General features: G+C 60.2%; 150 protein-coding genes, 8 tRNA genes, 1 rRNA gene and 5 pseudogenes. 84 read left to right on the top strand and 80 right to left on the bottom strand.

Translation table 11 applies throughout. The annotated features are described in order from the left end of the window. Positions 1-581: pseudogene (locus tag B5E60_RS13925) on the top strand (M23 family peptidase); the annotation flags it as partial. 15 nt (positions 582-596) lie between these two features. Here the strand turns inward: B5E60_RS13925 and B5E60_RS05370 are convergent. Then, positions 597-2,096, bottom strand: coding sequence for a hypothetical protein (locus B5E60_RS05370; protein WP_087310077.1), 1,500 nt, complete (start codon positions 2,094-2,096; stop codon positions 597-599). A gap of 203 nt (positions 2,097-2,299) precedes the next feature. Here B5E60_RS05370 and B5E60_RS14460 point away from each other — a divergent pair. From B5E60_RS14460 to B5E60_RS05350, 5 genes and pseudogenes are all read left to right on the top strand, one after another. Beyond that, positions 2,300-3,550, top strand: a pseudogene (locus B5E60_RS14460) (glycoside hydrolase 5 family protein); the annotation flags it as partial. 198 nt (positions 3,551-3,748) lie between these two features. Further along, positions 3,749-4,663: a glycoside hydrolase family 26 protein gene (locus B5E60_RS14455; RefSeq protein WP_446697996.1), complete on the top strand. Its 915-nt coding sequence runs from the start codon at positions 3,749-3,751 to the stop codon at positions 4,661-4,663. Positions 4,664-4,702: 39 nt separating this feature from the next. Further along, positions 4,703-5,869 carry a glycoside hydrolase family 130 protein gene (locus B5E60_RS05360; RefSeq protein WP_087310073.1) on the top strand — a complete coding sequence of 389 codons (1,167 nt, stop codon included), beginning with the start codon at positions 4,703-4,705 and terminating at the stop codon, positions 5,867-5,869. 4 nt (positions 5,870-5,873) lie between these two features. After that, a complete protein-coding gene (locus B5E60_RS05355) occupies positions 5,874-7,298 on the top strand; it encodes an MFS transporter (RefSeq protein ID WP_087310071.1) in 1,425 nt (474 codons plus the stop codon). Beyond that, on the top strand, positions 7,291-8,496 hold the full coding sequence (locus B5E60_RS05350) for an AGE family epimerase/isomerase (RefSeq protein WP_087310069.1): 1,206 nt from the start codon (positions 7,291-7,293) through the stop codon (positions 8,494-8,496). The genes B5E60_RS05355 and B5E60_RS05350 overlap by 8 nt, the downstream gene beginning before the upstream one ends. A 54-nt stretch (positions 8,497-8,550) precedes the next feature. On the opposite strand, the gene B5E60_RS05345 is transcribed toward B5E60_RS05350, so the two are convergent. The 13 genes from B5E60_RS05345 to B5E60_RS05285 form a co-directional block, all read right to left on the bottom strand. Further along, positions 8,551-9,648, bottom strand: a complete 1,098-nt coding sequence (locus tag B5E60_RS05345; protein ID WP_143260672.1) for a type I phosphomannose isomerase catalytic subunit — start codon at positions 9,646-9,648, stop codon at positions 8,551-8,553. A 2-nt stretch (positions 9,649-9,650) separates the two neighbouring features. Beyond that, positions 9,651-11,042 carry an MFS transporter gene (locus B5E60_RS05340; RefSeq protein WP_087310065.1) on the bottom strand — a complete coding sequence of 464 codons (1,392 nt, stop codon included), beginning with the start codon at positions 11,040-11,042 and terminating at the stop codon, positions 9,651-9,653. 58 nt (positions 11,043-11,100) lie between these two features. Next, positions 11,101-14,097 carry a glycosyl hydrolase 2 galactose-binding domain-containing protein gene (locus B5E60_RS05335; protein WP_087310063.1) on the bottom strand — a complete coding sequence of 999 codons (2,997 nt, stop codon included), beginning with the start codon at positions 14,095-14,097 and terminating at the stop codon, positions 11,101-11,103. Positions 14,098-14,111: 14 nt separating this feature from the next. After that, positions 14,112-16,973 (bottom strand): glycoside hydrolase family 2 protein, encoded by a 2,862-nt coding sequence (locus B5E60_RS05330; protein ID WP_087310061.1) that lies wholly within the window; start codon positions 16,971-16,973, stop codon positions 14,112-14,114. Between the two features lie 3 nt (positions 16,974-16,976). Continuing rightward, the gene (locus B5E60_RS05325; protein ID WP_087310059.1) at positions 16,977-18,635 is read right to left on the bottom strand and encodes a cellulase family glycosylhydrolase; all 1,659 of its coding nucleotides are present in this window, start codon (positions 18,633-18,635) and stop codon (positions 16,977-16,979) included. A 99-nt stretch (positions 18,636-18,734) separates the two neighbouring features. Then, the gene (locus tag B5E60_RS05320) at positions 18,735-19,301 is read right to left on the bottom strand and encodes a BT_3987 domain-containing protein (RefSeq protein WP_162611598.1); all 567 of its coding nucleotides are present in this window, start codon (positions 19,299-19,301) and stop codon (positions 18,735-18,737) included. 42 nt (positions 19,302-19,343) lie between these two features. Then, complete coding sequence (locus tag B5E60_RS05315; protein ID WP_204246445.1) at positions 19,344-21,014, bottom strand: RagB/SusD family nutrient uptake outer membrane protein; 1,671 nt, start codon at positions 21,012-21,014, stop codon at positions 19,344-19,346. 18 nt (positions 21,015-21,032) lie between these two features. After that, the gene (locus B5E60_RS05310) at positions 21,033-23,909 is read right to left on the bottom strand and encodes a SusC/RagA family TonB-linked outer membrane protein (protein ID WP_087310053.1); all 2,877 of its coding nucleotides are present in this window, start codon (positions 23,907-23,909) and stop codon (positions 21,033-21,035) included. Between the two features lie 36 nt (positions 23,910-23,945). Further along, positions 23,946-25,784: a RagB/SusD family nutrient uptake outer membrane protein gene (locus B5E60_RS05305; RefSeq protein WP_087310051.1), complete on the bottom strand. Its 1,839-nt coding sequence runs from the start codon at positions 25,782-25,784 to the stop codon at positions 23,946-23,948. Between the two features lie 21 nt (positions 25,785-25,805). Then, positions 25,806-29,051 (bottom strand): SusC/RagA family TonB-linked outer membrane protein, encoded by a 3,246-nt coding sequence (locus tag B5E60_RS05300; protein ID WP_262481281.1) that lies wholly within the window; start codon positions 29,049-29,051, stop codon positions 25,806-25,808. Positions 29,052-29,131: 80 nt separating this feature from the next. After that, complete coding sequence (locus B5E60_RS05295; RefSeq protein WP_239403236.1) at positions 29,132-30,199, bottom strand: glycoside hydrolase family 26 protein; 1,068 nt, start codon at positions 30,197-30,199, stop codon at positions 29,132-29,134. A 225-nt stretch (positions 30,200-30,424) separates the two neighbouring features. Further along, positions 30,425-31,432 carry a cupredoxin domain-containing protein gene (locus tag B5E60_RS05290; protein WP_087310045.1) on the bottom strand — a complete coding sequence of 336 codons (1,008 nt, stop codon included), beginning with the start codon at positions 31,430-31,432 and terminating at the stop codon, positions 30,425-30,427. 199 nt (positions 31,433-31,631) lie between these two features. Then, a complete protein-coding gene (locus tag B5E60_RS05285; RefSeq protein ID WP_087310043.1) occupies positions 31,632-32,510 on the bottom strand; it encodes a helix-turn-helix domain-containing protein in 879 nt (292 codons plus the stop codon). Positions 32,511-32,865: 355 nt separating this feature from the next. Between B5E60_RS05285 and B5E60_RS05280 the strand changes: the two genes are divergently transcribed. From B5E60_RS05280 to B5E60_RS05260, 5 genes are read left to right on the top strand one after another with little or no spacing between them, the layout of a single operon-like run. Then, entirely contained in the window at positions 32,866-34,509 is a 1,644-nt protein-coding gene (locus B5E60_RS05280; protein ID WP_087310041.1) for a carboxylesterase/lipase family protein, read from the top strand. A gap of 36 nt (positions 34,510-34,545) precedes the next feature. Then, positions 34,546-36,027 carry a glycoside hydrolase family 30 protein gene (locus B5E60_RS05275; RefSeq protein ID WP_087310039.1) on the top strand — a complete coding sequence of 494 codons (1,482 nt, stop codon included), beginning with the start codon at positions 34,546-34,548 and terminating at the stop codon, positions 36,025-36,027. Beyond that, positions 36,015-37,202, top strand: a complete 1,188-nt coding sequence (locus tag B5E60_RS05270; RefSeq protein WP_087310038.1) for an esterase — start codon at positions 36,015-36,017, stop codon at positions 37,200-37,202. The genes B5E60_RS05275 and B5E60_RS05270 overlap by 13 nt, the downstream gene beginning before the upstream one ends. Before the next feature lie 12 nt (positions 37,203-37,214). After that, positions 37,215-38,354: a glycoside hydrolase family 26 protein gene (locus B5E60_RS05265; protein WP_204246444.1), complete on the top strand. Its 1,140-nt coding sequence runs from the start codon at positions 37,215-37,217 to the stop codon at positions 38,352-38,354. A gap of 6 nt (positions 38,355-38,360) precedes the next feature. Next, complete coding sequence (locus B5E60_RS05260) at positions 38,361-39,494, top strand: glycoside hydrolase family 26 protein (protein ID WP_087310037.1); 1,134 nt, start codon at positions 38,361-38,363, stop codon at positions 39,492-39,494. A gap of 61 nt (positions 39,495-39,555) precedes the next feature. On the opposite strand, the gene B5E60_RS05255 is transcribed toward B5E60_RS05260, so the two are convergent. Further along, the gene (locus tag B5E60_RS05255) at positions 39,556-40,560 is read right to left on the bottom strand and encodes an aldo/keto reductase (RefSeq protein WP_087310036.1); all 1,005 of its coding nucleotides are present in this window, start codon (positions 40,558-40,560) and stop codon (positions 39,556-39,558) included. Between the two features lie 152 nt (positions 40,561-40,712). On the opposite strand from B5E60_RS05255, the gene B5E60_RS14320 reads away from it, so the two are divergent. The 7 genes and pseudogenes from B5E60_RS14320 to B5E60_RS14435 all read left to right on the top strand — a co-directional run bounded on the left by B5E60_RS14320 (position 40,713) and on the right by B5E60_RS14435 (position 45,820). Beyond that, complete coding sequence (locus B5E60_RS14320) at positions 40,713-40,838, top strand: hypothetical protein (RefSeq protein ID WP_262481280.1); 126 nt, start codon at positions 40,713-40,715, stop codon at positions 40,836-40,838. A 115-nt stretch (positions 40,839-40,953) separates the two neighbouring features. After that, positions 40,954-41,352 (top strand): hypothetical protein, encoded by a 399-nt coding sequence (locus B5E60_RS05250; protein ID WP_087310035.1) that lies wholly within the window; start codon positions 40,954-40,956, stop codon positions 41,350-41,352. 444 nt (positions 41,353-41,796) lie between these two features. Beyond that, positions 41,797-41,991 carry a transposase gene (locus tag B5E60_RS14450; protein ID WP_143260671.1) on the top strand — a complete coding sequence of 65 codons (195 nt, stop codon included), beginning with the start codon at positions 41,797-41,799 and terminating at the stop codon, positions 41,989-41,991. A gap of 131 nt (positions 41,992-42,122) precedes the next feature. Then, positions 42,123-42,263, top strand: coding sequence for an IS66 family transposase (locus B5E60_RS05240; RefSeq protein WP_087310032.1), 141 nt, complete (start codon positions 42,123-42,125; stop codon positions 42,261-42,263). A 113-nt stretch (positions 42,264-42,376) separates the two neighbouring features. Further along, a pseudogene (locus B5E60_RS14445) lies at positions 42,377-42,856 on the top strand (IS66 family transposase); the annotation flags it as partial. Continuing rightward, positions 42,844-43,041, top strand: a pseudogene (locus B5E60_RS14440) (IS66 family transposase); the annotation flags it as partial. The pseudogenes B5E60_RS14445 and B5E60_RS14440, both read left to right, overlap by 13 nt. Positions 43,042-44,224: 1,183 nt before the next feature. Then, positions 44,225-45,820: a recombinase family protein gene (locus B5E60_RS14435; RefSeq protein WP_446697995.1), complete on the top strand. Its 1,596-nt coding sequence runs from the start codon at positions 44,225-44,227 to the stop codon at positions 45,818-45,820. On the opposite strand, the gene B5E60_RS05205 is transcribed toward B5E60_RS14435, so the two are convergent. From B5E60_RS05205 to B5E60_RS05150, 12 genes are all read right to left on the bottom strand, one after another. Then, a tRNA-Met gene (locus tag B5E60_RS05205) sits at positions 45,777-45,852 on the bottom strand. The genes B5E60_RS14435 and B5E60_RS05205 overlap by 44 nt on opposite strands. Positions 45,853-46,021: 169 nt before the next feature. After that, positions 46,022-47,803 carry a (Fe-S)-binding protein gene (locus tag B5E60_RS05200; protein WP_087310024.1) on the bottom strand — a complete coding sequence of 594 codons (1,782 nt, stop codon included), beginning with the start codon at positions 47,801-47,803 and terminating at the stop codon, positions 46,022-46,024. A 2-nt stretch (positions 47,804-47,805) separates the two neighbouring features. After that, positions 47,806-48,141, bottom strand: a complete 336-nt coding sequence (locus tag B5E60_RS05195; RefSeq protein ID WP_087310022.1) for a 4Fe-4S dicluster domain-containing protein — start codon at positions 48,139-48,141, stop codon at positions 47,806-47,808. Positions 48,142-48,145: 4 nt separating this feature from the next. Beyond that, complete coding sequence (locus tag B5E60_RS05190) at positions 48,146-49,153, bottom strand: FAD-dependent oxidoreductase (protein WP_087310020.1); 1,008 nt, start codon at positions 49,151-49,153, stop codon at positions 48,146-48,148. Then, positions 49,153-50,241 carry a CoB--CoM heterodisulfide reductase iron-sulfur subunit B family protein gene (locus B5E60_RS05185; protein ID WP_087310018.1) on the bottom strand — a complete coding sequence of 363 codons (1,089 nt, stop codon included), beginning with the start codon at positions 50,239-50,241 and terminating at the stop codon, positions 49,153-49,155. Before B5E60_RS05185 ends, B5E60_RS05190 begins: the two co-directional genes overlap by 1 nt. 4 nt (positions 50,242-50,245) lie before the next feature. Further along, positions 50,246-50,944, bottom strand: coding sequence for a 4Fe-4S dicluster domain-containing protein (locus B5E60_RS05180; RefSeq protein ID WP_087310016.1), 699 nt, complete (start codon positions 50,942-50,944; stop codon positions 50,246-50,248). A 232-nt stretch (positions 50,945-51,176) separates the two neighbouring features. Continuing rightward, positions 51,177-51,656: a dihydrofolate reductase gene (locus B5E60_RS05175; protein ID WP_087310014.1), complete on the bottom strand. Its 480-nt coding sequence runs from the start codon at positions 51,654-51,656 to the stop codon at positions 51,177-51,179. Continuing rightward, a complete protein-coding gene (locus B5E60_RS05170; protein ID WP_087310012.1) occupies positions 51,653-52,633 on the bottom strand; it encodes a glycosyltransferase family 8 protein in 981 nt (326 codons plus the stop codon). The genes B5E60_RS05175 and B5E60_RS05170 overlap by 4 nt, the downstream gene beginning before the upstream one ends. A gap of 15 nt (positions 52,634-52,648) precedes the next feature. After that, positions 52,649-53,542 (bottom strand): thymidylate synthase, encoded by an 894-nt coding sequence (thyA, locus tag B5E60_RS05165; RefSeq protein WP_087310010.1) that lies wholly within the window; start codon positions 53,540-53,542, stop codon positions 52,649-52,651. After that, positions 53,539-54,309: a UDP-2,3-diacylglucosamine diphosphatase gene (locus B5E60_RS05160; RefSeq protein ID WP_087310008.1), complete on the bottom strand. Its 771-nt coding sequence runs from the start codon at positions 54,307-54,309 to the stop codon at positions 53,539-53,541. Before B5E60_RS05160 ends, thyA begins: the two co-directional genes overlap by 4 nt. Continuing rightward, positions 54,306-55,451, bottom strand: a complete 1,146-nt coding sequence (locus B5E60_RS05155; RefSeq protein ID WP_087310006.1) for a TlpA disulfide reductase family protein — start codon at positions 55,449-55,451, stop codon at positions 54,306-54,308. Before B5E60_RS05155 ends, B5E60_RS05160 begins: the two co-directional genes overlap by 4 nt. A gap of 63 nt (positions 55,452-55,514) precedes the next feature. After that, positions 55,515-56,213 (bottom strand): DUF4290 domain-containing protein, encoded by a 699-nt coding sequence (locus B5E60_RS05150; RefSeq protein ID WP_087310004.1) that lies wholly within the window; start codon positions 56,211-56,213, stop codon positions 55,515-55,517. A 236-nt stretch (positions 56,214-56,449) separates the two neighbouring features. Here B5E60_RS05150 and B5E60_RS05145 point away from each other — a divergent pair, with 236 nt between their 5' ends. Continuing rightward, positions 56,450-57,586, top strand: a complete 1,137-nt coding sequence (locus B5E60_RS05145; RefSeq protein ID WP_087310002.1) for a sigma-54-dependent transcriptional regulator — start codon at positions 56,450-56,452, stop codon at positions 57,584-57,586. 140 nt (positions 57,587-57,726) lie between these two features. Here the strand turns inward: B5E60_RS05145 and B5E60_RS05140 are convergent, their stop codons facing one another. Together B5E60_RS05140 and B5E60_RS05135 are read right to left on the bottom strand one after the other, a co-directional pair. Then, positions 57,727-58,377 (bottom strand): HAD family hydrolase, encoded by a 651-nt coding sequence (locus B5E60_RS05140; protein ID WP_087310000.1) that lies wholly within the window; start codon positions 58,375-58,377, stop codon positions 57,727-57,729. Beyond that, positions 58,374-59,813, bottom strand: a complete 1,440-nt coding sequence (locus tag B5E60_RS05135; RefSeq protein ID WP_087309998.1) for a Na+/H+ antiporter NhaC family protein — start codon at positions 59,811-59,813, stop codon at positions 58,374-58,376. Before B5E60_RS05135 ends, B5E60_RS05140 begins: the two co-directional genes overlap by 4 nt. Before the next feature lie 194 nt (positions 59,814-60,007). Here B5E60_RS05135 and B5E60_RS14180 point away from each other — a divergent pair. The 3 genes and pseudogenes from B5E60_RS14180 to B5E60_RS05120 all read left to right on the top strand — a co-directional run. Further along, positions 60,008-60,205, top strand: a pseudogene (locus B5E60_RS14180) (DUF4492 domain-containing protein); the annotation flags it as partial. A gap of 213 nt (positions 60,206-60,418) precedes the next feature. After that, positions 60,419-61,984: a cytochrome ubiquinol oxidase subunit I gene (locus B5E60_RS05125; RefSeq protein ID WP_087309994.1), complete on the top strand. Its 1,566-nt coding sequence runs from the start codon at positions 60,419-60,421 to the stop codon at positions 61,982-61,984. 3 nt (positions 61,985-61,987) lie between these two features. Continuing rightward, on the top strand, positions 61,988-63,130 hold the full coding sequence (locus B5E60_RS05120; protein WP_087309992.1) for a cytochrome d ubiquinol oxidase subunit II: 1,143 nt from the start codon (positions 61,988-61,990) through the stop codon (positions 63,128-63,130). Positions 63,131-63,251: 121 nt separating this feature from the next. Here B5E60_RS05120 and B5E60_RS05115 read toward each other — a convergent pair whose 3' ends face one another. From B5E60_RS05115 to B5E60_RS05100, 4 genes are all read right to left on the bottom strand, one after another. Further along, the gene (locus B5E60_RS05115; protein ID WP_087309990.1) at positions 63,252-64,133 is read right to left on the bottom strand and encodes an enoyl-ACP reductase FabI; all 882 of its coding nucleotides are present in this window, start codon (positions 64,131-64,133) and stop codon (positions 63,252-63,254) included. A 191-nt stretch (positions 64,134-64,324) separates the two neighbouring features. Beyond that, positions 64,325-65,641 (bottom strand): TolC family protein, encoded by a 1,317-nt coding sequence (locus tag B5E60_RS05110; protein WP_087309988.1) that lies wholly within the window; start codon positions 65,639-65,641, stop codon positions 64,325-64,327. 3 nt (positions 65,642-65,644) lie between these two features. Then, the gene (locus tag B5E60_RS05105) at positions 65,645-68,800 is read right to left on the bottom strand and encodes an efflux RND transporter permease subunit (protein ID WP_239403235.1); all 3,156 of its coding nucleotides are present in this window, start codon (positions 68,798-68,800) and stop codon (positions 65,645-65,647) included. Further along, on the bottom strand, positions 68,800-69,861 hold the full coding sequence (locus tag B5E60_RS05100; protein WP_239403234.1) for an efflux RND transporter periplasmic adaptor subunit: 1,062 nt from the start codon (positions 69,859-69,861) through the stop codon (positions 68,800-68,802). Before B5E60_RS05100 ends, B5E60_RS05105 begins: the two co-directional genes overlap by 1 nt. Positions 69,862-70,037: 176 nt before the next feature. Between B5E60_RS05100 and B5E60_RS05095 the strand changes: the two genes are divergently transcribed. Then, positions 70,038-70,964: a helix-turn-helix domain-containing protein gene (locus tag B5E60_RS05095; protein ID WP_162611595.1), complete on the top strand. Its 927-nt coding sequence runs from the start codon at positions 70,038-70,040 to the stop codon at positions 70,962-70,964. Positions 70,965-71,272: 308 nt separating this feature from the next. Here B5E60_RS05095 and B5E60_RS05090 read toward each other — a convergent pair whose 3' ends face one another. Genes B5E60_RS05090 through B5E60_RS05060 form a run of 7 tightly spaced genes read right to left on the bottom strand, consistent with a single transcriptional unit; the run spans position 71,273 to position 82,258 of the window. Continuing rightward, positions 71,273-72,619 (bottom strand): MFS transporter, encoded by a 1,347-nt coding sequence (locus B5E60_RS05090; RefSeq protein WP_087309984.1) that lies wholly within the window; start codon positions 72,617-72,619, stop codon positions 71,273-71,275. Between the two features lie 13 nt (positions 72,620-72,632). Continuing rightward, positions 72,633-73,556 (bottom strand): glycerophosphodiester phosphodiesterase family protein, encoded by a 924-nt coding sequence (locus B5E60_RS05085; protein WP_087309982.1) that lies wholly within the window; start codon positions 73,554-73,556, stop codon positions 72,633-72,635. A 1-nt stretch (position 73,557) separates the two neighbouring features. Further along, complete coding sequence (locus B5E60_RS05080) at positions 73,558-74,583, bottom strand: hypothetical protein (protein ID WP_087309980.1); 1,026 nt, start codon at positions 74,581-74,583, stop codon at positions 73,558-73,560. A gap of 5 nt (positions 74,584-74,588) precedes the next feature. Next, positions 74,589-75,491: a sugar phosphate isomerase/epimerase family protein gene (locus B5E60_RS05075; RefSeq protein ID WP_087309979.1), complete on the bottom strand. Its 903-nt coding sequence runs from the start codon at positions 75,489-75,491 to the stop codon at positions 74,589-74,591. After that, complete coding sequence (locus tag B5E60_RS05070; protein ID WP_087309977.1) at positions 75,491-77,437, bottom strand: outer membrane protein assembly factor BamB family protein; 1,947 nt, start codon at positions 77,435-77,437, stop codon at positions 75,491-75,493. Before B5E60_RS05070 ends, B5E60_RS05075 begins: the two co-directional genes overlap by 1 nt. 21 nt (positions 77,438-77,458) lie before the next feature. Continuing rightward, positions 77,459-78,853, bottom strand: coding sequence for a RagB/SusD family nutrient uptake outer membrane protein (locus tag B5E60_RS05065; RefSeq protein ID WP_087309975.1), 1,395 nt, complete (start codon positions 78,851-78,853; stop codon positions 77,459-77,461). A gap of 12 nt (positions 78,854-78,865) precedes the next feature. Beyond that, entirely contained in the window at positions 78,866-82,258 is a 3,393-nt protein-coding gene (locus tag B5E60_RS05060) for a TonB-dependent receptor (protein ID WP_087309973.1), read from the bottom strand. Positions 82,259-82,579: 321 nt separating this feature from the next. Here B5E60_RS05060 and B5E60_RS05055 point away from each other — a divergent pair, with 321 nt between their 5' ends. The 3 genes from B5E60_RS05055 (at position 82,580) to B5E60_RS13915 (ending at position 84,535) form a co-directional block, all read left to right on the top strand. Continuing rightward, positions 82,580-83,170 (top strand): RNA polymerase sigma factor, encoded by a 591-nt coding sequence (locus B5E60_RS05055; protein ID WP_162611594.1) that lies wholly within the window; start codon positions 82,580-82,582, stop codon positions 83,168-83,170. Beyond that, the gene (locus B5E60_RS05050) at positions 83,167-84,162 is read left to right on the top strand and encodes a FecR family protein (RefSeq protein ID WP_162611593.1); all 996 of its coding nucleotides are present in this window, start codon (positions 83,167-83,169) and stop codon (positions 84,160-84,162) included. Before B5E60_RS05055 ends, B5E60_RS05050 begins: the two co-directional genes overlap by 4 nt. 190 nt (positions 84,163-84,352) lie before the next feature. Beyond that, complete coding sequence (locus B5E60_RS13915; RefSeq protein ID WP_087309967.1) at positions 84,353-84,535, top strand: hypothetical protein; 183 nt, start codon at positions 84,353-84,355, stop codon at positions 84,533-84,535. On the opposite strand, the gene B5E60_RS14430 is transcribed toward B5E60_RS13915, so the two are convergent. The 3 genes from B5E60_RS14430 to B5E60_RS05040 form a co-directional block, all read right to left on the bottom strand. Next, positions 84,447-84,695, bottom strand: a complete 249-nt coding sequence (locus B5E60_RS14430) for a phage integrase SAM-like domain-containing protein (RefSeq protein ID WP_143260666.1) — start codon at positions 84,693-84,695, stop codon at positions 84,447-84,449. The two genes, B5E60_RS13915 and B5E60_RS14430, sit on opposite strands and share 89 nt — an antisense overlap. A gap of 70 nt (positions 84,696-84,765) precedes the next feature. Further along, positions 84,766-84,927 (bottom strand): Arm DNA-binding domain-containing protein, encoded by a 162-nt coding sequence (locus B5E60_RS14425; RefSeq protein WP_446697994.1) that lies wholly within the window; start codon positions 84,925-84,927, stop codon positions 84,766-84,768. Between the two features lie 125 nt (positions 84,928-85,052). Then, positions 85,053-85,137, bottom strand: a tRNA-Ser gene (locus tag B5E60_RS05040). A gap of 138 nt (positions 85,138-85,275) precedes the next feature. Between B5E60_RS05040 and B5E60_RS05035 the strand changes: the two genes are divergently transcribed. From B5E60_RS05035 to B5E60_RS05015, 5 genes are all read left to right on the top strand, one after another. Beyond that, complete coding sequence (locus tag B5E60_RS05035) at positions 85,276-85,560, top strand: HU family DNA-binding protein (protein ID WP_262481268.1); 285 nt, start codon at positions 85,276-85,278, stop codon at positions 85,558-85,560. A 33-nt stretch (positions 85,561-85,593) separates the two neighbouring features. After that, positions 85,594-86,802 (top strand): pyridoxal phosphate-dependent aminotransferase, encoded by a 1,209-nt coding sequence (locus B5E60_RS05030; protein WP_087309963.1) that lies wholly within the window; start codon positions 85,594-85,596, stop codon positions 86,800-86,802. Positions 86,803-87,154: 352 nt separating this feature from the next. Beyond that, on the top strand, positions 87,155-88,636 hold the full coding sequence (locus tag B5E60_RS05025) for an OmpP1/FadL family transporter (RefSeq protein WP_087309961.1): 1,482 nt from the start codon (positions 87,155-87,157) through the stop codon (positions 88,634-88,636). A 63-nt stretch (positions 88,637-88,699) separates the two neighbouring features. Continuing rightward, positions 88,700-88,771 (top strand) — tRNA-Arg (locus B5E60_RS05020). A gap of 78 nt (positions 88,772-88,849) precedes the next feature. Continuing rightward, complete coding sequence (locus B5E60_RS05015; RefSeq protein ID WP_087309959.1) at positions 88,850-90,052, top strand: L-serine ammonia-lyase, iron-sulfur-dependent, subunit alpha; 1,203 nt, start codon at positions 88,850-88,852, stop codon at positions 90,050-90,052. A gap of 520 nt (positions 90,053-90,572) precedes the next feature. On the opposite strand, the gene rpoC is transcribed toward B5E60_RS05015, so the two are convergent. The 16 genes from rpoC to B5E60_RS04935 all read right to left on the bottom strand — a co-directional run bounded on the left by rpoC (position 90,573) and on the right by B5E60_RS04935 (position 106,463). Further along, positions 90,573-94,841: a DNA-directed RNA polymerase subunit beta' gene (gene rpoC / locus B5E60_RS05010; protein WP_087309957.1), complete on the bottom strand. Its 4,269-nt coding sequence runs from the start codon at positions 94,839-94,841 to the stop codon at positions 90,573-90,575. Between the two features lie 36 nt (positions 94,842-94,877). Next, positions 94,878-98,738 carry a DNA-directed RNA polymerase subunit beta gene (rpoB, locus tag B5E60_RS05005; protein WP_087309955.1) on the bottom strand — a complete coding sequence of 1,287 codons (3,861 nt, stop codon included), beginning with the start codon at positions 98,736-98,738 and terminating at the stop codon, positions 94,878-94,880. Between the two features lie 233 nt (positions 98,739-98,971). Next, on the bottom strand, positions 98,972-99,349 hold the full coding sequence (rplL, locus tag B5E60_RS05000) for a 50S ribosomal protein L7/L12 (protein ID WP_087263043.1): 378 nt from the start codon (positions 99,347-99,349) through the stop codon (positions 98,972-98,974). 43 nt (positions 99,350-99,392) lie between these two features. Continuing rightward, positions 99,393-99,917 carry a 50S ribosomal protein L10 gene (gene rplJ, locus B5E60_RS04995; protein WP_087309953.1) on the bottom strand — a complete coding sequence of 175 codons (525 nt, stop codon included), beginning with the start codon at positions 99,915-99,917 and terminating at the stop codon, positions 99,393-99,395. A gap of 17 nt (positions 99,918-99,934) precedes the next feature. Then, positions 99,935-100,633: a 50S ribosomal protein L1 gene (gene rplA / locus B5E60_RS04990; RefSeq protein WP_087309951.1), complete on the bottom strand. Its 699-nt coding sequence runs from the start codon at positions 100,631-100,633 to the stop codon at positions 99,935-99,937. Between the two features lie 12 nt (positions 100,634-100,645). Then, complete coding sequence (gene rplK / locus B5E60_RS04985) at positions 100,646-101,086, bottom strand: 50S ribosomal protein L11 (RefSeq protein WP_087309949.1); 441 nt, start codon at positions 101,084-101,086, stop codon at positions 100,646-100,648. Positions 101,087-101,102: 16 nt separating this feature from the next. Next, positions 101,103-101,663, bottom strand: a complete 561-nt coding sequence (gene nusG / locus B5E60_RS04980; protein ID WP_087309947.1) for a transcription termination/antitermination protein NusG — start codon at positions 101,661-101,663, stop codon at positions 101,103-101,105. A gap of 17 nt (positions 101,664-101,680) precedes the next feature. Beyond that, on the bottom strand, positions 101,681-101,878 hold the full coding sequence (gene secE, locus B5E60_RS04975) for a preprotein translocase subunit SecE (RefSeq protein ID WP_087309945.1): 198 nt from the start codon (positions 101,876-101,878) through the stop codon (positions 101,681-101,683). 19 nt (positions 101,879-101,897) lie between these two features. Then, positions 101,898-101,971, bottom strand: a tRNA-Trp gene (locus B5E60_RS04970). Positions 101,972-102,025: 54 nt separating this feature from the next. Beyond that, entirely contained in the window at positions 102,026-103,213 is a 1,188-nt protein-coding gene (tuf, locus tag B5E60_RS04965; RefSeq protein ID WP_087309943.1) for an elongation factor Tu, read from the bottom strand. 131 nt (positions 103,214-103,344) lie between these two features. Further along, positions 103,345-103,420: transfer RNA gene (locus tag B5E60_RS04960), tRNA-Gly, on the bottom strand. A gap of 71 nt (positions 103,421-103,491) precedes the next feature. Continuing rightward, positions 103,492-103,574 (bottom strand) — tRNA-Tyr (locus B5E60_RS04955). Between the two features lie 92 nt (positions 103,575-103,666). Next, positions 103,667-103,740: transfer RNA gene (locus B5E60_RS04950), tRNA-Thr, on the bottom strand. 346 nt (positions 103,741-104,086) lie between these two features. Then, positions 104,087-105,001 carry a helix-turn-helix domain-containing protein gene (locus tag B5E60_RS04945; protein WP_232009159.1) on the bottom strand — a complete coding sequence of 305 codons (915 nt, stop codon included), beginning with the start codon at positions 104,999-105,001 and terminating at the stop codon, positions 104,087-104,089. Between the two features lie 138 nt (positions 105,002-105,139). Beyond that, entirely contained in the window at positions 105,140-106,009 is an 870-nt protein-coding gene (locus tag B5E60_RS04940) for a Cbp1 family collagen-binding glycoprotein adhesin (RefSeq protein ID WP_087309941.1), read from the bottom strand. 187 nt (positions 106,010-106,196) lie between these two features. Further along, a complete protein-coding gene (locus B5E60_RS04935; RefSeq protein WP_019149403.1) occupies positions 106,197-106,463 on the bottom strand; it encodes a type B 50S ribosomal protein L31 in 267 nt (88 codons plus the stop codon). 189 nt (positions 106,464-106,652) lie between these two features. Here B5E60_RS04935 and B5E60_RS04930 point away from each other — a divergent pair. Continuing rightward, positions 106,653-106,726, top strand: a tRNA-Ile gene (locus tag B5E60_RS04930). A gap of 277 nt (positions 106,727-107,003) precedes the next feature. Here B5E60_RS04930 and B5E60_RS04925 read toward each other — a convergent pair. Further along, positions 107,004-108,674: an AMP-binding protein gene (locus B5E60_RS04925; protein ID WP_420534945.1), complete on the bottom strand. Its 1,671-nt coding sequence runs from the start codon at positions 108,672-108,674 to the stop codon at positions 107,004-107,006. 5 nt (positions 108,675-108,679) lie between these two features. After that, entirely contained in the window at positions 108,680-109,237 is a 558-nt protein-coding gene (locus B5E60_RS04920) for a helix-turn-helix domain-containing protein (RefSeq protein WP_087309939.1), read from the bottom strand. A gap of 480 nt (positions 109,238-109,717) precedes the next feature. Between B5E60_RS04920 and hisG the strand changes: the two genes are divergently transcribed. The 11 genes from hisG to B5E60_RS04865 all read left to right on the top strand — a co-directional run bounded on the left by hisG (position 109,718) and on the right by B5E60_RS04865 (position 119,181). Further along, a complete protein-coding gene (gene hisG, locus B5E60_RS04915; RefSeq protein ID WP_087309938.1) occupies positions 109,718-110,569 on the top strand; it encodes an ATP phosphoribosyltransferase in 852 nt (283 codons plus the stop codon). Between the two features lie 14 nt (positions 110,570-110,583). Then, the gene (gene hisD, locus B5E60_RS04910) at positions 110,584-111,945 is read left to right on the top strand and encodes a histidinol dehydrogenase (RefSeq protein ID WP_239403233.1); all 1,362 of its coding nucleotides are present in this window, start codon (positions 110,584-110,586) and stop codon (positions 111,943-111,945) included. Then, complete coding sequence (gene hisC / locus B5E60_RS04905; protein ID WP_087309936.1) at positions 111,942-112,976, top strand: histidinol-phosphate transaminase; 1,035 nt, start codon at positions 111,942-111,944, stop codon at positions 112,974-112,976. Before hisD ends, hisC begins: the two co-directional genes overlap by 4 nt. Continuing rightward, complete coding sequence (gene hisB / locus B5E60_RS04900; protein ID WP_087309934.1) at positions 112,973-114,100, top strand: bifunctional histidinol-phosphatase/imidazoleglycerol-phosphate dehydratase HisB; 1,128 nt, start codon at positions 112,973-112,975, stop codon at positions 114,098-114,100. Before hisC ends, hisB begins: the two co-directional genes overlap by 4 nt. Further along, entirely contained in the window at positions 114,097-114,807 is a 711-nt protein-coding gene (locus B5E60_RS04895) for an imidazole glycerol phosphate synthase subunit HisH (RefSeq protein WP_087309933.1), read from the top strand. Before hisB ends, B5E60_RS04895 begins: the two co-directional genes overlap by 4 nt. A 77-nt stretch (positions 114,808-114,884) precedes the next feature. Next, complete coding sequence (gene hisA / locus B5E60_RS04890) at positions 114,885-115,616, top strand: 1-(5-phosphoribosyl)-5-[(5-phosphoribosylamino)methylideneamino]imidazole-4-carboxamide isomerase (RefSeq protein WP_087309931.1); 732 nt, start codon at positions 114,885-114,887, stop codon at positions 115,614-115,616. Next, positions 115,598-116,350 (top strand): imidazole glycerol phosphate synthase subunit HisF, encoded by a 753-nt coding sequence (gene hisF / locus B5E60_RS04885; RefSeq protein WP_087309929.1) that lies wholly within the window; start codon positions 115,598-115,600, stop codon positions 116,348-116,350. Before hisA ends, hisF begins: the two co-directional genes overlap by 19 nt. A 152-nt stretch (positions 116,351-116,502) precedes the next feature. Continuing rightward, positions 116,503-117,123 (top strand): bifunctional phosphoribosyl-AMP cyclohydrolase/phosphoribosyl-ATP diphosphatase HisIE, encoded by a 621-nt coding sequence (gene hisIE / locus B5E60_RS04880; protein WP_087309927.1) that lies wholly within the window; start codon positions 116,503-116,505, stop codon positions 117,121-117,123. Positions 117,124-117,310: 187 nt separating this feature from the next. Next, positions 117,311-117,526, top strand: a complete 216-nt coding sequence (locus B5E60_RS04875) for a Sec-independent protein translocase subunit TatA/TatB (protein WP_087309925.1) — start codon at positions 117,311-117,313, stop codon at positions 117,524-117,526. 242 nt (positions 117,527-117,768) lie between these two features. Continuing rightward, a complete protein-coding gene (gene tatC / locus B5E60_RS04870) occupies positions 117,769-118,653 on the top strand; it encodes a twin-arginine translocase subunit TatC (RefSeq protein ID WP_239403232.1) in 885 nt (294 codons plus the stop codon). Between the two features lie 156 nt (positions 118,654-118,809). After that, positions 118,810-119,181 (top strand): DUF3127 domain-containing protein, encoded by a 372-nt coding sequence (locus B5E60_RS04865; protein ID WP_087309923.1) that lies wholly within the window; start codon positions 118,810-118,812, stop codon positions 119,179-119,181. Between the two features lie 293 nt (positions 119,182-119,474). Here the strand turns inward: B5E60_RS04865 and B5E60_RS04860 are convergent, their stop codons facing one another. The 4 genes from B5E60_RS04860 to B5E60_RS04845 form a co-directional block, all read right to left on the bottom strand. Further along, positions 119,475-120,584 carry an FKBP-type peptidyl-prolyl cis-trans isomerase gene (locus tag B5E60_RS04860; protein ID WP_087309921.1) on the bottom strand — a complete coding sequence of 370 codons (1,110 nt, stop codon included), beginning with the start codon at positions 120,582-120,584 and terminating at the stop codon, positions 119,475-119,477. Between the two features lie 88 nt (positions 120,585-120,672). Beyond that, the gene (locus tag B5E60_RS04855) at positions 120,673-121,377 is read right to left on the bottom strand and encodes an FKBP-type peptidyl-prolyl cis-trans isomerase N-terminal domain-containing protein (RefSeq protein ID WP_087310089.1); all 705 of its coding nucleotides are present in this window, start codon (positions 121,375-121,377) and stop codon (positions 120,673-120,675) included. Positions 121,378-121,381: 4 nt separating this feature from the next. Then, entirely contained in the window at positions 121,382-122,776 is a 1,395-nt protein-coding gene (nhaA, locus tag B5E60_RS04850) for a Na+/H+ antiporter NhaA (protein ID WP_087309919.1), read from the bottom strand. Between the two features lie 19 nt (positions 122,777-122,795). Then, positions 122,796-123,833 (bottom strand): agmatinase family protein, encoded by a 1,038-nt coding sequence (locus B5E60_RS04845; RefSeq protein ID WP_087309917.1) that lies wholly within the window; start codon positions 123,831-123,833, stop codon positions 122,796-122,798. 174 nt (positions 123,834-124,007) lie between these two features. Here B5E60_RS04845 and B5E60_RS04840 point away from each other — a divergent pair, with 174 nt between their 5' ends. From B5E60_RS04840 to B5E60_RS04805, 8 genes are all read left to right on the top strand, one after another. After that, complete coding sequence (locus B5E60_RS04840) at positions 124,008-125,003, top strand: 4-phosphoerythronate dehydrogenase (protein WP_087309915.1); 996 nt, start codon at positions 124,008-124,010, stop codon at positions 125,001-125,003. A 47-nt stretch (positions 125,004-125,050) separates the two neighbouring features. Continuing rightward, a complete protein-coding gene (locus tag B5E60_RS04835) occupies positions 125,051-126,286 on the top strand; it encodes a quinone-dependent dihydroorotate dehydrogenase (RefSeq protein ID WP_087309913.1) in 1,236 nt (411 codons plus the stop codon). A 4-nt stretch (positions 126,287-126,290) separates the two neighbouring features. Next, on the top strand, positions 126,291-127,544 hold the full coding sequence (locus B5E60_RS04830) for a competence/damage-inducible protein A (protein WP_087309911.1): 1,254 nt from the start codon (positions 126,291-126,293) through the stop codon (positions 127,542-127,544). Positions 127,545-127,885: 341 nt separating this feature from the next. Beyond that, a complete protein-coding gene (rpmB, locus tag B5E60_RS04825) occupies positions 127,886-128,119 on the top strand; it encodes a 50S ribosomal protein L28 (protein ID WP_087309909.1) in 234 nt (77 codons plus the stop codon). 15 nt (positions 128,120-128,134) lie between these two features. Next, entirely contained in the window at positions 128,135-128,317 is a 183-nt protein-coding gene (gene rpmG / locus B5E60_RS04820; RefSeq protein ID WP_087309907.1) for a 50S ribosomal protein L33, read from the top strand. Positions 128,318-128,330: 13 nt separating this feature from the next. Beyond that, positions 128,331-128,489: a DUF4295 domain-containing protein gene (locus B5E60_RS04815; protein ID WP_087309905.1), complete on the top strand. Its 159-nt coding sequence runs from the start codon at positions 128,331-128,333 to the stop codon at positions 128,487-128,489. 283 nt (positions 128,490-128,772) lie between these two features. Next, positions 128,773-129,972, top strand: coding sequence for a glycosyltransferase (locus B5E60_RS04810; RefSeq protein WP_087310087.1), 1,200 nt, complete (start codon positions 128,773-128,775; stop codon positions 129,970-129,972). Positions 129,973-129,978: 6 nt separating this feature from the next. Then, entirely contained in the window at positions 129,979-131,214 is a 1,236-nt protein-coding gene (locus B5E60_RS04805; protein ID WP_087309903.1) for a glycosyltransferase family 4 protein, read from the top strand. 346 nt (positions 131,215-131,560) lie between these two features. Here the strand turns inward: B5E60_RS04805 and B5E60_RS04800 are convergent, their stop codons facing one another. Continuing rightward, entirely contained in the window at positions 131,561-132,457 is an 897-nt protein-coding gene (locus B5E60_RS04800) for a hypothetical protein (protein ID WP_087309901.1), read from the bottom strand. Positions 132,458-132,549: 92 nt separating this feature from the next. Here B5E60_RS04800 and ftsY point away from each other — a divergent pair, with 92 nt between their 5' ends. From ftsY to B5E60_RS04765, 7 genes are all read left to right on the top strand, one after another. Next, a complete protein-coding gene (gene ftsY, locus B5E60_RS04795) occupies positions 132,550-133,551 on the top strand; it encodes a signal recognition particle-docking protein FtsY (protein WP_087309899.1) in 1,002 nt (333 codons plus the stop codon). Then, complete coding sequence (rimO, locus tag B5E60_RS04790) at positions 133,538-134,836, top strand: 30S ribosomal protein S12 methylthiotransferase RimO (protein ID WP_087309897.1); 1,299 nt, start codon at positions 133,538-133,540, stop codon at positions 134,834-134,836. Before ftsY ends, rimO begins: the two co-directional genes overlap by 14 nt. 67 nt (positions 134,837-134,903) lie before the next feature. Then, the gene (locus tag B5E60_RS04785) at positions 134,904-135,233 is read left to right on the top strand and encodes a hypothetical protein (protein WP_087309895.1); all 330 of its coding nucleotides are present in this window, start codon (positions 134,904-134,906) and stop codon (positions 135,231-135,233) included. 39 nt (positions 135,234-135,272) lie between these two features. Continuing rightward, positions 135,273-135,566, top strand: coding sequence for a cell division protein ZapA (locus tag B5E60_RS04780; protein WP_087309893.1), 294 nt, complete (start codon positions 135,273-135,275; stop codon positions 135,564-135,566). Positions 135,567-136,203: 637 nt separating this feature from the next. Continuing rightward, the gene (gene rny, locus B5E60_RS04775) at positions 136,204-137,751 is read left to right on the top strand and encodes a ribonuclease Y (protein ID WP_087309891.1); all 1,548 of its coding nucleotides are present in this window, start codon (positions 136,204-136,206) and stop codon (positions 137,749-137,751) included. Positions 137,752-138,008: 257 nt separating this feature from the next. Next, positions 138,009-138,653 (top strand): HD domain-containing protein, encoded by a 645-nt coding sequence (locus B5E60_RS04770; protein WP_087309889.1) that lies wholly within the window; start codon positions 138,009-138,011, stop codon positions 138,651-138,653. A 337-nt stretch (positions 138,654-138,990) separates the two neighbouring features. After that, the gene (locus B5E60_RS04765; protein ID WP_087309887.1) at positions 138,991-140,583 is read left to right on the top strand and encodes a beta-N-acetylhexosaminidase; all 1,593 of its coding nucleotides are present in this window, start codon (positions 138,991-138,993) and stop codon (positions 140,581-140,583) included. Between the two features lie 153 nt (positions 140,584-140,736). Here B5E60_RS04765 and B5E60_RS04760 read toward each other — a convergent pair whose 3' ends face one another. From B5E60_RS04760 to B5E60_RS04750, 3 genes are read right to left on the bottom strand one after another with little or no spacing between them, the layout of a single operon-like run. Further along, positions 140,737-141,705 carry a dihydroorotate dehydrogenase-like protein gene (locus tag B5E60_RS04760; RefSeq protein WP_087309885.1) on the bottom strand — a complete coding sequence of 323 codons (969 nt, stop codon included), beginning with the start codon at positions 141,703-141,705 and terminating at the stop codon, positions 140,737-140,739. A 26-nt stretch (positions 141,706-141,731) separates the two neighbouring features. After that, a complete protein-coding gene (gene gcvT, locus B5E60_RS04755) occupies positions 141,732-142,835 on the bottom strand; it encodes a glycine cleavage system aminomethyltransferase GcvT (protein WP_087309883.1) in 1,104 nt (367 codons plus the stop codon). A 16-nt stretch (positions 142,836-142,851) separates the two neighbouring features. Further along, a complete protein-coding gene (locus tag B5E60_RS04750) occupies positions 142,852-144,057 on the bottom strand; it encodes a hypothetical protein (RefSeq protein ID WP_087309881.1) in 1,206 nt (401 codons plus the stop codon). Between the two features lie 89 nt (positions 144,058-144,146). On the opposite strand from B5E60_RS04750, the gene B5E60_RS04745 reads away from it, so the two are divergent. The 3 genes from B5E60_RS04745 to B5E60_RS04735 all read left to right on the top strand — a co-directional run bounded on the left by B5E60_RS04745 (position 144,147) and on the right by B5E60_RS04735 (position 149,381). After that, a complete protein-coding gene (locus tag B5E60_RS04745) occupies positions 144,147-147,128 on the top strand; it encodes a PEP/pyruvate-binding domain-containing protein (RefSeq protein WP_087309879.1) in 2,982 nt (993 codons plus the stop codon). 94 nt (positions 147,129-147,222) lie between these two features. Beyond that, positions 147,223-148,560: an NADP-specific glutamate dehydrogenase gene (gene gdhA, locus B5E60_RS04740; protein ID WP_087309877.1), complete on the top strand. Its 1,338-nt coding sequence runs from the start codon at positions 147,223-147,225 to the stop codon at positions 148,558-148,560. Between the two features lie 212 nt (positions 148,561-148,772). Further along, complete coding sequence (locus tag B5E60_RS04735) at positions 148,773-149,381, top strand: DUF4840 domain-containing protein (protein WP_087309875.1); 609 nt, start codon at positions 148,773-148,775, stop codon at positions 149,379-149,381. 245 nt (positions 149,382-149,626) lie between these two features. On the opposite strand, the gene B5E60_RS04730 is transcribed toward B5E60_RS04735, so the two are convergent. Together B5E60_RS04730 and B5E60_RS04725 are read right to left on the bottom strand one after the other, a co-directional pair. Next, positions 149,627-150,958: a glucose-6-phosphate isomerase gene (locus B5E60_RS04730; protein ID WP_087309873.1), complete on the bottom strand. Its 1,332-nt coding sequence runs from the start codon at positions 150,956-150,958 to the stop codon at positions 149,627-149,629. Between the two features lie 7 nt (positions 150,959-150,965). Beyond that, complete coding sequence (locus B5E60_RS04725; RefSeq protein ID WP_087309871.1) at positions 150,966-151,973, bottom strand: NAD(P)H-dependent glycerol-3-phosphate dehydrogenase; 1,008 nt, start codon at positions 151,971-151,973, stop codon at positions 150,966-150,968. Positions 151,974-152,286: 313 nt separating this feature from the next. On the opposite strand from B5E60_RS04725, the gene B5E60_RS04720 reads away from it, so the two are divergent. From B5E60_RS04720 to B5E60_RS04690, 7 genes are all read left to right on the top strand, one after another. Beyond that, positions 152,287-153,306, top strand: a complete 1,020-nt coding sequence (locus B5E60_RS04720) for a rod shape-determining protein (protein WP_087309869.1) — start codon at positions 152,287-152,289, stop codon at positions 153,304-153,306. A gap of 92 nt (positions 153,307-153,398) precedes the next feature. Beyond that, positions 153,399-154,253 carry a rod shape-determining protein MreC gene (gene mreC / locus B5E60_RS04715; protein WP_087309867.1) on the top strand — a complete coding sequence of 285 codons (855 nt, stop codon included), beginning with the start codon at positions 153,399-153,401 and terminating at the stop codon, positions 154,251-154,253. Position 154,254: 1 nt separating this feature from the next. Next, positions 154,255-154,773, top strand: coding sequence for a rod shape-determining protein MreD (locus B5E60_RS04710; protein ID WP_087309865.1), 519 nt, complete (start codon positions 154,255-154,257; stop codon positions 154,771-154,773). Beyond that, on the top strand, positions 154,770-156,596 hold the full coding sequence (locus B5E60_RS04705; protein ID WP_087309863.1) for a peptidoglycan D,D-transpeptidase FtsI family protein: 1,827 nt from the start codon (positions 154,770-154,772) through the stop codon (positions 156,594-156,596). The genes B5E60_RS04710 and B5E60_RS04705 overlap by 4 nt, the downstream gene beginning before the upstream one ends. Next, a complete protein-coding gene (gene rodA, locus B5E60_RS04700) occupies positions 156,586-158,031 on the top strand; it encodes a rod shape-determining protein RodA (protein ID WP_087309861.1) in 1,446 nt (481 codons plus the stop codon). The genes B5E60_RS04705 and rodA overlap by 11 nt, the downstream gene beginning before the upstream one ends. A gap of 28 nt (positions 158,032-158,059) precedes the next feature. Continuing rightward, positions 158,060-160,636, top strand: coding sequence for a calcium-translocating P-type ATPase, PMCA-type (locus B5E60_RS04695; protein ID WP_087309859.1), 2,577 nt, complete (start codon positions 158,060-158,062; stop codon positions 160,634-160,636). Between the two features lie 22 nt (positions 160,637-160,658). Next, complete coding sequence (locus B5E60_RS04690) at positions 160,659-162,095, top strand: phosphatase PAP2 family protein (RefSeq protein WP_239403231.1); 1,437 nt, start codon at positions 160,659-160,661, stop codon at positions 162,093-162,095. Between the two features lie 146 nt (positions 162,096-162,241). Here the strand turns inward: B5E60_RS04690 and B5E60_RS04685 are convergent, their stop codons facing one another. Further along, on the bottom strand, positions 162,242-162,730 hold the full coding sequence (locus B5E60_RS04685) for a hypothetical protein (protein WP_143260664.1): 489 nt from the start codon (positions 162,728-162,730) through the stop codon (positions 162,242-162,244). A 169-nt stretch (positions 162,731-162,899) separates the two neighbouring features. On the opposite strand from B5E60_RS04685, the gene B5E60_RS04680 reads away from it, so the two are divergent. Further along, complete coding sequence (locus B5E60_RS04680; RefSeq protein WP_087309855.1) at positions 162,900-163,538, top strand: rubrerythrin; 639 nt, start codon at positions 162,900-162,902, stop codon at positions 163,536-163,538. 105 nt (positions 163,539-163,643) lie between these two features. Here the strand turns inward: B5E60_RS04680 and B5E60_RS04675 are convergent, their stop codons facing one another. Next, entirely contained in the window at positions 163,644-164,372 is a 729-nt protein-coding gene (locus tag B5E60_RS04675) for a YebC/PmpR family DNA-binding transcriptional regulator (protein ID WP_087309853.1), read from the bottom strand. Positions 164,373-164,618: 246 nt separating this feature from the next. Between B5E60_RS04675 and B5E60_RS04670 the strand changes: the two genes are divergently transcribed. From B5E60_RS04670 to B5E60_RS04660, 3 genes are read left to right on the top strand one after another with little or no spacing between them, the layout of a single operon-like run. Then, positions 164,619-165,002: a VOC family protein gene (locus tag B5E60_RS04670; RefSeq protein ID WP_087309851.1), complete on the top strand. Its 384-nt coding sequence runs from the start codon at positions 164,619-164,621 to the stop codon at positions 165,000-165,002. A 7-nt stretch (positions 165,003-165,009) separates the two neighbouring features. Further along, complete coding sequence (locus tag B5E60_RS04665) at positions 165,010-165,606, top strand: L-threonylcarbamoyladenylate synthase (RefSeq protein ID WP_087309849.1); 597 nt, start codon at positions 165,010-165,012, stop codon at positions 165,604-165,606. 1 nt (position 165,607) lies between these two features. Further along, complete coding sequence (locus tag B5E60_RS04660; RefSeq protein ID WP_087309847.1) at positions 165,608-166,006, top strand: acyl-CoA thioesterase; 399 nt, start codon at positions 165,608-165,610, stop codon at positions 166,004-166,006. Here the strand turns inward: B5E60_RS04660 and B5E60_RS04655 are convergent. Further along, positions 165,952-167,148: a DMT family transporter gene (locus tag B5E60_RS04655; protein ID WP_239403230.1), complete on the bottom strand. Its 1,197-nt coding sequence runs from the start codon at positions 167,146-167,148 to the stop codon at positions 165,952-165,954. The genes B5E60_RS04660 and B5E60_RS04655 overlap by 55 nt on opposite strands. A gap of 104 nt (positions 167,149-167,252) precedes the next feature. Between B5E60_RS04655 and B5E60_RS04650 the strand changes: the two genes are divergently transcribed. Then, positions 167,253-168,215 (top strand): DMT family transporter, encoded by a 963-nt coding sequence (locus tag B5E60_RS04650; RefSeq protein WP_087309843.1) that lies wholly within the window; start codon positions 167,253-167,255, stop codon positions 168,213-168,215. A 263-nt stretch (positions 168,216-168,478) separates the two neighbouring features. Here B5E60_RS04650 and B5E60_RS04645 read toward each other — a convergent pair whose 3' ends face one another. Genes B5E60_RS04645 through B5E60_RS04635 form a run of 3 tightly spaced genes read right to left on the bottom strand, consistent with a single transcriptional unit; the run spans position 168,479 to position 171,289 of the window. Beyond that, positions 168,479-169,930 (bottom strand): CCA tRNA nucleotidyltransferase, encoded by a 1,452-nt coding sequence (locus B5E60_RS04645; protein ID WP_239403229.1) that lies wholly within the window; start codon positions 169,928-169,930, stop codon positions 168,479-168,481. Further along, a complete protein-coding gene (locus B5E60_RS04640; protein WP_087309841.1) occupies positions 169,920-170,567 on the bottom strand; it encodes a GDSL-type esterase/lipase family protein in 648 nt (215 codons plus the stop codon). Before B5E60_RS04640 ends, B5E60_RS04645 begins: the two co-directional genes overlap by 11 nt. Next, positions 170,564-171,289 carry a pyridoxine 5'-phosphate synthase gene (locus B5E60_RS04635; protein ID WP_087309839.1) on the bottom strand — a complete coding sequence of 242 codons (726 nt, stop codon included), beginning with the start codon at positions 171,287-171,289 and terminating at the stop codon, positions 170,564-170,566. The genes B5E60_RS04640 and B5E60_RS04635 overlap by 4 nt, the downstream gene beginning before the upstream one ends. Positions 171,290-171,408: 119 nt before the next feature. Between B5E60_RS04635 and B5E60_RS04630 the strand changes: the two genes are divergently transcribed. The 8 genes from B5E60_RS04630 to tamL (B5E60_RS04595) all read left to right on the top strand — a co-directional run bounded on the left by B5E60_RS04630 (position 171,409) and on the right by tamL (B5E60_RS04595) (position 185,353). Then, positions 171,409-172,287: an NAD(+)/NADH kinase gene (locus B5E60_RS04630; protein WP_087309837.1), complete on the top strand. Its 879-nt coding sequence runs from the start codon at positions 171,409-171,411 to the stop codon at positions 172,285-172,287. Between the two features lie 69 nt (positions 172,288-172,356). Beyond that, positions 172,357-173,076 carry a polyprenyl diphosphate synthase gene (gene uppS, locus B5E60_RS04625; RefSeq protein ID WP_087309835.1) on the top strand — a complete coding sequence of 240 codons (720 nt, stop codon included), beginning with the start codon at positions 172,357-172,359 and terminating at the stop codon, positions 173,074-173,076. Positions 173,077-173,114: 38 nt separating this feature from the next. Beyond that, positions 173,115-175,673 (top strand): outer membrane protein assembly factor BamA, encoded by a 2,559-nt coding sequence (gene bamA, locus B5E60_RS04620; protein WP_087309833.1) that lies wholly within the window; start codon positions 173,115-173,117, stop codon positions 175,671-175,673. 90 nt (positions 175,674-175,763) lie between these two features. After that, the gene (locus B5E60_RS04615) at positions 175,764-176,273 is read left to right on the top strand and encodes an OmpH family outer membrane protein (protein WP_087309831.1); all 510 of its coding nucleotides are present in this window, start codon (positions 175,764-175,766) and stop codon (positions 176,271-176,273) included. 27 nt (positions 176,274-176,300) lie between these two features. Further along, positions 176,301-176,852 (top strand): OmpH family outer membrane protein, encoded by a 552-nt coding sequence (locus B5E60_RS04610; RefSeq protein ID WP_087309829.1) that lies wholly within the window; start codon positions 176,301-176,303, stop codon positions 176,850-176,852. Between the two features lie 198 nt (positions 176,853-177,050). Next, entirely contained in the window at positions 177,051-177,962 is a 912-nt protein-coding gene (locus tag B5E60_RS04605; protein ID WP_087309827.1) for an AraC family transcriptional regulator, read from the top strand. A gap of 211 nt (positions 177,963-178,173) precedes the next feature. Continuing rightward, a complete protein-coding gene (locus B5E60_RS04600; protein ID WP_239403227.1) occupies positions 178,174-183,063 on the top strand; it encodes a translocation/assembly module TamB domain-containing protein in 4,890 nt (1,629 codons plus the stop codon). Then, a complete protein-coding gene (gene tamL, locus B5E60_RS04595) occupies positions 183,044-185,353 on the top strand; it encodes a translocation and assembly module lipoprotein TamL (RefSeq protein ID WP_087309825.1) in 2,310 nt (769 codons plus the stop codon). The genes B5E60_RS04600 and tamL (B5E60_RS04595) overlap by 20 nt, the downstream gene beginning before the upstream one ends. Before the next feature lie 217 nt (positions 185,354-185,570). Here the strand turns inward: tamL (B5E60_RS04595) and tamL (B5E60_RS04590) are convergent, their stop codons facing one another. Both tamL (B5E60_RS04590) and B5E60_RS04585 read right to left on the bottom strand, forming a co-directional pair. Further along, positions 185,571-187,949 carry a translocation and assembly module lipoprotein TamL gene (gene tamL, locus B5E60_RS04590; protein WP_087310079.1) on the bottom strand — a complete coding sequence of 793 codons (2,379 nt, stop codon included), beginning with the start codon at positions 187,947-187,949 and terminating at the stop codon, positions 185,571-185,573. Between the two features lie 16 nt (positions 187,950-187,965). Beyond that, complete coding sequence (locus B5E60_RS04585; protein ID WP_087309823.1) at positions 187,966-188,715, bottom strand: nitroreductase family protein; 750 nt, start codon at positions 188,713-188,715, stop codon at positions 187,966-187,968. Between the two features lie 187 nt (positions 188,716-188,902). Here B5E60_RS04585 and dapF point away from each other — a divergent pair, with 187 nt between their 5' ends. Genes dapF through B5E60_RS04570 form a run of 3 tightly spaced genes read left to right on the top strand, consistent with a single transcriptional unit; the run spans position 188,903 to position 190,753 of the window. Next, positions 188,903-189,709: a diaminopimelate epimerase gene (dapF, locus tag B5E60_RS04580; RefSeq protein WP_087309821.1), complete on the top strand. Its 807-nt coding sequence runs from the start codon at positions 188,903-188,905 to the stop codon at positions 189,707-189,709. A 27-nt stretch (positions 189,710-189,736) separates the two neighbouring features. Beyond that, positions 189,737-189,937, top strand: coding sequence for a hypothetical protein (locus B5E60_RS04575; protein ID WP_087309819.1), 201 nt, complete (start codon positions 189,737-189,739; stop codon positions 189,935-189,937). A 12-nt stretch (positions 189,938-189,949) separates the two neighbouring features. Then, complete coding sequence (locus tag B5E60_RS04570) at positions 189,950-190,753, top strand: alpha/beta fold hydrolase (protein ID WP_087309817.1); 804 nt, start codon at positions 189,950-189,952, stop codon at positions 190,751-190,753. 378 nt (positions 190,754-191,131) lie between these two features. Here the strand turns inward: B5E60_RS04570 and rrf are convergent. Next, positions 191,132-191,245 (bottom strand): 5S ribosomal RNA (gene rrf / locus B5E60_RS04565). Positions 191,246-191,471 lie beyond the last annotated feature (226 nt).

Genomic DNA, 191,471 nt, shown 5'->3' with positions numbered 1-191,471 from the left:
CCCGTATCCAGAAGGGTTCGCTCTACGAACCGTTGTTCGTCCATCCCCGGCGTCTCGATCAGCCGCAGAGTCGCGCCGGAGTCGTCGTCCTGTCGCCCGTCTACCGTTTTCTTGAGGCCACGACGCCCCTTTACAGCTCGGCGTTGGTGACCATCCGGACCCAGGTGCCGCCCCGTCTGCGGTTGCATGCCGTCCTGGCCGGTCGCGGCAGCAAGGGTGGTCTTTATCACGTTGGCGGAACCTATTCGAATGGGGCCGTGACGGCCGTCACGCGCACGACAGGCGATCTGCTCGTCGTGGCCGACACGCTGCCCCCGACCGTCCGTCCGCTCTTTACCGACGGCGCGTCGCTCTCCTCGGCCGCCGAACTGCGTTTCCGCACGTCGGACAACTTCTCGGGCATCGCCTCCTGGACGCTCCTCATCGACGGCGAATGGGTCCCCTGCGACCGTTTCCCAATGAAAGGAACCCTCGTTCATCGCTTTGATCGTCCTGCAGCCCATCGTCGCCATACCTACGAACTGACGGTCCGCGACGGCTGCGGAAATACGGCCCGCTACACGGGGACATTCGTCCGGTAGACCCGGAGGCAACGCCTACTCCAGCGCCGTGTAGACAACCATCGATTCGGGATCGACGCGAATCCGGTCGCCGGCGCGCAGCGTCATCCCCTCAGCCACGGGAAGCAGGCGTTCCCCATCCAGTTTCAGCACACCCTCGACATAGAGATAGCGATCCAATCCGGCCAGCGGCAACCCCACCCCCTCCAGGGTCAGTTCAACAGCCAGATCCGGGTTCGTATTGACCACCGCCAGGGTCGGCTTGCCGTCAAACCGCCCCCACATGGCCCGGACCCCCGGCACATCACGAACCGTGCTCGCCAGGATCTGCGATCCCGTCGGGAAATAGCGGTTCAACAGCGCAATGGCATAATACCAGGGGCGAATCCGCTCCGTGGAAGCCCCATAACGCTCCTCGCCGAGAATATTCCAGAAACCCCAGACCTTGAGCCGCCCGGGCTCATTGACGTGCATGGCATCGTCGAGCATCCAGACGATACAGCCCGAATAGCCATGAGCCGCCGTCTGCATGATCGCATCGGCCATGTCGATCCCGTACAGGTGATCGAAGACGAACATCTGCGAATCGGTCGGCGAAGCATACGGGCATCGGGCGATGCGGCGTTCGTTCTCGGCGGCATAAGCCGCATCGCGCTCGTCGATGAACTTGATGCCGATCTCCCCCATGATCATCGGAGACTCCGCCGGGGCCGCCGCCCGATAAGCCGCAATCATCTCACCATACTCCCCGGCATTGATTTCCGCCTTGGAGGGATAGGTGTGAATATCGTACAGACCAATGGCGTCGCCCAGTTCATCGGCCGTCCGGCTCACCCAGTCCGTCTCGGCCGTCGTCCAGACCGCCGCGTCGGGACCGACCAGCGCCACCCGATCGTCCACCCCGTATCGCCGGAGCGAAGCATGCATCGCCCGGGCCGCCCGGATCCACAGGCTGCAGTTGCCTTGCGTAGAGGACCAGGAGCCATTGGGCTCGTTTACCATATTAAAATAGCGGATACAGGTATAACCGCACTCCTCCAGAAGATAGCGGACCATCTTCGCACTCTGTTCAATGCGGTTTTCATCCACCGTTTCAGCCTCCACATCCACAAAACCGCCGCCCCAGTCTCCGAAAACCACCGGAATGGAGCGCTCCGTACAATAACCCAGAATCATGTGCAGGTCCTCCATGTTCGATGCGGGGTCAAACTCGCCATCGGTCAGATACGAGCCGATTCCGCTCATAACCCGCACGATCCGCGGCGAAAGATAATCGAGTCGCGTCTCCAACCGGAGCCGATCCGCAGCCGAGAAATGTCCGTCGTCGTTATGGACATCATAGGGGTCCCACTGCACGCCGCACCCGATATAAGCCTCGTCAAGGACCCGGCTGTCCAGCATCAGCGAGCCCTGCCGGACCGGAAGGGAGGGTTGCGGCAGCGGAGCGTCATCGGAATTCGCACAGGCTGCAGGCAGCGACAGCGCAACGGAAAAACGCCACAGCCAACAGAAACAAAGGTTCATCGCACGTTTCATATTTTCGGGATTTCAAGTATATATGCAAATTTAGGGAATGATTCTCCTCTCCGACTCCTATTATTCTGTCAAAAACCGATTCTCTTCGGACTTCTCGTGCCAAAGCGCGTGCGAAAGAATAAAAAAGTACAATCTTCTGTCGGAATATCATATTTCTCCTCGCATCCAAATAGCTATCTTTGTTTAAAAACTAACTCCGGATTATGAACCGCTTGCTTATATTCGCCATTTGGGCGCTGTTCGGACTGGGAAGTTGCACCGCCCAAACGGACACGGTCGAATTCGCCCGCGTCGAAAACGCCCGATTCGTCACTCCCCACGCCTCACCCTATTTCGTGGGAGCCAATTTCTGGTATGGCGCCTTGCTGGCCGCCGAGGACCCCCAGGCAGGCCGCGAACGCCTGTGCCGGGAACTCGACCGGATGAAACAGGCGGGCGTCACGAACCTCCGGATCCTGGTGGGTTCCGAAGGCCGGGAGGGTGTCATTTCGAAGGTCGAACCCATCCTGCAAACCGCACCGGGCGTCTACAACGAAAAAGCCCTTGACGGCCTGGATTTCCTGCTGTCCGAACTCGGGAAACGGCAGATGTACGCCGTGCTTTACCTGACCAATTCGTGGGAGTGGAGCGGCGGTTATTCTCAATACCTCGAATGGAGCGGGTGCGGCACCTATCCCATACCGGGACGCGACGGCTGGGATGCCTTTATCAAATACGTATCCCAATACCATCAAAGAGAACTGACAGACAGTTGCAAGCAGCTATTCTTCAACCACGTACGCAGCATCGTCACGCGGACGAACCGCTATACGGGACGCCCCTATACCGAGGACCCGGCCATCTTCTCCTGGCAGATCGCCAACGAACCGCGGGCCTTCACCGACGCCAACAAAGAGCGCTTTTTCGAATGGATCGAAGCTACGGCCCGCCTGTTGAAAGAGCTGGATCCCAACCACATGGTCTCGACAGGCAGTGAAGGCGAAAACGGCTGCGAAGGCGATTTGGAACTTTGGGAGCGGATCCATGCCATTCCCGAAATCGATTATGCCAACATCCATATCTGGCCCTACAACTGGGGGTGGATTCAACGCGAAAGCGTTGCCCAAGCGTGCGATACGGCCTGCCGCAATGCCCTCGATTACATCGACCGGCACGCCGCTGCGGCCCAGCGTCTGGGCAAGCCCCTGGTGATCGAGGAGTTCGGCTATCCCCGCGACGGATTCAGTTTCACCCCCGGCACCCCGACCCGCTCCCGCGACCAATTCTATCGCACGATCTTCTCCCGCCTGCTGCGCGACGCCGCAACGGGAGGAATCATTGCCGGCTGCAACTTTTGGGGTTGGGGCGGCTACGCGAAACCTGCACATCTGCGGTGGCAGCCGGGCGACGACTATTGCGGCGACCCGGCACAGGAGGAGCAGGGGCTCAATTCGGTTTTCGTCTCCGATACGACAACGCTCCGTGAAATCGCGCAAACGAACCGCACCTTGCAACTCCATGCCGCATCACTGACCAGTGGCAGCGGGAACCGCACTCCGGCCGAAATACTCCGCACGTTTCGCACCACAGCCGCTTCGGGGTGCTTTTTGTTCGGCCAGCAGGACTACCCTTTCTACGGCGTATCCTGGGCTTACGAACCGGGACGCAGCGATGTGAGCGATGTCTGCGGCGACCGCCCGGCTGTGTTGGGGTGCGATCTGGGCGAGCTGGAACTGGCAAAAGGGCGCAATCTCGACGGAGTGCCTTTCGAAACGATGCGGCGCATGATTGTCGATCACCATCGGCTCGGAGGCGTGGTCACCTTGAGCTGGCATCCGCGGAATCCGCTGACTGGAGGCGATGCATGGGATGTCTCCCAACGGAATGTCGTGCGCGAAGTGCTGCCGGGCGGGAGCTGCCACGCCCGCTTTACGGAATGGCTCGACGGCGTTGCCGCGTTCATCAACTCGCTCCGCACGGCGGATGGCGAAGTCATTCCGGTCCTTTTCCGCCCCTGGCACGAACACACCGGGAGCTGGTTCTGGTGGGGAGAGAAGCTCTGCACGCCCGACGAGTACAAGGAGTTGTGGTGGATGACTGTCGACCGGCTCCGGATGCGAGGAGCGCAAATCGTAACCGTCTACTCGCCGAATCCCTGCATGGAGACCGCCCAATACCTCGAACGCTGGCCCGGAGATGCCTGGGTCGACGTCCTCGGACTGGATACCTACGACGGAGAGGGCTCGGAGCGGTTCATTGCCGCGCTGAATCGGTCGCTGGCCGTCATGGATTCCCTTTCGCGGGATACGGGCAAGCCCTACGTCGTATCGGAGACAGGGCGTGAGGGGATTCCCGAAGCGGCGTGGTGGAGCGGCCATCTGCTGCGCGGCATCGGAACATATACCCCTTCCTATGTTTTGGTATGGCGCAATGCGCCGGCCGACACCAAGCCCGGGCACTTCTATGCCCCATGGCCCGGGCAAGCATCCGAGGAGGATTTCCTGCGCTTTCACGCCGACTCCCGCACCCTCTTTCTCGGAGACAGACTCCCTGCGGGAAAAAACGGCAAACCGGATTCCCGACCGTAAACACACAGAAGATAACACCGAAAACGCAATAAGATAGACATGGAATCGTTTCAGAAACGCATGGCCGAGCTGGAAGCCGGCTACGAAGCTCTCATTACCCGTCCCAATGTCCCCGATCCGGCCTATAACGGCATCTATACCCGTTATCGTCATCCGATCCTGACGGCCGCCCACACGCCGCTCTTCTGGCGCTACGACCTCGACCCCCGGAGCAATCCCTTCTGCATGGAGCGGATCGGCGTCAATGCCGTAATGAACTCCGGCGCCATCAAGTTCAACGGGCGCTATCTGGTTATGGCACGTGTAGAGGGTGCCGACCGCAAATCGTTTTTCGCCGTGGCCGAATCACCGAACGGAATCGACAACTTCCGCTTCTGGGACTATCCCGTGACGATGCCCGAGTATGGCGAACAGGCGACCAATATCTACGACATGCGCCTGACGGCGCACGAAGACGGCTGGATCTACGGGATCTTCTGCGTCGAGCGCAAGGACCCCGCCGCCCTGCCCGGCGATCTCTCCTCCGCCGTAGCTGCGGCCGGCATAGCTCGCACAAAGGACCTCGTGAACTGGGAGCGGTTGCCGGACCTGAAAAGCCGCAGCCAGCAGCGCAACGTCGTGCTGCACCCCGAATTCGTCGACAGCAAGTATGCCCTCTACACCCGACCGCAGGACGGCTTCATCGATGCCGGCAACGGCGGCGGCATCGGCTGGGCGCTCATCGACGACATCACCCATGCCGAGATACACGAGGAGCGGATCATCAACGAACGTTTCTACCACACCATCAAGGAGGTCAAGAACGGCGAAGGACCTCATCCGATCCGCACGCCGCAAGGATGGCTGCACCTGGCCCATGGCGTCCGTGGGTGTGCCGCGGGACTGCGCTACGTGCTTTACCTTTACATGACCGAACTGGAGCGCCCCTGGGTGCCGATCGCCGAACCGGGCGGGCTGCTGATGGGCCCGACGGGAGGAGAACGGGTGGGAGACGTTTCAAACGTACTCTTTTCGAACGGATGGATTGTCGAACCCGACGGCCGCGTATTCATCTATTACGCCTCAAGCGACACCCGCATGCATGTGGCGACCTCGACCGTCGACCGATTGGTGGACTACTGCCTGCACACACCGGCCGACGGACTGACGACAGGCCGCAGCGTCGAAATACGCAAACAGCTGATCGACAAAAACCTCAAACATTGACCTTATGGCTGCACCGCTTTCCGAAAAGATCGGCTACGGGCTCGGCGACATGTCATCGAGCATGTTCTGGAAGATCTTCTCCTACTACCTGCCCTTTTTCTATTCGAACATTTTCGGCCTGTCTCTCGAACACGCCGCCATGATGCTGCTCATCACCAAGCTGGTCGATGCGGTCTTCGACCCGGTCATGGGAGTCGTCTGCGACCGGACGACTTCGCGTTGGGGACGCTATCGCCCCTATCTGCTCTGGATTGCCGTGCCGTTCGCCGCGGCGGGTGTACTGACCTTCACGACACCCGATCTGGACTACACGGGCAAACTGATCTGGGCCTATGCGACCTATATGCTGATGATGATCATCTACTCGGCCATCAACGTCCCCTATGGCGCCATGCTCGGCGTAGTGACCGCCGATTCCCAGGAACGCACGGTCTTCTCCTCCTACCGGATGTTTTTCGCCTATGGCGGGTCGTTCCTGGCGCTGGCACTCTTTGAACCCCTCTGCAGTCTCTTCACCCCGCCGTTCGCCGAGGCGGACCAGACGGCAAGGATCGCCGCCGAAGCCCGGGGCTGGCAAATGGCCATGGTCGTCATCGGAGTGCTCTGTGCCGTGCTCTTCTTCCTTTGCTTCCGTATGACACGAGAGCATGTGAAAACCTCCTCCGAGGCGAAAAGCGCCCGGCACAGCGTTATCGGCGACATCCGCTCGCTGGTGACCAACGGCCCGTGGTGGATTCTGCTCGGCGTGGCCATCTGCGTGCTGCTTTTCAATTCGATCCGTGGCGGTGTTGCGGCCTACTATTTCAAGGATTATCTAGGCGAGGAGAACTTGCTGGGCGGCAACCTGTTGCTCACCTGCGGCGCATTCCTGGCCATCGGCGAGGTCGCCAACATGTTGGGCGTGACGCTCGCGTCGCCCGTCGCCCGCCGGATCGGAAAGAAACAGACCTATATGCTGGCCCTCATCGGATCGGGAGTCTTGAGCGCCATCTTCTTCCACCTGCCGCTCTCGGTGGCGGGCTGCTGGGCGATCGTCATACTGCAGGTGCTCATTTCGGCCTTTGCGGGGATGACCTTTCCGCTGCTGTGGAGCATGTTCGCCGATGTGGCCGACTACTCCGAGCTGAAGCATGGGCACAGTTCGACGGGCCTGATCTTCTCCTCGTCGTCCATGTCCCAGAAATTCGGTGGAGCATTTGGAAGCGCCCTTATACTCTGGCTGTTGGCCGCCTACGGATACGATACGGCCGCCGACGCCGTGCAATCCGGACAGACGCTCTTCGGCTTGAGAATGCTCATGAGCTATCTGCCGGCCGCGGGATGCGCACTGGCCGCCCTGCTGTTGGCCCTATATCCGTTGACCGACCGCCGCATGAAGCATATTATCAACGAATTGTCGATACTCAGAAAAAAAGGGAATCATGAATAACCGATTGAAAACATTTCGGCAGGAGCTGCTCGATGAACTCGAACACGACATCCTGCCCTTCTGGATCGAACGGGTGATGGCTCCTGCCGAATCGCGATTCTATGGCCGCATAGGCGGCGACGGCAGGCTCTATCCCGACGCCGATCAAAGCGCCGTACTCTACGGTCGCCTGGTATGGACCTTCTCGGCCGCCTACCGGATGACAGGGAGCCGAGAGCTACTCGCGGCCGCGACCTGTGCCCGCAACTACCTTTTCGACCATTTCATCGATCCGGAGTACGGCGGGGTCTACTGGTCGGTACATGCCGACGGCACGCCGGCCAATATGCGCAAACAATTCTATGCGCTGGGATTCGCCATCTATGGATTGAGCGAATATGCGCGTGCGACGGGTGACGAACGTTCGGCGAAGGAGGCCTGGCGGCTTTTCGAAGCCATCGAGGCCCATTCGTTCGATTCGCAGCATGGCGGCTACCTCGAAGCGGCCGCCCGCGACTGGTCGCCGCTGGAGGATGTCCGCCTGAGCGACAAGGATGCCAACGAGCACAAAACGATGAATACGCACCTGCATATCCTCGAAGGGTATGCCAATCTGTTGCGGCTTTACCCCTCGGAGGAGCGACTGCGCAACCAGACGCGGCGTCTGCTCGAATGTTTCTTTACGCACATCATGACTCCGGATGGACATCTCGGGCTCTTTTTCGACGAAACGTGGCACAACCGATACCCGAACGACGTCTCGTTCGGTCACGACATCGAAGCGTCGTGGCTGCTTTTCCGCACGGCCCAGACGTTGGGCGACGGCGAACTGCTCAAACGGGCTCACGACTGCTGCATACGGATCGCCGAGGCGGCACTCGAAGGCTATCAGCCCGACGGAAGCATGATCTACGAGCGGCATGCCGATGGGAAGATCGACAGCGAGCGTCATTGGTGGGTACAGGCCGAGACGGTCATCGGGCTCTACTACCTCTACCGTTACTTCGGACAGCCTAAAGCGATCGAGGGGGCAATGCGGACCTGGGAGTATATCCGCACGCACCTGATCGACCGGGAAGGTGGAGAATGGTGGTGGAGCATTCTCCCGAACGGTGCGATCAACCGGTCCGACGACAAGGCTGGATTTTGGAAATGTCCCTACCACAATGCCCGGATGTGTATGGAGGTCACAACGCTCATCGGCTCGGAGGGCAACTGACCGTCCGTTCCCGGGTTCGCCGCGAGAGTGCCGGACGGCGAACCCAGGAGCGGGCTATCGCGGCGGGTTGCAGCACAACAAGCGCATCCGCTCGTCGGACACCACCCGCCATTCGAGGTTGCGAACCCGGGCCGGGAGGAAGAGTTCATCCCCCTGGCGGACCTCCATCTCGAAGTCGCCGGCACGGACAACTCCGCTACCCCGATAGACGATAACGACGCGGAAATCCCCCGTGGGAGAAAGGATCGATACGGAGGGTATTTCGAGTTCCGAAAGGCTGAAGCAGCCGGTGTGCCGGCTGATGAGATGTTTCAGAAGCGAACCGTCGGGCAGGATTTCGATACGGGGTTCAATTTTCCACCGCCGAAGCGTCTCGTCGAGCGAGAGCGAATCGTAATGGAAACAGTCAAGCATCCGCTCCTCCCCCACCCCCTGATGCACCAACATACCGCTCAGCAAGGCTCCCGCGGGAGTCGTTTTCTCGACGCGCATCGTATAGTCGGTCGGCTCCTGCAGTTCGAGCAGGAAACAGCCGCTCCCGATGGCATGAGGGACACCTCCATGGATGATAAACACGTCGCCCGGTTTGACACGGACCTTGTGCAAGGCATCGATCATGCCGGAAATGTCCTGCCGAAGGAACAAATCACGCCACTTGGCCCGATCGACTCCCTCCTTGAATCCAAACAGGACATAGCTCTCTTCGCCGCCGACCGGTCGCGTATCCAGCACATACCACCCCTCGGTCTTCCCGAAACGGGAGTTCAGGCACTCGGCAGCGAACCGTTTGTCGGGGTGAACCTGAATGGTCAGCCGCTCGCGGGAGTCGAGCATCTTAGTCAGCAGGGCCGGATTGCCATATTCGCGGGCGATCCGTTCGCCGAGGAAAGCCTCCTCGTCCCCGGCAATCAGTTCCGTCATCGGCACCGTTCTGCCGTCGGGCAGCATGAAGACCGAGACCCCTTCATTCTCGGGACGGTTGTCGCCCCGGGCCACCACGGTCGAGGCCACCCACTCCTCCGGCATATCGCCATCCTCGCACGAGGGAGAATTTTTCCACCGGTCGATCATCGCGCCGCCGCAATAGGAGCGCCAAACCCGGTTAGGAAGTTGTTTCAGCGGGATCTCCGCATATTTCCGATACTTGCCCACGATTATTCACATTGATGTTTATCGCCGATCCGGCCCGCCAGCAAAAATACGGACAACAGGGCCAGCGGAATCAACAAAACCCCGACCACGAATAACGGCACCCAATGACCTCCGGCCGTCAGATGCGGAACCAGATACATCATGATGACCGTACCCAACACGGCGGCAGCGCCGCCCAGTCCGGCGAGCGAGCCGACCGTCTTGCCGGAGTGGAGATCGCTCGGCAGGGTCTGGATGTTGACAATGGCGAATTGGAAACCGCCCAGCACCGGAATGAGGACGAACGACGCCGTGAGGGCCGACTGCGCAAAGGCGGCGCCGATCATGCCGGGAATCATCAGGAGACACCCGACAGCAATCGTCATCCGGCGAGCATAATTGAGCGTATGACCCCGGTCGATCAGCCAGCCGGAGAGCCATCCGCCGGCAATCCCGCCCACGGCCGCACCGATGAAGGGAATCCAGGCCGTAGCAGCAATCTGTTCGAGTCCGAGTCCATACACCTCCTTCAGATAGATCGGCAGCCAGGTCATAAAGATCCACCACACCGGATCAAGAAAAAAGCGACTCAGGATGACGGCATAACTGCTCTTCATCGACAGCAAGCGGCCCAACGGCAGGGTTCGTTCGGCGGTGGACTGCTCACGGGGCTGACCCGCAAGGATATACTGCCGCTCTTCGTCGGTGATCCACGGATGCTCCCGCGGACCGCTCTTGGCAACGGCCCACCACGGAATGATCCACAGCAGGCAGACGGCACCCAGCGTCAGGAACGACACCTTCCATCCGAAATTGAGGAACAGCAACGAGATGATAACCGGCGAGATGATGTTTCCGACGGCACTCGCCGCGCCGAAGGCACCCTGAGCCGTAGCCCGCTCCTTGAGCGGGAACCACTCGGCATTCACCTTCACGGTCCCGGGCCACGGTCCCGCCTCGCCGATACCGAGCATCATGCGGAAGAAGGTCAGCGACCGCAATCCCCGGGCAAAGGCCGTGAGCGTGATGGCCCATCCCCAGACAAAGGCGGAGATGGCAAAACCCTTGCGGATCCCGACCCGGTCGAAGAGTTTGCCGAAGATAATCTGACTCAGGCCGTAGGCGATCATAAAGAAGATATAGGTATAGGCCAGTATCTCCTTCGACTCATTCGCCCGGTGTTCGGCGACGATCGCCTGCTGCTCCGCTTCGGGCAGCAACAACTCCTCTGCGGTGAGTTCCCGGTCGGAGATCAGTCCCAGATCGGTTGCGATTCCCGGCTGGATCACGACACCCGTCGACGGATCGACCTCGTCATTCCACATGTAGTTCAACGTACTGCGGTCGAGGATGTTGATGACTGTCACCAAGGTCGTCAGAGCCATCACCCACCAGCGCAAGCCTTTAATTTTCATGTTGGATCACATTTGATGAAGAGCGGCCCGGAGCATCCTCACCGGCCCGCAATACCGATTACTTCCGTACCGCGTGGCTGTTCCGCGGGGTGTTCCACCCCTCGACCAGCAGCGAATACTCCCGCGACCGATCCAAAGCGTCGAAGGAGATGCTCACCTCGCGCGACTCGCCGGGAACCAGCGACAGGTAGTTGTCCCCGTAGACAGCCGGAAGGATCCGCTCGCCCGTCTGCCGGTCAACCAGCAGCATCCGCAGCATCAGCACCACCCGGTCGGTCGTATTGTCGAGCGAGACGGTCACCACCTCGCGGCCGCCGACCCGTTTGTGCGAAACCGACACTTCCGGCTCAGCCTGCGCCATATCCGAGAGTTCCCGATAATCGAGGTACTCCGTACCGCGCCAGTAGAAGTTGGACGAAAGGAGACTGCCTGCCGAGTCGTGGAGCGTCAGCCGGATGAAATGCACGGAGGAGATCTCCGCGGGGTAGGTCATCGTGCGGACATCGTTCACACTGTTCGACGGGGCATCGGCCGCCGACTCGAACTTCCCGACCAACCGGCCGTCCAGATCGTAGAGCTCGCCCCGGACCTTCAAGTCCTTGAGATTACCGAGCGTGTTGTTCACGACCTGTACCTTCTCGTTGTCGGCACGCCACATCACATGAACCGGCTCACAAGCCGTCTTGAAGGCGAAATAGGCCGCCGTCGGTTCATAATAGTAGTCGTAGGTCTGGCAGATGAGCGACGGCCAGGCCGGGTGCGACATCCAGACCATCACGCCCGGACCGCGGTTGCTCTGCCAGGACTCCATCAGCGCCTTCGGACCCTCCATGTTGAGCATCTGGGCCTTGCGGCAGAAATCCTCGATGCTGCGGGCCTCGCCGTAGCTGCGCGTCATGTCGTCGGTGAAGATCTGCACGCGGGGCTGCGTCCAGTCGTGAAGCCCCCACATGTCATTGATCGGCCACAGCGATTCAGCCGGCATCATGGCGCGTATACTCTCCAGATTGGGCGGTGTTACGATACCTTGCTCGCTGTGGAACGTCGTTCCCCGATGAGTCAGATACCACTTGGGATCTTTCGTCTCATAGGGGCCGAGACCCGTCACCGGGGCATGGGCAGAACTCGACAGATAATAGCGCGTACCATCCAGCAAACCCGTCGTATAACGCATCGCCGAATCGAGCGCCGCGGGCGGATAACCCTCGTTGCGGCCCGTCCAGACCGACACCGAGGCGTGGTTGCGGAAGTGGCGGATCTTGTCGCACACGTTGCGCATGAACATGGCGTTGTCAGTCGGATGGGGGCCGTCGACCGGATTGGCCAGCCAGAAGTCGTCCCAGATCAGAATGCCGTAACGGTCGCAGGCCTCATAGAATTCATCGTCGCCCTCCATGCCGATCCAGTTGCGGATCATATTCAGATTCATCTCCTTGTGCAGCCGGACATAGGTGTCGTATCGCTTCGCGTCGCAATGCAGCATGGCGTCGGCCATCCCCCAGTTGCCGCCCCTGACAAGGATGGGATGGCCGTTCACCCAGATCCGGAAGTTGTTGTTCACGACCGTATAGGCATACTGACGGATTCCGAAGACCACCCGCTCGTTGTCGGAGACGCGCTCACCCTGCCGGAAAGTCAAGTCGAGCGTGTAAAGCGGCTGTCCGCCATAGCCGTTGGGCCACCACAGCCGGGGCTTTTCGAAACGAAGTTGCGGAAACTCCTGCGGCGTGAGCCGCACCGTCCGGTTCCCGGAGGCCGGCAGCGAGACCGGCAGCGAGAACTCCACCTCCCCGATCGCACCTTCGAGCCACCCCTCGACCGGATGGGCGGCGCGGTTTTCGAGCCCGACCTCGATCTCCAGATCCGCACGCGACGTATCGGGCAGCGGAAGGAGCGTCTTCACGAAGGGATCCACAATCACGACATCGTCCGTCGCCGAGAGGTAGACATCGTTCCAAATGCCCGTATTGCGTCCGCGAATCGTCGGCATCCAGTTCCAGCCGATGCTGGCCAGGAAGGTAGGGCTGTCGAGACCGATGATGCCGCCATTGTCGTCCGGATCGTTCAGATGCTGTTCGGTGACGGCTCCGGGATTGTCGTTGCGGAAGACCAGCACGGCCACCGCATTCCGCTCACCGGCCCGCACCAACTCCGTAACGTCGAACGACGAGCGGATAAAGGCCCCCTCGATACGCCCGGCCCGGATTCCGTTGACAAAGACATCGGCCTTCCAGTTCACACCGTCGAAGTTGAGCCAGATCCGTCGGCCGGCAAACTCGGTCGGCAGATCGAATTCGTTGCGGTACCAGAAGTCGGCAGTAAAGAATTCGTCGGAAATCATCAACTGCTGGGCCCCGTAGTTGGGATCGGGCAGTGCTCCGATCGCCAGATAACTGCCAAGGACCGTTCCGGGCACACGGGCCGGAATCCACCCCTCGGTGTCGAATCCCAAGGCGGAAACCCGCTCTCCGGCGACTTCGACATAAGAGCTGCGCTGCAGTACCCAGTCGTTGTTGCGCAGTTCGTAGCGGCCGTCAATCAACGCATTGCCTTCAGGCCGCGGCGCCGCGGCGAAACGCTCGGGACCGAAGATCGAGAATTCACAGATAACCAGGTTCTCCCGATTCGGATTCTCACAACGAATCCGTACATAACGGGCCCGGCAACGGCCGAACCGGAGCGAATCCACCCCTCCGGATATACCCGAACGACGGGCCACTCGTCTCCATCCCTCGGGTCGGACGGGTGTGCCGGAAGAGGCGGTTTCGACCGTATAGTCCGAGGCGAAGCATGTGCCCCAGCGGATCACGGCCCGGTCGAACGACAGTTCGGCGCCCAGATCGACGTAGATCCAGGGGGCGGCCTCGTCCCTGCTCATCCAGTAAGTGTCGGCGTGGCCGTCGGTCACCAGATGGGCCGTATGGTCGTAATCGGCAGCGGCAGATTGATAGCAGGCCCGGTTCAGTGCAATGTTCAACTCCGGCTCGGCGGGTCGTGCAAGACCGGAACCCGCAACCGCCAGCGCACACAGGGTCAGACAACGTTTTCCGATCATCGATGCGCAGTTCTTTACAGGGTTAACAGCGTTTTTTTATCGAAATTATATCCTTCGGCCGAGAAGACCGCAGCGTCCGCACTCGGGAATTCCGCCTCCACGATCCGTTTCTCGCCGGGTAGCAGGTGGATGTACCCCTCCGAAATATAGGCGGGCAGGATGGCTTCGCCGCTCCCGGCCTTCCGGACATTGAACTTGACGGCCAGAGCGGTCGTCGAGGCCGTATTGGTCACCTCGATGCGCACGCGGCGGCTGCCGTCCTTGCTGCCCGACCCGAGCAGGCGCGCCCGAAGCGTCGGAGCCGCCACCTCGTTCAGCGCGGTGAAATCCCGCTTCGCACTGCGCAGGTAGTCATTGACCGACACGCGCCGACCCTTGACGAAGAGTTCCAAACGCAACAGATGGTCCGGATCGCCCGCAAGCGGCTCCAGCACGGTGACCGGCGTCACGCCGTTGGCCGCAATGGCGTCGAGATTCTCCGAACGTTTGTCCAGCCGTTTGCCGTCGAACGTATAGCGCGTGATGACGACGCGGGCCTGGCGGCAGTCTCTGCGGGTGGTGTTAACCACCAGAATCTGCCCGTCGTGGGGATTGGCCTGCACATGGAGCGGCTCACAGGCCTTACGGCAGCCGTAGAACGATCCATGGGTCTCGAAATCCCACGTGTAGGTCTGCCATTCAAGACTCGGCCAGGCCGGATGGCTCATCCACAGCAGGACACCCGTCGTGGAATTCCACATGCGGCTGTTCCACGATTCAAGCATGGCCCGATGGCTGTCGTAATTGATCAACTGGACCTTGCGGCAGAAATCGTCGAGCGACTCGGCCTTGCCGTAGAGTTTGTCGACGGCCTGGCAGTACTCCGGCAACCCGAAATGCAGGTCGTGATAATACCACGTGTCGCTAATGGGCCACTGCTCCGACTCGGGAATGAACTTGCGCATCGACTCCGCCGTGGGAACCGACGGCGAACCCAATTCGGTCGTGAAACCGTAGGCCTGCACGGTGAAGTACTCCTTTTCGTCGATGTAGTGCCACGGACCGCTCGTGCGGAGGTTCATGTAGCGCGAATTAGGGCTGTAGAAGCGGGTTCCGTCCTCCTCGGCGATCAGCCGTTCGAGACGCGGAGCCATCGTCGGCGTGGCATAACCCTCGTTGCGCGGGCCCCAGACGGCAATCGACGGATGGTTGCGGAAACGCTTGACGGTCTGGACGGCATTTTCGATAAAAAGGTTTTCGTCATTGACATTCAGATTGCTGCCCTCGGTCGAGATCCAGAAGTCGTTCCACACCAACATCCCGTACTCATCGCACAATGCATAGAAGACCTCTTCGGTCGACTCCCCGGTCCAGTTGCGCACCATGTTGAAACCCTCCTCGCGGTGGAGCCGGAAAGCCGGTTCGAGCCGCTGGCGCGACACGCGCTTCATGCCGTCGTCCATGCCCCAGTTGCCGCCGCGGCAGAAGATCCGCACGCCGTTGCAGCGCAATACCAGATAGGGCGACGTCGCATCTTTCTCGATGCGCCGCAAACGGGAAATATCGACCCCTTCGCGGAAGGCCGGAACCACGACATCCTTCACCACGGAGCGCCGGTGGAACGTATTGAAGATCGGCTCGCCATCACGCACGTCGTTCGTGGGCTGGAACTCGAAACGAATCTCCTCACCCTGAGGCGTATCGGCCGTCAGTTCGTAGGAGAACTCCCGAACGCCGAAGCGAACCTGCTCACTGTCGGATTCCACGCCGTTGCACGCCACCCGCAGATCGAGGTCATACATCGACTGATCGCCATAGCCGTTCGGCCACCACAATTTCGGGTTCTCCACATGCAACCCTGGGATTTCGGCGGGCGAGAGGCTCACCGTGCGGGTCTCTCCGGCAGCCAAATCGACCGGATACTCGAACTCGGTCATGCCGTCGATCCGTCCGCTCAACACGACTCGGCGCGGTTCGGCGGCGTGGTTGGTCATCTCCGTGCGAATCGTCACGTCGGCCGACGAGATGTCGGGCAGCGGCAGATCGGTCACCACCTGCGGATAGGCCAGCGTCACGTCGCCCGTATATACGAGGGAGACATCCTGCCAGATACCGATATTGCGGTCGCGGATGCCGGGAATCCAGTCCCAGCCCTCCGAACTGATGAAGGTCGGGCCGTCCAGACAGAGCTGTCCGCCGTTGGGTCCGCGTCCGGCCGCTTTCGACTGCTCGTGCGGAATACCCGGGTTGTAGGGAGGATAGATCTTCACGGCCAACACGTTCTGCTCGGCGAAGCACTCCGTCACATCGAAGAGCCCCTCGACAAAGGCTCCGCGGATGTCGCCGAGTTTCCGGCCGTTGAGCCAGACGTCGGCCCGGTAGTTGATTCCCTCGAAGTTCAGCCACACGCGGCGCCCGGCGGCATCGGCCGGACGATCGAAGCGGATCCGGTACCACCACTCCTGACGGCAGAGGCTCTCGGGAATGGCCATGTTGTTCAGACCGTAGTAGGGATCGGGATAGATGCCGGCCTCGACCAACGTGGTCAGCACCGTTCCCGGGACCACGGCATTATACCACTCTGAAGTATCATACGCGGCACTGAAGAGCGATCCGCCCTGGGCCACGACCCGATCGGCATCGGTCATCTCCCAGCCGCCGGCCAACCGCCACGTGGCGTCACCAGACTTTTCGAGCCGCACCTCAACGGGCTGTTTGGCCTTGGGAACCGCCTGTTGGGGTGGTGTCTTGGATTTCGGAAGTTCCGACTCGGGCTGCGGAACGATCAGCCCGAAGTTGGTCGGAGGCAGCGGTCGCGCACTCTTCTGTGCCTCCGCATCCTCGGCGAAGGCCAGCAACGACAGGGCAAGCATGGCAAGTCCGGTATTCAAACGCATGGCTTATTGTTTTTCAGGGGTGAATTGATAGATCCGCTCGCCGTAGGGCTCGATCGCCAGGTTGTCGACCCGCACCTCGCCCGAACAGTCCTTGACAGCCTCCGCCCAGACGAATTTCTGCGGGTCGAGGCACTCGACCGTATAGGCGCCGTCGATGCCGGCCTCAACCGTCAGGTCGGCACGCCGGACCTGTCTGGCCGAATTGTTGTACAGGTAGACGAAGATCGTCCCGCCGCACTTGACACTCATGGCCTCAAGCGGAGCACAGTCGGCCTTCACCTCCTCAAAGGCGCCGCCACCGGCGGCCAGCATCCGGTCGGAGATCTCGCGCACGCCCCGGAAATAGGGCATCATGTTGCGGTTCTCGAAGTACTCCCACCACCAGCTCATCGGCGTGACGGGCGTCGGAGAGAAGAGCCCGTACCAGAGCCCGCGGCGGAAATCGCGGTCCATGCCGTCGGCGAAGTCGTCGAAATTCAGCGACCAGTCCCACTCGTAGCCGAACTCGCCGATGATATAGGGTTTGCCGAAGCGCTCCTCGTAGCTGCGGATGGTTGAGGGGATGACCGCCGTATTGCGATAGATGTGCTTCTGGTTGATGTCTAGATAGGGTACCGAATTCAGCCCCTCCAGATCCCGGTGCGAAATCGAGGTCGTAACGGGATGCTCGAAGGGATCGATGCTCTTCAGGTATTTGCCCATGCGGGTATGCCAGGCCACGATCTCCTCGGCGGGAATCTTACCGCCGGGATTGCGATGCTGGATGTTGTCGATCTCGTTGAAGAACTCCCACATGCCGATCGCCGGACTGTAACCCCAGCGTGCCACGATGTAGCGCAGGCGGTTCATGTAGCGTTGGGCCTGCGGCTCGCCGTTGAAGAACTCCCGGTCGGCGGGCACGGCGCCCTGGCCCATGCAGAGCATCACGTGGACGCCCAGCGTCTCGGCCAGCTCCACGAAATGGTCCAGACGCTCGACGGCACTCGGATTGAAATACTCGTCGGAAGCCGTGTAGCGCAGATTGTTGAAATTGTCGTGCTGGTCGATCGGGAAGTTGAACGAACACATCCACACGCGGATGAAGTTACCTCCGTTACGGGCGAAAAGCGGCAGCATGTAATCGTAGTTGTAACGGTCGTGCTGTTCGTGCAGCTCCTTGAAGAACTTCGAGTCGTCGTTTTCGCGCGACTCCCAGCAGATGTTCTCGCCCACACCCCGGAACGGCGTTCCGTCGTCGTAGACCAGCGTCCAGTTGTCGCGGACATGGAGAATTCCCCGCTCACCCTCCGCAGCGGGCTGCACGTCGAGTTTGACCGCCCTGGAGCGTGCGACCTCCTCGCCCTGCTCGGTCAGCCGGAACCGGCAGACGTAGCGGCCGAGTTCCTGAGGGGTGAAGCGGGCCTCCCAGCGCGACTCCGCGCCGGATTCGCCCTCGACCCAGAAGCACGGCAAGAGGCGCTCCTCGCCCGACGGGGTCTCGATCAACATGTCCAACGCCACCTCTTCCTGCAGATAGGCATTCTGATAATTGGCGGTCAACAGCACCGTAAAGTCCGTGCGTTCATACAACTTCGGAGAGCGGGAGGAGGGTTCGATCGAATGGAAACGGCCTCCGCAACTGGTCAGCAGCAATGCGCTGCAAAGGATGAAAAGGAATCTCATACGTGCAAATCTGGTTCAAGGAAACGGCGTGTCTCCGATTCGGATGCACACCGTTTCCGTCTGGTTAGTGGTTCAAGATCATAATAGATGAAAACGAGACTAAAGCGTCTTGACAATGTCGTTCAAGGCATCGACATCGACAATCACGGCAGTCACCGTACCGGTTTCGGCGAGTTCGTAGGCCGAGGGGTTGGAAATACCCACGGCCAGCACATACTTCTTGCCCGCATGGGCCGGATCCGAAAGCGTACTCCGGGGAATCTCCAGATAGAAGACTTCGCCCGCCTGACCGGACGGCACCGTAACCGACTGGGGGAGCGGCTCGTAGAAGTCGGAAGGCATGGCTTCGCCTCCGAACTGCGACACCGCGGCAGCCGTCTCCGCGTCCGACGTATAGATCGACACCGAAAAGCCCTTTGCATCGGAGAGTTTCCCCGACCGCGTCACGCCCAGAATGGCCTTCACATGGCTATCGGTCACCCGGAAATTATAAGTGTATTCACCGTCGCCGGAGGGGACCGTATAGGAGTTGTTCAGCCCGCCCGACTGCATGGCCTGAGGCATGTATATCTTGCCGAATCCATAATCGGCATCCCCGTCTCCGTCACAGGCGACAAAGCCCGCCATGCAGACAAAAGTCAGGAACAGCACAAATTTCTTTCCCATATTCATAGTTGTTCTCTTTTAAAATTTGCTCAGCGAATGACACTAATAGCCGGGATTCTGCTCCAGCGTGTAATTCGAATTTTCGATCTCCGAACGGGAGAAGGGCATGTAATAGTTCCACTCATGGAAGGTGCGTTTTGCCACCTTCACCGTCTCATACGACCAGCTGTTCTCCCCGTTTTTGGTGATCTTCACACCTTTAACCGGCTGGTTAAGCACCTCCATGGCATCCTTCCAACGCAGCAGATCCCAGTAGCGGTGATCCTCGAAAGCCAGTTCGATCCGGCGTTCGTGCTTAACGGCCTCGCGGAACTCCTCTCTCGTATCGGCCTCTACCTCGGGGAGCTGCATGCTGGCCCGGTCGCGGACCATCTGCAGGGCTTCACGCGCGGTCAGCGTATAACCGTTGTTGTTGTCGGGACCATAGGCCTCGTTCATCGCCTCGGCATAGTTGAGCAGGATCTCGGCATAGCGGAATACCACCCAGTTGTGCTGGGCTGTAGCCCCCTGTGTCAGGTTCAGATTGTCGGTCAGGAACTTTTTGAGGTAGTAACCCGTCCGGCTCGCATTGGGCTGGGCCATATCGTCCATGGCGCCCGCCGACTGGTCGATCGTCCGACCGTTCCAGGTGCTGCCGTTGGTCACGATGCTTGCCTCCAGCCGGGGATCGCGGTTCGCATAGGGATTCGCGGGATCCGCTGCAGCCCCGTCCAGCAATTCGTAAGCATCGACCAGATTCTGCGTCGGGGTCACCCCCGAAGCGCCGCCCTGTGTCGCGACGGGATAGTTGTTCTTCTCCATGTCGTTCGACATCTCGCGGCGGACCACATAGATCGTTTCCGGACTGCTCAAGCTGCGGTTGCCGACGAAATAGGCTTCATAATCGCTATCCAGCGAATAGTTCAGCTCGCTGTTGCTGATCAGGTCGTAAGCCGCCTCAGCGGCAGCCTCCCATTTGGTGGGGTCTTCAGTCGGATTGTTCCGCAGCGAGGCGGCATAAAGCAGTGTCCGCGACTTGATGGCCAGCGCAGCGCCCAGCGTAAAGCGGCCGTTCCGCTCGGTGTAATCGTCCCAGTTGACAGCGAGTTTATCCTTGTACTGGTCGATCTCGCTGACGATGTAGTCAACCACCTCGTCATACGACGAGCGGGGCACGAACTGACCCTCGGCATACTGGCTCTCCACGATGGGGACTCCGCCGTATTGCTTGATCAATTCACTGTAATAGTAAGCCCGCGCGATGTGGGCTTCCGCCTGGTAGTAATGCAGCGAAGCCAGGTCCCGTTCATAGTTGGGCCGGTCATTGATGGTATCGCGGTTCATACCGATCATATACTCGCCTTTGCCGTTGGCCGTATAATCCAGGAAAAAGTTGGCGGCGCGAATTCCCTCGTAATAGTTGGTATAGAGGTTGGAGATCGGATTCAGGTTGGCATTAATGACCCCCTGGTTGAAATAATTGGCGTCACACAGCACCTTTGTCTGCTGCGCCTCATCCGACGCGGCGGCAAAAAGGTTCGAATCGAGCACCGTATATCCATTCGTAATGGGGGTATAGAAGGCGTTTCCGAACTTCCACAGCGTGCCGAGGGTCGTCTCGATTGACTGGCCCGTTTCGTTCTGATCGAGGCTCGTATCGAGGAAGTCGCTGCATCCCGCCATCGTACCGACACACAGGGTTGCGAGAATGGATCTGAATATCAATTTTTTCATAATATACTCCATGATTGGTTAGAAAGTGATGCTGACTCCGACATTGTACGACTTGAGAACCGGATAACGGTACGACAGCAGTTCCGGATCGAAATCGTAGTCCGACATCAGCTTGCTGATCGTGAAGGGATTGGTCGCACTCAGATAGATTCTGAACTCGCCGATGCCCGCCTCGCGGAATTTGGGATGGTCCTTGAAGCTGTAGCCGAGCTCGATATTCCGCACCCGCAGAAAATCGCGGTCCTTCACCCAGAAGGAGCTCAACTGGTAGTTGTTTTCATTGCTCTGGGTCGTCAAACGCGGATAAGTGGCCGTCTGGCGGGTATCGATACCCTGCTCGGGATAGTAGGCCCAGGCCCCGCGTGCCAACGGGTAGACATTCCCGTTGTCGACGAAAGCCATCGTCTGCACCGAATTGTCGAGCAGATTATACGATGCCCCGGCGATGCCGTCAAGCAGGAAACTGAAATCAAACCCCTTGTAGCGGAACATCGCACCGACGGAGTAGGTCCACTCCGGATAGAGCGACTTGCCGACCTTGGTTACGTCGTTCTGATCGACATAACCGCTGTTATCCAAATCAAGATACTTGATATCACCCGGCTGCACGCTGCCAAACATCGGTTGAGGCAGTTCTTCCTTGAGCGAGCCGTCGTCGTTGAAGTCGCTCACGTCATAGAACCCATCGGCCACCAGCCCGATCAGCGTACCGTAGGGACGTCCGGTTTCAGCGTTGTAATCGTAAGCGGGAGCCACTTCGGCCATGTAGTCGATCGTGTTGCGGTTGAACGAAACGGCGGCATGGACCGAATAACCCCACTCCTTGCGCTGGTCAGACCACATAGCCGAGACTTCAAAGCCGCGGTTGGTCATCTTTCCGATGTTGTTGAAGTAGTAGTTCTTACCGTAGTAGCCCATGATCGAATTGTCGAGCGTCAGAATATCGGTCCGTTTGTCCAGGAAGGCGTCGGCCGTCACAAAGAGCCGCCCCCAGAGCGAAGCATCGACACCGATGTTGTATTTGTTGCTGCGCTCGGAGTGTATGGCGCTGTTGGGCACGAACATATTGACCAGCGAACTCTGCCATACGCCCTCGGTGGCTCCCGTGTAGAAGGAACCGATATAGGAGTTGGTATAATAATCCTTGAAGAGAAAGCGCCCGTTCGACGAATAGTTGGACAATACGCTGGTGGCATCCGAATCCGCGAATCCGCTACGTCCGTAGGAGAGGCGGAGTTTCAACAGATCGACCGTTTCCGAATCCTTGAGGAACGACTCGTTGGAGAGGATCCATGCTGCAGAGACCGAAGGATAGAACGACCATCGGTTTCCCGCGGCAAAAGCGTCGTTGCCGAAGTAAGAGAATCCGAATTCGGCCACATAACGGTCATCATAACTGTAATTGACCCGGCCATTGTAGTTCAGGTAATGGTACTGATAGGAGAAAATACCGTCGCCATTGTAGGCCGAGATGTGGAGGTTGGCCATTGCGCTGAGGGCATGCTTGCCGAACACCCGGTCGTATCCCAGCGAAATCTGGCCCTGTTTCCAATCCTCCATGCCATCCGAGCCGTAACCGCTGGCCTGCAGCGATGTATCTTCATCGGTAGTGGTGCGCACGCCATTGTGGTAGCGGGCATAGTTGCGGGTCTTCGAATAGCCGCTCGTCGTATACGTATTGAACGAGAAGGCCTCACGCAAATAGAGCCCTTTGGTGATAAAGTCGAGCCTTTCGACGAGTTGGATATTGCCCTGCAACACGCGCGATTGGGCCTGGCGCCATCCAAGAGCGTTGATCGAAGCCACGGGATTGTTGTTGTAAGTCGACGTGCCAGAATAATGGGTATGGGCCTCGTCGTCCCAAATCTCGTAGATGTTCGACGGATAGCGGGCCATGTTGTAGAAGAGGTCGTCAGTCGTAAAGTTCGGACGTTTGCCCCGTTCGATGCGTCCCCCCAGATCGACCCGCGCTTCGATGAACTTGAACATCGTGAAATCGAGATTGGCCCGCAGCCCATAGCGTTCGTAGGTGCGGTTTGAGCGCGAATCGCTGTTATTGACATCAAACAGGCCCTGCTGGTTGAGGTAATTCAACACAACGTTGTAACGGGCCGTTTGCGTACCGCCGTGGAACGTGACATCCCCGTCAATCACATAGCCCGAATTACGGAGCACCTCGTCATACCAGTCGACATTCGTCGCGGAACCATTCCGATAGGCTTCGAGTGCGGCAGCGTCGTAGGCGGGCGACCAACTGCCGTTGTCGTTGCTGACAGCCTGGTTGTAGAGTGAGGCATAACCATACGAATCGAGCGGTTTGGCATAGGTCGTAGCCTGCTGAATCCCGTAGTGCACCGACGCAGAGACCGAAGCCGGTCCGATCTCGCCGCGCTTGGTCTCGATCCAAATAACGCCGTTAGCCCCGCGGTCGCCGAAGATCGAAAGAGCGGCGCCGTCCTTCAGGATGGAGACCTTGTCAATCTCCACAGGCGAGAGATAGGCGATATAGTCAGCATTGACTTCGAAGCCGTCCACAAAGATCTTGGCCGTATTATAACCAGTTTTCCCGTAGGAGCCAATGCCGCGAATGAGCCAGTTGGCCAGATCGTTGCTCGGCTCGCCAGAACCTTGGAAGAGGGTCAGGCCCGTGAACTGCCCGGCGAAGGAGTTGGTTAGGTTCGTCTGTCTGTTTTTTGCCAGAGCGGATCCGTCAGCCGAGGATATGGCCGCCGTGGAGCGGAGCTGCGAGGTCTCGAAGAGGAGTCCGGGCGTCACCGACCCCTTCGCTTGTGTCGAATCGACCGGAAGGGCTGGTTCCTGCCCGGCGGCCGTTGCAACAGCGGTAGAAACGAACCCCGCGATGAAAAGCAGCGGTATAATGATATGTTTGTTCATAATCGAAATGTTTTACGGTAGTAGGGTTAGCCAATATTAATATCCGGGGTTCTGTACCAGCGTACCCTTGTTGATCTCCGACTGGGGTAGCGGCTCCAGGTACATCTTGGGGCTCCAGTAGGACGTATAGGTAACCGCATTCCAATAGGACTCGAGACCCTCCGCCAGATTGAGGCTGCCCGAAGCGTCAGACTTGACCTTGAACTGGAGTTCGCGCATATCGCCGCCGATGATCCCTTTATCGATATTCGCATCCTTCCAGTGCTTCACGTCGTAGTAGCGCAGATTCTCCCGATAGAACTCGATGGCGCGTTCGCGGTGGATAATCTCGCGGAGTTGATCCTGGTCCGTTTCCGTAACGGCAGGCAACCCGGCGCGGTTGTGCACCATATTCAGATTTTCGAGCGCCTTGGTAGAGTTTCCATACTCATTGTAGGCTTCGGCCAGATTGAGATAGATTTCGGCCATCCGGAACAGCGGGAACTCAAACCAAATGCGCGAACCCGCATTGTAATAGAACTTGGTCGGGGCCGCACAGCCCTTGTCCGTACCGAGGACATCGGGGAAGGAGCCGGTCTTAGCGGCATTACCCGTCTGACGTCCCCAATTGTTAGCCGTCCAGTTCGAGTTGCCCGGGTTGTTGAAGGCGTCAAAACCGATAAAGATATTGTCAGCCTTGGCGCGGGGCTCAATACCATTGATCCTTGTCAGCCAATCCGAAGCATCGCGCGGCGCGGCATCCCCGACCTTAGGCCAGTCGATATCCTCTCCGTTCTCGTCGTAATAGAGTTCCAGGAAATTACTCAGCAAACCGCTCATATCCGTATCATAGCGGTTGTTGGTCCAGTAGTTCGAATAGTTGTTGTAATAAAAGATCGCACTTCCGGGCCAGGTCCACTGATCGGTCTCATTACACTTGTAGGCCAGCAGCACCTCGCGGTTGGACGGGGTGGAGGTAGCGGTGGCATAATCGACGAAGGCATTGGGATTGGGTTGTCCGACCCCGGCTCCTCCCGTATTGAGCAGCTGATAGTTGTGCGCAAGAGCCCACTCCAGCACCGCTTCGTTGGCCTTGATGGCATCGTTCCAGCGCTCGTCGCTGGCCGAGCCGAAACATACCAGATCGTTATGGGCACTCTCGATATAAGGCGTTGCCGAATTGAAGAGCGGGCGGGCGGCGAAGAGCAGCGTCCGGGCCTTGATAGCCAGCACCGCACCCCGTGTCATGCGGCCCTGGTCGGCGGCATCCCAATCCCCTTCGGGAAGGAGGTCATAGGCTCTTTGGCACAATTCGAGGATATAATTGAGCGTCTCGCTCAGCGACGAACGGCCCACCGAGACATCGGGATCGGCAGCCGAAGTGAACGATTTGCGAACGATGGGCAGACCGCCGTAACGATAGAACATACCCATGTAGCGGTAGGCAATCAGCGCCAAAACCTCCCCTTTGACGTAGCCCTTCTCTTCGGAAGTCATGTCGGGCACCATATCGATATTCTCGTACACCGTCCAGCAATGACGGATGTAGGCCCAGTTGTTTCCGAAATGATCTGCACCGGCATCGGAGCCGTCGACTCCGGTAACGCTCAGCCCGGAGTTGACAATCGTGTAGGTTCCGTGCCAGGAGTATCCGCGTGCGACCTCGCCGCTGATGGCTCCGAGCGTACCATGACCTACGCCCCATCCGCCCGGCAGACCGTGGATCAGGCACTCGCGATAACAAGTCATCAGGGCACTTTTCGCATTTCTGGCCGACCCATAAACTTCATTCAGGTCGACGGTTCCGGTCGTGTCGGGCATCTGCAGGAAGGTATCCTGACAACCGGTCATCCCCAACGACACGACGACGAGCAATGTTATGAGTGTTTTTTTCATTTGATTTCAGTATTGAGAGCATTAGAAAGTCAAGTTCACCCCGAAACTGAATACGCGGGTCAACGGATAGATATAGGTGCTTCCATCCACCGTCTCAGGGTCGATACCGATATCGGTAAGTTCGTTCTTGAAGGTATACACGTTATTCGCATTGAAGTACACCCGGATGGCGCTGATCCGGCTGCGGGCCAGAGCCCCGCGCGTCATGTCGAACGTATAACCGAACTCGATATTCTTGATTTTAAAATAGTTGCTCGACTTCATCCAATAGTCGCTGGTCAGGTAGTTGTTGTCCGAAGAGTTCGGGTCGAACGTCACGCGCGGGAAGGAGATCTTCTCGCCGGCGGCATAGCGCTCGGCCGTCCAACGGCCGTCGTACATCCACTTCCAGGCATTACCCGCCTTTTTGTAGAACGGCATGACCATACCGGGCGTCAGGTAGTAGGACCCGTTGGCCGTACCCATGAACAGCACGCGCAGATCGAAGCCTTTCCAACCCACCGAGGCTTTCACGTTGAAATGATACTCGGGATAGTTCGGAAAGCCGATGGGCGCCACATCCTTGTTGTCGATCAAGCCGTCGCCGTTGAGATCCACATAGCGGATATCGCCCAGCGAGGCCCGGTTGGCCGTATAGGTATTGTAGGGGCTGTTGATCAGCTCTTCGTTCGTGTTATAGAGCCCGTCGCTCACCAAACCGAAGCGCTGTCCGATGGAAAAGCCCGTCTCATTCATCCAATAGTAGGGATTCGAAGCCTCGGCCTTGTAAATAATCTTGTTGCGGGCATAGCTGATATCTCCGCTCAGCGAGTAGCGCCAGTCCCCGACCTGATCGGACCACGAAACCAGCAGTTCGTAGCCCTGATTTTTGGTCACGCCCACATTGACCGGCGGCACCGAGCTGGATGCCACGCCATAGATTCCCGGAATCGTACCGAGCGTAGTGAGGATGTTGCGGCGATCCTCGCGGAAGTAGTCGGCCGTAATCGAGAGCCGGTCGCGGAACATGCGCGCCTCGATACCCACGTCGTACTTCTTGGCGCGCTCCCACGTGATGTCGGGATTACCAAGCGTACCCTCCGTAGCACCACTCCAGTAGGGGTTCGGCGAGGAGCCGTTCGAGTTGCCGAGCCAGTATCCGCCCTGATTCAGATTGTAGGTGTTGGGCAGATAGTAGAACCGGCGGTTGCCGCCCAGCTGGTCGTTACCTACCTCACCGTACGATGCGCGGATCTTCAGGAAGGTAAGGATATCATTCTCGGGGAAGAAGTTCTCGGCCGTCGGCACCCAACCGATCGAATAGGCGGGGAACCAGCCGAAACGCTTTCCTTTGGCGAATTGCTCGGTACCGTTGTAGCCGACGTTCACCTCGGCCATGTAGCGATCCTCGTAGTTATAGGTCACGCGGCCGACGAAGCCCATCACACCCGAAGGCACGTTGTACGAGTCGCCCGGCATCGTATACCGCGAGGCCTTCCCCAGCACAAGCGCCGAGACATTGTGCCCGTTGAAACTGTTGTGCCAGTCGATCCCGGCGTCCAGATAGAGTTTGTTCCAGTTGCTGTAGCCCCACGACTCGAACGATCCGGCCCCCATGCCGCCGCCGAAGAAGTCGAGACGCGTCGGATCGGTCGGGTTGCGCTGGACCGTGTAGGTCGGAATCGACGGCGTATACTTCACGATCCGGTTGTAATTGTCCTGGTAGTTGACCGTACCGTAGATGCGCAGGCCCTTGAGCAGATAATCCATCGTATGCTCCAGTTTGATCGTATTATCCAACAACGAGTTGAAAATGCTGTTGGTTCCGGCCCTCAACAAGCTGACGATGGCATTCTGGTTGCCGATCGTACTGGCGGTCTTATTGGCCAACGGATTCTGCTCGGTTCCGGCGACACCGGCAAAGCCCTCGATCAGATGGCCGTCGATCATGCCGGGCGAGATAAACGGATTGGCATCGTAGATATACTGCATGATGCCCTTGTAGCGCGACGAAAGGTCGTAGGGATCGCTGCCGCTGCCCAAACCCTGCGATTTGCCGAACTGGCCGGCCACATTGAGCGACACCTTAAAGTTCTTGGCCACTTGGATGTCGAAATTCGAACGGAAGTTGTACCGGTTGAAATTCGACCCCGTATCGGCGTCGTAATACTGAATATCCGTCGTAATACCCTGCTGGGAGAAATAGCCGAAAGAGACAAAATATTTCACACGCTCCGTACCCCCCGAGACATTCAGGTTGATCTGCATCTGCGGAGCCACCCGATCGAACATCTCTTTGTAAAGGTCGCGGCTGGCATAATAAAGAGCCGGCTGGTTCTTCAGCAACTCCTTCTGGGCTGCCGTCAAATCGCCGCGGGCATCCACCTCTACGGGCGTATAATCGCGGTTGTTCTTGAATTTCCACAGGTCATAGTCGTCGTAGATGTAGGTCGAAAGGCTCTCCGTTCCGGCGAAACTCCGCTGGTCATGACGGATGGCCTCGTTGCGCAACAGGGCGTACTCGTAAGCCGAGGTACCCTTCTGCAGACTCGACGCAGTCGTGAAGCCGTAGTTCATCGAGAAGTTGACCTTCGGCGTACCGCTCTGACCGCGGCGGGTCGTGACGATGATTACACCGTTGGCACCGCGGATACCGTAAACGGCCGTCGAAGAGGCATCCTTCAAGACGCTGATCCCCTGGATTTCGTTGGCATCCATGGCGTTCAGTTCGGCCATAGCCTGTTCCGAAGGCTGTTCGACACCGTCGATGACGATCAGCGGACTGGCCGAACCATAGGTCGAGATACCGCGGATGCGGATCGAAGCATCGTTGTGTCCGGGTTCACCCGAGGTCTGCAGACCGCTCACGCCGGGCGTATTGCCGATCAGGGCGTTTGAGATATTGGCCACGGGCGTGGCAACCAGATCCGTACCCTTGACCTGGGAGATGGCACCCGTCACGTTTACCTTCTTCTGGATCGCATAGGCCGTGACGACTACCTCCTCAGCCAGCAGCGAAGACTCCTTCATGACGATGTTGAGCACGGTCTGAGAGGAGACGCTGACCGTCTGGGACGTATAACCGAGGAATGAGAATTCGAGTTCGTTTCCCGGGGCTACCTCGATGGAGTATTGGCCGTCGGCCATGGAGGTCGTTCCAGTAGTCGTGCCTTTCACCATGATGGTCACGCCCGGCAAAGCGGCGCCTTTCTCATCTTTCACAACACCCGTAACAGTGTGAGTTTGAGCGCTTCCCACAAGGGGGGGGGCGATACAACCCAACACCATTACCAGCGTATACAGCAATGAGGTTTTAAAGTTTTTCACCATAGGTTTCGTAGTATTAAAGTTTTCCGGTTGTTTTTTGATCACTGGATGGTGACATGCTCAGCCATCGTATACATATCGGGCAGATCGCTGCTGAAGAGCGAACGGGAGCGGTTATACATGATGTTGAAGTCATCCTCCGAAACATGTCCGGGATAAACCGAGTAGAAGTGTTTGTCCGACTCGTTTTCGCCCACATACTTGTTGCGCCACATGACCACCATCGAGACTCGCTGTCCCATCAGGGGAGCAAGGATGCAACTGGTCCAATAGTCGGTCTTCTCGAAGGACTCCTGGCCGGTTTCAGTGACCCCGCACGGTTTGAGTTTTTCCTGCGAGAGTGCACTCATGGCACGAAGGTTGGATGTGAAGGCCTCCGTATTCAGTCCGTGATAGCAGTCCATTCCGATAAAATCGACCCATTCGTCGCCTGGCCAGCGGAACAGCAGCCTTTCGCGCGTGTTGCTATAGACGGCATCCATTTGCGGCGAAATGGCGTAAATGAAGTTATGCACGCCCTTCGTATCGCGCAGATAGCGGACGGTCATACGCCAGAATTCGATGAATTCCGTTTCGGTCGTACACTTCGACCCCCACCAGGACCACTCCTGCGTATGTTCGTGATAAGGGCGGAAGATGACGGGGATCAGCGAACCGTCGTCACCGCGGAGATTGTTGGCAAAATCGGCCACACGATCGAGCCACTCCATATACTTCGTATGCGTCGGGGTCGACTCGTCGAGGATGGCCTTCACCACTCCCGTATTGCTGTTATCCCACGAATCGCCTCCCGTGAGCGGGTTGTTCAGGTGGCAGCAGGCCGTGATGACTTCACCGCGATCGTAGGCTTCGAGAATCACCCGACGGCGAATTTCGTTCTCAAGTTTGTCCGACTCGAACCGATTGTCCATCAACGGACCGAAATCGACACTGAACACGGCAGGATAGTCGCCGCAAACCTCCTTCGTATCGGAGCGGCCCGGTTCATCGTACCAATAACGGCCATACCAGAGGTCGTCGTGGTGTCCGAACATAAAGCCGGTGGAGGCAATCGTCCACAGATTCGAGTAGAGTGCCCGGGTTTCAGCCGTTGCAGCAGGATCGACCATCGTCAGTGTGACCTGCTCCGGATTCGGGTCAGGGTCAGGATTCGGGTCTGGGTCGGGATCAGTATCAGGATCAGTATCGGGATCCTGATTTTGGCCGGGCGTCGTCTGTCCGTACGAGTCGGGAATATCTATATCGCTGCCACCGCACGAAGTGGCAGCTACACATAAAAGCATACAGCAGAGGGTTTCTGCTATCAACATTTTAACACGACTCATAGATTCGAATCAAGAACGTTTTTTCAACTTGACAATGAATTTCTGCGGATTCTGGACATACTTGTCATAGTCCGAATAATCCGACCAACCGGACATGGGAGTTCCGGCCACGGGGAATTCAAGTCCTTGATAGTGAATCTCGCAGGTAAAGGTCTTACCTTCTTGAGAATAGGTCAGTGTCGTAGGTTCGTCATAGAAGGTCGCGGTGTGGGCCGTACCATCCTCGGCCGTAAAGGTGATCAGGCCGGTAGTGCCGTCCTTGCGCCACGAGCTCTCGCCCTCGGGGATGCAGCGATAGAATTTTTTCAGATCAATACCGCCATTCCCAGTCCAGTAGAAGTTGGCATACTTGCCATCCGGGCCGGGATCGTTGATACAGGTTCCATAGGTGTCGCCGGTTTCGCTATCGACCCCTGCAAGCGTAATGGTAATCACGTTGTCGTCTTCGACCAAAGGCTTGTAGTCATTCTGCCAGTTCCAGTGCTTCCACATCAGCGACTGACAATAGCAACCGTCGTTTGAGCCGCCGAAGAACCAGAGAGCAAAGGCATCCCCGTTCTCGTACTGAGATTCGTCATGACTCTCAACATCGTAATCCATGTCGTAAACGCCTTCAAAGGGTTCGACGAACGAATAATAGGAGATAGTGTAGGTTCGAGTTTCACCACTCTCGGCGGTAATTACGATTTCACAGGTTCCGTCGCTCAAGTCGATCATACTTCCAGGCTGGACCGAAGCCGTCGCATTGTATTGGAGTTCAATCTCCTCAACTTTCACCTGCGACAAGTCGTCGATGGCCGAGGTTACCAACTGAAGATTGATCGTACCGGCCTCATCGTGACGCCAATCATCGGTAATAACAGCGGCCCCGACCTGATTTTCCACACGAAAACTCAACGGAGTCCGCTCACGCAGCCAGGGGTCCACCATGTCCGGTGCCGACGAGTTGTTTTCGTAACAACCGGTCAAAAGCAAACCCACCAGGCACAACAAAACATAAGAGAAGATTCTTTGCATAGAGTTAATTGGTTTAGGTTAGTTTACAATTTCAGATAAGACAATCACACTGACCTGCGCACCCGGCGATCAGGCCATCGGACAGCTTGCATCTTACCGTTGTACAAACTTACTCAAAAACCGACTATTGCAATTAATGTTTTTTTAACAAAATGCAATACAAAACAACCCTACTCTGACTTATAGAAGAGGACGAAGGTCAGACGAATATTTTTTTGTGGACGAACAAGGTGCGGAACTGGTGGGGAGGCATTCCTTTCTTGCGTTTGAAGATGCGATTGAAATTGGCCATGTTATTGAATCCGCAGCAGAAAGCGATCTCGGCAATGGTCATGTCCGTATCGATGAGCATACGCGAGACATGTCCCAGGCGGATTTCGGCCAACGTATCGATGAAACTCTGTCCGGTAGACTTTTTGATGAAGCGGCTGAACGAAACTTCGGACATGTTAACCGTTTCAGCGACATCCCGCAAGGAGATCTGTCGGTTGAAATTGCGGTTCATGTAGGTAAAAACCGTCTCCAGACGCTGCGAATACGAGACATTCTTCTTTTGGGCAAAGGTCAGGTCGGAGAGCAGCTTCCGGTCGGAGGAGAGCGAGAGCGTATTGAGAACGGCCAGGACATCGAGCAACGGCTGCATACCGCCGGCCGAACCCCGTTCGTAGATGCGTTGGAGAGCTGGAGCCACTTCGAAGGCCGTTTGTTCCGTAAAGAGCACCCCGCGCCGGGCCTCCTCGAAAAGCTGCCTGAGGGCTGTCAACGAATTGCGGTTCAACAACTTGTCGTCGATCAGATCGGGGCTGAACTGTAGGGTAACCTCATGGATGCACCGGGAGCAGCAAGCGTCTGTAAACCAGGCGTGCGGGATCTCTCCGTTGACGAAGACGAGTTCCGCATCGCCAATCGTGCCCACATGGCTGCCGATTACGCGGGAAGCCCCGGCGCCGTTGAGCACCAGATTCAGTTCCAACTCCTTGTGGGTATGGAGCGGGAAGTCGAAGCAACTTTTTTCGCGAGAGAAGATCACGAAACAATCGTTGTCGGTCAGCGGCGTATTTTCGCAAAAAATCTTCATCGCTCTTTATTTATTAATGTATCACGCGGCAACTGGCTGTAAACAAAATTATAAAAAAATTCCGACAAAACAAAATAATACCAAGATACGCCGCGCTCTGACTTTCCTGCGACATGGAGGGAGCAGTGCTGCATCCGACGGCCAAAGTCCTGAATGGCAGCCATCCGTGCACATATATCCAATTGTCTAATTTTCGATTTCGGCAGACAGCATGCGGGACATACGGTCGTAAAAGGATTGGATTATGGCAAAAAAGTATGATTGAAAACCGCCCCGATCTATTATTTTTGTTCCAGTCGGAAACAATTCTCCGGAGCTGGTACAAAACGAACCTGAAACTAATACTTTTTTAACCATGAGAAAAACCTTGCATCTCCTGCCAGGAATCTTTTTGCTTCTTGCGGCCACGCTTCCCGCCCAGGCAGCATCTCCCCGCAACCCGATGCCTGACGCCGACTCCCAGCAACTCTTCATCGGCGAGCAGATCGCAGTCGCTCCGACTTGTCATGGCAAGGTCCGCGGTTTCATACTGCGCGGGATCTATCAATTCCGGGGTATCCCCTACGGCGCCCCCACGTCGGGCGAGAACCGCTTCATGCCGCCGCAACCGCCGCAACCATGGGAAGGCATACGTCCGGCCGTAGCTTTTGGCGATTCGGCCCCCCAGCGCTTCTACGATCGCCGCCCGGAGTCCTACTCGATGTTCGTCGACCACTGGAACTACGACGGCATGAGCGAGGACTGCCTGCGTCTGAACGTCTGGACACCGGGACTCGACAGCAAACGCCGACCGGTTCTCGTCTGGCTGCACGGGGGCGGCTTTGCTCGCGGTAACGGCATCGAGCAGGACGGCTACGACGGTGAGAATATCGCCCGTTACGGAGACATTGTTTTCTGCTCGGTCAATCATCGCCTCGGTCCGCTGGGCTTCTCGGATTTCGCAGGTGCGGGCGGAGAGAAGTACGCCTCGTCGGGCAACGTGGGGATGCTCGATCTCGTGGCTGCCCTCGAATGGGTGCGCGACAATATCGAGGCTTTCGGCGGTGACCCGCAGAATGTCACGATCATGGGACAGTCGGGCGGCGGTGCGAAAGTGTGCAACCTCTGTGCCATGCCGGCGGCCAAAGGGCTTTTCCACAAAGCCGTGGCTTTGAGCGGGAATGCAACCCGGGCCAATTCGAAAGAGTATGCCGAAGCGCTTGGCTCCGCCATTCTCCGCGAGGCAGGTCTCGATGCCTCGCAGATCGATTCGCTGCAGCAGATGCCTTGGGAGGAGTATATGTCCCTTGCCGAGCGTGCCGCACAGCATCTGAACGAGATTCCGGGTGTCGGGCAGCGGGGCGGCTTCGCCCCCGTCGGCGACGGCCGCGACCTGCCCGACGGAGAGTTCTATACGGGGCGTTATCGCACCTGGGGAACGGATGTCCCGATGTTGCTCTGTTCGACATTTCACGAGTGGAATCCCGACCGCGATGACCCCGAACTGGAATCGGTCACAACGGAAGGCGTGGTCGAGCATCTGACACCCGTCTTCGGAGAGCGGTCCGGCGCCATTGTCGAAGCCTATGCGAAGAGTTTTCCCGAACTGCGTCCCATCGAACTGTGGAGCGTCATCGTCTCGAACCGCCGGGGCGTCGTCCACACGGCCGACGTAAAGTGCCGGGAGCAGCAATCGCCCGTCTACATGGCGTGGTTCGGATGGGAATCGCCACTTTTCGACGGACGCCACCGCGCCTTCCACTGTATCGACATCAGTTTCTGGTTCTTGAACACCGACCGCATGGTGACCCATACGGGAGGCGGCAAGGCCCCGCGGGACCTCTCGTACCGCATGGCCGACGCATTGCTCGCCTTCATGCGCACGGGCGACCCCAATTGTCCGTCGTTGCCTTCATGGCCCCGCTACACGCCCAGCAAAGGAGAGGTAATGATCCTCGACGACCGCTGTCGAACGGCGGAAGATCCCGATCGGGAGGCCCGTCGGGCCTTCGGGGACTGATCGACAAAGCAGAACACCTATAAACCCAACCGAATCATGAAACGCAAACTGTTACTTCTGGCCGGCGCTCTGTCGGGCATGGCCGTTACGGCATCCGCACAGACCGTCCGTTCCTACGTTACGCTTCCCGACCGCTCCGCACTTTACGCTGAATCCGAAGAGTACGAGTTTTCCGATGTGCGCGACGACCGCAGCGGTCGCAGTTCCTATATCGTCATTGACCCGCGGCAAAGTTTCCAGCCGGTCGATGGTTTCGGCTTCGCCCTGACGGGCGGCAGCGCCGAGATGCTCATGCGCATGTCGCCCGAAGCCCGTACAGCGACTCTCCGTGACGTGTTCGATCCAGTGAAAGGCGCCGGCGTGAGCTGCGTGCGTCTGACGGTCGGAGCCTCCGACCTGAACCGTTTCGTTTTCTTCTACGACGACATGCCCGAAGGCCAGGAAGATTTCAAACTGGAACACTTCTCGCTCTCGCAGGATCTCCGGGACGTAATTCCGGTCATGAACAAGATTCTGGAGATCAATCCCGACATCTACGTACTGGCATCTCCCTGGTCGGCTCCGTCGTGGATGAAGACCGTCTATGACGTGCGCGGCGGACAACTGCGCAAAGAGTGTTATGGAGTCTATGCCGACTACCTGGTGCGCTATGTGCAGGAGATGGAGGTCCACGGCATCACGATCAATGCCCTGACAATCCAAAACGAGCCGCTGCGTTCGACCAATACACCCAGCATGTTCTGGTTCGCCTGGGAGCAGGCCGACTTCGTCAAAAACCACCTCGGACCGAAATTCCGCAAGGCGAGACTCGATACGAAAATCATCGTTTTCGACCACAACTGCGACCGCCCCGACTATGCCTTGGCCATCTACAACGACCCCGAAGCGGCACAATACGTGTCCGGAGCGGCGTTCCATCACTATGCCGGCGACATGAGCGCCATGACCTACGTGCACGAAGCCCGTCCCGACAAGGACATTCTCTTCACCGAACAGATGACCACCGAACGTCCCGGGACCCCCCGCATCGACATCGCCGCATCGACTAAACGACTCATTGTCGGCCCCATGCGCAACTGGAGCCGCACCGTCGTGCTGTGGAACCTGGCGGCCGACCCCCTGAACGATCCCCACACCGACAACGGCGGATGTCCTTCCTGCCAGGGAGCGCTGACCATCGACGGCGATTCGGCGACCCGCAACCTGGCCTATTATGTCATTGCGCACGCCTCGCAGTTCGTCCGTCCCGGTTCGGTACGCATCGCCTCGACAGCGCCGGGCGACCGGACGGTAACGCTCGGCGAGGACGAACAACGTCCGAAGGTCTACCGGGCACAGATCACCGAACACGCTGACGTGGCGCCCAATGCGGCCTTCCGCACACCCGACGGAAAGATCGTGTTGATCGTGGCCAATGACTCGTGGTCACGCCGCTCCATATCCATACAGTACAACGGCCGATATGCAGAGTTGAACCTCGCTCCCGGCGCCACGGGAACCTTCGTATGGGACGAATAGCGAACATCGTCTGCTGCCTGTTGCTGGCGACGGGCAGCGTCCGGACACAGGCCCAAGATACCGTGCGGCATCCGGAGCGGACACGGAATACCTTTTCGACCGAAGGATGGTGGAAACCCGCCGGGCCGAAATTTTCCCCGGAGGTGCACGACGACCGGACAATTACGTTCCGCCTCCGGGCCCCGCAGGCGGAACGGGTCGAGCTGCTTTTCGACGAATGGGATGTCGTTCCGCAGACGATGCAGCGCGATACGGATGGAATATGGAGCCTGACGATCGGCCCGGTCGAGCCGCGAATCTATCAGTACAAATTCCGGATCGACGGATTCGAGACCGTCGATCCGGTCAATCCCGACGTAAAGGCCGGAACTACGATCTATGGCAGCGTCGTCGAGGTTCGCGGCGGCGAAAAGCCCCGCTTCGACGAACGTCGCCGTGTCGGCGGCGAGGTACACCTGCTCCCCTACCGCTCTTCATCGCTCGGGCAGTTGCGTACGGCGTGGATCTATGTTCCGCGTGAGGCTGTTGAGCACCCCGCACGCCGTCTTCCGGTTCTCTATCTGCGTCACGGTGGCGGCGACTTCGAAGGCAGTTGGATGCGCGAAGGCCGCGTGGCCGCAATCATGGACAATCTGATCGCCGAGAAGGCCGCCGTGCCGATGTACGTCGTCATGACGAACGGTCTTACGGACGGTTCTTGGGCCGGAGGCAGCACCCCTGAGGGCATGCAACTGCTCGAAAGGGAGCTGATCGAGGATGTCATTCCGCTTGTTGAAAACCGTTATCAGGTGTGTAGAGACAAGCGCTGCCGGGCGATCGCCGGGCTCTCGATGGGAGGCGGTCAGGCTTTCGTCATCGGTTTACGCAATCTGGATCTGTTCTCGGCAATCGGCCAGTTCAGCGCAGGGATCCTGAGCGACGGGACTTTCGACTACGAACGCTATATCCCGGGAGTCATGGAGGATCCGGAACGAATCAACCGCGAACTAGCCCTGCTGTGGATCGCCTGCGGAACGAAAGATCCGCGTCATGCCGGCCACCTCGATACGGTAGACGAGCTGCACCGGCGGGGTGTGCGGTGCGAGTTCCATGATGCCCCGTGGGGACACGAGTGGCAATTCTGGCGCCTCCAGCTTTACGGGTTCGCACAACGATTGTTTCGAAACAACCACTAAAACCACTTGCTTATGAAAAGATTTATGTTACTGGGATTCAGCCTTCTACTCGTTCTGTCCGGATACGCATCCGGCAAAGGAAAACGCCTCAAGGCTCCCGAAAAGACAATCCTGAAGATGGTCGATCCCAATGCGACCCCCGAAACCAAAGCGCTCTACGCCAATCTGTGGTGCATCGGACTGAATGGCGTCATGTTCGGCCACCATGACTACCCGTCGTACGGAATCGGATGGAAGGGAGACAAGGATCGTTCCGATGTGAAGGACATCGTCGGCTCCCATCCGGCTGTTTACAGCCTGGACATGGCCGGGATCAACGACACCAAGATCCGTCTCATCCAGGAGGCTCACAAACGGGGCGGTGTATGTATGCTCGTTTGGCATCAGAGCAATCCGCTGACGGAAGGTCCGGGCAAGAAATACCCGGTTGGTACGGCCTGGGACAACACCAAGGTCGTCGATCAGATTCTCAAGGAGGGTTCGCCGATGAATCTCAAATACAAGGCCCGCCTGGACGGCGTAGCCGAGGCGTTCCGCAAGATGGTCGACGAGAAGGGACGCCCGATTCCCGTCATCTTCCGCCCGCTGCACGAGCACACCCAAACCTGGAACTGGTGGGGAAGTTCAGCCACGACCGAGGAGGAGTTCATCGCCTTCTGGCGCTTCATCGTCAGCTACCTGCGCGACACCCAGGGGATCCACAACGTCATCTATGCAATCTCGCCGCAAATGGATGCCGTCTACAAGAACACGGAGGGTCGGCTGCTGTTCCGCTGGCCGGGCGACGAATGGGTCGACTTCATCGGCATGGACTGCTACCACGGCCGCAACACCAAGGCCTTTGAATCGAATGTGAAAGCGCTGGTCGAGGTGCGCGAACTCAAGCACAAGCCGGTCGGCGTCACCGAGACGGGGCTCGAAAACAATCACAAAGCCGACTATTGGACCCAGGATGTACTGCGTGTGTTGCGCGACGAGCCATGCGCAATGGTCGTGGCCTGGCGCAACGACAATCCCCGACATGCCTACGGCCCCTATCCCTCGGATGTGTCGGCCGAAGATTTCAAGCGGTTCGCTGCCGACGAGTGGACCCTTTTGGAGCGGGATCTGCCCGACATGTACTCCATGCCCAAAAACGTCACCGTAAAATAGGCAACCATGAAGCGTCTGATAATCGCATGGACGACGGCACTCCTGCTGTACGGCTGCAGCCCGGAACGCCCCGTCGTTGCTCCGGTCAACCCGGAAGCCTCGCCCGAAGCATGCCAACTGCTCGAATTTCTCCACTTGCTCCGCGGCAAATACACGCTTGCCGGACAGCACAATTTCATCAGCGACCTCTCCCGCTACGACTCCGTAGTCTACGCCATCACAGGCAAGCGCCCCGCAGTCTGGGGCAGCGACTTCAGTTTCAACGCCCTCGGGGAGAACATCGCAGAGTACCACCACTGCGGACCGATGAATCTGAGTTCTCCCTGGGGCGAATGCCTGCTCAACGGCCGCTCGACGGAGGAGTTGCGCCAGAATCTGGTCGAGGAGATCAAGCAGCGTTACGCCGAAGGACGGATCATCACACTGATGTGGCACTGCTGCTTCCCATCGGAGTGCAACGACTGCAACGGCGCCTCGATCTGGACCTGGCAGAACCGCCCCTCGGATGAAGTCTGGGCGGAATTGACGACCGACGGAACCCCGCTCAACACCCTGTGGAAAAAACAGATGGACACGGTCATCCCCTACCTCAAGCAGTTGCGCGACGCCGGCATTCCGATCCTCTGGCGTCCGTACCACGAGATGAACGGCGTCTGGTTCTGGTGGTGCAACAAACCGGGTGAGAACGGATTCAAGAAACTGTGGATCATGACCTACAACTACTTTACCAAGGAGCACGGCCTCAACAACCTGCTGTGGGTTTGGAACACCAACGCTCCGCGCGACAAGCAGGGCGACGAGGCCGGGCCATATGCCGACTACTACCCGGGCTCCGACTACGTCGATATCCTTGCGGCCGATGTCTATCACCGGGATTACAAGCAGTCGCACCACGACGATCTGCGGGCGCTGGCGGGCGACAAGCTGATCGCCCTGGGTGAGGTCGGACAACTGCCGGATCCGGACTCCTACCACAATCAGCCCGACTGGTCGTGGTTCATGGTCTGGGGCTACTTCATCAACAGCCAGAAGACCGACAGTCTCACCTCCGAAGAGGCCGTCCGTCAGATCTACAACGATCCGCGAACGCTGACACTCGACGAGATCGAGCTCTCCGACGGGAAATACCGCCTCCGGTAGACCGCCCCAAAAAAAGAGTGCCGGAAATCCGGCACTCTTTCACGACAAAAGCCGCCAAACGCTATCCGATCGACTGCCGGTCGATCTCCGCCAACTCCTCCGTCGAGAAGGTCGTGTTGCGCAGAGCCTTGAGGTTTTCCTCGATCTGGGCGACCGAACTGGCCCCGATGATGACCGAAGAGACCCGCTCATCACGCAGCAGCCATGCCAGTGCCATCTCGGCCAGTGTCTGTCCCCGCTGCCGGGCCAGATCGTTGAGGGCTCGAATCCGGGAGAGTTTCTCTTCGGTGAGGTCGTCGCGCTTCAACGAACCGCCGGATGCCATCCGCGAGTCCTGCGGGATTCCATTCAGGTATCGGTTCGTCAGCAACCCCTGGGCCAGCGGCGAGAAGGCGATGAATCCGGCTCCGGATTCGGCCGCCAGCGACAGCACCCCCGAGGTCTCGGGCTCGCGGTCGAAGATGTTGTAACGGTCCTGGAAGAGCAGGCACGGCACGTCGCGCTCGGCCAGATAGCGGAAAGCGAAGCGGGCCGCTTCGAGCGGATAGCGCGAGATGCCGACATAGAGGGCCTTGCCGCTGCGAACGATGTCGACCAACGCCTGAAGCGTCTCCTCCAGCGGCGTCACGGGATCGAACCGGTGGGAATAGAAGATGTCGACATAGTCGAGTTTCGTTCGCCGGAGCGTCTGGTCAAGACTGGCCATGAGGTACTTGCGCGACCCCCAGTTTCCGTAGGGCCCCGGCCACATGTCGTAGCCGGCCTTCGAGGAGATGAAGAGTTCGTCGCGGTAAGGCCGGAAGGCGTGGTCCATCAAGCGTCCGAAGTTCTCCTCGGCCGTTCCGTAATCGGGGCCGTAGTTGTTGGCCAGGTCGAAGTGGACGATCCCGTGGTCGAAGGCGCAGCAGGCCATGCGGCAGACGTTCGAGAAGGATTGCAGACTGCCGAAGTTGTGCCACAGTCCGAGCGAGAGGGCCGGCAGCAGAATTCCGCTCTTCCCGGAGCGGCGATACGACATCCCGCTTTCGTAACGCAACGGAGCGGGCTGATAGGGAGGTTGAATCATACAATCGTTTTTTATGGTTGAAAGTTGACCCGAAATTAAGCAAAGATCGGCAAAACGAGTAATGTAATTCCATCATTTTCTGTTCGATTCCCAACGCAACCGATCCCGAAGGAGAACATTCCACAAGACAAAACCTTAAAACCCGAATCAAAATGAAAAGAAGACTCGCCTCGATTCTGACGGCGACTCTGCTCCCGGCATTCGTCACCGCTCCGACCTTCGCACAGAAGATCACCTCGTTCACACGCATCACGGGCGAAGCCCTATGTCATCGGTGAATTCGGATTCGACTGGGACTGGAACAACCTGGACCACTCGATCGGCTTCTTCTTCGACTTCGATCTTCGCCGCGGGCAGTGGCACGGCGTCTTCCACGAGACGCCGATCTACCCGATGACGTGGTGGTGGGAGTTTTTCGACGAACGCAACATGGATTGGATCTACAAGTCGGTCAGCACGATCACGAACCGAATGATGGTGGCCGACAATGCCACGTTCGAGCAGGTCCCGGTCAAGACCTCGATCCGGGGACTGGAATCGTATGCAGTCAAGTGTGGAGAGGAGATCTACGTCTATGTGGTCAATCCGCTCTTCGAGCGGGCCTACCGTTTCGAAATCGAGGTCGGAGGAGCCGATGCTACCGACTATCAGATAGAGGAGTACAACACGCAAAGCATGAAATTCCACACGCTTGAGACCCGGAATGCCATCGACAACCAAAAAATCACCATTTCGCCCCTAACCATCATGCCCTGGGACGATCGGGTCTACACCCTCACTTCCAAGAGTTAAAACCCTCCCGATTCGACGGCCGTGCCGCACCGGAGAGTTCCGGTGCGGCGCTTTTCTCAATGTACCGGCCACCACCTCGCTTTTGTATTTTTAACATGGAAAAGAGAAATTAGCAGCGTCCGATTTCTGCCAATCTCCCTTTATAATCGCATCTCCCCAATAGCCGCTGATTACATCTAATCGCCAGGACAACGTCTGTCGCGAGAAAATCGGATACCGAGTTCATAGAGCAGATACAGCGTAAATATCCGTTAAAGAACATATTGTCCAAGTTTTAGCATGATTTTATCTTTGCTTAAGATCGGAAGAATAAAAAGCCGGTCGAGCAGGATTTATGGACAACAAGAAATACGACCGTTTGACAAAGAGTCTGGTTTATCCGTTGATAGAGAAGTATTATTCGAGCGGTGATTTGCCGAGCGTTTTTTACAAGCGTGGGGCTTCGTGCTCTATCACAAGCGCTTTGAACGGGGTATTCTTACCTTGCCTCGTTTGGAGGCCCGCGAGGGCGGTTATCAAGTCTCGTGGCGGGAGTTGGTATTGATGGTCGAAGGTGTGGAGTTGGAGCACATACGGTCTCGCAAGCGTTACGATATTTCTTTGAAAAACAGCATGAATAGCGCTCGAATTTCTTTGTAAATCCATCTATTTTCCGTGTCTTTGAGATATGGAAAATGGCAATACGACAGATACTTATACCATCGGTTCGGAACGACGCCTTGCGGCCGTAAGGGCCGAACGGGATTCGCGCCACAGCCGAGCGTCTGTCGTTGGAACGCGACAATCTTCAAGGCGTGGTGGAGAAGATGCAGGACGAGTTGCGTCAGTTGCGCAGGATGTTGTTCGGTCGCAAGTCGGAGCGCTTCATTCCATCCGATCCGTCTCAACTCAAGCTGGACTTCGAAGGGTAGCCGAGTTAAAGGAGGAGCGGGAGTATTCCGTCCTGCAAGGGAAGGCCGCCCATAAGGAATCGGCGCCACGCATCAAACGACCGGTCGAAGAACGTCAACGGCGTATCTTTTCGGTGTATCTGGAACGCCGTGACGAGATCATCGAACCCGATGAACTCCCTGCGGAGAGCAAACGTATCGGCGAGGAGATCACCGAACTGCTGGAATACAAGCCCGGAGTGCTCTATATCAGACGTCTGATACGCCCCCAATATGCCTTGCCGAATGGCGACGGAGTCGTTATCGGTGAGTTGCCTTCCTTACCTCTTCCCCGCGCCAATGCCGGGCCGTCGCTGCTGAAGGATTTCCGGGGCGCCGTGCAGAGCGACGGCTATGGAGCCTACGACATCTATGAGAACAAGCGGAGAGTCCTGCTGCTGGGCTGTCGGGCGCATATCCGGCGCAAGTTCGAACATGCCTTGGATGACGATCCTGAGCGTGCGGAATACGCCCTGCGGTTGATCGGGCAGCTATACGCCATAGAGCGCCGGGTGAAGGAGCAAGGGATACCCCTGGATGAAATCAAGGCCATACGTGAGAAAAAGCGCTCCGATATGCCTATGCGCTATACCCGCGCATGGCACGCTACGTCACAGACGGCAGATGCCGCATCGACAATAACCTCGCGGAGCAAGCCGTACGGCCGCTGGCATTGGGCCGCAAGAACTACCTCTTCTGCCGCAACCACGAGGCGGCATACAATACGGCCGTTGTCTACTCCCTACTGGGGACATGCCGACTGTGTGTGTGGGGGGGGGCGGCAGTGCCCCCCCTCCTGCAATGAGTCGCGTCACTCTTCCCCGCAGGGGAATCTTCATAAATGGGTGCAGGATTCTATCTTACGAGAGTACGGCAAGTCCGGCCTATACCGCTCTGTATGGCGGCGCATTCATAATAAGCAAGATTGAATATATAATCCCGCAATTCGGAACGACTCGCCAGACGATGATAGCGATAATGCTTCGGCAAGCGATGCCAGAAGCGAAATCGGCGCAGATCCCGACTGCTCGATTCCAGATAAATGATGCCCATACTCGTTTTGTCGATAAGCCCGAACAGACTGTCTGCTGCAGGACATCTCCTGTCGCTGCGATGAAACAGATAAAGGGTGCCCGAAGGCAAATTGGGATGTTCTGTGAAAGGGTTTCTTCTCTTCATTGCTGCACTTTTTTTGTACTATCCTAAAAAGTGCGCGAAACCGACTGACGTATTGATGAATCAACCGTGGCCTATACGGAACAGCATAATACAAAACAGTCAGGAATCGCGCATGCTTGATACGCGTTCCAAACTGCTTGTCTGCTGTTTTTAATAATTTGGCCTTTTTGATTCGACAAACAGCTGCAACTATAATCTTTTCTGATTATAGTCGCACAGGTATTTCCTCTACCAAATTTAGACATTTTTTTATTCTATCCCAAAATATTTTAACCTATTATTTTTTCTTAAGTGCGTTTGTTCAATCCACTTATTCGAATTGTGTACTAAAACGGATACTTACAGTGTAAACCAAAAAATCAAGAAAATTATTTAAAATATTAAATATAAAATTTGGTTTTTAAAAATATTATCTGTATGTTTATTCAAATCTCGTTTCTGAGATTGCTAATCAATAAAATCGAATCTGTATGTGATAAAAAAATTTTACACTATGCTATTGCATAGATGGTCTAAGCATCCCAGGGCGAAAGTAAAAGTCCTGCAAGAATGACGCAGGAGCCGAAAGCGAATAACCACAGTTTTCTGTGGATAGAATTTTAGAGTATTCATGTTTGAAAAAGAGAACTTAGATGAATATAAACCTGAATTCGACAAGTTAAACATCACAGATGAGGAGTGTATGTTAACCATCCTCAACTACCTTGATTCAATAGCAGAAATCAGCTACGAATCCTACTTAAAAAAAATTAAAAGTATAAACCATGATTAAAAAGAAAAAACTGAATGAAGATGAAATCATAAGAAAAAGAGTTGCCCAAAAAGAGCAAGTAGCCGTAATTTGGACACGGGTATCCTCTGCGGAGCAGTATAAAAACAACTGTTCAATAGATACACAGAGAAAAGCCTGTCAAAACTTTTGCGAACGAAACCATATCAAAATCAAAGGAGAGTTTGGAGCAAGGAATGAAAGTGCCAAAGTTGAAGGCAAACTCTTCTTGAACATGATAGCAGAGGTACTGCTTGACCCCGAAATCAACTGCATTGTAGTCTATGACTTTGACCGATTCAGCAGAAATTCTCCAGAAGGGATTGCCACAAAAGCCAAATTGAAAAAGAGTGGAATTTGCATAAAGTCTGTCAACCAACCCATCGACCAAGATAATTGCTTAGCAGACATGATAGAGGATATTCTCATCATCATTGCAAATATTGACAATGCCATGAGGCGCCACAAATGTGGAGAAGGAATGCGCGCCTGTATAGAACGAGGGGAGTGGTACAGCAGACCACCCATGGGGTACGACTCACACAAAGAAGGAAAAACGCATGTCATCACAGTCAATGAAACAGGCAAGCTGCTGAGAGAGGCTTTTCTATGGAAAGCCAATGAGAATTTGTCCAATATGGAAATAGTACGCCGACTGGAGGCACGAGGTTTAAAAATACACAAACAAAGATTAACTGAAATTTTCCGCAATGTATTTTATTGTGGAAAGATCCAACACCAACTTCTTGGAGACAGAATCATTGAAGGGAAGCAGGAGAAATTGGTATCGGAAGCCATATTCAACAAAGTACAGGAAAACCTGTCAGGAAACCATGACCGCTACGAACAGCGCCAAATTACCCCTGAATTTCCTCTTAAACGCCATGTGTTGTGCGCTGAACATGGAAAGCCGTTCACAGGATACACTGCCTCTAAAAACGGGAAAGGCTACTACAAATGCAATGTCAAAGGATGCAGAACCAATATTGCAGCAGAAATCCTTCACGAACAATACACTTCTCTGCTTTCACAATACTATCTCCCAAATGAGCTCAGGTCCATTTTAGAAAAGGTGATCCAGCGCAAGTTTCAACAAAAGCATGAGAAATCCTACACAGAGAAATTGAAATTGGAGCAACATCTCAAAAGCACAGAGACCAGGATCAAAAATCTGCGTAAGAAATTTGCCTTTGACGAGATTGACAAAGAGACTTTCCAAGTAGCATTAGCGGATTTGGAAGAGCAAAAAGAAACCTTGCAGAATGAGCTGAGCCGAACAGTTGAGGATTTATCGAACTTGGGAGTGTTCACCTCAACCGCTATTGCAATTTCCTGTAAATTAGGAGAATTATGGAAACAAATGGATTTTGAAGTCTGCCAAAAGATACAAAAACTAATCCATCCACAGGGAATTGTTTGGGATAAGGAAAAAGGCTGTTATCGAACCTTGGCAGAGAACAGCGTATTTGAGATTTTCCGCTCTATATCAGAAGATTACAAATGTCATTACAAAGAAAAAGCGGACAACTCATTCGAATTGTCCGCTTTGGTAGCGGGAGAAGGACTCGAACCTCCGACCTTCGGGTTATGAGCCCGACGAGCTGCCAACTGCTCCATCCCGCGATATATCTTCTGATCCTGCGACGACCCGCCGGCCCTCGCCCGATCCCTTTCTATCGCCTTTGCGTGTGCAAAGATAAGTCAAAAAAAAGTCTCCTGCAAATTATTTTTTCCGTCCGGTTCGTCGAAACGGACTGAACCGGCCATCAATCAGCGATTTAGACGTCGAAAATTATTTTAGCGAGGCGGCCACGATCTCCGAAAGATCGCGCACCTGGCTCCGCGTACCGCGTCCGATGGCCTTCTTGCAGAGCGGGCAGGCCGTGACGATCACCTCGGCCCCCGTCGCCTCAAGTTCGGCCGCCACCGAGCGGGCTATCTGCACCTGCTGGCCGTCCGAAATGGCCGTATTGGCCACCGACGAACCGCAGCACAGGGCATTCTCACGCGTCGAGGCGGGTTCCAACAACTCCCCGACCACCTCGATCACGGCGCGCGGTTCGTCGTAGATGCCGCTGCCGCGTCCCAATTCGCAGGGATCGTGGTACGTAAAGCGCGTCGAACCGTGTTCGAGGGTCAGACGCCCGGCACGGATCAGCCGCAGGATGTACTCCGAGTGGTGGAGCACCTCGATGCCCGGCAGGTCGTAATCCTCGCGGAAGACCTTCAGGCAGATCGGGCACGACGTGACAAGCGTCGTAATGCCGTGTTTGCGGAAGAGATCGGCGTTGTATTTCATCATCTTGCGGGCCGAATCGGTCTCGCCGGCCAGCTTCAGCGGGCGCCCGCAGCAGACGCCTCCCTCACGGTCGGCCCACCAGACCTCCTCGCCCGCCGCCTCGAAGATCGTCGACATGGCCGTCAGCGTACGCGGCGTGAGCAGCGTCATGCACCCCGCAAAGTAGCCCACCTTGCCCTCGCCCGACGAGCGGTCCTGCCCCTTGAAGTAGTCGTAACGGCGTTCGTCGGGGACGTTGTGCATCTTGTCGCGCGAATTCAGACGCAGCGTGTTGAGGTCGATGTCGACCGGGCACCGCTCGGCACAGCGGCCGCACATCAGGCAGTTGTCGGCCACCTGCAGCCGCAGATGGTTGTAGCGGCGGTCGCGCAGGAAGTAGACCGACTGCACGTCGTTGATCCCCAGCACGCTCTGCAGCTGGCAGGGGTCGATGCAAATGCCGCAGCGCGAGCAGGCCTCGACCTGAAAGTGGTCGTACGACGACTCCTTCTCCGAGGAGCGGATGCCGTAACGGCGCAGGAAGATGAGCGGGATCTCCGTGAAGATGTGCATGTAGCGCGAGAAGGGAAGCGCCACGAAGAAGAGTCCCAGGCACGAGGAGTAGAACCACCACGCCACGGACTCCATCGTCAGCAGCGGCATCGTCCCGATGTGGGCGGCCATCCAGCTGCCGATCGAGCCGGTGAGGAATCCCCCGCCGCCGTAGATGGCACACGTAGTGCTCTCGGCCACCAGACGCGCCGGGAAGATGAACCACAGCGCCGAGAGGGCTATGCGGTCGCCCAGGACGTGTTTCGTCGTGCGTTTCAGCCCCATGGCCCGCGAATAGAAGCGTTTGCCCCAGGCCAGCGCCACGCCCGAGAGGACGAAGAGCAGCAGCAGGTCCATCAGGAAGTCGAAGACCGGCTTGTGTTCGAGCCCCGTGGCGAAGTATTTGAAGAAGACGTGGCCCTGCAGCGGCACGTAGCGCAGACCGAGGTAGGCTACGGTCTCAATCCACCCCACGGCGATGAGCAGGAACCACCCGAAGGCCAGCGACATGTGCATGTAGCCCAGCAGCGGGTTGACGCGGAAGATGCGGCGGTGGAGCAGCGATTCGCTGATCACCTCGCCCACGGCTCCGAGGGTCTTCCGCGTGGGAAGGCCCCGCAGCAGACGCATCTTGTCGCGGCGCGGAAGCTCCCAAAGCCAGTGGCCCCACTTGCAGAACAGCGTGAGGAACATCACCGCGGCGCCGAGAATGAACGGCAGACAGAAGGGTGCGTAGAATGTCATCGTCAGAAATCTCCCAGTTTACGTTTGATCAGCATCACCACCCCGCGCGTATTGATTCCCCGCGGGCAGACCAGGCGGCACTTGCCGCACAGCATGCACTTGTTCATCTCCTCGTAGGCCCCCTGGTACTCGCCGCGGCGGACCAGCGTATGCACCCGCCGGAAGTTGAACGACGTGAGGTTGCCCGCCGTACAGATCGCCGTGCAGGCCCCGCAGCCGATGCAGGTCTGCAGTTCGGGCATCTCGCGCAGGATCTCGTCACTCTTGCGCAGGTTGTTGCGGTCGAGGTCGATCACCCGCGGCTTGGAGATCGTATATCCGAAATTGATTGCTGCCATCGCTCTATGCCTCCACGTATCGGGCCGCGGCATCGGCCGCAGCGGTTGCTTCGTTCAACGATTCGCCGATGGTCTTCGGCGCCGTCACGGTCCCGGCGTAGAAGATTCCCCCGACGTTGCTGGAGACGTTGCCCAGGAAGAGGTCGCGGGGTTTCATGAAACCGCTCGCGGCACGCTGCAGCCCGGCACCTTCGGCCAATGCGGCGTTGTCGTCGTTGGCCCGCATGCCGATGAGCAGCACCAGCAGGTCGACGCTCATGCGCAGCGGACGCCCCGTGAGCGTATCTTCGGCCTTGATCTGCACGCGCCCCTCGAGCGTGGGGCTCGCCTCCGAGATGCGCCCGCGCACGAAGTGGATGTTATAGGTCTGCTGCGCCTCGCGGTAAAGCTCCTCGTAACCGGGTCCGAACATGCGGATATCCATGTAGAAATTGAAGACGTCGGCCTCGGGGAAGAGGCGCTTCATCTCGATGGCCTGCTTGACGCCCGTCACGCAGCAGACCTTCGAGCAGTGCTGCTGGCAGACCTTCTCGTCGCGCGAGCCGACGCAGTGCAGGAAGGCGATGCGGCGCGGCGCCGTACCGTCGGCCCGGGCCACGCGGCCCTCGTTGAACATCCGCTCCAGATCGGCCGACGTCAGCACGTTGTCGTAGATGCCGTAGCCGTACTCCTCCTTGATCGAGGCGTCGAACAAGGTCGATCCCGAGGCCAGCACCACCGCCTCGCACGTCAGCCGTCGGCCGTCGGCGAGCGTCACGCTCTGCGGCGTGAAGTCCTTCACTTCGGTGGAGGTCATCACCTCGATGCCGTGCTCGTTGACCCGCCGCCGCAGGTCGGTCAACACCTCCTCGGCCGGGGTGAACGAGGGAAACAACACGTGCCAGCCCCTCAATTTGCCGCCCAGTTCGGGCTCCTTCTCGACGATCACGGGCTCCATGCCCTGTTCCACGAGGCGCAGGGCCGTCTGCATGCCCGCTACGCCGCCGCCTATGACGATGATGCGTTTCTTCATTACTCTCTGATGTCGTATATCGTATCCGTCGGGCAGCAGTTGACCACCGCCGACGCGGGTTTGCCGATGTATTTGCCGTTGCGGCCCAGGTATTTGGCCGCCGGGTCGTAGTCGATGCCCATCTTGTCGAGCAGCGGCTCGACGTCGACCTGATGCATCTGGATGCCCAGCGTCCAGGGGTCGTAGCCCAGCACCAGTCCGGCCATCTCCTCGTAGGTGAGCACCGGAATGCCGTGGCCGTTCTGGCCGTAGGTCGTCCCCTCCATCTCGGCGATGGCGTACTGCCACTTGTCGAGGAACATCGCGCAACCCGGGCAGTTGGCCACGATGAAGTCGGGTTTGTAGGGGGCCATGCTCTCGAGCTTCTTATGCGAATTGGCGATCGAGTAGCCGCGGTTGGCCTGTACGAGGTAGTTGCGGAAGCCGAAGCCGCAGCAGTGGCGCCGTTCGGGATAGTCGACCACCTCGCCGCCCCACGACTCGATCATGCCGGCCAGCACGTAGGGGAACTCCGAGCCGCCGATGCCCGATTTGGGGAAGATCTTGGCGTAGTGGCAGCCGATATGCTCGACCACGCGCAGCGGTTCGCCCGTAACGGCGTTGACCAGCCGGTGCTTGGCCCGGCGGGCGATCTCGTCGCGGAAGTGGAACATCACGTCCGACGTATGGGCCACATTGGCCGGTTTGCGGAATTCGCGCCCCGTGGCCTTGAAGAGGTTCTCGCGCGTCTTCTCCTCGGTCTCGGGAAACTCTTTCCACGTGGCCAGCACCTCGGTGTAGATGCCGAACGAAGTGATGCACGAGGTGACGAAATTCTCGTAGCCCGCCTCGTTCATCAGCGCGAACTGCCGCGCCACCACCGTCATGATCGTCTCCAGGGGCACGATGTCCGAATGGTAGCCGATGCCGGTGCACGACGAGTGTTTCGGATCGTCGAGCAGATCCTTGCCCAGATCGTTCGTCAAGATATCGATAAAGGCCTTCTCGCTGCCCGGGAAGAAGTTCTGCCGGATGCAGCTGCGGGCATAGTAGTAGTGGTCGTCGGCAATCTCCTTCTGATACTCCTGCCAACTTCTGCGTTTCATCATCTTTCTAATAGTGCTCGTTGCTGTTGGTGGTGAAGACGTCCATCATGTACTGCTGGTCGGCGCCCTCTTCGTAGCCCATTTCGCGGGCCTTGCGGTCGGAGTGTTTCTCGATCGTATCGAACATCTCGCTGCCGCCGCTGACATCGAAAATGCGGCGGATCTCATCGAGGGACTCCTCGTCGATGCGGCGCAGGGCTCCGGCGCCGTGACGCATGTAGGCGGGTGAGAACTGCCCGTAGACCTCCTTGTCGTGGTCGTAGATCCACTGCCAGACGGTTCCCTGTTCGGGGTGGAGTTCGGGTTTGACCAGCCGCGGCACGATGCAGTAGCCCGTGCGGAGGATATTCTCGCCGATGATGCGCTTCAGGGCCAGCTGCTGGCGGCCCTTCTCGCTCTCGACGAAGAAGCCCAGCTTCTGCGACAGCGTACGCAGCGCCTGAATGACGTAACCCGGCGTATTGCCCCGCGGACAGCGCGGACGGCACGACATGCACTCGCCGCAATACCAGATCGTGTCGCTCTTCAGCAGGGCCTCGATGGCGTCATCGTCACGCGACTGGACGATCGAGACGATCTGCCGCGGGTCGTAGTTGTAGAACTCGGCCGCCGGGCAGACTCCCGTGCAGACGCCGCAGTTCATGCAGGCGTTCAACCCCTCGCGCATGCGCACGTCCTCCATCAGCATGTCGAAATATTTTCCCATACCTTTTATACAAAAAAACCTTTGCACTGCAAAGGTAGGGATTCCGCATCGGTTGCGCGGTGGTATAAATGCGTAATTTTCCGCCTGGGGTCGCTTTGTGGTGACTTCGGGATGCAATGTGTGTGGGGGGGGGTGCGGCGAAGGCGATCCGGGACGGAAGAGGAACATGGCAGCGGGTCGCGGCGGAGCGGAGAACGGTCGCGGCAGGAAGAAGCGCGGCAGGGCGCCCGCCTCAACGGCGCTCCCAGCTTTCGAAGGCAAAGGGCCAGGGGTAATCCTTGCCGTGAGGGAAGGATTCGGAGGAGGTCAGACGCCATTCCGCCTCGTCCCACGCCGGGAAACACGTATCGCCCTCATAGTCGCGGAAGACCCGCGTCAGGTAGAAACGTCCGGCCCGGGGCAGCGCCTCGGCATAGATCTGCGCCCCGCCGATGATGAAGATCTCCTCGTCGGCGGCGAACAACGCCATCGCCTCTTCGAGCGAATGGACCACCCGACAGCCCGGGATTTCGATCGCCTGACGCGTGATGACGACGTTGGTGCGGTTGGGCAGCGGCCGGCCCAGCGACTCCCAGGTCTTGCGCCCCATCACGACGGGATGCCCCGTCGTCAGCGTCTTGAAGTGTTTCATATCCTCGGAGATGTGCCACAACAGGGCATTCCGGTCGCCGATGACGCCATTCTGCGCTACGGCCGCAATGATGCTGATCATTCCCAGTAACTTTTTTTATATCCGAAGGCCCGGCAGACCCGACGTCGCAGGCGCTTCCATTTCGAGGGTCGGGGGGGGGACTTGCGGGCCTCGTCCTGCGCCCGGCAGACCGACTCCTGCGCCCGGAAGCAGAACTCCGCATCGAATGCCGCCGAGTGTCGGTAGCAGGCCCACCAGCAGTCATAACGCGGACAAAACTCCTTCCAGGGCTTGGGCCCCGTATAATGGACGGTCCCCCGCCATTCGGCCTCGTCGATCTCGCGGCTGCAAGCCTTGATGTAGGCGGCCGGACCCGTATGGGCCCACCGGTAAAGGGTCAAGGTGTAGTTCCAGCGCATGGGCAGCAGTTCGATCCGCCCCCGGCAAACCACATTGATGATATCCTGGTCCTGATAGAGATACTGCCGGCCGGCATGCTCCAGAAAACGATCCACGATTCCCTCGCGGCGCATCGCTTCGAGATTCATCACCAGGAATCCGCCGTTGACATAGGTCGTGATATCGCAACCGATCGAACGCAGGTAGCTCTTCGTACGTTCGGAGCCCTCGTCCCGGAGGAAATCATTCACCTCCCGGACTCCGGCCACCAGTTCACCGCCGGCACACGCCTGCCCGTAGAGGTCGGCCAGATCCGAACGGAAGATCATATCCACATCGGCATAGATCATCCGGTCATGGTTCGGGAAGAGGTCGGGCATCAACAACCGGTAATAGGTCGCCACGGTAATGCCGCGGATCTCGTAGGCCTCGGCAAACGCCCCGCCGACATCCACAAACGCGAGCGAACAGTTCTCCGAGGTCTGTTCGGCCCGGCGCGCCTCGTTGCGCAACTCCTCGCCGAGCTTCTCTCCGTCGCACAGCACGAAGAGTTCGTAGAAGGTATCGGGCCGTGCGTGCTCGAGCAACGACGTCACGCAGACCGTAAAGGGGACAACCACATTCCGGTCGATACTGAAAACAACTGGGACTTTTCGCATGACAGTACGGATTGATCAGAACGACATCGGGGCCTTGATCGCCGGCCAGGGATCGTACCCCTCGAGCGAAAAGTCCTCGTAACGGAAATCGAAAATCGACCCGACGGCGGGATTCAACCGCATCGTCGGCAGCGGCCGCGGCTCGCGGCGGAGCTGTTCGGCCGCCTGCTCCAGGTGGTTCAGATAGAGGTGCGTGTCGCCCAGCGTATGGACGAACTCCCCGGGGCGCAGTCCGCACGTCCGGGCCATCATCATCGTCAGCAGCGCGTAGGAGGCGATGTTGAACGGCACGCCGAGGAACGTGTCGGCACTCCGCTGGTAGAGCTGGCACGAAAGCCGCCCTTCGGCCACATAGAACTGGAACAACACGTGGCACGGCGGCAGGGCCATCTGCTCGATCTCGGCCACGTTCCACGCCGAGACGACGATGCGCCGCGATTCGGGATTCGTGCGGATCAGCTCCTCGGCCCGGGCGATCTGGTCCACCACCCCGCCGTCGGGCCGCGGCCACGAACGCCACTGGTAACCGTAGACATGGTTCAGGTCGCCAAAACGGTAACCGTCGATGGGCGACTCCTCGCCCGCCGCCTCGAGAAAGGCCTCGCGTCCGAGCGGCAGCACGCCGTTCTTCACACAGAGTTCGTTATAGTAGCGGTAGGCGTCATTGTCCCAGATATGGACGCCGTTGCGCACCAGGTAGGCGATGTTGGTATCCCCCTGCAGAAACCACAGCAGCTCGTGGATCACCCCTTTCAGGAAGACCCGTTTGGTGGTCAGCAGCGGGAAGCCCGCCTCCAGGTCGAAGCGCATCTGGTGGCCGAAGACCCCCTTGGTGCCGGTTCCGGTGCGGTCGCCGCGCACGACCCCTTCCGTGAGGATCCGCTGCAGCAGATCGAGGTATTGTTTCATGATTCAAGCATTTTCAGGGTGAGCTGCCCCCCGTCGTCCAGCACCGCATAGGAGGGGTTCTTCTCCCACCCCCCGAGGTTCACCACATGGAGACTCCCCTCGCGGAACTCCCGCGCGAAGTGCATGTGGCCGAAGACGAAGTCATCGACACGGTGTGTGGCGGCGTATTGGCGGGCATAGTCGATCAGCGGTTCGGTGAGCCGGGCGTCGAAGCCCTGGCCGCGGCCCGTCAGCCGGGCCCGTTCGTCGGCCGCGTTGTGCTTCCGGCGCGACTTGCGGCTCCACCAGTGGCCGAACTTCAGCGCCAGGTCGGGGTGAAGACCCCACGAAAAGAGGTATTTGAGCGTCCGCGAACGGAACGTCCTGTTCAGCAGCTTCAGCATCGGCTGATCGTCGATGTTCATGTTGTCGCCGTGGGCCACGAAGATCCGCCGGCCGTGAAGCGTGAGCAGCTGCGGCGAGGTGAAGATCTCCACGCCACATTCGCACCGCAGATAGTCGCCCACCCACATGTCGTGGTTGCCCGTGAAGAAGACCACGCGGATGCCGCGGTCGGTCAGTTCGGCCAGTTTGCCGAGCGTGCGCACGAAACCCTTGGGCACCACCCGCCGGTATTCGAACCAGAAGTCGAAGATGTCGCCCACCAGAAAGATCGCCTCCGCATCCCGGGCCGCGCGGTCGAGCCACCCGACAAAACGACGTTCGAGCAGCAGGGCCTCCCGTCGGTCACCCGCCCCCAGATGGACATCGGAAGCGAAATAGATCATAATCCGGTCAGTTCATCCAGTTTCTTCTCCAGCTCCTTGCCGTAGATGTCGCGGGCGACGATCACGCCGTCCTTGTCGATCAGGAAGTTGGTCGGGAGTTTCTGCACGTTGTAGAGACCCAGCGATGCCGAGCCGCGGCCCCGCAGATCGCTCACCGAGACCCAGGGCAGCTGCTGCTCCTGAACGGCCGTGATCCACAGGGGTTTCGACGTGTCGATGGCCACCTGGTAGACCTCGAAGCCCACCGGGGCATCGGCATATTTGCGGTAGGTCTCCTTCAGTTCGGCATTGAGCTGATTGCTCGACCCGAGTTCGGCCGACCAGAAATCCAGCAGGATCACCTTGCCGGCCAGCGACGAAAGGCGGATCTTCTTGCCGTAGATGTCCATCAGCTCCAGATCGGGATAGGGCGACTCGCTGATGCGCGACGAGAGGCTCATGCGGGCATCCATGCGGGCGATCTCGGCCTGCAGCGACTGCAGGTAGGGCGATTCGGGATAGCTCTCCTCGAGGGCGTCGGCCACCGTGCGGTAGTAGACCACGTCGCTGTCGCCGTTGAAGAGGTAGGCATCACCCGGCAGCCGCTGGTAGAGGGCATAGACGGCGGCCAGCGAGGATTTGTTTTCGATGATGAAGCGCAGCTGTTCGCGGCGGATGCGGTAGTATTCGGCCGTATACTCGGCCGTGATCTCCTTGCGCTGCTCCTCCGTCAGGGAGGGTTCGGCAAAGCGTGCGGCGATGGCGTCCAGTTGCTGCGCCCCCTCGACGAAGGCCTGGTAGAACTGACGCAGCAGTTCCGATTCGACGGATCCTTCGACCGTATAGTTGCGCACGACGCTGCCCACCGACGAGACCGTCAGCCGATCACCGCCTGCCACCAGCAGCGGTATGCGTTCGCCGTTATAGATCAGGTTGTAGAGAACGGGGGTCCGTGCGACCTCCCTGAGACGGAATTCATAGCTGCCGTCCGCGGCCAGCGTCGTCGAATCGACGACCGAGGATGCGAGCGGAGTCATCTGTTCCAGATAGACCTCTCTGGCTTCGTTTCCGACGAAACGGCCCGAGATTTTCACTTTCGACGACTGACAGCCGCACAGCAGTGCCGCCGTCAGGAGCGTTCCTAAAAGCGTTTGACGATTCATGGATGAACTTTTACGCGTTTTGATGAAAGTAAAGATAGCACTTTTTTCGGAATTCCGCGCCGTTTATTTCGAAGAATTGCGGTGAGCCCCGTTATTTTTTGCGAAATTGCGGTGTTGCTGCTGGTTGCGGTTTTTGGGCCGCAGCTGCTGCGCGTGGGGCGGGCGGTGCTGCTGGGGACCCTTCTGGGGACGTACCGAAAAGGGCTGTTTGTAGTCGCTTCGGAGATTGTTCAGGGCCACTTCGTCGATCTCGATGTTCCCTCCGGACATGCGCTTGATGTCGCGAACGATCACCTCGTTGTTGGGATGCTCCTGATTGTATTCGTAACTCTTGGCGCGCATGTAGCGAGCCAGGTTGTCGACCGTCGAGGCCACCGCGCGCGGATCCTTCACCGTCGCGAGCGACCCGATCATCCGCTCGACATACTTGCCGTAGTGCTTGTAGGCGATGCGGCTCTGCGTGTAGGCCATGTGGCGGGGCGAGACGGTCAGCTCCTGACGCGTGGGCCGCGGATAGGGCGAATCGACATCCAGCTGAAAATCAGACATGATGAAGAGATGATCCCAGAGTTTGTGGGTAAAGTCGGCCGTATCGCGCAGCAGGGGGTTCAGATTGCCCATCACGGCAATGACGGCCCGGGCCTGACGGTTGCGTTCGTGCCGGTCCTCGATCTCCATGAGCGAGTCGATCATCTCCTGGATATGGCGCCCGTACTCGGGCAGGTACAACTTGCGTCGTGTGTAGTTATAGTTCTTTTTCATATTGTTGCATGCGGTTCGACATCGTGTTCCGAAACGTCCGCCGGAGAGTCCGCGCGGCCTGCGGCAATGAACCGAATCAAGAGGTTTTCATCCGAAACGCCGGGCTCCGGGTACGGCTTGCGAAATTGGTTTTACGCCGCAGAAAGCCCTACCTTTGCCTCTGAAGCCGTGCAAAACAGAGGCATGACCGGAGTTTGTCTTCGGCAAAAGTAGTAAAATTTCAGCAAAAACAAACTATGGCAAAAGTTTTAATTCTGGACCGTTCAAAAAGCGTGCGAAACGTCTTGCGTGAGCGGTTGGAATACGAAGGTTTTTCGGCCGAGGCGGCCGAGGACGAGGCCGAGGCGACGGCCCTGTGCGGGAAGATCCCCTTCGACGTGATCATCTCGGACGCCGCCTTCCGGATTCCCGATGCGGGCGTTCCGGTCATTGCCCTCTCGTCCGACCCCTCGATCGACACGGCCGTGAAGGCCGTACGCAACGGTGCGCAGGACTTTCTGACCAAACCCGTCGACATGAACCGTCTGCTGCAGTCCGTCCACCGGGCCGTCGACCACCCGGATCCCACCCCTTCCGCAGCGGCTGCCGCACCGCGCCGCAGCCGCCGGGCCCATCCCGCACAGGCCGAGGCGATCATCGGACTCTCGCCCGAGATCGAACACGTCCGCAAGCTGATCGAGAAGGTGGCGCCGTGCGAGGCGCGGGTGTTGATCACCGGCGAGAACGGTACGGGAAAGGAGCTCGTAGCCCGCTGGCTGCATGCGAAGAGTTCGCGCTCCGCGGCGCCGTTCGTCGAGGTGAACTGCGCGGCCATCCCCTCGGAGCTGATCGAGAGCGAGCTCTTCGGCCACGAACGCGGAGCCTTCACCTCGGCCATCAAACAGCGCAAAGGCAAATTCGAACAGGCCGACGGCGGCACGCTCTTCATGGACGAGATCGGTGACATGTCGCTCGCCGCACAGGCCAAGGTGCTGCGGGCACTGCAGGAGAGCCGCATCAGCCGCGTGGGCGGCGACAAGGAGATCGAGGTCGACGTGCGGGTGATCGCCGCCACGAACAAGGATCTGCGCGAGGAGATCCGCCGCAACAACTTCCGCGAGGACCTCTACCACCGTCTGGCGGTGATCGTCGTGCGGGTCCCGGCCCTCCGCGAGCACCCCGACGACATACCCGCGCTGGTCGACCACTTCATCCGCACGCTGGCCGAAGAGTACGGCAAACCGCCCAAAGAGATCGACGCGGAGGCGGTCGCGCTGCTGCGCGGAATGCCCTGGACGGGCAACATCCGCGAACTGCGCAACGTCGTCGAGCGGCTGTTGATCCTCTCCGGCGAGCGCATCACGGCCAACGACGTGCGTCTCTACTGTCAGTAGCGCTCCGCAGCCGGCTGCCGCCTTTCACCGCCTCCAACCGCCAGGCAACCATCCGCCGCATATCACAGCCACCACGGCCGCATGCCGCAGCCGCAACGACCTCAGCCGCAGCCGGCCGTCACCCATTCGCCGTGCCGCCCTTACAGCAGCGCCAGCAGTTCGTCGGGACGGTCGATGATCCGGCAGGCGCCGGTCGCCTCCAGCTCGGCACGGTCGCGGAAGCCCCACGTCACCCCCACCGACTGCAGGCCGGCCGCACGGGCCGTCTGCATGTCGACCCCCGAATCGCCGACATAGAGCACGTGTTCCTTCGCCACGCCGCTGCGGGCAAGGATCTCCTCGACGACGGCCGGATCGGGCTTCAGCGGCACGTCGGGACGCTGTCCGAAGACTGCCGTAAAGGCCACTTCGGGAAAGAAGCGCGCGATGAGTTTCGAGGTTCCCTCCTGGAACTTGTTCGAGGCCACGGCCAGCTGCACGCCGTGCTGCGCGAGTTCGGCCAGCAGCTCCGGAATGCCGGCATAGGGTTTCGTATGGCAGTCGATGTGGTCGACATAGTACTTCACGAAGTCGGCACGCGCCGCCGCCACGTTGTCGGGCGTACGCAGCTCCCCGGGCAGCGCCCGCTCCACAAGGCGCAGGATGCCGTTGCCGACAAAGTGGCAATACTCCTCGTAGGAGTGTTGCGGAAGCCCCCGCAGGGCCAGCATGGCGTTGCAGGCAACGGCCAGGTCGCCGATCGTATCGAGCAGCGTGCCGTCGAGGTCGAAGATGACTAATTGGGTATTCATTGCTGTTTTTTGATCTTCCAGCCGATGGCCGCCACCAGCAGCGACATCAGCGGCGAAACGATATTGAAAATGCAATAGGGCATGTAGACGAAGGTCGAGACGCCGAGCACCGTGGCCTGCGTCATGCCGCACGAGTTCCAGGGGATCAGCACCGAGCAGACCGTGGCCGAATCCTCCACCGAACGGCTCAGCAGCCGCGCTTCGAGCCCCCGTTCGGCATAGAGATCACGGAACAGGCGCCCCGAGAGGATGATCGAGATATACTGGTCGGCCGTGCAGAGGTTGAAGAAGATCCCGGCGCCGACGGTCGAGGCCACGGCCGAGAAGGTCCGCCGCACCCAGCGCAGGAAGATCTCCGTCAGCGAGCGCAGCATGCCGCTGCCGGTCATCACCCCGCCGAAGCACATCGCACAGATGATCAGCCACACGGTATTGAGCATGCCGGCCATGCCGCGCGTGGCGACCAGTTCGTCGAGCTGCGCCACGCCGGTCGGGATGGCCGTGTGTCCGTAGCAGGTCGTGAGCACGCCGCGGAAGGCCGTCATGGCGTCGAGCTCCGCCCCGCCGCCGACCTGCATCACCAGATGGGGCTGCGCCGCCAGCATCGCCACACAGGCGAAGACCACCGCACAGAAGAGCGTCACGATGGCCGGCAGCTTGCGCACAATCAGAATACCCGTGGCCAGGGGTACGAGCAGCAGCCACGGCGAGATGCGGAACGTCGCGGCCAGCGTTTCGGCATAGAATTCGGCATGGGTCGAGGTGCCGTGGGCGAGCGTCAGTCCGGCGACGGTGAAGGTCGCCAGCGCGATGAGCATCGACGGCACGGTCGTGTAGAGCATGTAGCGGATGTGGGTGAAGATGTTGACGCCGACGGTCGACGAGGCCAGCACCGTGGTATCGGACAACAGCGAGAGCTTGTCGCCAAAATAGGCGCCCGAGATGATGGTGCCGGCCACCCACCCTTCGGGGAAGCCCATCGCCCGGCCGATGCCCATCAGCGCCACACCGATGGTGGCGATCGTCGTCCACGAACTGCCGGTCATCAGCGACACGATGGCGCAGATGGCGCACGAGGCAACGAGGAAAAACGTCGGATGGAGGATCTTCAGACCATAGTAGATCAGCGTGGGGACCACCCCCGAGATCATCCACGTGCCGGCGATGGCGCCGATCAGCAGCAGGATCAGGATGGCCGAAGCCGAGGCGCGGATGTTTTCGATGATCGCCTCCTCGAGCACCGACCAGCGGCAGCGGTACAGCCCGATCGAGAGCATCACGCAGACCGACGTGGCCGAGAGCAGCGCAATCTGGCTGCCGCCGTCGATGGCCCCGCCCCCGAAGGCGCGGATCACCGCGTAGAGCAACAGGGTAAGCACCACCAGCGGAATGGCCGACACCCACGGCGAGGGGAGTTTGTCGATATTTTCCTTCATGGGATTCAACAAATTTTTTCGCGGGCAAAAGTACGAATTTTCATCGAAAAACAGCCACTTTGTGGCCTCCGCAACGAAACCGGAGGAAAAGTTTTGAACGGAGAGGTGTTTGGGAATTCATTTTTTCATTACCTTTATCCAACGAACGGCACCGTCGGGACCAAATCCGGCGACACCGTACGACAACACCCGATATGCTGCGAAACGTGATTCGATTCTATGTGGAGGGATTCCGGGAGATGACGCTCGGACGCACACTCTGGGCCATCATTCTCATCAAACTGTTCGTGCTCTTCGCCGTGCTGAAGCTCTTCTTCATGCCCGATCCGCTGGCGGGCCGGAGTTCGGAGGAGCGGTCTTCGCACCTGCTCGAGGAGCTCACCCCGACAGCCCCGACTACTGTCACCACGGCCCCGGCGATCACAACAGATCCGGCCCCGGCGATCACAACAGATCCGGCCCCGGCCGCCGCTGTTTCAGACCCGGCGCCATACGCCCCCGCCGCAGCCGCAACGGATCCGGGCCCAAAAACCGCCCGGTCAACCCCGGCGGCACAATCCTCCCCCGCTGCATGCGCAACAAACCTCAACAACCATTGATAACCTATGTTTAGCGATTACCTATCGACCGTCGACTGGTCACGGGCCCAATTCGCCATGACGGCCATCTACCACTGGCTGTTCGTCCCGCTGACTCTCGGTCTGGGGGTCCTCGTCGCCCTGATGGAGACCCTCTACGTGCGCACTGGAGACGAATTCTGGCGCCGCACCACCAAATTCTGGATGCGTCTGTTCGGCGTGAACTTCGCCATCGGCGTGGCCACGGGACTCATCCTCGAGTTCGAATTCGGAACCAACTGGTCCAACTACTCCCACTTCGTGGGCGACATCTTCGGCGCACCGCTGGCCATCGAGGGTATCTTCGCCTTCTTCCTCGAAGCGACGTTCGTGGCCGTGATGTTCTTCGGCTGGGAGAAGGTCTCCAAACGCTTCCACCTGACGGCCACCTGGCTCACGGCCATCGGCGCCAACCTCTCGGCCTGGTGGATCCTGGTGGCCAACGCCTGGATGCAGCACCCCGTGGGCTGCGACTTCAACCTCGACACCGTGCGCAACGAGATGACCTCGTTCGCCGAGGTGGCCCTCTCGCCCGTGGCCGTCAACAAATTCTTCCACACGGTCACCTCGTCGTTCACCCTGGCGGCGCTGTTTGTCGTCGGCGTGAGCGCCTGGTACCTGCTGCGCGGCCGCGAGAAGCGCATGGCCTCGAAGAGCATCGCCCTGGCCTCGGTCTTCGGACTGGTCTTCGCCCTGCTGACCGCCTACACGGGCGACCGATCGGGTGCCATCGCCGCCCGGACCCAGCCCATGAAGCTGGCTGCCATGGAGGCCCTCTACGACGGCGAGGAGGGGGCACCGCTCACGGTCATCGGCGTGCTGCGCCCCGAAGCCGAACGCCACTCGAACGACGACGCCTTCCACTTCAAGATCGACATTCCGAAACTGCTCTCCGTCATGAGCTTCCGCGATACGGAGGCCTACGTCCCGGGCATCAACGACCTGCTCGAGGGTGATGCCGAACGGGGCATCCTGCCGGCCGCTGAGAAGATGGCGCGCGGACGGGAGGTCATCGACACGCTGGCCCGCTACCGCGAGGCCCTCAACGCCGGCGATACGGCCACGATGGCCGCCGTGAGCCGCCTGTTCGACCGTTCGACCCTCGAGGGCGAGACCTTCCTGCGCGAAAAGTTCGCCTACTTCGGCTACGGATACATCGACCGCCCCGAACAGCTCGTCCCCAACGTGCCGCTGCTCTTCTACTCGTTCCGCGTGATGGTCGGCGCCGGATGCTTCTTCATCCTGCTGCTGGCCGTCGTCTGGTGGCTGAACCGCCGCGACCGTCTCGCCTCGAAGCGCTGGCTGCTGCGGGTGGCCGTCTGGACAATTCCGCTCGCCTACCTCGCCTCGCAGGCCGGATGGATCGTTGCCGAGGTGGGCCGCCAGCCCTGGGCCATTCAGGAGCTGATGCCCGTAAGCATCGCCGCCTCGAAGATCCCCAGCGGTTCGGTCACCACGACCTTCCTCCTCTTCCTGGTGCTCTTCACCGCCCTGCTCATCGCCGAGCTGAGCATCCTCTTCCGCCAAATCAAGATCGGACCGAAAAACAACTAAACCATGGATACGCTGTCTCTGCTTCAACACTACTGGTGGTTTCTGATCGCGCTCCTGGGCGCCCTGCTCGTCTTCCTGATGTTCGTCCAGGGCGGCCAGGCCCTCCTCTACCGCCTCGGGCGCTCGGAGGAGGAGCGCAACCTGATCGTCAACTCACTGGGCCGCAAGTGGGAACTGACCTTCACCACGCTGGTTACGTTCGGCGGCGCCTTCTTCGCCTCGTTCCCGCTCTTCTACTCGACGTCGTTCGGCGGCGCGGTCTACGTCTGGATGGCCATCCTGCTCTGCTTCGTGCTGCAGGCCGTTGCCTACGAATACCGCCGCAAACCCTCGAACGTCTTCGGCGAGCGCACCTTCGACGTCTTCCTGATGATCAACGGCATCCTCGGCCCGCTGCTGATCGGAACGGCCGTCGGGACGCTCTTCACCGGTGCGGAGTTTACGGTCGACCGGCTCAATCTGACCGAACAGGGCGGCGCTGCGGTCATCTCGCAGTGGAGTTCGCCCTGGCACGGACTGGAGGCCGTCGCCGACTGGCGCAACGTGCTGCTCGGTGTGAGCGTCACGCTGCTGACGCTGACCCTGGCGTGTCAGTACCTGATCAACGACGTTGACGACGAGACGCTCCGTCAGCGGGCCCGCAGCCTCATGCGCCGCACGGGGCCGGTCTTCGTTGTGCTGTTCGTCGTCTGGCTCGTCGCACTGCTCGTCTCGGACGGTGCCACGGCCGATGCCGCGGGCCGCATCTCGATGGAGCCCCACAAGTATCTCCACAACCTGCTCGAAATGCTCTGCGTGGCCGCCGTACTGCTCGTCGGCGTGGTGGCCGTGCTGTGGAGCATCCGCCTGGGGTGGAGCGGCCGCCGCAGCGCCATCTGGTTCGGCGGCGCGGGAACGGTGCTCACGGTGCTGGCCCTGCTGCTGACGGCCGGCTGGAATCAGACGGCCTACTATCCGTCGCTGAGCGATCTGCAGTCGTCGCTCACCATCGCCAACTCCTCGTCGAGCCTCTTCACGCTGCGCGTCATGGCGTGGGTGTCGCTCTTCATCCCCTTCGTCGTGGCCTACATCTGGTACGTATGGCGCGCCCTGAACCGGCGCCCGCTGACCCGCGACGAACTGCACGAGGGCGGGCATCAGTATTGATCCCGGCACTGGCAAACCCGACACCCGGGCATGGAAAAAGAGCGGAAGCTGCAGCTTCCGCTCTTTTTCCATTCGGATCGGTTATTCGGTCCGGCTGGCCATACGGGTCGGCCGGCTCCGATTACTTCGTCTCCTCGGCAGGACCGCCGCCGAAGGGATACTGGTGCTCGTGCACGTCGTCGAAACGCATCCCCTTCTCGTAGGTCTTCATGGCGCGGCGTGACATGCCCATCGACGAGAAACCGCCGTCGTGGTAGAGGTTCTGCATCGTCACCTTGCGCGTCAGATCGGAGAAGAGCGTCAGCACGTAGTCGGCACAATCCTCGGCCGTGGCGTTGCCCAGCGGCGACATGCTCTCGGCAAATGACATCAGATCGTTCAGCCCCAGCACGCCGCTGCCTGCGGTGGTCTGCGTCGGCGATTGCGAGACAGTGTTGATGCGCACGTGCTTCTCACGGCCGTAGATGTATCCGAAGCTGCGGGCAATGGACTCGAGCAGCGCCTTGGCATCGGCCATATCGTTGTAGCCGTACAACGTACGCTGAGCGGCGATGTAGGTCAGCGCCACAATCGAACCCCACTCGTTGATGGCGTCCTTCTTGCGGGCGACCTGAATGACCTTGTGGAACGAGATGGCCGAGATATCGAGCGTCTTGGAGAGATAGTCGTAGTCCAGATCGTCGTACGTACGCCCCTTGCGGACGTTGGGCGACATGCCGATCGAGTGGAGCATGAAGTCGAACTTGCCGCCGAAATGCTCCATGGTCTTGTCGATGAGGTTTTCGAGATCGGGGACGCTCGTGGCATCGGCCGGCACGACAATCGTATTGCATTTTTCAGCCAACTGGCTGATGGTTCCCATGCGGATCGAAACGGCAGTATTGGTGAGGACAATCTCGGCACCCTCTTCCACGGCACGTTCCGCCACTTTCCAGGCAATGGATTGCTCGTTCAGGGCTCCGAAGATAAGACCCTTCTTTCCTTTCAATAAGTTGTATGCCATTGTATTTTGGATTAAAAATTCGGGCAAATATAACAATTTTTTTTCATTCGCCACGAAACGGGGAATTTCGCGGCGTGCCGGGCCCGTTTTTCGACCTCGCACAAAACAAGGGTCACACCGACATGCATTCATGAACGAAGTGGCCATTCGGAAAACATCTGCCGCACGGGATTACCCGAACACGGCGGAGATCACTCCAGCCGTCCGGTTGCACGCAGATACTCCGTCCGGTAGATCTGGTACTGCGTCTCGGCCTCGATCCGGTTGCTGGCGGCCTGCTGCCACTGCGACTGGGCGTCGAGCAGGTCGGTCAGCGGAGCCATCTGCGCCGCGTAGCGGTTGCGCATCACGCGCAGATTCTCCTCGGCCTGGCGCAGCGCCAGTTCAGCGGTCTGAATCATCCGATAACCGTCCTCGACGTTGCGGATCGCCTGCTCGGCCTCGAGGGTCATCAAACGCGTGTTTTTCTGCAGTTCGAGCTGCGCATTCTGCAGTTCGAAACGGGCCTTGCGCACCTTTTTGCGCCCCTCGCCCCAGTGGAAGATCGGAACCTTCACGGCCAGCATCGCCAGACCCAGGCCGTCGCGGAACTCCTGCGTATAGGGAACGTAGTTTCCGCCTCCGGCATCGACCATGCTGTTGAGTTTGATGTTGCCATAATAGGTGTACCCCAGCGAAAGTCCCGCCGTGGGGAGCATCGCCGAACGGGCGTCGCGGATCTGCTGCTCGCCGATGGCCACCTGCTGCTCAAGCATCCGCAACTCGGGGCGCGTTTCGAGGGTTGCCGACAGTTCGCCCGGCGCCGACGCCCGGAAGAGGGTGTCGGTCGGTACGGGCCGCACGTCGCTTCCCACACCGATCACCCGGCACAACGACATGCGACACAGATCGGCCCCGTTGCAGGCCTTCTGCAACTGATAACGGATCTCACTGCGTTTGGACTCTACGCGCAGCCGGTCGTTCTCGATGGCCATACCCGCCTTGACGGCCGCCGCCGTCTGCGAGTAGAGCGTATCCATCTGTGCTGCATAACTCTCCAGCATGTGCACCTTCCCCTCGACGGCCACCAGCGTCCAATAGGCGTTGTCGGCCTCGACCAGCACCTCCATGCGGGTCATGCGCAGCTGCTCGCCGGCCGCCTCCTCGCCGATGCGGGCCATGCGGCGCGCCGCCGCAATCTTGCCGCCGGCGTAGATCGGCTGTGTGAGGGTCAGGCCGGCCATGTAGGTGCCGCGCATGCGCAACTCCATCCCCATCATGTCGATATCGGGGGCAACGTAGGCCCCCGTGGCCGATCCCTCGATCTTCGGAAGCGAAGCTGTCGAGGCAATCTGCCGGTCGAGACGCGCCTGCTCGAGGCGGTTGCCGGCCTGCTGCAGTTCCTCGCTGTGGGCCAGGGCCCGCGCGCGGCACTCGTCCAGCGTGAGCGGAAGCACCTGCTGGGCCCGAACGGCCGCCGCCGACAGCAGGAGAACGCCGATGGCCATATATAGCTTTTTGATCTTCATGATTTATGCGTTTTGAGGTTTGCGAATCCGGAACAGGGCCGCGTAGAAGAGCGGCAGCAGAATGAGCGTGATGATCGTACCAACGGTCAGACCGCCCATGATCGTCAGGGCCATCGACCCGTACATCGGATCGCCGACCAGCGGGATCATCCCGACGATCGTAGTCAGCGAGGCCATCAGCACGGGACGCACGCGCGAGACGGTCGCCTCGATAACGGCCGTATAGGGCGGCCTGTGCTCTTCGGTCTGCAGGCGGTTGATCTCGTCGACGAGCACGATGGCATTCTTGACCATCATGCCGATCAGCCCCATCATGCCGATGATGGCCATGAAGGTCAGCGGCTGGCCCGTCAGGAGCAGCGACGGAGTGATGCCGCAGAAGACGAACGGGAAGCACAGCAGAATGAGCAGCACCTTGCGCCAGCTGTTGAACAGCAGCAACAGGATAGCCAGAATCAGAAAGATCGTCAACGGCAGGTACTTCATCAGGTTGCCGATCGCTTCGCCCTGCAGTTCGCCCTCGCCGACCCAGCGCATCGTATAGCCGTCGGGCAGCGCGATGGCCTCGATTTCGGGACGGATCGAGGCGACGACCTTGGCCGGCGTCGCATCCCGGCTGTCGGGATTGGGATCGCACTCGGCCTCGATCACCCGCCGTCCGTTCATCCGCAACACCACATCCTCGTCCCAGTCGAGGCGGATGTCATGCACGGCATTTCCGAGCGGCATGGCGCGGAACATACGGTCCTGAAGCTCGCTCATCCCCTGACCGCCGGCCAGCGCTCCCTGCAGCTCCTCGCCCGTCAGCCGCAGGTTCATCATGCTCCAGACGGGGATCTCGTTGAGATTGCGGATGCGGCTGCCGTCGTTGTTGCGCACCTGGAGGTTCAACGTCACCATCCGCTCCTGGTCGTTCAGCACGCCGACCGGCATGCCGTCCGTGGCGGCCAGCAGGGCGTTGGCCACATCCCCGCGGCCGATCCCGGCCCGCAGGGCATCCTGCTGGTTGAACTCGGCCACCAGCGCCTTGCCTTTCGGCTTCCAGTTGTTCTCCACCGAATAGGCATCGACATAGGGACAGCGGCGCATGACGGCCTCGGCCTGTGCGCTCAGATCGCGCAGCACGACCGGATCGGGACCGGCAAACTCCACTTCGACGGTGTGCGACGTCGAGATCGAGAAGTTGTACTTGCGGATGCGGACGTAGGCCTCGGGAAACTCCTCGCGCAACTGTCGACGGATCGAGGGAATCACCTCAAGAACGGTTTTGTAATCGGGGCAGTCGACGATCAGCTCGCCGTAGCAGTCGCCGCCCGAGGTCATCGGGCGCACCAGGCAGTAGTGAGCCGGGGCGCTGCCCTGGCTGACGGCTACCCGCTCGACACCCGCATGGAGCAGCACGCTGTCGCTCATTTCGAGCAGACGGTCGCGCACCCGGCCGGCATCCGTGGCCGAGGGGAAGAAGCACTCGACGACGAACTGCTTGTAGTCGAAGTCGGAGAAGAAGAGGTTCTTGACACGCGTCATGCCGAAGAGGGAGAGGGCCAGCACGGCGAAGGCCACGACGATCGTCGCCCGCTTGTAGCCGATCAGGAAGGCGATCGAGCGGCGCACGAAGCGGTGGACCGGCGAGTTCATCACGACCGGCTTCTGCGCTCCGGGCTGCAGTTTCTCCCGGGCCGGGAGCCACGACTTGGCACAGATGGGCACCTGTACCAGTGCCAGCACCCAACTGGCCAGCAGGCTCACGCACAGCACCAGAAAGAGGTCGCCGGCATACTCACCCGCCGAATCGGGCGAGAGATAGATGCCCAGGAAGGTCGAGGCGGCGATGACGGTCGCGCCGAGCAGCGGCAGGGCCGTATTGCGACCGATGCGATAGAGGTATATCTTCGGGCTGAGGCCCCGTTTCCTGTCGATCAGGATGCCGTCCATGATCACCACGGCGTTGTCGACCAGCATGCCCATGGCCACAATGAAGGCCCCGAGCGAGATGCGCTGCAGCGTCGTGCCGCACGTCAGCAGGATCGGGAATGAGACGGCCACCGTCAGCACCAGTCCGAAGCCGATGATCAGTCCGCTGCGGAAGCCCATGGTGAAGATCAGCACCAGGATGACGATCACAACCGATTCGAGCAGGTTCCACATGAACGACGAGATGGCCTGTGAGACCTTGTCCGGCTGGAAGAAGATCTTCTCGGTATGAAATCCGGCCGGGAGCTGCTGCATCGCCTCCGCGAGCCGCGCATCGACCGCCCGGCCCACATCCGGCACGATAGCCGACGACTCCATGGCGATGCACAGAGCCAGCGCCGGACGCCCGTCCACAAAAAATCCGTTGCGCTGCGGTTCGGCATACCCCCGTTCGACGCGGGCCACGTCGCCGATACGCAGCTGGCGGCCGTCCATCGTGCGGATCTCCAGGTTGCGGATCTCCTCCACGTTGTCGACCGCCGAATCGACATAGAGCGCGATGCGTTCGTCACCGCTCCGGTACTGCCCGGCATCGACCGTCTTGCCGGCCTGCTGCAGCGCCGACATGATCTGTGTCGGGATCACACCGTTGCGGGCGATCTGCTCCTTCGAGAGGATGATGTTGATTACCTCGTCGCGGTTGCCCGCGATGTTGATCCGCTTGACCCCCTTCACGTCGAGCAGCTCGCGCCGCAGAAATTTGGCGTAGCGGTACATCTCCGGATAGTCGTACCCGTCGGCCGTCAGGGCGTAGAAGATGCCGTAGACATCCATCATGTCGTCGATCACCACCGGATCGTAGCACCCCTGCGGCAGACGCCGGGCCGCATCGCTCACCTTGCGGCGCAGGAGATCGAAGTGCTGCTCCAGATCGCGGTTCAGCACCGTCATCTGGAACTCGACGGTCAGCGTGGCCGAACCGTTGCGGCACTCGCTCGTCACCTTCTTGACATTGGGCAGCGCCCGCAGCTCATCCTCCATCAGCTGGGCCGCCTTCAGCTCCACCTCGTGGGCACTGGCTCCGGGATAGGGAATGACGACCATCGCCTGCTTGACCGCCACGGCCGGATCCTCCAGTTTGGGCATGTAGAGGAACGACAGTACCCCCGCAATGAGGATCGCCCCCATGAGCGACCAGAACAACACCGGCCGCCGCATGAAAAACTCCGTCAACTTCATCTTCATCACAACAGCCCTCCTACGTTGGTTCGACTCGGCGCGGCCACGACATGGACCTTCTCGCCCTCCTTCAGGGCCGAAACTCCGGCCCGCACGATCGTCTCACGGCCATCAAGCCCCTCACGGACGACGGCACGCCCTTCAGCATCCGTATTGTCGAGCACAACGGCCCGGCGCCGTACGGTCGAATCGGCCCCGAGAACCCACACACTGGGGGTCCCGCCCTCCAGAAAGACGGTTCCGAACGGAAGCGCAAAGCCCTGCCGGCGGGTCGTATCGCTCTCGGTGATCCGCACCTCGACGTTCATGCCGGCCGTCAGCTGCCGGTCGGGCTGCGCGGCAAAGGCGAGGGTCAGATGGTAGAGCTGATTGCCGTCGGCCTTGGGCGGAAGCCCCGAAAGCCGCAGCGGAATCGCGTCGGCAACCCCCGCCGCCCGGCAGGCAAAACCGGTGAAGCGGTCACGCCGGAGGTATTCGACGGCCGGAATGTCGACCTCAACCTCCATGCGTGAGACGTCGAGCAGTGTAAAAAGGGCTGTTCCGGCATCGACCATCTCTGCCGGCGAGAAGTTCACCGTCTGAACGTAGCCGTCGGTCGGGGCGTAGAGTTTCGTATAGTCAAGTTTGTTGCGGTTGGCCTGCAGCTGGATGCCCAACTGCCGCAGTCCGGCGCTGGCCTTCTCGAAATCGTTGACCGAGACGCTCCGCTGCTCGAAGAGCTGACGCGTACGCTCCACCTCATCGCGCATCTGGTCATACTGGATCTGCAGCGCCTCGACCGCCAGCCGGTAGTCGGCATCATCCAGTTCGGCCAGCAGCTGCCCACGGCGCACGTAGTCGCCCTCGACAACGTGAATCCGCGCAATCTGCCCGGCGGTCTTGAATCCCAGACTCACCTCGTGGGCCGCACGTACGATGCCCGAATAGGTACGCGTCATTTCGCCGCCCAATGCCACGGGATGCGTCACATACACACTCCGCACGAAGGGAGTCTCCTGTCGTCCGCCCGAACAGCCGCTCAACAGAATCGCTGCCAGAGCGATCCACCATCTGTCTGCTTTCTTCATCGTTCTTGCCTTTTTTGAAGTTTCATGACGACAAAGTTCCCGATTTTTCCGCGATGGGCTTTGTCTCATATTGTGGACCTGTTGTTCGAAAGGATAGCAAAACGTACTTTTAAAGGAGAAATGACCGCAATTTATTGTTTGAATCCGTATATTTACCGACGTAAAAGCAAATGACCATGGCTGAATTCCGGAACTTCAATGCGCTCAATCTGACGATAATCCCCTTCGACGAACACGACTGTATCTTCGAAGACCAGGTCTTTCTGGCCGGCGACCTCGACGACTCGGCTCCGAAGCGCGATCTGAACAACGATCCGACGATGCGCCCCTTTCTCACGTCACCATACCCTTTCAAGATTCAGTTCGCCATGATGCTCCTCTGCCTGGGTGGAAATATGCGTGTGAGGCTGAACCTCAACGAATACGAACTGCACCGCAACTCGTTGCAGATCATCACGCCGGGGGCCATCGGCCAATGCCTCGAGGTTTCGGACGACTGTCGGATTGCCTTCCTGGCCCTCTCGAACGATTACGTCATCCCGGAGGGAAACGCCGAAGGAGCGCTTATCGTGCGCAAGTTTCTGGCACGGCAGATACCGCTCGAACTCACCGACGCCCAAACGGCCGAGATCCTGGCCATCTGCCGTGTTCTGCGCGACAAACTCCGGCAGCCCGACTTCCGTTTCAAGCACGAGATTCTGAAAGGGTATCTGCAGGTGCTCTCCGGCGAGATCTGCCAGCTGATGGCACCTCTGGTCGAAGCACAGGAAGCCCGACAGAGTTCGCGCAAAAAGCTGATCTTCGACCGTTTCCTCGAGGAGCTGCGGCAGCACTACGCCACGCAGCGCAGCGTGCAGTTCTATGCCGACCGGCTGTGTCTGACCCCGAAATATCTCTCGCAGGTGGTTCATGCCGTCAGCGGGCGCCATGCCGGAGATTGGATCCGCGATTATGTGATTCTCGAGGCCAAAGCCCTATTGAAGAGCGGACAATATACGATCCAGCAAGTATCCGATATGCTGAATTTCGCCAACCAGTCCTTCTTCGGAGTCTACTTCAAAAAGGCCGTCGGCTGTTCGCCGACTGTCTACAAGGAGTCATAGAGTGACACGTCGTGCATCCGCGCGTAAGGATGCTTCCTGTAACGGTCACGGATTCTTTGCAACTGGCCCGGCAGCGGAAAATAATCCGACGACCCCGCAACCACCGATTTGTGAGAACCCCCATCGCGAGCGGCGATGGCGGGCAGAGGCCCCGGCCGGAATTTTTCTGAGCCAAAGCAGGCCGCATGACAGCCACACGAAAAAGAGCAGCAAGTGAGCAAAGAATTTTCATACGCTTTCCGTTTTATGCGAACGGGCGGGAAACCGCTTCCCGCCCGTTTGTAATTTCGCAATCCAATCGGACGGACTTATTTGGCTCGGGCCTTCCAGACGGCCAGTGTGCAGACCACCGAGAGGATGGCGGCCCCGATCCAGAACCACGTCACGACCGAGAAGTCGTATGCCGCTACATCGGCCACTCCCCCGCTCTTGCCCTGTTGAATCAGGATGCCGCTCAACAGATCCTGCACGGCGGCTCCCACGTAACTGGCGATTCCGACAACGCCGAGCGCCGCACCGGAGGCCTTTTTCGAGGCGATGTCGACGGCCATCAGTCCACCCAGGAAGCAGATCAACGCTCCGATGGCCAGGCCGAAGATCACCATGCTCGCGGCGTCGAGCCAGAAGCAGTCGCGCGGCCCGAGCAGGAAGAGACAAAGCCCGAGAATGTTCATCAATCCGAAGATCAACGCCGGGAGATTGCGCCGCCCGCCGAAGAAGCGGTCCGAAACCCACCCCGAGGCGATGGTTCCCACGATTCCGCAGACCGAGCTGATCGAGATCACCGAACTGGCTTCGAGATTCGTGTAGCCCTTGTCGGCCTCAAGAAAGAAGATACCCCAACTGTTCACCGCATAGCGCGAGATATACATGAAGGCACTGGCCAGCGCCAGCATCCAGATTGCCGGATTGCGCAAAACCTCCTTCTGATACTCGCCGACCGATTTGTCGTCGTCCGCTGCGGCCTCCTCCCGGGGTTGGTCCCCCTTGTAGACCGCCACGGGCGGCAGGCCGTTGCTTTGGGGCGTGTCGCGCATGAAGAGGACGACGATCAGGAATCCCAGAAGTCCCAATACACCGGCGCCGCGGAATCCCCACTGCCAGCCCAGCGAGGCGACGATCACGGCCGTCACGATGAAGGTGATCGCCTCGCCGATGTTGTGGCTCGAGGACCACAGCCCGTAGAAGGTTCCTCGTTCCTTGTTTCCGAACCAACGGGACAAGGCCACGACACACGGCGCCGCACCCATCGACTGCGCCCAGCCGTTCACGGCCCACAGCACGAGAAAGACCGCGAAGGAGGTCGTGAAACCCAACACGAGGTTGATCAGTGCCGTGACTAACAGTCCGGCCGCCAGGAAGCGGCGGATGTTGCTGCGGTCGGCCAGAAAGCCGTTCGTCAGCTTGCCGACGGCATAGGTGATGAACAACCCCGAGCCGATGATGCCCAGTTCCGTCTCGGAGAGGACCCCGGCATCGACGATCGGCTTCTTGATGACATTCAGGCTCAGCCGGCAGACGTAGTAGAGTCCGTACCCGAGCGTGGCGGAGAGGAAGACCGACCACCGCAACCGCGTATAGCGGCTGCGGATCGCCTCGGGGTCGGTCAAGGGTTCCGACGTCGGCGAGGGTGCAAAAAATCGCAGCAGATTCATGGCCTTCTCGGGATTATTCGTGCAACCCGCGCTGGCGGAGGTAGCTGAGCAGGTGTTCGGCGCGGTCGGTCTGGATGATCCGGGCCCCGAGCGTGTCGATCAGATAGCCGAATGCGGCATCGGGATCCTCGAGCGACAGATCGTCGTCATGACCGCCGCAAACAGTGTCCCACAACGTGTTGTACCAGATCAGCGCCTGTCCGCGCAGCGTGTCGCGCATCCGCAGCGGCATGGCCGTATCCTCAGCCTGCGCATAGAGCAGTTCGTAGGCTGCGGGCTTCAGGTCGGAGATATAATCCTGCATCAGTTCCGCGGCATTCTCGCTGTCAAGGTTCACAACCGGCATGTAGATCACCTCGTCGAGGTATTTCCCATACAGGGCAAGCACCTCATCGGCCGGTTTCGAGCCCTTCATGACGATCTGCCGCGTCGTTCCGGTCCGCTCCAGCACCGGCGCCACCAGGTCGAAATAGCGGTCGGCCTTGTCGAGATTCACCAGCACACGTCCCTTGGCGGCCAGCAACGCCTCTTCGAGTGTTGGAACCGTGTGTTTGGTCCGGATGCCGCAGCCGTTCTTGAGTTTCAGTGTACGGATCGAATCCAGCGTCCAGTCGGCAACGCGCCCCTTTCCGGTCGTCGTGCGGTTCAGCGTGGCGTCGTGCATGACAATCAGCACGCTGTCGCGCGTCAGTTGAAGATCCAGCTCCACCACATCGACACCCACGGCTATCGAGTGTTCGATGGCTGCGATGGAGTTTTCCGGAGCATAGCGCCAGTCGCCACGGTGCGCCACGACGAAAACCGCGGTCGTATCGCCCGCAAGAAGACGTGCCCGGAGCCCTTCGGCCCGGTTCTCCGGAGCAGCGCTCTGACGGGCCTCTCCGGAGCAGCCTGCCAGCACGACAAGTGCCAGCAGGCAGGCAAACACCCGCTTCATATCAGTTGAGTTTACCGTTTTTCCAAACCATTTTCTCACCCCAGAACGGCATGTGGGTCTCTTCGCAGTCAAGCTGCGCGGCTCGTGCAAGTCCCTGTTCAAGGGTCCAGCGCGAGGAGTCGGGATCCGTATGCGAAAGCTCCAGGATATGCGACAGCAGAACGTACTTCGGCGTGAAAAGTTTGCCGATGACGTTGTTCTCGGTCAGCTCGTTGGGGGCATAACGCGGGATATAAACGTCGATCTCCTCCGTCACGTTGAACTGATCGGCCGTGAAATTCGAGTCGCCGGAGTGCAGCAGCACGAAATGGCCGGTATCCTCGCCGCAGTCGATCTGAAAGACCGTCACGGGGACATTCGTCGAGCCGTTGTTGTGGTTCGTAATGAAGGTGTGGAGCACAAAGTTGCCAATCGTATAGTCGGCCGCCGTTGTCGAGGTATATGCGTATCCCGGTTCTTCGAGGTAGTTTGTCACGACAGGTTTCCCGGCTTCAAGCATCGCCTCGATCAGCGGCAGGCTCTTGTGGTCCTGATGAACGTGTGTCGAGGCATAAAAATCGAGGTACGGAGCCAGCTCGGCAGCCCGGCGGTGATAGATATCTACACCGAAGCAACCTGAAGGCGTCTGGATGACATAGCCCATGTTGTAGAGCATCCAGATATGGACCTCTCCTGCAGCCGGCTTCTCTTCGCGCAGACCGTTCAGCACCCGGTCGAAAGCTGCATTGTAGCACGCCAGAATATCTTCGTACTTGACGAGCGACGAGGCGAGCCAATCCGCGCCATTGAGAAAGCTCGAGAAGGTGGCTCCCGAACAGGCATCGGCGTAGCCCTGGATCGTCGCGAAGAGTTCGCGGCGGGTCGTGAGATCAGCATCGAGCGGCGAAGTCCGCCACAGCGTCTCCATCGTTTCAGGGGCCCGGCTGGGCTCCTGCTGCGGAACCGTCCAGTCGGGATCATCGTTCGAGCAGGCTGCAAATCCGGTCAACAGAGCTGCAGCACAAAGCATCTTGAAAGTATGTTTCATGGATTTTATCGGTTTATATTCATTTGTTGGAAATCATTATTCATGCGGTGGAAACTCTCCGCAACGGCTTGGGGCGTCGTGCGGCTGCCGTCACGACGAAACTTCTTCACCTCGTACATCAGCACACCGTCGTAGCCCGCCTTTTCGTGGAGATCCCGACGGAAAGCAGCCCAGTCGATTTGGCCCTCGTAAGGGAGCCAGTGGCACTCGTTCACAAAGTCGTAGTCGGAGATATGCACGGTCCGGATCCGACGGCCGGCCGCCTCGATGAAGTGCGGAATCGTCCCCTGCGTGTAGTGGTTCGTGTCGAAGCAGATCCCGACATCCGGCACCGCGTCAACGATACGCACCAGCTCCTCGGGCGTATTGCCCAGACAGGTGCGGGGCAGGTTCTCGATGCAGAGTTCCACGCCGCACTCGTCGGCAACTCTCTTCAACGTGCGAATCGACGCAATGGCATTTTCGAGCCGCTGTTCACGCAGGCTGTCGGCAATCGGCTCCGAGCTGGGGTGCAGCACCAGTCGCTGCGGCGCATAGAGTTCGCAACTCCAACGGATCATCTTCGCCTGAACCGCCACATTTTTCGCACGCAGCGAATCGTCGGGAACCGAGATGTCGAGCGTCCGCGAAAAGGGCAAATGCACCGACCAGACCCGCATGCCGGCACTGTCGAGGCGTTCCTTCATCTGCCGCATCCGCGGGAACTTTTCCTCATTGGGGACACCCCGGTAACATTGGTTAACGGCAACTTCAACCCACTGGATACCGTCGGTCAGGGCCTGGCGCAACTCCTCAACCGTGGGGATGGAGCCCCACAAGGCGGTGGAGGTCCCGACCTCGGAACGTTGAGCCGAGGCCGGAACTACCGCCGAAAGCTGAAGGGAGATGAAAAGGATCAAGCGTCTCATCACTTCAACGAATTGGTACCCTGGGTATTGCATCCACGCATCGGCCAGCCCTCCGTAGCAAGGCTGCAACCGATCTCATATGCAGCCACCGAGCCATTAAGGCCATAGTAGAGTCTGTTATCGGGGCCAATGCTGACGGGGCTCATCGTCTGGGCACCGATCGTCATCACCACGTTTCGGGCACCCGAAGCATCGAAGGAGAGCAGGTTGAACGGCGACGCATACTGTGAAATATAGGCCTTGCCATCGGCTCCAAGGGCAAATCCCGAATAGATGTAATTCTTGTCGGTCTGGTCGATCCATTTCTCGGAGCCGTTCCTGTCAACGGCATACAGATATCCGCTCTTCTCGCAGAAGCAGACCGTACCGTCACCATCAACCACCGGGTGGTAGCTGTCACCAGCCTGCGAAGCGAATTTCCACAGCGTCCGGCCCGTTGCCGTGTCAATGGCGGCACAACCTCCCTTGGACTTGAGCGTTGCGTAAAGAATCTGACCTCCGATGGCCAGCGAACCGCCTCGTTCAGTCACGGCATGAGCTTTGTCGCAGGTCCATTTGAGCGAACCACTCTCCGAATAGGCCCAAAGTCCCGTCGAGGTTCCGATATAGATTGTCCCGTCCCGGTCAACAACGACACCTCCAGCAACGCCACTCTGAGCAACAGACCACTTTTCAGCACCGGAAGAGGCATCCAAAGCAAACAGACGGCCGTCGTTGACCAGCGCATACACGATACCGTCCGAAGTAACGGCCGGGCAGGCCTGCACCTTGGCCCCGAGCGTCTTCTTCCACTTCAACGCTCCGGATGCCGAAACGGCATAGAACGAACCGTCGCTGTCCTCCGTTCCGAAATAGACCGTACCATCCGCACCAACAGCAGGTCCCGAGCCGTAAGTTGCGGCCGACGTCGCATATTCCCAACGAATCTGCCCCGTGATGGCATTGACGGCAAAGAGCTTCTTGTCGGTCTGCGAAAGCGTGTAGAGGGTTTGTCCGTCGGGAGCGAAGACAATGTTCGAGGACTTCTGATAACCCGTTCCGCTGACCGAACTCCAGGCATAGCCCTCAACCGTGATGCGAATCTCGGCCTGCCCGGTCGCTCCGCCTTTGTAGGTGACGGTCAGACGAACCGTATAGTTGCCCGGCTCGGGATAGCAATACGAAGCAATGGTCTCATCCGAGGTGTTTCCGTCGCCGAACTCCCAATGCACCGAAACAATCTCACCCTGCACAAAGTAGGCCGGATTGTATTCAAAGGTGCAGAGCTCGAAGCGCCGCAGCGTCGTCGAAGTAACCGTAATCGGGTCGATTTCACCCGGCGTAGCCGAGGCCTCGACCGATTCCGAATCGCCGTGGGCGTAGACGCACGTCAGCGTGAAGGTATAGGCCGTGCCGTTGGTCAGCCCTTCGATCAGTTTCGAGGTCTCCGACGAAGCAGCCTCCACGCTTTTCACCGGCTCGCCACCGGCCGACACATCGATCCGATACGAATATTCCAGCTGCGTATCGGGAGCCGTCCACGAAAGAAAGGCCCGCTTGTCTCCGGCCATGGCCTTGAAATTCGAGGCCGGCATGCGGGTCGACTTGGGGGTGCAGACGGCCGACACCTTCATGGCCAGCCCGCCGGCGTAACGCGACTGCACCGAAAAAGTATAGGCGCAATCGTTTACCAGCCCCTTGACGGTCAACCGACGGGTGTCGGGCGAAACGCTCTCGGCACCACCCGCCACCTCCGAGTCGTCGGCCGTCCAACTGACGTAATACTCCACGGGGGCGGGCTTCCCCTCCTGCGGGGTCCATTCAATCGTCGCCTCACCGTCGCCGGCCGTTGCCTTTACCGTCTCGACCTGGAAAAGCGAGAAGGAGGCCTCCGGCAAATTGTCATCGCTGCAGCCCGTACCCAGCGCGGCAACGGCTGCCAGCAATCCGAAAAGATATTTTTTCATGGTTGTTTTGCGGATTTGAGATTAATAACCGGGATTCTGCCACAGCAGCTGCGTGTTGTTGATCCGCTCCAGCTCGGTATTCGGAATCGGATAAAGCAGCTGATAACTCTGAATGGCATGTCCCTCCTTGGCCACGGCCTCGGCGGCATACCCCATGCGCACCAGATCGAACCACCGCTGCCCTTCGTAGGGGAACTCTTTTTGCCGCTCGAGGCAGACGGCGCGACGGAACGCATCCTGATCGGGCAGATCGGTGATATTCAGCGGATCGAGCCCGGCCCGGGTGTGGACGTCGTTGAGCGCCTTGAGCGCCGGCGAATCGGGGCTGCCGTCATATCCCACCTCGTTGAGCGCTTCGGCGTACATCAGCAGGGCGTCGGCATAGCGCAGCAGAATCTGGTCGTTGCCATACTGCGTGGTCGTGGCGTCGGGCGTATCGTAGAACTTGCGCATCAGACAGAGTTTCACCCCCTCGACCTGCACATATTCGAGCAGCGGCTTGCGGGCATCCTGCTCGTCGTAGAGCGCCTTCAGCACGGGACTCTGACCCGAGTTGTCCGTCAGGTTCGAGATCGAGAACCAGGCTCCGTGCCCCTCGCCGACCACCTCCTTGTTGAACCGTACGGCGAAGATCACCTCGTCGTTCATCTTGTTCGCAACGGAGAAGACATCGGCCACGTCATCGAGCAGCGTGTAGCGTCCGATGACATCCTCCAGCACGTCGGCTGCTTCCTGTGGGTGTCCGAACGTCAGATAGACCTTGGCCAGCAGCGTCCGGGCGGCACCGATCGTGGCGCGTCCCGTGTCGTCGGCTCCGTACGATGCCGGAAGCATCTCGTTGTCGACAATCTGTTTCAGATCACCGGCAATGAACTCATACATCTGCTCCTCCGAGCTGCGGCCGATCTTCAGTGCCTCACTGACCGAAACAACCGTACGGGTAGTGGGAACGCCGCCCCAAAGACGGTACATGTTGAAGTAGGTGTAGGCACGGATGAAGAGCGCCTCGGCCTTGTACTGCGCCTTGAGTGTCTCGTCAAAATCGGCTCCGTCGATGCGGTCCAGCACCATGTTGCAACGGTAAACGCCGTTGTTGAAGTTGGCCCAGGCATCCTCCAGAATACCGTTCGAGGGAGTCTCGCTGAACTGATCCAAATCGTAACGGTCCTGTGTGCCGGCCGTCGGAGCGTCCAGATAGAGGTTGTCGCTGCGGTACTCACAGAGTTCGGTATAGTAGCTTACCTGCCCCTGCAGCTTGGCATAACAGCCCTTGACCGCAATATCGAAATCATTCGCCGTCTTGAAGACATTGTCGACGGCCACCTCATAGTTGGGCGTGAGGTCGAAAAAGGCCTCTCCGCACGCCCCCAGACCAAGCAGAGCCGCCGCAGAAAACAGAATCTGTATCTTTTTCATCGTTCGTTCGTTTTAGAATGTGACATTCAGTCCGACCATGTAGGTCTTGGCCAAAGGATAGGTACCATAGTCCTCGCCGGGTGTCAGAGCACTGGTGCGGTTGCTTACCTCGGGGTTGTAGCCCGAATAATCGGTCCACGTCACGAGGTTCTGCGCCGAGACGTAGATGCGCAGCTTCTCGACATAGAACTTCCTGGTCCACTTCGCCGGAAGCGTGTAGCCCAGGGCGATGTTCTGCAGACGCAGGTAGCTGCCGTCCTCGACGTGCCAGGTCGACGTGCGGGTATTGTTGCCCGTCTGCTTGCGGTTGGCACGGTTCGTATTGCCGTCACCGATCTCCGTGGGGCTCTTCCAGCGGTTGAAGGCGACGGTCGTGCCGTTCGTGTTACCCTCCATATTGTCCAGGTAGCGACGGTTCAGGTTCAGAATCTCGTTGCCGTGAACGCCTTGGAACGCCACCGAAAAGTCGAGCCCCCGATAACCGAACGACCCGCCGAATCCGTAGGTGAAGTCCGGCATGTAGTTGCCGACGATCGTGCGGTCCTTCTCGAGGTCGATCTCCCCGTCACCGTCGACATCCACGAAGCGGAAGTCCCCCGGCTGCGCGGTCGAAACGTGCGGATAAGCCTTCAAATCCTCCTCGTTGCGGAAGATGCCGTCCTGAACGAGCAGGTAGTACGAACCGATCGGCTCGCCCACTTTCGTGATGTAGTAGGCGTGGTCGACGCTGCCCGACTGGATGATCGGCGTGTCGTTGGCACCGAGCGCCTTCACCTCGTTGGTATTCTTCGCCCAGTTGGCATTGAGCGAATAACTGATTCCGTTGGCATAGGAGTGCTGCGAGGTGGCCGAGAGTTCCCATCCGCGGTTGTTCACCTTGCCGATGTTCATCAGCGTCGTGCTGTAACCCGTCAGATGCGGAATCGGCACCTCGAGCAGCATGTCGGTCGTATTGGCATAGTAGTATTCGGCCGTCAGGTTGAAATAGCCGCCCAGGAGGCTCAGATCGGCACCGACGTTGAACATCGAGGTCTTCTCCCACGTCAGATCGGGATTCTCCACGTCCGAGGGTTTATAACCGCTTACGAGCGAGCCGCTGCCCGTACCGAGGATATAGTCGTCGCCGCTCATGGTAGCCAGATGGCGGTAGTTGCCGATCTGGAAGTTACCCGTCTGACCGTAGCTGGCGCGGATCTTCAGATCGCTGATCCACGACAGTGCCTCGGCATTCTGAAAGAAGGGCTCTCCCGAGATACGCCAGGCGGCCGACGCCGAGGGAAAGTAACCCCAGCGGTTGTTCTTGCCGAAGCGCGACGAACCGTCGGCACGGATGGCCGCCGAAAGCATGTACTTGCCCTTGTAGTTATACTGCACGCGGGCCAGATACGAAGCCAGCGACCACTGTTCGGTCTTCGAATCGCCATCGCTCACCGTTCCGCCGCCGATCGTCTGGTTCTGATCGTTGGGATAGTCTGTCGCCGTGACATTCAGCGTCTTGTAGGTCTCCTTCTGGGCCGACTGCACGAGGATAACGTTCAACGAGTGGTCGCCGAACGTGCGGTCGTAGGTCAGCTGGTTCTCGATGAGCCAGTTGAAGTAGAAGCCCGCCGAGGAGTAGCCCTCCGGATTGGACGGAGCATCGTAATAGGCCTTTCCGCGCAGGGGAAGTTCCGACGAGCGGTACTTGTTGTCGATCGCTCCGTAGAACGAACCGCCGAACGAGGTCTGGAACGAAAGCCCCTTGCAGATGTCATACCCGAGGAAGGCACGGCCGGTCATCGACATGCGGTCGATCACTTCGGACTGCAGCGTAGCCAGCGCCACGGGGTTCAGGATCTCGTTGTGCTGGTAGTCTGTACCAATACGCCAATAACCGTTACCCTGGAAGTTAAACGTACCATCCTCATTATAGATGGGCCAGATCGGGCACGATGTCAGCGCCGACTGCACGATGCCTCCGCTGTTGTAATCCCCCGAGGCATTTACCTTGTTCGACTTCGAATAGGAGGGCGAGAAATTCACGCCGTACTTGAAATTCTTGTACTTGCCGTCGAGGTTCATGCGGAAGGAGTAGCGCTCGAAGTCGGAGTTGATGATGACGCCCTCCTTGTAGTAATAGTTCCCCGAAATGAAATAGTTGACGTGCTTGCCTTTGCCCGAAATGGCAATGTTGTGGCTCGTGGTCGAGGCCGTGCGGAAGATGGCATCCTGCCAGTCGGTGTCGGTCAGGCCCGGTTCTCCGTTCAGATAGGGAACCAGCTCCACAGGGTAATTCATATACGATTCGGGGCGATCTCCGTTCGGAGCCGTGCCGCCAGGATACTGATCGAGATAGGCCGCATCGTGCGCCTCCTTCGAAACCTGGGCATACTGGTAGGCATTCATCAGGTCGATCTTTTTCGAAACCTGCTCGATGCCGTAGTAGCCGTCGTAGGTCACCTGGATGGTCTCCGATTTCCCCTTCTTGGTCGTGATGAGGATCACGCCGTTCGAACCGCGCGAACCGTAAATCGCGGCCGACGAGGCGTCCTTCAGCACCTCCATCGACTCGATGTCGTTCGTATTGAGGTTCGAGAGGCCGTTCTCCATCGGCACGCCGTCGACGATATACAACGGGTCGTTGCCGGCCGTGGCCGAGCTGATACCGCGCACGCGCACCATCACGTTGCCTTCGGGATCGCCGCCCGTCTGCATCACCTGCACACCGGGCATCTTGCCGGCCATCGACTGCCGGAAGTCGGTGATCGGACGGTTGGCGATATCCTCGGCCTTGATCGACGAGATGGCCGTCGAGACGTCGCGCTTCTTCACGGCACCGTAACCGATCACCACTACGTCGTCCAGCGTCGTGGCCTCCTCCCGGAGCTGGATATCGAACGACGTACGGCTGCCGACGGGAATCTCCTGCGTGTCGTAGCCGATGTACGATACGACCAGCACGTCGTCCGGCGTCACGTCCAGCGTAAAGCCGCCGTCGATACCCGTACTGGCACCTTTGGTCGTACCCTTCACCACAACTGTAGCACCGATAACCGGCTCGCCGGCTGCATCCTTCACCTGGCCCTTGACCGGCCGGGGCTGCTGCCGGGTGGCTTCGTTTTGCGGGTCGTTTTTGGCGACCAGATAGATTTTCTGATTGCGGATCTCATAGCCGATCCGGGTGCCGGCAAAGAGGCGGTCCAGCGCCGTTTCGAGCTTCGTGTCCGTCACGTCAAGCGACACGATCCGGTCGGGATCAACCGTCGGACGCGAGTGGTAGAACGCATAGCCGGTCTGCCGCGAAATCTCGTCCAGCACCTGCACCAGCTTTACCTGCCGGAGCCTGACAGTCACCTGCTGCGCCGAGACCGCGGTCACGGACGCCACCAGAAGAACTGCCGCCAATAGGAGTCTAAAAGGTTTCATCTCTGATTGATTGGTGATTAAAAATAGGAAGAATTGTTTACATCATATCATTCTTCGCCGCAAAGATGCACGGCGGCAATGACGGACGGGTGACATCGGCTTGAAGATCCGATGTGCCGCCTCTTCAAAAAGGAGCGAATGGTCAAATCATAGCGGTCGTAGTTTGGTCGGTTCATTCGTAGGACACACAACCCGACCGAAAAGTGTGAGTGCCGGGAATTTTTTTGCAAAAAAAAATCGCCGGACTACCTATTTTGCCACTCGTCAGGTGTCTTCGTTATGAAACGAATCCCTATCTTTGTATGACATTCAAGGATGAACATGGCTTCATGGATGGAAGATACGCAGGAGGATCTGGAGCTGCTCGGCCGTCTCCGGACTGGGGATCGCGCGGCATTCGAAGCCATCTACCGGCGTTATCACGCACGGCTCTATACGCTGGCATTGCGCTATCTGAAAAACCGCGCCGACGCCGACGATGCCCTGCAGCAGCTCTTCGTCAAGTTGTGGACCGCCCGCGAGGCACTCTTCATCACCCGCAATCTGCAGGGGTATCTGTACGGTATGCTGAAGCACCAGGTATTGAACCAGATCCGCAACAACGTCAGCGCCCTGCAGCACAACTACCGCATCGTGCAGAAACAGCCCCCGTACGACGATGAGCTCTACACCTGGGCCGAACGCAACTACCACAACGAACTGCTCGAACGGGCCATCGCAACACTGCCACCCCAACAGCGGGCCGTGGCCACGCTGCGACGCGAGGGATACTCCAATCAGGAGATTGCCGCCCGTCTGAACCTCTCGATCCACACGGTGAACACCCACTACCGCGAATGTCTGAAACGATTGAAGGAGCTCCTGGCCGGAGCCGCCAAACTGATGATTACCCTGTTAATTCTATTCCGATGAAACGACCCGATGAGATAACGCTGCGCCGTGTCCTGAACGAAAAGGCGACGCCCGACGAGGCGGCCGAAGTGGCCGCCTGGTTTGCCACCGACGAGGGGCAGAGTTGGCTCGCGGCGGAGTTCGACAACGACGCCCGACAGCTGGAGTCCGGCGCCATGGCTCCGCTGTCCGATATCCCCGGCGAGGAGCTGCTGCAACGCATCGAACGCATCCTCACCCGTGCCCGGCGGCGCCGGCTGCTCCTTCGCGTGGCGGCCATTCTGATTCCGTGCGCCCTGATTCTGGGGCTGTGGGCCAATCTGAACAGCCGACTGGGCGGGGCGCTCTTCTCGGCCAACGAACAGCAGACGGTCGCCGCAGCCGTCGGCGAGCGCAAGGAGGTGATCTTCCAGGACGGAACACGGATTTTCCTCAATGCCGGCTCGACGATCTCCTATCCCGAACGGTTCGGGCTCTCGGAACGCCGCGTGCAACTGGACGGCGAAGCCTACTTTGAGGTGGCACACAACCCCCAGCGTCCGTTTGTCGTCGAGACCTCGGACAATGCCTCCGTCCGGGTGCTGGGAACGGAGTTCGACGTCAAGGCCTATCGGTCGGACCCGACCATCTCGGTAGTGCTGATCCGGGGCAGCGTGGAGTTCGCCCGCGGGGTCTCGTCCTACCGGCTGGAGCCCTCCCAGCGGCTGGTCTACAACAAGCAGATGGGAACTAGCTCGATCGAGTCGCTGAGCAATGCCGACCAGACGATCCTCTGGAGCCGGAATACGATCTGCTTCCGCGACACGCCGATGCGGGAGGTCGTCCGGGAGCTGGAACGGTGGTACGACGTGCAGTTCGAAGTGGCCGATCCGGAGGTCTACGACTTTACCTTCAGCCTTCAGACCCCCAATCTTCCGCTGCGGGAGCTGCTCGACGAATTGGAGAATATTGCACCGATCCGCTGCTCAGTCAACCATAAAACAGTCGAAATTCATTCTGTGAAAATAGAATAGGTGTCTAATTGCGCGTACGACGTCTGCACCAACGAGTCTGTCGCTGCTGTTCCTCATAGGCCTGCGCATCTGTCCATTCCAGAACCGCGTCCAACGGATGGATGAACTGTCTCGGCCCATGTGACTCTCTTGAGGAAAATTGTGCTCGTTTAGAGGTATTCGGCGAGACGTTCATACTCATCGTTTCGGCATGGAACTGTTGTTCATGGGAATTGGCCAGCAGAAAGGGTTCGAAGCTGGCCATGCACCGTTCGTGGCTCATGCGGCCTGCGGTATCGAACGGATCAAGCATCCGATTCCAGAAGAGCACCTCGGCCTGTCCGCGGTTGACTTTCTCCTCGTTGTAGCGGACAGCACCGCCGGACGGTCTTGAGAAAAAACTCGAAGTCCTCGATAAACTGATTCGTGACCTCATCCAGATAGCAATCCTCTTTCTGATAGTTCTTTTGCAGGAACTCCTCGGTCAGCCGCAGCGTGGTTTCGTAGCGGACCCCGTTGCCGGAGCGAGACTGATGCCCGACAGCTCCCTGCACTTTTCGTTGTGGGCACGAAAGACCTCCATCAGCGTGTGACGGTCCGACTGCTCCTTGCCCAGATAGCGGTTCAGAATGACAGGTTCAAATCCTTTCCGCCGCGGCTTTTTTTGATCGAGGCGTCAGCGCGTTCTCCGTTGATTATCAGACGCATAAATACGGGAGCTTCACCTTTTTTGTTGGTCTTGTCCCGCCGAATGTAAAACAACAGGCTGAATGTTGTCCTTTCCATAAGTACACCGAACAGGCCACAGGTAACCCGCTTCTCGTTGCCTTTTCTGCATTTTCAACCAAAATAAAAATCCCCGTAAATTCATTATTTACAGGGACTTGCTTTTATTTTCGGTATTATCTCAGCGGAAAGTGAGGGATTCGAACCCCCGGAACCTTGCGGTTCAACGGTTTTCAAGACCGCCGCGATCGACCACTCCGCCAACTTTCCAGCGACAAAAGTAGCACCGATTTTCCATTCTGCCAAATCTAAGCGGCGAATTTCTCCGCCACAATCCGGTCATTGCTCAAAATTCCAACGAAGTTTTTCACTTTCTGCAAAAAATACCTATCTTTGTCAACAGGTTGGATTAATCTCTTCACGTCTCAGGCCATGAACAAAGCCCAGTTTGTCGAGGCTGTTGCCCTCGACGCAAACCTCACGAAGGTCGAGGCCCGAAAGGCAATCGACGCCATGATCCGTGTCACGGTGCAAGCGCTCCGCGAGGGAGAACGGCTGACGCTGACCGGTCTGGGAAGTTTCAGCATCCAGCAGAAGGCCGAACGTGTGGGCCGCAACCCCCGCACGGGTGCCGCCGTCAAAATCCCGGCACGCAAGGTTATCCGCTTCCGGCCGGCCGTGGAGATCGAATGACCCGCCCCCCTCAAGTGACACCTTTTAAGAGACATGCCGCAAATTTCACATCGGGCCGTCGAGATGCCGGCCTCCCCGATACGCAAACTCGTGCCGCTGGCCGACGCCGCCCGCGCCCGGGGTATCAAGATCTATCACCTGAACATCGGACAACCCGACCTGCCCACCCCGCAGATCGGTCTCGATGCCCTGAAGCACATCGACCGCCGAGTCCTCGAATACAGCCCCAGCGACGGCTACCGTTCGCTGCGCGAAAAACTGGTCACCTATTACGACCAGTACCAGATCAAACTCTCGCCCGACGAAATCATCGTCACAACGGGAGGCTCCGAAGCCGTTCTGTTCGCCTTCATGTCGTGCCTCAATCCGGGCGACGAGATCATCGTCCCCGAACCGGCCTACGCCAACTACATGGCCTTCGCCATTTCGGCCGGTGCGGTGATCCGCCCCGTCGTCTCGTCGATCGAGACCGGATTTGCGCTGCCGCCGATCGAGGAGTTCGAGAAGCTGATCAACTCACGCACGCGTGGCATCCTGATCTGCAACCCGAACAACCCCACGGGGTACCTCTATACACGCCGTGAGATGAACCGCATCCGTGACATCGTCAAAAAGTATGACCTGTTCCTCTTCTCGGACGAAGTCTACCGCGAATTCATCTATACGGGGTCGCCTTACATCTCGGCCTGCCACCTCGAGGGGATCGAACAGAACGTCGTGCTGATTGACTCGGTGTCGAAACGCTACTCGGAGTGCGGCATCCGCATCGGCGCGCTGATCACCAAAAACCGCGAACTGCGTAATGCGGTGATGAAGTTCTGCCAGGCGCGCCTCTCGCCACCGCTCATCGGACAGATCATTGCCGAGGCCTCGATCGACGCCCCGCGGTCGTACAGCACCGAGGTCTACGAGGAGTATATCGAACGGCGGAAGTGTCTGATCGACGGTCTGAACCGTATTCCGGGCGTCTATTCGCCCATCCCGATGGGGGCCTTCTATACGGTAGCCCGCCTTCCGGTGGACGACAGCGACAAGTTCTGCGCCTGGTGTCTCGAGCACTTCGATTACGAGGGCGAGACGGTGATGATGGCCCCGGCCTCGGGATTCTATTCCGATCCCGGATGCGGCCGCAACGAGGTCCGCATCGCCTACGTATTGAAAAAGGAGGATCTCGAGCGCGCGCTCTTCATCCTGAGCAAAGCCCTCGATGCCTACAACAGCCGGCAGCAGGAGCAGCAATAGAGCGTCCGGCAGAGGACTCCCCGACTGAACGGAGTGAAGGATCCGGCCTTAAACGGCAAACGGAGTCCGAATGGAATGAAAGGAATCGACCTCCCGAAAGAGGTCGATTTTTTTGGGGGGGGGAGAAAAAAAATAGCAACCGTCTCCCCCACGACCGCTCCGACACCCGTACACCCGCCCCGCCTCCCCAGCAACCAATCTGACCGGCCAATTCGTCCAAACTTCTACCATATAGTCCAATTTATCCGAATTTCCGACCACAAAGTTTGGCCCGCGCGGATAGATTTCCTACATTTGCCCCCGATTTTGCGTGTCGCGACGACACGCCGAGTATGAACCAAACCAAAACGTCATGAAGAAAATTCTCCTTGCTCTGGCCTGCATGGCCATCGTTGCGGGCGCCCGCGCCGAAGGTTACCAGGTCAACAACATGTCGGCCCGACAGACCGGTATGGGACACGTGGGTACGGCCATGAAACTGAACTCGGAATCCATCTACTTCAACCCCGCCGCCACGGCCTTCCAGAAGAGCCGTTTCAACATCTCGGCCGGATTCACGGGCATCCTCTCCGACGTCACCTACCGTTCGCTCCCGACAAAGGACAATAACTATCAGATCGGTCCGGCCGAAACGTCGGACAACAAACTCTCGACTCCGCTGCACGTCTACTTCAACTACAAACCCACCGACCGGCTGGCTGTCGGACTGGGATTCTACACTCCGGACGGTTCGTCGATGAAGTGGAACGGAAACTGGTCCGGTTCGCACCTCATCCAGGAGATCAACCTCGCGGCCTACACCGTACAACCCACCGTCTCCTACAAGATCTGCGACCGGCTGTCGATCGGCGTGGGTCTGATGATTACGTGGGGTAACTTCGATCTCTCGCGCTCGCTCCTTTCGAAAAACACCCGGCAGGGAATCATCTCCGGGATGCTCGACCCGCAGATCAACAACATGAATCTGATCATCAACAACCCGATGGCAACCGCCGAACAGATCCAACAGGCTCAGGCGGCTCTCCAGATGCTGCAGAACGGCAAGGGATACCTCGAGAGCACGATGGATCAGTCGATCGTGGCGGCCCGCCTCGAAGGCTCGGCCAACGTGGCCGTGGGCGTGAACGCCGGTATTCTGTGGGACATCACCGACCAGTGGTCCGTGGCCATGAGCTACCGCTCGCGCATGAACATGAAGGTCAACAGCGGACACGCCACCATGAACATCGATCCGACGGCCGCCGCCCTGATCCAGCAGCTCGGTCAGCTGAGCCCCGGCACGGAGCTGATTCCGGCCCTCGACAAGGGGACGTTCCGCACCGAACTGCCGCTGCCGACGACCGTGACGTGGGGCGTATCGTTCCGCCCGACCAAGCGCTGGGAACTGGCCGTCGATCTGCAGTGGGTCGGCTGGTCGGCCTACAAGGATCTGAACGTCTCGTTCAACGAGAAGGAGCTCGGGATCAAGGACATCTACTCCGTAAAGAACTACTCGAATACGCTGGCGTTCCGCTTCGGCGGTCAGTATCGGGCGACGGATTTCCTCACGGCCCGCATGGGTATGTACGTCGACGAGAGCCCCGTGAGCAGCGACTACCTCAATCCCGAAACCCCCTCGATGACCAAGGTGGCCTATACGGCGGGTCTGAGCCTGCAGCCGACGCGCTTCATGTCGGTCGATCTGGCCTACTGCTACGTCTCCTCGGCCGACCCCGAACGGACGGGCTCCTACCCCGTCTACGGCTACACGAGCGGTTCGCTCGAGGAGGTCTTCTCGGGCAATTACAAGCTTCACGCCCATGTATTCTCCGTGGGAGTGAGATTCAGTTTCTGAAAACGGAAAAAATTGCTACCTTTGTGGCGCATGCTCTCACCGGGTATGCGCCACATGGTTGAAGGCTCCATAGTTCAAGGGATAGAACGAGGGTTTCCTAAACCCTAAATTCGCGTTCGAGTCGCGGTGGAGCTACACGCCGGGAGCGGATCGAAAAGATTCGCTCTTTTTTTGGATTTTTGCGTATCTTTGCCCCATCCAGAAGCCAAAAAAATGGAATCGCTCAAAGAACTCTATAAGATCGGGAACGGCCCCTCGAGCAGCCACACGATGGGCCCCAAACGGGCTGCCGAACGTTTCGTGGACCGCTGCCGCGAGGTCGACGCCTATCGTGTCACCCTCTACGGATCGCTGGCCGCCACGGGCAAGGGCCACCTTACGGATGTCGCCATCTGCTCGGTGCTGAATCCCGTGGCCCCGACCGAAATCGTCTGGCGGCCCGACATCGTCCTGCCGTTCCACCCCAACGGAATGCTCTTCGAAGGGCTCCGTCAGGGGAAGGTCGTCGATTCGTGGACCATCTACAGCATCGGCGGCGGAGCGCTGGCCAACGAAACCTCCCGGCTCGAGGTCCCGAAGAGCGTCTACCCGCTGACCACCATCTCGGAGATCAAGGAGTGGTGCTACCGCGAGGGAAAAACCTACTGGGAGTATGTCGACGACTGCGAGGGCCCCGAGATCTGGGACTACCTCGACACGATCTGGACCTCGATGTGCGAAACGATCCGCCGCGGTCTGAACAACGACGGCGTGCTGCCCGGCGGACTGAAGGTGGCCCGCAAGGCCGCCACCTACTTCGTCAAATCGAAGAGCTACGCCGATTCACTCTCCTCGCGAGCCAAGATCTACGCCTATGCGCTGGCCACCTCCGAGGAGAACGCCTCGGGCGGTGTGGTGGTGACGGCTCCGACGTGCGGTTCGAGCGGCGTGGTGCCGGCCGTACTCTACCACCTGGCTACCTCGCGCGACTTCCTGCGCATCCGCATCCTGCGGGCCCTGGCCACCGCCGGTCTGTTCGGCAACGTCGCCAAGACCAATTCGTCGATCTCCGGGGCCGAGGTCGGTTGTCAGGGTGAAGTCGGTGTGGCCTGCGCCATGGCTGCCGCCGCGGCCTGCCAGCTCTTCGGCGGAACCCCCTCGCAGATCGAGTATGCCGCCGAGATGGGACTCGAACACCATCTGGGACTGACGTGCGATCCGGTCTGCGGACTGGTGCAGGTCCCCTGTATCGAGCGCAACGCCATCGCCGCAGCCCGGGCATTGGATGCCAATATCTACGCCACACTCTCGGACGGGGCCCATCTGGTCTCCTACGACAAGGTCGTGAAGGTGATGGCCGAAACGGGCCACGACCTGCCAAGCCTCTACCGCGAGACCTCCGAGGGCGGTCTGGCCCGCAACTACGACCGGAAATAGCCGTCTGCCGGCCCTGCCCTCCGGACCCGACCCGCCACTGCCCTCCACCGACAGCCCCGCCACCCCACACCAACCGGCCTCGGTTAGGCCCATCCTGCTCCAAGGATTCGAGCGCTCCGCCGACAGCCCCGCCGCCCGCATGAGTCACTCCCTGCCCCGGCAAAACCTGCCGTGCGGCAACCGCTCTTACCCGGCGGAACTCCAATCGGGCCGCCGGATCGTCCCGCAGCACCAACAGCCCGCGGCGGATCCGCGACAGCCTTCCGACACGCGGTCACCCCTCCGGCGGCTCCGATATCAATGCCTCACCCGGCAGACCGCATCTCCACCCATCCGCACATCCATCCTCCGTTCAACCTCCTCCCACTCCACCCGTCTTCCACACAACACCACACAAAAAAGCCTCCTCCCGATATCGGGAAGAGGCTTTTTTCTCGATTCGTCCGAACCGAACTCCCCAAGCGGCAGGTTCTTTTTTTTCCCCCCCCCGCCCGAGAGATCGCGGCTCGGAACCGGTTTGCTACTGAGCCTGCGACTGCTGCTTGAGCGTCTCCAGGTCGGCCTTGGCGCCGACAACCAGGTCGTCGTACTCGCGGAGACCCGTACCGCCGGGGATCAGGTGACCGCAGATGACGTTCTCCTTCAGATTCTCCAGCGGATCGACCTTGGCCTGGATGGCAGCCTCGTTGAGGACCTTCGTGGTCTCCTGGAACGATGCCGCGGAGATGAAGCTCGAGGTCTGCAGGGCCGCGCGGGTGATACCCTGCAGCACCTGAGTCGACGTGGCCGGTACGATGTCGCGCACCTGAACCGGACGCAGATCGCGGCGCTTGAGGCTCGAGTTCTCGTCACGCAGCTTGCGCAGCGAGACGATCTGACCCGGCTGCAGCGTCGTGGAGTCGCCGGCATCCGTCACAACCACCTTGTCGTAGAGTTCGTCGTTCACGTCCATGAACTCCCACTTGTCGACCACCTGGTCCTCGAAGAAGCGCGTATCGCCCGGATCCTCGATCTTGACCTTCGACATCATCTGACGGACGATCACCTCGAAGTGCTTGTCGTTGATCTTCACACCCTGCATGCGGTAGACCTCCTGCACCTCGTTGACGATGTACTCCTGTACCTTCGTCGGGCCGAGGATGTTGAGGATGTCGCTCGGCGTGATGGCGCCGTCCGACAGCGGGCTGCCCGCCTTGACGTAGTCGTTCTCCTGAACGATGATCTGACGCGACAGCGGTACCAGGTAACGTTTCACATCGCCCTGTTTCGAGGTGATGATGATCTCACGGTTGCCGCGCTTGATCTTGCCGAACGTAACCTCACCGTCGATCTCCGAAACGATGGCCGGATTCGACGGGTTGCGGGCCTCGAAGAGCTCCGTAACACGCGGCAGACCTCCGGTGATATCGCCTCCCGACTTGCCCACGGCACGCGGGATCTTGATCAGAATATCGCCCGCCTTGATCTTGGCGTTGTCCTTGATGACGATGTGGGCCGATACGGGCAGGTTGTACTGCTTGACCTCCTCGCCCTCCTTGTTCTGGATCTTGATGACCGGGTTCTTGGTCTTGTCCTTGGACTCGATGACCACCTTCTCCGAAAGGCCTGTCTGCTCGTCACGCTCGTCGCGGTAGGTGACACCCTCGATGATGTTCTCGTAGACGGCGCGACCCTCGTACTCCGAGATGATCACGGCGTTGTAGGGATCCCACTCGCAGATCAGATCGCCCTTCTTGACCTCGGCACCATCCTCCATGTAGAGCGTGGCACCGTAGGGCAGGTTGTGCGTATAGAGGACGATTTCGGTCTTCGGGTCGACGATGCGGAACTCCGACTGACGCGAGATGACGATGTTGATCGTCTCTCCGGCGGCGTTCTTGCCCTTGACCGTACGCAGCTCGTCGATCTCCAGACGACCCTCGTATTTCGAGATGACGTTGGTCTCGACGGCCGTACCGCCGGCCACACCACCGACGTGGAACGTACGCAGCGTCAGCTGGGTACCCGGCTCGCCGATCGACTGGGCGGCAATCACGCCGACCACCTCGCCCTTCTGGACCATGCGGGCCGTAGCCAGATTGCGGCCGTAGCACTTGGCGCAGACGCCGTGGCGCGATTCGCAGGTCAGCACCGAACGGATCTCCACCGACTCCAGCGGCGACTTCTCGATGGCCTCGGCAATCGGTTCGGTGATCTCCTCACCGGCCTTGCACAGCACCTCGCCCGTCAGCGGGTGGATCACGTCGTTCAGGGCCACACGTCCCAGAATGCGGTCGTAGAGCGTCTGCACGACGTCGTCGTTGCGCTTGATGGCCGTAGCCGTCAGACCGCGCAGCGTGCCGCAATCCTCCTCGTTGATGATCACGTCCTGGGCCACATCGACCAGACGACGCGTCAGATAACCGGCGTCGGCCGTCTTCAGGGCCGTATCGGCCAGACCCTTACGGGCACCGTGCGTCGAGATGAAGTACTCCAGCACCGAAAGACCCTCCTTGAAGTTCGAGAGAATCGGGTTCTCGATGACCTGCTGACCGCCCTCGACACCCGACTTCTGCGGCTTGGCCATCAGGCCTCGCATACCGCTCAGCTGACGGATCTGCTCCTTCGAACCACGGGCTCCCGAGTCGAGCATCATGTAGACCGGGTTGAAACCGTCGTCATCCTTGATCAGCGTATCGATCACCGCCTTCGTCAGCTTGGTGTTGATGTTCGTCCAGACGTCGATGATCTGGTTGTAACGCTCGTTGTTGGTGATCAGACCCATGTTGTAGTCCTCCATGATGGCGTCGGCGCGCTCGTAACCCTCCTGGACGAGCTTCTCCTTCTCCTCGGGGATGATCACGGCATCGAGGTTGAACGACAGACCGCCCTGGAAGGCCATCTTGTAACCCATGTTCTTGATGTCGTCGAGGAAGTTGGCCACCTTGTCGGCACCGGCCTTCTTCATCACCACGGCGATGATGTCACGCAGCGAACGCTTCGTGAGCACTTCGTTGATATATCCTACCTCCTTCGGCACGACCTGGTTGAAGAGGATGCGGCCGATGGTGGTCTCCTTCAGTACGCGGACCGGATTGCCCTGCTCGTCCAGATCGTCGACCAGACACTTCACGATGGCGTGCAGATCGGCGCGCTTTTCGTTGTAGGCGATGATCGCCTCCTCGGGGCCGTAGAAGACCTGGCCCTCACCCTTGACACCCTTGCGGGGCTTGGTGATGTAGTACAGACCGAGGACCATATCCTGCGACGGCACCGTAATAGGAGCACCGTTGGCGGGGTTCAGGACGTTGTGCGAACCGAGCATCAGCAGCTGGGCCTCCAGGATGGCGGCGTTGCCCAGCGGCAGGTGGACGGCCATCTGGTCACCGTCGAAGTCGGCGTTGAAGGCCGTACATGCCAGCGGGTGCAGCTGCATGGCCTTGCCCTCGATCAGTTTGGGCTGGAAGGCCTGGATACCCAGACGGTGCAGCGTCGGGGCGCGGTTCATCAGCACCGGGTGGCCCTTGATGACATTCTCCAGAATGCCCCAGATCACCGGATCCTTGCGGTCGATGATCTTCTTGGCCGACTTCACCGTCTTGACGATTCCGCGCTCGATCAGCTTGCGGATCACGAACGGCTTGTAGAGCTCGGCGGCCATATCCTTCGGAATACCCATCTCGTGCATCTTCAGCTCGGGGCCGACGACGATCACCGAACGGGCCGAGTAGTCGACACGCTTACCGAGAAGGTTCTGACGGAAGCGGCCCTGCTTGCCCTTGAGCGAGTCCGAAAGCGACTTGAGCGGACGGTTCGACTCGTTCTTCACGGCGTTGGACTTGCGCGAGTTGTCGAACAGCGAGTCGACGGCCTCCTGCAGCATGCGCTTCTCGTTGCGCAGAATCACCTCCGGGGCCTTGATCTCGATCAGACGCTTCAGACGGTTGTTGCGGATGATGACACGACGGTAGAGGTCGTTCAAATCCGACGTGGCGAAACGTCCGCCATCCAGCGGCACCAGCGGGCGCAGCTCGGGCGGGATCACCGGAATGACGCTCAACACCATCCATTCGGGCTTGTTCTTGCCCTTCGAGGCGCGGAACGACTCGATGACGTTCAGGCACTTCAACGCCTCGGACTTACGCTGCTGCGAGGTCTCGGTCGAGGCCTTGTGACGCAGGGCGTACGACATCGAGTCGAGGTCGACCTGCTTCAGAAGCGTATAGATGGCCTCGGCACCCATCTGGGCGACGAACTTGTTGGGGTCCGAATCGTCCAGCGACTGGTTGCCCTTCGGCAGGGCGGCCAGCACGTCGAGATACTCCTTCTCCGAAAGGGTGGCCAGACGCTCGATGCCCTGCTCCGAAGCGGCTCCCGGGTTGATCACCACGTAACGCTCGTAGTAGATGATCGCCTCGAGCTTCTTCGACGGGATGCCCAGCAGATAACCGATCTTCGACGGCAGCGAGCGGAAATACCAGATGTGAACCACCGGCACCACGAGCGAGATGTGACCCATGCGCTCGCGACGTACCTTCTTCTCGGTGACCTCGACGCCGCAGCGGTCGCAGACGATACCCTTGTAACGGATGCGCTTGTACTTACCGCAGTGGCACTCGTAATCCTTCACCGGGCCGAAGATCCGTTCGCAGAACAGACCGTCGCGCTCGGGCTTGTAGGTCCGGTAGTTAATGGTTTCGGGCTTCAGCACCTCGCCGCTCGACTGGGCCAGGATCTCCTCCGGGGAGGCCAGACCGATCGAGATGCGGCTGTAACCATTATTCGGTTTATTGTCTTTGATATTTGGCATATCTGTTTTCGTTTATCTTATCCTCTTAAACAAACCTTACTCGAGTTTCACCGAGAGAGCCAGACCGCGCAGCTCGTGCAGCAGGACGTTCATGGCCTCCGGAATACCGGGTTTGGGCAGATTCTCGCCCTTGACGATGGCCTCGTAAGCCTTGGCGCGGCCCGTGACGTCGTCGGACTTGATGGTCAGGATCTCCTGCAGGATGTTGGCGGCGCCGAATCCCTCGAGCGCCCAGACCTCCATCTCTCCGAAACGCTGGCCGCCGAACTGTGCCTTACCGCCCAGCGGCTGCTGCGTGATGAGCGAGTAGGGACCGATCGAACGGGCGTGCATCTTGTCGTCGATCATGTGGCCCAGTTTGAGCATGTAGGTCACGCCCACCGTAGCCGGCTGGTCGAAGCGCTCGCCCGTGCCGCCGTCGTAGAGGTACGTACGGCCGCTGTGGGGCAGACCGGCCTGCGCCGTGTAGTCGTTGATCTGCTCAAGCGAGGCGCCGTCGAAGATCGGCGTAGCGAACTTCACGCCCAGCTCGCGGCCGGCCCAGCCGAGCACGGCCTCGTAGATCTGACCCAGGTTCATTCGCGAAGGCACGCCCAGCGGGTTCAGACAGATGTCGACGATCGTTCCGTCCTCGAGGAACGGCATGTCCTCGTCGCGCACGATCTTGGCCACGATACCCTTGTTACCGTGACGTCCGGCCATCTTGTCACCCACCTTCAGCTTACGCTTCTTGGCGATGTAGACCTTGGCCATCTGGATGACGCCCGTCTGGGGCAGTTCGTCGCCGTTGGTGAAGTTGTACTTCTCACGCTTGATGGCGGCATCGGCCTTCTTCCACTCGATCGTATAGTTGTTGACCGTGGCCTCGATCAGCGAATCGACATGCGCATCGCCGGTCCAGTTGCACGATCCGAGGTTCAGATAACCCATCTCCACACCGGTCTTCTCGTCCGAGGACTTGCGGGCGATCTCCTCGAACATCTTCTGCGAGAATTTCGTGCCGGCCGGGTAGAGCTCCACGCCGTAATAGTCGGTAATGCCCGTGGTGGTCTTGCCCTGGAGCAGCGTCCACAACTTGCCGACCAGACGCTTGGTCAGTTCCGAAACTTCGGCTGCGAACTTCTCGTCGAGTTTATCCAGCTGGGCCTTTTCGGCGCTCTTGCTCTTCTTGCCGTCCTTGTTGGCGCGGCTGTAGAGCTTCGTGTCGATCACCACGCCGTGCAGCGAGGGCTGGGCCTTGAGCGAAGCATCCTTCACATCGCCGGCCTTGTCGCCGAAGATCGCACGCAGCAGCTTCTCCTCGGGCGAAGGATCGCTCTCGCCCTTCGGGGTGATCTTGCCGATGAGGATGTCTCCCGGGTGGATGTTGGCGCCCACGCGGACGATACCGTTGGCATCCAGGTCCTTCGTGGCATCCTCCGAGACGTTCGGGATGTCCGACGTCAGCTCCTCGACACCGCGCTTCGTATCGCGCACCTCCATGATATACTCGTCGACGTGTACCGACGTGAAGATATCCTCACGCTGGATACGCTCCGAGATCACGATGGCATCCTCGAAGTTGTAACCCTTCCAGGGCATGTAGGCCACCTTCAGGTTGCGGCCCAGGGCCAGTTCGCCGTTCTGCGTCGAGTAACCTTCGGTGATGATCTGACCCTTGGTCACATGGTCGCCCGTCAGCACCGTAGGCTTGAGCGTCACCGAGGTATTCTGGTTCGTACGGCGGTAGCGCGGCAGTTCGTAGGTCGTGATCTCCGGCGCGAACGACACGAGGATCTCGTCCTCCGTACGCTCGTAGCGGATCTGGATCTTCGTCGCATCGGCGAAGACCACCTCGCCGTCGCCTTCGGCAACGATCTGGATGCGGCTGTCCGGAATCATGTCCTTCTCGATACCCGTGCCGACGATCGGGGCTTCGCACGTCACCAGGGGCACGGCCTGGCGCATCATGTTCGATCCCATCAGGGCACGGTTGGCGTCGTCGTGCTCCAGGAAGGGGATCAGGCTGGCGGCGATCGAGGCGATCTGGTTCGGGGCCACGTCCATGAGGTTGATCTCGTTGGCCGTCACTACCGGGAAGTCGGCACCCTCACGCGCCTTCACGCGGTCGGGCTGCAGGAACGAACCGTCGTCACCGAGCGGCACGTTCGACTGGGCCACGATCTTGCCCTCCTCCTCCTCGGCCGAATAGTAGCGGATGTGGGAGTTGTCCAGATCGACCTTTCCGTTCTCGACCGTGCGGTAGGGCGTCTCGATGAAGCCCATGGGCGAGATGCGCGCATAAACGCACAGCGACGAGATCAGACCGATGTTCGGGCCTTCCGGCGACTCGATCGGGCAGAGACGTCCGTAGTGGGTGTAGTGCACGTCGCGGACCTCGAAACCGGCGCGGTCACGCGACAGACCGCCGGGACCCAGGGCCGACAGACGGCGCTTGTGGGTGATTTCGGCCAGCGGGTTGATCTGGTCCATGAACTGCGAGAGCTGCGAGGTGCCGAAGAAGGAGTTGATCACCGACGAGAGGGTCTTGGCGTTGATCAGGTCCACCGGCGTGAAGACCTCGTTGTCGCGCACGTTCATCCGTTCGCGGATCGTCCGTGCCATGCGCACGAAGCCCACCGAGAACTGGTTCGAGAGCTGCTCGCCGACCGTACGCACGCGACGGTTCGACAGGTGGTCGATATCGTCGACGTCGGCCTTCGAGTTGATCAGCTGGATCAGGTATTTGATGATGGCGATGATGTCCTCGCGCGTCAACGTACGGATCGCCGGGTCGATGTCCAGACCCAGCTTCTTGTTGATGCGGTAGCGGCCCACGTCGCCCAGGTCGTAGCGCTTGTCCGAGAAGAAGAGCTTCTCGATCACGTCGCGGGCCGTGGCCTCATCGGGCGGCTCCGAGGCGCGCAACTGCCTGTATATGTAAACCACAGCCTCCTTTTCGGAGTTGCAAGGGTCTTTCTGAAGGGTGTTGTAGATGATCGAGAAGTCGATGCCCGACTGGTTCTCCTTGTGCAGCAGAATGGTCTTGGCGCCGCTTTCGATGATCTTGTCGATGTCCTCCTCCTGGAGCACCGTCTCGCGGTCGACGATCACGTTGTTACGCTCGATCGAGACCACCTCGCCGGTATCCTCGTCGACGAAGTCCTCGACCCAGGTCGAGAGCACGCGTGCAGCCAGCTTGCGGCCTACGGCCTTCTTCAGGTTGGCCTTCGTGACCTTCACTTCGTCGGCCAGGTCGAAGATCTCGAGGATCTGCTGGTCGGCCTCATAGCCGATGGCGCGCAGCAGCGTCGTGACGGGCAGCTTCTTCTTGCGGTCGATGTAGGCGTACATCACGTTGTTGATGTCCGTGGCGAACTCGATCCACGAACCCTTGAACGGAATGATACGCGCCGAATAGAGCTTCGTACCGTTGGTGTGCATGCTCTGCCCGAAGAAGACACCGGGCGAACGGTGCAGCTGCGAGACAATGACGCGCTCGGCACCGTTGATGACGAACGTACCGCGCTCGGTCATGTAGGGGATCGTACCGAAATAGACGTCCTGGACTACGACGCCGAAATCCTCGTGCTCATCGTCCGTGCAGTAGAGTTTCAGTTTTGCCTTGAGGGGCACGCTGTATGTGAGTCCGCGCTCGAGACACTCCTCGATCGAGTAGCGGGGCGGGTCGATATAGTAGTCGATAAACTCCAGAACGAAGTTGTTCCGGGTATCCGTAATGGGGAAATTTTCCTGAAAGACCTTGTAGAGTCCCTCGTTCTTACGGTTTTCGGCCGTGGTGTCCATCTGGAAAAAGTCCCGGAATGATTTAAGCTGAACCTCCAGCAGATCCGGATACGGAACCCGGTTCTTGACCGTGGAAAAGCTAATTCTCTGTTGTGTTTTTGCTGCGGACATCGTAAAATCCAAATTAGTTGACTTGTAATGGGTTACGCTCCCCAAAATGTGCGGGTATTATCCCGGCAATGCTCCCGACGAAGGGCAATCCGCGCCCCGGGAGCATTCATCCGCCAAAGACTGGACACAGCTCCTACTCGGCACTTCCAGTCTTTAGACCAAGAAAAGGCATAGAGCCTACACAGTGGTAAGCCCTATACCTGTTCGTGTGTTATGCGGCTTAAGCAGCAATGCTACTTGAGCTCAACTTCAGCACCTGCCTCCTCGAGCTGGCCCTTGATCTGCTCAGCCTCTTCCTTGGAAACACCCTCCTTCACGGCCTTCGGAGCACCGTCAACGAGTGCCTTTGCATCGCCCAGCGACAGGCCTGCGATGTCCTTAACGGCCTTGATTACCTGGAGTTTGGCCTGGCCGGCGTTCTTCAGGATCACGTCGAAAGTCGACTTCTCGGCAGCAGCGGCCTCACCGGCACCTGCAGCGGGAGCTGCAACGGCAACAGCGGCAGCAGCCGGCTCAATGCCATACTCCTCCTTGAGGATCTGAGCGAGTTCGTTAACCTCGGTAACCTTCAGGTTTACCAGTTCTTCAGCGAGTTTCTTTACGTCTGCCATAATAGTAAGCTTATTAATTTGTTTTTGATTCTTGTTTGTGAAATTAGTTGTTTCTCGATTCGAGCGTCTTCACGAGGCCCGCAATCTTTTGGCCTGCATTAGCCTGCAATGCAGAAATAACATTCTTGGCCGGGGACTGAAGCAGGGCGATAACGTCTGCGATAAGTTCCTCCTTGCTCTTGATGTTGCAGAGGGCGTCCAGCTTGTCGTCGCCGATGTAGACGCATCCCTCGGCGAAAGCGGCCTTCAGGACGGGTTTCTCGGACTTCTTGCGGAACTCCTTGATCAGCACCGCCGGGGCTTTGGCCACATTGGCGAACATGATCGAGGTAGGACCCTCCAATACTTTTACCAGATCAGCATCGGCCTTCTCCACCTTCTCGAGGGCTTTGCCCAGGAGCGTGTTCTTGACGACCACCAGCTTCACATCGCTCTCGAAGCACTTGCGGCGCAGGGCAGCGGTCTGCTCGGCGTTGAGCGACTCGATGTCGGCGATGTAGAAGTGAGGATAAGCCTGGAGCTGCTCGGCGAGGCTGTTGATTACAACCAGTTTTTCTTCCTTAGTCATCTCTGTTATCCTCCCTGTTATTTGGTTTCTACTGATTTGGCATCAATCTGCACGCCGGGGCTCATCGTGGTCGAGAGATAGATACTCTTCACATAAGAACCTTTGGCAGCGGCCGGCTTGAGCTTGATGATCGTGTTGAGCACCTCCTTGGCGTTTTCGACGATCTGCTCGGCCGTGAACGAGATCTTGCCTACCGTGGTGTGGATGATACCGAACTTGTCGACCTTAAAGTCGATCTTGCCGGCCTTCACCTCGCTGACGGCTTTTCCGACCTCCATCGTCACCGTACCGGTCTTGGGGTTCGGCATCAGGCCGCGCGGACCGAGGATACGGCCCAGGGCTCCCACCTTACCCATCACATTGGGAGTACAGATGATCACGTCAACGTCGGTCCAACCACCCTTGATCTTGTCGACGAACTCGTCCAGACCTACGAAATCGGCTCCGGCAGCCTTTGCCTCAGCCTCCTTCTCGGGGGAGCAGAGCACCAGCACGCGAACGGTCTTGCCCGTACCGTGAGGCAGCGTCACCACGCCGCGGACCATCTGATTGGCCTTGCGGGGGTCTACACCCAGACGAACGTCGATATCAACGGAAGCATCGAATTTCGTGAACGTAATTTCCTTCAGAAGAGCGGCGGCCTCGGGCAGTTTGTAAGCCTTGCGGGCTTCCACCTTTGCGTAGGCGATCTTTTGATTTTTTGTCAACTTACTCATCTTCTTCTGTCATTACAAGTTAGGAAATTCTCCGACGACACTGATACCCATACTGCGAGCGGTACCGGCTACCATGCGCATAGCGGATTCCAGCGTAAAGCAGTTCATGTCGGCCATCTTGTCCTGAGCGATCTCGCGGACCTGATCCCAGGTGACCTGAGCGACCTTCGTCCGGTTGGGCTGAGCCGAACCGCTCTTGATCTTGGCAGCTTCCTTCAGCTGGACGGCTACGGGCGGCTGTTTTACAACGAACTCGAAAGACTTGTCGCTGTAAACGGTGATGATCACCGGCAGGACCTTGCCCGCCTTGTCCTGCGTACGCGCGTTGAATTGCTTGCAGAAGTCCATGATATTGACTCCCTTGGAACCCAACGCGGGACCAACCGGGGGCGAAGGATTGGCGGCACCACCTTTGATCTGCAATTTAATAAATGCAGCAACCTCTTTTGCCATAGTTTTCCTTGGTTAATTATTCTTTTTCAACTTGTGTGAAACCCAACTCCATAGGAGTTTTGCGCCCGAATATCTTCACCGATACCGTGAGTTTCTTGCGCTCGTTGTCGACTGCCTCGATAGTACCTTGGAAGCTCGAGAAAGGACCGTCCGTAACCTTGACGGTCTCGCCGACAAAGAATGGTATTTCGTTTTCCTCCTCCATGGCGTTCATTTCGTCGACGCGACCGAGGATGCGGGCCACCTCCTGTGGACGGAGAGGGGTTGCATTCATCTTCCGGCTGTCCTCCTTGGTATCGCCCAGGAAACCCAGCACATTGGGAGTATTACGAATCAGAATGGGAATCTGTCCTACGAAGGCTGCCTCCACCAACACGTAACCCGGGTAAGAAACCTTCTCCTTGGAGACCTTCTTACCGTTGCGGATCGTATAGACCTTCTCGGTGGGGATCAGCACCTGGGAAATATAGTCCTCGAGGTGGTTGTGGCGAACTTCGGCTTCGATGTACTCTTTGACCTTCGCCTCCTTGCCGCCAATGGCACGGACTACATACCACTGTTTCTTAATCTCGCTCATTTTCTAACGACAGGCTATTAACGACCGAGATTTCCCAGGGTCTTGTAGATAACGGCCATGAGGTTCTCGAACGTAAGGTCCATGGCCAGCACGACAATAGCGAAGATGACCGAAGCCACCATCACGACGATCGTTGAGCTCTGGAGCTGCGGGAACGTGGGCCACGTCACCTTGTGGACAAGCTCGTTGTAGGACTCTTTAAAGTAGTTGAACATAACTCTTTCGTTTGCTTTCTGGCAGGAGCAGAGAGATTCGAACTCCCATCAACGGTTTTGGAGACCGCTATTCTACCCTTGAACTATGCTCCTAAGAAGAGGCGGTGCGGTGAGCACCGCCTCCGTAATATCGGGGATAGATCCTTGTTACTTGAGAATCTTCAGGATCTGACCGGCACCTACCGTACGGCCACCCTCGCGGATTGCGAAACGCAGACCCTCGTTCAGGGCTACCGGGTAGATCAGCTTCACGGTGATCGTTACGTGGTCGCCAGGCATTACCATGTCGACTCCGGCGGGCAGGTGAACCTCACCCGTTACGTCCATCGTACGCAGATAGAACTGGGGACGGTAGTTGTTGTGGAACGGCGTGTGACGGCCACCCTCCTCTTTCTTCAGGATGTAGACCTCAGCCTCGAACTCCGTGTGCGGGGTGATCGAACCCGGCTTGGCAACGACCATACCACGCTTTACCTCCTTCTTGTCGATACCGCGGAGCAGCAGACCTACGTTGTCGCCGGCCTCGCCCTCGTCGAGCAGCTTGCGGAACATCTCCACGCCGGTGCAGGTCGACGTCAGCGTCTTCTCCTCCAGACCGATGATCTCAACGGGGTCACCCACGTGGATAACGCCTGTCTCGATACGGCCCGTTACTACGGTACCACGACCCGTGATCGAGAATACGTCCTCGATAGGCATCAGGAAGGGCTTCTCGTTGTCACGCTGCGGCAGCGGAATGTAGTTGTCTACGGCATCCATCAGCTCCATGATCTTCTCCTCCCATTTGGGCTCGCCATTGAGGGCACCCAGGGCCGAACCACGGATTACGGGGGCGTTGTCGCCGTCGTAGTCGTACTTCGACAGAAGGTCACGAACCTCCATTTCAACCAGGTCGAGCATCTCGGGGTCGTCCACCATGTCGCACTTGTTCAGGAAGACAACGATCTTCGGCACGTTCACCTGACGGGCGAGCAGCACGTGCTCGTTGGTCTGGGGCATCGGGCCGTCGGTAGCGGCTACAACCAGGATGGCACCGTCCATCTGAGCGGCACCCGTTACCATGTTCTTCACATAGTCGGCGTGTCCCGGGCAGTCTACGTGAGCGTAGTGACGCTTTGCGGTCTGGTACTCAACGTGTGCGGTGTTGATCGTGATACCACGCTCTTTCTCCTCGGGGGCGTTGTCGATCGAGTCGAACGAACGGAGCTCCGAAAGACCCTGCTTTGCCAGAACGGTCGTGATAGCGGCCGTAAGGGTAGTCTTACCGTGGTCAACGTGACCGATGGTACCGATGTTCACGTGCGGTTTCGACCGGTCGAATTTTTCTTTTGCCATAGTATTAAGTATTTTAAAGTATTGTTAAAAATTACTTCCAGTTTTAAAATTCATCCTTATTCCGCAGAACAAGCGGGCGACACAAACCTCCGGTCCTCGAACCGGATTTTTGCATCACACGCTGCTTGCGTTGGAGCGGAAGACGAGGCTCAAACTCGCGACCCTCAGCTTGGAAGGCTGATGCTCTATCAACTGAGCTACTTCCGCAAAAATATCCCGTATCGGAGTGGCCTTGCCGCATGCAGCCGGACGGAGCTCCAATCGGTTTTCCTGTAGAGTGGGAAGTGATGGATTCGAACCACCGAAGGCGTACGCCAGCAGATTTACAGTCTGCCCCATTTGGCCACTCTGGTAACTTCCCAAGTTTTTCGCTTTCGCGATGTAAAACCGAGCCTCAGTAACCTGCCCCACTCCGGATCTCCTGTCCGGCGAGGCTCCTCGGATCGGCTTCCGAGCCGATGGAGGGATTCGAACCCACGACCAGCTGATTACAAATCAGCTGCTCTGGCCAACTGAGCTACATCGGCAATTATTTACCGTTTTGGATTGCAAAGGTAGGCATAAAAAATTTATCGACCAAATATTTCGTTGACAAATTTTTTACTTTTTCACTCTTCTCAAAGAACGGCGCCCATGCGTCTGTGGTACGGGGGCGAAATCGGGTGCAAAGATAGGAAAAGTTTTGGATAACGCAACACGTTCGGCAAAAAATATCGTCTTCAAAGGAAAACTCTTTGTCCCGCCCGCCGCCCGAAGAAGAATCCGCCCCGGCGTAGCGTCTCCGGCACAAGCGCCCGGCCGCCTCCATATCCGACGGCCTCCGCAACCGACAAACGCCTCACCCGGAGGCGGCAGCACGCGGCCCCCGCCGCATCACTTGCTGTGCACCGAACTGATCAACTGCGCCGGAGTGGCCTGCAGATAGTTTTTGCAGAAACGGCTGAACTGCGTGTAGTGGCGGAAGCCGTACTTTTTCATCAGCGCCTTGGTGCTGTCCTCCCCGTCGCGGATATCGGCGTAGATCTTCTGGGCCTTCTGCGACATCATCCAGTGATAGACGCTGTCGTTGAAGTGTTCGGCGAAGCGGCGCTTGAAGACCGACAGGCTCATGCCGGCCAGGGCGGCAAGTTCCGTAACGCCCTGCGCCTTTTCGTAGTTGTTGCAGATGAAGAGGCGGAAATTGTCGCGCGGCTGCACCAGCGCCTGGAAGAAATAGGCGTGTTCGGTCGGCGTATAGAGCACCTTGATCATCATGAAAAGCTCGGAGGTCTTCATGCGGTGGTAGCGGACACAGCCGACCATCTGGGGGATGGCGAAGAACGAGACGAGCAACTGCTCGATGGCCGGATGGATCGAGAGGATGGGGGCCGCTTCGGCAGGGATCTTCGAATCGGAGGGCGGGAGACGGTTGAAGAAGTCCTGTTCGCAGAACTCGATGCGATGCACGAGCGAGAGGACCACCACGCGGGTCTCGACATCCTGAGCCGTGGCGACGATCTGTTCGTTGCGGGCCAGGCAGACGCACTGTTTCGAGGTGACGAGCCGCAGCATGTCGGCGCCCTGCTGCAGACGGAGCGATCCGGAGAGGACGAAGAGGATCCGCACGATCCGATCGGCGGGGAAGGTCACGCCGTCACCGACGGCGAACGTAAGTTGCGAGAACCGGCAGTATGAGGAGTCACCGACGCGCCGGAAGGGCGCCGGAAAGGTAGGACAACTACTACAATCCGCAGAACAATTCTCCTTCAGGTCCGGCTCCACAAACTGCGGTTTGGTTTGATAATCCATACACGAGTGAAGTTTCGACAAAATTACAAAAAAAGTCCGGAAAAGCAAATGAAAAGACCGCCGGCACAATAGAAAAGGTCCGTCCCCGACGGGGGACGGACCTTTTCAGAGAGGCTCACGAAGGGATCGGCCGCGACGCTACCTGTAGCTTACGATGAGCACCCTGGACGATTCCCAGAAGCGGCCCGGATCGGTAATGAGAAGCTTCTCGACGCTCTTGTCGGCCGCCGTGACCAGTTCATACGAATCCTCGGGGTGGGACGAGACGACCGTCACGCGTTTCTGGCCGATGGGGATCTCGGTGAGCAGCCGCGAATCGGCCACCGTGAAGCTGTCGAGGTTCGACATGTCGCCGACGGTCAGTGTCCGGCCGATGAAGCCCTCCTTGTTGATGATCTGGGCATCGCGCAGCTCCTTCTCCGAGCCGACGATGTAGTAGACGGTGTTGAGCTGGTTCTGGAGTTCGACCTTTTCGCCGCTGAGGCTCTCGACACGCGCATCGCGCTGGGCAACCTCTTCGGTGAGCGTCTGCACCTCGACACCCATCCGGGCGAGATTCTCGCGCAGCTGCTCGATTTCGAAACTCTTCCGGGCGAGCTGGCCGTTCAGATCGGCGATCATCTTTTCGAGGGCGTCGATGCGCAGATTGGCCTTGCGCAGCTGAGCGGCCGTACGCTGCAGTGAAGCGATCTTGGCCTTGTTCTCCTGCAGCAGGCGGTCGATGGCCGCGATATCGTTGTTGATCTCCTCGACGGGGCGGCGGGCGCCGTCGGAGGGTTCGGAGACGGTGATCAGATTTTCACGCGACTTGATCAGGGCGAGGTTTTCCGAGATGGCGTTGATATCGGAAAAGACGACATTGATGAGCGAATCCTTCTGGCCGACCACCACGGAGAGCGAGTCGCGCTGGTTTTCGGCCTGAAGAGCGACCTGCCGGCTGACGCAGGAGGTCGAGGCTGCCGCAACGAGGAGCGCGGCCACGACCATCATTTTGAATCCGTTTTTCATGACACACAACAAATTAAGACTTGCAATCAATCCTGTTTGCCTTCGGCCGCAAATATAAGTATAAAACAACAACGTTGTAGCGAAAAAACAACACCCCCGACCCGAAAAAAAGCGGTGATTTACACAAAAAAAAGACGGGCCGCATCTGCGATGCAGCCCGTAAGCGGTAAATGCCGACAGCGACGATTTACTTGGCGTTTTTCTTATCGTAGCGTTTTGCGTAGCGGCTCATAAACTTATCGACGCGACCGGCGGTGTCAACCAACTTCATCTTGCCCGTATAGAACGGGTGCGAGGTGTTGGAGATTTCCATCTTATACACGGGATAGGTTTCGCCGTTCACTTCGATGGTCTCTTTTGTCGAAACGGCGGACCGGCACAAAAACACGTGGTCGTTGGACATGTCCTTGAACGCCACTAAACGATAATTTTCCGGATGGATACCCTTTTTCATTTCGTTGTTTTTGTTAATAATTAGTGCTTAAGCGGGACAAAGGTACGAATTAATTTGCAAGAAACAAGCGCCGGGACAAATTTTTTCGCATCGGCAGCCGGCTGCGGGGTTGCGGAATCCGGATTGTTTTTCTATCTTTGTCGTCGCAAAGCGCGGAAGATCCTCTGCGGAGGTATCCAAAACGCCCCGGGGCCCATAGCTCAGTCGGTCAGAGCAGCGGACTCATAATCCGAAGGTCGTGGGATCATGCCCCTCTGGGCCCACCTGCCGGGCGGATTGCCCGATACCGGACAATTCGCCGGAAACGAAAAAGGACTGTCTCGCGAGACAGTCCTTTTTTCATGCTTCAACCGGCCGAACGGGCGAACGACCAACAGGCAAGAAGAGGTGCCGTTTCCGACGGGAACTCAACAGCCGTTCAAGCCTACCCCGCCCTCCGGATCCGGATCGAACGGCCGGGCGCCTCCTTTTCCACACGACACCCGGCGGCAAATCTTCACACGGCCGGCGGACAAGCACGCTCCCGTCACGCGGAATGGATCACCCCTTTTTGGAGGCGTCGTCGCGGCGAATCTCCGTCCGACGGATCTTGCCGCTGATGGTCTTGGGCAGCGCCTCGACGAACTCGATCACGCGCGGATACTTGTAGGGGGCCGTGACGCGCTTGACATGGTCCTGCAGCTCCTTGACCAGCGCGGCACCGGCCCGTTCGCGCCATTCGGCCGCCAGGACGATCGTCGCCTTGACCACCTGCCCGCGGATCTCGTCCGGAACGCCCGTGATGGCACACTCGACGACAGCCGGGTGGGTCATCAGCGCACTCTCAACCTCGAAGGGGCCGATGCGGTAGCCCGAACTCTTGATCACGTCGTCGGCCCGTCCGACAAACCAGTAGTAACCGTCCTCGTCGCGCCAGGCCACGTCGCCCGTGTAGTAGACGCCGTCGTGCCACGCTTCGCGCGTGCGCTCCTCGCTGCGGTAGTACTCCTTGAAGAGGCCGAGGGGCTTTCCGCCGTCGGTGCGGATGATGATCTGCCCCTGCTCACCGTCCTCGGCCGAACGGCCGTCCGGCGTCAGCAGGTCGATCCTATACTGCGGATTGGGGACGCCCATGCTGCCGGGCTTGGGCTCCATCCAGGGGAAGGTACCCAGCGTCAGCGTCGTCTCAGTCTGGCCGAAACCCTCCATCAGCCGGATGCCGGTCTGGGCAAGGAACGTGTCGTAGACCGAACCGTTGAGCGCCTCGCCCGCCGTGGTGCAGTACTCCAACGACGAGAGGTCGAAACGCGACAGATCCTCGCGGATCAGGAAGCGGTAGATCGTCGGAGGGGCGCACAACGAGGTGATCCGGTACTGTTCAATCTTGTGCAGGATGTCGGCCGGCGTGAACTTTTCGTGGTCATAGACGAAGAGCGTGGCGCCGGCGAACCACTGCCCGTAAAGTTTTCCCCAGGCGGCCTTGGCCCACCCCGTATCGGCGATCGTCAGGTGGAGGCTCCCCTCGTGGAGGTTGTGCCAGTAGCGGGCCGTGACGATGTGTCCCAGCGGATAGGTGAAGTCGTGCGCCACCATCTTCGGCTCGCCGGTGGTTCCCGAGGTGAAGTACATGAGCATGATGTCGTCGTTGTCGTTCGGGTGTTCGGGGCGCACGAAGGGGGCGGCCTCTTCGATGCCGCGATGGAAATCGAGGAAACCCTCGGGCACCTCGGGACCGACACTCACCAGGGCCCGCACCGTGGGACTCTCGGGCATGGCGGCGGCGATGTGGTCGGTGATGACCCGCTCGCCGGCCGCGACGATGGCCCGGATCGAGGCCGTGTTGCAGCGATAGACGACATCCTTTTTCGTCAGCAGGTGGGTGGCCGGGATCACCACGGCGCCCAACTTGTGGAGGGCCAGCACCGAGAGCCAGAACTCATAGCGGCGCTTGAGAATCAGCATCACGGGGTCGCCCCTGCCGATGCCGAGGCTCCGGAACCAGGAGGCCGTACGGTCGCTTTCGCGCTTGAGGTCGGCGAAGGTGAAGCGGGCCACATGATCCTTGTCGTCGGTCCAGAGCATGGCCAGCTGGTCGGGAGCTTCGGCGGCATAGCGGTCGACGACGTCATAGGCAAAATTGAAATGCTCGGGCACCCGGATATGCAGGTGCTCGCGAAACTCCTCCTGCGAGGAGAAGTCGGTCCGAGACAGATAACGATCTACCAGATTCATACCTCTTATAATATAATGGCCAGAAAACGGACCGTCCTGCCGTCGAGCGCCTTCATGCCGTGGGGCAGCGAGGAGTCGAAATAGAGACTGTCTCCGGGATTGAGTTCGATTTGCCGGCCGTCGAGCTCGATGAGCAGGCGGCCTTCGAGTACGTAGTTCATCTCCTGTCCGGGGTGGGTGTTCAGGTGCATCGGGGCATCGGCCGGAGCCGGTTCGACGGTCACGATGAAGGGGTCGATCCGCCGGTCGCGGAATCCGGCGGCCAGCGCCTCATAGCGGTAGGCCTTGCGGCGTTCGACCGCCACGCCACGCCCGGCGCGGGTGATGAAATAGGAGTTCATGCGGGGCTCCTCGCCGAACATCAGCACGTCGAGCGGGATGCCGTAGCGGCGGGAGATGGTCTGCAACAGGTTGACCGAGATGTCGGAATGCCCGCTTTCGAGGGCCCGATACTCGTCGAGGGAGATGCGGCAGCTGTCGGCCACCTCCTGCTCCGACAATTCGAGAACTTCGCGCAGCCCGCGCAGACGGGTTGCGATCGACAGAATGGGGTCGTCACACATGGCGTTTCGTTTTTAGGATGAGAGCGCCGCCCTAACCTTGCGGCGATCTCCCGTAAAGATATGAAAAATTTTTCAAAACTCCCCCACTCCTCCGCAAAACTTCCAGAGAAATAGACACTTTTCGGCCGTCAGGCGGCAAGGGACACAGCATTCCCAGCCGCCGTGCGCGGCACAAAACGGATGAAAAATTTGGATTTTCGGATCGGAATCACTATATTTGTCCTCAACAATCCGAAACAGCATGCTGCAGTTTATCCATATCCATCATCATCACCGCCACGAAATCCCGGGGGCAGGCGATCATGTATGGAACAACCGCAGAACGACAGACCGATAAACGGTCCGAAAGAGAGATAACGAACCATACCGATACATGAAGCTCACCCCTTGCGGGTGGGCTTTTTTCGTATCAGGCCACACGGAGGAGGGGGAGAGGGGGGGGAAAAAAAAAAAAACAGGACAATCAAAACCACACGAAACATGTTGCGAATAGCCATCCAGGCCAAGGGCCGACTCAACGAACAGAGCACCAGCCTGCTTGCCGAAGCGGGCATCCAGGTTGCCGAAAGCAAGCGCAAACTCATCTCGCGGGCCGAAGGATTCCCGCTCGAAGTGCTCTATCTGCGCGACGACGACATCCCGCAGGCCGTGGCGATGGGCGTCGCCGATCTGGGGATCGTAGGGCTGAACGAAGTAGCCGAAAAGGGCTTCCGCGTCGAACAGCTCATGGATCTCGGATTCGGCGGGTGCCGCCTCTCGCTGGCCGTCCCGAAGGGGACCGACTACCCGGGTCCGGAGTACTTCCGGGGCCGGCGCATCGCTACCTCCTATCCGAACATCCTCATGCGCTACTTCGCCGAACGGGACATCGAAGCCGAGATTCACCGCATCGAGGGTTCGGTCGAGATCGCCCCGGCGGTGGGGATGTCCGACGCCATCTTCGACATCGTCTCCTCGGGCGGTACGCTCATCTCAAACGGACTGACCGAGGTCGAGAAGGTCTTCTTCTCGGAGGCGGTGCTGATCGCCTGCCCGAATCTCGGACCCGACAAGCGGCGCGAAACCGAGCAGCTGACCTTCCGTTTCAACTCGATCCTCGAGAGCCGCGGCATGAAGTACGTGCTGATGAATCTGCCCGAAGAGCGGCTCGAGGAGGCGATCCGCATCCTGCCGGGGATGCGCAGCCCGACGGTGCTGCCGCTGGCCCAGGAGGGGTGGTGCTCGATCCACGCCGTGCTGGCACAGGAGCAGCTCTGGGAGCGCATCGAACAGTTGAAGAAGATCGGCGCCGAAGGCATTCTTGTGCTGGCGCTCGAAAACATGATCCGTTGAAAACGTTGCAAGCCATGAACGACATGAATACGACCGAAAACAGCGCGATGCTGACCATCTACGACAATCCGCCCCGCAGCGCGTGGGGCACACTGACCGAACGCTGCACGCGCCGCGAGGAGGAGATCACCCGACAGGTGGAGGAGATCCTCGAAGAGGTGCGCACGGGAGGCGACCGGGCCCTGTGCGACATCACGGAACGCATCGAGGGGCGGCGGCCCGAAGCGTTCGAGATTCCGGCCGAGACGGTGGAGGCGGCCGCCGGAGAGCTCTCCGACGCGATGAAACAGGCCCTCGACACGGCCCGTGCGAATATCGAGACCTTCCACCGGGCGCAGTTGCCCGCCGAGGTGCGCATCGAGACAATGCCGGGCGTAACCTGCCTGCAGCGCGCCGTGGCCATCGACCGCGTGGGGCTCTACATTCCCGGCGGGCGGGCACCGCTCTTCTCGACGGTGCTGATGCTGGCCTTACCGGCCCGGGTGGCGGGCTGCCGCGAGGTGATCCTCTGCACCCCGGCCCGTGCGGACGGGAGCGTCGCCCCGGAGATCCGCTACGCGGCGCGGCTCTGCGGCGTGACACACCTCTTTGCCGTCGGCGGAGCCCAAGCCATTGCCGCCATGGCCTACGGCACGGAGAGCATTCCGCGTGTAGAGAAGATCTTCGGTCCGGGAAACCGCTACGTGACGAAGGCCAAACAGCTGGTCGGCGCCCGTGACGTGGCGATCGACCTCCCGGCCGGCCCTTCGGAGGTGCTGGTGCTGGCCGACGACAGCGCCTCGCCGGAGTTCGCCGCCGCCGACCTGCTCTCGCAGGCCGAACACGGCGGCGACAGCCAGGCGGTGCTGGTCTGCGCCTCGACGGAGTTCGCCCGGGCCACGCAGCGGGCCGTTGCTGAGCAGCTGACCCGGCGGCGCCGTGCCGCAATCATCCGCGAGGCGCTGCAACAGAGCCGGATCATCGTCCTCACGGACCGCGAAGAGCGCATCGCCTTCTCGAACGCCTACGCCCCGGAGCACCTGATCCTCACGATGGAGTCGCCGTGGGAGGCGGCCGCCGGGATCACCTCGGCCGGAAGCGTCTTCATCGGCCGCTGGTCGACCGAGAGCGCCGGCGACTACGCCTCGGGGACGAACCACACCCTCCCGACCGGAGGCTGGGCCCGTTCGTGCAACGGCGTGAATGTCGACTCCTACCTGCGGAAGATCACCTTCCAGGAGCTGACGCGCGAGGGGCTCCGGCGCCTGGCCCCGACCATCGAGGCGATGGCCATGGCCGAGGGACTTGACGCCCATGCCGACGCCGTCCGCATCCGGCTCGAATCAGCCGAAGCTCCGAACGATACGCTTAACCCGCAAAATCCGAAGCGATCATGAGACCCCTTGACGAGCTGGTCCGGCCGAATATCCGGACCCTGCAATCCTACTCTACGGCCCGCGACGAGTACGCCGGCGGGGAGATCTCCACGTGGCTCGACGCCAACGAAAGTCCCTATGACAACGGGGTGAACCGCTACCCGGATCCCCACCAGCGGGAGTTGAAACGCCGGATTGCCGTCCTGAAGGGGGTTCGCGAGGGGCAGATCTTCCTGGGCAACGGCAGCGACGAGGCGATCGACCTCGCCTACCGGATCTTCTGCACGCCGGGGCGCGACAACGCCGTCTCGATCGCGCCGACCTACGGCATGTACCGCGTGGCGGCCGACACGAACGACGTCGAGATGCGCGAGGTGGCGCTCGGCGACGACTTCGCGCTGCCGACCGACGCGCTGCTCGCAGCGGCCGACGAGCGCACGAAGCTGCTGTGGATCTGCTCGCCGAACAACCCCACGGGCAACGCCTTTCCGGCCCGCGAAATTGAACGGCTGCTGCGCGAGTTCCCGGGGATGGTCCTCCTGGACGAAGCCTACATCGACTTCGCCTCGAAGCCGGGATTTCTCAGCCGGCTCGACGAGTTTCCGAATCTCATCATCCTGCAGACCCTCTCCAAAGCGTGGGGCATGGCCGGGCTGCGTCTCGGACTGGCCTTTGCGGCGGAGCCCGTGGCGGAGCTCTTCGCCCGGGTGAAGTACCCCTACAACATCAACGGTCCGACGCAGCGCGAGGTCCTCGAACGCCTCACGCAGCCGATCACGGCGCAGATCGCCGAACTTCGCCGCGAGCGGCTCCGCACGGCGCGGGCGCTGGCCGGCTGCCGGGCTATCGAACGGGTCTACCCCTCGGAGGCCAACTTCCTGCTGGTGCGCACCGCGGCGCCCGACCGCCTCTACGAGGCGTTGATCCGCGCCGGGGTGATCGTCCGCAACCGCTCGCGCGTGGCGGGCTGCGCAGGGTGCCTGCGCATCACCGTCGGCCGTCCCGAGGAAAACGACCTGCTGATCCGAACCATCCAAAATTTCCAACCATGAAAAAAGCCCTCTTCATCGACCGCGACGGCACGATCCTCGCGGAACCCGCCGACGAGCAGATCGACAGCCTCGAAAAGATGCGCTTCGTACCGGGTGCCATCTCGGGGCTGAAGGCCCTCTCGGGACTCGGTTTCGAGCTGGTGCTGGCCACCAACCAGGACGGTCTGGGCACCGACTCCTTCCCCGAGGCGGACTTTTGGCCCGCCCACGAGAAGATGCTCGCGACGCTTGGCGGCGAAGGGATCGTCTTCGACGACCAGCTCATCGACCGCACCTTCGAGCGCGACAACGCCCCGACGCGCAAACCCCGCACCGGGATGTTCGCCCGATACCTGAACGGGTCGTACGACCTCGCATCGAGCTACGTGATCGGCGACCGCGTGACGGACCTTCTGCTGGCCCGCAACCTCGGGGCCCGCGGCGTCCTGCTGCGGCCCGCGGCCGAGGGGCGGCGGATGGTGGAGGAGGCCGGCGTGGCGGAGAGCTGCGCGCTGGTGAGCGATTCGTGGGCCGAGGTAGCGGAGTTCATCCGCCGCGGGGAGCGGCAGGTCGACCTGCGGCGCCAGACACGCGAGACGCAGATCCGCGTGCGGCTGGACCTCGACGGCCGCGGCGACTTCAACGACCGCATCTCGACGGGCCTCCACTTCCTGGACCACATGCTCTCGCAGATTGCCCACCACGGCGGCGTCTCGCTCTCGGTCGAGGCCCACGGCGACCTGGAGGTCGACGAGCACCATACCGTGGAGGATGTCGCCATCACCCTGGGCGAGGCCATCGACCGCGCGCTGGGTTCGAAGGCCGGCATCGCCCGCTACGGATTCGCCCTGCCGATGGACGACTGCCGGGCGCTGGTGCTGCTCGACTTCGGCGGGCGCATCGACTTCGAGTGGGAGGCCGAATTCCGCCGCGAACGGGTAGGCGACGTCCCGACCGAACTGTTCCGCCACTTCTTCCACTCGCTGTGCTGCGCCGCACGGTGCAACCTCCACATCGCGGCCCGCGGCGAGAACGAACACCACAAGGCCGAAGCCATCTTCAAGGCCTTCGCCCGGGCACTGCGCATGGCCGTGCGGCGCGAAGGTTTCGGATACGACATACCCAGCAGCAAAGGAGTCCTATGATAGCCGTCGTCGATTACGATACGGGCAACCTGCGATCGGTTGCCGATGCCCTGCGGCGGGCCGGTGCGGAGTTCACGCTCACGGCCGATGCCGCTCAGCTGCGCTGCGCCGAGCGGGTGATCCTCCCGGGCGTGGGCGAAGCCTCGAGCGCCATGGCAAAACTCCGCGAACGGGGGCTGGACGAGGTGCTGCCGACGCTGACGTGCCCCGTGCTGGGCATTTGCATCGGCATGCAGTTGCTGTGCCTCTCGAGCGAGGAGGGGCGGGCGGAGTGTCTGGGGATCTTCCCCACACGGGTGCGGCGCCTCCCCACCACCGCCGTAGAGGAAATCCTCCACGAAGCGGCGGCCAGCCCGACCCTCCCGGATACGGCCCCGCCGGCCGCCACACCGACCGGCCGCCACACCGACCGGCCTCTTCCCGAAACATCCGATGCCGACTCCCGGCTGAAGGTCCCCCACGTGGGCTGGGATACGATCGAAGGGTTGCGCTCGCCGCTCTTCGAGGGGATTCCCGAACAGAGCTACGTCTACTACGTCCACTCCTATGCGGCGGAGCTCTGTCCGGCTACAATCGCCACGACCGACTACGCACGACGCTTCAGCGCGGCACTCCGGCGCGACAACTTCTACGGCACGCAGTTCCACCCCGAAAAGAGCGGCACAACGGGGGCCCGGATCCTGCAGAACTTCCTGAATCTGAAGTAAGGCGCTGCCGCCCGACTCCGAACCGGCAACCTTCCACCGATACGACCGGACATATCCACCACAAACCACGAAAAACCATGAACATCACCCTCATACCGGCCATGGACCTCATCGAGGGCCAGTGCGTACGCCTCACGCAGGGCGACTACGCCAGCCGGAAAGTCTACAGCAAGGATCCGCTCGAGACGGCACTCCGCTTCGAAGGGGCGGGCATCGGCCGCCTCCACGTGGTCGACCTCGACGGTGCGAAGGCCTCCGAACCGCGTAACCTCCGCACGCTGGAGCGCATTGCCTCGCGCACGGAGCTCGACATCGAGTACGGCGGCGGCATCAAGAGCCGCGAGGCGCTGCACGACGTCTTCAACGCCGGCGCCCGGCGGGCCATCTGCGGCAGCGTGGCCGTGCGGCAACCGGAGTGGTTCGCCGCATGGCTCGGAGAGTTCGGCCCCGGGCGGATGATCCTCGGCGCCGACCTGCGCGACGGCAAGGTGGCCCTGCTGGGATGGCTCGAAGAGTCGACGGCAACGGCCGACGAACTGATCAAACGCTTCCTGCCGCAGGGCCTCGCGCAGGTCATCTGCACCGACATCTCGCGCGACGGCATGCTCTGCGGCCCCGGTGCGGAGCTCTACACCCGGCTGCAGGAGCAGTTCCCGACGGTCGAGGTCACGGTCAGCGGCGGCATCTCGTCGATGGACGACATCCGCCGCCTCGACACTTTGGGACTGCGGAGCGTCATCATCGGCAAGGCGCTCTACGAAGGACGTATCACCCTGGAGGAAATAGAACGATGCTTGCAAAACGAATAATACCCTGTCTGGACATCCGCGACGGTCAGACCGTCAAGGGGATTCACTTCGAGGATCTGCGCCGCGTCGGCGACCCCGTGGAACTCGGGGCCAAGTACGCCGCCGAAGGGGCCGACGAACTGGTCTACCTCGACATCAGCGCCTCGCAGGAGGGGCGCCGCACCTTCACCGATCTGGTTTCGCGCATCGCCGCCCGCATCGACATCCCCTTCACCGTCGGCGGCGGCATCGCCTCGGTCGACGACGCCGGACGGCTGCTCGATGCCGGGGCCGACAAGGTGACGGTCAACAGCGCCGCCGTCGGAAACCCCGCGCTGATCGACTCGATCGCCTCGAAATACGGTTCGCAGTTCGTCGTCGTGGCGATCGACGCCCGGCAGATCGACGGCCGCTGGCGGGTGACGACCCACGGCGGACGACATCTGACCGAGCGCGAACTCTTCACGTGGGCCCGCGAGGCCGTCGATCGCGGCGCCGGTGAGATCCTCTTCACCTCGATGGACCACGACGGCACGAAGAACGGCTACCCGTGCGAGACCTTCGCCCGGCTGGCCGAACTGCCCGTGCCGGTCATCGCCTCGGGCGGAGCCGGCACCGTCGGCCACATCGCCGAGGTGCTCACCCGCGGCGGAGCCGACGCCGCACTGGCCGCCAGCATCTTCCACTACGGAGAGATTCCGATTCCGCGCCTGAAGCGGGAGCTCCGTGAGCGCGGCATCCCCGTCCGCCTCTGAAGCTGCTCCCCGGACCATCCGAACCATCCGCTCCTGCCGGACCTGTCGAGCGGACCAACCACGTCCGGTCTCCCGCGTCTGAACCGCTCCTGCCGCCCGACGCCCCGCAAAAACAAACCGACAAAAAACAAACCGACAAAAAAACAGATACCATGAAGATTTCAGGAATTTCCTTTTCGGAGCTCAACCTCGAAAAACTCCCCGGCGGGCTTGTTCCCGCCATCATCCAGGACGACCGCACGCTGCAGGTGCTCATGCTGGGTTACATGAACCGCGAGGCCTACGAGAAGACCCTCGCCGAGGGCCGCGTCACCTTCTACAGCCGCACGCGGCAGTGCCTCTGGACCAAGGGCGAGACCAGCGGCAACTGGCTCGAAGCGGTCTCGGTGGCCGCCGACTGCGACGCCGACACGCTGCTCGTGCGGGTCATCCCCCACGGCCCCACCTGCCACACCGGTGCACGCACCTGCTTCGGCAAGGCCACACCCGACGAAGAGGGCTTCATCCGCTACCTGCAGAGCGTCATCCAGGGACGCCACCGCGAGATGCCCGAAGGCTCCTACACCTCGCGTCTCTTCACGCGCGGCGTGAACAAGATCGCCCAGAAGGTCGGCGAAGAGGCCGTCGAGACGGTGATCGAAGCCGTGGCCGGCAACCGCGACGCCCTGGTCTACGAGGCTTCGGACCTGGTCTACCACCTGCTCGTGCTGCTCGAGGCCACCGGTCTGTCGATTGCCGATCTCGAGCGCGAACTGGCCCGGCGTCACGCCTGAATCCCCTCCGTCGGAGCGCAAAATTTCGTCTCCGCACGCGGATTTGTCCAAATAATCCGTATCTTTGTCGGAAAGAGCCCTCAGGGTGGATGCAGCGAGATACGCGGCACCTCCCCAGGGGCCCAAAACGGTCGACCGGCCACAAAATACGGTCAACGGATACAGAACCCTAAAAAAGTAGAAAGACATGTTTATCCCTTGTGGTGTAATCGGACCTCTCCAACTTGTCGTCATCGTGCTGGTCGTTCTGCTGCTCTTCGGCGGACGCAAGATTCCCGAATTGATGCGCGGCCTGGGCCGCGGCGTCAAGGAGTTCAAGGATGCCGTCAACAAGGACTACTCCGCCGAAGAGAATCAGGCCAACCGCAAAAACGATTCGTCGGGCAAGGAGTCCGAGAAGTAGCCGCCGTCCCGCGGCCGGTCCCGGATTCTCGTGCTCCGTCAACCCCGCACCGGTCCCGGGCCCCCGCACACCGTCAGCCCGGCCGGCCCCGGATCCCCGCACAGCGTCAGCCCCGTCACGCGGTCCGTTGCACGCCACGTTCCGCTGCTTCGCCGGGCAGCCCGTTCCGCCGCTTCCGCCGCTCCGACCCGCCGGCCTCACCCGTCGATGTCTGAACTCCGCCGTCAAACGCCATCCGCCGCATGAAACACCCCGAACCCGACTCCTCGGAGATGACCTTCTTCGAGCACCTCGACGCCCTGCGCCCCCATCTGGTACGCGGGGCGCTGGCCATCGTCCTCATCGGCATCGCAGCATTCCTCTGCAAGGGCTTCATCATCGACACCGTCCTCTTCGGACCCCGGCAGGCCGACTTCCCCACCAACCGGCTGCTCTCGTGGATCGGCGCCGAATGGGCCCACCTGGCCGAATGGCTCAATGCCACGCTCGGAACCTCGTTCGACACATCGGTCGCCTCGTTCGAAATTGCTTCGGACCGCTTCCAGGTGATCAACACCTCGCTGGCCGGACAGTTCAATCTCCACATGAAGATCTCGCTCGTCGCGGGCATCGCCCTGGCCATGCCCTACGTGCTGTGGGAGTTCTGGCAGTTCGTACGGCCGGCCCTCACCCCGCGCGAGATTGCCGGCACACGCTGGTTCGTCACCGCCGTCTCGGGGTGCTTCTTCACGGGGCTGCTCTTCGGATACTTCATCATGGTGCCGCTGTCGATCAACTTCTTCGCCAACTACCAGGTCAGCCCCGAGATTACCAACATGATCGACATCGGCGACTACCTCTCGACAGTCATTGTCGTCTCGATGGCCTGCGCCTTCATGTTCGAACTGCCGCTGCTGATCTACTTCCTCTCGCGCATGGGGATCGTCTCGGCAGCCTTTCTGAAGCGCTACCGCCGCCACGCCTTCGTCATTCTGCTCGTCATCTCGGCCATCATCACCCCGCCCGACATCTTCAGCCTGGTGCTGGTGATCATCCCCCTCTACGGGCTCTACGAACTGAGCATCCGCCTGGCCGAGCGCATCGAGCGCAAACACCCCCGCCAGAGCAGGCCCGACGACGAGGATTGAGGTTCAATCCCGCGGGACCGGACTCCCGAAGATGGAAAATTCAAGGTTCCGGGACGCGGAATCGCAAAATTTGCCTATCTTTGCAGGAGCACCGCGCCGGAGTCCCTTTCCGCACGGTCTGCAGAGGAGACAATCACCAAAAAACGATACGAAATTATGGAATTCGAAGGAACCGTCTACAAAATACTGCCGGTCACGAAGGGCACTTCGGCCCGCGGTGAGTGGCAGCGTCAGGATGTGGTTTTTGAGATGAACGAGGGATCGTTCACCCGCAAGATCTGCGTCACGTTCTTCAACAAGCCCGACGATGTGGCCCGGCTGAAGGAGGGTGCCGCCTATACCGTCTCGGTCAACATCGAGTCGCGCGAATACAACGGCCGCTGGTACACCGACGTGCGTGCCTGGCGCATCCAGCCCAGGCAGCAGGAGCCGGCCGCCGCAGCACCGATGCCCGACATGCCTCCCATCGTCGAGGAACCCTCCTACGCCTCGACTCCCTCCCAGGAGGTCGACGACCTCCCCTTCTGAGTCCGAGGGGCCGCAGAGAGAGGGGTCGCAGAGAGAGGGGTCGCAGAGAGAGAAAGGGGCCGTAGTGTGAGGGAAGGGGCCCGCTGGCTGAGAGAGGGGCCGCAGAAAAAGAGGGCTGCTGAGAGAGGAACCGCAGAGAGAGGGCAGAGAGAGGAACTTGCTGAGAAGGGCCTCTGAGAAGGGCCTCTGAAAGAAGGCGGTACCTTGACGTCAGAAGCCCACAACGGAACGCCAAACAAAAAATCCCGGAATGCCGCAAGCATTCCGGGATTTTTTATCGCTGACGTGGAACCTTATTTGGCAAGGGGCTCAACGGCGGGAGCTGCAGCCGTCGAATCGGCCGGAGCCGGTTCCTCGTAGGGAGTTACGTCGATCAGCTCGACCTCGAACTCAAGCGCCTCGTTGGGACCGATGTCACGACCGGCGCCACGCTGTCCATAGGCCAGATCGGAGGGGATCCAGAGCGTGATCTTGCCACCCTTGCCCACAAGCTGCAGACCCTCGGTCCAACCCGGAATCACGCGATTGAGCGGGAACTCCACGGGCTCGTCCTTGTCATAGCTGTCCGGACGCTGCTTCTTGAGAATCTCCTGCTGCTCCTTGGGACGGTTGGCGAACTTCGACGTATCGAAGACCTTGCCCTCACGCGTGCGGCCCGTGTAGTGCACCTTCACCACGTCGCGCGGATCCTTGGCCATCATCGTCGTATCGCCCATCTCGGTCACCTTGTAGAGCAAACCCGATTCGGTCTTCTTCACGCCCGACTTCTTCTCGATCTTCTCCAGCCAGGTCTTCGAAGCTTCGGCATTCTCGGCCGGACGCTTTACCATGAAGTAGTACTGCAGGTACTGGTTCACGGCATCCTCATCCATCTTGGCGTTCTTGTCGCGGACGTTCTGCATGGCCTCGCAGATCCATACCAGCTGAACCGGCATACCGCTGTTGGCGATGTTGTAGCCGATGTCGTTACCGAAGGCATAGGAGAGCTGTGTACGCTCCTCCTCCGACTCGAACATCTCGGGATCGGCGGCCGGATACTCGACCTTGGTCGAATCGCCGCCGGCCAGACGTACGCTGTCGGCCTCGGCACGCTTCTTGGCAATGGCGCGGGCACGCTCGCCGCGCTTCGACATGAAGTATTCGCGCAGCATGTCAAGCGACTCGTCGTGCGGCTGCGAGGCCTTGTCCAGAGCCCCCTCGCGGATACCCTTGTCGACAGCCTTGAAATCGAACGGAATGTCCTTCATCTCATAGTTGATGCCGTAGCCGATGTTCGCACCCAGGGCGTACGACAGCGAATCGAACTTCGACAGGCTGCCCATCTCGACTCCGGTCTTGTTGCCCCCGCAGGAGGCAAGCATCGCCGCACCTGCAAGCGCTGCGGCAAAAAAGACTCTTTTCATGGTTGTTTTTGAATATGTATGTTGAATGTTTTTTCGCACGCGCAAAGATAGTAAAATATTGGATAATGACCGATTTTCTTCGCGCAAATTATCGACGGCGGAACCGATCGGCATACTTGTCCAGATCGAGCAGCTCGATTTGATAGCAGAGCGTCGTGTTGGGACCGATTCCGAGCGTCTTGTCACCGTCGGCGCCGTAGGTGACCGACGAGGGCATCCAGGCATTGATGCGGCCGCCCACGCCGATCAGTTTCAGACTCTCCTGCACGCCGCGGTTCAGGTCGCGCAGCGTCGAACGCACCGTATCGCCACGTTCGTACGAGGAGAGGATCTCCCGTCCGTCGGCCGTGCGGATCACCCAGCGCAGCGCCACGCTGTCGCGGTCCGACACGGGGATCCGGTTCTGGTCACCGACCTCCTCGACCGTATAGGTCACACCCGACGAGGTGCGTGCATACGAACGGTTCGATTTGGCGATATCCTCAAGGAACCGCTCCTCGTAGGCCCGGGCTTTCTCCGGGAGGGCGTAGTTCACGTAGCTCAGATAAAAGGTCTCGGCCTCGGAGGTTGTCAGGACGGGCTGCCCGGCGAAGATATCCCGGATGCCCGCACACACCGCCTCGACGTTGAGTGTCGAGTCCATGCGCTGCAGATTCAGCCCCACGTTCATGCCGATGACGTAGGCCACCGAGTCCACGTCGTTGCGGAGTTTCACACCCCCGCCGCCCGACTTTTTCGAGCACGAGCCCCCCAGCAGGGCCACCGCCGGGAGGATCCAAAGCAGGTTTTTCATCGTTTTATGCATTGTTTTGTAGCTTTTTCGTTTTTCGCGAGAAGAGCAGGATCAGCACGCTTCCGGCAACGGCCGCGGCGACCGATCCCATCAGGATCGAGATCTTGCCCCGGTCGACGAGTGCCTGATCGTCGAAGGCCAGCGAATCGACGAAGAGCGACATCGTGAAGCCGATACCGCCCAGACAGGCCACGGCCAGCAGCATCCGCCACGAGGTTCCCTCGGGCAGTTCGGCCAGTCCCGCACGCACGGCGCCCCAGCTGGCCAGAAAGATTCCGAGCGGTTTGCCGACCAGCAGTCCGAAAAAGATGCCCATGCCGACGGCCCCCGTTTCGGCCGAACGGTGGAAGATATCGAAATAGGCTGCCGAGGAGATCTCCACCCCGGCGTTGGCCAGCGCGAAGACCGGCATGATGAGGAAGGCCACATAGGGGGCCAGGGCGTGCTCCAGGCGGTAGCTCATCCCCACCGACTGACTCGTGAGGTTGTGGATGCGCCGCAGATAGAAACGCTGCTCCTCGTTGGGGAAATCCTCGTGCGTGGCGGCCCGCACCACCCGGGCGTTGAGCCACTTCATCTTGTGGGCGAAATACTCCCGGCTGTAACGCGGCTGCATGGGGATCAGCAACGCCATGGCCACCCCCGAGATGGTCGAGTGCACGCCCGAATAGTAGAACAGCCCCCAGACCACGACGGCCGGAAGCAGATAGGCGAACATGCGCTTTTCGCCCATTCGGTTCATCACGTAGACCCCGGCCATGATCAGCAGGGCCAGCACCAGACACGTCAGCTCGACGTGCCCGCCGTAGAAGAGGGCAATGACCAGCACGGCCCCCAGATCGTCGGCCACGGCCAGTGCCGTGAGGAAGATCTTGAGCGACGCCGGGACGCGGTCGCCCAGCATCGAGAGCACCCCGACGGCAAAGGCGATGTCGGTGGCCGTGGGGATTCCCCAGCCGTTGACGGCCTCCGTACCGTGGTTGAACGCCAGAAAGATGAGCGCCGGAGCGAGCATGCCGCCCGCCGCGGCCAGCACCGGGAGGATGGCCCGACGCACCGAAGAGAGCTGTCCGCAGACCACCTCGCGCTTGATCTCCAGCCCCACGGCGAAGAAGAAGATGACCATCAGACCGTCGTTGACGAACTTCTCGACGGTCATGCCCCGCGGGAACAACCAGTTGATCACGCCGTCGGGCGAACGCACCAGCAGCGAGAGATCCGTCTCCAGCAGATGGTGGTAGTAGATCTTCGTGGCCGGGAGGTTGGCCAGCAGCATGGCTGCGACCACGCAGACGAGCAGCACGGCGCCGCCCGCCCAAGGGGCCTCGAGAAAGAGTTGTCCGCGCAGGCTCATCAGGTGTCGCCGGCGGACCCAGCGGAACTTCGAAAAGAGTCTCATCGTTTCAGCAAAGGCAGGTCTATTCGTTGGACTTGAGTGTCAGCGAGCAGAGTTTCCACAAGATGCGTGCCCCGGTGATGGCGTCGATGCGCCCCTCGGGGGCCGGGCAGACCTCCACCACGTCGAAGCCGATGATCCGCCGCCCCGACTCGACCAGCGTATGGAGCAGCCAGACGGCCTCGTTGAAGCTCAACCCGCCGCAGACGGGCGTCCCGGTATGGGGACAGTTGTCGAAGCTCAGACCGTCGATATCGAAGCTCACGTAGACCTCCCGGGGCAGTTCGGCGACGATACGGCGGCACTGTTCGTCCCACGTCTGGCCGCGGAAACGCCCGCCGGCCAGCTCCAGGTCCCCGAACGAGACGACGCGCTCGTCGGCCTCGGCCAGCGCCGCCTCCGTGGCGCTGAAGTCGCGCACGGCCACCTGCACCAGGCGCCGCACCTGCTCCACGTCGCGCAGGACGTTGTACATGATCGAGGCGTGCGAGTATTCGAACCCTTCGTAGGCTTCGCGCAGATCGCGGTGGGCGTCGACGTGCAGGATGCCGAACTCCGCGTGGCGCGCCCCCAGCGCACGGATCAGTCCGTAGGGGGTCGAGTGGTCGCCGCCAACCAGACCGACCAGCCGTCCCTGGTCGAGCCAGCGGGCGGCCTGTGCCTCGATGTTGGCATTCAGGGCACGGCTCCCCTCGTTCACGCGGCGGATCTTGCGCACGACATAGTCGTCGTCGATCTCACCGCCCCCTTCGAGGTGGTCGATCACCCGTTCGGCATCGCTGCGCAGGCGCTGCGACTGCTCCTGGATCGTGTAGTCGATATCGGCCGTGGCAATGCCGCGGCGCCAGGCTCCGGGGGCCAGCGGTTCGTGAAAGTCGAGCTGCGTCGAGGCCTCGATGATGGCATCCGGCGCATAGGCCGTGCCGGCGCCGTAGGAGACCGTCACGTCCCACGGGGCCGAGATCAGCACCAGCGCCGAGGTTTCGGGTTCGAACGGAAGCCCGAAATAGCTCCCGGTGGCGACACCTACGCCGTCCGGATCGAAGGTTTTCTGTTCCATAATATGCGTTTGAAAGACAAAGGTACGAATTTTTGCCCAAACCGACGGAGGCGGGCGGCAAAAATCCCGCACAAAACCGCCATTTTGACCGTCGTGTACACTCTGTCGACTATTTTGCTATATTTGCGCACCCGCAGCGGGCCGCCGAGGCCCGGCCGTAAACCGTCATACGCCATGAAAGTCATTGTCGATCAAGCCATCCCCTTTCTGAAGGGCGTTCTGGAACCCTTCGCCGAAGTACGCTACCGCCCCGGACGGGGGTTCACGCCCGAGGAGGTGCGCACGGCCGACGCCCTGGTGATCCGCACGCGGACACGCTGTGACAGCCGCCTGCTCGAGGGTTCGCGCGTCGGGATGATCGCCACGGCCACCATTGGATTCGACCACATCGACCTCGCGTGGTGCGCCCGCCACGGCATCGAGGTGGCCACGGCCGCCGGATGCAACGCCCGCGGCGTACTGCAGTGGGTGGGCGCCGTGCTGGCCACGCTCGCGCGCCGCGAGGGATGGCGCCCCGAGGAGCGGACACTGGGCATCGTCGGCGTGGGACACGTCGGCTCGCTGGTCAAGAGCTACGCAGAGTCGTGGGGTTTCCGCGTCGTGTGCTGCGACCCGCCGCGCGAGGAGCGCGAGCGGTGCGGCTTCCTGACGCTCGAAGAGGTGGCCCGGCAGGCCGATCTGCTCACCTTCCATACGCCGCTCGACGCCTCGACCCGCCACATGGCCGACGCCCGGCTCTTCCGGATGATGCGCCCCGGCGCCGTGGTGATCAACTCCTCGCGCGGCGAGGTGGTCGACGGCGAGGCCCTGCCGAAGAGCGGCCTACGCTGGGTGCTCGACGTCTGGGAGCACGAGCCGGCGCTCGATCCCGTGCTGCTCGATGGAGCGCTGCTCGCCACGCCCCATATCGCCGGCTACTCGATGCAGGGCAAGGCCAACGCCACGACCATGGCCGTAGCCGCCGTGAGCCGCCACTTCCACCTGCCGCTCGAAGGGTGGTATCCGCCGCAGGTCGAACGCTCCGAGCCCCGGCCCGTCAGCTGGGAGGAGCTCTGCCGCACCATCCCGCAACACTACGACATCGAGGCCGAAAGCGCGCGTCTGAAACAACACCCCGAAACCTTCGAGACGCTGCGCGACAACTACGCCTATCGGCGTGAGTATTTTTGACTTGGGCCGTTCAGCATAACCGTTTTTTCACTACCTTTGCCCGCGATATGTACCGCAAGCTTATAAAACCGCTGCTCTTCTCGCTCTCGATCGAGCGGGCGCACCGGATCGTGGTGCTCTTCCTGCGCATCATCGGGCTCATCCCCGGCGGACGCTGGCTGCTGCACAAGTGCTATGCCGTGGAGCACCCCTCGCTCGAACGCGAGGTCTTCGGCATCCGCTTCAAGAACCCCGTGGGGCTGGCCGCCGGCTTCGACCGCAACGGTGAAGCCTATCGCGAACTGGCCGCCATGGGCTTCGGATTCGTCGAGATCGGCACCGTCACGCCGCGCTCCCAGCCGGGCAATCCGCGGCCGCGGGTCTTCCGCCTGCCCAAGGACCGCGCCATCATCAACCGCATCGGCTTGGCCAACCGCGGTCTGGAGGTCACCATCCGCCACCTGCGCCGCCCGCACGACGGCGTAATCGTGGGCTGCAACATCGGCAAAAACACCAGCACCCTCCCCGAAAACGCATCGGCCGACTACCTGAAGGTCTTCCGCAACCTCTACCAATACGTGGACTATTTCACCGTCAACGTCAGCTGCGACAACGCCTGCCGCGAAGGAACGACCCATACCCGGGAGTACATCCTGCGGATCCTCGACCCGCTGTTCGACTTCCGCCGCGGGCAGAACCAATACCGGCCGATCATGCTCAAGGTCTCGCCCGACATGCCCGACGAGGTGGTTGACCGCGTGGCGGACATCCTGCTCGAGACGCCGCTCGACGGCATCGTCGCCACCAACGGCACCTACCGCCGCGAAGGACTGCAGACGAGCCGCGCCTCGATCGAGAAGATCGGCAGCGGCCGGCTGAGCGGAGCCCCCCTGACCCGTCGGGCCGTCGAGATCGTCCGCCGCATCCACACCCGCTCGGGCGGCACCTATCCGATCATCGGCGTCGGAGGTCTGATGACCCCCGAAGATGTCCGGGCGATGCTCGATGCCGGAGCCGACCTGGTGCAGCTCTACACGGGTTATATCTACGAAGGACCGGGGCTCGTGGGCCGCATCTGCCGCCAGCTGATCGCCGACGGGCTGCAGAGCCAGACCGAGGCGGCCCGCACCGTTTCGGAGAGCTCCGCAGCCAAACCGGCCGACACCGAGGCTTCTGCCGACACCGACGGCCGGCCGCACCCCCATTCGGAACATACAGACTCCGGGCTCCCGGAGGCCACGCCCCGCACGGCCGGCCCTGCCGCCGCGCAGGCGGCTCCCGAAGAGTCCGGGAAACAGGCATAAAACCATGAAAGCAACGATCATTACCATCGGCGATGAGATTCTCATCGGCCAGATCGTGGATACCAATTCGGTCTCCATTGCCAAACACCTCAACTCGGCGGGCATCGTCGTGCGCGAGAAGATCTCGATCGGCGACGACCGCGAACAGATCCAGCAGTGCGTCGGCCGCGCCCTGGAGCAGTTCGAAGTGACGGTCATCACCGGCGGCCTCGGCCCCACGAAGGACGACATCACCAAAAAGACCCTGGCCGAAATGTTCCACAGCGGCATGCACTACGACCAGACGGTGGCCGACCATGTCGAGCGGATGCTCACGGCCCGCGGCATCGACTTCAACGAACTCAACCGTTCGCAGGCACTGGTCCCCGACTGCTGCACGGTGCTCTTCAACGCCCACGGCACGGCTCCCGGCATGTGGTTCGAACGCGACGGCCACGTGGTGGTCTCGCTGCCCGGCGTGCCGTTCGAAATGGAGCACCTGATGCAGGACGAGGTGATGCCCCGTCTGAAGGCCCGCTTCTCGCTGCGGCAGATCGTCCACCGTACGATGATCACCGCCGGACTGGCCGAATCGATGCTGGCCAAACGCATCGAAAGCTGGGAGAATGCCCTGCCGCCCTACCTCAAACTGGCCTATCTGCCCAATCCGGGCGCCGTACGGCTGCGCCTGTCGGCCTACGAGGTCGAGGGTGAGAGCGTCGCCCGCGAGATCGACCGCCAGTTCGAGAAGCTGCGCCAGCTGATCCCCCACAACGTCATCGGCTTCGAGACGGCCTCGATGCAGGAGCTTGTCCACGGCATCCTCACCGAACGCCACCTGACCCTGGCCACGGCCGAAAGCTGCACGGGCGGCACCATTGCCTCGCGCTTCACGGCCCTGCCGGGCGCCTCGGCCTACTTCCACTGCGGCGTGGTCTCCTACAGCAACGAGGCCAAGGTCGACGTGCTGGGCGTCCGCGCCGAGGACATCGCCCGCTACGGCGCGGTGAGTGAACAGGTGGCCCGCCAGATGGCCGAAGGAGCCCGCCGCGCAGGTCACGCCGACTACGCCGTGGCCACGACCGGTATCGCCGGCCCGACGGGCGGTTCGGCCGAGAAACCCGTCGGCACGGTCTGGATCGCCGTGGCTACCCCCACCGGCACACGGGCCGTCGTCAAGCAGTGCGGCACCGACCGCGGTCAGATCATCGACCGCGCCAGTGCTTTCGCCATCTCGCTGCTGCGCGACGCCCTCGACGGCGCGACGACCGAGCAGTAACCGCATAAACAACCGGACGGCACAGCGCCAACCCGGCGGAGAGAGAGGGGGGGGGGAAGGACCCGGCAGAACGGGAGAGAACCCGGCAGAGAGGGGCGGAGAGGAAAAGAGAACCCGGCGGAGAGAAGGGAAGAACCCGGCAGAGAGGGGCGGAGAGGGAAAGAGGACCCGGCGGGCAAAAGAAAAGCAGCCGCAGAAAAACACCGGATGAAAACGGCATCGCGGAAAATTACGGCCGGAAATAGGCGGCCGAACCGAAAAAAAGTCAACGCGCTTTGCGTTTTGACGAAAAGGTTGTATATTTGCAAGCCCAAAAAGGGCTTTAACAAAATTTTAGAACCATGAAAGTTTGCGAAATCACTGGCAAGGTGGCCGTTGTGGGCAACAACGTATCCCACTCCCACCACAAGACCAAACGCAAATTCAGTCCCAATCTGAAAACCAAGCGTTTCTGGTCCGAGCAGGAAGGCCGCTGGATCACCCTGAAGGTATCGGCCGCCGGTATGAAAACCATCAACAAGAAGGGGCTTGCAGTAGCCATGCGTGAGGCTGCCGCTCCCAAAAGCGTCTACTAAAATCAACTGTAACCCATGGCAAAGAAAGGCAACAGAGTGCAGGTAATTCTCGAGTGCACCGAGCAGAAAGAGAGCGGCGTTGCGGGAATGTCCCGTTACATCACCACCAAAAACAAGAAAAACACGCCCGAACGTCTCGAACGCAAAAAGTACAACCCGTTCCTCAAGCGTGTAACCTTACACCGTGAAATCAAATAGTTAGAAGAGCTCTATGGCAAAGAAAGTAGTCGCAACGCTGAAGACCGGTACAGGCAAGCAGTTCACCAAGTGCATCAAGATGGTCAAGTCCGACAAGACCGGAGCCTACATGTTCAAGGAGGGTATCATTGCCAACGACCAGGTGAAGGATTTCTTCGAAGAGAAGAAATAATCCGTATTTAAGAGTTGTTCTCTTAAATACAAAGGGCATCTCGCAAGGAGGTGCCCTTTGTGTATATGTGGGAGGGGAGGAGCGAGAAGCGCAGGCAAGGGGCGTGTCCCGTCGACAGTTCCGGCAACGGCTCCACCCCAACGCCATCCCACCGTCTCCCCCAGCGGTACGTCAGCGCCCCCGGAACGTGCTCACCACACCCTGCCGAGGATTTGGCGGTTCCGTTTGGCAGTCTCGACAAAAAGAGCTATCTTTAACGCAATTATCCGAAGCAGTGAACAACATGGACATCAAGACTATCGCTTTTCTGAACTGGCGATACCCGGGAGGGGGAGGAGAAACGGTAACCCATCACCTGGGACACTTCTTCTTGAAATACGGTTATCGGATTCTGGTCTACGGCGACCAGCTCAACGCGGATCTTATCACCGAGGCGGATCGGCAAGCCTTCACGATCCATGCCGTACCTCATCTGCCCAACGCCATAACTGTCGACAAGCAGGCCTTCTGCGAATCACTGAAGAAGGAAAATGTCGACTGTCTGATCGTCCAGGGCATCACCAACGCACCGTTCGAGGAGATCCGCCGCCAGGTAGGCTGCAAAATAATCTTCTGCCTGCACAGCATCCCAATGTGGGAAGTCTATGCCATTCGCAACAAACGGGTTCAGGATCTGCTGCGCAAGGATTTCGGATACCGAATGGAGTTTCTGCTGATCCGCCGTCCACTCAACCGGCTCACCAACAAGCCCAAACGGCGGACACTGAGGACCTATGCCAACATCCTGCCCTACGTCGACCGAATGGTCATGCTCTGCCCCGAATATCGGCAAGAGATGGAACAACTGCTGCGAAATTATCTCGGCCCGAAGCATGATATCCCGGCATCACGTTTCCTGTCGATCCCGAATCCGCTGCTTCCCCCCGAAGAGCCGGTACATACTCACAAGGAGAAGATCGTCCTCTATGTCGGGCGTCTGTGCTACGAAGACAAGCGAGTAGACCGTCTGCTCCGTATCTGGCACCAAATCGAACAGGCGGTTCCCGACTGGAAATTGCTGATCCTTGGACAGGGGGACGAAAAGGAGCAGCTGGAAAAGATGGCCCGACGGTTGAAACTCCGTCACGTCGAATTTTCGGGTTACCAAACAAATGTAGCCCCTTACTATCGCCGAGCCACGTTCGTCTGCCTGACCTCCAACTTCGAGGGACTTCCCATGTCGCTGCTCGAAGGGCAGCAATACGGTGCCATCCCCGTTTCCTTCGACTCCTTCGCCGCCATCCACAGCATCACCTGCCACGGCCAGGCCGGCATCGAGATCCCAGCCTTCAGTGAACGGGCCTATGCCCAACGGCTAAAGGAGGCGATGCTCGACGAGGAGGCCCAGACCCGGATGCGCGAACAGTGTTATCTGCAGGCGACCAACTACGATCTGGAACGAATCGGAGAAGAGTGGCTCAGACTTTTCAAGGAGCTGAACTGACATACCATGAAGAGAATCGCCTTCATCATCATCCGTTACGGCAAAGAGGTGAACGGTGGGGCCGAAGCCCACTGCCGCATGCTGGCCGAACGGCTGACTCCCTATTACGACGTCGAGGTGCTGACCACCACCATGCGGGTCTTCGACGACCGGTCGCAGGATTTTCCCGAGGGCATCACGATCGAAAACAAGGTTACGATCCGGCGGTTCAGCCCCCGGCCAATCAACGGTGAAGCTCACCGGCAACTCTATAAACGGGCAAAAAGGACACGGAGAATCCGGTTGTGGCTTCGGCGTGCGGGTCTTCTGTCGCTCATCTCCTCGCTCCACCCGGACTGGACGTCGGGGATCGAGGACGAGCGCCGTACCTTCGAATCACAGCCCGGCCACTCGCCGCAAATGATGGACTACATCCGGGACCACGGCAACAACTATCAGGCCCTGCTCTTCATGAACTACTATTTCAGCCAGACGGTTCTCGGAGCCACGATCGCCCCCGAAAAGAGCATTCTCATCCCGCTGGCCCACCCCAACCATTCGCTCTACTACGGCATCAGCGTCGGGATGTTTACCCGTGTAGCCCACATTGCCTTCAACACCCCGGCCGAGGAGCGGTTGTGCCGCCGGATCTTCGGCCGTTCGATGGCGCCGGGCAGCGTAGTAGGATGCGGCATCGAGGAGGTCGAACCGGCCGACTGGGACTCCGTACGAATGCGTTACGCCCTGCCCGAGCGGTACATCCTCTACCTGGGACGCGTCACGCGGCAGAAGATCGGCCGCATCATCCCCGAGTTTCTGAAATACAAACGGAAATACGGCGGCGATGTCAAGCTGGTGCTGGTCGGGGGCATCGATCCGGAGATCGAACGCCCCGATTCCGGGGAGGTCATTCTGACGGGATTTGTCGACGATGCCGAGAAGAGCGCCATCATCCGCCACGCCGCCCTGTTGATCAACCCTTCGGCCCAGGAGAGCCTTTCGCTGCTGATGCTCGAGGCGATGCAGAAACGCATTCCCGTGCTGGTGAACGGACAAAGCGAGGTGATGAAGGATCACTGCCGGTTGAGCGGTGCAGCGCTGTGGTACAATAACTGGCGTGACTTCCGGCGAAAACTGCACCGCCTGCTTGAAGACGGGGCACTGCGGCGGCAAATTGCCGAATGCGGTACGGCCTACGTCGAGAAATACTACTCCTGGGAGGTGATCATTCCCCGGCTGCGAGCCCTGATCGAGAGTCTCTGAGAGGGACCTGAGGCGGGGACAGGTTGACGGCAGGACCTTGTAGGACAACGGCAGAAAGGCACCAAATGGCGGCTGGAAGGTGACCGAGAGACAGCAAGGGAGAGGGGGGGGGCAACCCGACCGCATCACGACCGACCGCATCACGACCGACCCGGCAAAACCGGCTCTGCAAAATCCGGCTCTGCAAAATCCGGCTCTGCAAAATCCGGCCAGAACCCGCCAAAAAAGGACGGAACGCATGACAGCGTTCCGTCCTTTTCTGTTCTTACCGTACATGTCGAGAGGTCGCCCCCGATTCCCGGCCGAGGTCTCTTCTGCGCAGCCGTGTATCCGTCCCGGGTCCGCCTCAGAAACGGTGCACGGCCCGCACGAGGAACTTGTTATATTTCGGAATCTCCACCACGTACGGAGGTTCGATGCTCATGTGCGAGGTGTAGGCGTTCTTCTCATCCATCTCGGTCGACGAGAAGTAGTAGACCATCCGGTCCATACGTTTTCCGCCGGCATCCTTCAGGGCTTCGTTGAACTTGTTGCGGGCCTGACGGTCGTTGTGCAGACGCGAACCGCCGTTGTAGTTGTGGCCGATCGTCAGCAGTTCGTCAATCGAGGGGAGATACCACCCCTCGCCCTTGTCGCGGCACCACTTGAAGGCCGGGAAATCCTCCCACGAAAGGTTGTTCTCCTCGATGTAGCGGGCCACTCGGACCATGTTCTCCGCACCGTCGGTCCGGTCGTCGGCGCCGACCAGCCGCAGATCCGGTTTGCGGAATTCGCTCCAGTGGAGGTAGATCTCGTCGAGCGAAAGAACCAGGCCGTGGCGCTTGTCATCCGAAAGCAGGCACACAACCCCCTTCACGCCGTTGTAATCATACAACTCCCCGATCTCGTACTCCTTGAGCACATACTGCCCGCCGGCCGTCTGCGTCATGAGCGGTGCGGGGGCGACCTGCGGCTCCCCGGCAGGATTTGCGGCCTCGGGGACCGCCGGTACGGCAGGAACCGCCGCTCGCGTATAATACTCCATCTCGCCGTTGGCGTAGCGGATATAGTGGATCTCGGCCGTGGGCAGGAGATAGGTCGGACCCTCGGGATTGGAAAAGCGTTTGTAGCGGACACTCTCGGGCGAAATCTCGATCACCCGGGCCTCGATCTTCGTCGAGTCGATCTTCACGATCAGGTCCTGAGCAGAGGCTGCGAAAGCCCCGAAAAAGGCTGCCAGAAGCAGCAGTGCGATTCTTTTCATCTTCTCTGGTACGGGTTGTGCAGCAAAGATAACGCTTTTCCAAACATTCTTCGTATCTTTGTCGCAATTATGAACGCGTAAAAATTCCACACATGGCATTTTTCGATATTTTCCGCAAGAAACAGCAGGAGGCGCCCGCCTCCGAAGAGCAGCTCCGGAAGCAGCAGCAGGAGTTGGACGCCGGACTGGAGAAGACCAAGAGCGGTCTCTTCTCGAAGCTGGCGCGCGCCGTGGCCGGACGCTCGACGGTCGATGCCGACGTGCTCGACGACCTGGAGGAGGTGCTCATCACCTCGGACGTCGGCGTGGAGACCACCGTGAAGATCATCCGCCGCATCGAGGAGCGCGTTGCCCGCGACAAGTACATGAATACCTCCGAACTGCAGCGCATCCTGCGCGAGGAGATCACCGCGCTGCTTGAGGAGGCCCACGGCTCGGACACGCACTTCGGGCTCGACGCCCGCGAGGGCGAACCCTACGTGGTAATGGTTGTCGGGGTGAACGGCGCCGGCAAGACCACGACCATCGGCAAACTGGCCGCACAGCTCGTCAAGGCCGGGCGCAAGGTCTGGATCGGGGCGGCCGACACGTTCCGTGCCGCGGCCATCGACCAGCTGCAGGTCTGGGCCGACCGCGCCGGTGCCACGATGATTCACCAGCAGATGGGCTCCGACCCCGCGTCGGTGGCCTACGACACGCTCACCTCGGCCAAGGCCAACGGCGCCGACGTGGTGCTGATCGACACGGCCGGGCGTCTGCACAACAAGATCAACCTGATGAACGAGCTGACGAAGATCCGCAACGTCATGGGCAAGGTGATCCCCGGCGCCCCGCACGAGGTGATGCTCGTGCTGGACGGCTCGACCGGACAGAACGCCTTCGAACAGGCGCGGCAGTTCACCCAGGCCACGCAGGTCACCTCGCTGGCCATCACCAAGCTCGACGGCACGGCCAAGGGCGGCGTGGTGATCGGCATCAGCGACCAGTTCCACATCCCGGTGCGCTACATCGGCATCGGCGAGGGGATCGACCAGCTGCGCATCTTCGACCGCCGGGAGTTTGTCAACGCATTGTTCGGCCATGAAAAAGATTAACGTCATCACGCTCGGCTGCTCGAAGAACACCGTCGACAGCGAGCACCTCATGGCGCGGTTGGCCGCCGCGGGCTACGAGGTTCTTTTCGACAGCGACCGCACGGATGCCAAGGTGGTCGTGATCAACACGTGCGGCTTCATCGGCGACGCCAAGCAGGAGTCCATCGAGATGATCCTCCGCGCCGCCGAGGCCAAGAAGGCCGGACGCATCGAGCACCTCTTCGTCATCGGATGCCTCTCGGAGCGCTACGCCGACGAACTGCGCCGCGAGATTCCCGAAGTGGACGAATACTTCGGGGCCCGCACGTGGGACGGCATCGTCCGCGCACTGGGGGCCTCGGAGGATCCCGAGCTGGTGACCGAACGCCACCTCACCACGCCGAAACATTACGCCTACCTGAAGATCTCCGAGGGGTGCAACTGGAAATGCGGCTACTGCGCCATTCCGCTCATCCGCGGACCACACGTTTCCGTACCGATCGAGGAGCTGGAGGAGGAGGCCCGCAAACTGGCTGCCGCAGGCGTGCGCGAACTGATCGTCATCGCGCAGGACACCACCTATTATGGACTGGACCTCTACGGCAAACGCCGCCTGGGCGAGTTGCTGCGCCGTCTGTGCCGCATCGACGGCATCGAGTGGATCCGCCTCCACTACGCCTATCCGGCGGCCTTCCCCGAGGATGTGATCGAGGTGATGGCCTCGGAGCCCAAGATCTGCAAATACCTCGACATCCCGTTCCAGCACATCTCCGACGCACAGCTCTCGGCCATGCTGCGCCGCCACACGAAGGCCGAAGCGCTGGAGCTGATCCACAAACTACGTGCGGCGATCCCCGATCTGACGCTGCGCACGACGCTGCTTGTGGGCTATCCGGGCGAAACGGAGGCCGACTTCGAGGAGCTGCTCGACTTCGTGCGCGAGGTGCGCTTCGAGCGGCTCGGCGTCTTCGCCTACTCCGAGGAGGAGGGGACCTGGTCGGCCGAGAAACTCCGCAACGACGTCCCCGAGGAGGTCAAGCAGCAGCGCGTCGAGCGCATCATGGCGCTGCAGAACGAAATCTCGCTCGAGAACAACCGCCGCCGCGTGGGACGCGAGGAGCGGGTGCTGATCGACTCGCGCCAGGGCGACTGGTATGTGGGCCGCACGCAGTACGATTCGCCCGAGGTCGACCAGGAGATCCTCATCCCGGCCGGAGAGAAACGGCTGCTCAAGGGCCACTTCTACCGCGTGCGGATCGACGCGGCCGAGGACTACGATCTCTACGCTTCGCCCATCGGCAAATAAAATAATTTGTGTTTTATCCTTTTTTTGCTTACCTTTGAAAAAGCAAAACGGACTCATACCGACACCGATGGCCGATAAAAGCGTGATAACGAACATCGAAGCCCGTGTCTGGCAGTTGATCGACGACCACAAAAGGCTTTCCGAACGCTGCAGCGAGCTGACCGCCCAACGCGATGCCCTGCGCATCGAGAAGCGTTCGCTCGAGGAGCGGATCCGGATTCTGGATGCCGAGGTAGCCAGGATGCAGCTTGCCGAAGGTCTTGCCGGCGGAGGTCCGAATCGCGAAAAGGCGAGGGCACGTGTCAACAGACTGATGCGGGAGGTTGACAAGTGCATCGCACTGCTGGGCCAATCCGCCGCACTCCCCGATGCCCCATCGGCCAAAAACGGGAAGTAGAGCGTAACCCGAGACGAAACGAATATAAAAAAACAGAAAATGGCAAAACAGGCGATAACCCTCAAGATAGCCGGCAAAAGCTACCCTTTCAACATCGAAAGCGGAAAAGAGGAGGCCTATCGTCTGGCCGAAAGAGAGGTAAACTCCTATGTCGCGCTGATCAAGCAGCAGAACATCAAGGGTTGGGGTGAGCAGGATTACCTGGCCATGGCCGCCCTGAAGTTCGCCATCGCAAACGTCAGCATCCGACAGAGCCGCGAACTCGACAACGAGGATCTCAAACACCTCGAGAAGATCAGTTCCGACATCGACACCTACCTCAACACCCTCTGACCGGAGGGGGCCTCCAGGGGGGCTAATGGAGCAACGGAGCAACGGGGCAACAAAAGAGCAACGGGGCAACGGGGCAACGGAGAAGGAGGGAGAAGACGGAGAAGGAGGGAGAAGACGGAGAAGGAGGGAGAAGACGGAGAAGACGGAGAAGGAGGGAAGGTCGTAAGGACGCTCTGAGGGGAAGGACGAACAGGAGGAAAAAGAAAGACGAAGAGAGGAGACAGACGAGACGAAAAATTACCGGAGGAATCCGGCCGAAAGGGTTGATCCGAAACGGAGGGCCCGAAAGCCGGAAACCCGAACCGATAGCAAAAAGAGGGGCCGCAGGCGGCATACGAACCGCGCCCAACCTCGACAACGTTCTTTTTACATATCAGAATCTACCCGCATAGATTCCTTAAAGCTTTGCGAAACTGAACACTTTTTATATTGGGGCAACTCCCGATGCTTCAAAATCAGGCCTTACTACCCGCATTGGGGAGTGCGTTACGGCGCACCGTTGGAAGATTGCGATACTCGGAGCCCCCACACATGACCTATCTTGCAGATTCGTCAAACGAGACTAAGGAAGCTATGCGGTTTTTTTTTGAATTTACTAACTAACACCTATTTATAAATTAAAAACACGTAAAGACCAATGTATACCACCATTTTGGTAGCCTGCATCTCGGCAGTGGTCGCCATTGCGATTTACGCGGTGATTACGAACTTCGTCGTCAAGAACACGATCCGCAAACGCCGCGATGCCGCACTCAAGGAGGCCGAAGCCGAAGCCGAGATGATCAAGAAGGAGCGGATCCTTCAGGCCAAGGAGAAGTTCATCCAACTCAAGAGCGAATACGACCGTCAGGTAAACGAGCGCAACCAGAAACTCAACCAGAGCGAACAGCGCGCCAAGCAGCTCGAGCAGAACCTCCAGAACAAGGAACGCGACCTAGAGAACAAGCTCCGCGACAACGATCGTCTCAAGGAGCAGATGCAGAACCAGTTGCAGATCCTCGAGCACAAGAAGGAGGAGATCGACCAGGTGCGCCGCGAACAGAACGTCCGCCTCGAACAGATCTCCGGCATGAGCACCGAGGAGGCCAAGAACATCCTCATGGAGAACATGAAGGCCGAGGCCAAGACCGAAGCCGCCGCCTATATCAACGAGACGATCGAAGAGGCCAAGATGACCGCCACGAAGGAGGCCAAACGCATCATCGTCGCCTCGATCCAGCGCGTGGCCACCGAAACCGCCATCGAGAATGCCGTCACGGTATTCAACATCGAGAGCGACGAGGTCAAGGGCCGCATCATCGGCCGTGAGGGCCGCAACATCCGTGCCCTGGAGGCCGCCACCGGCATCGAGATCATCGTCGACGACACCCCCGAGGCCATCATCCTCTCGGGATTCGACCCCGTGCGTCGCGAAATCGCCCGTCTGGCACTCCACCAGCTCGTCACCGACGGCCGCATCCACCCGGCCCGCATCGAGGAGGTCGTAGCCAAGGTCAAGAAACAGATCGAGGAGGAGATCGTCGAGGTCGGCAAACGCACGGCCATCGACCTGGGTATCCACGGTCTGCACCCCGAGATGATCCGTCTGATCGGCAAGATGAAATACCGTTCGTCCTACGGCCAGAACCTGTTGCAGCACGCCCGTGAGACGGCCAACCTGGCCGGTATCATGGCTTCCGAACTGGGTCTGAACCCCAAGATCGCCCGCCGTGCCGGTCTGCTGCACGATATCGGCAAGGTGCCCGACGACGAGCCCGAACTGCCGCACGCAATCATCGGCATGAAGCTCGCCGAGAAATACAAGGAGCGCCCCGAGGTCTGCAACGCCATCGGCGCCCACCACGACGAGGTGGAGATGACCTCGCTCATCGCCCCGATCATCCAGGCCTGCGATGCCATCTCGGGAGCCCGTCCGGGAGCCCGCCGCGAGGTAGTCGAGAGTTACATCAAGCGTCTGAAGGAGATGGAGGATATCGCACTGTCGTACCCCGGCGTCGTGAAGACCTACGCCATCCAGGCCGGACGCGAACTGCGTGTAATCGTCGGAGCCGACAAACTCTCCGACCAGGAATCGGAGGGACTCTCGCACGATATCGCCAAGAAGATCCAGGACGAGATGACCTACCCGGGCCAGGTGAAGATCACCGTCATCCGCGAAACCCGCGCCGTCGCCTACGCCAAGTAGCCCGGAGGGGCCGAACAAGGGGGGGGGCAGGCGATACAGAGCCGGGACGATGCAGGGACCGGGCGATACAAGAGCCGGGGCGATGCAGGGACCGGGAGATGCAAGAGCCGAACAATGGAACCGGACAGAAACGAACGAATCCCCCGAAACTCGCAAATAGGAAAACCCTCGAAAAATTCGAAACACCACACACAAAAAATCCTTCGGTCGGTTCCGAAGGATTTTTTGTACACCAACCGGCAAAAGAGACAGAAGCCATGAAACCGGAAATCCGCCGCGAACTCCGCGACTATATCGAGCAACAGATCATCCCCCGCTACCGGACGTTCGACCGGGCGCATAACCTCGACCACGTACGCGCGGTGATCGACCGCAGCCTGACGCTGGCCGCCGACTGCGAGGTCAACGCCGAAATGGTCTACACGATCGCCGCCTACCACGATACGGGACTCGTCAACGGCCGCGAGCACCACCACCTCGACGCGGGGCGCATTCTCGAAGCCGACCCGGAACTGCGCCGCTGGTTCCCGGAAGAAGAGATCCGCACGATGCGCGAAGCCGTTGAGGACCACCGCGCCTCATCGGATCACGCCCCGCGTTCGATCTACGGACGCATCGTTGCCGAGGCCGACCGACAGATCGACCCCGAGACGGTCCTCCGCCGCACGATCCAGTACAGCCTGGCCCACTACCCGGAGCTCGACCGCGAGGGGCACTTTGCACGCTGTGCCGGACATCTGCGGGGAAAATATGCCGAAGGGGGCTACCTGCGGCTGTGGATCGTCCCCTCGGAGAATGCCCGACGTCTTGACGAGCTGCGACGGATCATCAACGACGCGCAGCTGCTGCGCGACCGTTTCGACCACCTGTTCGACATCGAGATCCGAACATCCGGATTATAACCGAACCGCCGCATTTCGGACCGGCAGTCCCCGGCAGACTCCGACAAAAGACCTCCCGGATGAATCCGCTTCAAACAGAAAGCTCACGGACGCGGGCAGGGAGAGCGACTCCGACAGGAGAGGATCCGCACAGACCGCCGTCCAAAGACCCGACCACGCAACGGCTGCCCCGGAAACGGGCCTCTCGCCCGGGGAAAATGCGGTCCGAAGGACAAAAAGGAGGAATTTCTTACGGATTTTACCTAAAAAAGCGTACCTTTATGAAGTTTTGCTGCGGCCGACGGCCGGCATGACACCAAGCCGAGCTTCACACTAATCTGAACCAATAAAACAAACGATGAAAAAATTCCTTTTGTCGGCCTTTGCGCTCACTCTGGCAGGGTCCGGCTTCGCGGCGGCAGATCAGCCCGCGATCGTTCCCGTACCCCAACAGGTCACCAGCAACGGCTCGAAAGCCGTCACCCTGACGGCCGACAGCCGTATCAGCATTCCACGCTCGGACAAGGCGCTGCGCGGTGCCGCGGAGCTCTTCTCCCGACAGATTGCCCGGGAAGCGAATCTTGCGCTGAAGGTCGTCGAGAAGCCCGAGGGCAATATCCGTCTGGCCATCGATCCGAAGCTCGGCGAAGAGGCCTATCGGCTCGACATTACGAAGCAGGGTGTCGATATCCGGGGCGGAGCGCCGGCCGGAGTCTTCTACGGACTGCAGACGCTGCGGCAGTTGCTGACCCAGTATGGCGCGACGCTCCCCGAGGTGACGGTCGAGGATGCCCCCTCGTTCGGATACCGCGGGGCGATGCTCGACTGCTGCCGCCACTTCTTTTCGGTCGACGATGTCAAGACCTTCATCGACATGCTGGCCCTGCACAAGATCAACCGTTTCCACTGGCACCTGACCGACGATCAGGGCTGGCGCATCGAAATTCACCGCTATCCCGAACTGACGCGCGTCGGTTCGCAGCGCGCCGAGACGGTCCTCGGACACAACTCGCCGGCCTGTGACGGCATCCCCTACGGCGGCTACTACACCCAGAAACAGATCCGCGAGGTGGTGGCCTATGCCGCCGAACGGTTCGTCACCGTGGTTCCCGAGATCGAGATGCCGGGCCACGCTTCGGCCGCTCTGACAGCCTATCCCTGGCTGGGCTGCGCCGGCGAAGGATACGAGGTGCAGCCCCACTGGGGTGTCTTCCCCGAGGTCTTCTGCGCCGGCAAGGACTCAACCTTCGAGTTCATGCAGAACGTGCTGGCCGAGGTGATCGAACTCTTCCCCTCGGAATACATCCACGTGGGCGGCGACGAGTGCCCGAAGGATAACTGGAAGATCTGCCCCAACTGCCAGAAGCGCATTCGCGACGAAAAGCTCAAGGACGAACACGAACTGCAGAGCTATTTCGTCCTGCGCATGGAGAAGTGGCTCAACGAGCACGGACGCCACCTGATCGGCTGGGACGAGATCCTCGAGGGAGGCATCTCGAAGAGTGCCACCATCATGTCGTGGCGCGGCGCCAAGGGAGGCATCGCCGCAGCCCGTTCGGGCAACAAGGTGATCATGACGCCCAACACCCACTGCTATCTGGACTACTATCAGACCGAGCAACCCCTGGGCAACGAACCGTGGGGAATCGGCGGATACGTTTCGGTCGAGAAGGCCTACTCGCTCGATCCCTACGATCAGCTGACCGAGGCCGAGCGCCCCTACATCCTCGGCGTACAGGGCAACATCTGGACCGAGTACATGGCCTCGCTGGCCCACGTCCAGCACATGGTGCTGCCGCGCATCGCCGCACTGGCCGAGGTGGGATGGGCATACGACCGCCGCGACATCAACGACTTCCGCCGCCGCATGGAGAATCTCCGCAAGATCTACGAGCGGTGCGGATACCGCTACGCCCCCTACTTCTTCGAGAAACCCGTGGCCGGGGAATAGCGCCGAGACACAGAACTACCGGCTGAAGCACCGAAAACAACAGAGGGGGGGGGCCGCAGGCGATACCGGCACGGCGGACCCTTTTCCCCCCCCCCCGACAAAAAAGCGGAGATCCTTTCGGGGATCTCCGCTTTTTCCTGCCGCAGACGGCGCCTACTCAACGTCGTGCGGGAAATACTTCATGTACTGTACGCGCTGGAAGAATTCGCCCTGCGACGAGCCGTAGTCCATCCGTCCGCGGAAGGACTCCAGCGTATCGAAACCGTGGCGCGCAGCCCACTCGTCGACGAAGCGGCCGATCTGCCCGATCACCTCATAGCCGTGCTTGTGGATGGCCGTGCAGACCTGAACGGCCTTCGCGCCGCACAGCAGCGCCTTGACGGCCGCCGCACCGTCGTGCACACCCGTCGAAACGGCCACGTCCAGCTGCGGCAGGACGTGCGAACAGAGGGCCGTGCTCCGCAGCACGTTGCGCAGTTCGCTCGGCTCGCTGAAGGGATCGGCCGGCTGGAGAGTCATCTTCTCGATGTCGATATCGGGTTCGAAGAAGCGGTTGTAGAGCACCACGCCCTTGGCACCGCGGGCCAACAGCGTGTCACACGTCGAGAGGACGTTCGTCAACCGCATCGGGAGCTTGACCGATACGGGGATCTTCACCGCCGAGGCCACCTTGCGCACGATGTCGGCATAGTGCTGCTCGATCTGCGCGGCCGAAGCGTGACGGTCCGTTGGCAGCACGAAGATATTCAGTTCGAGGGCCGAGGCTCCGGCAGCCTCCATCGACGTGGCGTAGTCGATCCACGCCTCGCCCGTGCCGATGCAGTTGATGCTTCCGATGACGGGTACCCCCAGGGCGGCGGCATCCTTGACCAGCTGCAACAGTTCGGCCTTGTAGGCGTCACCCAGATAGCGTTCGAGATACTCGCCGGCATCCCCGTAGCCCTCCATCTTGTCCAGCGAGGCGGCCTGACGGTAGATCTGCTCCTCGAAGATCGACTTCAATACGACGGCGCCCGCCCCGTGGCGTACGCACTCCTCGATATGGGTCTTGTTCGACGTGTAGGGCGAACTGCTCACAACGACCGGACTCGAAAGTTCGAGTCCCAGGTATTCGGTTTTCATCTTTCTATGCGTTTTTTGGTAATCCGTTATACAAAAGGAATCTTCACCACCTCGGCGCGCACGGGCTTCTCGCGGATGATGACATCAACCTGCGTGCCGACTTTGGCAAAGGGAGTCTCGACGTAGCCCAGCGCCACGCCCACCTTCAGACACGGCGACATGGTGCCCGAGGTGACGTGGCCGATCGCACGCCCTTCGGCATCGGCCAGCGCGTAGCCGTGGCGCGGAATGCCTCGCCCGACCATCTTCAGCCCGACGAGCCTGCGTGCAACGCCCTCTGCCTTCTGGCGCTCCAACAGCGGACGGTCGATGAAATTCTTCCCCTCGGCGAACTTCGTGATCCAGCCCAGCCCCGCCTCGATAGGTGAGGTTGTGTCGTCGATGTCGTTGCCGTAGAGGCAGAAGCCCTTCTCCAGGCGCAGTGTGTCGCGCGCTCCCAGACCGATATTCTTCAGTCCGTACTCGGCACCGGCCTCCCAGAGGGCCTTCCACAGCCGGGCGCCATCCTCGTTGGCCACGTAGATCTCGCAGCCTCCGGCACCCGTGTAGCCCGTGATCGAGAGGATCGCCCGGCAGCCGGCCACCTCCATCTTGCGGAACGTATAGTACTCCATCTCCTCGACCGGCTCCGTGCACATCTTCTGCACGATCTTCATGGCCAGGGGTCCCTGTACGGCCAGCTGGCAGATCTCGTCCGAAGCGTTGTAGAGCTCCTTGCCGGCTCCGGCCTCCATGCCGAACTCCTCGCCGCCCACGCGGCAGATGTGCGCCCAGTCTTTCTCGATATTGGCGGCGTTGACGCACAGCATGTAGGTCTGGGCGTCGATGCGGTAGACCAGAATGTCGTCGACGATGCCTCCGCGGCCGTTCGGCATGCACGAATACTGCACCTTGCCGTCGTAGAGCTTCGACACGTCGTTGGTTGTGATGCGCTGCAGCAGCGCCTCGGCCCTGGGTCCCTTGACCCAGATCTCGCCCATGTGGCTCACGTCGAAGACGCCCGCACCCTGACGCACGGTCATGTGCTCGTCGGTGATGCCCGTGAACTCGATGGGCATGTTATAACCCGCAAATTCGGCCATCCTGGCCCCTGCGGCGATGTGATAATCGGTAAATACGGTGGTTTTCATATCAGGTGTTTGGTGGTTACTCGCGACGTTTCACGCCCAGACGCGGACAGCGGTGGAACTCCTTCGTGCGGTCGAACAGGTAGCGGTAGGTCGTGTGGACCTTGTGGCGCGTGGCGCAGACGTAGGTCTCGATCATGCGGTTCATCACCGGGTTGAAGTCGCCGATCCACGCCAGCTCCATCGTCTTGTAGGGGTTCTTCGTCAGCTCGAGGAACTCGTAGTACTTGACCATGATGGCCGACTCGACCCCCTTGCCGTGGAATTCGGGCGTAATGCCGAAGATCACCCCGAAGATGCGGTCGCACGACTTGCGCACCTTCAGGTCCCACATCAGGCGCAGCTTCTGCCACAGCCCGAACTTGCCGTTGAACTTGCCGATCAGGCGGTTCAGGTCGGGCACCGTGATGAAGAAGCCGATCGGCTCGTCGTTGAAGTAGGCGAAGAAGATGATGTTCGGGTCGATGATCGGCTTCATCTCGTGGACCATGGCCAGCGCCTCCTCCTGCGTCATGGGCTTCACCCCCGAAAAGAGGGCCCAGGCCTTGTTGTAGATCACGCGGAAATTCTCGGCCGCCTCCTCGAGATTCTTCATGTCGATGTGCTCGACGCGGTAGCCCGGCACGGTATAGAGCCGCTTGGCGCGGGCGAAGATCTGCTTGTTGGCCTCCGAGTTGTTCACGCGCCAGATGAAGCTGTGCTGGTTGAAGTAGTTGCGGAAGCCGTAGTTTTCGAACAGATCCTTGTAGTAGGGCGGGTTGTAGGGGTTCTTGTAGAGGGGCTGGAACTCATAGCCCTCGACCAGCAGGCCCCACCAGTCACGGCGCTGTCCGAAGTTCACCGGGCCGTCCATGGCCTCCATGCCGCGGCTGGCGAGCCACATCCGTGCGGTGTCGAACAGCAGGTTGGCCACCTCCTGGTCTTCGATCGATTCGAAGAAGCCGCAGCCGCCCGTGGGCTGCTCCTCCAGAGCGGCCTTTTCGCGGTTGTAGAAGGCCGCGATACGGCCCACGACCTCGCCCCGTGCGTTGCGCGCCACCCAGCGGATGGCCTCGCCGTCGGCAAACAGGTCGTTGCGCCGGGGGTCGAAGACCTCCAGCACGTCGACGTCCAGCGGGCAGACCCAGTTGCGGTTTCCCTTGTAGATGCGTTTCGGGAGGTCGAGCCACTCGCGCTCGACAGTCGGCGTCGTAACCTCCTGCAACGTATATTTCTCCTTATTCATCGGCTTGAGCGTTAAATTCGATGTTTACAACGTTCAAAGGTAACAATTTTTTCCTTATTTTTGTTCATCTGCCAAATTTCCGGATCCGAATGAACAAAAGCCTCGAACAATACATGCCCGACGGGAGCAAACTCCCCTATCGGTTCATGAAATACCGCATCCACAAGATCCTGCTCGTCTGCTGCAGCTACGACGGCTACATCCTCGAGGAGGACGGCCACATCGAATCGCAGATCAACCAGGAGTACATCGACCTCAACATGTCGAACCCGCCGTCGCTCACGCGTGTCAGCTCGACGGCCGAGGCGCTCGAGGCCCTGGCCGAGGACGACTCCTACGACTTCATCCTGACGATGTACAACGTCGGCGAACCCGACGTCTTCGCCTTCGCCCACATCGTCAAGGAGCGCCATCCGCAGATCCCCGTAGCGCTGCTCACCTCCTTCTCGAAGGACATCTACCGCCGCATCGAGGAGCAGGACCACTCGGGCCTCGACTACATTTTCTCGTGGCACGGCAACACGGACCTGATCATCGGTATCATCAAACTCATCGAGGACAAGATGAACGCCGACGAGGATATCCTCGAGGGGGGCGTGCAGGCCATCCTGCTGGTCGAGGACTCGATCCGCTTCTACTCGACCTACCTGCCCGAACTCTACAAGCTGATCCTACTGCAGAACACCGAATTCCTGAAGGACGCCTTCAACGAACAGCAGCAGGTGCTCCGCAAACGGGCCCGTCCGAAGATCCTCCTGGCACGCAGCTACGACGAGGCCGTCGAACTCTACGACCGCTACCACAAGAACCTGCTCGGCGTAATCTCCGACGTGGGGTTCGTCCTCCACCGCAACGCCCCCTCCGAGAGCGAGAAGCTCGACGCCGGAATCGACCTCTGCCGCCGCATCAAGCAGGACAATCCGCTGATGCCCGTGCTGCTGCAGTCGTCGCAGACCTCCTTCCGCGAACAGGCCCGGGCGCTCGGCGCCGGCTTCATCGCCAAGAACTCCAAGACGCTGCTCTCCGAGCTGAGCGACTACATCGCCAAGGAGTTCGCCTTCGGCGACTTCGTCTTCGAGGACCCCGAGACCGGTGCCGAAATCGGCCGCGCCAAGGACCTCACGCAAATGCAGCAGATGATCGCCACGATCCCCGACAAGGCCTTCGAGTACCACACCTCGCAGAACCACCTCTCCAAGTGGCTCTATTCGCGCGGACTGTTCCCGCTGGCCGCCTCGATCCGCCAGTACAACAAGAGCCACTTCTCGTCGGTCGAGGAGCACCGCCGCGTACTGGTCAACCTGATCCGCGACTACCGCACGCTGCTCGGTCAGGGTGTCGTGGCACGCTTCGACCCGGAGACCTACTCCGATGCCGTGGCCTTCGCCCGCATCGGCGAGGGTTCGCTCGGCGGCAAGGCCCGCGGCCTGGCCTTCATGAACTCGATGCTCACCAAGCACCGCCAGTACGACAAACACGAGAACGTCCGCATCATGATCCCCCGCTCGGTGGTCATCGCCACGGAGTATTTCGACGAGTTCATCCACCGCAACGGCCTGCAATACATCATCTCGCAGGACTTCTCCGACGAGGAGATCCTCTCGGAATTCGTCACCTCGACCGTGCCGCAGCGCCTGCAGGAGGAGCTGAAGGCCTACATCCGCACGGTCCGCACGCCGCTGGCCATACGCTCCTCGTCCAAACTCGAGGATTCGCACTACCAGCCCTTCGCCGGCATCTACTCCACCTACATGATCCCCTACACGCCCAACGAGGATCAGATGCTGCGGCTCGTCCTGCGCGCCGTCAAGAGCGTCTACGCCTCGGTCTACTTCGCCGCCTCGAGGGCCTACATCGCCTCGTCGCAGAACCTCATCTCGGAGGAGAAGATGGCCGTCATCATCCAGGAGGTCTGCGGCACGGAGCAGAACGGGCTGTGGTTCCCGACCTGCTCGGGCGTCGCCCGCTCGATCAACTACTACCCGATCGGCGACGAACAGCCCTCGGACGGCGTCTGCAACCTGGCCATGGGTCTGGGCAAACTGGTCGTCGACGGCGGCCGTACGCTGCGCTTCTCGCCCCGCTACCCGCAGAAGGTGCTCCAGACCTCGACCCCCGAATTGGCGCTGAGCGACACGCAGACCGAGGTGCTGGCCCTGAGCCTGCGCCCCGAGGAGTTCCGCACCTCGATCGACGATGCGGTCAACCTGCGCCGCCTGACGCTGCGCGAAATCGGCGACTACCGCAACTCGCGCTACGTCTGCTCGGTCTGGGACCGCGAGAACGAACGCATCTCGGACAGTCCGTTCGACCGCGGGCGCAAGGTCATCACGTTCAACAACATCCTCAAGTACAACACCTTCCCGCTGGCCGAGATCATCTCGGACATCCTCCGCATGGGGGCCGAGGAGATGCGCTGCCCCGTAGAGGTGGAGTTCGCCGTCAATATGGACGTCGCCCCCGGCCAGCAGCAGATCTTCAACCTGCTGCAGATCCGCCCGATCATCGACAACCAGGACAACCGCGCCATCGACTGGTCGAAGGAGGACCCCGCCCGGGCACTGATCTACGGCGAACAGGCCCTCGGCATCGGCATGATGGCCGACCTCGCGGACATCATCTACGTCAAGAGCGACGCCTTCGACTCGCTCTCGACCGAAAAGATCGCCGACGAACTGCTCCAGCTGAACAACCGCATGCGTGACGAAGGACGCTCCTACATCCTCGTCGGACCGGGCCGCTGGGGATCGTCGGATCCCTATCTGGGCGTTCCCGTCAAGTGGAACCACATCTCCGAGGCGAAGGTCATCGTCGAGTGCGGCATCGAGAAGTTCGAGGTCGAGCCCTCGCAGGGGACCCACTTCTTCCAGAACGTCACCTCGCTGGGGGTGGGCTATCTGACGATCAGCCCCTTCCGCGGCGACGGCATCTTCCGCGAAGAGGAGCTCAACGCCCGCAAGGCCCTCTATGAGGGGGTCTATCTGCGTCAGGTGCGCTTCGAACACCCGCTCTGGGTCTGCATCGACGGGCGTTCGAGCAAGGGCATGGTCCGGGAAGCACAGAAAGACTAAAATTTCCCGAAATTTTCCCGAAGAAAGTTACAATCCATAAGAAATATTGCTATATTTGTAACAGAAGAATACCAAACCTAAAAACTTCAAAGCTATGAACGTAAACAAAATCATGACGGAACTCGAGCGTAAGCACCCCGGCGAAAGCGAATATCTGCAGGCCGTACGCGAAGTGCTGATGACCGTCGAGGAGGCCTACAACCAACACCCCGAATTCGAGGCCAACCGCATCGCCGAACGGATCGTCGAGCCCGACCGCATCTTCACGTTCAAAGTCGTATGGGTAGACGACCGCGGCGAGGTGCAGACCAACCTCGGCTACCGCATCCAGTTCAACAACGCCATCGGCCCCTACAAGGGCGGTCTGCGTTTCCACCCCTCGGTCAACCTCTCGATCCTCAAGTTCCTCGGTTTCGAGCAGATCTTCAAGAACGCCCTGACGACCCTGCCGATGGGCGGCGCCAAGGGCGGCTCGGACTTCAACCCCAAGGGCAAGTCGGATCGCGAAGTGATGCGCTTCTGCCAGGCCTTCATGACCGAACTCTGGCGCCACATCGGTCCCGAGACCGACGTCCCGGCCGGTGATATCGGCGTCGGCGGCCGCGAAATCGGTTACCTCTACGGCATGTACCGCAAACTCGCCCGCGAGAATACCGGCGTACTGACCGGCAAGGGCATGACCTACGGCGGTTCGCTCATCCGTCCCGAGGCTACGGGCTTCGGCGCCGTCTACTTCCTGCGCCAGATGCTCCAGAAGGCCGGCATGGATATCAAGGGTCAGACGATCGCCATCTCGGGCTTCGGCAACGTCGCCTGGGGTGCCGCCAAGAAGGCCACGGAACTCGGAGCCAAGGTCGTGACGCTGTCGGGTCCCGACGGTTATGTCTACGATCCGGACGGTCTGAACGACGAGAAGATCAACTATATGCTTGAGCTGCGGGCCTCGAACAACGACGTCGTGGAGCCCTACGTGCAGAAGTTCCCCGGTGCGAAGTTCTTCGCCGGCCGCAAGCCCTGGGAGGTCAAGGTCGACATCGCCATGCCGTGCGCCACGCAGAACGAGCTGGACGGTGAGGATGCCAAGAAGCTGCTGGCCAACGGCGTGAAGATCGTGGCCGAGGTTTCGAACATGGGCTGCCGTCCGGAGGCCATCGACGCCTTCATCGCCGCCAAGATCCCCTACGGACCGGGCAAGGCCGTCAACGCCGGCGGCGTGGCCACCTCGGGGCTGGAGATGACGCAGAACGCCCAGAAGCTCAACTGGACGGCCGAGGAGGTCGATGCCAAGCTGCACCAGATCATGTCGTCGATCCACCACGCCTGCCTCGAATACGGCACCGAAAAGGATGGCTACATCAACTACATGAAGGGCGCCAACATCGCCGGCTTCATGAAGGTGGCCAAGTCGATGGTCGAGCAGGGCATCCTGTAACTCCGCGACTCTCCGAAATACGAAAGGCCGTCCGACATCGGACGGCCTTTTTTGTGCGATCGCCCCCCCGAAACGGCTCCGGCGGGAAAATGCTTATGCTGAAAAATGCAGGGTTCATCATCAAACTCCGCCGGATGGTTGAATTTATTTGATGCTGTCGATGCGGTGTTCTACCTTTGGTTGCAGTCAAACCTCTAAACACGTTACGGATTATGACACACATTCGGAAAATCACCAACACCCTGGCAGCCGTAGCACTGGCCTGCCTGACGCTGGCCTCGGCAGCCTGCTCGGACGATGACGACAACAACACCCCGGCCCCCGACAAGCAGGGAGAGGCCCTGACGCTTCAGGATGTCGCCGGGAGCTACGCCGGAACGTTCGACTTCACGGCCGAGCCCAGCGAACTGAACCCCAAACCCGAACCGCAGACCGATATCGCCGTTTCGCTCGAGGTGAACGAGAAGGGCACGCTGCATTTTGCCGAGTTCCCGGCCGCCACGCTGGTCGAGGCGCTGCTCGGTGATGCCGCCTCGGGCGTGATCGCGATGCTGGGGACGGTCACCTACGACGCCGCGATCGGCACCCCGACGGCCGACGCCTCGAAACTCACGGCCGCACTGACGACCCCCGATCTGGAGCTCTCGCTGATGGCCGGCGCCCTGAAGGTGCAGATTGCGATCGAAGCCCCCGAGCAGCTCTCCTACACGAAGGGGGGGGGCAATCTGACCTTCACGCTCAAGACCCTCCGCTGCACGCTTAACGACGAAGACCCGATGGATCTGGTCAACACACTGACGTTTACGGTTCAAAAGCAGTAGACCGCAGGACGTCGGACATTGCGGAGATGCGGCCCGCGGCCGGACGGCCGGTGACGAGCGATGGTGCGAAACGCCGTCAGGCCCCGCCGACAAGCGACAACAGGTCACGCTTCCCGTCTCCGGAGAGGGGCGGCAACAGGGAAACGCCGCCGGCCGGGCCCTCTTCCGATTCCGGCGATCCGCGCCGAAAAAAAGGGCTGTCCCCGATTGGGAACAGCCCTTTTTCATGCCTTGTCGGCCAACGGCTACAGACGCGCCTTGATCGCTTTGGTGGCCTCCTCGTAGCCCGGCTTCTCGAGCAGGGCGAACATGTTCTTCTTGTAGGCCTCGACCCCCGGCTGGTCGAACGGATTGACACCCAGCAGATAACCGCTGATGCCGCACGCCTTCTCGAAGAAATAGAGCAGCGAACCGATCACCTCGGCCGTTACGGCCGGAATCTCCACCCGCAGGTTGGGAACCCCGCCGTCGACGTGAGCCAGCTGCACGCCCAGTTCGGCCATGCGGTTGACCTCCGAGATACGCTTGCCGGCCAGGTAGTTCAGACCGTCGAGGTTCTCCGGATCGGATTCGATAACCACCTTAGCGGCGGGCTGCGCTACGGAGATGATCGTCTCGAACATCTCGCGCTCACCCTGCTGGATGTACTGTCCCATCGAGTGCAGGTCGGCCGTCAGCGTCACGCTGGCCGGGAAGATACCCTTGCCCTCCTTGCCTTCGCTCTCGCCGTAGAGCTGCTTCCACCACTCGTTGATGTACTGCAGACGGGGTTCGTACGAACCGAGGATCTCGATCTTCTTGCCGCCCTGGTACAGCAGGTTGCGCACCACGGCGTAGATGGCCGAGGGGTTCTCGGCAAAGGGAACCTCCTCCGAGGTGGCCTTCTCCATCTCCTGTGCACCGCGCACCAGCGCCCGGACATCCACGCCGGCCACGGCCAGCGGCAGCAGTCCCACGGGGGTCAGCACCGAGAAGCGGCCACCCACGTCGTCCGGAATGACGAAGGTCGGATAACCCTCCTTCGTGGCGAGCGTCTTCAGTGCGCCGCGCGCCTTGTCGGTCACGGCCACGATCCGCTCGGCAGCACCCTGCTTGCCATAACGGCGCTCAATCTCGGCCTTGATCAGGCGGAAGGCGATGGCCGGCTCGGTCGTCGTCCCCGACTTCGAGATGACGATCGCGGCAATCGAGTGCTCCTTCACAGCCTCGAGCAGTTCGGCCGTATAATCCTCCGAAATATTCTGTCCGGCAAAGAGCACCGTCGGGTTCCTGTGCTCCTTGTGCAACAACTCGAAGGGGTTGCTCATCGCCTCCAGAACGGCCTTCGCACCCAGATACGAACCGCCGATACCAATGCAGATCACCACGTCGGCCCGGGCGCGCAGTTTGGCCGCCTCGGCCTCGATGGCGTCGAGATCCGCCTCCGTGATCGACGACGGAAGGTGAATCCATCCCAGAAAATCGTTGCCGGCACCCTTGCCCGAGTGCAGCAGGGCGTTGGCAGCCTGCGCCTTGGCCTCCATCTCGGGGGTGATCTCCACACCCGCCTTCGAGATGTCCAGTTTTACGTTTTTCATATGCTTGTCAAATGAGTTTGGTTGTCAACAGTTGCATCTCGCGCCGGGCCGACGTCCCTTCGTAAAGCACGCGGTAGACCATCTCGGCGATGGGCATCTCGACGCGGTGGCGCGTATTGATGTGGCGGATGCAGTCGGCGGCGAAGTAGCCCTCGGCCACCATCGTCATCTCGTTCAGTGCGCTCTTCACCGTGCAGCCGTGGCCGATCAGCAGTCCCAGCCGGCGGTTGCGGCTGTAGGTCGAGTAGCAGGTCACCAGCAGGTCGCCCAGATAGGCCGAGACCAGCGTGTTGCGGCGGTCGGGATAGCTCTCCTCCAGGAAGCGCGTCATCTCACCCGCCGAATTGGCAATGAGCACCGCCAGGAAGTTGTCGCCATAGCCGAGCCCCACGGCCAGCCCGACGGCCAGTGCGTAGATGTTCTTCAGTATGGCTGCATATTCGATGCCATAGAGGTCGGTCGAGTAGCTCAGGCGGATGCTCTCGCCGGCGAAGCGCGTCCCGATCAGGCGGGCATTCTCCGGATCGGTGCAGACGACCGTCAGATAGGAGAGCTTTCCGCGCGAGACCTCCTCGGCGTGCGACGGTCCCGTAAAGAGTCCCAACTGCTTGTAGGATAAGTTGTAATGGTCATGAACATACTCCACGACGGTCTGGTAGTCGCCCGGGACGATGCCCTTGATGGCCGAGACGATGAACTTCTCCTTGAGCGAAACGGTCAGCGGCGCCAGGAAATCCTTCAGGTAGGCCGACGGCGTGGCCAGAATCACGATGTCGGCGCGGCTCACCACCTCATCCAGATCGTCCGACACGGCGAGCGTCGCGGGATCGAACTCCAGATCGCTCAGATAGCGCGGATTGCGCCCCTCGCGGCGCAGCGAGGCGAGCACTTCCGGGTTGCGGACATACCATCCCACGCGTTGTCCGTTGGCGGTGAGCAACCCCACCAGAGCCGTAGCCCAGCTTCCATAGCCGATCACCGCACATCGCGCGTCGGTTCCGATTTTGTATTCCATGCAGAAATGCGTTTATTCCACAAACGTTTATTCTACAAAGATAGCAAAATTTGGGAATACCGTCCAACTTTTTGCACGGCTTCGTCGCTCCGCAGCCATTTTCCACAGGCCGCTATCCGGTGCAGCCCCTCTTCTGAAAACGACAAAATCGACGGTCGATGAAAAAAATACGCCCCGTGATGCTCCAATTTCCGAGGGTTTTTGCTACCTTTGTCCAGATATGTCCGCACGCGGGGGCCCGAAAGCCGAATACCCCGCGTATCCAATTGACAATAAACGATTTTAGAAAACATACAGAGTTGGGTGTAGCCTTATGGGAATCTTTTCTTTGACACAGGAGCTGGCCATCGACCTCGGAACGGCCAACACGCTGATAATCCACAACGGCAAGGTCGTTGTCGACGAACCCTCGATCGTCGCCCTCGACGTCCATACCGGCAAACTCGTCGCCATCGGACAGCAGGCCCGCCAGATGCACGAGAAAACCAATCCGAACATCAAGACCATCCGTCCGCTCAAGGACGGCGTGATCGCCGACTTCAACGCCACGGAACTCATGTTGCGCGGCATGATCAAGAAGGTCAAGACCTCCGGAAGCCTCTTCGCCCCGTCGCTGCGCATGGTCATCTGCATCCCCTCGGGTTCGACCAACGTCGAGATCCGCGCCGTGCGCGACTCGGCCGAACACGCCGGCGGCCGCGAGGTCTACATGATCTACGAACCGATGGCCGCCGCCCTCGGAGCCGGCCTCGACGTCGAAGCACCCGAAGGCAACATGGTCATCGACATCGGCGGCGGTACGTCGGAGATCGCCTGCATCTCGCTGGGCGGCATCGTCTGCTCGGAATCGATCAACACGGCCGGCGACGTCTTCACCAACGACATCCAGAGCTACGTCCGCCAGCAGCACAACATCCGCATCGGCGAGCGTACGGCCGAAGCCATCAAATGCTCGATCGGCGCCGCCGTCTCCGACCTGGAGGAGGAGCCCGAGGATTTCGTCGTCACGGGCCCCAACATGCTCACGGCCCTGCCCCAGACCGTCTCGCTCTCCTACAGCGAGATCGCCTATGCCCTCGAGAAGTCGCTCACCAAGATCGACGCCGCCCTGATGAAGGTCCTCGAGTCGATGCCCCCCGAGCTCTATGCCGATATCGTCAAGAACGGCATCTACCTGGCCGGCGGCGGCGCCCTGATCAAGGGACTCGACCGCCGTCTGAGCGAGAAGACCGGCCTTCCGTTCCACATCGCCGAAGACCCCCTGCGTGCCATCGCGCGCGGCACGGGCATCGCCCTGAAGAACATCAACCGCTTCTCGTTCCTCATGCGATAGGGAATCGGCTGGCACATATTTGTTTACGGATTGCGGGCCTCGGTCCGCAATCTGAATTAAGGATCTATCCACATTTTTAACCGCGAATCACCTTGCGAAAGCTGATCGAGTTCATACGGAGCATCTATGTGGCGGTGCTCTTCGTGGTGCTGGAAGCCGTGGCCATCGGCTGCTACGCCCACTCCTCGAGCTACACCCAGGCCCGACTGCTCGCCCGCTCGAATCAGGTTGCGGGCGGGGTCCACGGTCTCTTCGCCGGCATCCGCCGCTACCTCTTCCTCGGACGCGAAAACCGGGATCTGGCCGACCGCGTCGCCCGGCTCGAAGAGCAGCTCGCCCAGTACCAGGAGGCCGAAACCGCCGCCCGGCTCGACTCCTACATGCAGGATATCGGCGAATCGAGATACCACTTCGCCACGGCCGTCGTCGTCGGCAACACCCTCAACCGCATGCAGAACCTCCTGACACTCAACCGCGGCCGCAAGGACGGCATCGAGGAGGAGATGGCCATACTGGCCCCCGACGGAGCCATGGTGGGCTACGTCGTCGCCTGCACCGAACGCTACTCCGTGGCCATGTCGGTGCTCAACACCTCGTTCCGCACCAGCGGCAAGATCGCCGACACGGACTACTCCGGATCGATCTACTGGGACGGCACCGACCCCGGTACGGTCACGCTGGGCGAACTCTCGAAGTATGCCGAACCAAAACCCGGCCAGGAGGTCGTCACGGCTGGTCTGTCGGAGTACTTCCCCGCCGACGTGCTGATCGGCTGGGTCGAAAGCGCCGAACTGAACGAAACCAAAACCTCCTACACCGTACGCGTGCGGCTGGCCGCCGAGATGTCGCGTCTGAACGAGGTGATCCTCGTCGCGGACCGCGACCGCTACGAAATCCGCGAGCTGCAGCAAAGCGATCAGGTCGAACAACATACCCGCTTGAACTGACATGTACCGTACCTTCCCATACCTCGGACTCTTCGTGGCCGCCGTGCTGCTGCAGATCTTCCTGTTCGACAACCTCTCGATCAGCATCTACCTCAACCCGCTGGTCTACATCGTCTTCATCGCCCTGCTGCCGCTCGACGCACAGCCCGTCACGCTGCTGGGCGCCGGGCTGCTGCTCGGCGTAGTGATGGACCTGGCCATGGGTTCGGCCGGCATCAACACCATCGCCACGCTGCCCGTCGCCTTTTTCCGCCCGCAGATAGCCGCCATGATCTGCGGCCGTGAGAATGTCCGCGAAGGGGGTATCCCCTCGCCGGGGCGTCTCGGCTCGCACAAGTTCTTCGTCTACCTGCTGACGCTGACGATGATCCACCATACGCTCTTCTTCCTGCTCGAGGCCCTCTCGTGGAGCCACCTGTTCCACACCGTGGTGCGCATCGTCGTCAGCTCGGCCGTCACGGTGGCCTTCAGCTGGATTATCACCCGCATCTTCACCGCCAAACTCCCCGCACGCGTATGAGTGATTCGGAAAGCTTCCTGAGAATGAGGACCCTGCAGGTCATCGTGATCTTCATCTTCGCGGTGATCCTCCTGCGGCTGGCCTACATACAGCTCTTCGACCGGCGTTACGCGGAGCTGGCCGAGGCCAACGTCCTGCGCCACGTCGTACAGTACCCGCCGCGCGGCGAGGTCTTCGACCGCAACGGTGAATACCTCGTCCAGAGCCGCGAGTGCTACGACCTGATGGTCATCTACCGCGAAATCGACCGGCGCGGATTCGACACCGCCCGGCTGTGCGAGGTGGCCGGCATCTCGCGCGAAAAGCTCGATCGCGAACTCGCCAACGCCCGGGTCCGCCCCCGCGCCCCGCGGCTGATCACGAGCTACATCCCCAAGGAGGACAAACTGCGCTTCGACGAGGGCAACTTCCGCGGCTTCTACACCGTCTACCGCACCGTGCGGCAGTATCCGCGCAAGATCGGCGGCAACCTGCTGGGCTACGTCAGCGAGGTGAACGACACCTATCTCAAACGGCATCCCGAATACAAGGTGGGCGACTACGTCGGCATGAGCGGCGTGGAGTCGGCCTACGAGCCCGAGCTGAAGGGCAAGAAGGGGGTCAAGATCCAGGAGATCGACACCCACGGCGCCATCAAGGGCTCTTACCTGAACGGCCGTTACGACTCGGTGCCCGAACCGGGCAAATACCTCGTCAGCACGATCGACGCACGGCTGCAGCTGCTCGGCGAGGAGTTGATGCGCGGCAAGGTCGGCGCCGCGGTGGCCATCGAGCCCTCGACGGGTGAAATCCTGATGATGGTCTCCTCGCCGACGTACGACCCCGACGAGCTGGTGGGCCGCGAACGCGGCAACAACTACATGAAGATGCTCTACAACAAGCGCAAGCCGCTGTTCAACCGTGCCGTGAAGGCCAAATACCCTCCGGGCTCGACCTTCAAGCTGGTGCAGGGGCTGATCGGCCTGCAGGAGGGGGTGCTGCACCCGTCGGACCTGCACGTCTGCCACAACGGCTACCAGGCCGGACGCCTCAAGATGGCCTGCCACTCCCACGCCTCGCCGCTCGACCTGCGCTTTGCGGTGGCCACCTCGTGCAACGCCTATTTCTGCTACGTCTTCCGCGACATCCTCGACAACCCGAAATACGGCAGCGTCAAGGAGGGCTTCGACGTCTGGAAGGAGTATGTCGAGAGTTTCGGATTCGGCCGCAAGCTCGGTTCGGACTTTCTGGACGAGGGCAACGGATATGTCCCCGACCGCGCCTACTACGACCGCCAGTACCGCGGTTCGTGGAACTCGCTGACGGTCCTCTCGCTCTCGATCGGACAGGATGCCCTGGGCTGCACGCCGCTGCAGCTGGCCAACCTGGCCTGCATCATCGCCAACCGCGGCTACTACTACATCCCGCACATCGTCAAGCGCATCGAGGGTCGGGATTCGCTCGACCGCCGCTTCTACGAACGCCACTACACGAAGGTCGACCCGAAACACTTCGACCCGATCGTCGAGGGCATGTGGCGCGGCGTGAACGTCGGCGGCACCTCGACGATGGCCCGGCTCGAGGGTTGGGACGTCTGCGGCAAAACCGGTACGGCCGAAAACCCCCGCGGCCGCGACCACTCGACCTTCCTGAGCTTCGCCCCGAAGGACAACCCGCGGATCGCCATCTCGGTCTACGTCGAAAACGGCGGTTTCGGCGCCACGTCGGCCCTGCCGATCGCCAGCCTGCTCGAGGAGTACTACCTCACGGATACGATCCGACGTCCGGCCCTGCTGGAATATGTCAAGAACATGCAACTCTATTACCCGGCCTATGACAAGTAACCGGCATACAGGCATTTTCGACGGCGTCGACCGCGGTACGGTGCTGCTCTACGTCCTGATCGTCCTGGCAGGATTCGTCTCGATCATCTCCGCCTCGTACGACGACACCATCGCCCGGACCTTCTCCTTCTCGCACTTCTACATGAAGCAGCTCATCTGGATCGGTGTGGCCTGGACCACGGCACTGGTCGTGCTGCTGCTCGACGAACGCTTCTACCACATGTTCGCCTATCCGGCCTACTTCGCCGGACTGGCGCTGCTCGTTGCCGCGCTGCTCTTCGGCCGCGAGGTCAACGGCGCCAAGGCCTGGTTCGAATTCGGATCGGTGCGCGTCCAGCCCGTCGAGTTCGCCAAGATCGCCACGGCCCTGGCCCTGGCCCGCGTGATGAGCAACTACTCCTTCTCGATCAACCGCCCGGGCGACCTCTTCAAGGTGGCCCTGGTCATCTGCATCCCGCTGCTGATCATCATCCTGCAGAACGACACCGGTTCGGGCATTGTCCTCTGCTCGTTCCTCTTCGTCCTCTACCGCGAGGGGCTCAACAAGTGGCTGTGCATCCCGGTGCTGCTGATCGGCGCGCTGTTCATCGTCTCGTTCCTGCTCTCGCCGATGGTGCTGCTCGTGACGCTGATTCTGGTCTGCACGCTCTCGGAGGCAATGATGAACGGGCAGTGGCGCTCGCGGATCATCTTCCTGGCGGCGCTGATGCTCTCGAGCATCCTGCTCTGTCTGGTCGCAGCCCTGGTGAGCCCCGGCAAGCTGGACATCTACCACAGCCTGCTCATCATGACCGCCGTGGCCGTGCTCTTCGTCGCGGGATACGCCCTGCGCACCCATCTGACGAACCTCTTCATCCTCATCGGACTGTTCGTCGGGTCGATGATCTTCCTCCCGACGACCGACTACATCTTCAACTCGATCCTCAAGCAGCACCAGCGCGACCGCATCCTGAGCTTCCTGGGTATCATGAGCGACCCGCTGGGCACGGACTACAACGTCAACCAGGCCAAGATCGCCATCGGTTCGGGCGGGCTCTTCGGCAAGGGGTTCCTGCACGGCACCCAGATCAAATACGGTTTCGTCCCCGAAAAACACACCGACTTCATCTTCTGCACCGTCGGCGAAGAGTGGGGATTCCTCGGCACGACCTTCGTGCTGACGCTGCTGTGCCTGCTGATCCTGCGGCTGATGCGCATGGGCGAACGGCAGGAGGAGCCCTTCGGCCGCATCTACTGCTACTGCGTGGCCTCGATCCTGCTGTTCCACGTGCTGGTGAACGTCGGCATGACCATCGGCCTGATGCCCGTCATGGGTATTCCGCTGCCGTTCATGAGCTACGGCGGATCGTCGCTCATCGCCTTCACGATCCTGCTCTTCATCGCCATCCGTCTGGATGCCTCCACCCGCCACTTCTCCCTCAACCGCATCGCCTGACAACACCCTGCATACACCCAAAAAAACCATGATACGCTACAACCCCAAAGGACTGACCTCCGCCGAGGTCGAAAAGAGCCGCTCGGAACACGGCAACAACGTCATCACCCCGCCGAAGGATGACTCGGCGTGGAAACTGCTGCTCGAAAAGTTCCGCGACCCGATCATCCGCATCCTGCTGCTGGCCGCCGTGCTGTCGCTGGCCATCGGCTTCGTCCACCAGGATTTCACCGAGTCAATCGGCATCATCTGCGCCATCATCCTGGCCACGTGCGTGGGCTTCTGGTTCGAGTGGGACGCCCAACGGCGCTTCCGCCGCCTGAACCAGGTCAACGACGACATTCCGGTCAAGGTGATGCGCGAGGGCTCGATCCGCGAAATCCCGCGCCGCGACGTGGTCGTGGGCGACGTGGTCTACATCGAAGGGGGCGAGACCGTCCCGGCCGACGGCGAACTGGTCGAGGCCGTCTCGCTGAAGATCAACGAATCGACCCTCACGGGCGAACCCGAGGTCGACAAAACGGTCGACCCGGCACACTTCGATCCCGAAGCGACCTATCCGTCGAACGTCGCCATGCGCGGCACGACGGTTGCGGACGGCTACGGCGTGATGGTCACCACGGCCGTGGGCGACCGCTCCGAGGCGGGGCGCGTCACCGAGCAGTCGACCGTCCAGAGCGACGAACAGACCCCGCTCGACCGCCAGCTGACCCGCCTTTCGCACCTGATCGGGCGCGTGGGCATCCTTCTCTCGGTGCTGATCTTCTGCGTCATGCTGGGCAAGGCCTTTCTCGTCGGAGACTTGCTCCAGCAGGACTGGCTCACCATCTCGCAGCACGTACTGAACATCTTCATGGTCTCGGTGGCCATCATCGTCATGGCCGTGCCCGAGGGACTTCCGATGTCGATCACCCTCTCGCTGGCGATGTCCATGCGGCGGATGCTGAAGACGAACAACCTCGTGCGCAAGATGCACGCCTGCGAGACGATGGGCGCCGTGACGGTCATCTGCACCGACAAGACCGGTACGCTGACCCAGAACCGCATGCACGTCCAGGAGCTGGTGCGCTACGACGAACTCCCGGAGCGCGAATTTGCCGAGGTGGTGGCGCTCAACTCCACGGCCTTCCTCGATGCCGAGGGCAAGATCATCGGCAATCCGACGGAAGGGGCGCTGCTCGAATGGATGCGGCGCGACGGTCACGACTACGAGACGCTGCGCGCCGGAGCGAAGATCATCGACCGGCTGACCTTCTCGACCGAACGCAAATACATGGCCACGATCATCGAAAGCGGCCTCACGGGGCGCCGTCTGCTCTGCGTCAAGGGGGCGCCGGAGATCGTGCGCGCGATGTGCGCCGCCGACGGGCTCGACGAAAAGGTTACCGCCCAACTCACCGCCTTCCAGAACCGCGCCATGCGGACGCTGGCCGTTGCCTGGGCCGAAACCGCGGCGACGAACTGCACCGAGGCCGTCCGCGCCGGCGGGCTGCACTTTGCGGCCGTGGCGGCCATCTCGGACCCCGTGCGCGAAGATGTTCCGGCAGCCGTCGGGCAGTGCCTGCGGGCCGGCATCGCCGTGAAGATCGTCACGGGCGACACCCCCGCCACGGCGCGTGAAATCGCCCGCCAGATCGGTCTCTGGAACGACGCCGTGGACGGCAATCGCAACCACATCACCGGAGCGGAGTTTGCCGCCATGAGCGACGAGGAGCTGCTCGGCAGGGTCCAGGAGCTGAAGATCATGTCGCGGGCCCGTCCGCTCGACAAACAGCGGCTGGTCAAGCTGCTGCAGCAGTGTGGCGAGGTGGTCGCCGTGACGGGCGACGGCACGAACGACGCCCCGGCACTGAACTTCGCCAACGTCGGCCTGTCGATGGGTTCGGGAACCTCCGTAGCGAAGGATGCCTCGGATATCACGCTGCTCGACGACTCGTTCACGTCGATCGCCACGGCCGTCATGTGGGGGCGCTCGCTCTACCGCAACATCCAGCGCTTCGTCCTCTTCCAGCTGACGATCAACGTCGCCGCCATCCTGATCTGCTTCATCGGTTCGATTTTCGGCACCGAGATGCCGCTGACCGTCGTGCAGATCCTCTGGGTCAACATCATCATGGACACCTTCGCCGCCATGGCCATGGCCTCGCTTCCGCCGAGCCCCGAGGTCATGCAGGACAAACCCCGCTCGCGCGACGAATTCATCATCTCGCGGTCGATGGCCCGCACGATCTTCACCTGCGCCGGCGTGATGGTCGTCGCGCTGCTGGGGATGCTCTTCGGCTGGACGCTGCGCGACGGAGGCCTCTCAGTTCACCAGCTGACGATCTTCTTCTCGACGTTCGTCTTCCTGCAGTTCTGGAACATGTTCAACGCCAAGGGATTTGAAACCCGCCACTCGGTCTTCACCCATCTGAAGGGCTGTCGCGAATTCTTCCTGATCCTGGCCGCCATTGCCGTCGGTCAGATTCTGATCGTCGAGTTCGGCGGGCAGGTCTTCCGCACCGTGCCGCTGTCGTGGCCGGAATGGGCCGAGATCATCGGACTGACCTCGCTGCTGGCTTTCGGAGGTGAAGCCGTCCGGGCGCTGGGCCGCAGGAGAAAATAAAAATTTCCGAAAAAAGACCGACATGATGCTCAAACCACAGGCTCTCGCACTGTTCGTCGCGCTGCTGCTCTTCAGCCTCAAGGCTCGGGCACAACTCCGTGACAGCACAGCCCTGCAACCCGACAGCATCCTCCTGCAGCAGCGTGGCAACACGGCCCTGACGCCCGACAGCAGCATCTCCCTGCAGAGCAACAATTCGGTCCTGCAGCACAGCTACACACACCTGCGCCGCGACAGCGTGGACTGGAGCGCCGGCGGCGCATTCCGCAGGCGGATCGACCGCCACACCTCGACGAAAGCCTACCGGATGCTCTTCATCGGTACGCCACTGATCGTCGGCGGCGTCATCATGCAGAGCTACGACCGGCATTTCCAGCGTCTGAGAAACGGCCACGTCCCTTCGTTTCACCAGAAGTACGACGACTGGCTGCAGTATGCCCCGGCAGGAGCGATGCTGGCCATGAAGGCGTGCGGTGTCAAGAGCCGCAGTTCGTGGGGCCGGATGCTGGTTTCGGACGCCTTCTCGGCCGGACTGATGGCCATCGCCGTCAACTCGCTCAAGTACACGTGCCGCGTCATGCGCCCCGACGGTTCGACGCGCAACTCCTTCCCCTCGGGCCACACCGCCACGGCCTTCATGACCGCCACGATGCTCCACAAGGAGTACGGCCACCTCAGCCCCTGGTACAGTATCGGCGGATATGCCGTGGCCACGGCCACCGGCGTCACGCGGCAGCTCAACAACCGCCACTGGATGAGTGACGTGATGGTCGGAGCCGGCATCGGCATCCTGGTCGCCGAATTCGGCTACTTCCTGGCCGATCTGATCTTCAAGGAGCGGGGACTGAACGTCTACGAAACCTTCTCGGTCCATGACCGCTACCGCCACCCGTCGTTCGTGGGATTCGCCATCGGCGTGATGACTATCCCCGGCAACTACACCACCCGCGAAGGGATGCGCATGCGTTTCCACGCGGGCCCCACGACCGGTGTTCAGGGAGCCTGGTTCGCCTCGCCCTACTGGGGAATCGGCGGGAGACTGACTTGTTCGAACCTCCGCACGGAGATCAACAGTGTCATCCAGGACGACAACTTCAAAAGTGCCTCGGTCTATGTCGGCCCCTACTTCTCGTATCCCGTCTCGCTACGTTGGCAGGTGGGTTCGAAACTCCTCGGCGGCTACGAATTCTACAAACGGTTCAAAACCTCGTTCGGCGACATTCCGGGACGCAACGGCGCCGCCTTCGCCACGGGTGTCTCGACCACCTATCTGGCCACGCAGAACCTCGGCGTACGCTTTGCCGTGGATTACGACCTGGCGCCGTCGCTCGTCCGCGGTTCGGGCGAGCCGCTGCACAAACTCTCCTTCGGCATCGAGGTCTGCGCCGTCTTCTGGCCCTCCGGAAGAGGAAAGGCGACCGCCCGGAGCATGGAGAGGGCAAATGGGGCGAGAAAATAGCCCGAAGAGAGGGACGAAAGGCTCGCACAAAAGGCTCACCGGAGAGAGGAACGGAAGGGTCCGAAGGAGCGGACTGCAAACGGCCCGAAAGATAAACGGGCTGCCGACGATCGGCAGCCCGTTTATCTTTCGGAACAAATGAAATATCAGAGCAGCGGCAATACGGACTCGCTCCGCGAAGGCAGCGTAACAGGAGCCTCCTTCACGTAATCGGGAATTACAACCCGTTCGTAGACCGATTCGATCTGCTCGTCGAGCGAAACAAGCCGCAATTCGGTATCGGTCATCGACTCGACCCGATAGCTGTGCGCCCAGGGCTCACCATCGGAATAGGCCCCCGAAAGGATCGTTCCGTTTTCGGAATCGGCCGTCATGCGACACGTCCCGGTGTAGGGGACATATCCGGCCGAAGTGAGATTGCCGATCTGCTGATAGAGCGTAAAACGATCCGTTCCAAGCTCCAGATAGACCCGCCCGGAGAGGGTCGTATCCTCGTTCCAGGAGATCAACATCCAGCCATTGGGTTGGATGGCAACACCTCCGTCTCCCCCATCATTTCCCTTTTTCGAGCAGGAAACCCCTGCAACGGCCAGCATCACGACGGCACAAACACCAAGTAGAAAATTCAAGCGCATGGACGACTCATTTTTTAAGCGACAGCAACTATGTGAGGTTTGCAAAGTTAGAAATTGATTCAGGAAATCCAAAACCGCGATCCGAAAAACCATTTTCTGACCAGCTTTTCCGCCCGCTGGCACAAAAAATGCACCACACCAAGCATCCCTTGGACAAAATCCGTCTGCAATGAAAATACGTCTGTTGCTGATCCTGCTGTTGTTCGTCGCATCGGTCGGGGTGCTCGTCTGGCTCTACGACGGGAAGGCCTTCCTGCCTCCGAAGCACGCCCGTTCGACGTGGCATGAAATCACGGCCGACCTGGAGGCCTGCGGACACCGCAAACATCTCAAGGCGCGTCAATACCGGCATTTTGCGAAGATCGCGGCCGCCGAGCATCAATACCCGGCCGAACGGCTCTTCCGGGCCATAGCCTGCTCCGAAGAGCTGCAGGAGCAGAACCTTGCTGCAGCCATTCACCGTCTGGGCGGCAACTACACACCCCCTGGGGATATTGCCCTGTACGGCAGTTCGACGGCCGGCAACCTGGAGCGCTGCATCGGGATCGAACGCTACCGCTTCGGCCGACATTCCGACGCGGAGATCCGACGGGTCATGAGCCGCGGGAACCGTTATGCCGCCCGGCTGCAGGTCTGGGCCGCGGCAAATGATCTGCGCCAGATCGTGCTGCTGGAGAGTCTGGAGCGGAACTCCGCGTCGGGATTTGCCGTCTGCCCCCGGTGCGGGAATCTCTACGCGACGACGTATCTCGACCGCTATTGTCCGCACTGTCTGACCGCCGGCGAGGAGTTCATCCGTTTCGAGTAGTCGGGCCGGCGGCATCACGCCACACAAAAAAAGCCGGACACGAAGCGTTGCAATCACATCCGCGCTCCATATCCGGCAAAAATTCGGGCCGCAGCCTTCCTCTGACTACTCCTCCTCGGCGTCGGGCTCCTTCATCGTGTGGTAGACGTTCACCACGTCGTCATCCTCCTCGAGGCGCTCGACGAGTTTCTCGACCGATTCGCGACCCTCGGCATCGAGTTCCTTCGTATCGGTCGGAATACGCACCGACTCACCCGATACGATCTCGAAGCCCTTGTCGTCGAGCCACTTCTGGATGGCACCGAACGACTCGTAGGGGGCATAGACCGTGATGCCGTCCTCTTCGGGGTAGAACTCGTCCACACCCAGGTCGATCATCTCCAGCTCGAGTTCCTCGGGATCGACGTTCGGAGCCTTGAACTTGAAGACGCACTTGTGGTCGAAGAGGAAGCCCACCGAGCCGCTGTTGCCCAGCGTACCGCCGCATTTGTTGAAGTGCATGCGGATGTTGGCCACCGTACGGTTGGTGTTGTCCGTGGCCGTCTCGACCAGGAAGGCGATTCCGTGAGGGCCGTATCCCTCGTAGATGACCTCCTTGTAGTCGGCCGCATCCTTCTCCGTGGCACGTTTGATCGCACGCTCGATATTCTCCTTGGGCATGTTCTCGGCCTTGGCGTTCTGGATCAGAATGCGCAGACGCGTATTGCCCGAGGGATCCGCTCCGGCGGCCTTCACGGCGATTTCGATCTCCTTACCCAGTTTGGTGAAGGTGCGGGCCATGTGCCCCCAACGCTTCAACTTCCGCGCTTTGCGGTATTCAAAGGCTCTTCCCATAAATAATGATGAATTTATTTTTTCGGATTTTTTCTTTCAGAGTGCAAAGGTATAAAATTCAGAAAAAAAAAGGAAACGCCGACAAAAATATTCCGCACGAATCTCCTTTCCGAAGCGGAGATTGTCAGAGGAATTGCCTATTTTTGCAGCGGAAACCGCCCGGCCGGGGCCGATCCGAAGGCAACACCCGGCACCGAACCGCCGCCCCGCCGGCAAACCTTTGCAACACGTAAAAAAGAGAATACCATGGAGATCAAAAGCCGTTTCGACCATTTCAACGTCAATGTCACCGATCTGGACCGCAGTCTGAAATTCTACGACAAGGCCCTGGGGCTGAAGGAGATCAGCCGTCAGAAGGCCGCCGACGGATCCTACGAGATCGTCTTCGTCGGCGACGGCGAGTCGTCGTTCAAACTCGAGCTGACGTGGCTGCGCGACCACGCCGCCACGCCCTACGAACTGGGTGACAACGAAAGCCACCTCTGCGTGCGCGTGGCCGGCGATTACGACGCCGTGCGCGAGTATCACCGTGCGATGGGCTGCCTCTGCTTCGAGAACCACGAGATGGGACTCTACTTCATCAACGATCCCGACGACTACTGGATCGAGATCCTTCCGCTGAAAAAATAACAAGGCCATGCAGAACATCAGCGACAAGAAGAACGCCCCCCTGCAGGAGGAGGTCGAACGCGCCGTCGAGGTGCTGCGCCGTGGCGGCATCATCCTCTACCCCACCGATACGGTCTGGGGCATCGGCTGCGACGCCACCAACGCCGAGGCCGTCGACCGCATCTACCGCCTCAAACGCAGCGAAAACAAGAAATCGATGCTCGTGCTGTGCGCCTCGGCCGACATGGTCGTGCGCTATGTCAACCGCGCACCCGGCATCGCCTTCGAGGTGATGGAGATGGCCACCACCCCGCTGACGGCCATTCTGCCCGGTGCCGCGGGCGTCGCCCCGAACCTCATCCCCGACGAGGGGACGCTCGGCGTCAGGATCCCCGACCACGAGTTCTGCCGGCGCATGCTGCGCGCCCTGGGACGCCCCGTGGTCTCGACCTCGGCCAACATCTCCGGCCAGCCGACGGCCGTCGGACTGCAGGACGTCGCACAGGAGATCGTCGACGGCGTCGACTTCGTCGTCAATCCCCGTTTCGAAGGCAAACCCACCCGCAAGGCTTCGTCGATCATTGCGTTCGGCGAAGGCGGCGAGGTCAAGATCATCCGCGAATAAGATGGCACGCACGCTTGTCACCCCCATCCAGAAACGCTTCTCGGACGTCGATCCCTTCCAGCACGTCAACAACGTCTCGCAGCAGATGTACTTCGACGTCGGCAAGATGGAGTATTACGATCGGGTGCTCGGCGGCGCCGACGCCCTGCTGGGCGATCTGCGCATCGTCACCGTCTCGACCTCAACCTCCTACATGGGCCAGGTGCGCATGACCGATCCGGTACGCATCACCACCACCTGCGAACGGGTCGGCAACAAGAGCCTCACGCTCTTCCAGCAGCTGCTCGTCGGCGACGAAGTGCGCAGCGAGAGCCGTTCGGTGATGGTCGTCTTCGACTTCCCGAATCAGTGTTCGCGCCCCGTTCCCGACGAGTGGCGCGAGCATCTGACGGCCGAATAGAGCGGCAGCCGCCCGTCGCTGCGCAGCGGCGGAAGATCCGGATGGCGCAGCGGCGGAAGATCCGGATGGCGCAGCGGCGAGAAGAATGAGCCGGGCGCAGCGAGGGGCGAGCCAGATGAAAGGGAAGAAGTGAGAGTCGAAGCGGGTGAGGCAATTGCGGCAGCGGAACCCGATGAAGGGACCTCGGCCGAAGAGTCCCGACGGGCATGACGGCGGCGGGGATGATGCAGGCTGTAATGATACCCCACGGCCACGAGAATCACCCCCGTGAAGATGCATCCGGCGGCAGTGAGATTCACGGCATTGAAGTGCGCCTGCCCGCGGGTGACGGCCAAAATACCCGCCGCCAGAGGCTGAATGTAGCGGTAAAGGGCCGTATGGACGGCCGTGAGCTTCTCCGTGCCGCGGTAGAGCAGGTACATCGGCAGCACGGTTCCCAGCACGAGGATGTAGGCCAGTTCGGCCTGGGCGCCGAGCGGCAGCCGCAGGAAATCCGTGTGGTCGACATACCGCCAGAAGAAGGGAGCCGTCACGGCCAGTCCGATGATGTAGTACCATCCCATCACCACCAGCGTGCCGTGGCGCTCGAGCTGCGGTTTGATCAGCACCGTATTGGCGGCTATGGCCACCACGGCCAGCAGCACGAAGAGATTGCCTTCGGCCTGGCTGCCACGCGTGAGCTCGAAGCCCTGGTTGAAGAGCAGAATCCCCGCCCCGAGCAGAGAAATCACGATCCCGACGGCGCGTCCCGGCAGATAGCGGTGCGGATGCAACAGGTGGTCCAGCAGCAGCGTGATGGCCGGACCGAGCGTCGCGATGACCGAAGCGTCGATCGGCGAGGTGGCCGACGCCCCCTTGAGCAGCAGGTACATCCATCCGTAGACGACCAGCAGCGAGACGAGCAGGATCTTCCCGGCATCGCGCCACCCGAGGCGGAAGGCCCCGCGCGAAAACAGCGCAAAGGGGATGAAAAACAGTGCCGCCGAAAGGACCTGCAACATGAAGATCTGTTCGAAATCCAGCCAGTTGCGCGAGAGCGAGACATAGAACGAAAAGTCCGCTCCGAAAAAGAGGTTGGCGAAGATCAGGTCGAAGTGATAATGCGTCTTTCCCACGAATGCTTCACCCGGCAATTTTCGCACCGAACCGATTTTTACGTATCTTTGCCGCGGCATTCGGCCCGCAAAGAGGGCCGGCGCCAGAATCAAACAACCGTAAATTCCTTCCATTCACACCCTACGCGACGATGGACAAAGGAAAACTCAAAGGTCATGCAGCCCTCTGGGCCGCCAACATCATCTGGGGTCTCAACGCCCCGATCGGCAAAAGCGTACTGGTCTCGGCGGCCAACCCCTCGGGGATCAGCCCCTTTGCCATGAGCGTCTACCGCATGGTGGGGGCGGCACTGCTCTTCTGGGCCGCATCGCTCTTCCTGCCCCGCGAGCGGGTTTCGCGCCGCGACATCGTGCTGCTGTTCTTCGCCTCGCTGTTCGGCATCCAGCTGAACCAGATGCTCTTCCTCTGGGGGCTGTCGCTCACCTCGCCGATCGACACCTCGATCATCTCGACGATCGTTCCCGTGCTGACGATGGTCCTGGCCACGCTCTTCCTGCGCGAACCGATCACCTGGCTCAAGGCCGGCGGCGTCTTTCTCGGATGCGCCGGGGCCGTGATTCTGGTACTGGCCAGCCAGCACGGCGCAGGGCATACCTCGAGCATCAAGGGCGACATTCTCTGCATTGTCAGCGCCATCAGCTATGCCACCTACCTCACGGCCTTCCGCGATGTCATCGTACGCTATTCGCCCGTCACCTCGATGAAGTGGATGTTTCTCTTTGCGGCCGTCGTCGCCGTGGGGATCTACTACCGACCGCTCATCGAGGTCGACTACGCATCGCTTTCGCCGCGCACATGGGGCGGCATCGCCTTCGTGGTCATCGGGGCCACGTTCCTCTCCTACCTGCTGGTACCCATTGCGCAGCGTTATCTGCGGCCGACGGTCGTCTCGATGTACAACTACGTGCAACCGGTGGTGGCCGTGCTCTTCACCGTAGCCATCGGGCTCGATACGTTCGGTCCGACCAAGGGGTTCGCTGCGCTGTGTGTCTTTGTCGGGGTATGGCTGGTCACCAAGTCGAAGTCCCGCGCCCAGCTGGAGGCCGAGAAGGCGCAGAAGAAGACGACCGAAAAACCGGCCGCCGAAAAATAGGAGCCAAGCGAAAGACCGAGAAGCCGGGGGAGCCCAAGGTACCGGAAAGACGGAGGAGCCGAGAAACCGAAAAGACAGAGGCGCCGAGAGGACAGAGGTGCGGGGTTCAGAGGAGCCGGGAAGACAGAGGAGCCGGAGAAGCCGAAAAACCGGGAAGACAGCCAGAGAATCCAGAAACGTCGGAGGTATTCATCCAAAAGAAGGGCGAAACCTTTTTGCAGGTTTCGCCCTTCTTCGCTCTTTCGCTCCGGGATTCCGCTCCGTCAGGCCCCGGGCTCGGCGGAAGCATCCGCCTGTGCCGGTTCTCCGGCCTTGACCAGACCGCGTTCCGTCGCCAGCCGCTCCATCAGTGCGTAGGCCGCCCCGTATTCGTTCGGAATCTCGCCGTCGAGGATCGCATTCTTGATCACCTCCTTGATCTCGCCGATGACGCGGCAGGGGCCGATGCCGTAGGTCTGCATGATGATCTCACCCGTAATCGGCGGCTGGAAGTTGCGGATCCGGTCGCGCTCCTCGAGATCCTTCATCTTGCGGCGCACCAGCTCAAAGTTGGCCAGATAACGTTTCACCTTGGCGTCGATGCCCGAGGTGATGTCGGCCTCGCAGAGGGTCATCAGCGCCTCGACGTCGTCGCCCGCCTCGAACAACAGCCGCCGCACGGCCGAATCGGTCACCAGATCCTCCGAGAGGATGATCGGCCGCAGGTGGAGGAAAACCAGCTTCCGGACGAACTTCATGTGCTCGTTCAACGGGAGCTTCAGCTGGCGGAAGATCGCCGGCACCATCTTCGAACCGACGACCTCGTGGCCGTGGAAGGTCCACCCCACGCGTGGGTCGTAAGCCTTGGTCAGCGGCTTGCCGATGTCGTGCAGAATCGCCGCCCAGCGCAGCCACAGATCGTCCGAACGCCGCGCCACGTTGTCCAGCACCTTCAGCGTATGGATGAAGTTGTCCTTGTGGGCGTGTTTGCCGCGGCGCTCGACCCCCTTGAGGTTGTGCATCTCGGGGAAGATCAACTTCAGAAGGCCCGTCATTTCGAGCAGTTCGAAACCGATCGAGGGGACGGGCGAGGCGACGATCTTGTTCAGTTCGACGGCAATCCGCTCGCGCGAAACGATGCGGATGCGTTCGGCATTGCGGGCAATGGCGTCGAAGGTCTCCTCCTCGATCGTGAAGCCCAGCTGCGCAGCGAAGCGCACGGCGCGCATCATCCGCAGCGGATCGTCCGAGAAGGTGACGTCCGGATCGCACGGCGTGCGGATGATGCAATCCTCCAGATCGGACATCCCGTCGAAGGGATCGACCAGTTCGCCGAAGGTCTCGGCGTTGAGCGACCAGGCCATCGCATTGATCGTAAAGTCACGGCGGCGCTGGTCATCCTCGAGCGTTCCGGGCGAGACCTCCGGTTTGCGCGAATCGTGCGTATAGGACTCCTTGCGGGCCCCCACGAACTCCACCTCGATGCCGCGAGCCCGGACCATGGCCGTACCGAAGGTCTTGAAGATGGACACCCTGGTCCTCAACTCGCGGCCCAGGGCCTCGGCCAGCGCAATGCCGCTCCCGACGACCACCACGTCGATGTCCGTCGACGGACGCCGCAGGTAGTAGTCGCGTACGTAGCCCCCGACGACGAAGGCCCGCACCCCCTGTTCGTCGGCAAGGCGCGAGATCTGACGGAATATCGGATTCGAAAGCGGCACGCGGTTACTTGACATGGATCCTGATCGCATCGCGCCATACCAGATAACCCGCCCCCATCAGGTGCAGGCCGTCATTCGTATAACGGCGGTCGAGCCGCCCCTCGTCGTCGGCCAGCGCCCCCCACACGTCGAGATAGGTGACCCCCTTCTGGTGGCACAAAGCCTCGAGACGCTTGTTCGTCGGGACGATCAGATGCGCGTGTTCATAATGGCTGCGGTATTTCGTGAATCCCTCGCCGTTGACCGGCAGGATGCTCTGTACGTAGATCTTCGTCCATTTCGACTCCCGCTGGAAGCGGTCGATCAGCCGCTCGACGTCGCGCACGATCTCGTCGGGCGTGCGTCCCGCCGCCAGATCGTTCGTGCCGATCATTAGGAAGAGCTTCTTGGGATGGGCCGTCAGAATCGAGTCGAGCCGCCCGAGCAGCCAGTCCGAACGGTCGCCGCTGATGCCGCGGTTCTTGACGTGGCGGTTCTGGAAGAGTTCGGCCCACTCGCAGCCGTCGGTGATCGAATTGCCCACAAAGACGATGTCGCTCGAGTGGAGCGGCAGCACGTCGAAAAGGCTTCGCCGCTGGAAGTGATACTCCCCCTGAGCGAAGGCCGCCCCCGCAACGAGCAGGGCCGCGGCAAGAAGCAGCAGTCGTTTCATTCCTGTACGGTTTTCAGTTCGCGGCGGTAGAGCTGCACGGTATTCTCCAGCCCGTAGTAGAGGGCGTCGCAGATCAGCGCATGGCCGATCGAGACCTCGTCGGTCCAGGGGATGCGGGAGATGTAGTAGCGGAGGTTCTCCAGCGAGAGGTCGTGACCGGCATTGAGCCCCAGCCCCTGCCGCCGCGCCTCCTCGGCCGCCGCCACGTAGGGGGCAACGGCCGCCTCGGGATGCTGCGCATACCGGCTGGCATACCCCTCGGTGTAGAGCTCCACGCGGTCGGCGCCGCATGCCCGGGCCCCGGCCACCATCGCCGGCAGGGGGTCGACGAAGATCGAGACGCGGATGCCGTGCCGATGGAAGCGGCGCGTCACCTCGCTCAGGAATTCACGGTGGGCAAGCGTATCCCAACCGGCATTCGAGGTAATGGCGTCGGCGGCGTCGGGGACCAGCGTCACCTGCGTCGGGACGACCTCCGTCACCAGGTCGATGAACGACGGAATGGGGTTGCCCTCGATGTTGAATTCGGTGGTGAGCACCCGTTTCAGATTCCGCACGTCGTCGTAGCGGATGTGGCGTCCGTCGGGGCGCGGGTGCACCGTGATGCCGTCGGCCCCGAAACGCTCGATGTTGCGCGCCGCGAGGATCACGTCCGGAAGATTTCCTCCCCGGGAGTTGCGGATGACGGCAATCTTATTGATGTTTACACTCAACTTTGTCATAAAATCCGTATATTTGCTCTCGATATGCCGGAAGCCCGGAATGCCGAAGCCGTTGTCGAAGGCTGCACGAGGGCTTTTTCCGACGTGGTAAAGTTACGTATTTTTTCGAAACTCCGCCGATGAAAATCATACTTTTTTCCCGGCCCCTGGTCGCCCACACCGCCGGGGAGATCCGCCGGCTCTTCGAATCCATCCACCGTTTCGGATTCGATTTCGCGGTCAACGAGGAGTTTGCACCGCTGATCGAGGAGGCGCTCGGCGAGGCCGTACCTCCCGAAAAGATCTACCGCCGGCACGTGGGCCGGCAGCCCGACGGTACGGTGATGGTCTGCTACGGCGGCGACGGCACGCTGCTCGAAGGGGTGCACCGGCTGTGCGGCGCCCCGATCCCCGTCATGGGCATCAACGCCGGCCACCTCGGATTCCTCACCAGCGCCCCCAAGGCCGGCTTCGACCACCTGTTCAAAAACATTGCCGAGGGACGGCTGCAGACCGAACCCCGCTCGCAGCTCCACATCGAGGGGGACTTCTCGCGCCAGCCCGACACGCAGCTGGCCCTGAACGAATTTACGGTCCAGCGCCACGGCGCCGGCATGATCGCCGTGGAGACCTTCGTCGACGGGCAGATGGTCGCCACCTACCACGGCGACGGACTGATCGTCGCCACCCCGACCGGTTCGACGGCCTATTCGCTCAGTGCCGGAGGTCCCGTCGTGGCCCCCACGTGCCACTGCCTGACCCTCTCGCCCCTGGCGCCGCACAACCTCACGATGCGCCCCGTGGTGATCCCCGACACGGCCGTCATCACGCTGCGCGTCGACGCCCGCCGCTCGGATGCCTTCGTCACGCTCGACAACCGCAACTACCCCGTTTCGCACGGAGCCACGTTCACCATCCGCCGCGCCAAACAGACGATTTTTCTCGCCGTACCGCACAATATATCCTTTTACGACACGTTACGGGATAAGATGATGTGGGGAATCGATATCCGCAGTTGAGCCGATCCGATAATCATTTATCGATTTTTTCCAGCAGTTAACAGATTTTTCCCTATATTTGTCCCCTATATGAGCGAGCAGAAACGCATACCGCAACACGTCGCCATCATCATGGACGGCAACGGCCGGTGGGCCGAACTGCGCGGCAAGGACCGCAGCGAAGGTCATGCCGCCGGTATCGAACCCGTCCGTGCCTCGCTGCGCGCCGCCGTGCGCAACGGTGTCCGCTATCTGACGCTCTACGCCTTCTCGACCGAAAACTGGGGACGCCCCGCCGCCGAAGTCGATGCCCTGATGGAGCTCTTCTGCCAGTGCGTGGCCAACGAGGCGCCGGAACTCATCCGCCAGGGCGTGCGCGTCTGCATGATCGGCGACCGCAGCCGCTTCTCCGAAAAGGTCCGCTCGGCGCTGGAGAGCATCGAAAAGCAGACCGCCGACGGAAAGGTCCTCACCCTGATTCTGGCACTGAACTACTCCTCGCGCAGCGAAATCACCCGTGCCGTGCAACAGATCGCCCGCCGCGTGGCCGCCGGAGAGCTCGCCCCCGAGGCCATCACCGAACAGACCCTCAGCGAGTCGCTCGACACCGCCCCGTGGCCCGATCCCGACCTGATCGTCCGCACCAGCGGCGAACAGCGTCTGAGCAATTTCCTGCTCTGGCAGGCCTCCTACGCCGAACTGTGGTTCCCCGAGGTACTGTGGCCCGACTTCACCGAACGGGATTTCGACCGCGCCCTGGAGGAGTATGCCCGCCGCGACCGCCGCTTCGGTCTGGTGAAAGACAAATGATCGAAAAAAGTTAGTCGACAATAGACAAAAGACGACAGATGAACTATTCAGGTAAGATATTCACGGCAGCAGCCCTCTTCATGACGCTTTGCTGCGCGAATATGTCCGCCCAGGAACAGAAACCTCAGGAGCCGGCTCCGCAGGACTCCACGCAACTCCGCGAAGTGACCTTCTCCGAGAACGCTCCCATGTTCAAGAGTTCGGGCGACCCCAAACTCTACTACATCCGCAAGATCAACGTCCACGGTGTCAAATACCTCAACCCCGACGTGCTGAAATCCTCGGCCGGACTGATCGAGGGCGATTCGATCTACCTGCCCAGCAACTTCATCTCCAACGCCATCACGCGTTTCTGGAGCCAGCGCTTCTTCTCCGACGTGAAGATCGGCGCCGAAATCGAGGGCGACAGCCTCGACCTGGAGGTCTTCCTCAAGGAGCGTCCCCGCGTCTACAACTGGGCCTTCGAGGGAATCTCCAAGGGCAAGCAGAAGGATCTGCTCGAGAAACTCAAGCTCAAGCGCGGCAGCGAACTCTCCGACTACGTCATCGACAAGAACAAGAAGCTCATCCACGACTACTGGGCTGAAAAGGGCTTCCGCAATACCGAGGTCGACGTGCGCATCGACAACGACACGCTGCGTCCGGGCCAGGCCGTGAACGTCACCTTCCTGATCGACCGCAAGGAGAAGGTCAAGATCGGCCGCATCGACTTTATCGGCAACACGCAGTTCCCCGACAAGCGGCTGCGCCGCACCTTCAAGAAGACCCACCAGAAATCGATCAACATCTTCAAGGGAGCCAAACTCAACGAATCGGACTATGCGGCCGACAAGGAGCTTCTGATCGACTTCTACAACTCGAAGGGTTACCGCAACGCCACGATCATCCGCGACTCGATCTACCCGATCAACGAAAAGCGGCTGGGCATCGACCTCGAGGTCTCGGAGGGCAACAAATACTACATCCGCAACGTCTCGTGGGTCGGCAACTCGGTCTACGAAACCGACGCCCTGCAGCGCATGTTCGGCGTCAAGACGGGCGACACGTACGACAAGAAGACGATGCAGAAACGTCTGGGTATCGGCAAGGAGTCCAACCCGGAGGAGATGTCCGTCTCGTCGCTCTACCAGAACGAGGGCTACCTCATGTCGCAGATCGAACCCGCCGAGACGATCATCGGCGCCGACTCGATCGACATCGAGGTGAAGGTCTTCGAGGGCAAGCAGTTCACGATCAACAACGTCGGCATCTCGGGCAACCAGCGCGTCGACGACGAGGTGATCCGCCGCGAACTGTACACGCGTCCGGGCGAGCTGTACAACCGCTCGCTGCTGATGCAGACCATCCGTACGCTGGGCTCGATGGGCCACTTCAACCCCGAGACCATCATGCCCGACATCAAACCCGTCACCAACGAACTGGTCGACATCAACTGGCCGCTCGAGGAGCAGGCCTCCGACCAGTTCAACATCGCCGGCGGCTGGGGCTCGGGCACCTTCGTGGGTTCGGTCGGCATCACGCTCAACAACCTCTCGGTGAAGAACTTCTTCAAGAAGGGCGCCTGGCGTCCCTACCCGATGGGTCAGAACCAGCGTCTCTCGCTCTCGGCCCAGACCAACGGTACCTACTACAAGGCCTTCGCGCTGAGCTTCACCGATCCGTGGCTGGGCGGCAAGAAGCCCAACTCGTTCACCTTCTCGGCCCATATCTCCGAGCAGAACAACGCCTACTACGTCTGGCAGTCCGCCACGCAGTACTTCCGCACATACGGTGTTGCGGCCGGTCTGGGCAAGCGTCTGAACTGGCCCGACCCCTACTTCACCTTCTACGCCGAGGCCAGCTACGAACGCTATAACCTGAAGAACTGGACCGGGTTCGTCGTCGAGAACGGAAACTCGAACCTGCTGTCGCTCAAGCTCGTCTTCGGCCGCAACTCGGTCGATCAGCCGATCTACCCGCGCCGCGGTTCGGAATTCAGCGCCTCGGTGCAGGCCACGCTCCCCTACTCGCTCTGGGACGGAAAGGACTACTCCGACCAGTCGATGAGTGAGCAGGACCGCTACGGATGGGTCGAATTCCACAAGTGGCAGTTCAAGGCGCAGTGGTTCCAGGGATTCCTCAACAACTCGAACCTGGTGCTGATGCTCAAGGCCGAGATGGGTTACCTGGGCAGCTACAACAAGAACAAGGTCTCGCCCTTCCAGCGTTACGAGGTCGGCGGCGACGGCATGTCGGGATACAACATCTACGGTATCGACATCATCGCCATGCGCGGTTACGAGGACGGCGCCCTCGACCCGACGAACTACTACTCGCGCGGATACAACAAGTACACCGCCGAGTTGCGTTACCCGATCATTCTGAAGCCTTCGTCGCAGATCTACGTACTGGGCTTCCTCGAGGGCGGTAATGCCTTCGACTCGTGGAAGGAGTTCTCGCCCTTCAAGATCAAGCGGTCGGCCGGTTTCGGCGTGCGGCTCTATCTGCCGGTGGTCGGCATGCTCGGCATCGACTGGGGTTACGGTTTCGATCCCCCCGCCAACTCGACCACCAAGAGCGGAAGCCAGTTCCACTTTGTGCTCGGTCAGCAATTCTAGGCCTTGGCTGGCAATAAATTTGAAAGAAAAGAGTTATATTTACGACAACAACCCCGGATTTCCGGAATTGACAACTTAAAATTTCAAATTATGAAACGGCTGATTCTCATGGCTGCGGCCATACTCACGGCGGGAATCGTCTCCGCACAGAATTACATAATCGTCAACAGCGAAAAGATCTTCAAGTCGGTCGATGCCTACAACACGGCCATCGAACAGCTCGACTCGCTGGCCAAACAGTATCAGGGTCAGGTGGATGCCAAGTTCGCCGAGGTGGAGACCCTCTACAACAACTACCAGTACCAGAAGGCATCGCTCTCGTCGGCCGCGCGCCAGGCCCGTGAAAACGAGATCCTTGCGAAGGAGAAGGAGGCTCAGCAGTATCAGGAGAGCCTCTTCGGCAAGGAGGGTACGCTGATGAAAACCCGCATCAAGATGATCACCCCGATCCAGAAGGAGGTCTTCGCCCGGATCGAGGCCTACGCCAAGGAGGTCGGCGCCGATCTGGTGCTCGATTCGTCGAACAACCCCACGCTGCTCTACAACAACCCCACGGTGGAGCGCACCCAGCAGGTCATCGACCTTCTGAAACAAAAATAGACATCAAAACATTAACGCATCAATTTTATGAAAAAAGCTATCAAATTAACCCTTGCGGTTGCTCTGCTGATGGGCTCCACGTCGCTCTTCGCACAGAAATTCGGCCGCATCAACACCCAGGAGATCATCATGGCCATGCCCGAGACCAAAACCATGCAGACCAACATGGAGGCTTACGGCAAGGAGATTCAGGACAACATCGAAACGATGCAGGTTGAGTTCAACACCAAATATCAGGATTACCAGAAGAACTACAACACGCTGACGGATATGGCCAAGGAGATGAAGGAGAAGGAGCTGCAGGATCTGCAGGGCCGCATCCAGGAGTTCCAGGGCCGCGCTCAGCAGGAGTATCAGAAGAAGCAGAACGAGCTGCTCGCCCCGATCATCGAGAAGGCCAAGAACGCCATCGACAAGATCTCGGCTGCAGGCGGTTATCTGGTAGTCTTTGACACCTCGACGGGTTCGCTGGCCTACTTCGACGAGGCCTCGCTGACCGACATCGCCCCCGAAGTAAAGAAGGAGCTCGGCATCACCGAGACCCCCGCAGCTGCCACCGAGACTCCCGCAGCCAAATAGTCAGAAATCTGTTCCGAGCAAGATACCCTAGCGCCGATCCATTGCGGACCGGCGCTTGTTTTTGTCGGATTTTCGTCAAAATGGCCCCGGATTCTCCCCGAAACATCCTGCGGAGTGTTCAATATGTCATCCGAATAGACGAATCCGCCTCTTTTTACGTTATGGTCGTATACAAGAACCACAAACCACAGCAATATCATGAACAAAGAGATCTCGGAAGCTTCGATCTCCCACTTTACCCTCCAGGAGTTGATCACCATGGCCGGCGGAGAGAGCCGTCCGGGACTGATGGGCGAGTGCATCGCCGCCAGTACGGACTCGCACATGGAGGCTTTCCGGTTTCCGTGCCGCATCAACGCCTTCATCATCGGCGTGGGGACCGAAGGCGAGTCCTCGGGACTGGTCAACCTTCAGGAGTTTACGATCAGGAAGGACACGATGTTCATCTTTGCCCCGAACAGCATTTTGCAGGCGCAGTCCGTCGAGGGGATGAAGGCCCATGTAATGGCCGTCTCGTGTGATTTCATGAAACGGATCAACATCGACACGAAGCATCTGCTGCCACTGCTGCTGCAATTCGCCTCACGCCCTTCGCTGGAGATCTCCCGCGAAGAGAGCCAGGCGCTGCGCAACTTCATCTCGCTGATCGAACAGGAGACAAAGGGTCCGGAGAGCGAATTCTCGGCCGAGATCATCGGCGGTCTGATTGCCGGAACGGTCTACAAGATCGGAGAGATCCTGCAGCGCTACCTCACGGAGCACCCCGAAGTGGAGAATCCCTCGCACAACCGTGCCAACGAGTATTTCAGACAGTTCACGCAACTGTTGAGCGAGCACTACAAGCAGGAGCGCAGCGTCGGATTCTACGCCCGACAGCTGTGCATCACGCCGAAATACCTCACTACACTGATCAAGCGCATCAGCGGCCGGTCGGGTTCGGAATGGATCGACAACTTCGTCATCCTCGAAGCCAAGACGCTGCTCAAGTATTCGACGATGAGCGTGCAGGAGATAGCCTACTACCTGAACTTCCCGAACCAGTCGTTCTTCGGAAGCTACTTCAAGCGCAATACCGGCATGTCCCCCTCGCAGTACAAGGCCAAGCAATAGGGGCCGGAGAGAGGGTGAGACGAGGTGCCGGCAAGGGCCGGACCCGGAGTAGCCGGGAAAAGACCGACCGGAAGAGGCCGGGAAGAGGCCGGGTGTGATACCGGGGCGGATCCGAGAGACCACTTTAGAGCCGTTTTTTCACGGGCGGGCGATGGATTAATCGCCCGCTTTTTGTACCTTGCAGTAAAATTCCGCCGGGCGTAGGCTGATCGTGAGAAAGTTCCTCAAATATACGGGATGGAGTCTGTTGGCCGTGGTGGCGACGCTGTTCGTCGTCATTGGACTGCTCTATGTACCGTGGGTGCAGGATTTCGCACGGCGCAAAGCCGTGAAACCGCTCTCGAAGGCACTTGGCATGGAACTCTCGGTGGGGAGTCTGCGACTTGGCTTTCCGTTGCGGCTTGCGGTGGGCGAAGTGCGGCTCATCGACCGGGGTGACACGCTGGTCGACTGCGGCCGGCTGACGCTGGATGTGGATCCCTGGCCGCTGATCCGCCGTCAGGCCGTGCTGCGCGATCTGACGATCGAACGGCTGAAGGCCCGTTACCACGACACCGCGACGGGATTCGACATGCGGATCGCGGCCGCACGCTTCGGGGTGGAACAAGCCCGGGCAGCCCTGCGCGAGGAGCGGGCCTCGATCCGACGGATTGCGCTGGACAGCGCCTCGATATGGCTCCGAACGGGCTCCGGCGAACAGGTCGAAAAGCCCGACACGACGGCTCCGCTCGGGTGGGAAATCGCGGTGAATCGGCTCTCGATCCGCCAAACCGGCTTTGCCATGGAGAGCGACGGCTCAGAGCTGACCGTCCGACTGGCCGAAGGGGGTGTAGACAGCTGCCGTGTCGGGCTGGGGAGCCGGCAGGTCGAGGTGACGCGCATCGAACTCGACCGTGGGAGCTACGCCTGGCTGACAGCGTCCTCTCCGACCGGAACGCCGACCGGAGAGGGCTCCGCAACAATCGACGGAGGCAACCCGAATAACAGCGACAACCCGGACGGCCGCAGCACCTCGGATAACAACAGCACCCCTCCGATTACAATAGCCAACGGCGGCAAGCGGGCGGGTAAAGCTTCGTCCGCAAAGGAGGCCCCGGCCGCAAAGGAGACTCCGGCCGAGGGTGACCTTCCGGCGAGCGAACCGGCATCGGCGCCCTGGACCATACGGGTCGGCGGCATAGAGCTGAACGACAATCAATTGACATACGGCGTAGCGGGACACCACCCCACCCAGGGGCTGGATCCTTCATGGATCGAACTCGCGGGGGTCCATGTCGCCGTCGATTCGCTCTATAACCGGGGCAGCGATCTGGCTTTGCAGATCCGGCAGTTGGCCTTCCGGGAGCGGTGCGGACTGGAGGTCGAGCAGACCCGGGGGCGCTTTTCGATGGACTCGACGGCAATCCGCCTGACGGGCTTCTCACTCGCGACCGCAGCCTCACGCCTTGCGGCCGACCTGGAGGCCGGAGGCGGTCTTCTGCGGATGGAGCCGCAGACCCCGCTGACGGCTTCGCTCGGGGCCGACCTGGCGACGAACGATGTGGCCCGGCTCGTCCCCGCGCTGCTGCCCGCCGCGCTGCGCAACCGGCAGATCGGCATGGAACTCACGGCCGACGGAACGCTGGAGGATCTTCGCCGGATCGACCTGCAGATCACCTCGCCCGACCATCTGTGGCTGACCGTCGACGGCCGGGCCCGCTATCCGCTCGATCCCCGGCATCTGACGGCCTCGGCACGCATCCGGGGTCGGTTGCGCAACGGAGCCTTCCTGCTCGAAACGGTGCCCGACACGGCACTGCGTCGACGCCTGGCGCTGCCCCGGCAAATCGGAATCGATGCTACGGCGCGGATCGACAGCCAGAACTACGTGCTGAGTTCGCTCCTGCGCGCCGGACAGCGCCGTACGGAGGAGGGGCGCATCCGTATCGACGGACGTTTCGATGCCCGCCACGAACGTTACGAAGCGGCGATCCGCGCCGACAGCTTCCCGATGGGGAGCTTCCTTCCGGCCGACTCGCTCGGACGGCTGGGGCTTGCACTCGACGCCCGGGGCAAGGGTTTCGACCCATACAATCCGGCGACGTGGAGCCGGCTGCAGCTGGAGGTCTCACAAGCCGAATACCGCGGCCGCGACTTCGGCGGCGTAGGGATTACGGCCGAACTGGCCAACCAGCAGCTGCAAGGACGCATCGAGGATCGCGACTCGGCGCTGCTCCTGTCGCTCGGACTCGAGGGACGGCTGACCCGCGAGCAGAAGCAGGCCCGGCTCATGGGACGTGTCGGATGGTTCGATCTGGCGGCACTGGGCCTTGTCAGCGAACCGATCGGCGGACTCTTCGACCTGGAAGCCGAAGCTTCGGCCACACAGAGAGGCAGTTACGCCGCCCGTGTGGCGCTGGACAGCATCCGGGTGCGCAACGGCGCGCAGACGGAGACGATCCGCCCGACGTCGTTCGAATTTGCGACCGACTCTGCCCGAACCCGGGCAGCAGCCCGGTCGGGCGACCTCGAACTGGAGTTCCGCACCCCCGAATCGCTTGAACGCTTCCTGGCCCTGCTGCCCCACAGCACGGAGGAACTGGAGCGGCAGGTCCGCGCCCAACGACTCGACATGGACTCGCTGAAACCCGTGCTGCCCGACTTTCTGCTGCGGCTCACGGCCGGACAGAACAATATCCTGAACAACTACCTGCGCACGCGCCGCATGGCCTTCCGCCGGCTCGAAATGCGCGGAGCAAACTGCGACTCACTGCCGCTGGCCCTCGGCATGCGCGTCGAGGGGCTCACGACCGGCAACCTGCGCATCGACACCATCGGCATGTCGCTGCGCCAGCAGGGACAACGGATGCACTACGCCCTGCGGATGGCCAACGCTCCGGGGAATCTCGACCACGTGGCCGCCGCCGGACTCCGCGGCGATCTGGTCGACAATACCGCCACGATGCACCTCTACCAACGGGACCGCAGCGGTCGCGAGGGGTTGCGCTCGGGGCTCAACCTCACGTGGAACGACTCGCTCATACGGCTGAGTCTCGAACCCGACCCGCAGTTCGGATTCGAACCCTGGAGCGTCAATCCCGGCAACTACCTCGTCTACCGCTACGACCGGCAGCTGGAGGCCGATCTCGATCTGGCGCGCGGCTCACAGCGCTTCGCCCTCCACTCGATCCCCGCCTCGGAGCGCACGGCAGGCATTCGCCTCGTAATGGCCGGACTGGGCATCGGCTCGATGCTCGAACTGCTCCCTTCGGCACCGCCCGTCGACGGACAGTTGGGAGCCGATCTCTCGCTGACGCTGGGGCGCGATACGCTGGCGCTGGGAGGCGACATTACGGTCGGCGAACTCGCCTACGACCGGCAGCCGTTCGGGGACCTGGCCCTCCGGGCCCGCTACGGACAGGGTCGTGAACAGCGTGCCGATGTGCGTCTGGCCATCGACACGGCCGAGGTGCTTGCCGCCACGGCCTCCTACGATGCCGCGGCCCCCTCGCCGCTCGATGCGCGGATCGCCCTGCGGGAACTCCCGCTGCAGCGCTTCGACGCCTTCCTGCCCGCGGAGATGCTCCGCCTGACGGGCTCGCTCTCGGGCCGCCTGCAGGCCGAAGGCGCAATCGACGCTCCGCAGCTCAACGGACGCCTGCACTTTGCCGGCACGGAGCTCCGCGTGCCGATGATCGGCACCTCGTTCCGCCTTTCGGAGGATACGATCCGCTTCGACGAGAGCCGCCTGCGCTTCGACCGCTACGCCATCCTCGCCCCCAACCGCCAGCCGCTGACCATCGACGGCCAGATCGACCTCTCCGACCTGCAGCGCATGACGGCCGACCTGCGGCTGCAGGCCTCGGATTTCCAGTTCGTAAATGTTCCCCGCCGGGAGCGTACGGAGGTCTACGGCCAGGCCTATCTCGACCTGAACACCTCGATCCGAGGGCCGATCGACGCGCTGGCCGTACGGGGTCGTGTCGCGCTGCTCGGCGGCACGGACATCAACTACGTCATGCAGAGTTCGCCGCTCGAGGTCAAACAGCAGTCGCAGGACGTGGTCCGTTTCGTCTCGTTCGCCCGGATCGACAACCGCGAAGCCTTCGAGGAACTGCCGCCCGTGCGAATCGGCGGCATGGACGTCGCCCTGAACATCGACATCAACAACGACGTCAAGGCCGCCGTCGACCTCTCGACCGACGGCAGCAACCGCATCGACCTGCGCGGCGGCGGGGAGCTCTCCTTCACGATGAACCCGCTGGGCGACATGCGCCTCTCGGGCCGCTACCTGCTCACGGGCGGCACCGTGCAGTACAATCCGCCGGTCATCGCACAGAAGGTCTTCCGCATCCAGCCGGACGGCTATGTCGAGTGGCTGGGCGACGTGGCCGACCCGTCGTTCAACATCACGGCCGTGGAGAGCGTCCGCGCCAACGTCTCGTCGGACGGCGAGAACTCCCGCGCGGTGAACTTCAACATCTCGATCAATATCCGCAACACGCTCACCAATCTGGCCATCAGCTTCGACCTCTCGGCTCCGGAGGACCTCACGATGCAGAACCAGCTCAACTCGCTGACGGCCGAACAGCGCGCCAACCAGGCGATGAACCTGCTGATCTACAACACCTACACCGGTCCGGGGACCTCGGCCCGCGTCAGCTCGGAGAATCCGCTCAACACCTTCATCCAGAAGGAGCTCAACCAGTGGGCGCAGAACAACCTGAAGGGGGTCGACCTTTCGTTCGGCATCGACTCCTACGGCCAGGACGACCCCAACGGTCAGCACACGGACTACTCCTACCGGCTGTCGAAGAATCTCTTCAGCAACCGCATCCGGGCGGTCATCGGCGGCAAGTTCAGCACCGACAGCGACCCCTCGCAGAATCTCCGCGAAAACCTCATCGACGATATCTCGATCGAATACATGCTCGACAAACGCGACAACATGTATATCAAGCTCTTCCGCCATACGGGCTACGAGAGTATCCTCGAGGGTGAGATCACCGAAACCGGCGTCGGCTTCGTCATCCGCAAGCGCCTCTCGCGCCTGGGCGACCTCTTCCGCTCGTCGAAACCCCGCACGCCAAAACCCGAGAACCATGAAGACGATCCTCAATAGTACGCTCGCCGCCCTGGCGGGACTGCTCCTGCTGGCCGGCTGCTCCACCACGCGCCGCATCCCCGAGGGCGAAGTCCTCTACACGGGGGTCAAACACCTGCGGATCCTGCCCGATTCGGGGGTCGTCCTCACGTCGGCGGCCGAAGATGCTGCCCGCGAACCCCTCTCCGTGGCCCCGAACAACCCGCTCTACGCCCCCTGGGTGCGCACCCCCTTCCCGATCGGACTCTGGGCCTGGAACTACTGCTACACCCCGCGCGAAAAGGGATTCAAATACTGGTTTTACCGGCGGCTGGCCAAGGAGCCCGTTCTGATCTCGAAGGTCCAACCCGGACTGCGCACCAAGGTGGCCCTACAGGCTCTCGAGAACTTCGGATACTTCGGCTCGCAGGCCTCCGACTCGCTGCGCTACCGCAAGCGGGGACGCAAGGCCAAGGTCGACTATACGCTCCGCATCGCTCCGCCGTGGCACTACGGGGAGATCGCCTATCCGAAGGCCGACAGTACGATGCAGCCCCTGATCGACAGTCTGCAGCACACCTCGCCGCTTCGCCCCGGAGTGCAGTACAACCTCGACACGCTCACCGCCGAACGGCAACGCATCGCCTCGACGCTGCGCGCCAACGGCTACTACTATTTCCGTCCCGACTATCTGGAGTACCTGGCCGATACGACGCTCCACCCGCGAAGCGTTGCCCTGCGGCTCGCCCTCACGCCCAACCTCCCGCAGGCCGTGCTGCGCCCCTACCGCGTGGGGGATGTCACCGTGCGGCTGCACAATCGGCGTCCGGGGCCCTTCGACACGCTGCGGATCCGCCGCGCCACGGTGATCGCCCAACAGCCGATGAAGGTCCGCCCCCGGGTGCTGAACCGCCTGCTGAGGCTTCGTCCCGGTGAGCTCTTCACGGTCGAGGCCCAGAACCAGACCCAGACCGAACTCAACAAACTGGGCATCTTCCGCTCGGTGAACCTTGCGGTCACACCGCTCGATTCGCTGCGCGGCGGGGATTCGCTCGACGTGGAGATCATCGCCCAGATGGACTCCCCGCTCGAGGTGGCGCTCGAAACCGACGTCACCTCCAAGTCGAACAGCTTCCTCGGACCGGGGCTCACCCTGACACTGAGCCACAACAACCTCTTCCGCGGCGGCGAGCGTCTCGACGTCAAACTCAACGGCTCCTACGAGTGGCAGACCGGCAACAAGAACTCCGGAGGCCGCAGCTCGCGGCTCAACTCCTACGAACTGGGGCTCAATACGTCGCTTCACCTGCCGCGGCTGCTGCTGCCCGCACGCTGGGTGCGGCGGCTGCGTCCGGGCGGTACGACCACCTTCCAACTGGGGGCCGATCTGATGAACCGTCCGCAGTTCTTCCATCTGGTGGCCTTCAGCGGATCGGCCGGCTACCGTTTCCAGAGTTCGCCCTACAGCCACCACGATCTGACGCTCTTCCGCCTGACCTACAACCGCCTGCTCCATACCACGGCGAGCTTCGACCAGACGATGGCCGAGAACCCCTCGATCGCCATGAGTTTCCGCAACCAGTTCGTCCCCTCGATCGGCTACACCTACACCTTCGACCGCAGCTACGGGCAGACGGGCGACCGACGCCTCTACTGGCAGAACAGCCTCACCGAAGCGGGAAACCTGCTCTCGGCCATACTCGGGGTCGCGGGTGAACACCATCCCCAGCGACTCTTCGACAATCAGTTTTCGCAGTTCGTCAAGGCGGTCAGCGAGGTGAAGTTCTACCGCCGCCTCGGACAGCGCAACAACTGGCTGGCAACACGTCTGCTCGTCGGCGTGGGCTACGCCTACGGCAACTCCGAGGTAATGCCCTACAGCGAACAGTTCTACATCGGCGGAGCCAACAGCATCCGCGCCTTCACCGTGCGCTCGATCGGTCCGGGCAGCTACCGCCCGCCCGTCGACGACAGCGACGGTTACCTCGACCAGACGGGCGACTTCAAACTCGAAGCCAACGTCGAGCTGCGTTTCGGGATCATGGGACGTCTCAACGGCGCCCTCTTCCTCGATGCGGGGAACGTCTGGCTGCTGAAGGCGGACCCCAACCGTCCGGGAGCCGCCCTGCGGGGAAGCACCTTCTTCAACGACATTGCGCTCGGTACGGGATTCGGTCTGCGCTACGACATCAGCTATCTGGTCATCCGCGCCGACCTCGGCATCGGGCTCCACACCCCCTATCCGAACCCCGACAAGCGGGGCTACTACAACATCTCCAGTTTCAAGGACGGATTGGGATTCCACCTGGCCATCGGCTACCCCTTCTGACGGGGCCGCGCCGGGAGGAGATACTGCAAACGGATCGGGAAAACGCCCGGGACATGGAGCAGGGTGCCCTCCGACGAAGAGGATTGTCGGAGGAGGAGGGGGGGGGAAAAAAAAACGGACAGAGAACGTCTGGTTGGGAGATCGGCCGGGGAGTCAGGCGAAGTACATGGCGGCCGGGACGGGGCCGGAAAGGAGCCGGAAAGACGGAAACGGCAGGTCAGAACGGATAGCCGACGCCGAAGTTCAGCGCCGTATTCTTCCACTTGAAGTTGTGAATCCACCGCTCACCGGCCGGATTGTTCGGGTTGTGGAGCTGAATACCCCAGTCCAGACGCAGCACCGCAAACTTGATGTCGAAGCGCAGGCCCAATCCCGTATTGAATCCCAACTGCCGGTAGAACCGGTCGAAATGGAAGACCGCCTCGTCGGAGTATTCGGCCGGATTCTGGCGGATGTACCAGATGTTGCCCAGATCGAAGAAGGTGGCACCGTGGATCATGCCCCAGATCGGGAAACGCAGTTCGACGTTGGCCTCGAGCTTCACGTCACCCGTCTGCACGGGGTAGTCGTTGTGCGGATCGGGCACCGAGCCCTGTCCGAGCGTACGAGGCGTCCAGCCGCGCATGCCGTTGCTGCCGCCGCAATAGAACTGCCGGTCGAAGGGCACCGACTGCGAATTGCCGTAGGCCATGGCCACACCGCCGTAGAGATGGCCGACCAGCGCCGTCACATCGCCCAACATGATTTTGCGGCTGACGCTCAGGTCCGTACGGAAATATTGCGAATACTGGATTCCGAAGATCGTATAGTAATCCCTGCCGGCCGCCGGCGCGAAGAAGGCATGTTCGACGGCGTCGATCAGATTGCCCGCCGTCTCGGCATTGAAACGGATGGTCGTGGCGTTGCCGCCGAAATTCTTCCGCTGGTTGTTGTAGCTGTAGCTGAACGACAGGCCGCCGATGAACTGCGTCTGGAAACTGTTGATCAGGTATTTGTTCTGCGTGCTACCCAGGAATTCGGGATCCACCGGGCGCGTCATGTCGATCACGTTGATGTCGACGGGGCGCAGCGAGAAACTCGAATAGCGGTTGTTGGTCCACGAGTAGGTCAGACCCGCACTCGACAGCGTACGTGCATAGTAGGGGCGGTCCTGAAAATTCACCGCCACCTCGATCTTCGTCCGCGGCTGGTTGGCATTGCGGAAACGGCGCATGTGCCACGGCGCCAGGAAGCGCGGGAAGGTCAGACCCGCCGTGATCCCGAACTCCGTGGCCCGTTTTTTCCGGGCATCGGGGGCCTTCATGAACTCGTAGCCCGCGGCAAACGACACATCGAACGACTCCGCCCCGCGGAAGATGTTGCGGTTCTGGTAGCCCACCGTGGCCTTCAGCCCGTAGAAGCTCGACGTGGTGCTCCCCTCCACGTCGACCTTGACACTCTGACGCAGCGTCGGTGTACAGAGGATATTGCACGTCAGATACCCCTCACGTGTGTAGAGCATCTGCGTCGAATCGGCCGACGAACCGATGAAGGAGACGTAGTTGCTCGAATCGGCCGCCAGCGGCTGCTCCTCGAAGGCGATGCGCGTGCTCTTGAAGTAGCCCAGCGACATCAGATCGGCATAGGCCCGGTTGACGCGCGACGAATTGTAGACGTAGTTCGGGTAGAGAGGCACGGTTTGCCGCAGCACTCGCGGGCGCAGACTCGGACGCTTCTCGTAGATGATGTTCAGACCGCGGTAATCGAGCGTATCGAGACGCGAAAGGAGCGTCGTATCGTTGCGGATCTCCGTCGGATCGTAATCCGGGAAGATGTTGATCTTGCCCAGACGGTAGACCAGGTTGTTGTCCATGATGGCCTTGCCCCGGGCATCGTAACCCGCCAGATACTGCTTGATCACCACCTGCAGATCGACCTTGCGGTCCCCGCCCAGCGTATCGGCCAGATAGAGTATGTTGTTGACCGAGAAGTTGTAGTAACCCTGGTCGCGGAGATAGGCCGTGATCCGTTCGCGCTCGGCGTCGAGCACCGTGACGTCGTAGATCGCCCCCGGCCGCAGCAGCGTATGCACCGTGTCGGGCAGCACGATCTGTTCGAGGAACTTGTCGTGGAAGAGGTACGAGACCGAATCGATGCGGTAGGGAGCCCCCTGATGCGTGGAGTAGATCACCGTGGCGCGCTTGTGGCGCGAGGTGGTATCGATGCGGAATGAGGCCTGCGAATGGAAGAAGCCCTTCGAATCCATATAAACCTTCAGATTTTCGGTGCTCTTCTTCACCAGACCTGCGTCCAGCAGTTCGGGTGCCTGGCCGATCTTGCGTTTCCACTCGTTCCAGCGGTTCTCCTTCGCCGGATCGGCCTGTTCATAGAGCCAGACGTAGAAGTTGGTTCCCAGGAAGCGCTTGTTCGGCGTCTGGCGGATGTATTTCTCCAGCTCCGAGGCGGGGATCCGCTCCTTGCGGGGGGTCGAGCGGTCGGCCTCGATGCGCACCTTCTGCAGGAAGTAGCTTCCCTCGGGGATATGCCGCGTGACGCTGCAGGCCGAGCCGACAAAGCCCAGCACCGCAACAACCAGTATACGGCACAACCGACCCACCTGCAACGTGCGATGATCAGTGGTTGTTGAAGAAACCCTTCTCGCACAACAGGGCGAAATAGCTCTCCGAGATGGCCAGATTGTCCCGCCGCACGTAGCGCCGTTCGGTGAAGATACGGGCCAGATTCGGCAGACCGTTCTCCTCAAGGAGGCGTTTGGTCTGCTCCGACTCCTCGCGTTCGGCCCACAGTTCGTCGATCTCGGCCGCCGTGTAGTCGGTATACTTCTCGTAGTGGACCACGGCCTCCAGCGGCAGACGGTCGGTCAGTTCGGGCGATTCGTCGGGATAGCCCACGACGATCGTCGTCAGGGGGATCACCCCCTTCGGGAGTTCGAGAATCCGCGAGATGTCGCCCGCGGTATAGATCGTCGTACCGAGGATGCAGATTCCCAGACCGTGGCTCTCGGCCTCGATGCAGAAGTTCTGCGCAGCCAGCAGGGCATCGGTCGAGGCGTTCAGGAACCAGGCGAAATTGTCGTAGGCCGGATCGGCATCGCGCTGTTCGCACCACAGGGTGAAACGGTGGATATCGGCGCAAACCGTCACCAGACACGGGGCCTGAGTCACCATGGGCTGGTTGAAGTGACACGGAGCCAACTGCTCACGCAGCGCCTGATCACGGGAGACAACCAGCGAATAGAGCTGCATGTTGCCGCACGTCGAGGCGCGGGTAGCCGCTTCGAGACAGTCGCGCAACACCTCCGCAGGGATGGGTGTCGGCCGGAATTTTCGGATGGAACGATGCTTGAACAGCACACTTTTCATAGAGTTACGGATTAAAATTCTTCTTTCCACACCAATCGGCCTCACCTTGCATCAATTCGGGGCCGATTTTTTCACAAAAGTAGCAAAACTTTTAGAAGTTTTACTATTTTTGCCAGAGAGAAACCTTCGTCCGTGAGGGGCCGGAAATACCTGCGGCCGAAGATGCTGCTCCAAAACTACCGATGAGGTGCTGACTGAATTTGCCAAATACGAAGGGGCCGGAAACGACTTCATCCTGATCGACAACCGCGAAGGGCTCTTCACCCCCGATCCGGCGTTGATCGCACGACTGTGCGACCGCCATTTCGGAATCGGAGCCGACGGTCTGATGACCCTTGCGCGCAATGCCGAAATCGACTGCTCGATGCGCTACTACAACGCCGACGGTTCGGAAGGCGAGATGTGCGGCAACGGAGCCCGCTGTTTCACCCTCTTCGCCGAACATCTCGGCATCGGCGGCGAAACCAAGTTCTTCGATGCCGCCGACGGGCTGCACACCGCCCGGATCCACCGGACCAAGGGCTTCTCTGGCGAAATCGAACTCGGCATGATCGCCGTGCGCGAGATCCGCACGGGCGACAACTGGTGGTTTCTCAATACGGGGGTTCCCCACTACGTGGAGTTTGTCGACGATCTTGAGGCGGTCGATGTCGTTTCCCGCGGCCGCGCCATCCGCTACGATACGGCCCGCTTCCCGCAGGGCACGAACGTCAATTTCGTCCAGGTGATCGGTACGGGCACCCTCAGCGTACGCACCTACGAACGAGGCGTCGAGGACGAAACGCTCGCCTGCGGAACCGGCGTCACGGCAGCCGCCATCGTCACCAACTTCGCCCTGCAACACGACACGCACCACTACCGCATCACGGTCCGCGGCGGTGAACTCTCGGTCCGTTTCACCCACGAAGCACACACGCAAATCTATACGGACGTCCGTCTGACAGGTCCCGCACGCCGGGTCTTCGGCGGCACGTTCGAGCGCGAAAATTTCTAATTCCCAACCATTTCCATTTCCCAACCCATGAAAACACAAAAGGGAATCCGTGAACACGACACGGATGAACTTCGCAAGGCCAAACGCCTCGAACCGCTCCGCAAGAGCGGTAAGGAACGTCACACGCTCTACAGCCAGTATGAGGAAGAGGATGACGAGGAGGATTACCGTTCCTATGCCAAGCGCGAATCCGCCCTCGACTATTTCGATGACGAAGAAGAGGAATAACCCACTGAACCGATGATCGAAAAATTCATCATGGCGGGGTCCACGCCCCTGCACATCTGCGACTCCCAAAAGGGCGACCGATGCATAGTCCTGCTGCACGGATACCTGGAATCGATGCTGGTCTGGGAGGACTTCGTACCTTATCTGTACAAGGAGGTGCGGGTCGTTACACTCGACCTGCCGGGACACGGCATCTCGGTCGTACAGGGCGAGAAGCATTCGATGGAGTTTCTGGCCGATACGGTGGCCGATGCGCTGAAGGCGCTGGGAATCCCGCGCTGCACCCTTGTCGGCCACTCGATGGGCGGCTACGTGGCGCTGGCCTTCTGCGAACGTCACCCGGAGATGCTTGACGGCCTGGTGCTGCTGAGCTCCACCCCGAATCCCGACAGCCCGGAAAAGGCCGAAAACCGGCGCCGGGAGATAGCCCTTGTCCGTGCCGGACGCAAGGAGCTGCTGGCCCGTGTGGCACCGGCGGCAGGCTTTGCCGAGGAGAACCGCGATCGGATGAAGGACTACATCGAGGATCTGACCGAGCAGGTCTTCATCACCGAGGACGACGGCATCGTGGCCCTGCTCAACGGCATGATCGACCGCAAGGATCAGAACGAAATGCTGCGGCAAACGAAAGTACCGGTCCTTTTTATCCTCGGTCGCAAGGATAACTACATTCCCCTGGAGGTCGCCGAGAAGATGGTTGCCGACCACCCCGAAGCCCGAGTCGTCTGGCTCGAACATGCGGGGCACATGGGCTTTCTCGAGGAGCCCGAAGCGACGGCCCAAGCCCTGCTTGACTTTGTTAAAAACGAGAAATAATCCGACAACACCTCACTCTCTTTTCAAGACGGGGAAGATAGATCATCTTTCCCGTCTTTACTTTTGCCGTACGCCATAAATGACCGGCCGCCCACGCTTTCTCCACGCTCGCCCACACAAGACCATAGCCCCCACGTCCCGTTTCACCCACCTCCACCTTTCCCTGCAGCCCTCAAGGAAGATTCACCATAAGGGCAGTTACAAACCGAGAATTTCCGAGCCACCGACCACTTCACTCCTTGCAGCCCACACCTATTCCCGCCGCCCGGGAGCATCGCGCCCGCCGGACCTGGTTTGTCAGCCGTTCACAGCGGAGGGGTTCCGGGGCAGGTTCGCAGCAGGGCACAAAAAAAGGTCAGACCTTACGATCTGACCTTGAAGAGGCGGCTACCTACTCTCCCACGGGATAACCGCAGTACCATCGGCGTAAGTGAGCTTAACTTCTCTGTTCGGAATGGGAAGAGGTGGAACCTCACTGCTATAACCACCTAAAAGAACTTTTTCACAGAGGGAAACTGCTTCGTCTTGCAACCCCGGGCCTCCGACCCCTCGGCCTCTGCAAACCGTGCGAGTATCTTCCGATACATATCCGTCGCACTCGGTATGGTTTGACACGTTAGGGAAATGAGATAAAGATTCGCTGTAGGAAAGCCGTTCGGGTAATTAGTACTGCTCGGCTTTGACATTACTGTCTTTACACCTGCAGCCTATCAACGTA

It is taken from the genome of Alistipes sp. An116 (assembly GCF_002161005.1).
Lineage (GTDB): Bacteria > Bacteroidota > Bacteroidia > Bacteroidales > Rikenellaceae > Alistipes > Alistipes megaguti.
This window is presented reverse-complemented; position numbering and strand designations above follow the sequence as displayed.

What these genes read in the sequence shown, in the direction of transcription:
- B5E60_RS04750 (WP_087309881.1), bottom strand. Translation starts at nt 144,057, where the DNA reads ATGAATAAGGAGAAATATACGTTGCAGGAGGTTACGACGCCGACTGTC.
- rplA (WP_087309951.1), bottom strand. Translation starts at nt 100,633, where the DNA reads ATGAGTAAGTTGACAAAAAATCAAAAGATCGCCTACGCAAAGGTGGAA.
- rplL (WP_087263043.1), bottom strand. Translation starts at nt 99,349, where the DNA reads ATGGCAGACGTAAAGAAACTCGCTGAAGAACTGGTAAACCTGAAGGTT.
- B5E60_RS05175 (WP_087310014.1), bottom strand. Translation starts at nt 51,656, where the DNA reads ATGATCAGCATCATTGCGGCCGTAGCGCAGAATGGCGTCATCGGCGAC.
- B5E60_RS05065 (WP_087309975.1), bottom strand. Translation starts at nt 78,853, where the DNA reads ATGAAAAAGATACAGATTCTGTTTTCTGCGGCGGCTCTGCTTGGTCTG.
- B5E60_RS04735 (WP_087309875.1), top strand. Translation starts at nt 148,773, where the DNA reads ATGACACACATTCGGAAAATCACCAACACCCTGGCAGCCGTAGCACTG.
- B5E60_RS05185 (WP_087310018.1), bottom strand. Translation starts at nt 50,241, where the DNA reads ATGATGAAACGCAGAAGTTGGCAGGAGTATCAGAAGGAGATTGCCGAC.
- B5E60_RS05195 (WP_087310022.1), bottom strand. Translation starts at nt 48,141, where the DNA reads ATGGCAGCAATCAATTTCGGATATACGATCTCCAAGCCGCGGGTGATC.
- B5E60_RS04710 (WP_087309865.1), top strand. Translation starts at nt 154,255, where the DNA reads ATGTACCGTACCTTCCCATACCTCGGACTCTTCGTGGCCGCCGTGCTG.
- B5E60_RS05190 (WP_087310020.1), bottom strand. Translation starts at nt 49,153, where the DNA reads ATGAAGAAACGCATCATCGTCATAGGCGGCGGCGTAGCGGGCATGCAG.
- B5E60_RS13915 (WP_087309967.1), top strand. Translation starts at nt 84,353, where the DNA reads ATGGAACTGTTGTTCATGGGAATTGGCCAGCAGAAAGGGTTCGAAGCT.
- B5E60_RS05080 (WP_087309980.1), bottom strand. Translation starts at nt 74,583, where the DNA reads ATGAAACATACTTTCAAGATGCTTTGTGCTGCAGCTCTGTTGACCGGA.
- B5E60_RS04635 (WP_087309839.1), bottom strand. Translation starts at nt 171,289, where the DNA reads ATGACAAAGTTGAGTGTAAACATCAATAAGATTGCCGTCATCCGCAAC.
- B5E60_RS04605 (WP_087309827.1), top strand. Translation starts at nt 177,051, where the DNA reads ATGAACAAAGAGATCTCGGAAGCTTCGATCTCCCACTTTACCCTCCAG.
- B5E60_RS05055 (WP_162611594.1), top strand. Translation starts at nt 82,580, where the DNA reads ATGGCTTCATGGATGGAAGATACGCAGGAGGATCTGGAGCTGCTCGGC.
- rodA (WP_087309861.1), top strand. Translation starts at nt 156,586, where the DNA reads ATGACAAGTAACCGGCATACAGGCATTTTCGACGGCGTCGACCGCGGT.
- B5E60_RS04645 (WP_239403229.1), bottom strand. Translation starts at nt 169,930, where the DNA reads ATGTCAAGTAACCGCGTGCCGCTTTCGAATCCGATATTCCGTCAGATC.
- B5E60_RS04685 (WP_143260664.1), bottom strand. Translation starts at nt 162,730, where the DNA reads ATGCGCTTGAATTTTCTACTTGGTGTTTGTGCCGTCGTGATGCTGGCC.
- B5E60_RS05170 (WP_087310012.1), bottom strand. Translation starts at nt 52,633, where the DNA reads ATGCGAAAAGTCCCAGTTGTTTTCAGTATCGACCGGAATGTGGTTGTC.
- B5E60_RS04940 (WP_087309941.1), bottom strand. Translation starts at nt 106,009, where the DNA reads ATGAAAAACGGATTCAAAATGATGGTCGTGGCCGCGCTCCTCGTTGCG.
- B5E60_RS05140 (WP_087310000.1), bottom strand. Translation starts at nt 58,377, where the DNA reads ATGAATACCCAATTAGTCATCTTCGACCTCGACGGCACGCTGCTCGAT.
- nhaA (WP_087309919.1), bottom strand. Translation starts at nt 122,776, where the DNA reads ATGAGACTCTTTTCGAAGTTCCGCTGGGTCCGCCGGCGACACCTGATG.
- B5E60_RS05125 (WP_087309994.1), top strand. Translation starts at nt 60,419, where the DNA reads ATGTTTAGCGATTACCTATCGACCGTCGACTGGTCACGGGCCCAATTC.
- hisF (WP_087309929.1), top strand. Translation starts at nt 115,598, where the DNA reads ATGCTTGCAAAACGAATAATACCCTGTCTGGACATCCGCGACGGTCAG.
- B5E60_RS05270 (WP_087310038.1), top strand. Translation starts at nt 36,015, where the DNA reads ATGGGACGAATAGCGAACATCGTCTGCTGCCTGTTGCTGGCGACGGGC.
- B5E60_RS04785 (WP_087309895.1), top strand. Translation starts at nt 134,904, where the DNA reads ATGGCCGATAAAAGCGTGATAACGAACATCGAAGCCCGTGTCTGGCAG.
- B5E60_RS04690 (WP_239403231.1), top strand. Translation starts at nt 160,659, where the DNA reads ATGATGCTCAAACCACAGGCTCTCGCACTGTTCGTCGCGCTGCTGCTC.
- B5E60_RS04640 (WP_087309841.1), bottom strand. Translation starts at nt 170,567, where the DNA reads ATGAAACGACTGCTGCTTCTTGCCGCGGCCCTGCTCGTTGCGGGGGCG.
- hisIE (WP_087309927.1), top strand. Translation starts at nt 116,503, where the DNA reads ATGAAGATTTCAGGAATTTCCTTTTCGGAGCTCAACCTCGAAAAACTC.
- B5E60_RS05115 (WP_087309990.1), bottom strand. Translation starts at nt 64,133, where the DNA reads ATGGCATACAACTTATTGAAAGGAAAGAAGGGTCTTATCTTCGGAGCC.
- hisB (WP_087309934.1), top strand. Translation starts at nt 112,973, where the DNA reads ATGAAAAAAGCCCTCTTCATCGACCGCGACGGCACGATCCTCGCGGAA.
- B5E60_RS04760 (WP_087309885.1), bottom strand. Translation starts at nt 141,705, where the DNA reads ATGAAAACCGAATACCTGGGACTCGAACTTTCGAGTCCGGTCGTTGTG.
- B5E60_RS04670 (WP_087309851.1), top strand. Translation starts at nt 164,619, where the DNA reads ATGGAGATCAAAAGCCGTTTCGACCATTTCAACGTCAATGTCACCGAT.
- B5E60_RS05290 (WP_087310045.1), bottom strand. Translation starts at nt 31,432, where the DNA reads ATGCAAAGAATCTTCTCTTATGTTTTGTTGTGCCTGGTGGGTTTGCTT.
- B5E60_RS05360 (WP_087310073.1), top strand. Translation starts at nt 4,703, where the DNA reads ATGGAATCGTTTCAGAAACGCATGGCCGAGCTGGAAGCCGGCTACGAA.
- B5E60_RS05085 (WP_087309982.1), bottom strand. Translation starts at nt 73,556, where the DNA reads ATGAAGCGGGTGTTTGCCTGCCTGCTGGCACTTGTCGTGCTGGCAGGC.
- rplK (WP_087309949.1), bottom strand. Translation starts at nt 101,086, where the DNA reads ATGGCAAAAGAGGTTGCTGCATTTATTAAATTGCAGATCAAAGGTGGT.
- rpoB (WP_087309955.1), bottom strand. Translation starts at nt 98,738, where the DNA reads ATGTCCGCAGCAAAAACACAACAGAGAATTAGCTTTTCCACGGTCAAG.
- B5E60_RS05090 (WP_087309984.1), bottom strand. Translation starts at nt 72,619, where the DNA reads ATGAATCTGCTGCGATTTTTTGCACCCTCGCCGACGTCGGAACCCTTG.
- B5E60_RS04575 (WP_087309819.1), top strand. Translation starts at nt 189,737, where the DNA reads ATGAAAACACAAAAGGGAATCCGTGAACACGACACGGATGAACTTCGC.
- B5E60_RS05350 (WP_087310069.1), top strand. Translation starts at nt 7,291, where the DNA reads ATGAATAACCGATTGAAAACATTTCGGCAGGAGCTGCTCGATGAACTC.
- B5E60_RS14435 (WP_446697995.1), top strand. Translation starts at nt 44,225, where the DNA reads ATGATTAAAAAGAAAAAACTGAATGAAGATGAAATCATAAGAAAAAGA.
- B5E60_RS05280 (WP_087310041.1), top strand. Translation starts at nt 32,866, where the DNA reads ATGAGAAAAACCTTGCATCTCCTGCCAGGAATCTTTTTGCTTCTTGCG.
- B5E60_RS04805 (WP_087309903.1), top strand. Translation starts at nt 129,979, where the DNA reads ATGAAGAGAATCGCCTTCATCATCATCCGTTACGGCAAAGAGGTGAAC.
- B5E60_RS04830 (WP_087309911.1), top strand. Translation starts at nt 126,291, where the DNA reads ATGAAAGCAACGATCATTACCATCGGCGATGAGATTCTCATCGGCCAG.
- B5E60_RS04660 (WP_087309847.1), top strand. Translation starts at nt 165,608, where the DNA reads ATGGCACGCACGCTTGTCACCCCCATCCAGAAACGCTTCTCGGACGTC.
- B5E60_RS04770 (WP_087309889.1), top strand. Translation starts at nt 138,009, where the DNA reads ATGAAACCGGAAATCCGCCGCGAACTCCGCGACTATATCGAGCAACAG.
- B5E60_RS05150 (WP_087310004.1), bottom strand. Translation starts at nt 56,213, where the DNA reads ATGAAAAAGAACTATAACTACACACGACGCAAGTTGTACCTGCCCGAG.
- B5E60_RS05335 (WP_087310063.1), bottom strand. Translation starts at nt 14,097, where the DNA reads ATGATCGGAAAACGTTGTCTGACCCTGTGTGCGCTGGCGGTTGCGGGT.
- B5E60_RS05100 (WP_239403234.1), bottom strand. Translation starts at nt 69,861, where the DNA reads ATGAAGAAAGCAGACAGATGGTGGATCGCTCTGGCAGCGATTCTGTTG.
- secE (WP_087309945.1), bottom strand. Translation starts at nt 101,878, where the DNA reads ATGTTCAACTACTTTAAAGAGTCCTACAACGAGCTTGTCCACAAGGTG.
- B5E60_RS05135 (WP_087309998.1), bottom strand. Translation starts at nt 59,813, where the DNA reads ATGAAGGAAAATATCGACAAACTCCCCTCGCCGTGGGTGTCGGCCATT.
- B5E60_RS04800 (WP_087309901.1), bottom strand. Translation starts at nt 132,457, where the DNA reads ATGAAAAGAATCGCACTGCTGCTTCTGGCAGCCTTTTTCGGGGCTTTC.
- B5E60_RS04855 (WP_087310089.1), bottom strand. Translation starts at nt 121,377, where the DNA reads ATGAAAAACCTGCTTTGGATCCTCCCGGCGGTGGCCCTGCTGGGGGGC.
- bamA (WP_087309833.1), top strand. Translation starts at nt 173,115, where the DNA reads ATGAACTATTCAGGTAAGATATTCACGGCAGCAGCCCTCTTCATGACG.
- B5E60_RS04720 (WP_087309869.1), top strand. Translation starts at nt 152,287, where the DNA reads ATGGGAATCTTTTCTTTGACACAGGAGCTGGCCATCGACCTCGGAACG.
- B5E60_RS04615 (WP_087309831.1), top strand. Translation starts at nt 175,764, where the DNA reads ATGAAACGGCTGATTCTCATGGCTGCGGCCATACTCACGGCGGGAATC.
- B5E60_RS04815 (WP_087309905.1), top strand. Translation starts at nt 128,331, where the DNA reads ATGGCAAAGAAAGTAGTCGCAACGCTGAAGACCGGTACAGGCAAGCAG.
- B5E60_RS04895 (WP_087309933.1), top strand. Translation starts at nt 114,097, where the DNA reads ATGATAGCCGTCGTCGATTACGATACGGGCAACCTGCGATCGGTTGCC.
- B5E60_RS05060 (WP_087309973.1), bottom strand. Translation starts at nt 82,258, where the DNA reads ATGAAACCTTTTAGACTCCTATTGGCGGCAGTTCTTCTGGTGGCGTCC.
- B5E60_RS04650 (WP_087309843.1), top strand. Translation starts at nt 167,253, where the DNA reads ATGGACAAAGGAAAACTCAAAGGTCATGCAGCCCTCTGGGCCGCCAAC.
- B5E60_RS04570 (WP_087309817.1), top strand. Translation starts at nt 189,950, where the DNA reads ATGATCGAAAAATTCATCATGGCGGGGTCCACGCCCCTGCACATCTGC.
- rny (WP_087309891.1), top strand. Translation starts at nt 136,204, where the DNA reads ATGTATACCACCATTTTGGTAGCCTGCATCTCGGCAGTGGTCGCCATT.
- ftsY (WP_087309899.1), top strand. Translation starts at nt 132,550, where the DNA reads ATGGCATTTTTCGATATTTTCCGCAAGAAACAGCAGGAGGCGCCCGCC.
- B5E60_RS04875 (WP_087309925.1), top strand. Translation starts at nt 117,311, where the DNA reads ATGTTTATCCCTTGTGGTGTAATCGGACCTCTCCAACTTGTCGTCATC.
- B5E60_RS04835 (WP_087309913.1), top strand. Translation starts at nt 125,051, where the DNA reads ATGTACCGCAAGCTTATAAAACCGCTGCTCTTCTCGCTCTCGATCGAG.
- B5E60_RS05330 (WP_087310061.1), bottom strand. Translation starts at nt 16,973, where the DNA reads ATGCGTTTGAATACCGGACTTGCCATGCTTGCCCTGTCGTTGCTGGCC.
- hisA (WP_087309931.1), top strand. Translation starts at nt 114,885, where the DNA reads ATGAACATCACCCTCATACCGGCCATGGACCTCATCGAGGGCCAGTGC.
- B5E60_RS05075 (WP_087309979.1), bottom strand. Translation starts at nt 75,491, where the DNA reads ATGAGACGCTTGATCCTTTTCATCTCCCTTCAGCTTTCGGCGGTAGTT.
- B5E60_RS04920 (WP_087309939.1), bottom strand. Translation starts at nt 109,237, where the DNA reads ATGTGTGACGACCCCATTCTGTCGATCGCAACCCGTCTGCGCGGGCTG.
- hisG (WP_087309938.1), top strand. Translation starts at nt 109,718, where the DNA reads ATGTTGCGAATAGCCATCCAGGCCAAGGGCCGACTCAACGAACAGAGC.
- nusG (WP_087309947.1), bottom strand. Translation starts at nt 101,663, where the DNA reads ATGAGCGAGATTAAGAAACAGTGGTATGTAGTCCGTGCCATTGGCGGC.
- rpmB (WP_087309909.1), top strand. Translation starts at nt 127,886, where the DNA reads ATGAAAGTTTGCGAAATCACTGGCAAGGTGGCCGTTGTGGGCAACAAC.
- B5E60_RS05260 (WP_087310037.1), top strand. Translation starts at nt 38,361, where the DNA reads ATGAAGCGTCTGATAATCGCATGGACGACGGCACTCCTGCTGTACGGC.
- B5E60_RS04725 (WP_087309871.1), bottom strand. Translation starts at nt 151,973, where the DNA reads ATGGAATACAAAATCGGAACCGACGCGCGATGTGCGGTGATCGGCTAT.
- B5E60_RS05320 (WP_162611598.1), bottom strand. Translation starts at nt 19,301, where the DNA reads ATGGGAAAGAAATTTGTGCTGTTCCTGACTTTTGTCTGCATGGCGGGC.
- B5E60_RS04925 (WP_420534945.1), bottom strand. Translation starts at nt 108,674, where the DNA reads ATGAATCTGGTAGATCGTTATCTGTCTCGGACCGACTTCTCCTCGCAG.
- B5E60_RS04865 (WP_087309923.1), top strand. Translation starts at nt 118,810, where the DNA reads ATGGAATTCGAAGGAACCGTCTACAAAATACTGCCGGTCACGAAGGGC.
- B5E60_RS04935 (WP_019149403.1), bottom strand. Translation starts at nt 106,463, where the DNA reads ATGAAAAAGGGTATCCATCCGGAAAATTATCGTTTAGTGGCGTTCAAG.
- B5E60_RS05305 (WP_087310051.1), bottom strand. Translation starts at nt 25,784, where the DNA reads ATGAAAAAAACACTCATAACATTGCTCGTCGTCGTGTCGTTGGGGATG.
- gcvT (WP_087309883.1), bottom strand. Translation starts at nt 142,835, where the DNA reads ATGAAAACCACCGTATTTACCGATTATCACATCGCCGCAGGGGCCAGG.
- B5E60_RS04705 (WP_087309863.1), top strand. Translation starts at nt 154,770, where the DNA reads ATGAGTGATTCGGAAAGCTTCCTGAGAATGAGGACCCTGCAGGTCATC.
- B5E60_RS04675 (WP_087309853.1), bottom strand. Translation starts at nt 164,372, where the DNA reads ATGGGAAGAGCCTTTGAATACCGCAAAGCGCGGAAGTTGAAGCGTTGG.
- B5E60_RS05285 (WP_087310043.1), bottom strand. Translation starts at nt 32,510, where the DNA reads ATGAAGATTTTTTGCGAAAATACGCCGCTGACCGACAACGATTGTTTC.
- gdhA (WP_087309877.1), top strand. Translation starts at nt 147,223, where the DNA reads ATGAACGTAAACAAAATCATGACGGAACTCGAGCGTAAGCACCCCGGC.
- B5E60_RS04945 (WP_232009159.1), bottom strand. Translation starts at nt 105,001, where the DNA reads ATGGATTATCAAACCAAACCGCAGTTTGTGGAGCCGGACCTGAAGGAG.
- tuf (WP_087309943.1), bottom strand. Translation starts at nt 103,213, where the DNA reads ATGGCAAAAGAAAAATTCGACCGGTCGAAACCGCACGTGAACATCGGT.
- B5E60_RS04765 (WP_087309887.1), top strand. Translation starts at nt 138,991, where the DNA reads ATGAAAAAATTCCTTTTGTCGGCCTTTGCGCTCACTCTGGCAGGGTCC.
- B5E60_RS05315 (WP_204246445.1), bottom strand. Translation starts at nt 21,014, where the DNA reads ATGAAAAAATTGATATTCAGATCCATTCTCGCAACCCTGTGTGTCGGT.
- B5E60_RS04840 (WP_087309915.1), top strand. Translation starts at nt 124,008, where the DNA reads ATGAAAGTCATTGTCGATCAAGCCATCCCCTTTCTGAAGGGCGTTCTG.
- B5E60_RS04630 (WP_087309837.1), top strand. Translation starts at nt 171,409, where the DNA reads ATGAAAATCATACTTTTTTCCCGGCCCCTGGTCGCCCACACCGCCGGG.
- B5E60_RS05310 (WP_087310053.1), bottom strand. Translation starts at nt 23,909, where the DNA reads ATGAACAAACATATCATTATACCGCTGCTTTTCATCGCGGGGTTCGTT.
- B5E60_RS04695 (WP_087309859.1), top strand. Translation starts at nt 158,060, where the DNA reads ATGATACGCTACAACCCCAAAGGACTGACCTCCGCCGAGGTCGAAAAG.
- B5E60_RS05095 (WP_162611595.1), top strand. Translation starts at nt 70,038, where the DNA reads ATGGCTGAATTCCGGAACTTCAATGCGCTCAATCTGACGATAATCCCC.
- B5E60_RS05300 (WP_262481281.1), bottom strand. Translation starts at nt 29,051, where the DNA reads ATGGTGTTGGGTTGTATCGCCCCCCCCCTTGTGGGAAGCGCTCAAACT.
- hisC (WP_087309936.1), top strand. Translation starts at nt 111,942, where the DNA reads ATGAGACCCCTTGACGAGCTGGTCCGGCCGAATATCCGGACCCTGCAA.
- B5E60_RS05250 (WP_087310035.1), top strand. Translation starts at nt 40,954, where the DNA reads ATGACGTGGTGGTGGGAGTTTTTCGACGAACGCAACATGGATTGGATC.
- B5E60_RS04680 (WP_087309855.1), top strand. Translation starts at nt 162,900, where the DNA reads ATGAAAATACGTCTGTTGCTGATCCTGCTGTTGTTCGTCGCATCGGTC.
- hisD (WP_239403233.1), top strand. Translation starts at nt 110,584, where the DNA reads ATGAACGACATGAATACGACCGAAAACAGCGCGATGCTGACCATCTAC.
- B5E60_RS05050 (WP_162611593.1), top strand. Translation starts at nt 83,167, where the DNA reads ATGAAACGACCCGATGAGATAACGCTGCGCCGTGTCCTGAACGAAAAG.
- B5E60_RS05155 (WP_087310006.1), bottom strand. Translation starts at nt 55,451, where the DNA reads ATGAATCGTCAAACGCTTTTAGGAACGCTCCTGACGGCGGCACTGCTG.
- rpmG (WP_087309907.1), top strand. Translation starts at nt 128,135, where the DNA reads ATGGCAAAGAAAGGCAACAGAGTGCAGGTAATTCTCGAGTGCACCGAG.
- B5E60_RS05370 (WP_087310077.1), bottom strand. Translation starts at nt 2,096, where the DNA reads ATGAAACGTGCGATGAACCTTTGTTTCTGTTGGCTGTGGCGTTTTTCC.
- B5E60_RS05030 (WP_087309963.1), top strand. Translation starts at nt 85,594, where the DNA reads ATGCCGCAAATTTCACATCGGGCCGTCGAGATGCCGGCCTCCCCGATA.
- B5E60_RS04860 (WP_087309921.1), bottom strand. Translation starts at nt 120,584, where the DNA reads ATGAAAAGAGTCTTTTTTGCCGCAGCGCTTGCAGGTGCGGCGATGCTT.
- B5E60_RS04780 (WP_087309893.1), top strand. Translation starts at nt 135,273, where the DNA reads ATGGCAAAACAGGCGATAACCCTCAAGATAGCCGGCAAAAGCTACCCT.
- rpoC (WP_087309957.1), bottom strand. Translation starts at nt 94,841, where the DNA reads ATGCCAAATATCAAAGACAATAAACCGAATAATGGTTACAGCCGCATC.
- uppS (WP_087309835.1), top strand. Translation starts at nt 172,357, where the DNA reads ATGAGCGAGCAGAAACGCATACCGCAACACGTCGCCATCATCATGGAC.
- B5E60_RS05145 (WP_087310002.1), top strand. Translation starts at nt 56,450, where the DNA reads ATGGCAAAAGTTTTAATTCTGGACCGTTCAAAAAGCGTGCGAAACGTC.
- tatC (WP_239403232.1), top strand. Translation starts at nt 117,769, where the DNA reads ATGAAACACCCCGAACCCGACTCCTCGGAGATGACCTTCTTCGAGCAC.
- B5E60_RS05275 (WP_087310039.1), top strand. Translation starts at nt 34,546, where the DNA reads ATGAAACGCAAACTGTTACTTCTGGCCGGCGCTCTGTCGGGCATGGCC.
- B5E60_RS04845 (WP_087309917.1), bottom strand. Translation starts at nt 123,833, where the DNA reads ATGGAACAGAAAACCTTCGATCCGGACGGCGTAGGTGTCGCCACCGGG.
- B5E60_RS05200 (WP_087310024.1), bottom strand. Translation starts at nt 47,803, where the DNA reads ATGACATTCTACGCACCCTTCTGTCTGCCGTTCATTCTCGGCGCCGCG.
- B5E60_RS04745 (WP_087309879.1), top strand. Translation starts at nt 144,147, where the DNA reads ATGAACAAAAGCCTCGAACAATACATGCCCGACGGGAGCAAACTCCCC.
- thyA (WP_087310010.1), bottom strand. Translation starts at nt 53,542, where the DNA reads ATGAAACAATACCTCGATCTGCTGCAGCGGATCCTCACGGAAGGGGTC.
- B5E60_RS05160 (WP_087310008.1), bottom strand. Translation starts at nt 54,309, where the DNA reads ATGATCTATTTCGCTTCCGATGTCCATCTGGGGGCGGGTGACCGACGG.
- B5E60_RS05265 (WP_204246444.1), top strand. Translation starts at nt 37,215, where the DNA reads ATGAAAAGATTTATGTTACTGGGATTCAGCCTTCTACTCGTTCTGTCC.
- rplJ (WP_087309953.1), bottom strand. Translation starts at nt 99,917, where the DNA reads ATGACTAAGGAAGAAAAACTGGTTGTAATCAACAGCCTCGCCGAGCAG.
- B5E60_RS05015 (WP_087309959.1), top strand. Translation starts at nt 88,850, where the DNA reads ATGGAATCGCTCAAAGAACTCTATAAGATCGGGAACGGCCCCTCGAGC.
- B5E60_RS04610 (WP_087309829.1), top strand. Translation starts at nt 176,301, where the DNA reads ATGAAAAAAGCTATCAAATTAACCCTTGCGGTTGCTCTGCTGATGGGC.
- B5E60_RS05325 (WP_087310059.1), bottom strand. Translation starts at nt 18,635, where the DNA reads ATGAGATTCCTTTTCATCCTTTGCAGCGCATTGCTGCTGACCAGTTGC.
- B5E60_RS04665 (WP_087309849.1), top strand. Translation starts at nt 165,010, where the DNA reads ATGCAGAACATCAGCGACAAGAAGAACGCCCCCCTGCAGGAGGAGGTC.
- B5E60_RS14320 (WP_262481280.1), top strand. Translation starts at nt 40,713, where the DNA reads ATGAAAAGAAGACTCGCCTCGATTCTGACGGCGACTCTGCTCCCGGCA.
- tamL (WP_087309825.1), top strand. Translation starts at nt 183,044, where the DNA reads ATGAAGACGATCCTCAATAGTACGCTCGCCGCCCTGGCGGGACTGCTC.
- B5E60_RS05180 (WP_087310016.1), bottom strand. Translation starts at nt 50,944, where the DNA reads ATGGGAAAATATTTCGACATGCTGATGGAGGACGTGCGCATGCGCGAG.
- B5E60_RS04585 (WP_087309823.1), bottom strand. Translation starts at nt 188,715, where the DNA reads ATGAAAAGTGTGCTGTTCAAGCATCGTTCCATCCGAAAATTCCGGCCG.
- B5E60_RS05110 (WP_087309988.1), bottom strand. Translation starts at nt 65,641, where the DNA reads ATGAAGATCAAAAAGCTATATATGGCCATCGGCGTTCTCCTGCTGTCG.
- B5E60_RS05025 (WP_087309961.1), top strand. Translation starts at nt 87,155, where the DNA reads ATGAAGAAAATTCTCCTTGCTCTGGCCTGCATGGCCATCGTTGCGGGC.
- B5E60_RS05120 (WP_087309992.1), top strand. Translation starts at nt 61,988, where the DNA reads ATGGATACGCTGTCTCTGCTTCAACACTACTGGTGGTTTCTGATCGCG.
- B5E60_RS05355 (WP_087310071.1), top strand. Translation starts at nt 5,874, where the DNA reads ATGGCTGCACCGCTTTCCGAAAAGATCGGCTACGGGCTCGGCGACATG.
- B5E60_RS05295 (WP_239403236.1), bottom strand. Translation starts at nt 30,199, where the DNA reads ATGGTCGATCCTGCTGCAACGGCTGAAACCCGGGCACTCTACTCGAAT.
- B5E60_RS05255 (WP_087310036.1), bottom strand. Translation starts at nt 40,560, where the DNA reads ATGATTCAACCTCCCTATCAGCCCGCTCCGTTGCGTTACGAAAGCGGG.
- B5E60_RS05105 (WP_239403235.1), bottom strand. Translation starts at nt 68,800, where the DNA reads ATGAAGATGAAGTTGACGGAGTTTTTCATGCGGCGGCCGGTGTTGTTC.
- B5E60_RS05070 (WP_087309977.1), bottom strand. Translation starts at nt 77,437, where the DNA reads ATGAAAAAATATCTTTTCGGATTGCTGGCAGCCGTTGCCGCGCTGGGT.
- B5E60_RS05340 (WP_087310065.1), bottom strand. Translation starts at nt 11,042, where the DNA reads ATGAAAATTAAAGGCTTGCGCTGGTGGGTGATGGCTCTGACGACCTTG.
- B5E60_RS04810 (WP_087310087.1), top strand. Translation starts at nt 128,773, where the DNA reads ATGGACATCAAGACTATCGCTTTTCTGAACTGGCGATACCCGGGAGGG.
- B5E60_RS04730 (WP_087309873.1), bottom strand. Translation starts at nt 150,958, where the DNA reads ATGAAAAACGTAAAACTGGACATCTCGAAGGCGGGTGTGGAGATCACC.
- rimO (WP_087309897.1), top strand. Translation starts at nt 133,538, where the DNA reads ATGAAAAAGATTAACGTCATCACGCTCGGCTGCTCGAAGAACACCGTC.
- B5E60_RS14425 (WP_446697994.1), bottom strand. Translation starts at nt 84,927, where the DNA reads ATGGAAAGGACAACATTCAGCCTGTTGTTTTACATTCGGCGGGACAAG.